The organism is Dryocola boscaweniae (genome assembly GCF_025215095.1).
Taxonomy (GTDB): Bacteria; Pseudomonadota; Gammaproteobacteria; order Enterobacterales; family Enterobacteriaceae; genus Dryocola; species Dryocola boscaweniae.
Map to the genome: position 1 here is coordinate 57672 of NZ_JALHAP010000082.1, position 226522 is coordinate 284193.

Here is a 226522-nt window from a genome sequence, read left to right on the forward strand (position 1 = left end):
TGTACCACGCTCAGGAACGTATCGTGAACCTGCCGGGTTCTGAAATCACCGGTCAACGTGGCGGTATTCATAACTCCGTAACCCGTATTAGCCCGAAACCGACGCACATGATTGGCGGCTACGCGCAACTGGCCTATGGCTTTAACTACTACGGTACGGTGGGTTCAAACCGCGATGAGTTCGTGGTGGTTCGTAAGATGAAAGACATTAACTGGTTAGACGGTGAAGGCAACGACCAGAAACAGGAGAGCGTAAAATGAAAATTCGTTCACAAGTCGGCATGGTGCTGAATCTTGATAAATGCATCGGCTGTCACACCTGTTCTGTGACCTGCAAAAACGTCTGGACCAGCCGCGAAGGGATGGAGTACGCGTGGTTTAACAACGTGGAAACCAAACCGGGTATCGGGTATCCGAACGACTGGGAAAACCAGGAGAAATGGAAGGGCGGTTGGATCCGTAAAATCAACGGCAAACTGCAGCCGCGCATGGGCAACCGCGCCATGCTGCTGGGTAAAATCTTCGCTAACCCGCATCTGCCGGGCATCGATGATTATTACGAGCCGTTTGATTATGACTACCAGCATCTGCATAACGCGCCGGAAGGGAAACATCAGCCGATAGCGCGTCCGCGCTCGCTGATAACCGGCCAGCGTATGAACAAAATCGAAGCGGGTCCGAACTGGGAAGAGATCCTCGGCGGCGAATTTGAAAAACGCGCCAAAGATCAGAACTTCGAGAACATGCAGAAGGCGATGTACGGCCAGTTTGAAAACACCTTCATGATGTATCTGCCGCGCCTGTGCGAACACTGCCTTAACCCGGCGTGCGTGGCGACCTGCCCGAGCGGCGCAATCTACAAACGTGAAGAAGACGGCATTGTGCTTATCGATCAGGACAAATGCCGCGGCTGGCGCATGTGCGTTACCGGCTGCCCTTACAAAAAGATCTACTTCAACTGGAAGACCGGCAAGTCTGAGAAATGCATTTTCTGCTACCCGCGTATTGAAGCCGGTATGCCGACGGTCTGTTCCGAAACCTGCGTGGGCCGTATTCGTTACCTTGGCGTGGTGCTCTACGATGCGGATGCGATTGAAGAAGCAGCAAGCACCGAGCATGAGAAAGATCTGTACGAACGTCAACTGGGCGTGTTCCTGAACCCGAACGACCCGGCTGTTATTGAACAGGCGCTGAAAGACGGCGTTCCACAGAGCGTTATTGATGCCGCTCAGCAATCGCCGGTTTACAAAATGGCGATTGACTGGAGGCTCGCGCTGCCGCTGCATCCTGAATACCGCACGCTGCCAATGGTCTGGTATGTACCGCCGCTGTCGCCAATTCAGTCCGCGGCTGACGCGGGCCAGTTGCCGCACACCGGTATTTTGCCTGACGTGGAGAGCCTGCGTATTCCGGTTGAATATCTGGCAAACCTGCTGACCGCGGGTGATACCGCGCCGGTTATCAGCGCGCTGAAACGCATTATGGCAATGCGTCATTATAAACGTGCCGAAACGGTAGACGGCGTTCACGATATCAGCGCCCTGGAGGAAGTCGGTTTGACCGAAGCGCAGGCGCAGGAAATGTATCGCTATCTGGCTATCGCTAACTACGAGGATCGTTTTGTGATCCCAACCAGCCATCGCGAACTGGCGGCGGATGCTTTCCCTGAGCGTAACGGCTGTGGTTTCAGCTTCGGCGATGGCTGTCACGGCAGCGACAGCAAGTTCAATCTGTTCAATAGCAAACGCATCGACGCTATTGATGTATCCAATAAAACGGAGCCACACGCATGATTGAACTTCTGGTTATTTCTCGTCTGCTTGAGTACCCGGATGCTGCCCTGTGGCAGCATCAACAGGAGTTGCACGATGCGCTGGCAGAAGGCGAGGCGTTGAATCTGCAACAAGCTGCGCAGCTTAAAGATTTTATCGCGGCGCTGTGTGGCCGTGATTTGCTGGACGCGCAGGCGAGCTACAGCGAATTGTTCGACAGGGGGCGTGCGACATCTCTGTTGTTGTTTGAACACGTTCACGGCGAGTCGCGCGATCGCGGTCAGGCGATGGTCAATCTGATGGGGCAATACGAGCAGGCTGGTATGGAAATCGACAGTCGCGAGCTGCCGGATCATCTGCCGCTTTATCTTGAATATCTGTCGCAGCGTCCGGCTGCGGAAGCGCGTGGCGGTTTGCAGGACGTCGCGCCGATTCTGGCCTTGTTAAGCGCACGTCTGAAACAGCGTGAAAGTGATTACGCCGTGCTGTTTGACGTGTTGCTTGGCCTGTCGGAAAGCAACGTGGCGGTTGATAGCGTAAGCAAGCAAATCGCTGACGAAGCACGTGACGATACGCCACAGGCGCTGGATGCGGTGTGGGAAGAAGAGCAGGTGAAGTTTATTGCCGACCAGGGCTGCGGTGAGTCCGAAATCACCAGTCACCAGCGTCGTTTTGCCGGGGCTGTGGCTCCGCAGTATCTGAATATTGGAGGAGAGTGATAATGCATTTTCTGAATGTGTTCTTCTATGACATCTATCCGTACCTTTGCGGTACGGTTTTCCTGCTCGGTAGCTGGCTGCGCTATGACTACGGCCAGTACACCTGGAAAGCAGGCTCCAGCCAGATGCTCGACAGAAAAGGCATGAACCTGGCGTCAAACCTGTTCCACATTGGGATTCTGGGCATTTTTGCCGGTCACTTACTCGGTATGCTGACCCCACACTGGATGTACGAGTCTTTTTTACCTGTCGATGTGAAGCAAAAAATGGCGATGATTGCCGGCGGCGCGTGCGGAGTAATGACTCTGGTAGGCGGTTTGCTGTTGCTTAAACGTCGTCTGTTCAATCCGCGTATCCGTGCGACCTCTACCGTGGCCGACATTCTGATCTTAAGCCTGCTGATGATTCAGTGCGCGCTGGGTCTGCTGACTATCCCATTCTCGGCACAGCATATGGACGGCAGCGAGATGATGAAACTGGTGGGCTGGGCGCAGACGGTGGTCACCTTCCAGGGCGGTGCATCTGAGCATCTGGACGGCGTGGCGTTTATCTTCCGCGTGCATTTAGTGTTGGGCATGACGCTGTTCTTACTCTTCCCGTTCACCCGTCTGGTGCACGTGTGGAGCGCGCCGGTTGAATATCTGACGCGTAAGTACCAGGTAGTTCGCGCCCGTCGCTGAGCGTTGCGTAAAGAGTGACAAATACCTGGCTTCGGCCGGGTATTTTTTTGCCCGTTGTTTGGTTCAGGCGGGTGGATCTTCGTTTACCCGCCCTACAAAATTCGGAAGTGAGCAGGGGGCCAAAACCAGAAATAGAGTAGGTTGGATGCGAATGCGTCATTCACCGTGCATTTCGCACGCGTAATAAGGTTGCGAATATTTCACTAATGGGAATATGGGATATGTGCGATTTGGAATAAGTCTGAAGACTTTCAGAAGATGGTGGCGGGGGAAGGATTCGAACCTTCGAAGTCGATGACGGCAGATTTACAGTCTGCTCCCTTTGGCCGCTCGGGAACCCCGCCTGGGGTATTTTATTTTCAGATAAACCAGACTGGAGCTGGTTATCAGAACGGAGTGGGAAGGATGACCGTTGCTGATGCAACGTTGTCTCACTACGTTCGACTCGAACCTTAATCGAAGCTTCTCGTTCTTCCCCATGAAAAATCTGGAAGAGAGTTGCTCGTTTGATGATTAATACGAGTTTGTAAATGGTGGTGGGGGAAGGATTCGAACCTTCGAAGTCGATGACGGCAGATTTACAGTCTGCTCCCTTTGGCCGCTCGGGAACCCCACCACGGGGTATAACATTTACTGGCCTGCTTCCTTAGGCTGGAAGCGGGGCGCATCATATCAAATGAAGCGCCGCTGTAAAGCTTTCACTGTAAGAAAATGAATCGTCTGCCGTTTTTTTACGCGTAACGTTGTAAAGCTAAACAATTCATCTGCGGGCGTTACAGAATAATGGTGCGATTGCCGTACACGAAAACACGCTGGGCCAGAACCTGATACAGGGCGCGGCTTAACACATTTTTTTCCACGTCGCGGCCAGCTCTCATCATGTCTTCTGCGGTATAAGTGTGATCCACATGAATCACGTCCTGCATGATGATTGGGCCTTCGTCCAGATTATCATTCACATAGTGCGCCGTGGCGCCGATAATCTTCACGCCGCGCTCATACGCCTGATGATAAGGGCGTGCGCCGATAAATGCCGGCAGGAACGAGTGGTGAATATTGATTATCTGGTTAGGGAAACGTGATACGAACGAAGGCGTAAGCACGCGCATATATTTGGCCAGCACAACATAATCCGGCTCATAAGCAGCGATAGCATCTGCCATCTGCGTGTCGTGTTCTTCGCGGGTCATGCCTTCGTGGCTGACAAGCTCGAAAGGAATATCGAAGCGTTCAACCAGCGTGCGTAGCGTATCGTGATTGCCGATAACGGCGGCGATTTCAACGTCAAGGCCGCCGTAGTTGGCTTTCATCAGCAGATCGCCCAGGCAATGCGCTTCTTTGGTGACCAGAATGACGACGCGGCGACGGCCGGCCGGCGTCAGTTCGCGTACGGAACCTTCAGGCAACGCTCCGTCCAAATCGGCAAGCAGAGTGGCGTCGTTGAAGATCCCTTCAAGTTCGGTACGCATGAAAAAGCGGCCGGTGCGGTGATCGACGAATTCGTTGTTTTGCACGATGTTTAATTCGTGCTTGTAACAGATGTTGGTGATCCTGGCGATCAGGCCTTTCTGGTCAGGGCAGATAGTGCGGAGAACTTTTCGTTGCAGTGCTTGCATCGCTTGGTAAATCCTGTGAACTGTGTTTGCTAAACAAGAGTGTGGTTACGGTTCTGAAGCTTACCGCCCACAACATTTTTTAAATTTTTTCCCGGAGCCGCAAGGGCAAGGGTCGTTACGACCCAACTGCGGGCGCGTACCGTCGACATAATACCACTGACCAGATTCTTTTAAGAAACGGGAACGTTCGATAATCGCGCTTTCGCGGTCCCGATCTTCGAAACGCGCAACAAAACTGACATATCCTTCATTGTCGTCCCGGCCACTGGTCTCTTCAAAGAGGGTTAAACCCAGCCATTGCGTACCGATAAAACTGGCAGAAATATCGGCGCTTAACGTTTCATGACGCGCCGTCGGATGCCAGGTTGCCAGCAGATATTCCGCGTCCTGCATCACATATGCGCTGTAGCGTGAACGCATAAGCTGAGCTGGCGTCGTGGGCAGGCTTTCCCCGCGTAGGTAAGGCTGGCAACATAGGCTATACTCCAGACCGCTGCCACAAGGACAAAGTTGCGCCACAGTAACTCCTTATAAATAGAAAATGGCGTAATGACGCCAGGCAGCGTTATGTTAACCGAGCAGTGGCGAAGGCGCCACGGGATGAAAATCCTGAAGAGATTGACCGAGGCGGAATGAGACAGGTAAAAATCGGCCTGGCGTTAGGGTCGGGAGCAGCAAAAGGTTGGGCGCACATTGGCGTGATCAATGCGTTAAAGCGGGCAGGCATTCAGATTGATATCGTAGCAGGATGTTCGGTAGGGGCGCTGGTCGGCGCCGCTTATGCCTGCAACAGGCTGCCTGTGATGGAACGTTGGGTCAGATCGTTTGGCTACTGGGACGTTTTACGTCTGATGGATCTTTCCTGGCGTCGCGGAGGCTTACTGCGCGGCGAAAGAGTTTTTAACAACGTTCGCAAAATTATCCCTGAAGAATCAATCGAAGCCTGTCACCTGCGCTTTGGTTCCGTTGCATGTAACCTGAGTACCGGGCGAGAGCTGTGGTTTACCGATGGCGATTTACATCAGGCCGTGCGAGCCTCGTGCAGTATGCCGGGTCTGCTTTCACCTGTGGGTTATAACGGCTACTGGCTTGTGGACGGAGCCGTGGTGAATCCTGTTCCTGTCTCACTAACTCGCGCTTTAGGCGCTGATATCGTCATCGCAGTAGATTTGCAGCATGACGCGCATCTGATGCAACAGGATTTGCTGTCTGTGAATATGACCGGACCGATAACCGAAGAGATTGGACAACCCGCCACCTGGCGCGGCCGCCTGCGTGAGCAACTGGGAAAAATGAAAAACCGGCGAACCTTCACGACGCCGACGGCGATGGAAATCATGACCACGTCGATTCAGGTGCTGGAAAACCGCCTGAAACGTAACCGCATGGCGGGCGACCCGCCGGATATTTTGCTCCAGCCATTTTGTCCGCAAATCTCTACGCTCGATTTTCATCGCGCAGCCGAAGCCATCACCGCCGGTTCTCAGGCGGTAGAAAAAAAGATGGATGAGCTGCTACCGCTGGTCCGTACTCATGACTGAGTATTGGGTTTTTACACATCTTCAGGTAATTCTGACAGGCGCTCAAAGCCATACCATGCCACTATTTACTTATTGCCAGTCAGAGGAGAGAGCATGACACAGCCACTTGCGGGAAAACAAATTCTCATCGTTGAGGATGAGCCCGTATTCCGCTCCCTTTTGGACAGCTATCTTTCCTCGCTTGGTGCCATCACCTCCGTAGCGTGGGACGGCGTTGATGCGCTGGAGAAAATGCTGGGTGTGTCTCCTGATTTGCTGATTTGCGATATTGCCATGCCGCGTATGAACGGGTTGAAACTGGTTGAGCATATCCGCAACGAGGGCAACCAGATCCCTATTCTTGTGATTTCCGCGACGGAAAATATGTCGGACATCGCTAAGGCGTTGCGCCTGGGCGTGCAGGACGTTCTGCTTAAGCCGATAAAAGATCTCAACCGCCTGCGTGAAACCGTTTTCGCCTGCCTCTATCCGACTATGTTTAATTCTCGCGTCGAGGAGGAAGAGCGCCTTTTCCAGGACTGGGATGCGCTGGTAAGCGATCCACAGGCTGCGGCGAAACTGCTCCAGGAACTACAGCCGCCGGTTCAGCAGGTCATGTCCCATTGCCGGGTTAACTATCGCCAGCTTGTCGCGGCCGACCAACCCGGTCTCGTGCTTGATATCGCGCCCTTATCTGAAAACGATCTCGCCTTTTATTGTCTTGATGTCACACGTGCCGGAGATAACGGCGTGCTGGCGGCATTATTGCTGCGCGCGCTTTTTAATGGCCTGCTCCAGGAACAACTTTCCCATCAGCGTCAGCGCCTGCCGGAATTAGGTAGTTTGCTCAAACAAGTGAATCAGTTATTGCGTCAGGCAAATCTGACCGGACAATTTCCGCTCATTGTTGGTTATTACCATAGTGCATTAAAAAACCTCATTTTGGTTTCCGCCGGACTTAACGCAACGTTAAATACCGGCGAGCATCAAATTCAGGTCAGTAATGGTGTGCCATTAGGCACTCTGGGCAATACTTATCTCAACCAAATCAGCCAGCGTTGCGACGCCTGGCAGTGCCAGGTGTGGGGCGCAGGTGGTCGTTTACGCTTAATGTTGTCTGCGGAATGAGCACCTGACTCACTGATTACATTTAGCTTTTCTCCCCCGCCTGGGCTGGTGGTAATATCGCGCCATACCGATTCGTATTAGTCTTAAATTACCCGCGCCGCAGGTAATCAGCGGCAGATTTACTTTTTAAGCTGATATACTCGAACGCGTTTTTAAATTGACGAACAAGTTTAACACTTGAACAGTCCAGGAGGTTTTTCAATGGCTGCCATTAATTCTAAAGTTAGAAAAGCAGTAATCCCTGTTGCGGGATTAGGAACGCGTATGTTGCCAGCTACCAAGGCAATTCCGAAAGAGATGCTGCCGCTGGTAGATAAACCCTTAATTCAGTATGTCGTGAATGAATGTATCGCGGCAGGTATTACTGAAATTGTTCTGGTTACTCACTCTTCGAAAAACTCCATCGAAAACCACTTCGATACCAGTTTCGAACTGGAAGCCATGCTGGAAAAACGCGTTAAGCGTCAGTTGCTGGAAGAAGTTCAGGCGATTTGCCCGCCGCACGTCACCATTATGCAGGTTCGTCAGGGTCTGGCCAAAGGCCTGGGTCATGCGGTGCTGTGCGCTCATCCGGTTGTCGGCGATGAGCCAGTGGCGGTGATCCTGCCGGACGTGATTCTCGACGAATTCGAATCCGATCTTTCCCAGGACAACCTGGCAGAGATGATTAAACGTTTTGATGCTACCGGCTACAGCCAGATTATGGTCGAGCCTGTAGAAGATGTGACCGCCTATGGCGTTGTTGACTGTAAAGGCGTTGAGTTAAACGAAGGCGACAGCGTGCCGATGGTGGGTATCGTAGAAAAACCTAAAGCCAACGTGGCTCCATCAAACCTTGCCGTTGTAGGCCGTTACGTGCTTAACGCTGACATCTGGCCGCTGCTGTCCAAAACGCCTCCGGGCGCTGGCGACGAAATCCAGTTGACCGACTCTATCGCTATGCTGATGGAAAAACAGACTGTTGAAGCCTACCACATGAAAGGCGTGAGCCATGACTGCGGTAATAAACTGGGCTACATGCAGGCGTTTGTGGAATACGGCATCCGTCACAAGACCCTTGGCGAAGATTTCAAAGCCTGGCTTGAAGAGACCGTTGGCGCGAAGAAGTAATTCAATTCAACGCAGGATAGAAAGATGAAAGTTACCGTATTTGGTATCGGCTACGTTGGGCTTGTACAGGCAGCAGTGCTTGCAGAAGTCGGCCACGAAGTAATGTGTATCGATGTCGATGCAAAAAAAGTAGAAAATCTGAAAAACGGCGTGATCCCGATTTTTGAACCAGGCCTGACGCCGCTGGTTAAGAAAAATTACGAAGAAGGTCGTCTGCTGTTCAGCACCGATGCTGAGATGGGTGTACACCATGGCGAAATGCAGTTCATCGCCGTAGGCACTCCGCCAGACGAAGACGGCTCTGCGGATCTGAAATACGTGACCGCGGTTGCCCGCACCATCGCACAGCATATGAATTCTCACAAAGTGGTGCTGGATAAATCAACCGTTCCCGTGGGCACGGCGGATAAAGTCCGCAGCGTGATGGCGCAAACCCTCAAAGAGCGTGGCGTTGAGATCCCATTTGATGTCGTCTCAAACCCTGAGTTTCTTAAAGAGGGGGCAGCAGTTTCTGACTGTATGCGTCCTGAACGTATCGTCATTGGTACGGATAACGAAGATGTGGTGGATTTGCTGCGTGAACTCTACGAGCCGTTTAACCGCAATCACGACCGTATGATCCTGATGGATATTCGAAGCGCCGAGCTGACCAAATACGCCGCTAACTGCATGCTGGCGACCAAAATCAGCTTTATGAACGAGATTTCAAATCTGGCAGAGCTGTTAGGCGCAGATGTTGAAAAAGTGCGTCAGGGCATTGGTTCCGATCCGCGCATTGGCTATCACTTTATTTATCCTGGCTGCGGCTATGGCGGTTCCTGCTTCCCGAAAGACGTGCAGGCATTGATTCGTACCGCCGAGCAAATTGGTTACCAGCCACGTCTGTTGCAGGCGGTTGAGCAGGTTAACCATGCGCAAAAGCTAAAGCTTCCTGAGTTTATTCAGCGTCACTTTGGTGAAGACCTGAAAGGTAAAACCTTCGCGCTGTGGGGGCTGTCTTTCAAACCTAATACCGATGATATGCGTGAGGCCTCCAGTCGTGTTCTGATGGAAGCGCTATGGGAGCGCGGGGCGCAGGTGCAGGCGTTTGATCCAGAAGCTATGGACGAAACCCAGCGCATCTACGGGCATCGTACAGACCTGAAACTGATGGGCACCAAAGAAGCTGCACTTCAGGGCGCTGATGCGCTGGTCATTTGTACCGAATGGCAAAGCTTCCGCGTGCCAGATTTTGACGTTATCAAAAAATCCCTGAAGCAACCTGTTATCTTTGACGGCCGTAACCTGTATGATCCTGAAAGACTCAGCAAACGCGGCTTTGTTTATTATGCAATTGGCCGCGGAGCATCCATTAATATTGCGTAATAAATGAGGGTTGTATGAAATTTCTGGTTACCGGCGCAGCAGGCTTTATAGGATTCCATGTTAGCGAGCGTCTGCTTGCTGCCGGTCACCAGGTTATCGGTATCGATAACCTGAATGACTATTATGATGTCAACCTCAAGCTCGCCCGCCTTGATTTACTTAAACCAAATCCTCAATTCCACTTCGAAAAAATTGATCTCGCCGATCGCAGCGCGATGGAGCAGTTATTCGCGACGCATCAGTTTAATCGCGTAATTCACCTGGCCGCTCAGGCTGGCGTACGTTATTCAATCGATAATCCGCATGCATATGCCGATTCTAACCTTGTCGGCCATTTGAATGTGCTGGAAGGCTGTCGTCATAATAAAGTGCAGCATTTGCTGTATGCGTCATCAAGTTCTGTGTATGGCTTAAATCGAAAACTGCCATTCTCAACCGATGATTCCGTCGATCATCCGGTTTCTTTATATGCGGCGACTAAAAAAGCCAACGAATTGATGTCGCACACCTACTCCCATTTATATGGCATACCGACAACGGGGCTGCGTTTTTTCACCGTTTATGGCCCGTGGGGTCGGCCGGATATGGCGTTATTTAAATTCACCCGCGCAATTGTTGAGGGTAATAGTATTGATGTGTACAACCACGGACAAATGCGCCGTGATTTTACTTATATTGATGATATTGCCGAAGCGATTGTGCGTTTGCAGGATATCATTCCACAAGCTGATGCTTCATGGACGGTAGAACAAGGATCGCCTGCGGCCAGTTCTGCGCCTTATCGCGTATATAACATCGGTAATAGTAATCCGGTAACGCTGATGGATTATATCACCGCGCTTGAGTCTGCGCTGGGTAAGGCCGCCCGCAAAAATATGATGCCGATGCAACCAGGCGATGTCCTGGAAACGAGTGCCGATACGAGCGCGTTATATGACGCGATAGGCTTCCGGCCTCAAACCACGGTCGTGGATGGCGTGGCACGCTTTGTTGAATGGTATAAGACCTTTTATAAGGTAAGTTAATAAGAAAAAAAGGAAGCGATGGCTTCCTTTTTATTTGGACATAAAAAATCCCGCCGAAGCGGGATTTTTAATAAGCAGCACACTTAAAGCGTAAGACTTAGGCAATCAGGAAATCTTCCAGTTTTTTGCCCTGATCTTCCATTGCTTTTTTGATTACAGCAGGCGTACGACCCTGACCAGTCCAGGTCTTGGTTTCGCCGTTCTCATCAATGTACTGATATTTAGCCGGGCGTGCAGCACGCTTAGCTTTACCTGCGGATTTAACAGCAGCCATGCTGTTTAGCAATTCATTAGGATCAATACCGTCTGCAATCAGCATTTCACGGTATTGTTGCAGTTTACGGGTGCGCTCTTCAATTTCTGCAGCTTGTGCATTTTCTTCTTCACGGCGTTCGTTAACTACAACTTCTAATTTTTCCAGCATTTCTTCCAGGGTTTCGAGGGTGCATTCTCTTGCCTGTGCACGAAGAGTACGGATGTTGTTCAGAATTTTAAGTGCTTCGCTCATTTTAGTAATCTCAAACTTATATTAGGGTGGCTTGTTGGGGTAATAATAGAGCCTTAAATTAACTTCTGCAATAGGGTGGAATGTAAGGAATCCAAAATTTCAGCTTATTTACCGCTTTTATTAAAGTTCGCTAACTTAAATTTGGGTTGAAGCCACTCACAAAAAAACACAGTTAACTCACTTTTTCGACAACAACCCTGGGAGTAACAGGGAGTTGTTGAACTTAGAAAACAGCGGTTATGCAGCATCAATGGCTAAATATCCATCTTTGGTATTATTGCGCAAAAGGACGAATATTCTTAACTGGTTAATATTAATTATCGATGTATTAATTTAGGCGTCTGCATTAAAAAGGCTGAAAACTCTGGGTGTTACAGGCGATTTATGGTAATCCCGACCAGCTTATATGATCGGGTAACTATTAGAAATGGCTTATATATCACAGCCCGCAAAGCTAATGTCGCAGAGCGCGTTACGGCACAGGCTAAGCCCACGGCTTATGGTATAATCCCATTCGTTAACAATATTTACACTTTTACTTAGGTTATCTGCGAATGGCGCAACTCTATTTCTACTACTCGGCGATGAATGCCGGAAAATCTACGGCGTTACTTCAGTCTTCTTACAATTATCAGGAAAGAGGTATGCGCACGCTGGTGTATACCGCAGAAATTGATAATCGATACGGCTCGGGGAAGGTGAGTTCTCGTATTGGCTTGTCGTCGCCTGCGAAGCTGTATAACCCCTCTACGTCGCTGTTTAATGAAATACGTAATGAGCATGAACGCGAGCCGGTTCACTGTGTTCTGGTTGATGAAAGCCAGTTCCTGACGCGTGAACAGGTTCGTGCTTTATCAGACGTGGTGGACGAGTTAGATATTCCCGTATTGTGTTATGGCCTGAGAACTGATTTCCGCGGTGAGTTATTTGGTGGTAGTCAATATTTGCTGGCATGGTCAGATAAACTCGTCGAGCTTAAAACCATCTGTTTCTGTGGCCGTAAAGCCAGTATGGTTTTACGTCTGGACAGTGAAGGGCGTCCTTATAATCAGGGCGAGCAGGTGGTGATAGGCGGCAATGAGCGTTATGTTTCGGTCTGTCGCAAACATTACAAAGATGCGTTGCAAAAAGGCTCGCTACAGGCGATTCAGGGCGGTTAATACGGTAGAAGTAAGTATAGAGTTCAATACATACCCATAAGCCAGCACAGGCCGTTTGAATAAATATTTCTCAGCACATAAAAAAACCCGCCGAGGCGGGTTTTTTTATCAGGGCTTAACAATTAAGCGGTTTTCTTCGCTTTTTTGTCAGCTTTAGCAGCAGGAGCCGCTTCTTTGGCAACTTCGCCGCCTTCTACGTATTCACGACCGTAGTAGGTATCCATCAGAATCTGTTTCAGTTCAGAGATCAGCGGATAACGCGGGTTTGCACCGGTACACTGGTCATCGAACGCATCTTCGGACAGCTTATCAACGTGTGCCAGGAAATCAGCTTCCTGAACGCCTGCTTCGCGGATGGACTTAGGAATACCCAGTTCAGCCTTGATGCTATCCAGCCATGCCAGCAGTTTCTCGATCTTAGCCGCAGTACGGTCGCCCGGTGCGCTCAGACCCAGATGGTCTGCGATTTCAGCGTAACGACGACGCGCCTGTGGGCGGTCATACTGGCTGAATGCAGTCTGCTTGGTTGGGTTGTCATTTGCGTTGTAGCGGATAACGTTGGAAATCAACAGGGCGTTCGCCAGACCGTGAGGAATGTGGAACTGAGAACCCAGTTTGTGAGCCATTGAGTGACACACGCCCAGGAAGGCGTTCGCAAACGCGATGCCCGCGATGGTCGCTGCGTTGTGAACACGCTCACGAGCAACCGGGTTTTTAGAGCCTTCGTTGTAAGACGCCGGCAGGTTTTCTTTCAGCAGTTTCAGCGCCTGCAGAGCCTGGCCGTCAGAGAATTCGCTAGCCAGTACGGAAACGTAAGCTTCCAGCGCGTGGGTTACGGCATCCAGACCACCGAAAGCACACAGGGACTTAGGCATATCCATTACCAGGTTGGCATCAACAATCGCCATATCTGGAGTCAATGCATAGTCAGCCAGCGGGTATTTCTGACCTGTTGCGTCATCAGTTACAACCGCAAACGGCGTGACTTCTGAACCGGTACCGGAAGTAGTGGTGACCGCGATCATTTTCGCTTTCACGCCCATTTTCGGGAACTTGTAGATACGCTTACGGATATCCATAAAGCGCAGCGCCAGCTCTTCGAAGTGAGTTTCCGGGTGTTCGTACATGACCCACATGATTTTCGCAGCATCCATTGGGGAACCGCCGCCCAGCGCGATAATCACGTCTGGTTTGAAGGAGTTTGCAAGCTCTGCGCCTTTACGTACTACGGACAGAGTTGGGTCGGCTTCTACTTCAAAGAAGACTTCAGTTTCAACGCCGGCCGCTTTCAGAACAGAAGTGATCTGGTCTGCATAGCCATTGTTGAACAGGAAACGGTCGGTAACGATCATCGCACGTTTGTGACCATCAGTAATCACTTCGTCCAGCGCGATTGGCAGAGAGCCACGGCGGAAGTAGATAGATTTCGGAAGTTTATGCCACAACATGTTCTCAGCTCGCTTAGCAACGGTTTTCTTGTTGATCAGGTGCTTAGGACCAACGTTCTCAGAGATGGAGTTACCACCCCATGAACCACAACCCAAAGTCAGGGAAGGTGCGAGTTTGAAGTTGTACAGGTCGCCGATACCGCCCTGAGAAGCCGGGGTGTTAATCAGGATACGAGCCGTCTTCATTTTGTCGCCGAAGTGCTTAACGCGCTCTGGCTGGTTGTCCTGGTCGGTATACAGGCAAGAGGTATGGCCGATGCCGCCCATCTCAACGAGTTTTTCAGCTTTAACAACCGCATCTTCGAAGCTCTTGGCGCGATACATAGCCAGAGTTGGAGACAGTTTTTCGTGCGCGAAAGGCTCAGATTCGTCAACAACGCTTACTTCGCCAATCAGAATTTTGGTGTCTGCTGGTACGGTGAAGCCTGCCAGTTCAGCGATTTTGGTCGCTGGCTGACCAACGATAGCCGCGTTCAGCGCGCCGTTTTTCAGAATGATATTCTGAACAGCTTTCAGCTCCTGACCCTGCAGCATGTAGCCGCCGTGGGTAGCGAAGCGTTCACGGACCGCGTCGTAAGCTGAATCCACAACGATAACGGATTGCTCAGAAGCACAGATTACGCCGTTATCGAAGGTTTTGGACATCAGAATAGAAGCAACGACACGTTTGATGTCAGCGGTTTCGTCAACCACAACAGGGGTGTTACCTGCGCCTACGCCGATTGCTGGTTTACCGGAGCTGTATGCAGCTTTAACCATGCCTGGGCCACCGGTTGCCAGAATCATATTGATGTCCGGGTGGTGCATCAGCGCGTTAGACAGTTCGACAGACGGCTGGTCAATCCAACCGATCAGATCTTTAGGCGCACCAGCGGCGATAGCGGCTTGCAGAACGATGTCTGCGGCTTTATTCGTCGCGTCTTTAGCACGTGGGTGCGGAGAGAAGATGATCGCGTTACGCGTTTTCAGGCTGATCAGAGACTTAAAGATAGCCGTTGAAGTTGGGTTGGTCGTTGGTACGATACCGCAGATGATGCCGATAGGTTCAGCGATAGTGATAGTCCCGAACGTCTGGTCTTCAGACAGAACACCACAAGTCTTCTCATCTTTATAGGCGTTATAGATATATTCGGAAGCAAAGTGGTTTTTGATCACTTTATCTTCAACGATACCCATGCCAGATTCGGCAACGGCTAATTTAGCGAGAGGGATTCGAGCATCAGCGGCAGCCAGGGCGGCGGCGCGGAAGATTTTATCAACTTGCTCTTGAGTAAAGTTGGCATATTCACGCTGGGCTTTCTTGACACGCTCTACGAGTGCGTTAAGTTCAGCGACATTAGTTACAGCCATAATGCTCTCCTGATAATGTTAAACTCTTTTAGTAAATCAGCTGCTCGATTCGACAGTATAGTCAGCGGGCAACGGCTTGCGTAAAAGACGGGACATGACTATGCAAAAACTTCTAGTTGCGTCTCGCTGATTTACTAAAAGAGCCTTACCTGGCAAATCAATTCATATGATGAATAACTTGCTCTTCAGGTGTAGCCAAGAGTACTCACTTCTGAGTAGGGTTTTTGTGATTCAGATCACATTATTTTAAGGCTGACTCCTTTCAGCACCCTTTATTTATGTGTTTGAAATGTCGTTAAAATTTTAGTCACAGCGAAGACAAAACAAACTACCATATTTCCAACATCCGGGTAACAAGATCGTTTAATCTTGCGATAATGCGCATTAGTAGCTTTCTATGCTGCGAAATGCCGTAGCGCCAGCGATGCTTTTCCATTACATTACGCCAGCGTTTGCTATGTTCACTTGCGGAGTTTCGCGTGGCTCAATCCTTGTTTGATTTGCCTACCTATTTTAAGTTTTTTATTGGTCTGTTTGCCCTGGTAAACCCGGTGGGCATCATCCCCGTTTTTATCAGCATGACAAGCTACCAAACCGCGGTGGCGAGGAATAAAACCAACCTCACCGCAAATCTCTCTGTTGCCATCATTTTATGGACGTCCTTATTCCTTGGGGACGGCATTCTGCAAGTATTCGGCATTTCTATTGATTCCTTCCGCATCGCCGGCGGCATCCTTGTTGTGACCATTGCGATGTCGATGATCAGCGGTAAGCTGGGCGAAGATAAGCAAAACAAGCAAGAGAAATCAGAAAGCGCGATCCGCGAAAGCGTAGGCGTTGTGCCTCTTGCATTACCGTTGATGGCGGGGCCGGGCGCTATCAGTTCCACCATTGTCTGGGGAACGAAATATCATAGCTGGGGACACCTGATTGGCTTCTCCATCGCGATTGCGCTTTTTGCCCTGAGTTGCTGGATGGTGTTTCGCATTGCTCCCTGGCTTGTTCGCTTGCTGGGCCAAACCGGCATTAACGTTATTACTCGTATAATGGGGCTATTGCTGATGGCGCTGGGAATAGAATTTATCGTCACCGGCATGAAAGCCATTTTCCCCGGGCTATTAAGTTAGTTCTTCTGAAACTTTCATATGAAAAAGCAGAATATCAATTCTGCTTTTTTTTGTTATAAAAACACCAGAATCGTTTTTAAATGAAATTGATGGTGCCCGCCAAAGGAAAATCATCCATAAGAAATTACTTTGGAAACCGGCAATTAATCGCTGGCGTTCGGTGCTGCTGTACAGAAAAGTTACAGTCGTGCTGTTATTTAAGTCACACTACACAATGACACTTGCTGCGGCTTTATTGAGATGATATTAGTAATTCAAGCGTTCTCGTAGAGGAATGTGCTAAAAAATAATCAATTGTTAATTTTTTGTTGGTGGCGGTGTCGGTGCAGAACGTTTCAGCTTTTTATAGGATGCTATTCTGCTTATCTTGTTGATTTTAAATTAATAAAATAGACAATCTTGTCCGCTTTTGCCCCTCAAAAAATCCACGCTTCAGTTGATAAAAGAGAAATGCTTAACAAATTTGCAAATTGTATTGGCGGGGCCTGGGTGCTTTTGATACTTTCCGGTCAAAACAATTCGCTGAAAAACGTTTCATTTCCAGAGGAGTTTAATTTCTGCGTGAAATTATATTCCTCTGGAACGTAAAGCATCTCAGATCCAGCCTTGTTACAGGGTTGGCTGGAAAGAATCGACGGAACAGGATGCCGCTAAGAGCGTCCCTTAAATAAAGTCGGTGATAGCAAGAAGAAGTAAAGCAGTCCTCCTTGACAGCCGCTTAACGCTCCGCGCTGTACAGGAACCCCAAGGGGAAGAGGCCGGCCCTCGGGTCGGTAATTATAATGAGTGGAGTATCAACACAATGTCCATCATCACAAAAAAAAGTCTGGTAGCAGCAAGTATTTTAACCGCGCTTATCGCGGGTAACGTCGCCCGGGCGGCGGACGTCCCGACGGGTGTTCAACTGGCAGAAAAGCAAACGCTGATCCGTAACAACGGCGCAGAGCCGCAGTCTCTTGATCCAAACAAGATTGAAGGCGTGCCTGAGTCAAACGTCAGCCGCGACCTCTTCGAAGGCCTGCTGATTACCTCTCCTAAAGACGGCCACCCAATTCCTGGCGTGGCAGAATCCTGGGATAATAAAGATTTTAAAGTCTGGACCTTCCATCTGCGTAAAGACGCGAAGTGGTCCAACGGTGACCCGGTTACCGCACAAGATTTCGTTTATAGCTGGCAGCGCCTGGTTGATCCTAATACCGCCTCTCCTTATGCGAGCTATCCGCAATACGGCCATATCCTCAACGTTGATGAAATCATCGACGGTAAGAAAAAACCAGGCGAGCTGGGCGTGAAAGCTATCGACGACCACACGCTGGAAGTTACCCTGAGCGAGCCTGTGCCTTACTTCTACAAACTGCTGGTTAACCCGGCGATGTCTCCCGTGAATAAAGCCGCCATCGAGAAGTTTGGCGAGAAGTGGACCCAGCCTGCGAACCTCGTTTCTAACGGCGCCTATAAGCTGAAAGACTGGGTAGTTAACGAACGCATCGTCATGGAACGCAACACCAACTATTGGGATAACACAAAAACTGTTATCGACCAGATTACCTATCTGCCAATTTCTTCAGAAGTCACCGACGTTAACCGCTACCGCAGCGGTGAAATCGACATGACCTATAACAACCTGCCAATCGAACTGTTCCAGAAGCTGAAAAAAGAGATCCCGGCAGAAGTGCATGTCGATCCGTACCTGTGTACTTATTACTACGAAATCAACAACCAGAAAGCACCGTTTACAGATGCGCGTGTACGTACCGCTCTGAAACTGGGCCTGGATCGCGACATCATCGTCAATAAAGTGAAGGCGCAGGGCGACCTGCCAGCTTATGGCTACACGCCTCCATACGCCGATGGCGCAAAACTGACTAAACCTGAATGGTTCTCCTGGACTCAGGAAAAACGTAACGAAGAAGCGAAAAAACTGCTGGCTGAAGCGGGCTACACCAAAGACAAGCCGCTGACCTTCAACCTGCTGTACAACACTTCCGATCTGCATAAGAAGCTGGCCATCGCTGCGGCGTCCATCTGGCAGAAAAACCTCGGTGTGAACGTGAAGCTGGTGAACCAGGAGTGGAAAACCTTCCTGGATACCCGTCATCAGGGTAATTACGATGTGGCGCGTGCAGGCTGGTGTGCGGACTACAACGAACCAACTTCGTTCCTGAACACCATGCTTTCAACAAGCTCCATGAATACCGCGCATTATAAGAGCCCGGCATTTGACGCCATTATGGCTGAGTCCCTGAAAGCGACCGATGATGCGCAACGCAGCGCGGCATACGATAAAGCCGAACAGCAGTTGGGCAAAGATTCGGCAATCGTTCCGGTTTATTACTATGTGAACGCCCGTCTGGTGAAACCTTGGGTTGGCGGTTATACCGGCAAAGACCCGATGGACAATATCTATACTAAAGATATGTACATCATCAAACATTAATGGCAATTCGTGGGGCAGGGCTGAGAAAGCCTTGCCCCATCGTGTCTTATTTCATCGCACTCTAAAGGCACAGGCCAGAAGGTACGGGCAATGTTGAAATTTATTCTACGTCGTTGTCTGGAAGCAATTCCGACACTCTTTATTCTTATAACAATTTCCTTCTTCATGATGCGTCTTGCTCCAGGCAGTCCATTCACCAGCGAGCGTGCGCTTCCGCCAGAAGTTATGGCGAACATCGAAGCCAAATATCATTTAAACGATCCGATCACCACCCAGTATTTCAGCTATCTGAAGCAGTTGGCGCACGGAGATTTTGGACCGTCATTCAAATATAAAGATTATTCAGTGAACGATCTGGTGGCCTCGAGCTTCCCGGTATCGGCCAAATTAGGCGCAGCCGCGTTTATTTTCGCCGTCGTGCTGGGCGTACTGGCAGGGGTTATTGCCGCGCTGAATCAAAATACCAAATGGGATTATGCAGTAATGGGTATCGCCATGACCGGGGTTGTTATTCCCAGTTTCGTGGTCGCCCCGTTACTGGTGCTGATATTTTCAATTACCCTCAGGTGGTTACCCGGAGGAGGCTGGAACGGCGGGGCATTGCAATACATGATCCTGCCGATGGTCGCTTTGTCATTAGCCTATATTGCAAGCATCGCGCGTATTACCCGCGGCTCAATGATTGAAGTGCTGCATTCCAACTTTATTCGTACCGCGCGCGCTAAGGGTTTGCCGATGCGCCGCATTATTTTGCGTCACGCCTTAAAGCCTGCGTTGTTACCCGTCCTGTCTTATCTTGGCCCTGCTTTTGTCGGGATTATTACAGGCTCAATGGTGATTGAAACCATTTATGGCCTGCCGGGTATCGGCCAGTTGTTCGTAAACGGGGCGCTGAACCGCGACTACTCGCTGGTTCTTAGCCTCACCATTCTGGTGGGCGCGCTGACGATTCTTTTTAACGCGATTGTTGACGTGCTGTATGCCGTTATCGATCCGAAAATCCGTTATTAGAGCTGGAGTTCGCCATGATGTTGAGTAAGAAAAACAGCGAGGCGCTGGAAAACTTCAGTGAGAAGCTTGAGGTTGAAGGCCGTAGCCTGTGGCAGGATGCGCGTCGCCGTTTTATGCATAACCGCGCGGCGGTGGCCAGCCTGATTATGCTGGCGCTAATCGCGCTTTTTGTGGCCTTTGCGCCGATGCTGTCGCAGTTTACCTACTTTGATACCGACTGGGGCATGATGTCGGCGGCGCCGGATATGGAATCCGGTCACTATTTTGGCACTGACTCATCAGGGCGCGATCTGCTGGTGCGTGTCGCAATCGGTGGGCGCATTTCACTGATGGTGGGCGTTGCGGCCGCGCTGGTTGCGGTTATCGTCGGAACGTTATATGGCTCGATGGCGGGTTATCTGGGCGGTAAAACCGACTCCGTGATGATGCGCCTGCTGGAAATCCTTAACTCCTTCCCGTTCATGTTCTTCGTTATCCTGCTGGTGACCTTCTTCGGGCAAAATATTTTGCTGATCTTCGTGGCTATCGGGATGGTGTCCTGGCTGGACATGGCGCGTATCGTACGTGGCCAGACGCTAAGCCTGAAACGTAAAGAGTTCATTGAAGCGGCGCAGGTGGGCGGGGTTTCTACCGCTAACATCGTGGTTCGCCATATCGTGCCGAACGTGCTGGGCGTGGTGGTGGTTTATGCTTCTCTGCTGGTGCCAAGCATGATCCTGTTCGAATCTTTCCTGAGCTTCCTCGGTCTGGGCACCCAGGAGCCGCTAAGTAGCTGGGGCGCTTTGTTAAGCGATGGCGCAAACTCCATGGAAGTTTCTCCATGGCTGCTGTTATTCCCGGCGGGCTTCCTGGTTATCACCTTGTTCTGTTTCAACTTTATCGGCGATGGCCTGCGTGATGCCCTCGACCCGAAAGATCGTTAAGGAGTGCCGCGATGAGCACAATTGAAAATCCTGCGGTGGTCACTCCACTGAGCCAGACTTCTGCGCTACTTGACGTAAAAGATCTGCGAGTCACCTTTGGCACCCCCGACGGTGATGTTACTGCGGTCAACGATCTGAACTTCAGCCTGCGCGCCGGTGAAACGCTCGGCATCGTCGGCGAATCAGGTTCGGGTAAATCCCAGACGGCTTTTGCGTTGATGGGCCTGCTGGCGGCAAACGGCCGTATCGGCGGCTCGGCAAAATTTAACGGCAAAGAGATCCTGAACCTGCCGGAGAATCAGTTGAACCGCCTGCGTGCGGAACAGATATCAATGATATTCCAGGACCCGATGACGTCCCTTAACCCGTACATGCGTGTGGGCGAGCAGCTAATGGAAGTCCTGATGCTGCACAAAAAATTGGGCAAGGCTGAAGCTTTCGAAGAATCCGTTCGTATGCTCGACGCGGTAAAAATGCCGGAAGCGCGTAAGCGTATGCGCATGTTCCCGCATGAGTTTTCAGGCGGTATGCGTCAGCGCGTAATGATTGCCATGGCGCTGCTGTGTCGGCCAAAACTGCTAATTGCCGATGAGCCGACAACCGCGCTGGACGTCACCGTTCAGGCGCAGATCATGACGTTGTTAAACGAGCTAAAGCGCGAGTTCAATACCGCAATCATTATGATCACCCACGACCTGGGCGTGGTTGCCGGCATCTGCGATAAAGTGCTGGTAATGTACGCCGGGCGAACCATGGAATACGGCAAAGCCCGCGACGTGTTCTATAACCCCGTTCATCCTTATTCCATCGGCCTGCTGAATGCGGTACCGCGACTGGATGCGGAAGGTGAGGCGCTGATGACCATTCCGGGCAACCCGCCGAACCTGCTGCGCCTGCCGAAAGGCTGTCCATTCCAGCCGCGTTGTCCGCACGCAATGGAAATCTGCAACACAGCTCCGCCGCTGGAGCACTTTGGTGAAGGTCGCCTGCGCGCCTGCTTTAAGCCGGTGGAGGAACTGGTATGAACGCCGTGACGGAAGAGAAAAAAGTCCTGCTCGAAATTGCCGATCTCAAAGTCCATTTCGACATCAAAGACGGCAAACAATGGTTCTGGCAGCCGTCAAAAACCCTTAAAGCGGTAGACGGCGTCACCCTGCGGCTGTACGAAGGGGAAACCCTGGGCGTGGTGGGCGAATCCGGCTGCGGTAAATCCACCTTTGCTCGCGCCATTATCGGTTTGGTTAAAGCCACGGACGGCCGCGTGGCCTGGCTTGGCAAAGATCTGCTGGGCATGAACCAGGAAGAGTGGCGCGACGTGCGCAGCGACATCCAGATGATTTTCCAGGACCCGCTGGCTTCGCTGAATCCGCGCATGAACATCGGCGATATTATCGCCGAACCGCTGCGCACCTATCATCCGAAAATGCCGCGCCAGGAAGTCCGGGACCGCGTGAAAGCGATGATGATGAAAGTGGGTCTGTTGCCTAACCTCATCAACCGTTATCCGCACGAGTTTTCCGGCGGCCAGTGTCAGCGTATCGGGATTGCTCGTGCGTTAATCCTTGAACCAAAGCTGATAATCTGTGATGAACCGGTTTCGGCGCTGGACGTTTCTATCCAGGCTCAGGTGGTGAATCTGCTGCAAAAACTGCAGCGTGAAATGGGATTGTCGCTGATCTTTATTGCCCACGATCTGGCGGTGGTGAAACACATCTCCGATCGCGTGCTGGTGATGTATCTCGGTCATGCCGTGGAGCTTGGCACTTACGATGAGGTTTACCACAACCCGCTGCATCCTTACACCAAAGCGCTGATGTCGGCGGTGCCGATCCCCGATCCCGACCTGGAAAAAAATAAAGTCATCCAGCTTCTGGAAGGGGAATTACCGTCGCCTATCAATCCGCCGTCGGGCTGTGTGTTCCGCACGCGTTGCCCGATTGCCGGGCCTGAATGTGCAAAAACCCGCCCGGTACTGGAAGGAAGTTTCCGCCACGCGGTTTCCTGTCTGAAGGTCGACCCGCTTTAATCTCAGGGGCCTATAAGTAAAAGACCCCCTCCTGAGGAGGTGGTCTTTTACTACTCGCGCCAGAGAATATGGCAGAGTTTATGGTCTTTTTCGCGACACAGCAGAACGCGGGCGAAGATATCGTTAAGCTCTCCGCCGTCGGTATCAGCAAGGCCAATAACCACTTCGGCGAAGAAGTCCGGGTTCAGGTCGAAATCTACGTGTTCCTGCCAGTCTTCTGCCGGATCGAAGAGTTCAGCACCGCCGCGCTCCTCGAACTGCAGGTTAAACAGAATGACATCTGCCGGATCGAGATTATCTACCGCCAGTTCGAGAAAAATGTCGTAGGCCTGTTCCAGCGTTTCGTCTTCTGTCAGGCGGTTATTCAGATCCATTTCCATTTTTACATCCACTTATCGAGTGCTGATGCGCCACGTTTTACAGCAACGGGCTAAAGAAGTAAAACAGACGCTCAACCACGCGCTGCCACATTGGACGTTTCGCCCAAAGACGGGCCTCCACGAGCCTTGAACGGGAGATATAATCGTCCTGCACCGCCGCCAGATCGCTTGCGAAGCCGGAATCGTCAATCACTAAAGTAATCTCGAAGTTAAGCCACAGGCTGCGCATATCGAGATTGACGGTGCCTATCAGGCTTAGCTGTCCGTCGACCAGCACGCTCTTGGTATGCAGTAAGCCGCCTTCAAACTGATAAATTTTTACCCCGGCCGCCAGCAGTTCGGTAAAGAAGGCGCGGCTTGCCCAGCCGACCAACAGCGAATCATTATTCCGCGGAATGATAATGCTCACATCAACACCGCGCTGCGCTGCGGTACAGATCGCATGCAGCAGATCGTCGCTTGGCACGAAATAAGGGGTGGTCATAATTAAATATTCACGCGCCGCATAAACAGAAGTGAGCAGCGCCTGGTGAATCAGATCCTCCGGGAAGCCGGGCCCGGAAGCGATAGTATGAATGGTGTGACCGCTGGCTTCTTCAAACGGCATGATGTTGGCATCAGGCGGCGGGGGCAAAATGCGTTTGCCGGTTTCTATTTCCCAGTCGCACGAATAAACGATGCCCATAGCTGTAGCAACCGGGCCTTCCATGCGCGCCATTAAATCAATCCATTGACCAACGCCTGCCTCCTGCTTAAAGAAGCGCGGGTCAACCAGATTCATGCTGCCGGTATAAGCGATATAGTTGTCGATCATCACCATCTTACGGTGCTGACGTAAATCCATACGGCGCAGGAATACACGCATCAGATTGACCTTCAGCGCCTCGACAACTTCAACGCCTGCATTGCGCATCATGTTTGCCCACGGGCTGCGGAAAAACGCCACGCTGCCTGCTGAATCGAGCATCAGTCGGCAGTGAATGCCGCGACGTGCCGCCGCCATCAGCGATTCCGCCACCTGGTCGGCCATGCCGCCCGGCTGCCAGATATAAAACACCATCTCAATATTGTGACGCGCAAGCTGGATGTCGCGAATCAACGCCTGCATGGTCTCATCAGACGTGGTCAGCAACTGCAACTGATTGCCTTTGACGCCGCCAATGCCCTGGCGACGTTCGCAAAGCTGAAACAATGAAGTCGCAACCTCACTGTTTTCTTCGGCAAAGATATGCTTGCAGCTTTTAAGGTCGGTTAGCCATTTGGCCGTGGAAGGCCACATCGCCCGGGCGCGTTCCGCACGGCGCTTGCCTAAATGAAGCTCGCCGAAGGAAAGATAAGCAATAATTCCTACCAGCGGCAGAATATAGATGATTAACAGCCAGGCCATAGCGGAGGGAACCGCCCGGCGTTTCATTAAAATACGAAGCGTAACCCCGGCTATCAGGAACCAGTAGCCTAAAATGACCAGCCAACTAACCACCGTGTAGAAGGTTGTCATGCCTTAAAAATCCTTTTGAAATCGTATGGTTTCGAGTTTACGCATAACCGTAACTTGTTAACACTAAAACTAGTCGTAAAACGGCTGGTCTGCTGGCAAGAAGGATCTATAATGACCCGTCTGTTTTAAAGTGAGTCGTAAAAATGAGGCGTAGTAGAACTGAGGTCGGACGCTGGCGAATGCAGCGTCAGGCGCAACGGCGTAAAGCGCGTTGGCTGGAAGGTCAGTCGCGCCGTAATATGCGCATTCACGTCATCAGAAAGTGCCAGGTCAATAAGCAGCGTAACTCTTTGCTGTTTGCCATCCACGATCGTTGGGCGTAAAAGAAAAGGGCACCGCCAGCCGGTGCCCAAAATATTTCTGACCCCGTATTCCCGCTTTAGAAAACCTTCTTATAGGGTTTGACCGCGACCTGCTTATAAACGCCCGCAGCAATGTAAGGGTCTGCCTCTGCCCAGGCCTGGGCCTCTTCGAGCGAATTAAATTCTGCAATCACCGTTGAACCGGTAAAACCAGCGGCGCCCGGATCGTTGCTGTCTACCGCAGGCATGGGACCTGCGGTTAACAAGCGGCCTTCATCACGTAGTAATTGCAAACGCGCCAGGTGGGCAGGGCGCACAGCCAGACGTTTTTCAAGCGAATCGGCGTTATCTTCCGCGTACAGGACATACAGCACAGGCAGGACTCCTTTTTAAATGGGGATGTAAAATACCGTAAGTGAATGGCGCTCAGACTGCAATTGAAACATAAACAAGATGTTAAATCCCTGACGCAGATGCCGGAAAAAGCGGCCGATGCGGAGAAAAAGTGGCGTTGCAGGCAATGCGTTATTGAATATGATTGCTATTTGCATTTAAAATTACCGCCTGTTTAAGTTATCGAAGCCATTATGACGTCAATGACCCTTGATTTACCTCGCCGCTTCCCGTGGCCGACCGCACTTTCTGTCGTGTTGCATGGTGCTGTAGTTGCGGGGTTACTTTATACCTCGGTACATCAGGTTATTGAGATGCCTGCGCCCGCACAGCCTATCAGCGTCACCATGGTTGCGCCTGTCGACCTTGAACCACCGAAACCAGAAGTTGTGCAGCCCCCGCCGGAGCCTGTTGTTGAACCTGAGCCGGAACCGATCCCCGAGCCGCCAAAAGAGGCGCCGGTCGTTATCCACAAACCTGAGCCCAAGCCAAAACCTAAGCCAAAACCGAAACCGGTGAAAAAGGTTGAACAGCCGAAGCGCGAAGCAAAACCTGTTGAACCGCGCCCGGCCGCGCCAGTTCAGAATACTGCGCCAGTGCGCCCGGCACCGACGGCAAAACCAGCACCCGCTGCGAACGTAGCGCCAGTTGCTACCGGCCCACGCGCGCTGAGCCGCAACCAGCCGCAGTATCCGTCGCGTGCGTTTGCATTGCGTATGGAAGGTAACGTCCGCGTGAAGTTTGATGTCGCCGCCGACGGCAGCGTCAGCAACGTAACCATTCTTTCTGCGAAGCCTGCCAATATGTTTGAGAGAGAAGTGAAGCAGGCCATGAAAAAGTGGCGCTACGAAAGCGGCAAGCCAGGACAGGGTTTAATTGTGAACATTGTGTTCCGCATCAACGGCGGTGCGACGATGGAATAAAAAAACCTCCCAATCGGGAGGTTTTTTTTAGGCTTGCTGCGGTAACTGACGGGGTTTTCCGTCGTTATCCACAGCGACATAAATGAAGATAGCTTCCGTCGCCTTATAACGTTGTCCAATTGGCTCTGAAGAGACTTTCTTCACCCAGACTTCCACATTGATAGTAATCGACGTATTACCGCGTTTGACGCAGCTTGCGTAACAGCACACCACGTCACCTACCGCAACGGGCTTGAGGAACGTCATGCCGTCAACGCGCACCGTTACGACGCGGCCATGGGCTATCTCTTTTGCCTGAATGGCGCCGCCCATATCCATTTGCGACATCAACCAGCCGCCAAAAATATCACCGTTTGCGTTGGTATCCGCAGGCATTGCCAGCGTACGCAACACCAGTTCGCCAACAGGCGTGCTCTGACTCATTTCTCTTCCTGCGGCATATGACGATAGATATAAACCCCGCTTAACAGGGTAAACACTAACGTGGCGGCGGTCAGGCCGAACACTTTAAAGTTGACCCAGACGCTTTGCGGCAGCCAGAAGGCGATGTAGATGTTCGCAATGCCGCAGATGATAAAGAACAATGCCCAGGCCACGTTAAGCTTTGCCCAGACGTGTTCGGGGAGCGTGATCTCTTTACCAAGCATGCGTTGAATCAGCGGCTTTTTCATCACCAGTTGGCTGACCAGAAGGGCAATGGCAAACAGCGCATAAATTACCGTGACTTTCCATTTGATAAACTCATCGTTATGGAAGAACAGGGTGAGGCCGCCAAACACCGCCACCATCACGAAAGTGATAAGCGTCATTTTTTCCAGCTTGCGGTATTTATACCAGCTATACACCAGCGCCAGCGCGGTGGCGACAATCAGCGCGCCGCTGGCAGCATAGATGTCGTACATCTTATAAAAAGCAAAAAAGACAATCAGGGGCAGGAAGTCGAGAAACTGCTTCATAATCTGTTCCGTAAAAAATGGGAGAACTCCTGACTGACTATAACGCGCCGTCAGGAGCGGATGAAGGTTATTGGCGAATAAGCATATATAAACGGAATAAATAAATGAGCAACACGCCGGAAATAAGGTTGCTTATCGTGTTGGCTATCACCGCGCCAACGGCCGGAGACAGCGCGGCAAAAGAAGAAGCCAGTAACAGCAGCGCGGTTTTGGCCGCAAGCCAGGCGATGACTGCCGGAGCGACCAGACGCATATTGCTCCATACCAGACGGATGCTGTTACGCATTGCCTGGAAAATACCGGCTTTATCCTGCACCAGCATTACCGGCGCAAAGGCCAGCACAATGGCTAATAACACGCCCGGCACTACGATCAACATGATGCCGATCTGCACCATAAAGGTAGTCAGAAACATCAGGATAAACATCTTTGGCAATACAGGCGCAGCCGTGCCGATTGCACGCAGCGCGCTTACGCGATGCCCGGCTGACACGATTTGCATCAGGACCAACATGCTGCCTGCCAGAATCGCATTGCCGATAAGCCCGGAGAATGTCGATGCCGCAGAAGCTTTGAGTAACATTTGCTGTTGCTCAGGCGTCATGTTTTGCACAAGGTCAAACAGGCCAACGCTCCCGGCCAGATTGTCACCTTCATTCAGGATGGCCATCTGTTCATCGCTGGGTGAAAACGCATGGCCGATAATCACCGAGATAAAGGCGCAAAGTAAGGCAATCAGCAGAATAGTAACGAACTGATTGCGTAGAAAATTTCCCGTGTCACGGTACACAGAACCCGCCGTGATAGACATGCACTCTCCTTTGAAATTGCCCGGATATACCTTAGCGGGCAATTGTACCCTGGATGCAGGAGCTGTGGCACCACTAAGGCCGCCCTGAAAAACGAGGAGCGGCTTCGGCGCGATGACAAATCGCGCTTCAGCCCGGCTTATGCATAAAAATGAAGCATCCGGCGGCGAATATTCCAGCAAAAGCGGAACGTAAAGTTTTTAAAAGCCGGTCATGCCTGAAAAATTGACTCTGGATCAATTAAGCCATTTCGGCGGCATTATCAAAAATTAATCCAGATCATTGAATGTTAAATTAACTGACAAAGTGTGATCTGAGTTAGATCACTTTGTACCCAAAAGTGAGTATATTCAGCCCGCTTACAAAACCATAAAAAGGGAAGGGATATGAAAAAATTAACTGTGGCAGTACTCATGCTGGGCTGTTTATCGGGTGAAGCGTTAGCGCATGAAGCGGGCGAGTTCTTTATGCGTGCCGGTACGGCAACGGTTCGTCCTACAGAAGGTTCAGACAATGTGCTCGGGATGGGCGGTTTTAGCGTCAGTAACAACACCCAACTGGGGCTGACATTTGATTATATGGTGACGGACAATATCGGGATCGAACTGCTGGCCGCCACGCCGTTCCGGCATAAAGTCGGGCTGGGCGCGACTGGCGATCTGGCAACGGTTAAGCAGCTTCCGCCTACGCTGATGGCGCAGTGGTATTTTGGCGATGCGAAAAGCAAGGCGCGCCCGTATATTGGCGCCGGGATCAACTACACCACTTTCTTTGACACTGACTTCAACCAGACGGGGAAAGACGCGGGTCTGACCGATCTGAGCGTTAAAGATTCATGGGGTGCTGCGGGGCAGGTTGGCCTGGACTATATGGTTAACGACGACTGGCTGCTTAATATGTCGGTTTGGTACATGGATATCGATACCGAAGTGAAATTCAAAGCTGGCGGCGAGCAGCAAAACATCAATACGCGCATCGATCCGTGGGTGTTTATGTTCTCGGCGGGTTATCGTTTCTAATAAGAAAGGCCGGAAATATTCCGGCCTGTATCTATTACGCAGCGCGTGTCGCGGCTTTCATCGCCTGAACAAAGGCTTTCAGCTCGCTTAACATCGCATCCGGATTATTAATATTTTTTTCAATAATTTTCACGATAGCCGAGCCGGAAATGGCTCCGGCAGCACCGGCTTCAATGGCGTCACGCACCTGCGAAGGTTCAGAAATACCAAAGCCCTGTAACGAAGGAGCGGCGTGGTATTCCGTCAGTTTTTCCACCAGATGATGAAGCGGAAGCTGAGCACGCGTTTCTGCGCCGGTGACGCCCGCGCGAGAAAGCAGGTAGGTGTAACCGCGCCCGTGAGATGCAATCTCACGCAGTAAATCATCATCCGCATTCGGTGGGCAAATGAAGATTGGCGCAACGTTATGGCGTATTGCCGCCTGACGGAACGGTGCAGACTCTTCAACCGGCACGTCGGCAATCAGCACCGAATCCACGCCCACTTTGGCGCACAACGCATAAAACTCATCGATACCGCGGCTATAAACCAGGTTGGCGTACATCAGCAGGCCAATGGGGATCGTTGGGTGCTTTTGGCGAATCGCGGCCAGCATTTCAAAGCATTGCGTTGGCGTAACGCCCGCGGCAAAGGCACGTAGTGCCGCATTCTGAATGGTTGGGCCGTCCGCCAGCGGATCGGAGAACGGAATTCCCAGCTCTAGCGCGTCGGCACCCGCTTCAATCAGCGTATCGATAATTTTCAGCGATTGCTCCGGTGACGGATCGCCAAGCGTAACGAAGGGAACAAAAGCGCCTTCGCGGCGTTCCTGTAGCTGCTTAAATGCGTGCTGATAACGTTCCATTACATTTCCCCTCGTGCTTTCAGAATGTCGTGAACGGTGAAGATGTCTTTGTCACCACGGCCAGAGAGGTTCACCACCAACAGTTGTTCTTTTTCAGGATCTTCACGCATCATTTTCACCGCGTGAGCTAATGCATGGGATGACTCCAGGGCAGGAATAATCCCTTCTTTGCGGCACAGCAGCTTGAAAGCATCCAGCGCCTCGTCATCGGTAATCGACACGTATTCGGCACGGCCAATGCTGTTCAGATAAGCATGCTGCGGCCCGACGGACGGGAAGTCCAGTCCCGCGGAAATAGAGTAAGACTCTTCAATCTGCCCTTCATCGGTCTGCATCATCGGTGATTTCATGCCGAAGTAAATCCCTACGCGGCCGTGTTTAAGCGGCGCGCCGTGCTCGCCCGTTTCAATACCGTGGCCCGCAGGCTCAACGCCAATCAGGCCGACTTTGGTTTCATTAATGAAATCGGCAAACATACCAATTGCGTTCGAACCGCCGCCAACGCAGGCGATAACCGCGTCCGGCAGACGCCCTTCTTTTTCGAGGATCTGCGCTTTTGTCTCTTCGCCAATCATGCGCTGGAATTCACGGACAATCGTTGGGAACGGGTGAGGGCCAGCCGCCGTACCGAGCATGTAATGCGCGGTATCGTAGCTGCCAGACCAGTCACGCAGCGCTTCGTTACAGGCATCTTTAAGCGTGGCAGAACCGCTGTGAACGGGAATGACTTCCGCACCCATCAGACGCATACGGAAGACGTTCGGCGACTGGCGTTCAACGTCCTTCGCGCCCATATAAATACGGCATTTCAGGCCGAGCAGGGCGCAGGCCAGGGCCGAAGCCACGCCGTGCTGTCCGGCGCCCGTTTCGGCGATGATTTCAGTTTTACCCATTTTCTTCGCCAGCAGCGCCTGGCCCAAAACCTGGTTGGTCTTATGCGCGCCGCCGTGCAGCAAATCTTCACGCTTGAGATAAAGCGTGGTTTTGGTGCCTGCGGTAATGTTTTTGCATTTCGTCAACGCGGTTGGACGACCGGCATAGTTTTTCAGCAGATCGTTAAATTCCGCCTGAAACTCAGGATCGCTTTGCGCCGCCACAAAGGCTTCTTCTAACTGGCGCAGGGCAGGCATCAGGATTTGTGGCACATACATGCCACCAAACTCGCCAAAATAGGGATTAAGTAACGTCATGATTATTTTCCTTAGTAAGCCCGCAGCGTCTGGAATACGGCTGCCAGCTTGTTAGCATCTTTTATGCCCGGCGCGCGTTCGACGCCAGAATTGAAATCAAGGCCCGCGCATCCGGCTTTCGCCGCTTCAACGCAGTTATCAGCGCCCAGTCCGCCTGCCAGAAGCACATTATCCAGCTTCTGACCCGTAAGCAGCGCCCAGTCGAAACGCTGGCCGGTACCGCCCTGACCATTGTCGAAGACATATTTATCGACATGGCTTAAATCGCGCGCCGGTATAGATTCTTTCACGCTCAGGGCCTTCCAAATCTGTACGTTTTCCGGCAGTTGAGCGCGCAATTCGTCGATGTAGGCCTGGTCTTCGTCGCCGTGCAGTTGAACTGCGGCAAGCGTAAACTGCGCGCTTTTCTGCGCGACTTCGCTAACCGGCGCATTACGGAATACGCCCACATAACGCAGCGGAGCAGCAGCTATAACGGAAGCGGCTTTCTCGTCGCTAACAAAGCGCGGGGAGGCTGGCACAAAAATCAGCCCGCCATATATTGCCCCGGCTTCATGCGCTGCACGAGCATCTTCCGAACGCGTCAGACCACAAACTTTATTTTCACCAAGCGTCACGCGGCGTACCGCAGCGTTCAGATCGTCTTCACCCATCAAGGCGGACCCAATCAGGAAGCCGTTGGCAAAATGGCTAAGCTCGCGAATCTGACCGTAATTGCTGATGCCGGATTCGCTAATCACCGTCACGCCGTGAGTCAGGCGCGGCGCCAACTGGCGCGTGCGGTTTAAATCAATAGATAAATCGCGCAGGTCGCGGTTGTTGATACCCACGACTTTCGCTTCCAGCGCAATAGCGCGCTCCAGTTCTTCTTCATTGCTTACTTCTGTCAGCACGCCCATGTTCAGGCTATGCGCGACGGCGGCGAGCTGGCGATACTGCTCGTCGTTCAGCACGGAAAGCATCAGCAGGCAGGCGTCGGCCTGATAAAAACGCGCCAGGTAAATCTGATAAGCATCGATAATAAAATCTTTGCACAGCACCGGCTGGGTCACGATGCTGCTTACAATCGGCAGAAAATCAAAGCTGCCCTGAAAATACTTCTCGTCGGTCAGCACGGAAATCGCGCAAGCGTAATGCTTATAGATACCGGCAATGCGGGCCGGGTCGAAATCATCGCGAATTACGCCCTTAGACGGAGAAGCCTTTTTGCATTCAAGAATAAACGCGGTGCGCGCACCCTGCAGCGCATGATAAAAATTGCGTGTGGCTGGGGTGACTTCATTCTGGAAACTTGCCAGGGGCTGCTGCTTTTTACGCGCTTCAACCCAAATCGCCTTATCTGCGACGATTTTCGTTAATACGGTGTCCTGCATTTCTTATCCTCTTGCTGCAAGTAGCGTGACGCGGTCGTAGGCTGCGCCGCTGCGCAATACGTCCAGCACCTGTTGTGCATTTGCTTTGAGATCTTCCTTGCCGTGCAGGCGCATCAGCATGGCTACGTTCGCCGCCACGGCTGACTCATGGGCGATCTCTCCTTTACCTTGTAGCAGGCGGGTAAGAATGTCACGGTTTTCTTCCGGCGTGCCGCCTGCGAGCTGATCCTGATGATAGGCAGGGAGACCAAAGTCTTCGGCGGTTAGCTGGTAGCTTTTGATATCGCCATCGATAAGTTCCGCCACCTGCGTTGGTGCGTGTAATGAAACCTCATCCATTCCACCGCTGTGTACCACGGCCGCACGCTTGTAGCCCAATACGCGCAGCGTTTCGGCAATCGGCAGCACCAGCTCGGCGCTGTAGACGCCAATTAACGCAAGCGGCGGATGAGCCGGGTTAATCAGCGGCCCTAATACGTTAAACAGCGTACGGGTTTTTAACTGCTGGCGCACCGGCATGGCGTGACGGAAGCCCGTATGATATTTCGGCGCGAACAGGAAGCACACGCCCAGATCGTCCAGCGCCTGACGAGAAGTTTCCGCGCTCATATCCAGATTGATCCCGAAGGCCGCCAGCAAATCCGAAGAGCCGGAACGGCTGGAAACGCTGCGGTTGCCGTGTTTAGCGACTTTCAGGCCTACCGCTGCCGCGACAAATGCGCTGGCGGTGGAAATATTGATGCTGTTGCTGCCGTCGCCGCCGGTGCCGACGATATCCGCAAACTGATAATCCGGGCTAGGGAATGGCGCGGCAGCTTCAAGCAGGGCAGAGGCGGCGCCTGCGATTTCGTTTGGATGCTCGCCACGCACTTTCATGCTTACCAGCGCGGCGGCCAGTTGTTCCGGTTTTAGTTCGCCACGAACGATAGCAGAGAAAAGCTGGTGGCTTTCTTCACGGCTTAACGTCTGCGCCTGGTAGAGCTTATCCAGAATCGGCTGCAGCGTATTGGTTTGTTTTAACTTCAGCAGCGCCCAGTCGAGGGTTTGTTCCAGCAGGCGTGCGCCCTGAGTGGTCAGAATGGATTCCGGGTGGAACTGGAAGCCGCACACGCGGTCCGCGTCGTGACGCACGGCCATCACCATGCCGTCAAAATGCGCGTTGATGGTTAAACCAGCAGGAATATTACTGCCGACCAGCGAATGATAACGGGCAACCGGCAGCGGATTAGGCAGACCGGCGAACATTGCTTCACCGTCGTGAGAAATGGCGGATGCTTTGCCGTGCAGGATTTCGCCAGCCTGGCCGACATAACCGCCGTAGGCTTCAACAATCGCCTGATGACCAAGACAGATGCCGATAATCGGCAGTTTACCGCGCAGACGAGTCAGCAGCTCTGGCATACAGCCGGCTTCGCTTGGCGCGCCCGGGCCTGGAGAGAGCATCAGCACCGGGTTATCCATGGTTGCAAGGCGCTCAATTAACGTCTGGGCCGGAACGTGATTACGATAAATAACCACGTTGTGCCCGTTGGCGCGTAGCTGATCTGCCAGGTTATAGGTAAAAGAGTCGATGTTATCGAGCAGCAGAATATCAGCCATCAGAAAATCTCCTTTGCATGATGCGCGGTGGCAATAGCGCGCAGTACAGCGCGGGCTTTATTACGGGTTTCGTCTGCTTCGGACTGCGGTACGGAATCCAGTACCACACCTGCGCCGGCCTGAACGGTGGCGATACCGTCTTCAACATAGGCCGAGCGGATCACGATGCAGGTATCCAGATCGCCGTGAGCGGTGAAATAACCTACTGCGCCGCCGTAGCTGCCGCGACGCACGCCTTCGGCTTTGGCTATTAATTGCATGGCGCGAACTTTTGGCGCGCCGCTAAGCGTGCCCATGTTCATGCAGGCGCGGTAGGCGTGCAGCACGTCCAGGTCGTGACGCAATTCGCCTACAACGCGCGAAACCAGGTGCATGACGAAGGAGTAACGGTCCACTTTGGTGAGATCCGCAACGTAGCGGCTGCCCGGCGTGCAGATTCGCGCAAGGTCATTACGCGCAAGATCCACCAGCATCAGATGCTCGGACATCTCTTTATGGTCGGTACGCATTTCAAGCTCGAAACGGCTGTCCAGATCGCGATCGAGCGAGCCATCCGCGCGGCGGCCACGTGGACGGGTGCCTGCGATTGGGTAAATTTCTATCTGCCGCGAGGTTGCGTCATATTTCAGCGAGCTCTCAGGCGATGCGCCAAACAGAGTAAAATCGTCGTCCTGCATAAAGAACATATAAGGGCTTGGATTGCTCTTCTTCAGCGTCTGATAGGCCGCCAGCGGAGAAGGGCAAGGCAGCGAGAAGCGGCGAGAAGGCACAACCTGGAAGATTTCCCCGGCGCGAATCGCTTTCTGCATATGACGAACCACCGCGCCATACTCTTCGTCGCTTTGATTGCATTCGCAGGTCATTTGCTCAACTTTCCGCACCGGCAGCGCGGTGGGCGCCTCCTGCAACTGGCCGCATAATTGTTCAGCGCGTTGCAATAAACGCGTTTTTTCCGTTTCGGACGGGGTAAAGAGGCTTGCCTGGATGCGGGTTTGCTTTTTTTGATGGTCAATAACCAACAGCGTTTCAGCCAGATAGAAGCAGTAGTCCGGGCAACGGTTGTCCTGCTTAAGAGCCGGCAAATCTTCAAAACCAGCGACCAGGTCATAAGCGAACAGACCGCCGAAGAACATCGCTTCGCGCTCGTTCTCCGGTACGGTAACGAGCTCCTGCATCAGGCGGAACGCGTCAAACACGGAAAGCGAACACAGACGAGCGTCTTCATCCAGCAACTGGCTAACCGTAGGGAAATGAAGTATGCGACCCTGCGGCAGATGTTCGTTTTGTACGCCCGCTGGTAAGGCGGCATCCAGCAGAGGCAGGAGAGAAGCACCGTTTGCTGAAAGCGCCTGAATAGTGACGGTGTCACCTAATGCGGTAATGCGCAACGCGCAGTCTACCAACAGCAGGCTTTTTAAATCGTCTTTGCTGTTAATATCCGCTGATTCGAGCAGCAGCGTAGCCGGACGGGCGCCGCATAGCTGGTGGAACACGGCCGTAGGGTTATCCCGATAAGGTGCATCTTTGGTCAGTAATTCGAGCGCTGGTTTTTGTGGTTGCATTGTTTGCTCTCAGTCATTTGTTCAAAAAAAAGCCCGCTTCGATGGCGGGCCTGGTATCCGGGCTGATTAACAGCCGTGCGATGACACTACCCGTTTCAGGAAGTGCGCCACCAGCTACTGTGCATGTTGTGAATCGCTTTCATTTTCAGATACCTTTCTCGCGTGAACTTGCGTACTAGTTAACTGGTTCGCGGGTGTAAAGTCAACAGTGATTTTTAGTTAGACCTGAATATCGCTATCATGGACGGCGTTTTTCATTTTTTTAACAGTTCTGGAGCCATTTTGAGTGAACCTACCCTTGCGGTGATTTACGACTTACATAGCCATACCACCGCCTCAGATGGCCTTTTAACACCCCAGGCGCTGGTACAGCGCGCGGTGGATAATCGCGTGGGCATCCTTGCTATTACCGATCACGACACGGTTGCCGGTCTGCCAGCGGCGCGGGCTGAAATCGCCCAAAAACAGCTTCCTTTACAGTTGATCAGCGGCGTGGAAATTTCAACCGTCTGGGAAAATCACGAAATACATATTGTCGGCCTGGGTATTGATGAAAATCATCCGGAGCTGGTGGCGTTTCTGGCGGAACAAACCGTGCGCCGTACTCAGCGCGCTGAATTGATAGCAGAAAGGCTAGATAAAGCCCGTATTCCCGGCGCGCTTGAGGGCGCGCTTCGCCATGCCAACGGCGGCGCGGTAACGCGCGGGCATTTCGCTCGTTTTCTGGTTGAGTGCGGTAAAGCCAATACGATGGCCGACGTCTTTAAAAAGTACCTTGCAAAAGGGAAAACGGGTTACGTTCCGCCACAGTGGTGTACAATAGAACAAGCTATTGATGTGATTCATCATTCTGGCGGGCAGGCGGTAGTGGCGCATCCAGGCCGTTATGATCTGACCACAAAGTGGCTGAAAAGATTGCTGGCGCAGTTTGCGCAAAGTGGTGGCGATGCCATGGAAGTTGCGCAGTGCCAGCAAGCCCCCAACGAAAGAACCGTACTTGCCGGCCTCGCCCGGCAGTTCAACCTGCTGGCCTCGCAGGGATCTGATTTCCATCAGCCCTGTTCGTGGATAGAACTGGGGCGCAAGCTATGGTTGCCAGCAGGCGTTGAGCCAGTATGGAAAGAGTGGGGAAGCAGCCTCATCGCAAAAGAGAGGGCAGTATGAGTCAGTTTTTCTATATTCATCCGGATAATCCACAGCAGCGCCTGATTAACCAGGCCGTGGAAATCGTTCGCAAGGGCGGTGTTATTGTTTATCCAACCGATTCCGGCTACGCGCTGGGTTGCAAACTGGAAGACAAAACGGCAATGGAGCGCATTTGTCGTATCCGTCATTTGCCGGACGGACATAACTTCACGCTTATGTGTCGCGATTTGTCGGAGCTTTCAACCTATGCGTTTGTCGACAACGTGGCGTTCCGCTTAATCAAAAATAATACGCCGGGCAATTACACTTTTATTCTGAAAGGCACCAAAGAAGTGCCGCGCCGTTTATTGCAGGAAAAACGTAAAACTATCGGGCTGCGCGTGCCGTCTAACCCCATTGCGCAGGCGTTACTGGAAGTGCTGGATCAGCCGATGCTTTCTACTTCGTTGATGATGCCCGGCAGCGACTTTACCGAGTCCGACCCGGAAGAGATTAAAGATCGTCTGGAGAAGGTCGTTGATTTAGTTATCCACGGCGGCTACCTGGGCCAGCAGCCAACGACCGTTATCGATTTAACCGACGACTCGCCGGTTGTGCTGCGCGAAGGCGTCGGCGACGTTAAGCCTTTCTTATAATATTGTCTGCGGCTATACTGTGCGGCCTAAAATGGGGTGTGAACCCCATTAACCCCATTTCGACGCCTGTGAAGGCGACACCCGAGGAAGCTCAATGAGCGATAAGAGCGAAAAGTTACAAAAAGTGCTGGCTCGCGCTGGCCACGGTTCACGCCGTGAAATCGAAACCATTATTTCCGCAGGCCGCGTCAGCGTCGATGGCAAAATTGCCACGCTGGGCGACCGTGTTGAAGTCACTCAGGCCCTGAAGATTCGTATCGATGGCCACCTGATCTCTATTAAAGAATCCGCAGAACAAATTTGCCGCGTGTTGGCTTATTACAAGCCGGAAGGCGAGCTGTGCACCCGTAATGACCCGGAAGGCCGTCCAACTGTGTTTGACCGTCTGCCGAAGCTGCGCGGCGCACGCTGGATTGCCGTTGGGCGTCTGGACGTGAACACCTGCGGTTTGCTGCTGTTTACCACCGATGGCGAACTGGCTAACCGTCTGATGCACCCAAGCCGTGAAGTTGAACGCGAATACGCCGTACGCGTGTTTGGTCAGATTGACGACGATAAAGTGAAGCAACTCGCGCGTGGCGTTCAGCTCGAAGATGGCCCTGCTGCATTCAAAACCATCAAATTCACCGGCGGTGAAGGCATTAACCAGTGGTACAACGTGACCCTGACCGAAGGCCGTAACCGTGAGGTTCGTCGTCTGTGGGAAGCGGTTGGCGTGCAGGTTAGCCGACTGATTCGCGTGCGTTACGGCGATATTCAGTTGCCAAAAGGCCTGCCGCGCGGTGGTTACACCGAACTGGATCTGGCGCAAACCAACTACCTGCGCAAGCTGGTGGAACTGCCTGCGGAAACATCAAGTAAAGTGGCGGTGGAGAAAGACCGTCGACGTATGAAGGCGAATCAGATTCGTCGCGCCGTTAAGCGTCACACGCAGGTTACCGGCGGCGGCCGCCGTCCCGGTGGGCGAAACAGCTAGTTTTCAAGAACAGACATCAAGCCTCTCGCTGAGAACCGGGGGGCTTTTTTTTGCGCGGAATTTGGCGTTTCAGCAAAAATCAGGCGAAAAAAAAGCCCATCGTTGAGATGGGCAAAGACTACACACAGCAATTCGTTGTTTCACTCAGGGGATTTCCATGCTTATAAATCAATGTGTTGATTCATAACCGTGTGATAATAGTAGGCATCCCCGCCTGAGGAGTCTCTCAGATTCGTCTCAATAGTTAACGACAGGTTAACGATTAACATCACATTACCGCGCATCTACGAAATCAATGCGGCGGAAAAGGGATAAAAAGCAGAGGAACGATTAGAATTGCTAACCAATGTGGTGGGAGCGGCTCCCCAGGGCTGGGGAGCGCACTATTACTTCAGCATACGTTCTTCTTGTTCTTCAAGCAGCTCAACGACTTCATCAGGCGCGTCCTGCGGCAGCGGAGCTTCATGCATCCAGACTGAAATCAGTCGATAAGAAACCGCCAGCAGCACCGGACCGATAAACAGACCAATCATGCCAAACGCGATTAAGCCTCCGATAACGCCGGAAAGAATAAGAATCATCGGCAAATCGGCACCCATACGAATAAGGACGGGGCGGATAAAGTTATCCATGGTGCCAACCACACAGCTCCAGACCAGCAGCACGGTGCCCCAGGTGGTATCTCCTGTCCAGTAAAGCCAGACAATCGACGGGATAAGCACCAGCAGCGGGCCGATCTGCACCAGACAGCACAGCATCATGACAACGGTAAGCAGCGTTGCATTTGGAATGCCGGCGATCGCCAGGCCGAAACCACCCAGAACCGACTGCACCAGCGCGGTGACTACCACGCCCAGCGCAACAGCGCGAATCGCCTGGCCCGCCAGCAGAATAGCCGCATCGCCGCGCTTGCCCGCCAGCCGGAACGCAAAGTGACGAATACCGTTACCCAGGGTTTCGCCTTTTGCATACAGCAGCACGCTGAACAGCAGCATCAGGCCGCAGTGCATCAGAAAACTTCCGATGTGGATCGCCTGTCCGAGGAACCAGGTGGTCGTGGTGCCGATATAAGGGCGGATTTTCGCCATAATCGCGCTGCCGCCGCTTTCAACCAGCGTATTCCAGCCGGTATAAAGCTTATCGCCAACCAGGGGGATGACGTGCAGCCATTCCAGAGTCGGTAGCGCCATGTTGCCTTTTGTCGCCCAGGCTATCACCGGCCCGCTGTTATCGACCAGGCTGTTAACCAGCAGCGCAACGGGAATTACAAACAGCATCAGCAGCAAAAAAGTCATTACCAGTACAGCAAGCGACCTTTTTCCCCACAGCAAACGCTGGAATTTAAGCATCACAGGCCAGGTGGAAAGCACAACGGTACCCGCCCAGGCAAAGCCGAGAACAAAGGGCCGCACAATCCACAAACAGGCAATAATCATCACCGAGATAAACAGTACCGATAGCAGGATTTGTAGCAGATCCTTCGGTGGACTGACTTTAACCATAGAAAAAATCACCTTAATAAAAGATAACGGGCAAATTGCCTGCGTTAAAACCGCAAAGCGGACAATATAATGATGATGTATTTCCTCGCGTTTTGACAGCCGCAAAACAGACGCGCTTGTCTGAAAAAAATGTGTTAAAAACGAAAGGCAATATACGCAAACGATAACTCACAACTTAAATAACGTCAGGCAAGGGTCGACAGTCAATGATCCCACAAATTTCTCAGGCGCCAGGGCTCGTTCAACTGGTGCTCAATTTTTTGCAGGCACTGGAGCATCAAGGTTTTACCGGCGACACGGCCACCAGCTATGCTGACCGGTTAACGATGGCAACCGATAACAGTATTTATCAACTGTTGCCGGACGCGGTGTTATTCCCTCGCTCAACGGCCGATGTGGCATTACTTGCCCGTCTGGCCGCCGAAGAACGCTTTAAATCTTTGGTCTTTACCCCCAGAGGCGGCGGCACCGGCACCAACGGCCAGGCGCTGAACAAAGGCATCGTCGTCGACATGTCCCGCTATATGAACCGCATCATAGAAATTAATCCCGAACAGGGCTGGGTGCGCGTGGAAGCCGGGGTCATTAAAGACCAGCTTAACCAGTATTTAAAACCTTACGGCTATTTCTTTGCGCCGGAACTTTCCACCAGTAACCGCGCAACGCTTGGCGGGATGATAAATACCGATGCTTCCGGGCAGGGGTCGCTGGTGTATGGCAAAACGTCCGATCATGTGATGGGCGTACGCGCGGTGCTGTTGGGCGGCGACATTCTCGATACTCATCAAATGTCCACGGCGCTTGCAGAAGATATAGGGCGCGACGAAAGCCCGACCGGGCGAATTTATCGCACCGTGCTGGAACGTTGCCGCGAACAGCGGCAGTTAATTATCGACAAATTCCCGAAACTCAACCGCTTCCTCACCGGCTACGACCTGCGTCATGTCTTTAACGACGATCTTTCTCAGTTCGACCTTACCCGTATACTGACAGGCTCTGAAGGCACGCTGGCGTTTATCACCGAGGCGAAACTGGACATCACGCGCCTGCCGAAGGTGCGTCGTCTGGTGAATGTAAAATACGACTCCTTTGACTCCGCGCTGCGCAACGCGCCGTTTATGGTGGAAGCCCGTGCGCTTTCCGTCGAAACGGTGGATTCGAAAGTGCTGAACCTGGCGCGGGAAGACATCGTCTGGCATTCGGTGAGCGAACTTATCACAGACGTGCCGGATAAAGAGATGCTAGGCCTGAACATCGTTGAGTTTGCAGGCGACGACCTTGAGCTAATCGAAAGTCAGGTAGCTGCGCTGTGCGAACGTCTTGATTCGCTGATAGCGCAGGGCGAGGGCGGCGTCATCGGCTGGCAGGTTTGCACGGAGCTTGCCGGTATCGAGCGTATCTACGGCATGCGTAAAAAAGCAGTTGGATTGCTGGGTAATGCTAAAGGGCAGGCGAAACCGATTCCCTTCGCTGAGGATACCTGTGTGCCGCCGCATCATCTTGCGGACTATATTGCTGAATTCCGCGCCCTGCTTGATAGCCACAACCTGAGCTACGGCATGTTTGGCCACGTGGATGCGGGCGTGCTGCACGTTCGCCCGGCGCTGGACATGTGCGATCCGCATCAGGAAGTGCTGATGAAGCGCATCTCCGATGACGTAGTGGCGCTCACCGCAAAATACGGCGGCCTGCTGTGGGGCGAACACGGTAAAGGGTTCCGCGCGGAATACAGCCCGGCATTCTTTGGCGAAACGCTTTATGAAGAACTGCGGCGCATCAAGGCCGCGTTTGATCCGGATAATCGCCTGAACCCCGGCAAAATCTGCCCGCCGCTCGGCGTGGACGATCCGATGATGCAGGTGGATGCGGTAAAACGCGGCACCTTCGACAGGCAAATTCCTATTGCGGTGCGCACTTCCTGGCGTGGGGCGATGGAGTGTAACGGCAACGGCTTATGCTTTAACTTCGACGTGAAAAGCCCGATGTGCCCGTCGATGAAAATTACCAGCAATCGCATTCATTCCCCGAAAGGACGGGCCACGCTCACCCGTGAATGGCTGCGCCTGCTGGCCGATCGCGGCGTTGATCCTGATGCGCTGGAAAAACAGTTGCCGGAACAACGCGCGACCCTGCGAGGCCTTATCGATCGTACCCGTAATAGCTGGCATGCGCGCAAAGGCGAATACGACTTCTCCCATGAAGTGAAAGAGGCAATGTCCGGCTGTCTGGCCTGTAAAGCTTGTTCCACGCAGTGCCCGATTAAAATCGACGTGCCGGAATTCCGCTCGCGCTTCCTGCAGCTTTATCACACCCGCTATCTGCGCCCGATGCGCGATCATCTGGTGGCAACGGTCGAAAGCTATGCGCCGCTGATGGCGCGTGCGCCGAAAACATTTAACTTCTTTATGAGCCAGCCGTGGGTGCGAAATCTGTCGCAAAAGCACATCGGTATGATTGATTTGCCTATGCTTTCCACACCAACGCTGCAACAGCAATTGGTGGGGCATCGCTCGGCAAATACCACCCTTGAAGAGCTTGAAAAATACAGCGCAGAGCAGCGGGCTAAAACGGTGTTGGTGGTGCAGGACCCGTTTACCAGCTATTACGATGCGCAGGTTGTGGCCGATTTTGTTCGCCTCGCGGAAAAGCTTGGTTTCGAGCCGGTGGTGTTGCCGTTCTCTCCGAACGGTAAGGCTCAGCACATTAAAGGCTTCCTGCAAAAATTTGCCCGCACGGCGCGTAAAACTTCCGAGTTCCTGAATCGCATTGCCGCTCTCGGCATGCCGATGGTTGGCGTCGATCCGGCGCTCGTGCTTTGCTATCGCGACGAATATAAGCAAACGCTGGGCGAAGAACGCGGAGATTTCCATGTTCAGCTAGTCCATGAATGGCTGCCGGGCGTGCTGGCCGATCGTGAAATCACTCCCGTCGGCGGCGAATCCTGGTATTTATTCGGCCACTGCACCGAAGTAACCGCATTGCCAACCGCGCCGAACCAGTGGACATCCATTTTTGCGCGCTTTGGGGCGAAGCTTGAGAATGTCAGCGTCGGCTGCTGCGGCATGGCCGGAACCTACGGGCATGAGGTGAAAAACCACGCTAATTCCCTCGGCATCTATGAGCTGTCCTGGCATCAGGCGATGCAGCGCCTGCCGCGGCAACGCTGCCTGGCAACCGGCTATTCCTGTCGCAGCCAGGTAAAACGCGTTGAGGGCAACGGCGTACGCCATCCGCTGCAGGCACTACTGGAGATAATGGGATGATCTGGCGTCGTGAAACTACCCTCGACGCGCTCAACGCCCTGAGCGCCGGGAATATGGTCGAACATGTCGGCATTGTGTTTACCCGCATTGGCGATAATGAACTGGAAGCCACCATGCCGGTGGACAATCGAACCCGCCAGCCGTTTGGCCTGCTGCACGGCGGCGCGTCGGTGGTGCTGGCGGAAACGCTGGGTTCAGTCGCAGGTTATCTTTGCACCGAAGGCGAGAAGCACATCGTCGGGCTGGAGGTAAATGCCAACCATCTGCGCGCCGCGCGAGAAGGCATTGTGCGGGGAGTTTGTAAGGCGGTGCACGTTGGTCGCCGCCACCAGGTCTGGCAAATCGAAATCAGCGATGAAGAAGGGCGGCTTTGCTGTACTTCCCGGCTGACAACGGCTGTGATTTAAATTACGGTTTTGCAAACTACAGGGCGGAGAAAGTTTACGTTTATCCGCCTTTTGCATAGTTCTGACGGGTTGTGCTTTAGCGCGTAAGAAACGCGGCGTTTTCAAATCATTTACCAGCGTATTAATCAATCGCATCAATAATCCATTTATTTGTCCTGCCGTTTGTCGTGGCAAAGTCAGACAGATCGTTACACGCGTGAATGCCTGGCTGTAATCGCATAAGTCATCTGAATCGGTAAATGTCCGCGAAGCGGGGAACGCCGGTGGGTGTTTTACTGATTTCAGGATTAATAATTGGGTTCATTTATAACGTTATTCGGAAATGAACCCAATTATTACGCAACATCCTCACAATGCGATCGGTATGTTAATAAGCGCTGGGTTGTGTTCAAGCATCAGCAATAATTTCAGGGAAGATCCGGAAGGAATGGGACGATTTTGTTCCCAGCTCTGAACAAGGGAAGGGCTAACGCCGAGCGCTCTGGCAAATACATTTACGCGTTGAAGTAATGGAAAACGTCTCGCAAATTTTCTCTTCAGGCGCTGAGTTACCACGACGCAAGCATCCATTTTTGCTAAGGTCTGTGACACTAAAAAAGACATCAGGAGGTCATATGCGTCAGCGAGTTATCGTTTGTCCCATCATTGAAAATAACGGTGAAATATTGCTTTGTAAGATGGCAAAAGACAGGGGCGTTTTCCCGGGGCAGTGGGCCCTTTCCGGCGGAGGTATGGAATCGGGAGAGAACGTTGAACAGGCTTTATTGCGGGAAATTAGCGAAGAGTTGGGCGCTGAGCTGCAAATTATCAGCGTTAAACCCTGGACCTTCCGGGATGACGTGCGGATGAAAACTTACGCTGACGGCACGCAGGAAGAAATCTATATGATTTATCTATTGTTTGACTGCATCAGTGCTAACCGCCTGGTGACATTTAATGAAGAATTTCAGGAAATCGCCTGGGTTAAGCCTTCTGAGCTTAATCAGTACGATCTTAACGAGGCGACCCGAACGACCTTTATCCAGAAAGGCTGGCTGTAACTTTTGTATTTTGTGAGTGAGGCGGGGAACTTTCGTGAATGGGTCAAGCATATCAGGGGGCGGTATGAACAAGCTTAGCCTTGAAGAACTTAAGAATATTGCAAACACAGACCACGTCCGGCGCGGTGAAGCAGTTGCGATGGCCCTGGAGCTGCTTGCTGTACGGGACGAAATCGCGGCTTTGGCGAAGCAATTATCGATTCCGGTTCGCCTGCCTGTGTGCAGCGCCAGCCCCGTCTGCGAAATAGAAGCGGGATATGCAAATGGAGTAAATGACAGCAAGGAGGCGATACGCAGGGCTGGCTACCTGACAGAAGGGGATGACTAGAAAGAATGCGAAGCTTACTACCCCTGGCTGGTCCTGCTCTGGTACGCACCGATCTCCCGAAGATCTTTTCTGTCAGAGAAAAGCGCCATAAATAAGGCGCATATGGCCCTTTTTCGGATGATATCTTTTAAACATTACGAGTTAATATTGAGGTCGTGCGGTTAGGAGGTGAACTCAAAAACGGCATTTGGATGAATTGCACATTTTTTAAATATTTTGCTTTTGTATGGAAGGACGTGCCACAACATGAAAATTATCATCGCTTCAATGCAAATCTTATCTGAAGGAAAACGTCTGCCGGACGGCCTGAAATTTAAAGAAACAGGCAGCTTCGGGGATATGCTTAAAGCAGCCTACGGTGATGCTTCCTCACAAAATAAAAACAAGCCAGCGGCTGTAACAGAATACACATTTAAAAATGCTGCGTTTAATTCTGCGGCGTCGTCTGTTGTGAAATCTGACTTTTTATTTGAAGGATCAGAACGGGCTGATGATTTTAATGATTGAGTCCCTTTACTCTGAATGTTTTAATTAAATAACGTTTCATTTTGACTGTATTCAAATTTTTATATAAGTCAGGCCTCCACCGCACATAACTACGGGGGAAGCCCGGAGACGCTGCTTATTGCCTTAAATGGCTGGTTTATTCGGACTTACGTCCACCGCCATGGCTGTTTTCACCGCCTTTTTTACCAGCCTCAGATGCACGTCCAGGATCGTTTTTAAAGTTCCCGCCGCTGTGCTGACCACCTTTTTTACCTGCTTCAGAAGCTTTTTCACGGTCTTCTGCGAAGTTACCTGAACCACCACGATGTTCGGCCATATTAACCTCCAGGTTAAGTTAAAAATTTCACATTAAGCAGCTTTAAATAATATGACTTCGCTGCCACGCCATTAAATATAGTGCTTATAGCGAGAGCTGCAAGGTTAATTTTTTCGCCGTTGCGGTAAAAGCGGGTTGCGGTATTTTTCAGATGTGAATTTATTTGTGAGCAGGTAACAAATAAATTCATGTTTATCGTCCTTATAAATTTATTGCCTTCTTTTGTTTGTCTGATATTAAGGGGTTATGACATTTTGGCTATTTCACGTTCCGTTAAAACAATAAGCGAACCAGAATGGAAATATTTCAGTCAGTTCATGATCTCAGAAGCGGGGCCGACGATGTGCCGGTACGAAATTAAGCCGCCGGATTATCGATTGGCTTGATGAGCTCACTGCTCTGGTTTTTAACGTTGCCTACAGCGCGCGTGACGGGATACCAGGTAAAATTATCTGCCGATACCGCGCCATCCTCGATAATTTTCTCTGCCGCTTTACCGCCAGGGTCTTGCCTCATCCACTCGCGGGCAGCTTCAGGCGACAGAACCAACGGCCGGCGGTCGTGAATATCCATCAGGCCCTGGTCGGCTGCCGCAGTCACAATTAAAAATCCTTCTGCTTCATCCCCGCGCTCAAACGGCTTGCTGCCGATCGCCGCCATGAAAACAGGCTTGCCGTCGGCACGTTGAATAAAGTAGGGCTGCTTTTTGTCACCTTCTTTTTTCCACTCGTACCAGCCGTCAGCAAAGACTATCGCGCGGCCATGTTGCCAGAGCGGCTTAAACATTCTGCTTGTGGCAGCGGTTTCAACCCGGGCGTTAATCAATGGCGGCTTACTCCACCATCCGGGCGCATAACCCCAGAAGACGGGATCGAGGTGCAGTTGTTCGTCACGTTCGCTCAGCAGCAAAACCTTTGTGCCAGGCGCGACGTTATAGCGTCCAATCGGTTCGGGATCGTAAGCGATATCTCGCCCGGCCTCGTCTGCTAAATAAGACAGGTAGTCTTCACGCATCCGGGCCTGGGCAAAACGTCCGCACATGTTCACCTCCACTTGTTACGGAAAGTATAGATGGTGCAAGGCTTGCAGATTTTGCGGGGGCGTCATTCATAAAGGTGTTTGCAATATCAGCAACATTTCGGCTACATAAAAAGCCCTTATTGCCCTGTAAATGTCCTCAAACGGCAATAGTTAACCTGTTGAGAGCGGGATAATCCTTTGTTTGTGGGATTTATCTGCCGCCAATCGCATAAATAGATATTCTCTATACATCTTTTACTTTCTATCGCTCATGCCTTCCGCAGACTATTAAACCCTCTTTATTTCAGCGGTTTAAATAGCTCTTTTCGCCATCTGCAAGAGTTCCAGCAGGGTCTATCCTTAGTAAAGACGTCCAAAAATGAAGCATTCCGTGAATACCCCTGTTATCAGGATGTTGTATTGATAATAGTTATCATTAACATAGGGGCATCAGCCTTTGGGCGGCAAAACAGAAGAGGTGAACTATGGATGTGCAAACAGGTAGCTTCGATCCCAATGAATTCGCCTGGCAGGGACTGACGCTAACCCCTGATGCGGCCGCGCATATTTGCAAGCTGACAAGCCAGCAGCCGGGATTGCTTGGCGTGCGTCTTGGCATCAAGCAGACCGGATGCGCGGGATTTGGCTATGTACTCGATACCGTAAAAGAGCCTCACAAAGACGACCTTCTGTTTGAAACGAACGGCGCAAAGTTGTGGGTTCCACTCTCTGCCATGCCGTTTATCGACGGCACCGAGGTCGACTATGTGCGCGAAGGCCTCAACGAAATTTTCAAATTCAACAACCCGAAAGCGCAGCACGAATGCGGCTGTGGTGAAAGCTTTGGGGTGTAGGCGGGATTATGTCACGTAATACTGAAACGACTGACGAAGTACAAACCTGGGCTGGCGGCCATCACTATAAAGAAGGCTTCTTCACCCAGCTAAAAACCGACGAAATGGCGCACGGCATCAACGAAGATGTGGTGCGGGCAATTTCTGCGCGGCGCAACGAGCCGGAGTGGATGCTTGAGTTTCGTCTGAGCGCTTACCGCGCCTGGCTTGAGATGGAAGAGCCGCACTGGCTGAAGGCGAACTACGAAACGCTTAACTATCAGGATTACAGCTATTACTCCGCGCCATCCTGCGGTAGCTGCGATGATAACTGCGAATCCCAGCCCGGCGCCGTGCAGCAACCTGGCAGCAACGCTTATCTGACGGGCGAGGTGGAAGAGGCCTTTAAACAGCTCGGCGTTCCGGTACGTGAAGGCTCAGAAGTGGCCGTGGATGCGATTTTTGACTCGGTTTCTGTGGCGACCACCTACCGTGAAAAGCTTTCTGAGCAGGGAATTATCTTCTGCTCATTCGGCGAGGCCATTCACGAATATCCTGAGCTGGTGAAAAAGTATCTCGGTACGGTTGTGCCGAGCAACGATAACTTTTTTGCCGCATTGAACGCCGCTGTGGCTTCCGACGGCACTTTTATCTACGTGCCGAAAGGCGTGCGCTGCCCGATGGAGCTCTCTACCTACTTCCGCATCAACGCCGAAAAAACCGGGCAGTTTGAACGCACTATTCTGGTGGCGGATGAAGGCAGCTACGTGAGCTACATCGAAGGATGCTCCGCCCCGGTCCGTGACAGTTATCAGCTTCACGCGGCGGTCGTGGAAGTCATTATCCATAAAGATGCCGAAGTGAAGTATTCCACGGTGCAGAACTGGTTCCCGGGCGACGGGAATACCGGTGGGATACTTAACTTTGTTACCAAACGCGCCCTGTGCGAAGGGGCAAACAGCAAAATGTCCTGGACCCAGTCGGAAACGGGGTCTGCCATTACATGGAAATACCCAAGCGTGATTCTGCGCGGCGATAACTCCATCGGCGAATTCTTCTCCGTGGCGCTCACCGCCGGGAATCAGCAGGCCGATACCGGTACCAAAATGATCCACATCGGCAAAAACACCAAATCGACGATTATTTCGAAGGGGATTTCCGCCGGGCATAGCCAGAACAGCTATCGCGGGCTGGTGAAAATCATGCCGACTGCGACAAACGCCCGTAACTTCACCCAGTGTGACTCAATGCTTATCGGGCCGGACAGCGGCGCGCATACCTTCCCGTATGTGGAATGCCGCAACAATACGGCACAGCTTGAGCATGAGGCGACCACTTCGCGCATTGGTGAAGACCAGTTGTTCTACTGTCTGCAACGCGGGATTGCCCAGGACGATGCGATATCAATGATCGTCAATGGATTCTGTAAAGACGTGTTCTCTGAATTGCCGCTTGAATTCGCGGTGGAAGCACAAAAACTATTAGCGATAAGCCTCGAACACAGCGTCGGTTAAGCATTAAGGGAAAACTATGTTAAGCATTAAAGATTTACAGGTAAGCGTTGAGGATAAAGAGATCCTGCGTGGCTTGAGTCTGGAAATAAAACCAGGGGAAGTACACGCCATTATGGGCCCGAACGGCTCCGGGAAAAGTACGCTTTCCGCCACCCTTGCCGGACGCGATGATTACGAGGTCACCGGCGGAGAGGTGCATTTTAAAGGCAAAGATTTGCTGGAGTTAGCACCGGAAGAGCGCGCTGGCGAAGGCATCTTTATGGCTTTCCAGTACCCGGTGGAAATTCCCGGCGTCAGCAATCAGTTTTTCCTGCAAACCGCGCTTAATGCGGTGCGCGAATATCGCGGGCAGGAAGAACTCGATCGTTTTGATTTTCAGGATTTGATGGAAGAAAAAATCAAGCTGCTAAAAATGCCGGAAGATTTGCTGACCCGCTCGGTGAACGTCGGCTTCTCGGGCGGTGAGAAAAAGCGTAACGATATTCTGCAAATGGCGGTGCTGGAGCCGGAGCTTTGCATTTTGGATGAGTCAGACTCAGGTCTTGACATCGACGCCCTGAAAATCGTTGCTGAAGGGGTTAACTCCCTGCGCGACGGCAACCGCTCGTTCATCATCGTGACGCACTACCAGCGCATACTCGACTACATCAAGCCTGATTTTGTGCACGTGCTGTATCAGGGACGTATCGTGAAATCAGGTGATTTCAGCCTGGTGAAACAACTTGAGGAGCAGGGCTATGGCTGGCTTACCGAACAGCAGTAACGGCAACGCCCTGCAGCAGTGGCATCACCTGTTTGAAGCGCAGGGTGGGCAGCGCACCAAAGAGGCTCAGGAACATATGCAGCAAATGCTGCGCCTGGGGCTGCCGACACGCAAGCATGAAAACTGGAAATACACGCCGCTGGAAGGGCTGTTAAAGCACCAGTTTGTGGTGCCAGCGCCGGAAGCGCTGACTGAAATCCAGCGCGACGCGTTGGCTTTACCCGTTGACGCCTGGCGTTTAGTGTTTGTTGACGGGCGTTTTAATGCTGAACTGAGCGACGATCTCACCAATAGCGGTTTCGAAGTGACGGTGGACGACCAACGCCAGACGCTGCCAGTCGCCGTGCAGGGCGAAGTTTTCCTGCATCTGACAGAAAGCCTGGCCGAAACGGTCACGCATATCCGCGTGGCGCGAAATCACAGTCCGGCAAAAACTCTGCTGCTGATGCACGTCAGTCGCGGCAGCGCGCAGGATGAAATGAACACCGCACATTATCGTCATCATCTGACGCTTGGCGAAGGCGCACGGGCGACCGTGATTGAGCATTACGTCAGTTTCGATGAGCATGCGCATTTTACCGGCGCACGTTTTACCGCAGATGCAGCGGCGAACAGCCAGCTCCATCATTACAAACTGGCTTTTGAAAACGCGCAGAGTTATCACTTCGCACATAACGATTTGCTGGTAGGACAGGATGCCACGGTTGAGAGCAACAGCTTCCTGCTTGGCGCTGCGGTGCTGCGCCATAACACCAGTACGCAGCTTAACGGCGAAAATACCACGCTGCGGATGAACAGCCTCGCGCTGCCGGTCAACAATGAAGTGTGCGATACCCGAACCTGGCTTGAACACAACAAAGGCTACTGTAATAGCCGCCAACTGCATAAAACCATCGTGCGTGACAAAGGGCGTGCGGTATTCAACGGCATGATTAAGGTGGCGCAACACGCCATTAAAACCGACGGGCAGATGACCAACAACAACCTGTTGCTGGGGCGTCTGGCGGAAGTGGACACCAAACCACAGCTCGAAATCTATGCCGACGACGTAAAATGCAGTCACGGCGCAACCATTGGCCGTATCGATGACGAACAGATGTTCTACCTGCGTTCACGCGGTATCGATGAGCAGGCAGCGCAGCAGATGATTATCTATGCCTTTGCCGCTGAGCTTACGGAAAGCATTCGTGACGAGGCATTAAAACAGCAGGTGCTGGCGAGGATCGGCCAGCGCTTTGCAGGGGGCGAGGCATGAGTTTTTCCATAGAACAGGTACGGGCGGATTTTCCGATCTTAAGCCGGGAAGTTAACGGGCAGCCGCTGGTGTATCTCGACAGCGCAGCCAGCGCGCAAAAACCGCAGGCGGTGATTGACGCCGAACTGGATTTCTACAGCCACGGCTACGCGGCGGTGCATCGCGGTATTCATACTCTCAGCGCCGAAGCTACCCAGCTTATGGAAAACGTGCGCAACCAGGTTTCTCGTTTCATTAATGCGCGCACGCCGGAAGAAATTGTCTTTGTTCGCGGGACGACTGAAGGGATTAATCTGGTCGCCAATAGCTGGGGGCGCGCTAATATCCAGGCCGGGGACAATATTATTATCTCCGCTATGGAGCACCACGCGAACATCGTGCCCTGGCAGATCCTTTGTGAACACACGGGAGCCACGCTGCGGGTTATTCCGCTCAATGAAGACGGCACGCTGCAGCTTGATGTTTTCCCGACGCTTATCGATGAGCATACAAAACTGCTGGCGATAACCCAGGTTTCGAACGTGCTTGGCACAGAAAACCCGGTGCAGGACATGATTGCCACGGCGCATCAGGCGGGCGTCAAAGTGCTGGTGGACGGCGCTCAGGCCATTATGCATCACGCCATCGATGTGCAGGCGTTGGATTGCGATTTCTATCTTTTCTCCGGCCATAAGATTTATGGTCCGACAGGAATTGGCGTGCTTTACGCGCGTGAAGAGATTTTGCAGAACATGCCGCCGTGGGAAGGGGGCGGATCGATGATTGCCACCGTGAGCCTGACGGAAGGAACCACTTACGCGGCAGCGCCCTGGCGTTTTGAAGCAGGCACGCCGAACACGGCCGGGATCGTCGGGCTGGGAGCCGCATTACGCTACGTTGAAGGCCTGAATCTTGCCGAGGTAAGCGAGTATGAGCATTCCCTTATGCGTTACGCTCAGCAGGCGCTACAGGCGGTTCCTGATCTAACCGTCTACGGCCCGGAACATCGCCTGGGCGTGATTGCGTTTAACCTTGGCAAGCATCACGCTTACGACGTGGGAAGCTTCCTTGATAATTACGGAATTGCTGTGCGAACAGGCCACCACTGTGCGATGCCGCTAATGGCCTTCTATCAGGTTCCGGCGATGTGTCGCGCCTCGTTCGCCATGTACAATACCGAAGAAGAGGTGGACCGCCTGGTGGCGGGTTTGCAACGCATCCACCGTCTGTTGGGCTAACAGGGAGAAGGTTATGGCCACGTTGCCAGATAAAGACAAGTTACTGAAGAATTTCAGCCGCTGCGCCAACTGGGAAGAGAAATATCTCTACATCATCGAGCTTGGCGGGCGCCTGCCTGAATTACCCGAGGCGGAACATAAACCGGAAAACACCATCCAGGGCTGCCAGAGCCAGGTGTGGATTGTGATGCATCAGCAGCCGGACGGCGTAATTACGCTTGAGGGCGACAGCGATGCCGCGATTGTAAAAGGACTTATCGCCGTGGTCTTTATTCTTTATCAGCAAATGACCGCTCAGGATATTGTCGCGTTTGACGTACGCCCCTGGTTTGAGAAACTTGCGCTGGCTCAGCATCTTACGCCCTCACGCTCGCAGGGTCTTGAAGCAATGATCCGCGCCATCCGCACCAAATCCGCCAATCTTAGCTAAACTAAAAGAACAGCTTTCATCCTGTTAACGCGAGGTAATTTCATTGCCTCGCCTGGCTTTCAGCATTCCGGCGTTCTGTCGGTGAATACAGGAATACAATATGAAATGCGCGTTCACGAAAATAACTCTTCTTTTTATCAGCGCTCTGGCTGTAAGCCAGTCTGCGTGGGCCGTTGACTATTTATTACCGCCGCCTGGCAGTCGAATAATTGGCGAGAATAAAACTTATATTGTTCCCAATGACGGTAAAAACCTTGAAGCGGTAGCCGCTAAATACAACACCGGCGTGCTTTTACTGCTTGAGGCGAACAATACCGTCGACCCTTTTTTACCAAAACCGGGCAGTGAATTAATTATTCCTGCGCAAATGATCCTGCCGGATACGCCGCGCGAGGGCATTGTTATCAACCTGGCCGAACTGAGGTTGTATTACTATCCGCCAGGGCAAAATCGTGTTGAGGTTTATCCCCTGGGCATCGGGCAACTGGGTCGTGAAACGCCCGTGATGGTCACGCGCGTCAGCCAGAAAATTCCCAACCCAACCTGGACGCCAACCGCAAATATTCGCGCTCGTTCGGCAGCCCAGGGCATTAATCTGCCCGCCGTTGTGCCCGCCGGGCCAAATAACCCTCTGGGGCGCTATGCGCTGCGGCTGGAGAAAGGGGGCGGCGAATACCTTATTCACGGCACCAATGCCCGTAACAGTATCGGGCTGCGCGTCAGCTCAGGCTGCATGAGGATGCGTGCGCCGGATATCAAGGCGTTGTTCAGCCAGGTCGCCTGGGGAACTCGCGTTGAGATAATTAATGAGCCGGTGAAATACACCACTGAACCGGATGGAAAACGCTATGTGGAAGTGCACCAGCCGTTATCACGCAATGACTGGGAGAACCCGCAAACCGTGCCTATTGCCGTTTCTGCTTCGTTTGGCTCGTTCATTGACGATCCGCTGAGTGACAAAGCGCAGATTGATAGCGCTATAACCCGTCGCGCGGGATACCCGGTGCTGATCAACGCGCCACAGGGCGTACCATCGCAGCCGGTCAATATTAACCCTATACAGAGCGTCAGAGCGGCTCCAGGCGCTGCGCCAGAGACTCAGGCGTCCGGAACGTTGGTTAGCGGGCAAAGCAGCGTGGTGATGCGTTAGGGAAGGAATCAGGAAGGGATTTAATTCAGGCAAAAAAAATGGCGCACAATGTGCGCCATTTTATTCCAGGAACTCTTACTTACGGTAAGAGTGAGCCTGGTTGTCCAGACGCTGGTTAGCGCGAGCTGCGTCATCTTTAGCAGCCTGAACGTCAGAACGCATTGCGTTCACGTCGTTGCTCAGCTGATCAACTTTAGCGTTCAGAGTCTGAACGTCAGAAGACAGTTGATCAATTTTAGCGTTAGAAGAACAACCTGCCAGCATAGTAGAAGCCAGGATTACCGCGCCCAGTACCAGTTTAGTACGATTCATTATTAATACCCTCTAGATTGAGTTAATCTCCATGTAGCGCTACAAGTATTACACAAACTTTTTTGAGTTGAGAATAAATTTTTGATGGGAATGCACTTAAATTTGATCGTTCGCTCAAAGAAACACCGAACCGGGGCAAGAAGTTAAAAAAAACTGAGAAAACAGGGAGCTTTCATCGGATTCATCTTAATAAAATTGCGCTTAAATAGTTTAAGCCGATTTGCTTTTTTATTAATACGGTCTAATAAAGCAATAAAAAAAGCGCCCGCAGGCGCTTTTTAACAAAATATTCGTTCGCAGTATAAGAATTACAGAACGTGAACGGATGCAGTATTGGTCGTGCCGCTTGGAACCAGCGCGCCGGAAACCATTACGACGATGTCGCCTTTGCGAGCCAGACCGCTTTCCAGAGCCACTTCTTTACCCAGACGGTAGAAATCGTCAGTAGAAGCGATTTCTTTAACCAACTGCGGAATCACGCCTTTGCTCAACACTAACTGACGAGCAGTTACTTCGTTAGTGGTCAGCGCCAGAATGGTGGCGTTCGGGAAGTACTTACGTACGGCTTTAGCAGATTTACCGCCCTGGGTTGCCACAACAATCAGCGGCGCTTCCAGTTTTTCGGCTGTTTCTACCGCACCGCGGCAAACTGCTTCGGTGATGCGCAGTTTACGGCTGTCGTGGTTGTTATCCAGACGGCTGGTCATTACGCGGTCGGTACGTTCGCAGATGGTGGCCATAATGGTCACCGCTTCCAGCGGGTATTTACCTTTAGCGGATTCGCCAGACAGCATAACGGCATCGGTGCCGTCGATGATGGCGTTCGCCACGTCGCCTGCTTCAGCGCGGGTAGGGCGTGGGTTTTTGATCATGGAGTCGAGCATTTGAGTCGCGGTGATAACCACTTTACGAGCGCGAACGCATTTCTCGATCATCATCTTCTGCGCGAAGATAACTTCTTCAACCGGGATTTCAACGCCCAGGTCACCACGAGCAACCATGATGCCGTCAGAAGCTTCGAGGATTTCGTCGAAGTTGTTCAGGCCTTCCTGGTTTTCGATTTTGGAGATGATCTGGATATTCTCGCCGCCGTGAGCTTTCAAGTGCTCACGGATTTCAACGACGTCAGAACGCTTACGGATGAAAGACGCAGCAACGAAGTCAACGCCTTGCTCGCAACCGAAGATCAGATCCTGTTTATCTTTCTCAGCAAGGGCTGGCAGAGCGATAGAAACGCCCGGTAGGTTAACGCCTTTGTTCTCGCCCAGGTCGCCGTTGTTCAGCACCTTACAAACAACGTTCTTGCCTTCGATAGCGGTAACTTCCATACCGATCAGGCCATCGTCAACCAGCACGGTGTTACCCACGCTCAGGTCGCTGGTGAAGCCTTCGTAAGTTACAGCAACGATATCGCTGTTGCCCACAACGGTTTTGTCGGTGGTGAAGGTGAAAGTCTGGCCTGCTTTCAGAGAGACGTCGTTGCCGCCTTCCAGTTTGATGGTACGAATTTCAGGGCCTTTGGTATCCAGCAGGATGGCAGCTTTCTTACCGGTTTTAGCCACTACGTTACGCAGGTTTTTGATGCGCTGGCCGTGCTCTTCGTAGTCACCGTGAGAAAAGTTCAGACGCATAACGTTCATGCCCGCGTCGAGCATTTTGGTCAGCATCTCTTCGGATTCGGTTTTCGGACCGATGGTGCAAACAATTTTAGTCTTTTTCATGACAGTCTTATCTGTAAGTTGAGAAGGATTATTAAAACTCGGTTCCGGTGGACATTGTCGCCGGAGCGGAAATTGAAGCTGGTATTGTAAAAGCGACACCTGGTAAGGATAGGTGACAGAAATAAAGCGTGCAGAGGAAAGTATGCTTGCGGTTCAGCCTGCCGGGGGGAAGTGCATAATTGTCTATTATAAAGGCAGTCCAATGCGCTGAAACCATTCAAGTTAGGAACGCGCGTATTATAGGGGCAAGTTGTCGGGAAAGGAATTAAAAACGGCGTTTCAGGGGACAGAATGTGCAGAATTACAGCGCCTGTTATCGAAGCGTTAGGGGGATATTAAAAATTATAATAAGCAGAAAAAATATAATGGTGCGTTCAATTGGACTCGAACCAACGACCCCCACCATGTCAAGGTGGTGCTCTAACCAACTGAGCTATGAACGCATACAGTATGCAGTTAAAAGGAATTTAACTGATTGATTATTAAGTGCTTTGCTGATTTTGTGCCCGCATAATCTACAGGCTAACGTTGCGGGTGTCAACTAAGCACATGCGCAGAACACAGACCCGCGATAATGCGGGTCGCTGTTCTTGATTGGGGAATACGGCCTGACGGGGCAGGGGGCAATTATTTGCGGCCGAGAAGATAGCCAATAACAACACCGATAGCACCGGCTATCGCCAGCCCGCCGATGGGGTTAGCCGAAACCTGATCTCTGAGCGTGTCGGTAGCATCCCGTGTCGCATGACTTGCCTGTGAAGCATATTTTTGCGCCATGCCTTTCACGGTGTCGCCAGGGCTGTTAGTGGTGCGACCAAACGCTTCCTGAGCTTTGCCCGCCGCTTCATTGACTTTATCTTCTGCTTTCTCAAACATTTCAGACTCCTTTGATGCGAATGTACCCATAAGTATAGACAAAATGCGCGGTCCGGTTAAAAACCCTGTCACGTTTCGCTAACTCTCCCGTGGCGGGCAGGCTTTCTATTGTGAATCGGGGGCTGAGGGCAGTTCACGCAATGCTTTAACATCAATTTCTGTATCCGCCTTTGCAAGAAGCTGCGTCAGTGAAAGCAGCTCGTTGAACTGGGTCAATAAAAGTTCTGTATCGCTTTTTAAAAGATTGTCTGAGGCTTCGAGAGCCGTATTAATGGCTTTTTTAACGCTTTCGACAATCTGCTCCAGACCGCCTTCTTTTCCCACCGCGAGTAGCATGGCGCTCAGCAGCAGCGACTGGGCTTCCACCTGAGCGGTCAGCAACTTTGCTTCTGCATCCATCTTCGAAATCTTGGCAATCATACTGATGATGATATTTTTCATACCCGCTCCTCGCTTGAAATCCAGCCGTCACTGTACCCAAAATAGCCACATTTATATTCAGGTAAAGTCGCACATTTCACTAATAAATTCTCAGATAAATCCGGCCGCAGCGCAGGAAATCTGGCCATAGCGTTGTTCAACTTGAACGCGCCGGAGCCATAAAAGGCCGCTTGCTACACTTGTCATTAAGCGCAGATTGAGCGGAGATTTTTATGTCAGAGACGAAAACAGCCATTCTTTATCGCATGGTGATGAAAGAACATGTCTGCCCTTATGGCCTGAAGGCCCGGTACTTGTTAAAGCATCAGGGTTTTACCGTTGACGATCGCTGGCTGACCAGCCGGGAAGAAACCGATCGCTTTCAGGCTGAGCACCAGGTGAAAACCACGCCGCAGATTTTTATCGATGGTAAACGCATAGGCGGCTATGACGAACTTCGAAAATACGTTGGCAAAACGGTCAAGGGGAGCAAAGAGACCTCTTATCAGCCGGTGTTAGTGGTCTTTGCCATCGCGGCGCTGATGGCCGTTGCGGCGGGCTATATTGCTTTTGGCAACCCTTTCACAACGCGAGTGCTGGAATGGTTTATTGCCTTTAGCATGTGCCTGTTGGCGATGCTGAAACTCCGGGATGTTGAACAATTTTCAACGATGTTCCTGGGCTACGATTTACTGGCGCAACGCTGGGTGCCCTATAGCTATCTTTATCCCTTTGGCGAGGCGCTGGCGGGCATTTTAATGATTGCCTCGGTCTTAACCTTTATCTCGGCGCCGGTTGCGTTATTTATTGGTACGGTGGGCGCAGTCTCGGTGATTAAAGCCGTCTACATCGATAAGCGTGAGCTGAAATGCGCCTGCGTCGGCGGGGACAGCAACGTTCCGCTCGGATTTATATCGCTTACGGAAAATCTTTTAATGATGGCGATGGGGATTGCCATGGGGGCGAAGGCATTATTCTAACCGGATGCCAGGCATCCTGTAACGGCGGCATAAACCCGTTACAGGATGCGTTGAACTAACGTTACTTGCAGACTATCGCTGAGGTAAAGCATAGGCGACAAGCGAGTCGCCGGACTGGGTTCCCAGACCGCCATGTCCGCCTGCTGCGATCGCCACAAACTGTCTGCCGTCAGCTCCCATATAGGTCATCGGCGTGGCCTGCCCGCCGGCCGGCAGTCGCGCGCGCCAGAGTTCTTTGCCGTTCATTTCATCGAAGGCTCGCAGGTAGTTATCCGCCGTTGCGCCCATAAAAATCAGACCGCTGCGCGTCACGATATTACCCCCGATCATGAAAATGCCTGTGGGCAGAGGGGCGTTGGTGTGTGTCCCGAAGATATTCATATCCCGGGTCGTGCCCGCCGGTCTTTCCCAGGCGATTTTGCGCGTTGTCAGGTCTATCGCAACCAGTTTGCCCCACGGCGGCGCGCTGCACGGTGCGCCTAAAGCCGTCAGCCAGGGTTTCACTACCGCAGCCCATGGCGTGCCGTACTGAGGCCCAACAGCAAACTCTTTAGGCTTTGGATACGCCTCCTTGCTTCCCCATCCCGCCCAGCTCTTCATTAAACCCTGTTTAATCGCTTCACCAGATTTAAGGAGCTGCATGGTGAAGGGGATGTAGCTGGTATTGGCAATAAGCACATGGCGGAGCGGATCGACCGAAGCGCCGTACCAGTCCATCACGCCGTCAAAAGCCGGATAGGCGATTGAGGTGCCTTCAGCGGGCGGCGTAAATTTGCCCTGATAGCGGAAGCGGTGGAACTGGATACGGCACCAGAGCTGATCGATGGGAGTGGCTCCCCACATGTCGGTCTCTTTAAGATCTGGCGGAGCAAGGTTTGGCATACCGACAGAATCCGGCTGCGTGGGAGAAAGGTGCTCGCCGGGCAGAGCAGGGGATGCAGGGACGGGTTTCTCCTCGACTTGCGCAAGAGGTTTACCCGTGCGCCTGTCCAGCATAAAAAGTTGCCCCATTTTAGTTGTCTGAATCAGGGCCGGAAGAACGCCGCCTTGACCGTCAGGCAAATCCACAAGCGTCGGGCCGATAGGAAGGTCGTAGTCCCAGACATCATGGTGGACGGTCTGGAAATGCCAGCGTTCGAGGCCGGTGTGAATATCCAGCGCCACCAGCGCGCTGGAGTATTTCTCGTCAAAGGGACGTCTTTTAGCACCGTAATAATCCGGTGTGGCATTGCCCAGCGGAATGTAAACCAGACCTGACTCGGGGTCGGCGGTATAGGTTCCCCAACCGTTAGGCGTTCCGCGCGTGAATTCTTCTCCCGGTTTTAACTGAGCGTTTTGTGGGCTTCTGCCCATGTCCCAGCTCCATGCGAGTTTGCCTGAGGTGGCATCATAAGCGCGCACCACGCCTGAAGGTTCACCGGTAGCCTGGTTATCATAGATCCAGCCGCCAAGCACGATTCGGTTGTCCATGACCAAAGGCTGCGAGGTAATGAAATGAAAACCTGGAGGAACTTCGCCCATACGATCGGTAAGGCTGACAAAGCCCTGCTCGCCGAACGAGGCGCAGGGCTTACCCGTTTGCGCATTCAGTGCCACCATCCGTGCGTTGCTGGTGGTGGTAATGATTTTTTCCGGGCAGCTTTTGTCTTCAGTCGTCTTGCTGTATGCCACCCCGCGGCAGGCGAGATATTCATTTGCCGACGTATCAGGATGAGGATCAAACCGCCAGCGTTGCTCGCCGGTGGTGGCGTCAAGAGCTATCACCTGCCGGTGCGGCGTACAAATATAAAGAACGTTTCCGACCTTGATGGGCGTCACTTCGAAATTAAATTCCCGCCCGGCTTTGTCTTCTCCTTCACGCATACTATCCCCGGTGTGGTATTCCCAGGCAGGCTGGAGTTGGCTGACGTTGGCTGGCGTCAACTGCTCCAGCGGGGAATAACGCTGGCCCGCGGCGGTGCGGCCATAGAAATGCCAGTCGTCAGCGTTTGCTTCCTGCGCAGGCGCAGCACCAGCTTTTGCTTCCGGAAGCGGCTGATGCTGTACAAAACGTGAATCAGTGACTTGCCAGCCCGCATAGAAAATACCGGCGATGGCGGCGAGATAAAAACAACCGGTAAATAACCCGGTGACACGGGGCGTGTTTTGCGCCATAACGGGTCGGGTGATCCAGGGCATGCTTATCCAGATGCCGAGCACGGCAAGCCCAAATAAACGGGGCATAAGCTGCCAGCCGTCCAGCCCCACCTCGCTGAGCGACCATATAGCGCAGGCGATAAAAGTAAGCAGATAAAGCCCAAACCCGGCGCTACGATAAAGCGCAAGACAGACACCGCTTGCCAGAAACCCGACACCAAAAAGGATATACCACGGCGTCCCGCCCAGCACTGCCAGCCAACCCCCCAGGGCAAGATAGCTTAAGCCAAGCAGGGCGATGACCACCCCTGTTAACGAAACTAATGAAAAGAATGATTTTTTCATTATGTCACTTCACCGGTTATGAAAGGATAATAAAGCATATAAAGGAAACCGGGAAAAAGAGCTGGAAAAAGCAGGCGCTGCAGGCTGCCTTACAAAAGGCTTTGTGAATCAACGATCAAAAGCATGGAAATATTGTCGCTAAATCTTACAGAACTATTAAAGGGTATTTTTTAATTGCATTATTTCAATGTGTGAATATCCGTAACGTACGGAAATTAATTATGAGGAAGTGATGTGAAATATAACTGGCAGGAAGTGAGCCCGGCATTATAAGCCGGGCGAGAAGTCAGCTTTTTTGCTTCGCGTTTTGATTAATTCCTGATTCGGCGAGAGTCGTTAATTTATTGTCTGCTGATTTTTCCTCTTCAAGAGTTTGTCCAAGAAGCGTTTTCGCTTCTCTGTATCCCAGCATTTCTGCCAGAGTACATAAAGTACCGTACGAAGCTATTTCGTAATGCTCAACTTTTTGTGCTGCTGCAATTAAACCTGCGTCACGTACAGCGCCTTTATCAACGCTATCAATCACTTCCTGTCCTTCTTCAATTAATCCTTCCATCGCCACGCATTTCATGCGTTTTAAACGGAACTCAGGAATACTGTCTACCACCTGATCGATACGCTCCACATGGCCCCGGGTTTCTTCCAGATGGCTTGTGAAAGCTTCGCTGAGTTTAGGATTTTCTGATGCGCGGGCAAGTTTAGGCAGGGCACGGGTCAGTTGCTTTTCGGCACTGTAAGTGTCTGATAAAAGATGAACAAAAAGGTCTTCAATGGTTTTGATCTGCATGATCGCTCCAGAATTCGCTCTTTATTTCATTACGGGCAGCATGAGCAAATTTGCCTGTAAAAATTCACTCATGCTATGAGGTTTTAGCCTATTCCAGCCAGTTTACGACTCGGATTTACGTCCACCCCCGTGGCTTTTTTCGCCGCCTTTTCGGCCTGCTTCTGAGGCGCGTTGGGGATCATTTTTAAAGTTCCCGCCACTATGTTGACCACCTTTGCGGCCTGCGTCTGATGCTTTTTCACGATCTTCAGCAAAATTACCTGAACCGCCTCGATGCTGAGTCATAATTTACTCCTCACTTTTGGGTGTTTATGGTAATACTTCACGAAACATTATTGTCGCGTGACTAAAAATTGTAGTAGAGGCTTTATCGAATGCAAATTAAAAAGCGCCTTGCTGTTATATAAATTGAATCACTAAGAATAATCTTAAAGCAATAAATTAATTTGTCTTCAACTGTTAATTTATTATATTTACCTGGTGCTGTGCCTTAAAAGTCAGGGGATAATTATGGTGTGGTATAGGCATTTACGAGGTAGCGTTCAGGGTGAGTTTATGCCATTTTTATTCAAAAACACCCTTTGCCTGATACTCAAAAATGGCGGCGCGCTTTATCGCCCGCGAGATTGGTTAAAGCTTGAATATAAGTATTTAAAAGTTGTACAGAAAAAGGAATAAATACAACCAGGGCCATAGTGAAATTCCCGGCGTTATGTTATTGATTTCACACCTGCTGGCTTAAATGAAAAAGTGGCGTTCCAGGCGCTTTTATTACCAGACCTGATGAACGTCAAACTGGAGATGATTATGCTATTTGTTGAAAAAGACGATCCGAGCGAAGCGCCAGAATCTGGCGATAAAAAACCCAAACCCGATCAAAAATAACACCTTAAGGCCGCGAAAGCGGCCTTTTTGCAATTTGTTATTATTTTTCAAAGCAATAAGTTTTTACGATTGACGTGAGGCGCACGGTTTAAACGTCATAGCCTGGCGTTTTTCGTCGGCACGGCTATAAAAATGAAATCACCTTCAGGTTTAAAGAGTGCCGTGAGTTGCCGGATATGACTTTTTATTACATTACAGGGGAAAAGGCATGGCTGTTGTTGTGATTACCGGGGGTACCGCCGGGGTCGGCCGGGCCACCGCGCTACGTTTTGCGAAAGAAGGTTATGACGTGGCTGTGATTGCCCGTGGGGAAAAGGGCCTCAGGGAAACGGTGGCTGAGTTACAGGCAACCGGCGTCCGTGCGGCGGGTTTCAGCGCCGACGTTGCCGATGCGGTGCAAATAGCCCGAACCGCGGACAGCATAGAGGCGGAACTCGGCCCGGTCAGCGTCTGGATAAATTCGGCCATGTGCACCATTATGTCTCCCTTTGAAGATATCGATCCCAACGAATATAAGCGCGTTACCGACGTGACTTATCTCGGCACCGTAAACGGCACCAGAGAAGCGCTTCGTCTGATGACGCCACGCAACAAAGGCACCATCGTGCAAATAGGCTCTGCCCTGGCTTATCGTTCCATTCCTTTGCAGTCTGCTTATTGTGGCGCGAAAGCGGCGATTCGGGGCTTCACGGATGCCTTGCGGTGCGAACTTATTTATCAACGCAGCGCGATACGCCTGACCATGGTTCATCTGCCGGGGACCAACACCCCGCAATTCGGCTGGGCGCGAAACAAGCTGGGCCATCCCGCCCGTCCGGTGGCGCCTGTTTATCAACCGGAAGCGATAGCGAAAGCGATTTTTAACGCTACCTGCCATGCGCCACGAGAAACCTGGGTCGGCAAAGCTACCGTGCAGTCTATTCTGGGGAATTATGTTTTCCCGCAGTGGCTCGACAACATGCTGGCGAAAAAAGCCTGGTCCGGGCAAATGGAAAACGCTGAGCGCCTCGCTCCTCACCCGGACAATCTTTTTATTCCTGTTGAAGGGCAGCATCAGAGCAGAGGACGTTTTAGCAAGGAAGCAAAAGAAAGCGTAATCAGCATTAATTCGGCCACGCCGGTGAGAGTGGCTTTTGCCGCAGTGGGGTTGGGCGCTCTGATTTTATTTAAAAAATACCAAATCCGTCGCAAAAGAAATTAAGCCCCGGTATATCGGCAAGCCCGCTGCTATTTGTCGCGGGCTTTGATAATGGAAAACCAACGATAGCCATATCCATTCAGCGTGATAGAAAGAGGCGGCATCAGCGTGCCGGACTGTTTGTATTCTTTATCAGCGAGGCATTCTATTAATCCGGCTATATCATTCTCGTTTATTTCCGCTGTAACTTGCCTGCTGCAAAAATTAGCCAGCAGCAGCAGGCCATCTTTGCCATAGTCATATCGCAGAGCGAATATTGCAGTATTCTGGGTATTAATAACGTGATAATCCCCTGAACCAATTTCGTTAAGACCCAACCGTGCCCGTGCTATTTTACTTACGCGGTGCAATAAAGAATCATCTTTTATTAGCGAGGCATTAACGTTGACCTTTTGGTAGCGGTACGGGCCCGTATCGATGACCGGGGCGATAAGTTTTTCTGGCTCAGCCTCAGAAAAGCCTGCGCAAGCCAGGTCTGACCACTGCATCGGCGTTCTGACGGCGTTGCGTTCTTCAAGCTGCAGATCGTCACCCATTCCTATTTCATCGCCGTAACGTAATACCGGCGTGCCCGGCAAAGAGAAAAGCACCGCGTGCGCCATTGCCAGGCGTTTTATATTGCCTTTCAGCATCGGGGCGAGTCTGCGCCTCAGGCCTCTTTGATAAACATGCATATTTTTATCCGGGCCAAAACTCTTCATGACGTCTCGTTTCTCTGCTTTCGACAGGCCGTCTAAATCAAGTTCATCATGGTTGCGCAGCCAGTTGGCAAAGCAGGCTCTGAAAGGAGGCGAGGGCAGTTCTTCAAGCGCCTGCAATAAAGCGGTGGCATCCTTGCGGGCAAGGGATACGTAAAACTTTTTGTTCAGATTAAAACTCAGCAGCATCGAGAGACGATTGTTGTTGCCGAAATAATTCCGGTATTTTTCGGCCGGAACATCCACTTCGCCTAATAACAACGTTTCAGGCCGCCGATGGGAAATAAAATCACGCAGATGGGTTAATAAATCATACCCTTTTTCTTCGCTGCCTTGCCCCGCCTGCTTGACCATATGAGAGGCCGCATCAAAACGAAAGCCGGAGACGCCCATTCTTAACCAGAAAACGATCACTCGTTCTATTTCTGTGATGACCTTCGGGCAGGAAAGATTTAAATCTGGCTCGTGGTGATAAAACATATGACGATAATACTGTTGCGCTTCTTCATCCCAGCTCCAGACGCTTTTTTCAACGCCCGGGAACATAGGCGCATCGTCTTTTTCCGGCGGGGTATCTGCCCAGATATAATAGTCCCGATAAGGAGAGTTTCTGTCACGGCGGGCCTGCTGGAACCATATATGTTCGCTGGAGGTATGCTGAAGAACCAGTTCGATAATAACGTGCAGGCCGAGCTCTTCTGCCCGTTCGACCAGCATAACCATATCCGCAACGTCGCCAAATCGGGAATCAACCCGAAGGTGATCGCTAATATCGTAGCCGCCATCCCGAAAAGGAGTCAGATAAAAAGGCGTAAGCCAGACGGAGGTGGCGCCGATGCCGCGAATATAATCGAGTCGTTGAGTTATGCCCTGCAGGTCGCCGCAGCCATCGCCGTCGGCGTCAAAAAAAAGCGCCGTATCTATTTGATAAATTATTGCATTTTTATACCAGTCGCTTTTCATCCCGGCTCCTTATTCAGGGTCTTAGTTTCTGAGACTTATTATAAGGTTCAAATTTAATAACATTCTCAACGACTCACACGTGCTGCTGTTTTTAGCTTTAATAGCTTAGCCATAACTTCTTCTTTCTGCTCGCTTAACGGCGTAATTCGACTACGTTTAATAGAAAATGAAAGAGAAAAAACAGCGCTTTTTACCTTTCATATCCGCAGGGCTCTGCCCTGAATATGACGGCATTAATTGCTGTGGGGATGCATAATGACTGATGCGGAATGGGTCCTGCTTCTTTCTCGCGGGCAATTTGCGCTGACTATGGGAATGCATATCACGCTTGCCGCCCTGACGCTTGGGCTGGCTCCCTTTCTGGTCTGGTTTGAAGCCCGCTGGCTGTGGGGGCGACAGCATGCTGCGCGCGAGGCGCTGCATTTCTGGATAAAAATTTTTGCGCTGACGGTGGCGATTGGCGCGGTTTCAGGGGTAGTGATGGAGTTCCAGTTCGGCACTAACTGGGCGCCTTTTTCACATAAAGTCGGCGGTTTTATCGGGCCGCTGCTCTTTTTTGAAGTGCTGGTGGCCTTTTTTATGGAGTCAGCATTAACCGGCGTGATGCTCTTTGGCATGGGTAAAATTCGCCCCGGCGTACATTTTGCCGTGACCTGCCTGGTGGCGTTAGGCGCGCTTATCAGCGCTTTTTGGATCCTTGCGGCAAATTCATGGATGCAAACGCCGGTGAACTATCATCGCGATGGCAACGGCATTTTTTCTCCCGTCGACTGGCTGGCGTTAATTTCCGCACCTTCCTTTCCCCTGCGTTTTGCTCATATGGTACTGGCTTCGTATATTGCCGTAGCCGTGATGATTGCGGGCGTCGCGGCCTGGCGTGTTCTGCATCGCCCGGACGAAAAGGCTGCACGCTGCATGTTTGTTTGCGCGATCTGGTTTGCCGTCGTGGCCCTGCCTGTACAATTTGTTGTTGGCGATCGGCATGGCGAAAACACGCTGCGGTACCAGCCTGCAAAACTTGCGGCAATGGAAGCGACCTGGTATCCGCCGTCACCCGGTGAAGGGGAGCCGCTGCGTCTGTTTGCCATACCCGACCAGCGTGCCCGGCTTAATCATTCTGAACTCGCCATTCCCGATATCGGCTCGCTTTATTTGCGCCATAATTTGACCGGCCATATAAAAAGCCTGAGTGAATTTCCTGCCGCCGATCGTCCACCTGTTTTACCCGTTTTTTTCGCTTTTCGAATTATGGTCGGGCTGGGACTGCTTATGTTTTTCTCGCAGCTTGCCGCCGTAATTCAGCATCTTCGCGGCAGGCTTTATGCTTCCCGGCGCTTGCTCTGGCTGATGGTTATTCTGACGCCGGCGGGATTTATCGCGATGCTTTCAGGCTGGGTGGTCACCGAGATGGGAAGGCAGCCCTGGATCGTGCAGGACCTGTTAAGAACGGCTGAGAGCGTTTCAGCCTTGCCCCTGAACTGGCTAATCATTTCCTGCTGTAGCGTGGCCGTTGTATATATCCTCGCCTTCGGCTACGGCTTGCGTTATTTCCTGCGCTATATTGCCGCGCCGCTGCCTGCGGGAGATGAGGTGGTTAGCACAAAGATCGTCACAAGCCCCGCAGGGAGAGAAGCATGGAAGGATTAGCGAGTTTATCGGCGACGATCATGCTGTTCTCCTTGCTGATGTATCTGATGCTTGACGGCACCGATCTTGGCGTCGGCATGCTGTTCTTCTGGATTAAGGCAGAGGAGCCCCGGCGGCGTATGGCGCATTCTATATTGCCCATCTGGGATGCGAATGAAACCTGGCTGGTGCTGCTGGCCGGCGGGATGCTGGCGCTGTTTCCGGGTATTTATGCCCGGGTACTGAGCCTGCTTTATATCCCCGTTTTTATGATGTTGCTGAGCCTGGTTTTGCGAGCGATGGCCCTTGAGTACCGTAGCTCCGCCAGCGCGCGAATACGCGCTTTGCTGGACGTTATTTTGCCGCTGGCGTCTGGCCTGGCCGCGTTCAGCCAGGGGGCCTGCGCCGGCACGATGGTGAGCCGTTTTCTGTTAAATAATCCCGCAAGCTGGTTCGATATTTTTCCCGTGCTGTGCGGCCTGGGCTTAATGTCGATTTATCTTTTGCTCGGCTGTGGCTGGATACGCTGGCGGATTGGCGAGGCCGTCGAAAAACAGGCGGGCCATCTTAGCGGGTATTTTTTTATTCTCTGCTGCTTACTGTGCCTTGCTGTAATGCTTCTCGAACCGCTTCCCTGGCGGCTGGGGTGGCAGTACACGGCAGGAAAAACGCTGTCATTAATAATTTTATTGCTCTTGCTTGTCCTGGTAATCCTGCTTAGACGCGGGCGAGGTCTGCTGCAGCTAATTGCCACCCTGGCCTTTATGACGGCGATAGTGCTTTTGCTAGCGACAGGATTTTATGGCCTGTCGGCGAATAACCTGATGAGCCTGACGGATATGGGCTCATCAAAGACGACTCAGTCAGTGGTTCTGATTGGCAGCGCAGTGATAATACCTCTTACGCTTGCCTACCATACGTGGGTGTTCTGGGTTTTTCGCGGGAAAGTGCTGTGATAACGCGGGCAGAAAATATTCGGTGAAAGGAGGCTGACGGCTTCCCCCTCAGCCGCGTAGCGCAAAGTGGGGGGAAAACGTCAGTTGACTGTAGAGCGATTAGCTCCTGCTCCGTAAGGCCGCGCGTTTTTCACTGAACAGAAATAAAGAGTTCACCATAATGGCCGTCAGGGTTCCTGCTGCCATTCCATTTCCAAAAACCATCTGCACCACCGAAGGGAAATTCTGATACAGCCCCGGAACGAGGATAGGCAGCATTCCCATGACCAGCCCCGTGGCTAACGCATAGGTTTTACCCGGCGTATGAAGAGGTTCACGGGCAATCATATCAATGCCGATAACGCCGATAATGCTAAAGACGATGACTGCGGTTCCGCAAACAACCGGGCCGGGCAGGCAGGTTGCAAGGCGAACCAGCGGCGAAAACAGCGCTATCAAAATCAACAGCAGTCCCGCTATTGCCGTGACGTGGCGTGATTTTACGTTGGTGGTGCGCACGACACCGATGTTCTCGCCGGAAGTGATGATCAGGGAAGTTCCGAAAATCCCGCCAAGCAATGACATGATGGCATCGCCGCGAACAGTACGGGGAATCGCCTTATGAACATCCTGTGTTGAATTAACGATCTCCGCTGTAGCAATCGTTTGCCCGGCTGCTTCAGCCATAGAGATAACCGCGTAAATAAGCAACGGCAGCGAAGCCGTAAGGTTGAAGACAGGCCAGCCGAACGGGAAAAGCTGCGGTACGCTAAACAAAGGGCCGTGGCTAACGGCGCTGAAATCGGCGCTGCCTGACAATATTCCCAGAATAGTTCCCCCGAGCAAGCCAAACATTACCGATAGCTGGCGCAGGATACCGGTGAACGCAAGCGCGAACAGGAGGGTTATCAGAATAGTTGCCAACGACAATGCAATACTCTCCGGCGGCGCGAAGTTTGCGCTTCCGGGCTGCCCGGTAATTAAACCGCCATACAGGCGAATCAGGTTTATGGAAACTAACAGCAGCATAATGCCGATAATAAACGGCGGGAAATGGTGCAGAAAACGACGGAAAACGGGCAGGGCGAGAAAATAAAACAGCGACGTTAATATCACCGCGCCAACCGCCGTTTGGATATTAGTCTGTAAAGCGATAGCGATGAAAATCGCAATGGGCGCGCCGCCCGGCACCATAATAAACGGCAGGCGCGCGCCGATACTTCCGACGCCGAGACTTTGCACTATCGCACCCAGCCCGCACATCAGAAAAGTTGCGCTTAACACAGAAGTGGTGACCGCTTCGGAAAAATGAAGGGCTTTGGCGATTAAAAATACCGCCGTGATAGGCGTTGCTGCAACGACCAGTACGTGCTGGATAGCCAGCAGCAGTTTAGTTTGCCAGGATAACGCTTCGTTATTCAGCACTGCGGGGCGAGGTAACGGCATTATATGTCTCCCAAATGACGTCAGAAAATAACCGCCAGCAGGGCTGGCGGAGAAGGTTTATTTCAGCCACGGAATTGCACTGGCTGCATAACGATGCGCACGGAAGGCGCTGTTGTGCTTGCCGGGAATAATGGTTTTGCTTAAAGGCGCCGGGTATTCATTGAAATGAGGAATGATATATTCCCAAACGGTTTCGCCCTGTGGCGTTACTTCAAACAGACGGCCGAATGCCGATTCGCAGATAAAGGTGTTGCCGTTAGCCAGGCGCTGCGCGCTGCCCATATAGGGCGAGAAAAAGGCCGGTGGGAAAATATCGCGGTACTGCCAGGTGACGGCCTTAGTCTGCGGGTCGAACTCCAGCACCGTTGAATGCGGAGAAGTTACGCCGTTGCGCAGGTTGCCGTTATCGAACACCAGAATTGAACCGTTTTCCATCTCAACCGGCGTGTGCTGCTGGGCAATCACATCCGGACCTGCATGCCAGGCAACCTTACCGCTCGCTTTGTCAACGGCAATCACCCCTGAAGTGGTGCGAAGGCTCATCAGGACCAGCCCATCACGCGTGACGGACAGGCCATTAATCATCGGCCAGTGGCGACGATCGAAGATTTCATGGACGGGGAAGTCCTCCGGCGGCAGATGTTCCCATGCACGCCATTCCCATACCACTTCGCCGTCGCGATTAACTTCTTTTACGACGTCGCTCTGAATCATGCCGTCCGGCGCGTCGCGGCGCGGATCGCCGCCGGTCACGCGCGCCGCAATCCCGGCTGGCAGCGGTGCCGCAGCGGTATATAGCAGATTGCCATTGGCGAGCCACTGCGCGTCATGGTGATGGAAAATATCTTCATAATGCCAGACGATTTCATTGTCCGGGGTGACTTCATAGAAGTCTCCGCCGTGCCAGAGATCCCACGCCGGGTAGAGGTTCGCCGAGGTACGGTGGCTGCCGTTATAACCCAAATTGCCGTTGGGTAGCAGAACAGCATCCCGACCGGCGCGGACCGGTAATTGCCACTGATGCACCACTTCTCCCAGCTCATCAACCAGATAGACCCGACCTTCGGCGGTTTGCGGTGCGAAGAGGGTATAGCCGCCGAAGCTTTTCTCCGCTATAGCCAGAGTCAGCCCGCTGGGACGACGTCCGAGGGTGAAACCAGGATCCTGAGTTGAGTCTGACACGTTACCTCCTGAGGTTTTATCTGAAGTAAAATCGCATTAAAACGTTTTAATGGCAGGGAATGTAATATGGTTGACCGGCGGAGGGCTACTGCTAATCGCTTCTTTTTAATATGATTTTGTTATGCCTTAGAGACAAAATTAATATATTCAGGATTGTGCTACCCTAAGCGAAAATTCCGGAGGCCGCTAAGTACATGTCTGCTCAAGATAAAAAACGCGCAAAGCTGGTTGATGTCGCCCGCCATGCCGGGGTGTCGCCCGGGACGGTATCAAATGCGTTGCACAACACGCGTTTTGTCGAGCCTGAGACGCGCCGACGCATTGAAGAGGCGATTCAGGCGCTAAACTACACGCCGAATATTCGCGCCCGCCAGCTTCGTACGGGGAAAACCAATACCATTGCGTTGCTCTCTTCTCTTCCTCTGACCATCGCTTCAGGGGCGTCAAAGCTTGGTTTTATGATGGAAGTGGCGTTAACAGCGGCGATTATGGCCCTGGAAAAGCAGCATGCGCTGATACTTATCCCGCCGGGAGAGAACCCGCTGGACAGGGTCAGCTTTGACGCCGCGATTTTGATTGAACCCGCAGAAAACGATCCGCAATTGAGTGCGCTTGAACGGGCAGGTATCCCCTGCGTCACTATTGGCCGCACGCCGGGAACCCGCACGCCCGCGCCCTGGGTTGATCTGCATTCGGCAGCCACAGCCGGGCTGCTGCTGGCGCATCTGCAAGCGGCGGGAACCAGCAAATGCGCGCTGTTTGTCGGTAATATTCGCCGGACTTCCACCCTTGAAACGGAAGCGGCTTATCGGCGCTGGTGCGAAGGACGACAGCTACCGATAATTTATTATCTTAATGAAAGCGAGGGTGAAACAGCCGGTTATCAGGCAGCGCACCAACTGTTGCAGGACGATCCTGAGGTTGATGGCGTACTGGTATTAGTAGACACCTTCGCCAGCGGGGCCGTACGCGCCTTTCACGAAACTAAGACTGCAATACCGGAACGAATGCGGTTGGTTACCCGCTACGATGGCATTCGGGCTCGGGAATCCCAGCCGCAGATGACGGCTATGAATATGCATCTTGATGAGGTCGCCCGTCAGGCGGTCACGCTTCTGTTCGAGGTGTTGGCTGGAGATTCGGTTGAAAAAAGCAGTGGGTTGATGCCTGAACTGTTGGTCAGAAAATCTACTCAACGGTAATATCCATTGCCCCGTTATCAAAAGCCACCTGGCCTGACCATGCATCTCAACAAGCGAGAAGAGTTAATATCCTGCGCAATTATTTGCTGCCCTGAGTGGGCTTTGCACGTTGCTTAATGCCCTTATAGCCAGGCTGCTACCCTTTTATAGGCCAGCAGCCTGCGTTATCGCCGTCTTTAGCGCCCGCTTCCGTATTGAGTCATTTTCTTATCGATCGATGATTTCCTTAGGAATGGGTTCGCCATGATACTTTTCGTAAATGGCATTTAACTTGCCGTTTTTAATATTGGTTTCAATCCACTGGTTAAGCTTATCCTTTAATTCCGGCTGGTTTTTTTGCAGGCCAATCGCCAAATCAAAAACGGTCAGCGTCATCTTTGGTTCAAAATCAAGCTTTGGATTCTGCTTTTTGATCTGATTGACAAGCGTCGCCGAGGTTGCAACGGCATAAGCCTGGCCACTGACGGCCGCGGTTACAAGCGTTGCATCGTCATCGTAACGCTGGACTGTAAAGCCGTTCTTCATGGCGTCTTTGCTCAGCATTGAATCCTGAGTCGTGCCGCGTGTGACCGTAATAGCATGTCCCTTAAGATCGTTCCAGTCGCCGATTTTGGTCGCAGCCGGCGCAGCTATGACTGAACGCAATCCTGCATACGCCCTGGTGAAGTCAATGACCTGCGCGCGTTGCGGGGTGACTGACAGCGTGGATATCACAATATCTGCTTTACCTGTTTGTAAGTTCGGGATGCGCGTCGGGCCAGTTGTTTCTATGAACTTAAGTTTTAAACCCCAATCCTTAGCCAACAGTTCCGCGGTCTCCACGTCGGAACCAACGGGCTTCATTGCAGCATCCAGCATGCCTGAAGGGGGAAGGGACATATCCGTCGCGACGCGAAGCTCTCCGCGCTGCTGAATATCCTCTAAGGCGTTTGCCGAGGCAGGTAATGACAATACGGCAGACAGCAGCGTAGCCAGCAATGCGATTTTTTTTGTAGGGTTCATTATTATTCTCCTGATTGCGTATAGGGGTGATGGACCTTTCTGGGTCAAAGATCGTTTGAAACGAACTCCTGTAGCGCCTCGGTGGCTGGCGTTTTCAGGATGGCTACCGTGCCGCTTTCGTGTACGGTTCCCTGATGCATAAAAATCACTTTGTCGGCGATCCGGCGTGCGAAATTCATCTCATGGGTCACCATAATCATTGTCATGCCGCTGCCCGCCAGGCGCTCAATTACGCGTAATACCTCACCGGTGAGCTTCGGATCTAAAGCGGATGTCACCTCATCGAATAACATGACTTTTGGTTTCATCGCCAGCGAGCGGGCGATAGCTGCGCGCTGCTGTTGGCCGCCTGAGAGCTGTTCCGGATAGCTATCGGCTTTGTCAGCCAGCCCGACCTGCTCAAGTACTGATAGCGCGAGCCTTCTGGCTTCACGCCTGGGCATTTTTTTCACCGATACCGGACCCAGCGTAATATTTTGCTCGATGGTCAGATGGGGAAACAGGTTGTAGCTCTGAAACACGATGCCGACGTCCTGGCGCAGCTTACGTAAATCAAGGCGTGGATCTTCCACTTTATGCCCACACACCTCGATGCTGCCGCTATTAATGGTTTCCAGCCGGTCTATACAGCGAAGCGCGGTACTTTTACCAGAACCGCTGGCGCCAATGAGGGCGACGACCTGGCCCTGATTGACAGAAAAAGAGACGTCTTTCAGAACCGGGTTATGGCCGAAACTCTTTTGCACATTGCTCAATGTAATAATGGACATGGTAATGACCTTCAGCGCTTAGGTGATTCGTGGGGCGACGGATTGCAGTCGCCTGGCTTTTTTCTCAGGTGCGCCCCGCTCAAGTCTTCGGCTCAGTGCAGATACCGGAAAACAGAGGCAGAAATATACAACCGCAACAATGAGGTAGATGATAAAAGGCTCAAAAATGGAGTTGTTGATTAGCTGACCCGCGCGGGCCAGTTCTACAAATCCCACGACCGAGGCCAGGGAGGTGTTTTTGATAATTTGTACCGAAAATCCCACCGTTGGCGGCGTGGCCAGTTTGATGGCCTGCGGAAGAATGACTTTAAACATGCGTTGGGTGCGGGACAGCGCCAGACATTCGGCCGCTTCCCACTGCGCGCGCGGAACGGACTGAATACATCCTCGCCAGATCTCGCCGAGATAAGCGCTGGCGTAAACGGTGAGGGAAACGCCCGCGGCCAGCAGCGGCGAGATTGAAAAGCCCAACTGCGGTAAGCCGAAATAGACCATAAACATGATGATAAGCAGCGGCGTTCCCTGGACAAGCTGAACCCAGATACTGACCGCTAAACGCAGCGGCCGAACGGGTGCGATGCGCCCAAGCGCGATAAGAAAGCCCATTAATCCGCCGCCGCCGAAAGCCATCAGCGATAAAACCACCGTCCATAACGTGCCTTCCAGCAAAAATTGAATGTGGGCAAAATTGAGGGAAATATTCATCGTTATGCCTCTTTAAATCATGGTGCCAAGACGGCGACGGCGCGGAAAAATGGCCAGGCCAAACAGCCAAAAGACCAGGCGCATCATCATAGAAAGCGCAATATAGATGCCTGCCACAATGAAGAAGGTTTCAAAGGGGCGATAGGTTTCTGACTGAATGAAGTTGGCGGTCGCCGTCAGCTCTTCAGCAGAGATTTGCGAAGTAACCGATGAAGCCAGCATCAACAGGATAAACTGGCTGGTCAATGACGGGTAAACGCGTTCAATGGCCGGACGCAGCGCCACATGCCAGTACTGTTGCCATTTGGTTAACCCCAGCGTCTCGGCCGCTTCCCACTGTCCTTTGTGTACCGACTCGAAGCCTGCGCGCATGATCTCCGCCGTATAGGCTCCTACGTTAATCGTCAGGGCGATAACCGAGACGGTGAAGGCGGTAAATGAAAATCCCAGGCTTGAGAGACCGAAATACACCAGAAAAATCTGCACCAGAAACGGCGTGTTGCGGATCGATTCGACATAGAAGGCCGCAACTCTCGCACACCACACGCAGTGAGAGCGTCGGGCAACGGCGCAAAGCGTGCCGATCAGAAAGCCCGTCACCGTCGTCACCATCGCCAGTTTCGCGGTTAATACTGCGCCATCCAGCAGTAGCTGCCATTGCGAAAGAATTGCTGTGAAATCGAGCATCATGACCCTTTCCCCGGTTATTTGTTCACGGCGGTCTGCTGGCCGGTAATGCGGTCATAAACCTTGAACAGTGCCTGATTACCATTTGCGCCTTCGCCATACGCCTGCGCGTTTTGATACTGCGTCGCAACCAGGGCCGTGGCCGGGAGTGGAACCGGATGTTTTTGTGCCGCCTCGAGTACCAGGCGAAGATCTTTCATCATCAGGTCGATGCGAAAACCGGCGGAAACATCCCCTTCGATCATGGCGGGACCCAGCTTATCGAGCATCCAGGAGGCGGCCGATCCGCCTAATAACACTTCGCGCATTTGCGGCAGGTCGATTTCCCAGGCGCGCGCCAGGGCCAGCGCTTCGCAAATTGCCTGAATATTGATGCCGCAAATAAGCTGATTGCAGAGTTTTACGGTCTGCCCGGCACCGGATGCGCCGACATGATTCAGCGTGGTGCCCATGGCGCGAAGAAACGGCGTTGCCTGCGCAAATCCGCCGGCATCGCCACCTACCATGATGGTCAGCGAGCCATTTTTTGCGCCAACCGGGCCGCCGGAAACAGGCGCATCCAGCATGGTGATGCCAATGTCTGCCAGCTCCTGGCTTAATTTGCGTGTGGCTTCCGGGGCAATAGTGCTCATATCGACAAACAATTTTCCGCGCGGCGGATGAGCTAACAATCCGCCCGCCCCCCGCACGATATCTTCAACCTGCGGCGTATCCGGGAGCATGGAAATGACAATATCCGCATCGCTGGTCGCCGAAGGAATATCCGATACACTCTCCACGCCAAACTGGCGTAATGCGTCACCTGCGCCCGGGACGATATCAAAGGCGCGTACGGTAAATCCGGCCTGTGCAAGATTGCGGGCCATCTCGCGTCCCATAACGCCCAGACCAAGAAAGCCGACGATGCCGGAAGTAGGGTTATTCATCATTATTCTCCTTAGTGCTGGTTAGCCGCGCTGCTCAAGCTGCGACAGCTTCTCTACGCGGCGTATAAAGTCGGCTTCCTGCACAAATTCGGCCTGCAGGAAAGCGTCAGTCAGATCGCGCGCCAGCCAGGGGCCGATAATTTGCGCGCCGATGCACATCACGTTGACGTCGTCATGTTCAACGGCCTGGTGTGCCGAATGCACGTCGTGACAGACGGCGGCGCGAATTCCCTTCACTTTATTCGATGCGATCACCGCACCCACACCGGTGCCGCAGACCAGGATTCCTCGCAGGCCGTTGCTCTCGCGAACTTTGCTGCAAACGGCATAAGCGATATCGGGAAAATCCACCGGTTCCGGATCGTGGCTGCCGATATCTTCGACCTGATGTCCACTCTGACGAAGCCAGTTCGCCAGCTCTTGCTTGAGATGAAATCCGGCGTGGTCACTGCCAATCACTATCTGCATCTGCTTTTCCTTATCGGGGGTTAGTTAGAATAGGGCGTTGCGCCCACCATACGGATGGTGGCGCGACGACGAAAATCAGCGCCAATCTCAAAGTGGCGGCCCAGCAATTCATCGGCTTTATCTTCGTTGCGCTCGACGATGGCAGAAAAAATGGCGCGGTGGTGGTCGATAAGAAACTCTTCAATACCTTCGACCTGAATAATTTGTTCGCGTCTGTCGAGGTGAGAGCGGTGCATCAGTACACTGATGGACTGGTAAATATTAATGAGCGTCGGTGAACCCGATGCGTTAACAATGGTTTCATGAAAGCGGAAGTCAGCAAGCCCGCCTGCTTCGGGAGAATGAATGGTATCGACAATGTCGCTCAGGCAAGCGGCCAGCCGATCATAATCACTCTGCGTTGCTCTGCGACAGGCGAGGCGAATGGCCTGGCGTTCAATCGCGATACGCGCCTGCATCACGTCGTCAACTACATTTGGCTGATGCGCAAGAACGAAGGTGAAAAACTCCCCTAAAATCGAGACGTCTGGCTTAGTGACCACCGTGCCGACGCCATGTCGAATTTCAACGGCGCCGATCATTGCTAATGCTCTGAGCGCTTCACGCAATACGGGACGGCTAACCCCTAATCTGGCGGAAAGGTCTCGCTCGGGGAGCAAACTGTCCCCGGCTTTAAGCTCGCCTGAAAGCAATTGCTCCCGCAAAAATTTAACAACACGATCGTAGCCGCTGCTGTTTTCCGTCTTTTCACGACTGATTTGCATACAATATTACCAGTGGTCTGGAGTGGTAATACCAATGGTAGATATGTTAATGAAATATTAATGTGATGTTGATCGTTATTTAACCAGCTCATTTTGTGATCGGGTTTGCAGATAGTTCAAAGAAACGTCTGCGGCGCGAGGTGAGAGTTTGCTCTCTTCAGGAAAAGAGTTTCGGCGTAATGTGAACGCCCGGGGATAGGGTCGTACCGATGAAAAATGACGACCTGCTGATAAGTAGATGGCTTTTGCCCTGAAAAAGGCACTGACGGGGGATTTTAATGCAGATTTTTCCCAGGATGACGCCGTGCAGCAGCGCGAAGCGCTAGCCCCTGGAGCGGGATAATATGCGGGATGATTGGGAAAACTAGCCTGGCGCTGAACAACAATCCCAACGGACCGTTTGCCGGACGGTCCGTATTTTTCGTCTCAATAGTCCTTGCTGAAAGCTTACTGCCGCAACACTTCGGCAAATTTCGCCAGCCATTGCGGATGCGCGGGCCAGGCCGGGGCGGTGACCAGATTGCCGTCAACGTGCGCCTGATCGATGCCGATGTCGGCATAGTGCCCGCCGCCGAGCCGCACTTCCGGCGCGCAGGCCGGGTAGGCGCTGCACGTGCGCCCTTTCAATATCCCGGCGGCGGCCAACAGTTGCGGGCCGTGGCAAACGGCGGCAATAGGTTTACGCGCGGCGTCAAACGCCTGCACCAGTTTGATCACTTCGTCATTTAAGCGCAGATATTCAGGCGCTCGTCCGCCGGGAATCAACAGGGCGTCGTAATCCTGTTCTTTCACCGCGGCAAAATCGGCGTTGAGAGTAAAGCGGTGGCCGGGTTTCTCGCTGTAGGTCTGGGCGCCGTCAAAATCATGGATCGCCGTCATGATGTAGTCGCCCTTAACTTTATCGGGACAGACCGCGTCAACCTGATGGCCAATCATCTGCAGCGCCTGAAACGGCACCATGGTTTCGTAATCTTCGGCGTAATCGCCGACCAGCATCAGAATCTTCTTGCCCATCATGACCATTCCTGTGTGAATGAATATGACTAAGGTATAGCCCAGCGGTAGAGGGAATGCGAACGGCATAACCGTATCCGGAAGGTCTGATGTCAAAATGAAAAGGTTATTCACTGCGGGAGGTTTGGGGAGGGCAATCGCTTTTAAATCAACGGCAGGCGCAGACAAATCAGAGGGAATTCAACGGAAAGATAAAGCGAGTGAGTTTACTATTTTTCAAGGCGCTGCAGCATTAGCGGATGTCTGCGCATAAGAAATGGTGCGTCCGAGTGGACTCGAACCACCGACCCCCACCATGTCAAGGTGGTGCTCTAACCAACTGAGCTACGGACGCACTGGGTAAAACTTAAAATGGTGCGTTCAATTGGACTCGAACCAACGACCCCCACCATGTCAAGGTGGTGCTCTAACCAACTGAGCTATGAACGCATCAAGCTGTCTGGCGACAACGGGGACGAATATTAGCGGCAGCCTTTACGCCTTGCAAGGGGAAAACCGCAATTTTCTCTAAGATTTCACGCAATTGCTGAGCAACTGCGCAGTACGTTGAAAAAGTAGCCGTCGCGAAGACGGCCGCTGAGCGTTTATCGTGCAGCGCGCTGCAAAATATTCATCGAAGGCTGACGCTGCAACCAGCGCATGCGCAGCATCATCATAATTGCCGCAGAGGTCAGGCCGATGATAAAGCCCATCCAGAATCCTGCGGGCCCCATGCGATCGACCACCAGGTCGGTAAGCGCCAGCACGTAGCCGCTCGGCAAGCCCAGCACCCAATAGGCGATAAAGGTGATAAAGAAAATCGAGCGCGTGTCTTTATAGCCGCGCAGCACGCCGCTGCCGATAACCTGCACCGAGTCAGAAATCTGGTAGACCGCGGCCAGCAGCATCAGATGCGCGGCCAGCGCCACCACCGCAGGATTATCGTTATAGAGCAGGGCGATGTGTTCGCGGAAGGCCACGGTGAAGAGCGCAGTCATCGTCGCCATGCAAATGCCAACGCAGATGCCGGTGCGAGCCGCGATTTGCGCATCAAGGGTAGAACCTTGCCCGAGACGAAATCCAACGCGGATAGTTACCGCCGCGGCTACGGACAACGGAATAACGAACATCAGCGAGCTGAAGTTGAGCGCAATCTGGTGACCGGCCACATCAACAATCCCCAGCGGCGAAACGAGCAGGGCGACAACCGCAAACAGCGTGACTTCAAAGAACAGCGCCAGCGCAATAGGCAGCCCAAGCTGAACTAATCGCTTCACCACGTTCCAGTCCGGTGCGCTAAAGCCTGCGGGACTGCGGATATCGCGCATCGAACGCGCTTTGCGCACATATGAGATCATGCTGAAGAACATCACCCAGTAAACGGCTGCCGTCGCCACGCCGCAGCCCACGCCGCCCAGTTCCGGCATGCCGAAATGGCCGTAGATAAAAATGTAGTTCACCGGAATATTCACCAGCAGGCCGATAAAGCCCATCACCATGCCGGGTTTGGTTTTTGCCAGGCCTTCACACTGGTTACGCGCAACCTGAAAGAACAGATAACCCGGCACGCCCCACAGCATCGCGCGCAAATAGCCGATGGCTTTCTCGGCCATTTGCGGGTCGATATTGTGCATTGAACCGATGATGTATCCCGCGTTCCACAGCACGACCATGACAAGCAGCGACACAAGCCCTGCAAGCCAGAAGCCCTGGCGAATCTGATGGGCAATGCGTTCACGCCGGCCGGAACCGTTCAGTTGCGCTACCACCGGCGTTAACGCCAGCAGCAGACCGTGGCCGAACAAAATGGCAGGAAGCCAGATAGAAGTGCCGATTGCCACCGCCGCCATATCTGTGGCGCTGTAGCCGCCGGCCATCACGGTATCAACAAAACCCATGGCGGTTTGGGCGACCTGGGCCAGAATCACGGGGATCGCCAGAGCTAACAACTGGCGGGCCTCAATAAAATACTTCTGCATACGTACACCTGATTATTATTAGTTATAAGAGACACAAAGACGCCGCCATGTATGGCAGCAAGAAGAAAGTGCAGGGGAATGAGCCAGACTATTGTAGCGAGAGTTAATTAAATCGCCAGCCAAATAATGGCGGGGCGATGATGATGACTGGCAAGCTTTTTTTCCAACTGTTAAAGTGCCGCACAGATGCAGGCATGCCAGCTATGCTATTGCCACTTATTAAAGCCAGGAGCTTCAGGATGTTTACAGGTATTGTGCAGGGCACCGCGACCCTGGTTTCCATTGATGAAAAACCCAACTTCCGCACCCACGTTATCGAGATGCCAGAGGCCATGCTGCCTGGCCTTGAGCTGGGCGCGTCCGTGGCGCACAACGGCTGCTGCCTGACGGTCACCGAAATCAATGGAAATCGCGTCAGCTTTGATCTTATGAAAGAGACGCTGCGCATCACCAACCTTGGCGAATTAGTCGTTGGCGACAGCGTGAACGTAGAACGCGCCGCGAAATTTAACGATGAAATCGGCGGACATTTAATGTCCGGGCATATTATGACCACGGCGGAAGTCGCAAAGATCCTTACTTCCGAAAATAACCGTCAAATCTGGTTTAAAATTCAGGATAAAACCCTGATGAAATATATCCTGCACAAGGGTTATATCGGCATCGACGGTATTAGTCTGACGGTAGGCGAAGTAACGGCGAGCCGTTTTTGCGTGCATTTAATTCCCGAAACGCTGCAGCGCACCACGCTTGGCAGCAAAAAGCTCGGCAACCGCATTAATATCGAAATCGACCCGCAAACCCAGGCGATAGTGGATACCGTTGAACGTGTGCTGGCGCAACGCGAAGCCGCGCTGGCAGCGGTATTGCCGAAGGAGTAATTCAGATGGCGGGTGAGACCGGTTCACCCGCTTTTATTCAGGCTATCAGCAAACTTCCACGCACTAAATCGCTGTTATGGCGTTCCCCTGACAACAATTCCACCGCGCGACGGGCGATGTTTTCCAGCGGGTATTCAATGGCTGGAACAGTATTAGCGCCGGGCAGGCGGGTCGAGCCGTCCAGGCTAAAGACCATCACTTTTTCCGGCACCGTTAACTGATACTGGTTAAGCATCATCACCGCTTCCTGCGCCTGGCTGTCGTCGGTCACCAGCAGGGCGGTAAACTTCACGCCGCTGTTAATCAGCTTCTGCAATGCGATGCGCAGCGAAGGCTCGTTCTCAATAACCAACTGGCGATTGAACGGCACCACGTAATTATGTAACGCCTGGCGATAGCCATCCATGGTTAGCGTGGCTGCCTCGCCGCCCGGGAAATTAATCAGCGCGATGTTTCTGCGCTGCTGAGAGCACAGATAATGCACGGCTGTTTCAGCGGCAAAGATGCGGTCGCACTGCACGCTGTTGGCGTTTGCCGGGTTCAGGCAGTCAATCAGCACAATGTCTTCCGAAAGCTCCGGCAGCGGAAAACGCGCGCCAACCACCACCAGCGCATCGCACATCCCGTTGGACAGTTCCTGAATCGCGTGCATAACGCTTTTACCATCGTTAGCAAAGCGCAACAGCAAATGCTTGTGCTGCTGGCTGAGCTGTTTTTCCAGCGCCTGAAGATAGCCGGTGGATTGCTGAATGTGCTCGGTGGCGCAAATCACGCCGATGCAGTTGGTGGACTGGCAGCTCAAAGACTGGGCGATGGCGTTGGGTTTGTAATTAAGGATTTCCGCGGCGCGCAAAACGGCCAGGCGGCTTTCTTCCTTGACGCCGCGGCTACCGCTCAACACCCGGGATACGGTGGCTTTAGAGACCTGCGCAAGGCGCGCAACATCATTGATATTCGACATAGTGATTTCCTGCACTGCCAGAAGCGGGCCGAAATGGCCCGCTTAATTACCTTAACACCGGTCGTCAAAACCGTTTTTTGCTGCCGTTTCACGGAACCATTCGCCGCTTTTCTTAATGGTGCGTTGCTGAGTGGCAAGATCCAGCGAAACAAAACCGTAGCGGTTTTTGTAGGCATTACACCACGACCAGTTATCGATAAACGTCCACATATGGTAGCCGAGGCAGTTGCTGCCTTCGCTTATGCCCTTATGCAGCCATTTCAGGTGGTCGCTGACAAAATCGATACGATAATCATCCTGAATCTGCCCGTTCTCATCGAAACGCTGTTCGTTTTCCACGCCCATACCGTTCTCGGAGATATAACAACACGGGTTGTTATAGTTCTCGCGCAGGTTGGTCAGGATATCGTAAATACCCTTCTCGTAGATTTCCCAGCCGCGATAGGGGTTCATTTTGCGGCCCGGCATTTCGTAGGCTTCAAAGAACCATTCTGGCATAAACGGGCTATCCGGATTGACCAGCGAGTCGCGGCATTTAATACGGCGCGGTTGATAATAGTTGATGCCGAGCAGATCCACCACGCCTGCTGCGAGCAGGGCTTTATCTTCCGGCTGACAGACCGGCAGTTGGTCATGCTCTTTGAGCAACGCGACCAGCTCCTGCGGATATTCGCCACGCAGCGCCGGGTCGAGGAAGCTGCGGTTGAACATCAGGTCCGCAATATTAGCCGCTTTCACATCGGCCGGATTTTGCGAGCGAGGATAGGACGGAGTGAGGTTAAGGATAATCCCGATTTCGCCGCCGTCGTTGCGTTCATGGTAAGCCTTCACCGCCAGAGAATGCGCAAGCATAGTGTGATAAGCCACGGTTGCCGCACGTCTGAAATCCACCACGTTTGGATAGTGGAAGTCATACAGATAGCCGCCTTCTACGGGGACCACCGGCTCGTTGAAGGTAAACCAGTGCTTCACGCGGTCGCCGAAAAGCTCGAAGCAGGTTTGCGCATATTCAGCATAGGCGGTGACAACGTCACGGTTTTCCCAGCCGCCGAGCTCCTGCATCGCCATTGGCATATCGAAATGGAACAGGTTGATAAACGGCGTGATGCCCTGGGCATGCAGTTCGTCAAACACCTGGTTGTAAAACTTCACCGCTTCCTGATTAACTTCACCACGGCCCTCGGGAATTAAACGCGCCCAGGAAATGGAAGTGCGAAACGTATTGTGATTGAGCTCTTTGAGCAGCGCGATATCCCGCTTCCAGTTCTGATAAAACGTGGAGGTGTTCGCCGGGCCGACACCGTGATGGAAACGCGTCGGCTGCTCTTCAAACCACTTGTCCCAGATGGTGGCGGACTTGCCAAAAGCCAGCGTTTCGCCTTCGGTTTGCGGCGCTGAACTGGCGCTGCCCCACCAGAAATTATCAGGAAATGCGTATTTCATTCTTTTTCCTCGGTTGACGTGCCTGCCATACAGGCAGGCAATAAATGTTCAATTCACGGTAACGGGATTATCGTTTTCCTGCGCGTTGCGCTCTTCGTCCTGTTTGAGGAGGGTTCGCTCGTAAGCTTTCAGGAAGGGGTAATACATCACAGCCGACATCGCCATACAAATCAGGCACATGATTACGGGACTTACCGCCCAGTTTGCGGCCCAGGATGCGCCGACAGGCGCAGGCGTAGTCCACGGCGTCAGCGACACGACCTGGGCAATCCAGCCGAGTTTAGTCGCGATATAAGCAAGCGTGGCGTTAATCATCGGCACAAGCGTGAACGGCAGGAAAAATACCGGGTTCATGATAATCGGCGTGCCGAACAGAATAGGTTCGTTGATATTAAAGAAGCTTGGCACCACGCCCATTTTGCCGATGGTGCGTAAATGTACCGCCTGGCTGCGCAGTAACAGGAAGGCCAGTGGCAGAGTAGAACCCACGCCGCCAATCAGCAGATAGTGATCCCAGAAGCCCTGCAGATAAATATGCGGTAGCTCAGCGCCTGCGGCGAGCGCAGTCTGGTTGGCGGAAAGATTCGCCATCCAGAACGGGTTCATAATGCCGGTCACAATCAGCGCGCCGTGAATACCGGCGAACCACAAAATCTGACAGATAAAGACGGAAATAAGAATGGCTGGCAACGAATCAGAGGCGGAAACCAGCGGCGCCAGCAGGTGCATAATCGCTTCCGGCAAAATCATTCCCGTCGCGGATTCAATCAGCAGGTTGAGCGGATGAAGCGTGAGGACAATCACCACTACCGGAATGAGAATTTCAAACGAGCGGGCAACGCCGGTAGGCACTTCTTTCGGCAGGCGAATGGTTATGTTGCGGCGTTTCAGAAACGCATACATTTCGCTTGCGTAAATAGCCGTGATAAGCGCGGTGAAAATGCCCTGGCCGGAGAAGTACTGCGTGGAAATCTGCCCGTCTTTATAAGGGGCGGCCACCAGCAAAAAGGCCATAAAAGCCAGCAGCCCGGTCATGATCGGGTCGAGCTTATAATGCTTGCCGAGGCTTGCGCCGATGCCCACAGAGATAAAGAACGTCATTACGCCCATGCTGAGGTTGAACGGCAGCATTAGCTGTTCACGCCAGGTCTGCGAAAAATCCAGCCACGAGCGAGCAAAACCCCAGGTGCTGTCTGGTGAAAACGGCGGAAAGATAAACACCAACATGAAAGAACCGATAATCATAAACGGCAGAGCGGCGATAAAGCCGTCACGAATGGCGATAACATGACGCTGCGAACCCATGGCGCCCGCCACTGGCGTCACTTTTTGCTCAATCACATTGACCATTTTTTGGTACATGCTCATGGCGATTTCCTTGCTGTTGTCCCGATAAGTAGTCTGATTGTGAAACAGATTGGAAACCGGTTTCCAATGGCGAGATGCATAACTGTTAACGGGATCAACATCGTGACAGGAAGACGTTGTGAAACGTGAAGGAAATCACGTTTTATTAAGAAGGTACAAAAGAAAAGAAAGCCGTCGCCCCGACTGATTAAAGCCGGGGCAATAAAGTTAGCGAGGAACGCGCAGGCCGTTTTCGACGCCGCGGCTAAAGACAACCTGCCAGAGCTGAATATCGCGGGCGCGAAACGCCCCGGCGCAGGCGTTGAGATAATAGCTGAACATGCGTTTGAAACGCTCAGAGTAGTTATCGGCAATCTCCGGCCAACCGGCGAGGAAACGTTCGTGCCAGGCCATCAGCGTTTTGTCGTAATCCGCACCGAAATTATGCCAGTCTTCCATCACAAAATGGCTTTCACTGGCATCGGCAATCTGCCGAATGGACGGCAGGCAGCCGTTAGGGAAGATATATTTATCTATCCACGGGTCCACGTTATTGTCGGTTTTATTCGAGCCGATAGTGTGCAGGAGGAAAATACCGTCGGGCTTCAGATTGCGGTTGGCGACTTCAAAATAGGTGGCGTAATTTTTTGGGCCGACGTGTTCGAACATGCCCACCGAGACAATCCGGTCAAACTGCATATCCAGATCGCGATAATCCTGCAGCAAAATGGTGACATCAAGCCCCGCGCAGCGATCCTGGGCCATTTTTTGCTGTTCGGCAGAAATGGTCACGCCGTGAACCGCCACGCCATAATTCCGCGCGGCGTATTCGGCAAGCCCGCCCCAGCCGCAGCCGATATCAAGCAGGGTCATGCCCGGCTCCATATGCAGCTTATCGCAGATCATTTTGAGTTTTGCGTTCTGCGCTTCGCTAAGGGTGGTTGCGTCTTTCCAGTAGCCGCAGGAATACTGCATATGTTCGTCAAGCATGCGGCTGAACAGATCGTTACCGAGGTCGTAATGCTCTTTGCCGACTATCCAGGCGCGTTTTTTACTTTGCAGGTTAACGAGCCGGGCGGCCGCGATACGAAGTGTGTCTTTTAAATGATGCGGGAGCTGTTTTTCAAGCCCGGCGCGAATAACTTTGCTGAAAAAGATATCCAGACGTTCACAATCCCACCAGCCGTCCATAAAGCTTTCACCAAGACCCAGTGAACCTTCCTGCAGGACGCGTTTAAAAAAATCGGGATGCTTAACCTGAACATCAAAAGGGTGAGGGCCGTTAACGGTAATCCCCGCCCGGGTGAGCATTTCGTTCGCGATACGATACCATTCATTATCTCGTATGCTGACTTCTTCTATACACGATGAACTCATAGCTTCTCCATCACAGCGTGACCAGAACCTTAAAACAGCGTAGACGCTATTTCGGGTATGTGAGAAATCGCACGGAAAAAACCGTGTGCCTGATATCCGACGTAGAACAGAGAAAGGGGCTGGCGCCCGCAAAAAATGACTATCCATAGTCAAACGGAAGCGCAATGGTTCCCGTTAATACATTCATTATAATGATAATAATCGAGCCGCTATTGAGTATATGCCTGTGAATCAGATGATTCAACGCTTTATCGTTAGCAAGCTAATTACATATTTTTTACATTATCGCCTGGGTTACTGAGCGCGCGGAGAAGAAGCTTCTGCCGTTTGCCAGTTATGTACGCTGCGGCGGCGCTGGAGCAGATAGCCCAGCATCGCCAGCACAACGGTGGCTAACATCACGCTTGTGGTGGTAAGCAGCGGCGTGACAACCAGCCATGAAACCACGAGGCTTGCGAAGAAGCATAAGCCAAGCTGCAGCGTGTTTTGCAGCGCAGCGGCTTTACCGGTTGCCTGCGGGAACGGCAGCAGGGCGTTGGCAACCACAATCGGGTAAATCGCGCCGTTCGCCATCGCCATAATGCAGAAAGGAATAAGCAGCAGCGTCAGGTTTGCATGGCCGCTGACCGCGACGGCCCAGGTGCCGAAAACGCTTAGCGTATAAAGCGCCAGCAGCCAGGGCAGCATCTGTTTCCCCTGCCACTTTTGCAGCGCGCTGCGGCAGCCGTAGCCGCCAATCAGGAAAGCGATGGTTTGCGGCATATAGCTCAGGCCAATGGCCGCCGGGCTGTAACCCATATCGTTGAGGATAAAAGGCGAGCCGGTAAGCCACGCGAAGAAACTGGCCGAGCACGCGGCGTAGATCAGCACGTTGCCGCTATATACGCGGGAACGCAGCAGCGACAGGAAGCTCACTTTGTTGTCTGCGGTCTGCGGGTGATGCTGCGTGCGTGGTTTCAGGCGCAGCGTTGGCACCATCAGAATGAGGGTGATAACAAACAGCGTGGCGAAAATCGCCTGCCAGTCGAAATGGTTAAGGATCCAACTGCCCAGTAAAGGAGCCAGCGCGGGAGAAAGCCCAACCAGCGGCATAATAGTCGCGAAGATGCGGTTTGCACGGCTTGCCGGATAGTAATCCGTAACCAGCGCCTGCCAGCTTACTGCCGCAGAACACACGCCCACCGCCTGAATGAAACGCAGCGCGAGCAACGCCGTGGCGCTTTCGACCCAAAGCATACCGATGCAACTTATCGCGAAAATACTTAAGCCCGCTAACAGGACCGGCTTGCGCCCGAAACGGTCAGACATCGGCCCCCACATTAGCTGGGCGAAAGCGAAACCGGCGAGGAACAGGCTAAGGCTTGCGCTCACGGCGGAAGCTTCAGTGTTTAAATCCTGTTGGATAGCGGCGAAGGCTGGCAGGTACATATCGGTGGCAAGGAAGCCCAGCACGCTCAGACCAGCCAACCAGATAAGAAATCCTTTTGATGGTTGCATAGTTTTCTCTTGAATTATTTGCAGGTTTTCAGCGGCGAGAGTGTACGGAGTGCAAAGTGGCTTGTGAAACGCTAATATTTGTAGATTGCGTTCAAATTTTTTGCAGGCAAAAATATGTGGTCTGAATATTCGCTGGAAGTCATAGACGCGGTGGCGCGCAACGGAAGTTTCAGCGGCGCGGCGCAGGAGCTGCACCGGGTTCCTTCTGCCATCAGCTATACGGTGCGGCAGCTTGAAGACTGGCTGGCGGTGCCGCTGTTTGAACGTCGCCACAGAGACGTGGAGCTGACGCCCGCAGGCGCTTTCTTTTTAAAAGAAGGCCGTTCTGTTATCAAAAAAATGATGACGACACGGCAACAGTGTCAACAGATCGCAAATGGATGGCGCGGGCATCTGGCGATCGCCGTCGATAATATCGTTAAACCCGAAAGAACCCGGCAACTGGTGCTGGATTTTTATCGTCATTTCCCGGACATCGAACTGCGCATTTTTCAGGAGGTGTTTAATGGCGTCTGGGATGCGCTGGCGGACGGGCGAGTGGAAGTGGCGATTGGGGCCACGCAGGCCATTCCTGTCGGGGGACGCTATGCGTTTCGCGATATGGGCGCGCTGAGCTGGCGCTGTGTTGTTGCCGTAACGCACCCGCTGGCGCAACGCGACGGGGCGCTTAGCGATGATGAACTCCGCGGCTGGCCTTCTTTAGTGCTGGAAGATACTTCCCGCTCGCTGCCTAAACGTATTACCTGGCTGCTGGATAACCAGCATCGCGTGGTGGTGCCGGACTGGCAGTCAGGCTCGGATTGCCTGAGCGCGGGGCTGTGCATCGGAATGGTGCCTTCGCATATCGCTAAGCCCTGGCTTGAAAACGGCGCCTGGCGCGAGCTGAGGCTTGAGAACCCGTTCCCGGACGCGGCCTGCTGCCTGACGTGGCGGCAAAACGATGCCTCGCCGGCGTTAAGCTGGCTGCTGGAATATCTGGGGGATAGCGAGACGATGAATCAGGAGTGGTTAAGAGAGCCTGAAATCAGTCTTCAGGCTCGGGATAACCTTTAGCGGCGGTAGTCGCGGAACGGACCGTCAGCCACAGAACGACGTTCAATCAGGCGCGGATGCACTTCAATGGTTTGCGACTCTTCACGCTTATTGACGATGCGGTCGAGCAGCATGCTAAAGGCGGTCTCACCAAGAGAATCTTTCGGCTGGTGAATGGTGGTCAGCGCAGGCGAGAAGTAGCGGGCGTTGCGCACGTTGTCATAGCCGATAATGGAAATATCCTGTGGAACGCGCAGGCCCATCTCATCCGCTGCGCAAATCGCGCCCATCGCCATGATATCCCCGCCGCAGAACACGGCCGTTGGGCGATGCGGCTGGTTCAGAATCTGCTGCATGGCGCGGTAGCCGGATTCCGGCTCGAAATCACCCTGCACAATCCAGTTTTCCGGCACGGCGATTTTCGCTTCTTCCAGCGCTTTCATAAAGCCTGCATGACGGCCGCCACCGGTATTACGTTCCATTTGGCCGGGGATGGCGCCAATTTCGCGATGCCCGCGTTCAATCAGATAACGCCCGGCGAGGTAACCGCCGCGGAAGGCGTTATCGACTACGGAATCGGTGAAGTCGGCTCTTGCTTCGCCCCAGTCCATCACAACCATTGGAATATGGCGATACTCTTCAAGCATGGTCAGCAGTGAATCCGGGTATTCAGAACACATAACCAGCAGGCCATCGACGCGCTTTTGCGCCATCATCGACAAATAGGCCCGCTGTTTTTCAAAATTGTTATGCGCATTGGCAAGAATGAGGGTATAGCCTTTTTCAAAGCAGCTATTTTCCACCGCTTCGATAATTTCGGCGAAATAGGGCGCTTCGCTGGAGGTAGCGAGCAGGCCAATGGTTTTGGTGTGATTAACTTTCAGGCTGCGCGCAACGGCGCTTGGCGAATAGTGTAATTCTTTGATCGCCGCCCAGACCGCATTACGGGTTTCTTCTGCCACAAAACGGGTTTTGTTAATAACGTGTGACACGGTTGTAGTGGAAACGTTTGCGCGTTTCGCTACGTCCTTGATTGTTGCCATTAGATGTCACTCCAGGCCATATCGTAAACTCCTGATAATTCGTCTGTTAAACGTTTGCGTTCGCTAACTCCTGAGGCACCTTTTGGGCTGCTGCATGTCGGGGATGCGACATAAAACGGGAGGAGGGCGTTGAATTGATAACACGCGCTAAATTAGCGAGGGATTTTGGCTCATCTTTTATCAAAGTGGAAGAGGGAAAACCAATATCATCTTAAATCCAGGAGGATTTTTACTCCCGATTGTGGGAAAATCACCCGCACATACTCTTTGTAAGGTAATTCAAAGGAGATTTGCGATGAGTACCGATCTGAAATTTTCCGTTGTCACAACGATTGTTGTTTTGAGCCTGATCGTTGCAGGCGCTTTAACAGCAGTGATGCACTGATTAAAAGGGGCCGCAATCGCGGCCCCTTTCTCTTTTCTATCGTCTGGTATCAGCCCTTTCATCAGCGCCGAAACTTTACTTGCCCCGGGGCAGAAGATTAACGAATGGTTTTTGGCGTCATCACGCGCTTAGCGCCAACGTAATGACGTTGCCAGTAATCTTCGCTCAGGGAGGTTATCTGGATATCCTGTCCGCTGCGCGGGGACTGAATAAATTTCCCGTTGCCTACGTAGACGCCAACGTGATCGGCGGTGCCGCGTCCGCGGGTGCGGAAGAATACCAGATCGCCGCTTTCCAGCTCGCCACGGTCGACAGAAGCGGCATCACGCAGGTGATACATTTCATTAGCCGTGCGCGGAATGCGAAACTTAACCAGATCTTTATAGGCATAATAAACCAGACCGCTGCAATCAAAACCGGTACGTGGCGAAGTGCCGCCCCAGCGATACGGCTTGCCAATCTGCCCCATTAACTTATTCATTGCCGTCTTCTGCGCTTTTTGCACACGCACTTTGTGGGCCTGGGCAATGGTCAGATTTTTGTCCGCGTTTACCGCAACACATTTCGCTTTACGACCTTTGCGAGCTTTAGCGCATTGCTGAACAGAAGCGGTGTTTTGGACTTTAGCAACCTGACTGGCTTTTAAGGAAGATTTCTTGCTGGTGGTTTTTGCGAGGTTTTTACTTTTAACGGCTGCCGTTGTTTTCTTCTTTACCGGGGCCGCTGTTTTCTTGCTGGACTTCTTTGTGGAGATAGAACTGGTCTTTTCTTTATTCTTGCTGGCTTTGCTTTTGGTTGGACTTTTCGCAGCCTGAGTTTTAAGCGCGGCAACAGGACGCGCATGCTCGGATGCCTGCGTCAAGGGTATATAAGGCAAGGTAAAAAGCAGAGCACAGAGCGTGATAGAGATTTTTGTTATCCGCGCCACTCGACAATCCCCTGATAAAATGAAGACATGATGAACACCATCATGCCTGCGTGTGATTTTTCCGAAACCAGCCGATTCTAATCCATAAGAAGCAATAAAGTTAATAGCCTTTTTCTCTCTGAGATAAGGTTTCGTTATCGGGCGCAAAAAAAATAACCAATTATCGGCTTATAAGACGATTTATTGATCGAGCACGGGGCATTTTGCAGATTGGCGATATCCGGAAAAGTGTTATTCTTAAAACATGTTTAGCATCCCCCAGCGCCCGGGATTAACCCTGCAAAATTTGGTGTTTTCTGGTGGGGGGGCAACTCGCTACAATGGCAGGCTACTGCCGTAAAAAGGTTTGAGGAAGCAAGACAATGAGCACAATCGAAAAAATCCAACGCCAGATCACAGAGAACCCTATTCTTCTCTATATGAAAGGTTCACCGAAACTGCCAAGCTGCGGTTTCTCAGCCCAGGCAGTTCAGGCGTTATCTGCATGCGGCGAGCGTTTTGCCTATGTGGACATCCTGCAGAACCCGGACATCCGTGCGGAACTGCCAAAATACGCCAACTGGCCAACCTTCCCGCAGCTATGGGTCGATGGCGAGCTGGTCGGCGGCTGTGACATCATCATTGAGATGTACCAGCGCGGCGAACTGCAAACGCTTATTAAAGAAACCGCGGAGAAATACAAATCCGAAACGCCTGACGCCGAATAAGTCTCGCGAAGCAACTGAAAACCAGCCCGCAAATGGGCTGGTTTTTTTTATGTGTTTTTTCCGCGGGTTGCTACTGCTGCTTTCAGATGTTAAAAGGTGCCCCCTCGAATAAAGACACAGGAGAAAGGCGTGAATAACACGTCAGTTGCGGTCGGGACACGAAGCCCGGAAGCGGAAGCTGCGCCGGAAAATGAACAGGCGCTAAACCGGGGTTTGCAAAACCGTCATATTCAACTTATTGCCCTGGGCGGCGCGATCGGCACCGGGCTGTTTCTGGGGATTGGTCCGGCGATTCAGATGGCCGGGCCTGCGGTGTTGCTGGGTTATGGCGTGGCCGGGATCGTCGCTTTTTTGATTATGCGCCAGCTTGGCGAAATGGTCGTCGAGGAGCCGGTCTCCGGATCGTTTGCCCATTTCGCGTATAAATACTGGGGGCCTTTCGCCGGGTTCCTTTCTGGCTGGAATTACTGGGTGATGTTTGTGCTGGTCGGCATGGCGGAGCTCACCGCCGCCGGGATCTATATGCAGTACTGGTTCCCGGCAATCCCCACCTGGACGTGGGTGGCGCTGTTCTTCGTCATTATTAACGCCATTAATCTTGTTAACGTGCGTCTTTACGGTGAAATGGAATTCTGGTTCGCGCTAATAAAAGTGCTGGCGATAGTGGGCATGATTGGTTTTGGCGTGTGGCTGCTTGCCTCAGACAGCGGCGGCGAGCGCGCCGGCATCACTAATCTCTGGCAGCACGGCGGTTTTCTGGCAACCGGCTGGCACGGACTTATTCTCTCCCTTGCGGTGATTATGTTCTCCTTTGGCGGCCTTGAGCTTATTGGGATAACCGCAGCGGAAGCCAGCTCGCCGCAGACGACTATCCCCAAAGCCATTAACCAGGTGGTATATCGCATCCTGCTGTTTTATATCGGTTCGCTGATTGTGCTGCTGTCGCTTTATCCGTGGCTGGAAATTAACTCCAGCAGCAGCCCCTTTGTGATGATTTTTCACGAGCTGGACAGCAATATTGTCGCCTCGGCGCTTAATTTCGTTATTCTGGTGGCCTCGCTGTCGGTCTATAACAGCTGCGTTTATTCCAACAGCCGTATGCTGTTCGGCCTCTCGCTTCAGCGCAACGCGCCAGCTTTTCTTGCCAAAGTTAACCGCGGCGGAGTGCCGGTTAATTCCCTGATCCTTTCAGGCGCCATTACTTCGTTTGTCGTGTTGCTTAACTATCTTTTGCCGCACGAAGCCTTTGGCCTGCTGATGGCGCTGGTCGTAGCAACCCTGCTGCTGAACTGGATCATGATTTCTCTGGCGCATTTAAAATTCCGCGCGGCAATGCGACGTGCCGGGCAGGAGACCCGGTTTAAAGCGCTGCTTTATCCGTTTGGCAACTATCTGTGTATTGCCTTTATGCTGATGATTCTGGCGCTCATGTGCAGCATTGAAGATATGCGCCTGTCGGCAATGTTATTGCCAGCGTGGATAATCTTTCTGTTTGGCGCATTCCGAATACTGCGACGCAAAACGGCTTAGCCTTTTTGACATTATCGGCTTCTGCACTTATTCAGTGCAGAAGGCGTCATAAAAATGAAATAAACAACGCGGTTTAATTTGCTTTAAGTAAATATATTATCGCTACGGTTTAATATAATCTCACAGATATTTTACAAATAGTTATTAAGCTAATGACAACTCCACTTCCACCTCTTTTTTGAATAAATAACGCTTTCCAACCTGCTGAAATTAGAAGAGTATATCGCCGCTCGCGGCCAGCGCTGGCGCGGCAATAACAATATCATTATCTGTTTGCCACTTATCGTGGATTTGCGTTCTTCTTTCACAGCACGGGATTCGTATGAGAATAAATAACCCGGTTTCCGGGCATGAGCAGCTCCTCAAAGTGGGAGAGGCTTTAATGTCGACCACTGATATACATAGTCATATTACTTATGCTAACTCGGCCTTTATTAAGGCGTGCGGATTCACGGAAGAAGAGTTAATTGGCGAGCCGCATAATCTTATTCGTCATCCGGATATGCCGCCGGAAGCTTTTGCCGATATGTGGTCCACCTTACAAGAGGGCGATAGCTGGACAGGGATGGTGAAAAACCGTTGTAAAAACGGCGATTATTACTGGGTTCGGGCGAACGTTACGCCCGTTTATCACCACGGCAAGCTGACGGGCTATATCTCAGTGCGGACCGTGCCGGACAGGGAGGAGGTGCAGGCAGGTGAAGAATTGTACAAGGCCGTAAGAGAAAAACGTGCCGGGCATCTGCGCTTTTACAAAGGATTGGTTATCCGCCGCGGCTGGAAGAGCGTGCTGTCGATATTCCAGCGGCTTTCCTTGTCAAAGCGCCTGACCGGTGCGCTACTGGTCCCAACGCTTGCTATGATTGCGCTGCCTTTTTCGGGCCTGAACGCGATTGCGCAGATATCAATTTCGATTGGGCTATTTATCGGTTTGAATTTATTGTTGCAGCGCCAGGTTGCCGGGCCAGTGAGAACCATCGTGCAGCAGATGCAGAAGATTGTTTCCGGCCAGAAAGCGGATCTGCTCCAGCTTAATCGGGTAGACGATATCGGTCTGATGATGCGCCTGGTAAACCAGTCCGGTCTGAATCTGCGATCGCTTGTGGATGATGTCGGGACGCAAATCAGCGGCATCAGCGATATTACTCACAAGCTTGCGACCAGCAGCAAAGCAATGAGCGAACGCACCGACGAAACCTATGCGCATCTGCAACAAACGGCGGCAGCCATCGAAGAAATTTCCGGGGCGGTTGAGCAAACAGCCGATACCTCAGCCCAAACCACGCACATGGCCGTTCAGGCCAGCGCCATGGCGGTCGAGGGCAAGGAGATGATGAAGAAAACGCTACATATGATGGAATCCATGGCGCAGGCAAGCCAGCATATCGTCGAGATAATCAGCGTTATTGACCAGATTGCTTTCCAGACCAATATTCTGGCGCTTAACGCCGCGGTTGAAGCGGCGCGCGCGGGCGTGTCAGGCCGGGGATTTGCGGTAGTGGCTGCGGAAGTTCGTCATCTGGCGCAGCATTCGGCAACGGCTGCAAAAGAGATAAAAAATCTTATCGACGATAACGTGACGAGCGTCAGCTCAGGCGTTGGCATGGTGAAAAAAGCCGAGAAGCACATCAGTGAGATGGCGGAGGAAATCGTGCGCATGACCGCGCTTATCAGAGAGATCGGCGATGCAACCCGCGAGCAAACCGGCGCGCTGGCGCTGATCAACAGCTCCGTTGAGCGTATTGGCACTATGACGCAAAACAATGCCGATATGGTTATTAACGCCGGAACCGTGGTGGATAACCTCAATTTGCGTTCGGTACGATTAAGCAGCGCCATTAACGTTTACGGCAGCTAATTTTGCTAAACCGGACATAACGCTTTGTTATGTCCGGCAATTAATCCGCTCCGATTTACGTTATCATGCCGCCCTGGACATCCGTTGTTAAAGGGGAGGGGTAATGAGCGTTAGTCGGAAAGGAATGCTGTATGTGCTGTTCGCGGCGGTGTTATGGGGCAGTTCAGGCGTGTGCGCCCAGTACATCATGGAACAAAGCCATATCTCCTCTGAGTCGCTCACCATGCTGCGCCTGCTGTTTTCTGGTTTGATTCTGCTGATGCTGTCTTTTATGCATGGCGACAAAATTTTCGCCGTGTTTAAACATCGTCAGGACGTCATCTCGCTGTTGGTCTTTACGCTGTTTGGGGCGTTAACCGTGCAGCTTACCTTCCTGCTGACTATCGAAAAATCTAACGCCGCCACGGCGACGATCCTGCAGTTTCTTTCGCCTACGATTATTGTCGCCTGGTTTGCCCTGATGAAGAAAAAGCGATCCGGGAAACTGGTTTTTGCCGCTATCGGCACCTCGCTGATGGGGACTTTTCTGCTGGTGACGCATGGCGATCCTACCTCGATTTCTATTTCTTCAGGGGCGCTGTTCTGGGGAATAGCCTCGGCGTTTGCCGCCGCGTTTTACACCACATTCCCGTCGGTGCTTATCGCCCGTTATGGCACGCTACCGATTGTCGGCTGGAGCATGCTGCTGGGCGGCGTAATGTTGGCGCCATTTTATGCAAATCAGGTCGGCAGTTTTACCGCCAGCGGCGGGACGATTTTTGCTTTTTTCTATCTTGTAGTGGTGGGAACGGCGATTACCTTTAGCCTCTATTTGACCGGCGCACAAATGATTGGCGGGCCTAAGGCCAGTATTCTGAGCTGTGCAGAACCTTTGAGCAGCGCGCTGTTATCGCTGCTGCTGTTGGGCATCACTTTCACCCTGCCGGACTGGCTTGGTACATTGCTTATTCTTTCTTCGGTGGTTCTCATCTCGCTGGACTCACGCGGAAAACTTCACGCCAGCTAGTTTTTGGGCAAAAAAAAGCCGCTTTAAGCGGCTTTTTCGAAACTAATTATTTTTATATTTCGGATGCGGGTTGTTCCGGCATCGGCAATGGCCAGCCGCCAAATCGCTTCCAGCGGTTGACGATTTCACAAAACAACAGCGCGGTTTGCTCGGTGTCGTACAACGCGGAGTGCGCCTGGCTGCTGTCAAACTGCAGACCCGCTGCGATACAGGCTTTTGCCAGCACGGTTTGGCCTAACGCCAGACCGCTCAGCGCCGCGGTATCAAAGGTCACAAACGGGTGGAACGGATTGCGTTTTAACGATGCGCGCTCGGCTGCGGCCATCATAAAACTGTGATCGAACGTGGCATTGTGCGCCACCATTATCGCCCGGTTGCATCCGCTGTCTTTAATGCCTTTACGCACCATTTTAAAGATGGCGTGCAGGGCTTCGTACTCGCTGACTGCGCCACGCAGTGGATTGTGCGGGTCGATACCATTGAAGGCCAGCGCTTCCGGTTCGAGGACTGCGCCCTCAAAAGGTTCGACATGGAAATGCAGCGTTTCATCAGGGGTCAACCAGCCGTCTGCGTCCATCTTGAGCGTGATGGCGGCAACTTCCAGTAACGCGTCGGTTTTGGCATTGAAACCTGCGGTTTCAACGTCGATGACTACCGGATAAAAACCACGAAAACGGTCGCACAGGCCAGGCAATTGCGTGTTGTCAGACATCAGGATCTCTTAATACGGGGAAAATGCAGCGCGCATTATGGCAAATTTCACAGAGGGTTGCAGTAACGGGCGTTAACAACGCCCGTTAAAAGAAGATCAGTTGCCCAGGCCTTTGCCTGCGTCTTTGCTTTCGATAAGCTCGATTTTGTAACCGTCCGGATCTTCAACAAAAGCGATAACGGTGCTGCCGCCTTTTACCGGGCCGGCTTCACGAGTGACGTTGCCGCCGTTATTGCGAATGCGTTCACAGGCTTCCGCTGCGTTATCCACGCTCAGTGCGATGTGCCCATAGGCATTGCCCAGGTCGTAGCTGTCCACGCCCCAGTTGTAGGTCAATTCGATAACTGCTTCTTCGGTTTCCGGGCCGTAGCCGACGAAGGCCAGGGAGTATTTGTATTCGGTATTTTCGCTGGTGCGCAGCAGGGTCATGCCCAGCACTTTAGTATAAAATTCGATAGAACGTTGCAGATCGCCAACACGCAGCATGGTGTGAAGTAAGCGCATAAAATCCTCTTAGAATTAAACGTTTAACCACAAGAAACGTTTTTAAAATGTGAGGTAAGTATAGCGGCGATTGCGCGCCGCTATCAATGGAAGGGATTATAAAGTTGGGTAATCGGTGTAACCTTCCGCGCCGCCGCCGTAGAAAGATTCAGGGCGTTGCGGATTAAGTTCCGCGTTGCGATGCAGGCGTTCCACCAGATCCGGGTTCGCAATGTAATCACGGCCAAAGGCTACCGCGTCGATTAACCCTTTGGTGATTAAATCTTCTGCTTTTTCAGGCGTATATGCGCCCGCTCCGATAATAACGCCGCTGAAACGCTCGCGTACTTTGCGGCGGAATTCTTCGCTATAAGGCTTACCGCCGGCCCAGTCTGGCTCGGACATGTGCAGATAAGCGATGCCGCGCTTACTCAATTCTTCAATCAGATAAAGCGCATCAGCTTCTTCATCCGGGCCGTTGTCGACGTTCTGGAACGTTCCGACTGGCGACACGCGGATGCCAATGCGATCGGCGCTCCATTCTTTGCTCACGGCGTCAATCACTTCCAGCACCAGACGGGCGCGGTTTTCGCGGCTGCCGCCATACTGGTCGGCACGGTGGTTAGAAGACGGAGAAAGGAACTGGTGCAGCAGATAGCCGTGCGCGGAGTGCAGCTCAACCAGGTCAAAACCTGCATCGCGAGCGTTGCCTACAGCCTGGCGGAAATCGTTCACGATGCCGGGAATCTCTTCCGCTTCCAGCGCGCGAGGCATGGAAGTATCAACGCGGATCGCATTGCCATTTTCGTCACGCAGGGAAGTGCGGGTGCCCGCGGAAATAGCGGATGGCGCGACAGGCGGCTGGCCATCAGGTTGGAGGCTGGCATGGGAAATACGGCCGGTGTGCCAGAGCTGCACGGCAATACGGCCATTTTCAGCGTGTACGCCGGCGGTGATTTTCTTCCACGCTTCGATTTGTTCAGCGCTGTGCAGACCCGGCGCGCCTTCATAGCCTTTAGCCTGAGCGGAAATCTGGGTCGCTTCGCTGATGATAAGCCCGGAGCTCGCGCGCTGGCGGTAGTATTCACCCATCAGCGGAGTAGGAATATCACCCGGCACGATGCTGCGCAGACGCGTCAGCGGAGCCATGAAAACACGGTTTGGCGTAGTAATCGCGCCCACTTTCAGTGGAGTAAATAATTTATCTGCTGGCATGCAATATCCTTGAGTAGACCGGTCGTCTAGTAATGGAGTAAATAAAAAGAACCTGTCAGCAGACAGGTTCTGCGATTAGACGATTCACATAGATAAGCGCGCTTTCCAGCGGGACCGCACTACGCGAAATCTTCGCCTGCAGGCTGGCGCCCAGCCACAGAGCATAAATCGTTTGTGCAAGGCTCAGGGTGTCGCCTTCGATCACGAGGCTTTTTTCCGCCTGACCCTTTTCCAGCGCGTTGGCCAACTGGCTGATTATCTGCGCAGCGCCTTTGTCCAGCGCGCCGCGCATATCTTCGGAGAGATCGCAGACCTCAGCCGAGAGTTTTACCGTCAGACAGCTAATCAGGCTGCTGTGCTGGCAGAACCAGGTAAGACCTTCCTGATACCAGCCCAACAACTTTTCACGATAGCTGCCGCTACCCTGACAGAAATGCTGCTGCAACCGCTGGTTATAACCTGCGTAATAACGCTCCAGCATGACCACGCCAAACGCTTCTTTCGAGCGGAAGTAGTGATAAAAAGAGCCTTTCGGTACTTCGGCGGTGCGCAACAGTTCGCTTAATCCCATGCCGGTAAAGCCGCGCTGCAGACAAAGCTGCTCGCCGGTGGCAAGGAGATGTTCACGAGTATCATGTGCAGGGTTTCTGTTCATGGCGACAACTGTAATAGACCAATCAGTCTAGCGCAAGATGCAGGCGCACAATTTTTCAGAGACGCTGTATTCGCGGCGGGCGTCCCTCACCGGACAGAAAATAATTTTGCGCGCGCGGGTGCAATAAACAACCTTCTCAGCTTGCAAGCTGGTGATTGTCGGACTTCAATTGTAGGAAGATTGATAGCGGGGGACGTGAGTGCCAGAACAGCTTGAGTTTTTTCCAATCCAGAGCCCGTGCCGTGGAATTTGCCAGTCGGATGAACGCGGTTTTTGCCGCGGCTGCATGCGCAGCAGGGACGAGAGATTTAACTGGCAGAAAATGAGCGACGCGCAAAAACAGGATGTGCTGCGTCTTTGCCGCCAGCGTTTTTTGCGTAAGTTACGAGCAAATAACAGTTCTGCACCTGAAGAACCGCAGCAGCCCTCACTTTTTTAATTGCTTAACCCCGTTATACTCCGTCGCAGAATTTATCTATTATCGAGGTCATGCTTTTATGGTACAGCGCATTACGATTTCCCCGCAGGGGCCGGAGTTTTCACGTCTGGTGATGGGGTACTGGCGTTTGATGGAGTGGAATATGTCGCCACGCCAGTTAGCCGGTTTTATTGAAGAGCATGTTGAGTTGGGCATTACCACGGCCGATCACGCGGATATTTACGGCGGCTATCTGTGCGAAGCCGCCTTTGGCGACGCGATGCGCCTGGCGCCTCATTTGCGTCAAAAAATGGAGATCGTGACGAAATGCGGTATTGCCACCACGGCGAATCCGGACCACGTTCTGGGCCACTACATTACCGACCGCAGCCACATCATCAGCAGCGCAGAATCTTCGCTGCAAAAACTGGCGACGGATTATCTGGATCTGCTGTTAATCCATCGCCCGGACCCGTTAATGGACGCGGACGAAGTGGCGGAAGCTTTCACTGCGCTGCATCAGAGCGGAAAAGTGCGTCATTTTGGCGTGTCTAACTTTACGCCTGCCCAGTTCTCGCTGTTGCAGTCACGCCTGCCTTTCACGCTTGCCACAAACCAGGTTGAGATCTCGCCGGTTCATCAGCCAGCGATTCTGGACGGCACCCTGGATCAGTGCCAGCAGCTACGTATTCGTCCGATGGCCTGGTCGTGCCTTGGAGGCGGTAGCCTGTTTAACGACGAAACCAACCAGCCGCTGCGTGACGAACTGCAGGCCGTAGCGAATGAAATCGGCGCGCAAACCATCGAGCAGGTGGTTTATGCATGGGTGATGCGTCTGCCATCGCAGCCGCTGCCGATTATTGGCTCAGGCAAAATTGAGCGCGTGCGTTCGGCCATCCATTCTCTGTCACTGGAAATGAGCCGTCAGCAATGGTTCCGTATTCGTAAAGCCGCGCTGGGTTACGACGTGCCTTAATCCTGAAAAACCTTTACCTCCCGGTGAAAACTGCGCATGTGGCCTATGCTTAACAGGCGAAAAGACAACCCGGGAGGTAACATGAAGCGTTTTAATCTGGCTCTGTTAGCACTTTTCACCTGTACTGCCGCGCAGGCGGCAAGCGAAAAAGTAGAAATGAATCTCGTCACGCCGCAGGGTATCGGCCAATCTCTTGGCGTGGTGACCATCAACGAAACCGACAAAGGCCTGGAATTTGCGCCGGATCTGAAAACGCTTCCCCCGGGTGAACATGGCTTCCATATCCATGCCAAAGGCACCTGTGAGCCCGCGCTGAAAGACGGTAAACCATCCGCCGCCGAAGCAGCAGGCGGTCACCTCGATCCTGAACACACCGGCAAACATCTGGGGCCGGAAGGCGCCGGGCATCTGGGGGATTTACCTGTTTTAGTGGTGAATAATGACGGCATCGCCACGCAGCCCGTCACGGCGCCGCGTTTGAAAAAGCTTGATGAAGTGAAGGGCAAGGCGCTGATGATCCACGTTAACGGCGATAATATGTCCGATCAGCCAAAACCTCTTGGCGGCGGCGGTGAGCGCTACGCATGTGGCGTGATCAAATAAATTAGCTGCCGCCCGTCAGCGTACCGACAGGCGGCGCCTGTTCTAACTGCGATAGCGAGCAATAAAGTCGCCAGATAATACCGGCCAGGTCTCGCGCCGCCGGGTTGTGATGATGGGACAGGCTGTCGCATATTTTTTGTAATTCACGTAATGCCTCTCCCAGCGGGCGCTGCTGCACGCCTCGTTCGCTCATTACGTCACGCAAGGTATGTATGCATACGTCCCGCACGTTTGAAAGCGGGTCCGAACGCGATTCCCAACTGCGCAACTGCCACACCACGTGTGAGCAGTTCAACAGCACCACGCCCCAGCGCAGCAACCAGCGCCTCGCAATTTCGTCTTTGCTATTACTCAACTGGCTGATGTGATGATAAACCAGCGATTCAAACTGGTTTTCATTACGCTGCGGCCTGCCGCTTAGCTGATCGACAAAACCGCGCCGCAAAGAACGTATGTGGCGGCGGCTTTTGCGGGTGTCGGAACTTGGGCGCAGAACGGAAAAGGCGACCCACGACAAACCCACGCCGATAACTTTCGCCAGATTATCGTTCAGGAAATCCGCGAAATCGTAGACTGGCGGGTTGGTCACGGCAATAAACGAGCCCATAAAAACAATCAACTGTCCCCACAGCCCGGCAAGCTTCGGCTGCTGCAGCTTCATAAGCTGCATAGTGGCGAGCAGCGGGAACAAAAAGAGCAGAAATTGCCATAAGTCCGTTATTTGCACCATCAGGCCGAATTTGATCAGAAAGCTGAATAACGACAGCCAAAGCAGGGTGCGCATCAGCAGAGTCAAAGAGCCAAGTGGCGAGGCGACGGAAGAATAAAGCACGCAGCTTATCGCCGCGAGCGACAGAGCGCCACCTGCCGATTCCCACTGGGTGCTGACTCCCCAGGCGCCGGTTACCGTTATCACGCAGAACGTGCGTAATGCGCTCCACGCCGCTTCGGCGTTATCGGTGTTTCGCGCGAGGGAAGGCGTCCTGGGCGGCGTTAAGACGGAAACCGGCGTGGCGTTTTCCAGCTCGCGTAACCAACGGCTGCTATCAAGATATAACCAGCAAAAGTAGCGCAGGCGATGCCAGAAAGCCTGATGACGATAATCATCCTGCGAAGCCGGCGCGATTTGCTGCAGCAGCCTTGCGATATCGTATTTATGTACTTCCGGCCGCGCCAGCTCTTTAAGCAGCGTATCAAGCAGCGGCCACAGATGCGCAGGCGGTTCAGGCCAGTTCAGCAACATACGGCGCAGGCCCGAGATAACGCTGGTCAGACGTAGCTGCTGGTGAAGCAGATAATTAAGCAAATTATTCTGGCGACGAAAGCGGTAATGGCTCCAGAAGGCCTGAATACGCAGCAGGTTCATCGTCAGAATCTGGCTGATAACACCTTCATGAGCGGTGCGAATCGCATCCGTGGTTTCAGGCTTCCACAGCAGGCTTGCATGCTCCAGCAGCCGTGCGTGCATGTTTTTAAGGGCCGTCAGCAGGGCGGTGCCATCGGAGGTGCTGGGCAGCACCATCATCATAAAACCGCCGCACAATATCCCGACTACCACCTCGCAAACGCGCGCCTGGGCGATATCCCACAGTTCGGTGTATTCAACGGTATCGATCATCGGGAAGGCGATGATCGCCGCGGTGTAGCCGGCCAGCATAAAAGCATAGGCCGCATTATTCTGAAAATGGCTGGAAACCCAGGTGCAGAGCGCAAGCCAGGCGGCCATCGCAAAGATGAAAAGCCACGGATCGTTTAACGTGTTACCGGCAATGATCATCGCGGCCGCAGCGCCAATAAAGCTGCCCGCAATGCGGCCCAGGCTTTTGCTGACAACGCCGCCGACGGTGGGGAAGCTTACTACGGCGGCGGAGGTCATGGCCCAGTAAGGCTCATCTAAGTTCAGACAATAGGCGATAGTTAAGGCCAGACACATCGCAATGGCGTTACGCAGCGCATAGCGCCATTGTCCGCCGCTTGCCTTTCCCCACGGTGTGTTGCGCCATTCAAGCCAGCTAAGTTTCATGGCCGACTCAGCGTGTAATGGTCACGGTGCAGGTGGTGCCGGAAACCAGCGTCACACCCTGGGGAATCTCATCAAGCCTGATGCGTACCGGCACGCGTTGGGCCAGGCGCACCCAGGGCACGTTAGGTTTTATGTCCGGCACAAGATCGCTTTCGCTCTCAATGCTCTGGTCGTAGATGGCGCGGCCGATGCTTTCCACTTTACCCGTAAGCGGCTGATGTCCGCTATAGAGGATAATATTCGCTAAATCGCCGGGCTGAATGTGCCGCAGCTTGGTCTCTTCAAAATAGCCCACCACATAAAATGAGTGGCTGTCCACAAGGGCGAAAACAGGCTGCCCGGTAGTGGCGTAGTTTCCGGTACGGGTAGAAAGGTTAGTGACCCAACCATCCACCGGGGCGCTCACCGTGGTCTGGCTAATTTGCCACTGTGCCTGTTCAAGCGTTGCCTGTGCGGCTTTGACTGCGGCCTGCGAAGCTTTCACGTTGATATTGGCGGTATCCATATCTTCCGCAGAAATGTAATTGCGCGGCAGGTTGTGGCGGCGACGGGCTTCATTGCTGGCTTTTGACAGTTCGGACTGCGCCTGCGCGAGCTGCGCCTGAGCGTTGAGTTCGGCAATACGGTACGGCGTGGCGTCGAGGGTGAACAAAACGGTGCCGGCCTTCACGAACTGGTTATCCACCACGTTCAGTTTCGTGATGGTGCCTGAGACCTGCGGCGTGATGCTGACCTGCTCGGCGCGCACCTTCCCGTCTCGCGTCCAGGGAGATTGCATGTAATAATTCCACAGCAGCCAGCCTGCGACCAGTGCTGCGGCGAAAACCAGCAGGGTAGAAAAGTACTTTAAGGTTTTAAAATTCATGTAGTTACCCTGCAACCAGAATGACAAGAGCCGCGCTTACCGACAGGGCGAAAAGCGATAAATCCATTAGCGTGGGATGCCATATTTCGCCCGAATACATCCAGTCGCGTAAAAGACGATGTAAAACGAGCCAGATAAAAAAGCCCAGCATCACCGCTTTGAACAAAGGGGGAAAGTAAATGGATGCGCCTACGATCAAATCCTGAACGGGTAGACCCGATGCGGTAAAGGTGAAGCTCACGTCGCATAATCCTTTAAAGAGCGGGGTGTCTGCCGTTTCCCCAGGCCTTGTGATTGTATGAAAGTGTAGCTGGTTGCATAACATCAGCAAAAGTAAGGAATTTGTTTTTAAAAATTAAAGCCTGCACAATAGTCTAAAATCAGTATAATAAGTTAGCAAGCTAATTATAAGGAGATGAAATTGGAAACGCCATTAGGATCAGATTTGGCCCGGCTGGTACGCATCTGGCGTGCTCTTATTGACCATCGCCTGAAACCTCTGGAATTGACACAGACACACTGGGTAACGCTGCATAATATTCATCAGCTACCGCCCGAGCAGTCACAGATTCAGTTGGCCAAAGCGATTGGCATCGAGCAGCCTTCATTGGTCAGAACGCTTGATCAACTTGAAGAGAAAGGGTTGATATCACGCCAGACCTGCGCAAACGATCGCCGGGCAAAACGAATCAAGCTTACCGAACGCGCTATGCCGATCATTACCGAGATGGAACATGTGATCAATCAAACGCGCGGGGAAATTTTATCCGGCATCAGCGCGGATGAATTAAGCCTGTTGATTAATCTTATTAGCCGTCTTGAGCAGAATATTATCGAACTCCAGGCGCGTGACTAAGCCAACCAATAAAAAAGGCCTGCTGAGCAGGCCTTTTTTATTAAATCATTCTTAACGTGGCGAAACGGTTAGCTGATTACCGCTACCGGCAATAGCAACGCGCTGACCTGCGGAGAATTTACTGCTGCCTTGTTTTTGCACCACCATGATGCTGTTGCCGTCATCTTTACGGATTTCGAGCTCAACGCCCTGGCTTTTGTTTACCGCGCCCTGAACGCCCTGGCCTGCAACGCCCCCTGCAACGGCACCGGCAGCCGTTGCCAGTGAACGACCGGTACCGCCGCCTACGGTATTCCCCAGGAAACCGCCCAATACCGCACCACCGATTGCGCCAATCACGTTGGAGTCATCGCCCCCCTGGATCTGCACCTGACGAACGTTGACCACGGTGCCGTAGGTTACGCTCTGTACCTGCTTTGCATCAGAAGCTTTATAGACATCACCAGAAAGTGAGCTGTCATTGACACAACCCGCTAAAGATAAGCCAACTAACGAAACAACCAATACACGTGAAATCATTTTATGAATCTCCTGTTCATCTGGAAACGCCCAAGCGAGCATCCTTCATGGGTAAATTATATGGTATTTAGGTGCGAAATTTCATTTTAGTTCAGCACAGTGAATGTAAAAATAATAAAAGAGCCGCCCTTAACCGGAAGTAAACGGTTGTATCCGCGGCCTTGATCGGAAAATAAATACTCCTTCAGGTCGCGATGCTGTTAAAAAATATTAATAAATCATCGTATTAAGTGTTAGTTTATGGTGGAGTATTTCTCTCAATCGGCGCGGTTTACAGGAGTAACAGATGAAATCTGGTCGTTATATCGGCGTGATGTCGGGCACCAGTCTCGATGGCATAGATGTTGTTTTAGCGGCCATTGATGAACATCTGGTCGTTCAGCTTGCCAGCTACAGCCATCCCATTCCTCTGGATATAAAAAATGCCGTTCTGGCTATTTGCCAGGGCCAGCAGCTTACGCTCTCTCAGCTTGGCCAGCTTGACAATCGCCTCGGTAAACTCTTTGCGCAGGCCGTCCAAATCCTGATGGATCAACAAAGTCTTACCCGTGAGGATGTAACCGCTATTGGTTGCCACGGGCAAACTGTCTGGCATGAACCGCAGGGGGACGCGGCGCACACGTTGCAAATTGGCGACAACAATCAGATAGTCGCGCTAACGGGCGTGACCGTCGTAGGCGATTTTCGTCGTCGGGATATGGCCCTTGGCGGGCAGGGCGCGCCGCTGGTGCCAGCTTTCCACCATGCGCTGCTTGCGCATCCTACAGAACGCCGCATGGTGCTCAATATCGGCGGCATCGCGAATCTTTCGCTGTTGATTCCGGGTCACGCGGTGAAGGGTTATGACACCGGGCCTGGCAATATGCTGATGGACGCGTGGATTTGGCGTCAAAAAGGCAAGCCTTACGATAAAGACGCCCAGTGGGCGAGCAGCGGAAAAATCATTCTGCCGCTGCTACAGCAAATGCTGAGCGACCCTTATTTTGCCGCGCCTGCGCCAAAAAGCACCGGACGTGAGTATTTCAATCTTGGCTGGCTTGAGCGCCATCTTACCGCCTTCCCGGGCCTTGCCAGCGAAGATATCCAGGCAACCCTTACCGAGCTTACCGCCGTTACGATATCCGAGCAGGTGCTGTTAAGCGGGGGTTGTGAGCGTCTGATGGTCTGCGGCGGCGGGAGCCGTAACCCGCTTTTAATGGCGCGTCTGGCAGGTTTATTACCCGGCACAGAAGTGGGTTCCACCGATGAGTCAGGCATCAGCGGTGACGATATGGAAGCGCTGGCATTCGCATGGCTTGCCTACCGTACTATGTCCGGTTTGCCGGGAAATTTACCTTCCGTAACCGGCGCATCCGAGGCGAGCGTGCTGGGCGCGATTTTTCCCGCCAACCTCCGGCATAATCAGAGTTAACTGAAATTATCTTCACCCCAGAGTCTCTACACTGAAGAAGAAAAGGGAGGGCTGAGCCCCTCCAGGGATAAGAAGATCTTCAGGATACGCAGATGAAAAAATTACTTGTTGCCACGATTCCGATGCTGCTTGCCGGCTGTAGCTACTACAACTCCTTCGTGGAACGGATGCAAACCGACACGCAGCAATACCAGTGTGACGAAAAGCCGCTCACCGTGAAGCTTAATAACAACAAGCAGATGGTTAACTTCGTTTATAACAACGATTACCTGTCGCTGACGCAAGGGCTGTCAGCCTCCGGCGCGCGTTATACCGACGGCGTTTATGTCTTCTGGTCTAAAGGCGACAGCGCTACCGTTTATCGCAAAGACACCGTTGTGCTCAATAATTGCCAGCTACAAAATCCCCGGCGTTGAGATTTCTCAGGGTGGAGCGCACAATAGTTCCACCTGATTCTAGCCTGACGTAACGCCATGTCTGATAACGACTCTTTGCAACAGATTGCGCATCTGCGCCGTGAATACACCAAAGGTGGCCTGCGCCGCCGCGATCTTACCGACAAGCCTCTCGACCTCTTTGAACGCTGGCTTGGCCAGGCCTGTGAAGCAAAACTTGCCGATCCCACCGCGATGGTGGTGGCGACCGTTGATGAAAACGGCCAGCCGTATCAGCGTATCGTGCTGCTCAAACATTTCGACGAACGCGGCCTGGTGTTCTACACCAACCTCGGTTCACGCAAAGCTCATCATCTGGAAAACAACCCGCGCATCAGCCTGCATTTTCCCTGGCATATGCTTGACCGCCAGGTCATGGTGCAGGGCACGGCAGAACGCCTGTCAACGCTTGAAGTGGTGAAATACTTTCACAGCCGCCCGCGTGACAGCCAGATTGGCGCATGGGTGTCTAAACAATCCAGCCGTATTTCCGCACGCGGGGTGCTGGAGAGCAAATTCCTCGAACTCAAACAAAAATTCCAGCAGGGCGATATCCCGCTGCCGAGTTTCTGGGGCGGCTACCGGGTTTCTGTAGACCAAATGGAATTCTGGCAGGGCGGCGAACATCGCCTGCACGATCGCTTTTTATACCAGCGCGAAGGGGATGCCTGGAAAATCGACCGCCTCGCCCCATAACGCTGAGGAATTATTGCGTTAAGCGCTGGCACTCCGTGGGCTGGCGCTTTATTCTATGTCCCCTTAAGAATTTAACTCCTTTCGCCAGCAGGCGAAAAGCCGTGTACCGGCAAAGGTGCAGTCGTAAATACATGGAGAATTTGATGGCAAGCATCAATTTGATAAAACAATTGCAAGAGCGGGGCCTGGTGGCTCAGGTAACGGATGAGGAAGCGTTAGCGCAGCGTTTGGCGCAAGGGCCAATCGCGCTCTATTGCGGCTTCGATCCTACCGCTGACAGCTTGCACTTGGGCCATCTGGTTCCGCTGCTGTGTCTGAAACGATTCCAGGAAGCCGGCCACAAGCCAGTGGCCCTGGTAGGGGGCGCAACGGGTCTTATCGGCGATCCAAGCTTTAAAGCCGTTGAGCGTAAGCTCAATACCGAAGATACGGTTCACGAGTGGGTAGAAAAAATTCGCCGTCAGGTCGCGCCGTTCCTCGATTTTGACTGCGGTGAAAACTCCGCCATTGCGGCCAACAACTACGACTGGTTTGGCGGCATGAACGTGCTGACTTTCCTGCGTGATATCGGCAAGCACTTCTCTGTTAACCAGATGATTAACAAAGAAGCGGTGAAGCAGCGTCTGAACCGCGACGACGTGGGGATCTCCTTTACCGAGTTCTCCTACAACCTGCTGCAGGGCTATGACTTCGCGTGCCTGAACAAGCTGCACGGCGTTGTGCTGCAAATCGGCGGTTCTGACCAGTGGGGCAACATCACCTCCGGCATCGACCTGACTCGCCGTCTGCATCAGCAGCAGACGTTTGGTCTGACCGTTCCGCTGATCACCAAATCTGACGGCACCAAATTCGGCAAAACCGAAGGCGGCGCGGTGTGGCTGGATCCGAAGAAAACCAGCCCGTACAAGTTCTATCAGTTCTGGATTAACACCGCGGACGCTGACGTTTACCGCTTCCTGAAGTTCTTCACCTTCATGAGCCTTGAAGAAATCAACGGGCTGGAAGAAGAAGACAAAAACAGCGGTACCGCGCCTCGCGCTCAGTACGTGCTGGCTGAGGAAGTTACTCGTCTGGTGCACGGCGAAGAGGGCCTGAGCGCTGCGAAGCGTATTACCAGCAGCCTGTTTAACGGCAATCTGAGCAGTCTGACTGAAGCCGATTTCGCCCAACTGGCGCAGGATGGCGTACCGATGGTTGAACTGGAGCGCGGTGCGGACCTGCAGCAGGCGCTGGTGGACTCCGAACTGCAGCCTTCACGCGGGCAGGCTCGTAAAACCATCGCCCAGAACGCTATCACCATTAACGGTGAAAAGCAGGCCGACCCGGAATACACTTTTGCCGACAGCGATATTTTGTTCAATCGCTACACCTTGCTGCGTCGGGGTAAGAAAAATTACTGCCTCGTTTGCTGGAAGTAATTAAGAAAGACCAGAAGGGCGTAGGATTGCAATCCACGCCCTTTATTTTTGCCATAAACACAACAAGCTGTTGATCCGGATTAGAAATGAAAAACATCCTTGCCATCCAGTCTCATGTGGTATTCGGTCACGCCGGCAATAGTGCCGCCGAATTCCCAATGCGCCGACTGGGCGCCAACGTCTGGCCGTTGAATACGGTTCAGTTTTCCAATCATACCCAATACGGGAAATGGACCGGCAGCGTCATGCCTGCCAGCCACCTCAGCGACATCGTGCAGGGGATTGCGGATATCGGCCAGCTACAGCGCTGTGATGCGGTGCTGAGCGGCTACCTTGGCTCAGCCGAGCAGGGCGAACATATTCTGTCTATCGTGCGTCAGGTGAAAGCGGCGAACCCGAATGCGAAGTACTTTTGCGATCCTGTAATGGGGCATCCGGAAAAAGGCTGTATCGTGGCGCCAGGCGTTGCAGAGTTCCATACGCGCTGCGCCCTGCCTGCAAGCGACATTATCGCGCCTAACCTGCTGGAGCTTGAAATCCTGAGCGGTCACGCCGTGAACTCGGTTGAAGAGGCTGTAAGCACCGCACGCGAACTTATCGCTCAGGGGCCGCAAATCGTGCTGGTGAAACATCTGGCGCGCGCGGGCTATCAGCAGGATCGTTTTGAAATGCTGCTGGTGACGGCGGAAGAAGCGTGGCATATTCACCGCCCGCTGGTGGATTTTGGCGAGCGTCAGCCAGTCGGCGTCGGCGATGTCACAAGCGGGCTGTTGCTCGTGAAATTGCTACAGGGCGCCACGCTGCGTGAAGCGCTGGAACACGTAACCGCCGCAGTTTATGACGTAATGGCGGTGACCAAAAAAATGGGCGAGTACGAACTGCAACTGGTGGCCGCCCAGGAAGGCATTGCGAAGCCTGAACACTATTTTACGGCGGTTAAGCTGTAAAAATAACGCCCTCGTATCGAGGGCGTTTTACTATAAACCTTCCGCAGCCAGAGCCGCTTCGACAGCCGGGCGTGCCTTCATGCGCGCCATAAATGCCTCTATGTTGCTCAGTCCGTTCATCTCAAGCTTAACGGCGTACGCCCAGCGCAGTACGGTAAACAGGTAGGCATCCGCCACGCTAAAACGCAGGCCCATCAGCCACTGTTTATCGTTCAGCTCTTCATTTACGTACTGCAGCTTTTTCTCCAGCGCTTTACGGGCAATCACTTTGTACTCTTCAGGCGTGGCGGGGTTGAACAGCGGCGTAAAACCTTTATGCAGTTCGGTTGCGATATAGTTAAGCCATTCGAGCGTGTGGTAACGCGTCATGCTGCCGGCGGGCGCAAGGAGTTGACGATCGGGAACTTTGTCGGCCAGGAACTGGACGATGGCGACGCCTTCGGTGAGCAGCGAGCCGTCATCAAGCACCAGCGCGGGAACCTGGCCCTTGGCGTTAATCTCAAGATAATCATCTCCCGCTTCGGTTTTCTTGTTCGCCAAATCAACTTTGACCAGCGAGAAGTCAATGCCGGTTTCGCGCAGGACGATATGAGGGGAGAGGGAACAGGCACCAGCTTTATAATACAGTTTCATTACTAAACTCCTGTGGGCGCTACGGTACTTCATGTTAGTCCCCATACAGGCAAAAAAAAAGCCGTTAACAGTGAAGCTAACGGCTGAAAATCAAATGTTTCCCGCTACATTACGCGGTGACGGTTTTCTTAGCGCTTTCGATCTCATCGCTGTGCGTCATGCGGTTCAGCTTCGGCGCGATGGCAAACATCAGCACGGCGATAACGCCGGTCGCGATACCAATCTGCATGAAGACATGACCATACACGGCCAGAGACTGCAGCGGGTCGGTGACGTTATCAGGCACGGCCATCAGGTTGGCGACCTTACCGGCGATGATGGCAGCGCCAGCGGTAGTCAGGAACCAGCTACCCATGATAAAGCCCATCAGGCGCTGTGGAACCAGTTGCGCAACCATTGCCAGACCCAGACCGGAAATCATCAGCTCGCCGATGCTCTGCAGCGCGTAGCTCAGCACCAGCCAGCTTACGGAAACGATACCCGCGTCGGAGGCGAATTTTGCGCCCAGCGGCAGCACGAGGAACGCCATGGAGCACAGCGCCATGCCGATAGCGAACTTGTGCGGCATCGGCAGGCGGTCGCCCATTTTGTTATAGATAGCGGCAAGAATAGGGCTGCCGATCATAATCCAGAACGGGTTCAGCGCCTGGAATTGCTCCGGCTGGAAGGTGATGCCTAAAATGGCATGCTCAACGTTACGGATAGCGAAGAAGTTCAACGACGTTGGCATCTGGCTATAGAGCACGAAGAAGACGATAGCCTGCATCATCAGTACGAACGCTACTATCATCTTACGACGCGCGGCGTCTTTCATGGCGATAGCTTCTTTCGCGAAGATAATCACGATACCCAGCGCAACCACGCCAAGCACCATGCGCGCGATGCCCTGGTTGTGCAGCAGCCAGGTAGCGACGGTCGCCAGAATAACGACGCCGGCGATAGTGGCAGCAAGCTTACCGAAGTGAACCGGCTCAAAGTCAGGTTTGGAACCGTAGTCTTTAACCCATTTTTTGCAGAACATGAAGTTCACAAGCGTAATCAGCATGCCCACAAAGCTCAGCGAGAACGCCACGCTCCAGCCGAACTTCGCGGCAAGCCACGGCGTCGCCAGCATGGAGAAGAAAGAGCCGATGTTGATGGACATGTAGTACATGGTAAAGGCGCCATCAAGACGCGGGTCATCTTTCTCATAGCAGGTGGAAAGCAGGGAGGAAGGGTTAGCCTTAAACAGGCCGTTACCTACGGCGATAGTCGCCATACCCATATAAACGATGCCGGCATTGTGGCCGGAGAAAGCGACAAGCGCGTAGCCAACGGCCAGTACGATAGTACCGAGCACGATGACGCGTTTGGTGCCGAGAACTTTGTCACCCAGCCAGCCGCCGATAGCGACCATGCCGTAAACCAGCGCGCTAAAGGATGAGAACAGCGTGATGGAGTCCGCCTCGGACATCCCGAGCATTTTGACCAGATAGACGGCCATAATGCCCTGTAGGCCATAGAAACCAAAACGTTCCCAAAGTTCGATTGAGAAAATCAGATAAAACGATTTCGGTTGTTTGAAAGCGTTCAGGCTAACGCTTTCTGCTGGTTTATTGTTTGCAGTCGACACATATACCTCTTTTTTTACATCCCACTTTAACAGGAGTTTTATAAGCGTGATGCCCTGTGACATTCACTTTATTGTTATGAAGGGAGGGGGAAACGGCGGGTAATGTTCACTATCTGCAGGCATCAGGCAAGAGGTTTGCAATACTCTGTTACATATATCCTGGGCGGGATAATGCTCTTTTCAGAGAAATGTTATTCAGCGTTAAATTTTAATATTTGAATCTTTACAGAGTAAATATCTCTTAAGCCAGGCCGAAAGAACCGCGTTAGTGATATGTCCTGCTGTTTAAGCTTAAAGGCAGTGATATGGGCCAGTCATTAAGAAACATCCAGTTTAATGTATTGGTTCATATCGCGTATCAATAACGATCGCCATGAATCTTCGACAAAAAAATGACCAAAAATTAACATGGAGTTATCAAAGTGATCTGTGTCACATATATATAGAAAATTCTTATCGTAAAAAAACGATTAACCTGGTGAGGTGATTATCTTCAACAGGATATAAACGGCATCGCAAAGGTTTGTGAAACAAACCATTGTTAATGGTCGTATTTAAGGTGGGTGTAAAGATCGTTTAGGGGCAGACCGTCAGTTGCCTGACCCAGAGACAGAAATTATGTGTCGGTTTTATCTTTGTATTCACACAAATCTTCAATAATGCATGAGCCGCAGCGCGGTTTGCGGGCAATACAGGTATAACGGCCATGCAAAATCAGCCAGTGATGGCAGTCAACTTTAAATTCTGCAGGAACCACTTTAAGCAGCTTATCTTCCACCTGTTCGACGTTTTTGCCCGGAGCGAAGTTAGTCCGGTTACAAACGCGGAAAATATGCGTATCCACGGCGATTGTCGGCCAGCCGAAAGCGGTATTCAGCACCACGTTAGCCGTTTTGCGGCCAACGCCGGGCAGCGCTTCCAGCGCCGCGCGGTCTTCAGGCACTTCACCCTGATGCAACTCCAGCAACATGCGGCAGGTTTTAATCACGTTTTCCGCTTTGCTGTTAAACAGGCCGATGGTTTTGATATACGACTTCACGCCTTCCACGCCCAAATCAAGCATGGCCTGCGGCGTGTTAGCCACCGGATAAAGTTTGGCTGTGGCCTTATTTACGCTCACATCCGTTGCCTGTGCGGAAAGCAGCACGGCAATCAACAGCTCGAAAGGGGAGCTGAACTGTAGTTCAGTCGTTGGGTTGGGGTTGTTATCGCGCAGACGCGTGAGGATCTCCAGCCGCTTAGTTTTGTTCATCGTGCTTCCTTATGCCTGCTCTGCATTTCCCTTCACCGCCACGCTTTTAGCGGCGCGACGAGCCTTCATCTTTTCATCGATAAGGTATTTAACTGCCAGCATTAAACCGAGCCCAATAAAGGCGCCCGGCGGCAACATTGCCAGCAGGAAAGGCGTATCCGTATGAAAAATTTCAATGCGCAAGGCTTTCGCCCAGTTGCCGAGCAGGCCATCCGCACCGTCAAACAGCGTGCCGTTACCGATAATTTCACGCAGGGAACCCAGCACGAACATCGCGCTGGTAGCCCCAAGGCCGATTGCAAAGCCGTCCAGCGCGGCCAGCGGCACGCTACTTTTTGCCGCAAAAGCCTCCGCGCGCCCAATCACAATGCAGTTGGTGACAATCAGCGGGATAAAGATCCCAAGGGACTGGTACAGCCCGAACGCGTAGGCGTTAATAAGCATCTGAACGGTACTGACTACCGATGCGATAATCATCACGTAAATGGGGATACGAATCTCTGAGGGTACCCAACGGCGCAGGGCGGAAACGGCGGCGTTAGTTAAGGTGAGCACAAGCGTAGTGGCCAGACCCAAACCCAGCGCATTGGTAGCCGTAGAGGTTACGGCAAGCAGCGGGCAAAGTCCTAATAGCTGCACCAGGGCGGAGTTATTCTTCCACAGGCCCTGCACCAGAATTTCTTTTACATCACTCATGGTTGTGCTCCACAGGATGATAATTGTGACAAACGCGGCGGGAGCGTTTGGGCGAAAAGCCCTGCGCGTTTGACCGCGTTGACTACCGCGCGCGGCGTAATGGTCGCGCCGGTAAACTGGTCAAACTGCCCGCCGTCTTTCTTCACCGCCCAGGCTGCGTCGTCCGCACCCTGGATAGTTTTTCCGGAAAAATGGGTGATCCAGTCGCTCAGGCGAAGCTCGATTTTATCGCCAAGGCCAGGCGTTTCGTGGTGTTCAGTAACGCGAGTGCCCAGTACTTTGCCTTTGAAATCTGCGCCGACCAGCAGTTGGATTGCGCCGGAATAGCCGTCGGGAGCGGTCACTTCCATCACCACGGCAACCGGCTCGTCGCTTTTGCGCGCAATATACATCTGACGCTCGCCCGCACCCAGTTGCGGATCGCTGACAAGGACACAGCTCTGCTGGATGTCGTTATCGTACATGTCGGCAGGCAAAACCTGATCGAATAATAATTTTTGCTGCAAAGCAGCCTGACGTTCGATAGTCGGCTTCGTCAGCTCGTTGACCACAGCCGTCAGCCCGGTTGCCAGCGCGGCGAAAATTGCCAGCGTAACGCCATGTTTTTTCATTGTTTTCAGCATGACGATTCCTTAACGATGGCCGTAGACGCGCGGACGGGTGTAATAATCAATCAGCGGCACGGTGATATTCGCCAGCAGCACAGCAAAAGCCACCCCGTCCGGATAACCGCCCCAGGTCCGAATCAACCACACCAGCAAACCTGCCAGAGCGCCAAAAATCAGGCGTCCGCGGTTGGTTGTCGATGCGGTAACCGGGTCGGTAAGAATGAAAAAAGCACCAAACATCGTCGCGCCAGAGAAAAGATGAATGACGGGCGAAACGCATTTCTCCGGTGAAAATACCCAGCCAAGCGTTGCGCAAAGGGTCAGCGCCAGCAGAAAACTGACCGGGATATGCCAGCGGATAGTGCCGCGCCATAGCAGGAACGCGCCGCCCGCCATAAACGCCATATTTATCCATTGCCAGCCAAGCCCGGCCAGCACGCCGCCGTAGATGGGCGTATTGAGCAAATCCGCAGCCTGGTGGCCCGCGCGAACCCCGGTTTTGAAAGTATCGAGCGGCGTTGCCTGGCTTATGCCATCCACGCCCATGCGCAGTTGCGTCATGGTATCGCCCACCGCCGTGCTGCCGGTAAAGATAACGTGCAGAATATCAGTGATGCCCGGCACCGTAGCGGCAATAGACTGTGGCGGCAGCCAGGAGGTCATTTGCACCGGGAAGGCAATCAGCAGCACAACGTAGCCGATCATCGCCGGGTTAAACGGGTTATGGCCCAGTCCGCCATAAAGTTGTTTGGCGATAATTACCGCAAAAACTGTTCCGAGAATCACCATCCACCACGGAGCGAGCGGCGGAATACTGGCTCCCAGCAGCAGGCCGGTCAACGCAGCAGAATTATCGCCAAGCGTAAGTCGCAGCGACTGTTTACGTAACTTCACCACCAGCGCTTCGGCAGCAACAGCGCTGAGAACGCCAAGCGCAATCTGAATCAGGCTACCCCAGCCAAACCAGAAACACAGCGCCGCGATGCCCGGTAAAGCGGCATAAGTGACCAGCAGCATAATTTTTGAGGTGCTGCGCTGGTTATGGGTATAGGGAGAGCTTGCGATTTTAAAAACCATTTAATCCTCTGGCACCATCTGCTGAGCGGCTTTGCGTGCCTGTACGCGGGCGATCGCCGCAGCGACAGCCGCTTTTCTTGGGTCTTGTTCTTCTGTAGATCCTGCTTCTTTGGCTTCTTCCTGTTGAACCGCTTTACGCGCCTTGGCGCGAGCGATAGCCGCTTCAACGGCGGCTTTGCGCGGATCGGCTGGCTCGACAGGCGCGGCTTCTTCAACAGACTCGCTGCTTGCCTGCGCCGCTTTACGCGCCTTGGCGCGAGCGATAGCCGCTTCAACGGCGGCTTTGCGCGGATCGGCAGGCTCGACAGGTGCGGCTTCTTCAACAGGCTCGCTGCTTGCCTGCGCCGCTTTACGCGCTTTGGCGCGAGCGATAGCCGCTTCAACGGCGGCTTTACGCGGATCGGCTGCTGCGGTTTCGTTGATTTCCACCTGCTGCGCTTTTTCAGCCTGCTTTGCTCGCGCCTGAGCTTTTCGGGCTTCACGGGCGGCGATCGTCTCGCTGTTATCCGGCTTGCTTCCGGCCTGCACAATAATCGGTTCGTTGCTGGCGGCTTTCTTGCTTTTTACGCGGGCAAGAGCAGCCTGAATTGCATCGCTATCTTTATCCGAAGGCTTGACCGCGGCCTGTTTGTGGCGCTCAAGGCGCGCGGCTTTTTCACGCTCCAGACGTGCTTTGCGCGCTTCAAAGCGTACCTTGGCTTCTGTGGTACGTTTTGCCTCCATTTCAATTTCGCGGATCTCTGCTTTTTCCTGACGGAAATACTGCACCAGCGGGATATTACTTGGGCAAACGTAAGCGCACGCGCCGCATTCGATACAGTCTTTAAGATTGTGCGCGGTGGCTTTGTCGTGCTGCTGACCTTTGCTGAACCAGTACAACTGCTGCGGAAGAAGGTCCGCCGGGCAGGAGTCCGCACAGGCGCTACAGCGGATGCAGCTTTGCTCTTCGCCCGGCTCGCCCATTTCGTTTGCCGAAGGGGCCAGCAGGCAGTTAGTGATTTTTACCACCGGCACGTCAAGCCAGGGCAGGCTAAAGCCCATCAGCGGGCCGCCCATAATGACCTGCTGCTCTGGGCCCGGACGGAAACCGGCGAAATCTAGCAGATGGCGAACCGGCGTTCCCAGACGGGCCCAGACGTTGCCCGGCTGAGCAACGGCTTCACCGGTGAGCGTTACAACGCGCTCGGTCAACGGCTCGCCGTCAATGATTGCGCGTTTTACCGCATAAGCCGTACCGACGTTCTGCATCAGTACGCCAATATCCGAAGAGCGGCCGCCGTGGGGAACCTGTTTGCCGGTGAGGATCTGCGTAAGCTGTTTCGCGCCGCCGGAAGGATATTTAGTCGGCACCACGCGTAGCTGAATATCGTGGGAATCAGCAAGCACCGCGCGCAGCATGGAAATCGCCTGCGGTTTGTTGTCTTCAATACCGATTAACACGCGCTGCGGTTGCAGAATGTGGGCAAGAATGCGGATGCCCTCGACAATCTGCGCGGCGCAGTCCTGCATCAGACGATCGTCCGCGGTGATGTACGGCTCGCACTCGGCGGCGTTAATAATCAGCGTATCGATTTTATCGCCGCCGCCCTGCAACTTATTCCCGGTCGGGAAGCCCGCGCCGCCCAGTCCCGCAACGCCGAACTGATGAATGCGTTCGACTAAAGCTTCGCGGCTGCGGCAACGGTAGTCAGCCCAGCCGTCCCGCTCAATCCAGGTGTCTTTTCCGTCGGCGTCGATAATTACGCTCAGCTCGGCAAGAGCCGAAGGGTGCGCCGTGGAGTGCGGAGCAATCGCCGTAACGGTGCCTGAAGTTGGCGCGTGAACCGGCAGCATTCTGCCGCGACCTTTGGTCAGCGGCTGGCCGCGCAGCACAACGTCGCCGGCTTTCACACACAGTTCGCCCTCAGCGCCGATATGCTGCTTAAGCGGAAGTACGAACTGTTTAGACAAGGGAACCTGGCGCAACGGCGTGCCGTTGGACTGGCTTTTCATCTCCGGCGGATGAATGCCGCCGTCGAAATCCCAGATGCGGTCTTTATTAAAGCGTTTGAAGAAATTAAGCATGTTGCTCCACCGGGATATTACGAACCGGAATGGTCTGGAGATCCCATTTCCAGCTTTCAGTGGTGGCGACGACCGGGACCAGGTCGATACAGCGCGTCGGACAGGGGTCCACACACAGATTGCAGCCGGTGCAAAGGTCGCTCATAACGGTGTGCATTGCACGCGTAGCTCCTACGATGGCGTCAACAGGGCAGGCCTGGATGCACTTCGTGCAGCCTATACAGTTGGCTTCGTCAATAACGGCCAGCATACGCGCGGGGGCGAGGGCAGATTCATCGCCTTCGATAGGCTGCGGATCGACGTTCAGCAGGGTAGCGATTTTTTGCATTACCGCCTCGCCGCCCGGAGCGCAGAGATTTATTTTTGCGCCGTTATTGGCCACCGCTTCGGCATAAGGCCGACAGCCGGGATAGCCGCATTGCCCGCACTGGCTTTGCGGCAGCAACTCCTCGACTTTTTCGACGATCGGATCTTCTTCAACGGCGAAGCGGCGCGAGGCATACCCCAGAATCAGGCCAAAGGCCAGTCCCAACAGGGTAATCGCGATAACAGCAATCCAGACGGTACTCATCAGAACTTCACCAGCCCGCTAAAGCCCATAAACGCCAGCGACATTAAACCGGCGGTAATCAGGGCAATGGCGTTGCCTTTGAACGGAGCAGGCACGTCAGACACGGCGAGACGTTCGCGAATAGCCGCGAACAGCACCATCACCAGTGAAAACCCTATCGCTGCGGAGAAACCGTACAACGCCGATTGCAGAAAGTTATGGCCAAGGTTGACGTTTAACAGCGCCACGCCCAGCACCGCGCAGTTAGTGGTAATAAGCGGTAAAAATATCCCTAATAAGCGATAAAGGGCAGGGCTGGTTTTTCTGACCACCATTTCGGTGAACTGCACCACGACTGCGATAACCAGAATAAAGGCAAGGGTACGCAAATAGACCAAATCCAGCGGGATCAGGATCAGGTCGTTAATAACCCAGGCGCAAACAGAAGCCAGCGTTAATACAAAAGTGGTAGCAAGCCCCATGCCGATGGCGGTCTCCAGTTTTTTGGAAACGCCCATAAACGGGCATAGCCCCAAAAACTTCACCAACACGAAGTTATTGACCAGCACCGTACCAACAAAGAGCAGCAAGTAATCTGTCATTTTCTAACCTGAAACAAAAAAAGCCGTCCATTATCGGCGAAAAAATAAGCGACGACAACAGAGTATTTATAGGGTTATTACGGATTAATAAAGGTTTGCTTCACGCGCTGCGAGCGTTTGAGGTAAGGCACCAGCAATGAGGCTGCGAGCAGCGGGAACAAAAGTTGGCGTAAGGCGAGGTCGTCACTGACCGGGGAAAAGGCAAACGCTTTAATGGCCAACAGCACCGAAATCAGTAACCAGAGAATATAATGACGCACGACGTTTTTACGACGTTTGAAAAAGGCTACGGTCAGCCATACGGTGTAACCCCACATGGCAATCGCGCAGGCCACCGAGAAGTACCAGAACAGCACCATATTGTGCCCCTGGGCGTTCATCAAACGATGGCTTTCAGGAGAGATAAGCATCATCAAATAGATGACCAGCGCGATGGAACTGCTGAGTAAAGTCAACAGCAGCCAGGCGAGAGGGGCGATAAGCCAGCCTGCAATACGCGGTGCTTGCGTGATAGTCATGTAGCCTCCCGAATGCAAAATAACGAAATGCGTTTCTTATGTGTGACATAAGGCGGGGGGATTATAAGACTTTTTACGCGTAATGCTACCCGCAAGCCGTTACACGACGTAACGCCACACGGATTTCGGCACGCAGCCGAGGTCAAAAAGACGGCCGCCGGATACCAGTTCGGCGCGACGATGATCCGCTGCGCGGTACATGTTGATGATGTCGTTGTTATCGGTGAGGCTGTAATTGAGGTGGTCGAACAATTTTTCCAGACTTTCCAGGGTAGTAATTTTTCTGAATTTAATTAAATAGTCTTGCGCTGTCATAGGGGAAGTATCCATACATAAATTAGCATCCGGTTTGCAAACTGTGTCGTTTGCTTTGCCCGAATATAAACGCACAGCCGCCATTTTCTTTAACGCATTTATCCATAACCGGCTTATTTAGGACTTTTCCTTGAGCGCAACGCAAAAATAAATCAGGCGTTTTAACACGCCTGATTTATTCGATTATTTAATTATCTTTTTTCACCGCGACTGGCAATCAGTTGCTGATACCAGAAGAAACTTTTCTTACGTTTACGGGCGAGCCCATTTTGATGGTCGACATAAACAAAGCCGTACTGCTTCTGATAACCGTTGAGCCAGCTTAGCAGATCGATAAACGACCAGGGATAATAGCCACGCACGTCAGCGCCTTGCTGCATGGCGGTTTCGATAGCATCGATATGTATTTTTAAATAATCGATGCGCGGGTCATCAACAATTTCACCGTCGATAATAGGATCCTTAGCGCCAAGGCCATTTTCGGTGATATACATCGGAATATCGCCATAACGGGCTTTGATTTGCAAAATACCGTCGGTTAATCCTTGTGGGTAAATTTCCCAGTCCCAGTCGGTATAAACGCCGGTGGGGTTGCGGACGAATTTAAATAAATCTTTAAACCCAAACTCATGGCCGCTATTACGCTCACCGCTGTGATTGGCCTGCAAATGCGTTTGCTGGTTATTTGCAGCAACGGTTTCGCGTTTGTAATAGTTAAGCCCGATAAAATCACAGATATTTTCTTTCAGTAATTGTTCATCGCCTGCTGCAAATTGCGGCACGTTCCACAGCGCCCGGGCTTTGGCTAACAGGTCGGCGGGGTATTCGCCTTTTAATACCGGGTCGTAGAGCCAGTGAGTCCAGATGCCATCGGCCAGCTCTGCGGCCTGTTTATCTTCTGCGGAATCCGTAAGCGGCGTATGGGTCTGCAAAACATTCACGAAGCCTATCGTGCCCGCTATTTGGCCCGCGCGGAACGCTTTAACCGCGCCAGCATGAGCAACAAAGACATGGTGGCAGGCCTGGATTGCGCGGGCGGGATCGCGCACTGAAGGCGGGTGGCTGCCGGTAATATAACCGTGTCCAATGAATACTACGGTTTCGTTAAACGTTGACCAGAGCTTCACGCGGTCGCCAAAACGGGCGTAACAAAGGCGGGCATATTCAACAAAGGCATCCGCAGTGGCGCGGTTTTCCCAGCCGCCTTCATCCTGTAACGCCTGCGGCAGATCCCAGTGATAAAGGGTGATCATGGGCTCAATGTTGTTTTCAAGCAGACAATCAATCAGGTCGCTATAGAACTTCACCCCGGCTTCGTTGACTTCACCGCGCCCTTGCGGGAATAGACGTGGCCAGGAAAGAGAGAATCGGTAACTTTGCAGTCCCTGCTCGGCCATTAAAGCCACATCTTCACGGAAGCGGTGGTAGTGGTCGACGGCGACATCGCCGTTGGTGCCCTGATAAGTGGTGCCGGGCTGGTGGGCAAAGACATCCCAGATTGACGGGCCTTTGCCATCGGCATCGTAACCGCCTTCAACCTGATACGCCGCGGTTGCGGCACCCCAAAGAAAGTGTTGCGGAAAAGCTGACATGACTACGCTCCTTGAGTTGACTCGACCAGGGCAGTGTAGGCAGCGCAGCTGAATGGCTGCAACCGGTTTCCGAAACCGGTTTCATATTTGCGAAGCGTATCACTTTTGGCATTCACGGCCACAAGGCCTGGCAAGTGCTCAACCAACACGCAACAATTAAACTACCTGTTGTTACACTGGAAGGGATGGTGTCAAATGAGGACGTCCATAAAAGTGAGGAATACAAATGAGTGATAATATTCGTGTCGGACTAATCGGTTACGGTTATGCCAGTAAGACTTTTCATGCGCCACTCATTGTCGGCACGCCGGGAATGGAGCTTGCGGCGGTTTCCAGCAGTGATGAAACCAAAGTCCATGCGGACTGGCCGAACATGCCCGTTGTTTCCGATCCGCATCATCTGTTTAACGATCCTGATATCGACCTCATTGTGGTTCCTACTCCCAACGATACCCACTTCCCGCTGGCGAAAGCTGCGCTTGAGGCGGGCAAACATGTAGTGGTCGATAAGCCGTTCACCGTGACGTTGTCACAAGCCCGGGAACTGGATGCGCTGGCGAAAAGCCGCGGCCTGCTGCTTTCCGTGTTCCATAACCGCCGTTGGGACAGCGATTTCCTGACGCTGAAAACGCTGCTTGCCGATGGCACGCTGGGCGAAGTCGCCTATTTCGAATCCCATTTCGACCGCTTCCGTCCGCAGGTGCGTAACCGCTGGCGCGAACAGGCGGGCGTTGGCAGCGGGATCTGGTACGATCTGGGGCCGCATCTTATCGATCAGGCCCTTAATCTTTTCGGCCTGCCGGTGAGCTTAACCGTCGATCTGGCGCAGCTTCGTCCGGGTGCTCAGGCAACGGATTATTTTCACGCCGTGCTGGCTTATCCGCAGCGCCGCATTGTGCTGCACGGTTCGCTGCTTGCCGCCGCTGAATCTGCGCGTTATATCGTTCACGGCACCCGCGGCAGCTACATTAAATATGGCCTGGATCCGCAGGAAGACCGTCTGAAAGCGGGCGATCGTTTGCCGCAGGAGGACTGGGGCTATGATATGCGCGACGGCGTGCTGACCCAGGCCGTGGGAGAAGCGATGGTAGAACAAACGCTGCTCACGGTTCCGGGGAACTACCCGGCTTACTACGCCGCAATTCGCGACGCGCTGACAGGCCACGGCGAGAACCCGGTGCCGGCAGCGCAGGCGATTCAGGTAATGGAACTTATCGAACTGGGCATCGAGTCGGCGAAAAAACGAGCGACGCTGAATCTGGCTAAATAAGTTTAACGGCTTACCCGGTTTTCTTCCTGTCGGGAGGATAGCCGGGTTTATCGTTATATGAGCCCCGTAAACACGAATGAAGGACAGGTAATGGGTTGGTTGCAGCGTCTGAAAATCGATAAGTTTTTACTGGTCATGATTGCTGTTGTGGCGGTGGCCTCGCTCTTTCCCTGTGAAGGCGTCGTCAAAACAGGATTTGAATACCTGACCGCGGCTGCCATAGCGCTGCTGTTCTTTATGCACGGCGCAAAGCTTTCCCGTGACGCTATTGTGGCCGGGATGGGGCACTGGAAGCTACATCTGGTGGTGTTTCTCAGCACCTTTGCGCTATTCCCGCTGCTTGGTCTGGCGATGGGGTTCCTGTCGCCAGCTATTCTCAGCCAGCCGCTTTACATGGGCTTTCTTTATCTTTGTGCGTTACCGGCAACGGTTCAGTCGGCTATCGCATTTACTTCCGTCGCCGGCGGTAACGTGGCGGCTGCGGTTTGCAGCGCCTCGGCTTCCAGTATTCTGGGTATTTTCCTGTCGCCGGTATTGGTTGGCGCATTGATGAACACTCAGGAAGGCGCGACGGATACCCTGCATGCGATTGGCAAAATCATCATGCAACTGATGGTGCCGTTTGTGATTGGTCATCTGTCGCGCCCGCTGATTGGCCGCTGGGTGGATAAACATAAAAAGCTTATCAGCCTGACGGATCGCTCTTCCATTCTGCTGGTGGTGTATGTGGCGTTCAGTGAAGCGGTAGTGCAGGGGATCTGGCATCAGGTCGACGGCTATGCGCTGTTGGGCGTGCTGGGTTGCTCGATTGTGCTGCTGGCTATTGTGCTGGTAGTCAATACCTGCGCCGCGCGGCTGCTGGGCTTTAATACCGCCGATGAAATTACCATTGTGTTTTGCGGCTCGAAGAAAAGCCTCGCCAACGGCGTGCCGATGGCAAACGTGTTATTCCCGGCGAGCGCGGTGGGGATGATGGTGCTGCCGCTGATGATTTTCCACCAGATCCAGCTAATGGTTTGCGCAGTTCTGGCGCAGCGCTATGCGCGTAAAACGGCAAAAGAAAAACGGCAGCTTGAGTCAGCTTCCTGACCTGAGCTGCCGCAGTGATTAAGCAGCGCGCACTTTAGCGACTAGCGCCTGCTTTTCAGCCTCGCTCAGGAAGGCAATTTTTAAACCGTTCTCCTGCGCGGTACGAATATGTGCCGCGCTCAGGCCCGCCTGAGGTGCTGCAACGGTATATTCATGAACAATATCGATGCCCTGCACCGCCGGGTCGTCGGTGTTGATGGTAGCCAGCACGCCATGGTCGAGGAATTTAATCAGCGGATGTTTATCCAAAGAAGGCACGGTGCTGGTCTGAATATTAGACGTCAGGCAGGATTCAATGCCGATTCCTTGCTCTGCCAGAAAATCCATTAACGCGGGATCTTCAATCGCCTTAACGCCGTGACCAATGCGCTCAGCGCCCAGTTCGCGAATCGCCTGCCAGATGCTTTCCGGGCCAGCCGCTTCGCCGGCGTGGACGGTGATGTGCCAGCCCGCATCACGTGCACGGTTAAAGTGGTTCAGGAACAGGCTGCCGGGAAAACCTAACTCATCGCCCGCCAGATCCAGCGCGGTTATCCGATCCCGATGAGCGAGCAGGGCTTCCAGCTCGGCCTGACAGGCAGCTTCTCCGAAGGTACGGCTCATAATGCCAATCAAACGGGCTTCGACGCCGGAATCGCGACAGCCTTCACGCACGCCTTCGATAACCGCTTCAACGACGCCTGCAACAGGCAGATTGTGCGTCATCGCCATATAGCCCGGCGAGAAACGCAGCTCGACATAATGCAGGCCGTTACGGGCGGCGTCTTCAATATTTTCCCATGCAACGCGGCGGCAGGCGTCGAGCGTGGCGAGAACCTTTACGCCCCAGTCAAGCTTCGAGAGAAAACTCACCAGATCCGGCGCGGTTTCAACCACCTGAACATGCGGGATTAAGGCTTCAATGGAGGTTGCCGGAAGCGGCAGATTGTACTGGCGGCCCAGATCGAGGATGGTTTGCGCACGAATATTGCCATCAAGGTGGCGGTGCAAATCGGTTAACGGCAGGGTGGTATCAATCATGGTCGCACTCTTTTTTTGATTAAAGTGCGTAATAGTATAAAAACATTCACCGGCAAAATGCTATCCGCCGGTAACAATAAGTTGCGCAAATAAAAGGGGAGCGGCCTCCCCATCGATTTATTGCAGGGATTTAATGGCGGCGATCAATCGCTTAACGCCTTCTTCAAGCTTCACTCGCGGGCAGCCCGCATTGAGTCGAATAAATCCCTTGCCCTCAACGCCGTAGGTATATCCCGGCATGATGGCGACTTTTTGCTGCTCGATTAGCGCTTTTTGTAAAGCTTCATCGTCAAGACCGAGCGGGCGGAGGTCGATCCACGCCAGGTATGTTGACTGCGGCGGCTGCCAGTTGAGTTGCGCAAACTCGCCGTTCAGGGCTCTTGCGACACAGGCAAGGTTGCTTTGCAGGTAAGCGCGCAGGGCATCAAGCCAGGGCTCGCCTTCGCGGTAGGCGGCAATGTGCGCAACCAGCGCCAGCACCGCCGGAGAAGAAAGTCCGTCCTGACCTTTCAGTACGCTCAGATAGTCCTGACGATCGCGTTCATCGTTAATCAGCCCGTAAGCACCGGTCAGCGCGGGGATATTAAAGCTCTTTGAACCGGAGGTGAACAGCGCCCATGAACCTTTGCCCACTTTGCACCAGGGCGTGTGCTGATGGCCTTCCCAGACCATATCCATATGGATTTCATCGCTGATAACGCGAACGTTGTGACGCGCGCACAGCTCCGCCATGGTTTGCAGCTCAGCGCGCGTCCAGACTTTACCCGTCGGGTTTTGCGGGCTGCACAGCAGCATGATTTTGCATTCAGGTTTTGCGAGCTGAGCCTCAAGGGCCTTCATGTCGCACAGCCAGCCTGCGGCGGTATTTTGCAGCGGCGCGCTGAATACCTGACGCTTGTTGCCTTCAATTGCTTTATAAAACGCGTCATAGGCCGGCGTGTGGATAAGCACCGCGTCGCCCGGTTCCGACCACTGACGTATGAGCTGCGAAACCATATAAATAACGGACGGACCGTAGACCAGGCTTTCAGGGTCGATAACGCTGTCAAAGCGTTTTTGATACCAGTGCGTAATCGCGCCGATAAAATCGTCATTCTTCCAGCGGCTGTAGCCGAGCACGCCATGCGTAAGGCGCTGTTGCAGGGCCGAGAGAATCACCGGGGCGGTTGGGAAATCCATATCGGAGATGGTAAAGGGAAGTAAATCGGCCGCGCCAAAACGGTCCGCCACGTAATCCCACTGGGTGCACCATGTGCCGTGGCGGTCAACGGGTACGGAGAAATCAAACATAACACCTCACAGAAAAACGGGCACCGCGGCGCCCGTTCTTTGGTTTACGCCTGCGCTGTACTCATCAGGCTTGCCATTTCATCTTTCACCGACTGAACCTGCGGCCCAATCACCACCTGCAGGTTGTGCTGATTTAGCTGCACAACGCCGATGGCGCGAAGGTTTTTCAGCGCGGCGCTATCAACCAGCGTCATATCTTTCACCGTCATACGCAGGCGTGTGATGCAGTTATCCAGCGTGACGACGTTCTCTGCGCCGCCCAGCGCTGCAAGCATTGCCGGAACATTGTAACCGGATTTGCCCACCTGTCCGGCAAGCGCTCTTTCTGCGCTGCTGGTCGTATCGATATCGCGGCCCGGCGTTTTGATGTTAAAGCGGGTGATGGCGAAGCGGAAGATGCCGTAGTACACCGCAAACCAGATAGCTCCTACAACCGGCACCATATACCACTTGGTGGACAGGCCGTGCAGAATACCGAACACCACAAAGTCGATAACGTTGCCGTCGGTATTGCCGATAGTCACTCCCAAAACCGCCATCATCGTAAAGCCCAGGCCGGTTAACAGGGCGTGAATGAGATACAGCACGGGTGCTACGAACAGGAACAGGAATTCCAGCGGTTCAGTGGTGCCGCCAACCACGCAGGCAATCACGCCGGAAATCAGCAGGCCTTTAATTTTATGGCGGTTTTCCGGACGCGCGCAGTGGTACATCGCCAGTGCCGCACCGGGCAGACCGCCCAGGAAGGCTGGCATTTTGCCCTGAGAAAGGAAGCGGGTCGCGCTTTCAGAGAAACCGTGAACCGTTGGGCAGCTCAGTTGCGCCTGGAAGATAGTTAGCGCGCCGCTGACGCTGTGGCCGCAAACGTCCATTGTGCCGCCAGCTTCGGTAAAGCGAATCAACGCCACCAGAATATGTTGCAGGCCAAATGGCAGCAGCAGGCGTTCGCCGGTACCGAAAATCATCGGGCCGAATACGCCAGCGCTGTTAATCAGATTGCCGATGCCGGTGATCCCGGCGGCGAACACCGGCCAGATCAACGGAATAACCAGACCGACCAGACCCATTACCACGGTGGTGATAATGGGCACAAAACGGGTGCCGCCGAAGAAGGCCAGCGCGTCCGGCAGGCGGATATTGTGGAAGCGTTTGTGAAGCATCGCCACAATCACGCCGGCGATAACGGCGCCAAGAATGCCGGTATCGATAGACTGAATGCCCAGTACGTTCTGAATATTGTTCGCTTTTAAGACCGCAGCATCGGTGGTTGGCAAAATACCTTTGGCTGTTAGCCAGAAGTTGACCCCGAGGTTCATCACCACGTAACCGACAAAACCGGCGAAGGCGGCAACGCCTTTATTTTCGCTCGCAAGGCCCAGCGGAATGGCGATACAGAACATGACCGGCAGGAAGCTGAAGGCGAAGGAGCCGACTTTGCTCATCCAGACAAAAATCAGTTGCAGCACCGGATTACCCAGCGCAGGAATTAATGTGACTACGTCATGGCTGCTTAAAGAACTGCCGATACCGAGCATGATCCCGCAGAATGACAGCAGCGCCACCGGTAGCATGAAGGTTTTGCCAAGGTTTTGAAAAAACTCCCAAAGCGTAACTTTTTGTGATGTATTAGCCGCCATAACGACTCCTGTACCCTGATTGATAGAAGACAGCAACAGTTCGAAACAGAGATGATGATAAAACGTTTTACCAAACTGTATTGCGCGGCAGTTCACAGATTAAAAACGTAGCAAAGCGCTTAATATACTTGTTTTGGTAAAACGTTTTATCCTGTGCAATACCTGATTCAAGGAGGACCCGTTCCGCTTATGACCACGATGGCAAAAAAAATCACTATTAATGACGTTGCCGACGCCGCAGGTGTCTCGGTGACGACGGTCTCGCTCGTGCTAAGCGGTAAAGGAAGAATTTCCGAGGCCACTGGATTACGCGTTAATGAAGCCATCGAAAAGCTCGGCTTTGTGCGTAATCGCCAGGCGGCGTCGTTACGCGGCGGGCAAAGCGGCGTGATTGGTTTGATTGTCCGTGACCTGTGCAACCCTTTTTATGCCGAGATGACCGCGGGGCTGACGGACGAACTGGAAAAGCAGGGCAAATTACTGTTCCTCACTCAAAGCGGCGCAAAAGGTCAACATATGCAGCGCTGCTTTGAGACGCTCGTCGCCCAGGGCGTTGACGGCGTTATTATCGCAGGCGCGGCGGGACAGGGCGCGGAGCTGCGAGAACTTGCAGAGCAAAAAAATCTGCCGCTGGTTTTTGCTTCCCGCGCCAGCTATCTGGACGAAGCGGATATTATTCGCCCGGATAATATGCAGGCCGCGCAACTGGTAACCGAACACTTAATTAAGCGAGGACATCAGCGCATTGCCTGGATAGGCGGCCGTGGCTCGTCACTGACCCGCGCAGAGCGCCTCGGCGGCTACTGCTCAACGCTGTTAAAGTTTGGTTTGCCCTTCCACAGCGAATGGATTATTGAATGCGAGTCCAGCCAGAAACAGGCGGCGGACGCTATCACAACCTTGTTGCACCATAATCCAACCATTACAGCCGTGCTCTGCCACAACAGCACCATTGCGATGGGTGCATGGTTCGGCCTGTTGCGTGCAGGAAGACAAAGCGGAGAAGGCAGCCTGGACAGCTATTACGACCGCCACGTAGCCCTTGCCGCATTTGCGGAGGTGATGGATGACGAGCTGGACGATTTGCCACTGACCTGGGTTTCCACTCCGGCAAGAGAAATAGGCCGCAGCGCAGGACAACGCATTCTTGCCCGGGCTAAAAACGGTGATGATGAAGCGCGAAATCAGATAATGCCTGCGCGGCTGGTGCTGCGAAGCAGTTGAGGACGTTAAGAAAAAGCCTCCCGAAGGAGGCTTGCAGACTTATTGTTGCGGGGCTGCCGGAGCAGGCGCTTCAAGCTCTGGCGCCGGAGGCGGCACGTCAGTGCCCGGCAGGCCAAACATACCAATCAGATCGCTCAGGGACATTTTCTGGCCGTTAAGCGTGGCCTGGCCGCTTGCGTATTGCAGGCTGGAAACGATGTTGTTGTCCTCCATCGTCGTTACGCGGAACATCTGGCCCATTGCCGCGAGGCCTTTAATTTGCTGGCTTGCAAGTTTCGCGGCGTCTTCCTCTTTATAGCCTTCAAGCTGTGCAACCTGAGTCATTAACTCGGTAGCCATATCCATTGGGATCACAAGCTTGCTGTCGAGAGATTTCACCACGCGATCAAGTTGCTGTTCCGGAGTCGTTGCTTCACCCGTTGCTGCGGCCGGATCTTTTAAGAACAGAGAAAGGTTAAAGGTGCTCTCGCCTTTATCATTTTTCCAGCTCAGCGGCGCAACGGTAACCACCGGGTTGCCTTTGAGCAGCAGCGGGAAGTTAGCCGCAAAGACTTCAATCAGCTTCTGCTGATAAATTTCCGGATTTTCCGCCACGGCCGGGTCGGCCAGTAATTTCTGGGATTGGGCGTTATAAATTTTGCTGAACTCGTGCATGGCGGCACCGTCGATATTGCCGACTTTTAGCGTCAGCTTGCCGCTGCCCATATTTTTATTCTGCACTTTTAGCGCATCGATGGAGTAATCGATTTGCCCGGAAAGGTGCTTTTTATCTTCCTGCACGTCTGACTTAGCGTTGAGCGTAAGGCCTTCGAGCACCGCCATCTCTTTGCCTTCAACGGCGATCGCCAGTTTTTCGACCGAGGCTTTTTGCTCGCCCACGCGCTCGTCAAACTCGCTGCGCTGGGTGCTGCCGTCGGTTTTAACGCCGTTAAAGGTCATCTGCACGTGCTGGCCGTACTGGTTGACCGTATTAACGAGGCCACTTTTAGCCTCGCCGGAGAGGGCGAGTTTATTGCCTTCGCCGTCTACGTCAGCGGTGAACTGACCGCCGCTGAAGGCAACTTTCTCTTCGCCGTTTTCATAGTTGAGCGGCAGAAGCTCGATATCAGTGGACGTTGCGCCGCTATAACCCACGCGGGTTTGCGCATCAATGAAGGACTGGCCTTTGGTGATGTCAAACAGTGGCTTAGTGGTTGGGTTGTTAACCAGCACGGTACGGATAGAAGCCATGCTCGGAATTAAATTGAATTTTTTCAGTTGGGCAAACGGGAAAGGACCATGATCGATGGTTTCTGCGAACACGACGCTTTGGTCCGGTTTCAGAAACGCGCTTTGGGCGCCCGCTGTCGGTTTAATGACTACCTGCATGCTGCTGTGGAACAGGCCACGGTGATAATCCTGATAGCTCAGCGTCAGGCCGGCTTCCGGTGAGGCTTTGTTTAATTCGGTGTTTGCATTGCCGATCATCTCAGCCATACGTTCTTCAAGCTGTTTACCTGTGTACCAGGCAGCACCCGTCCACACCACGCCCAGCGCAACAATCACACCTACCGCAACCAGAGATTTTTTCATCTTGTCCTGTCCATTTTGAAGCGGCGGTCAGACATCCCCTGACCGTCGAATGAAAAACGCCCGCAGGCGTTTTAAAACATCGCTCTAAGCTTAGCAATCCAGACGTAAAAGATCAGTAAGTTACTTAAAATCAGAGTTTGTTATACACACGGGCGATACGGCCTACGCCGCTTACCGAAACCGGTGACTCGTTTGCTGCGATAAACGCGGATTCGCCGGGTTTGAGAACAAGCTGCTGCTCGTTTTTGCTGAGCACGGTTTCACCCTCCACGCAGAACACGATGGCTGCGCTATCCTGCGCCAGAGCGGCTGGCGTCGCGTTCAAATCGTGCAAGGAGAAGGCGAAATCTTGCACCGGAATAGGGAAGTCGAGCTCGCTGCCGTTTTGCTGCGGCTGGGTCAGCAGTTCACCCGCAGGTTTCGGCTCAAACTTCACGTTGGCGACCAGTTCAGGGATGTCGATATATTTCGGCGTCAGGCCTGCGCGCAGCACGTTGTCTGAGTTAGCCATAACTTCCAGCGCCACGCCTTTAAGGTAAGCATGCGGAGTCTCAGCGAACAGGAACATGGCTTCGCCCGGTTCGAGTTTCACCACGTTCAGCAGCAGAGGAGAGAACAGGCCGCTGTCGTCCGGATAGAATTCAGAAATTACGCGAATGGTTTCCCATGGCTCGCCTTGCTGGCTGTTCAGCGCGGCTTTCAGTACGGCCAGCGCACGGGATTTTTCTTCGCCCTGCATGTTGAGCAGGCTGGCAAAAAGTTGGGCTAAACGTTCAGCGCCCGGTTCCTGCAGGAAATGCGCAATGGCGGTGTGTGCGCCAGAAACCGGCTGCAGCAGGGAAACAATATCCGAAAACTCGCGGAAGGCGTTCATGGCAAGGAACGGGGTCAGCGCGAAAACCAGCTCAGGCTTGTGGTTAGGATCTTTGTAATTACGCTCGGCCGCGTCAAGCGGGATGCCATCGGCGTTTTCTTTGGCAAAGCCAATTTCCGAAGCTTTTTTATTTGGATGCACCTGAATGGAAAGAGGCTGTTCGGCACAGAGCACTTTAAAGAGGAACGGCAGCTCACCAAATCGCTGCGCAACGGCCTTGCCAAGAGTTGCGGTCTGGTTGGCATCAATCACTTCTCGCAGAGCGCGAGGCTTGCCGTTCTCCAGCACTTTTGAGCTGCTTTTAGGGTGCGCGCCCATCCACAGTTCCGCCATCGGCAGGTTTTCCGGATTCTGCACGCCATAAAGATCCGTTAAGGCAGTTTTACTTCCCCATGCATAGTTTTGCACCGAGTTGATTAATTTTTGCATTATCAAGCCCTGTTGTAATGTAGATAAAGTGCCGACTATTAAAGCAATTATCCGTCGGGAAGTAACCAGGGGAACAAAAAGTCGTATTAGTCTCAGTTTTTGTTAAAAAATTGTGTAGCATGTCGTGATTCGATTTTTAACAAGGCGCAAGATGGCGCCCGAAGCCAGAATAATTAACGTAGCTGATGCCGTAAGTGAGAGAACAATGTCGAATAAAGCCTTTCATTATCAAGAGCCGTTCCCGTTAAAAAAAGATGAAACTGAATACTATCTGCTAAGCAAAGATTACGTTTCCGTCTCCGAGTTCGAAGGGCAGGAAGTCCTGAAAGTCGACCCTAAAGCCCTGACGCTTCTCGCCCAACACGCCTTCCACGATGCCTCTTTTATGCTGCGCCCGGCCCATCAGCAGCAGGTTGCCGATATTCTTAGCGATCCTGAAGCCAGCGAAAACGACAGGTATGTTGCGCTGCAATTCCTGCGCAACTCAGAGATAGCCGCCAAAGGCATTCTGCCGACCTGCCAGGATACCGGCACTGCGATAATCGTCGGTAAGAAAGGTCAGCGCGTGTGGACCGGCGGCGGCGATGAAGCTGCCCTGTCGCAGGGCGTGTACAACACCTATATTGAAGATAACCTGCGCTATTCCCAGAACGCCGCGCTGGATATGTATAAAGAAGTCAACACCGGCACAAACCTGCCTGCGCAAATCGATCTCTACAGCGTGGATGGAGCCGAATACAAATTCCTCTGCATCGCTAAAGGCGGCGGTTCAGCGAATAAAACCTATCTTTACCAGGAAACTAAAGCGCTGCTTAGCCCCGGCAAGCTAAAAGATTATCTGGTAGAAAAAATGCGCAGCCTTGGCACCGCGGCTTGCCCACCGTATCACGTGGCTTTTGTCATTGGCGGCACCTCTGCGGAATCCACGCTTAAGACGGTAAAACTCGCCTCCACCAAATATTACGATGGTCTGCCGACGGAAGGTAACGAACACGGTCAGGCGTTCCGCGATATTCAACTGGAAGAAGAGCTGCTTAAAGAAGCGCAGAATCTCGGCCTTGGCGCGCAGTTTGGCGGTAAATACTTTGCTCATGACATACGCGTTGTGCGTCTGCCGCGCCACGGCGCATCATGTCCGGTCGGTATGGGCGTATCCTGCTCAGCGGACAGAAACATCAAAGCGAAGATCAACCGCGACGGCATCTGGCTGGAGAAGCTGGAGCACAATCCAGGTAAATTTATCCCGCAGGCGTTGCGCCAGGCGGGCGAGGGCGAGGCGGTCAAAGTCGATCTTAACCGTCCGATGAGCGAAATCCTCAAACAGCTTTCTCAGTATCCGGTTTCTACGCGTCTTTCCCTGAGCGGGACTATTATTGTGGCACGCGATATCGCTCACGCTAAGCTCAAGGAACGAATCGACAGCGGCGAAGGTTTGCCGCAGTACGTGAAAGACCACCCGATTTATTATGCGGGCCCGGCCAAAACGCCGGACGGTTATGCTTCCGGTTCGCTTGGGCCAACCACGGCAGGGCGCATGGATTCCTATGTGGATCTGCTGCAGGCCAACGGCGGCAGCATGGTGATGCTGGCTAAAGGCAACCGCAGCAAGCAGGTGACCGATGCCTGCCATAAACACGGCGGTTTCTATCTGGGCAGCATCGGCGGTCCGGCGGCGGTACTGGCGCAGCAAAGTATTAAGAGCCTGACCTGCGTGGAATATCCAGAGTTGGGTATGGAAGCAATCTGGAAAATCGAAGTAGAAGATTTCCCGGCTTTCATTCTGGTCGATGACAAGGGCAACGACTTCTTCCAGAAAATTCACGCCTCACAATGTAATCGATGCGTGAAATAGAAATCAAACCGCCCGCATGGGCGGTTTTTTTTAAGCTCAAAAGGAGAGAGAAATGGCATCCAGTCGTATCGAAAAAGATTCTATGGGCCCCAAAGATGTTCCGGCAGACAGGCTCTGGGGCGCGCAAACGCAGCGTTCGCTTGAGCATTTCCGCATCTCTACGGAAAAAATGCCCGTAGCGCTGATTCAGGCTCTGGCATTGACCAAGCGTGCTGCGGCGAAGGTGAACATGGATCTCGGCTTGCTCCCGGCAGAGCGCGGTAAAGCGATACTGGCCGCTGCGGATGAGGTGCTGGAAGGCAAACATCCTGATGAGTTCCCGCTTGCTATCTGGCAGACCGGCTCTGGTACGCAAAGCAATATGAACATGAACGAAGTGCTGGCGAATCGCGCGAGCGAACTGCTCGGCGGCGTGCGCGGCATGGAGCGCCTGGTCCATCCTAACGATGATGTGAACAAGAGCCAAAGCTCTAACGACGTATTCCCGACGGCGATGCATGTCGCCGCAGTCATTGCGGTACGCGAACAGCTTATTCCGCAGCTAAACGTGCTGAAAGCTACGCTGCAAACTAAAGCGGAAGCCTTCCGCGATATTGTAAAAATCGGGCGCACGCACCTTCAGGACGCCACGCCTTTGACGCTCGGCCAGGAGATCTCCGGCTGGGTAGCCATGCTCGAACACAATCTCAAGCATATTGAACAAAGCCTGCCGCACGTGGCGGAGCTTGCGCTGGGCGGCACGGCCGTAGGCACGGGATTAAATACGCATCCTGAATACGCCGTGCGTGTGGCGAAAGAGCTGGCAGACATCACCAGCCAGCCTTTTGTCACCGCCCCTAATAAATTTGAGGCGCTGGCAACCTGCGATGCGCTGGTTCACGCTCACGGAGCGCTAAAAGGCCTGGCCGCATCGCTGATGAAAATTGCCAACGACGTGCGCTGGCTGTCTTCCGGCCCGCGCTGCGGCATTGGCGAAATCGCTATTCCGGAAAACGAACCGGGCAGCTCCATTATGCCGGGGAAAGTGAATCCGACGCAGTGCGAAGCCATGACCATGCTGTGCTGCCAGGTTATGGGAAATGATGTGGCGGTGAACATTGGCGGCGCATCCGGCAACTTCGAACTGAACGTTTATCGCCCGATGGTTATTCACAACGTCCTGCAATCGATTCGCCTGCTGGCCGACGGCATGGAAAGCTTCAACGAGCACTGCGCCATCGGTATTGAGCCAAACCGCGACCGTATCAGCCAGTTGCTGAACGAGTCGCTGATGCTGGTGACGGCGCTGAATACCCATATCGGCTACGACAAAGCGGCGGAGATTGCCAAAAAAGCGCATAAAGAGGGGCTCACCCTGAAAGCTTCTGCGCTGAAGCTGGGCTACCTGACCGAAGACCAATTTGACGCATGGGTTCGGCCAGAAGAGATGGTCGGCAGCATGAAGTCTTAATCTTTGAGCGCCTCCCCGGAGGCGCTTTTCATTGCTCGCAATAAAGATGTAAACGAGGGATCAATAACCGTAACGCCTGCGCTTCTGGTTTATAACGATGGCGAATATTATCCGCGTCGTAATTGAGCAGTTCGCCGATTTCCGGCGGCGCCTCGCCGTTATCCTGCCGGCAAAGAACAACCAGCGGCGAAGGGCAGGCGAGCTGAACCTGTTTTTGCTGTTCCTGATACCACACTCGCGCAACCGGCTGCACTTTCACAGGCCGCTTAATTTTAAGCTTCGTGCTGGCGGGCAGCATGGCAACGTTGTTCAGCTCTCGCTCGATTTGCTCCGCCCATTGTTCCCGCGTGTAGGGCGGCACGGCACGATTTGCCTTCAGGCTTTTCTCAAGCATCATTATGACTTCCTGGCGAGTCAGATTTTTGATTATCTGCTTATTCGCCCAGCCAAACCGCAGCGTGGTGGGATTATCGATAAGAGAAATTGTGCGGTAAGCGTTGAGCGTAATCAGACCGGGAATATGACGGTGCACCCACTCAAAGCGCTGCACGCTCGGCAGGGCTGAATCAACGCTGATAATCTTCTCCAGCGCGAGCTTGCGTTGGTTAACGCTTGTTATTAATTCCTCTGTCTGCCGGTATTCTTCCTCGTTGACTGCATAACAAACCGCGCCGGGAAGGCGCACTGCGGCCTTACTGCTGATTTTTTCCGACTGCTGCTGGATGAAGAGCCGGGTGAAGTGTGTCATCGTCGTCTCGTGTGCTTGCTGACCAATCTTTTGCGTCACCTCAATTTGCCTTAGCGGCTCGTGCTCCTTGCCTTTCTCTATTGCCGGCAGAGGAAACACGCGCCCAGCCAGCAGACGATAGCTATTGAGCTGTTCGCGTAGCTGGTACAAATCGCGCTCCAGATCGCGAAACGTTGTCGTCAGCCGTTCAATCAGATCGTAATCAGTCATTTCGCACCCACTTTAGTTACAACATACTAATGATTTATAACATAGCAAAGCCTGCCTGACCATCAGCGTTGCCATCAGTCACGCAGGAGAAAAAAGGCGTTATGCGACAGGCTGAATTTGCGGCTCAAAGGTATTAACAGGCCAGCTAAAACACAAGCGAGCGCCGCCAGCAGGAGCGTCATCCACACTGACCGCGCCGCCCATTGCTACAGCTACGGAATGAACAATCGCAAGCCCTAAACCACAGCCGCCGGTGGCTCTGTCGCGGCTTGGGTCAAGTCGGACAAAAGGCTGGAAGACGTGTTCACGTTCTTCGGCAGGAATGCCCGGGCCGTCGTCTTCAACTTGCAGCACGGCGGCTGGGCCGTCCAGCCACAGGCTGACGCGCAGTGTTTGCCGGCTATAGCGAAGCGCGTTATTGATCAAATTGTCGATGACTCGCTCCATAAGCCGCAAATCAATTAGTCCGAAATTACCGCTGGCGGGGCATTCCAGTTCGATATTCCGATGGGGATGAATCAAACGAACGTCAGCAATATGGTTTTGCAGCCAGGCCGGGAAGTCGACTTGCGAAAGATGCAGGTCCGTTTGCGGGCGGTCAAGGCGAGCGTAGGTCAGCAGTTCATCAATAAGCCCTTCAAGCTGGCCGATATCCCGGTTAAGGGCCTGCGACTCTTGTTCGGTCAGGTTATCGCTCATTTCCAGCCTGTAACGCAGGCGAACCAGCGGCGTGCGCAGTTCGTGGGCGATGCCATCAATCAGCAGTTTTTTACTGGCGATCAGCGCGTTTATGTTATCGGCCATTTGGTTAAAGGCGACCCCTAAACGTTCAAAACTGGAAGCGCTGTCGAAATGAATTCGCTCGTCGAGATGTCCTTTGCCGAGCCGCTGTGCTGCGGTTTCCAGTTTCAGCATGTCCTGCCAGTGCGGGCGCATCCAGATGAAAACGGGGAAGGCCAGCGAGATGGCGATAAACGCCATCAGGGCTACATCAAACAGGCGCATTTGGTGCAGGAAAAAGAGATACGGAATAGGGCCAACCGCCAGAACGTAGTGGCTGCGGGGAATACGCTGGATAAACGTATATTCATCATCAAGGGCAACGATTTCACCTTCGCGCAAACGGCGAGCGGTTATTTCATCAAGCTTAAATTTATTCATCGGCTCGATGTTCAGCTTAAAAGATAAGTTGAGATCCAGGTCGTTGATGGTTTTGTTCCAGTCGCGCGGCGGAATTTCCCGCAGTTCGCTTCGCATCAGGTAGAGCGAGCTTTTCATCAGGTCGTCCAGCGACTGCCGGCCCGCACGTTCGGCGGTAAATTTATAAACCAGCCCGACCAGCATGGTCATCACCAGGAAGCAAACAAACAGCAGGAGATAAAACTGAATGAACAGCTTTTTCATTAAAAATTACCGGTCTATCAATTGATTGTTGTTGCCCCTGTTTTGCAGGGCCGTTATGGGGAATAAGTATGCTCGCGTTCTTTCTGGCTGGCTATAGAGGCAGGGCTTTCATTTTTATTAAATGTTATGTTATAACATATTGAATCAAAGCGAGTGAAAACACAGGAGAAAGTACAAATCATGAAGAACGCCGCTATTTTACTGGGACTGGGAGTCCTGCTTGGCAGTTCGAATGCCTTTGCCCATGCGCATCATCATGGCGCACCTTTAACTGAGGTAGAACAAAAAGCCAGCGAAGGGGTGTTTGACGATAAAAACGTTAAAGACCGGGCGCTGAGCGACTGGGAGGGTATCTGGCAATCCCTGAATCCCTATTTGCTGAACGGCGATCTCACTCCGGTCTTAGAACAAAAGGCTAAAAAAAGCGGTAAATCCCTTACTGAGATAGAAGCGTATTACAAAACAGGTTACGCAACCGACATCGACACGATCGGTATTGAGAATAACGTTATGGAGTTCCACGTCGGGAAAGAAGTGAATACCTGCGAATACACTTATGCCGGGTTTAAAATTCTCAACTACGTTTCCGGGAAGAAGGGCGTTCGTTACCTGTTTGAATGTAAAGACAGCAAATCTAAGGCACCGAAATATGTCCAGTTCAGCGATCATATTATCGGCCCGCGTAAATCCCAGCATTTCCATATCTTCATGGGGAATGAATCTCAGGATTCACTCCTGAAAGAGATGGATAACTGGCCTACTTTTTATCCTTACAACATGACGAAAGCGCAGGTTGTGGACGAAATGCTGCATCATTAAGAACAAATGCCGCATGGAAGCGGCATCGCTGCGTCACGCTTCACTTTCCCAGGCGTGCGGAGCAAACAGGTAGCCCTTGTTGCGCACGGTTTTAATGCGGAACGGTTCAGTCGCGCTGTCGTACAATTTCTTGCGCAGCCTGGAAATAGCAACGTCCACGCTTCTGTCCATGCCGTCATAACTTACCCCACGCAGATTTTTCAGCAGCGCGTCTCTGTCCATAATCTGCCCGGCGTGCGTGGCAAGCTCCCACAACAAATCAAAATCCGCAGTAGAAAGCGCTATGTTTTCCGTACCAAGCGTAACCTGGCGATTCAGCGGGTCGATACAAAGCGTGCCAAATCGCATGGCCTTATGCGGTTTTAACGCGGCTGGCGTGGTTTCGACCGTATGTTGAGCGGAAATGCGCTGACGTAAATGCAGGCGCAGACGTGCTAAAAGCACGGCGGGCGGGGTGGTTTTTAAAATGTAATCGTTAGCGCCCATTTCCAGCGAAAGAATATGATTCATGTCGCTGTCCAGAGAGGTCAGCAGAACAATCGGGCCATCCCACTGGGGACGCAGATCGCGGCACAGCGTCATGCCGTCTTTACCGGGCAGCATAACATCCAGCAGCACCAGATCGGGCTGATGCTGTTTAATTACCGCTTCGGCGCGATCGCCGCGGCTTTCGACAATGACATCAATATCGTGTTTACCCAGATAAGCTGCAATTAACGAGCCCACTTCTGGGTCATCTTCCACATATACGATTTTGTTCATAACCCGGTGTGTCTTGTAAAAAGGGGAAACATACACTGAGCAAATTGTTTACGCCATCAATCACTGGTAAACAGATTTATCGAAGCGGGCGCCCGCCGTCTACCGCATGGGTGCGTCCGGTAACGTATCGACTTTCCAGCAGATAATTCACCAGGGAGACAATCTCTTTTTCACCCGGCGCTATCTTCATTAATGATTTATTCAGCGCTGCTTTGCGGTACTGCGCATCATCATGTTCATTGAATAAAATCATTGCCGGAGCAATCGCATTCACTTTTACTTCAGGAGCCAGTTTGCGGGCAAAAGAACGCGTCAGGTTATCTAAAGCGGCTTTACTGGCGGCATAAGCGATATGCTTATCGCTCCCGCGCTCAACCACGTAATCAGTAAAGTGAATAATATCCGAACTGGCGTGACCGTGCCCGCGCAGCAAAGGTTCGAGCAAATGATTAAGCAAATAAGGGGCATTGACGTGTATTTGCAGCATGGCCGCAAGCGTGTCGCTGTGCGGAACCGAATGAGACTCGCCCTGCCAGGCGCTGGCGTTATGAATAACAGCGCGCAGGCCACCGCAGTGTTTCATTACGGTGTCCGCAAACGCCTTAATGCCTGCATCCGTGGAAAAATCGCCGAACAGGCAAAGCGCGCCTGCCTGTTCGAGCTCATCAATGGAAGGGTAACGCGTTCTGAAACTAATGATAACCGGCTGATTCCGTGCCAGAAAATCTTTCGCAAGCGCAAGACCAATGCGACGGCCAGCGCCGGTAATCAGTACCGGCCGGGTGGAAAAAATATTATCCATTGATGGCTTCTCCTTGCTTGCGTTCGAAACGTTATCTCACCAGCATCCATGTCGCAGGAAACGCGGCAATCAGCATCACTGCGATAACGGCTTTTTCCTGAATGTTTAGATTGATGTCATGCGTATGCGTACTGCGGGCGTACATAAAGACAAGCAGCCCGGGAGCGTACAATACCACCGAAAGAAGCAGGTGCATCGGGCCTGACGCATAAAGTAACCATAACCCATAAATGCATGCGCCAAGGCCGATGGCCTTATGCAAAGGGCGTGTAGCCACTTTTAATAAATAAGCGCCCACCAGGAAATAGGGCACGAGAATCATTTCCGAAGCGATGGTCAACAAAGTATTGTAATCGGAGCCCGTGAGCCAAATCAGCACCAGGCAGATCTGTACGCTGATGTTAGTCAGCCACAGCGACGCGGAAGGAGCGTTATTTTTATTCTGGCGAGCAAAAATCTTTGGGAACGCTTTATGCGTAGCGGCAAGCAAAGGCACCTCTGCGGCCATTATTGTCCAGCTCAGATAGGCGCCGCACACGGAAACAATCAAACCTGCAGCGATAACGACTTCGCCCCAGGGGCCCATCATATCGACCATAATGCCGGCCATGGACGGATTGCGCATGGCAGCAAGCTCAGGACGCGCCACCACGCCAAGAGAAAGCAGCGTCACCAGCAGATAAACACCCAGCGCGGCAATTACGGCGAGCAAGGTTGCGCGACCCACGTCCTTTTTATTGCGCGCACGAGCGGAAACAACCACTGCGCCTTCAACGCCGATAAACACCCACAGCGTAATCAGCATGGTGTTTTTCACCTGCTCCCAGACAGGCACGCCTAATTCCAGGCCAGAAAAATCGAGGCTAAAAGTACGAAGCTGGAAGGCCATTGCTGCGAGCATGATGAACATACCGAGCGGGAGAAGCTTAGCAAGGGTCGCAACCAGATTAATACTGGCCGCTGTTTGTACGCCGCGGAGCACCAGCCAGTGAACCATCCATAACAGCACGGAGGCGCCTACGATAGACTGCCATGTATTTCCGTCACCAAACAGACGCAGTTCGGGCGTATCGGTAAAGAAACTTAACGCGGAGAACACGATAACAAGATAAGACACGTTAGCGATGACGGCGCATAGCCAGTAGCCCCAGGCGGAGCAAAAGCCGATTAATTCACCAAAACCTTCCCGAGCGTAAGTGAATATACCGCCGTCAAGGTCGGGACGCAGGCGGGTCAGCACCAGCATGGCGAGCGCCAGCAGCAGGATGCCCGCTCCGGTGATTGCCCAACCAATCAACAGCGCCGCAGGACTTGCTACGCTTGCCATATTTTGCGGCAGACTAAACACCCCTGCGCCGAGCATCGAGCTGAGGACCAGGGCGGTTAACGCGGCGAGACCAAGTTTCTTTTCCATAGGCGTCCAAAAAATGTGAGGCAGGACCCAGAATAATTATTATGCTTTTTCGCATAAATTTGGTGGGTAACGCTAAGGCGCGGAATTTTACGGAGTGTGGACACTGCTTGCAATGACATGCGCCATAAATTGAACTAATCGCGCAAAAAGAGGGCAATAAAAGGGCAGCGAAAGCTGCCCTGGCAATATTAACGCTTACTTGTAGAGGTCCGCGCTGATGGTCATGTTGCCGCCACGCTCCTGCCACTGGCGAGTCACGTGATAATACTTCGCCCCTTTTTTGGCGGCACGTTTCGCTACCTGGTATGACACTTCCGTCATGCCGCTGTAGTGGCCGGTAAATTTAATGCTGTCAAACGGCACCATCTGCGCAGCGGTGACTTTGTTTACTTCCTCAACCCTGGTTCCGTCCGGCAGGGTGACAGTGTAACGACCGCCTTTTGATGACTGGGTTTCAAAGAAGCGGCCTACGTCAGAACTTGGCGTAGAGGAAGTGGCCACGCCTGGAATTTCAACTTTCTTCGCCGCCACGCCGCCCGCAGCCAGCGCCGCTTTACCGGCTTCTGAATTGGCAGGAATAGCGTCCGGGCTTTGCACGACACGTTTTTTCGCGTCAGCTTTATAGATAAACGCGGTTATACGCTGATTGCCGCCCTGGTTTGCATCGACCTGACGCACAATATAAAAAGAGGCTGCGCCTTTAGCTTTAGCCGCCTTGGTAATGGCTTCGTTAACTTCTGGCTGGCTACGATAAAAACCCTGAACGGTGACGGTATCGAAAGGCTCAAGCAGATACGCCTGATCTTTTGGCAGTTCCATTACGCCATTGATAACGCGGTTGCCTTTTTCTGCGGCTTTCGGTGCGTCAGCATGGAAAACATCCGCAACCACGCGCCAGTTGCCGCTGTTGCCGTTGTCATTTAGATCCTGAATATAAAAAGAAGCGGCACCGGCGTCGTCAGCACGGCGAGAAACGGCTTTAGCCGCATCGCCGATCGTATTAAAACGACCCGTTACGATGATGCGATCAAAAGGTTTAAGAGAGGCCGCTTGCTCTGGGGTCAGTTCCTGTGCAGCCTGAGCAGACAGGGTCGTCAGGGAGATAAGTGCTGACGCCAGAAGGGTGTTCTTGAGCTTCATAAAAATAATCCTTCGCCTTGCGCAAAATGAATACTGATACCGCATTCTCTGAAAGTTGCCTGTAAGCGGCAGATTATTGCATCGATTGAGCATTTAATCTACAACTTGTTGATTTAGCTTACGTTATCAGGTTAGCCAATTGATAAAAGAGCATAAGCGGCATGGCATTAAGCGCCGCCTGTCTTAGCAGTCAAAAGGCTGACCCGGTCGGCGTCCAGGTCCGAAACCTGCGCCGAGTACACCGTATATACCATTTGCGCGTTCTCATGTCCCATCTGTCCGGCAATAAAAACAGGATTAGCGCCTGCAAACAGGATCGTTATTTATCCGGGTTTGTGACCGGAGCGCCTGCAACATTCATTATTCCTGCTCAATTTGAGAGTAATATGACTTTGTCAGAACTATTCGGAGCCATCATGAAAAAATTCCAGTTATACGTTGGCGGCGTTAACGACATCACCTACCGGTACGACATACAGAAAGTGGGTGATGTCTTTAGTGTGAGCATTTTCAATGTAGCTAAGCAAAAGCACATTGAATCTGGCTCAAAATCAATGCGCCACATTACCTCGCAGGATGTAATTGAAGAGTGCGCATCACACTACAGGCGGCAGGCCAATAGCCTGAAAGGCTTCCTCGGATGGTTAGGCCTCAGGTAAAAACATTGCCAGGCCCGATTCCAGGCGACAAAAATATAAAAGCCACCAGTAAATGCCGGTGGCTTTTTTATGCGTCTCGTAAACATCTTCAGGTTATCTCTCGGGCGGTGGATAAGCTATGCGGGCATCATCGTCTAGACTTAGCATTGCTAAAAGCATAAAGGAGAACGCAATGTCGAAACTCGATTCAAATGAACAGCGAAGAAAAGAGGGTGATGTGAGTAAGGGTTTGCCAGAGTCCGCCCCAAACGTCAGTAATGCCTACGAAGAAGACGATCGTCCGAGTAAGGAGCCCGGCAAGCACGGCGAAATACCTCGTAAGCGAGACGACAGCGAGGACGATAAAAAAGGTCCCTACAGAAAAGGTAGCTGAGTATCGCAAGGCGCACTTATCGGGTGCGCCTGATTATTTTCGCTAAAGCGTAAAATCAGCAAATGTTGTCGCCGCGACATGTCCGCTATTCCAGTTTGCTTATGATCGGTTAAAGTTTGCCTTCGCCGAATTTCCATAACAAAAGATTATATGTCCTGAATTTGCCCTGTTGACCAGTAAAAACGATAAAGCTTATGACTTATTTGGTTAATACATTGTTAAAACCGACATTTAGCGTGGCGCAGAATCGTGTTTTACCGCTTCGCTCAAGCGTATTATCAGGCGCCAGCGATGAATTTTAGTTAAAAATAGCTGCTTTAAGGTCTGGACACTGAGATTTTGCGGTAAAGATACAAATACTGCGATCATGATGTGGATCACAGGCGTTATTTTCAGTAGGTTATAAAAAGTTTGTTACAGATGTATTTTTTGTTGAAGTGGTAACGGAGATGACGTTTGTCAGGAGTACAGACAACGGGCATACGGTTGGCTACGGCAACGTCTGACAAACCATCATAATAAACAGATGGAAGGGAATACTATGCGTATTGGTGTACCAAGAGAGCGGTGGGCAGGTGAATCCCGCGTGGCTGCCACACCGAAAACTGTGGAACAACTGCAGAAGCTGGGATTTACTGTCGCCATTGAAAGTGGCGCAGGGAAACTGGCGAGCTTTGATGACGAAGCGTTTCTTCAGGTTGGCGCCACCGTTACCGACACCGACGATGTCTGGCAATCTGACATCATCCTGAAAGTAAACGCGCCGCAGGACAGCGAAATTGAGCTGATGCGCGAAGGCTCAACGCTGGTGAGCTTTATCTGGCCTGCACAAAATGCGGAATTGCTTGAAAAACTTGCCGCTCGCAACGTCACCGTAATGGCGATGGATTCAGTACCGCGTATCTCGCGCGCTCAGTCGCTCGATGCGTTGAGCTCAATGGCCAACATTGCAGGTTATCGCGCAATCGTCGAGGCCGCCCATGAATTTGGCCGCTTCTTTACCGGGCAGATAACTGCGGCAGGTAAAGTGCCGCCCGCGAAAGTGATGGTGATCGGCGCAGGCGTAGCAGGTCTTGCGGCCATCGGTGCTGCAAACAGCCTTGGCGCCATTGTGCGCGCTTTCGATACTCGTCCTGAAGTAAAAGAGCAGGTTCAGAGTATGGGAGCCGAGTTCCTGGAACTTGATTTTAAAGAAGAAGCGGGCAGCGGCGACGGCTATGCCAAAGTGATGTCCGAAGCCTTTATTAAAGCGGAAATGGAGCTCTTTGCCGCCCAGGCGAAAGAAGTCGATATCATCGTTACTACCGCCCTGATTCCGGGCAAACCAGCGCCGAAACTCATCACCCGTGAAATGGTCGATTCCATGCAGGCGGGCAGCGTGATTGTCGATCTGGCGGCGCAAAATGGCGGTAACTGCGAATATACGGTGGCTGACAAAATTACCGTTACGCCAAACGGCGTGCGCGTCATTGGTTACACCGACTTGCCGGGCCGTTTACCGACCCAGTCTTCCCAGCTATACGGCACCAACCTGGTAAACCTGCTGAAACTGCTCTGTAAAGAAAAAGACGGCAATATCAACGTCGATTTCGAAGATGTGGTTGTTCGCGGCGTGACGGTTATCCGCGATGGCGAAGTCACCTGGCCTGCGCCGCCAATTCAGGTTTCTGCCCAGCCTCAGGCGGCACAGCCAAAAGCGGCCGCTCCGGTAGAAGAGAAAAAACCGGCTTCTCCGTGGCGCAAATATGCGTTTATGGCGCTGGCGATTATTTTGTTCGGCTGGCTTGCTGACGTCGCGCCAAAAGAATTCCTCGGTCACTTTACGGTGTTCGCCCTGGCCTGCGTGGTGGGTTATTACGTGGTGTGGAACGTTTCGCACGCGTTGCATACGCCGCTGATGTCGGTCACGAACGCCATCTCAGGGATCATTGTGGTCGGCGCGCTCCTGCAGATTGGCCACGGCGGCTGGGTCAGCTTCCTGAGTTTTATCGCCGTGCTGATTGCCAGTATCAATATTTTTGGTGGTTTCACCGTCACTCAGCGCATGCTGAAAATGTTCCGGAAGAACTAAGGGATAACAAATGTCTGGTGGATTAGTTACAGCTGCATACATTGTTGCCGCGATCCTGTTTATTTTCAGTCTGGCTGGACTGTCAAAACACGAAACCTCAAAGCAGGGCAACCTGTTCGGTATGGCCGGGATGGCGATTGCGCTGGTGGCGACAATTTTTGGGCCTGAAACGGGCAACGTCGTGTGGATTATCGTTGCGATGGTTATCGGCGGCGCTATCGGTATGCATCTTGCGAAGAAAGTCGAAATGACCGAGATGCCGGAGCTGGTGGCGATTCTGCACAGCTTCGTGGGTCTGGCGGCGGTTCTGGTTGGCTTTAACAGCTATCTGGATCACGCGCCGGGGCTCGAGCCGGTTATGGAAAACATCCATTTAACGGAAGTTTTCCTCGGCATCTTTATCGGTGCGGTGACCTTCACGGGTTCTATCGTGGCGTTTGGCAAACTGCGCGGCAAAATTTCGTCTAAACCGCTGATGCTGCCAAACCGTCACAAGCTGAACCTGGCGGCGCTGGTGGTTTCGTTCGCGTTGCTGATTGTGTTTGTTCGTACCGAAAGCGTTGGCCTGCAGGTTCTGGCGCTGCTGCTGATGACCATTATCGCGCTGGTTATCGGCTGGCATCTGGTGGCTTCTATCGGCGGCGCAGATATGCCGGTAGTGGTTTCAATGCTGAACTCCTACTCCGGTTGGGCGGCGGCGGCGGCGGGCTTTATGCTCAGCAACGACCTGCTAATCGTGACCGGTGCGCTGGTGGGTTCCTCGGGTGCGATTCTGTCGTACATCATGTGTAAGGCGATGAACCGCTCGTTCGTCAGCGTTATTGCCGGTGGTTTCGGCACGGATGGTTCGTCTACCGGCGAAACCGATGAAGCCGGGGAACACCGTGAGATCACCGCTGAAGAAACGGCAGATATGCTGAAAAACTCCAGCTCTGTGATAATCACTCCGGGCTACGGCATGGCGGTTGCACAGGCGCAGTATCCGGTTGCAGAAATTACCGAGAAGCTGCGCGCGCGCGGAATCAAAGTGCGCTTTGGTATTCACCCGGTGGCGGGTCGTTTGCCAGGCCACATGAACGTACTGCTGGCGGAAGCCCGCGTACCGTACGACGTGGTGCTGGAAATGGACGAAATCAACGACGATTTCACCGATACCGACACCGTGCTGGTTATCGGCGCTAACGATACGGTTAACCCGGCCGCACAGGAAGATCCGCGTAGCCCAATCGCCGGCATGCCGGTGCTGGAAGTGTGGAAAGCGCAAAACGTTATCGTCTTTAAGCGCTCTATGAACACCGGCTACGCAGGTGTTCAAAACCCGCTGTTCTTTAAAGACAATACGCAGATGCTGTTTGGCGATGCGAAAGCCAGCGTGGAAGCAATCCTTAAAGCTCTTTGATTTGTGCAAGATGCTCAAAAAACCGCCTTTCGGGGCGGTTTTTTTTGGTTTACGCAAGCGTGGTGCAACGCCAGAAATAATCTTTTAAACCGTTGACGCATCTGGATTAAGACCCGGAACAAGAATGATCTTACGGCAGTCTTCCTGGCGCTTTTCAAAGATTTCATAGCCACGGGCGGCATCTTCCAGAGGGAGATGGTGCGTGACAATTTCTTCAGGATGCAGGTGTCCGCTTTCAATCAAACTGAGCAACTCGGGCAGCCAGGCGTGCACATGAGTTTGCCCCATTTTGAAGGTCAATCCTTTATCAAAGGCATCCCCGAACAGGAAACCATGGATGAAGCCTGCGTATACTCCCGGCACGCTGACGATTCCCCCGCGACGCACGGCGGCGATACACTGCCTTAATGCTTTGCCGCTGCTGCCTTCAAGTTTAAGGTTACTGAGCACCGTTTCGGTAATACTGCCTTTTGCTTCAAAACCAACCGCGTCTATCACCGCATCCACGCCGCGATTTCCGGCTGTATTTTCGATAATCCATGCCGCTGCGTCGTCGTTTTCATCGAAATTAATCGGGATTGCGCCATAACGTTGCTGGGCGAAAGCCAGCCGGTACGGATGATGATCGATAATAAATATTTTCTCGGCACCTAACAGACGAGCGCATGCCGCGCACAGTAATCCTACAGGCCCGGCGCCGAAAATCGCCAGGCTTGATCCTTGTTTAACGTCTGCATTTTTAACGGCCTGCCAGGCGGTAGGGAGAATGTCAGAGAGGAATAAAACCTTTTCGTCAGCAAGAGTGGTGGGGACTTTAAAAGGGCCGGTATTGGCTTTGGGAACCCGTACATATTCTGCCTGGCCGCCGGGTACGCCGCCATAAAGATCGCTGTAGCCAAATAAAGCGGCGGGGGGCGTAATTGCTTTACGGTTAAGCGCAGAACCTTTGCCCGTATTGGTCGTTTCACAGGCAGCGTACTGATGCAGATGGCAGAAAAAACAGTCGCCGCAGGCGATGACGAAAGGGATAACGACTCTGTCGCCTTTATTTACTGCCGTTACGTCAGAACCCGTTTCAACAACTTCGCCCATAAATTCATGACCAAAAATATCGCCATGATGGGTGCCGGGAATTTTCCCGCGATACAGGTGAAGGTCTGAGCCACAAATAGCCGTAGCGGTAACTTTAAGAATAATATCGTCAGAGGCTTCGATGATGGGATCGGGCATAGTATCGACGCTGACATGTTTAGGCCCATGATAAGTAAGTGCTTTCATAAGTTAGCTTCATCCTCTCGATCGCGGGTTAATAACTGGACGACCTTAAAAATGTAGCCTGGATTTTATTTGCGCGCGTCAGATAAAGATTATTCTGGCGAATAAAAGGGCGTTTTTGGGATTTTGTATCATACTTATGTTCTGACGGAATCTGCAATAACTTCGACAGTTCAGGTCATCAGCGAGCGGATGAAATAACTTATGGTCTTGTTCTATTCTTTATTTTTGTTGTCAAACAGATCAGGGCAATCTTATTTGTTGTCGCTGTATTAAAAAAGTATTTTCACTCTGGATTGCTCTACACGGATATTTCTAAGCACAGGATTTATTTACTTTCTCATCTGTCTGGCTGACCAAATGTTAACTACAGGAGAAGCTCAAATGAATTACACCGAAAACTATCATGACTGGCTACGTGATGCCCATGCTATGGAAAAACAAGCAGAATCAATGCTGGAAAAAATGGCATCGCGGCTTGAGCATTATCCCGACCTTAAAGCACGCATTGAGCAACACATTATTGAGACACGTCAGCAACAACAGCTTCTGGACGAGGTAATCGACAGAAACGGCATTTCCAACTCTATAGTGAAAGACGCGGTAAGCAAACTGGCTGCGTTCGGGCAGGCTATGGGCGGGATGATGACCCCGGACGAAGTAGTGAAAGGCGCAATCAGCGGGTATGTGTTCGAGCATTTTGAGATAGCCTGTTATACCTCGCTTATCGCTGCGGCTAAACTTGCGGGCGACCACGACGGAGCGGCTGTTTTCGCAAAAATCCTTGAGCAGGAAAAAGCGATGGCGGAATGGGCGATAACGCATCTGGCAGACGTGACGGAACAATTTATGATTCGTTCGGATGCGCCGGATACTGAAGCAAAAAAATAGTTTCAGTACAAAACCGACCCACTAAAAAGCCCGTCGATGAATCACCGACGGGCTTTTATTGTCACCCCTAAACCATCTGCTGAGGAGGTGGCTTAATGAAACCTTAATCGTCTTCGTCGTCATCCAGCTCGACAGGCGTCTGATATTCGTCAGGCTTAATGACTAAAAGGTCGCAGCGTAAATGATCGATAACCTGCTCGGCGGTATTGCCCAGAAACGCGGCGGAAAGACCGGTGCGTCCTACCGTGCCCAGTACGACAATCCCCGCCTGGAGATGTTCGGCCAAATCGGGAATCACCTCTTCAGGTAAGCCTTTTTCCACGTGGGTCATTTTCTCGTCAATGCCAAACTGCTGACGAATAGCTTTCATGGCGACAAGATGCTGCCCACGGATAGCGTCGTTATAAACGCTTGGATCAAAATCAGGCAGTTCGATAGCGATATTAATAGGCGTGACGGGGTAGGCGCCGACCAGATGCACTTCAGTGTGGTTGATGTCATCCGCCAGGCGAATCGTCTCTTTGACCAGTTTTTCGTTGAGCGCGTTGTGATATTGCTCTTCGCTGGCAAGATTTACCGCAACCAGCGCTTTACCGCCTTCCGGCCAGGGCTTCTCATTCACCATCCATACCGGGCATGGGCATTTACGCAGCAGATGCCAGTCGGTTGGGGTGAAAATTACCGCTTCAAGTTTGTCGTGCTGGTGGGTCATTTTTAACAGCAGATCATGACCGCCGCCGATCACTTCCTGGATAATCGCTTCGAAAGGCCGGTTATGCCAGACCACTTTGATTTCAATAGGGACGCCGGCTTCGATGTAATACTGCGCCTGTTCTTTAATCCAGGCCGCGCGCTGGCTGATCACGCCTTTACGCATAGCGGTGCGTTCATCGGGCGACAGGAGAGTGGTCATTTCATAGGAAAAATCATAGATCGGCAAAAATGCCTTAATTCTGCCGCCAATCCGTTGATGCAAATAAACAGCACGCCGCAGGGCAGGTTGATCGTCCTGATTGGGATCAATCGCGACTAGCATGTTTTGATACTTTGCCATACAGGTCTCCTTACAACTGCTTAACCACAGTCTGTTAAGTAAGATTAACCCATAAGAAGAGAATGAAACAGGTGAGAAGCCATTGCCGGATCAAAAACATAGAAAAAATTAGCGATCCGGCAAAGGTCAGCGTTATCAGGCGACGCTACGTGATTGCCCGGCAAGTTCTGCGAGCAGGTCGATATTTTCAATAGTAATGTACTTGCCCTTCACCGCCAGCATGCCGCTTTTCTGGAAACGCCCCAGCAGACGGCTGATGGTTTCAACGGTCAAACCAAGGTAGTTGCCGATGTCGCCACGGGTCATGGTTAAGCGGAATTCGCGAGGCGAAAAACCGCGCTGCGCGAAACGACGCGAAAGATTGTAGACAAACGCTGCCAGGCGCTCTTCCGCATTCTTTTTAGACAGCAGCAGAATCATGTCCTGATCGCCTTTGATTTCGCCGCTCATTAAACGCATCATCTGCTGACGCAGACTTGGCATTTTACCGGACAAATCATCCAGCGTTTCGAAAGGAATTTCGCACACCATGGATGTTTCAAGCGCCTGGGCAAAGCTCGGGTGATGCCCGGTGCCGATAGCGTCAAAACCGACCAGATCGCCGGCAAGATGGAAACCGGTGATTTGCTCGTCACCTTGTTCGGTGATGGTGTAGCTTTTGATTGTCCCTGACCGAATGGCGTACAGCGATTTCAGCTCGTCACCCGCTTTAAACAACGTCTGCCCTTTTTGAATAGGCTTTTTGCGCTCGATGATATTATCAAGTTGATCAAGCTCATGCTCATTGAGCGTAAAAGGGATGCATAATTGGCTGATACTGCAATCCTGACAATGGATAGCACAACCGCCAGACTGAATGCGTCGGATAATTCGCTTTTCAGGGATCATAGATATGCTCAGGCCGTAATTGATATTGGTCAATTTTAACATCTTTTTGCTGAGCACGTAAGTATGGCGAAACACCATTCAGAATATAATGGAATTTAAACCAGGATTTTTCTTGTTATCTCTTTGATAACAAGAAAATTATTTAATTAAGCCAGGAAAACAGCACAGCATTTATGGCTTAATTATCGCATTGCAAGCCTCAATTTCACCTAAAGCAGCAAATAGCCTTCATGCCGCAAGAGCCACTCTTTCCGGCCCACGCCACCAGCGTAACCCGTCATCGTGCCGTTGCGGCCGATAACGCGATGGCAGGGCACTACAATACTGACCGGATTAGAGCCGTTCGCTGCACCGACGGCGCGTGCCGCACCTGCGCGGCCTAGCTGTTCAGCCAGTTGCCCATAATGCATAACGTGGCCGCAAGGAATGGAGCGCAGCGCTTGCCATACTTCATGCTGGAACGGAGTGCCGGCCGTAGCGGTCGGTAAGTTTTCGATAATGCTTAAATCGCCATCAAAATAGTTGCGCAGTTTGTCGCTCATTCCGCCCGGATTTTGGCTGCTTACTCGTTGATAACCTTCAGCGCGATAATGAATATCCAGTAGCTGAACCATTCGATCGCTGTGTTCTTCCCACTCCACGGCCCGCAGCCTGAACTGCTCATCGCAAAGTACCCATAGTGGCCCAAGCGGCGTGGCAATTTTATCTTCAAGCAATGTCAGCATTCTGGGCTCCTCTTTAATCCAGGCGCGGGTTCATCCCACAGGCCGATAAGATATCATGCCATCAACAGGGGCCACCAGATACTCAAAAAGAGTAGAGAATATGCGGAACAATAAGGGGGAATTTGCCAGATATACTTACCTGGTAATTAATACGTATTCTCAAATAAATCATCAAAATAAGCAGAATGCTTTTTGTGCGAAATATCTGCTGCATAATTGAACTTATTTTATTCCCAGCATTATTAATTAAGCTTGTAACCTGGATAAATAATCGCAAAAGAAATAGCAATGGCAATACAAACAATATGGATTAAAAAAAGGGGCCTGACGACATCAGTCCGACCCCAGACACACAGCAATGCTTCCTGTTTATACCCTGTTATATCCCTGTTACGGGCTACCGTTATTTATAGTCAGAATTGAAAAAAAAGCATGATTATCTGAGTGATTAGTTTCACGCTTTTGCATACAGGGTTTATTACGCATTAAAGATTGAAATAAAAATAACCATACAGAACATTATTTGCGCATAGCTGGCCCCCTTATTGGATGCCTGCGACATTGAGCCTGCGCAGTTCGGCGGTTATAGTACAAAGCGAAGACGAGCCTGGAGGATTTTCCATGAACCTTGATGACAAACTGCTGTTTCTCGACGCCATGGAGGATGTCAAACCGCTGAAGAGCTGTACCAACAGCCAGTGGCTCAAACCGGCCAAACAGAAAGCCCCGCAAAAAATCGACACCCTGCAACTCGACAATTTTCTGACTACGGAATACTTAGAGATTGTGCCGCCTGGCACACCGCTGGCATTCAAACGCGAAGGCCTGCAGACCGGCGTACTCGACAAACTTCGCCTGGGGAAATACAGCCAGGAAGCGAGCCTCAACCTGCTGCGCCAGCCCGTTGAACAATGCCGACAAATGCTGTTTGCCCTGATTCAGCAGGCAAAAAAGGATGGATTACGTAACCTCTTGATTGTCCACGGTAAAGGCCGCGACGATCGTTCCCACGCCAACATAGTGCGCAGCTATCTGGCGCGCTGGCTTCCTGAATTTGAAGAGGTGCAGGCTTTCTGCAGCGCGATGGAGCACCACGGCGGCAGCGGCGCCTGCTATGTGGCGCTAAAAAAATCGACGCAGGCTAAGCTCGAAAACTGGGAACGCCACGCGAAACGGAGCCGTTAGCTTTTTATTTCAATAGCAGCGAAAGCTCCTGCGCAGCCTCCTGCAGTTTCGGCAGAACGCGGCTGCGCAGCTCATCGGCGGAAACCTGCCCGGCATGAACGCCCACGTTAAGAGCCGCAACCACCGTGCCTTCAGGATTTATTAACGGCACGGCAATTGACCGCAAGCCCATCTCCAGCTCCTGATCGTTAAGCGCATAGCCCTGCTGGCGTACGCGTTTCAACTCCTCCCGCAGTTTAGCGACGGAATCCACAGTTTGCGGCGTATAGCGAATCATCGTGATGCGCCCCAGAAAATCTGTCAGTTGCTCTTCCGGCAGGGCGCTCAGCAATACCCGGCCCATTGACGTCGACCAGGCGGGCAGGCGGCTGCCGATATCCAAATCGATAGTCATAATGCGCGAGCTTGAGGCGCGGGCGATATACAGGATGTCGTCCCCGTCGAGTGTGGCAATTGAACAGGATTCATTAAGCATTTCGCTTAAATGCTTAAGTACCGGCTGGGTGGATTTAGCCAGCGGCGTTGAGGCCAGATAAGCGTGTCCGAGCGACAAAATACGCGGACGTAGCTGGAAATTTTTGCCGTCTTCCGCGTAGACAAAACCAAGCTTGCCGAGCGTATACAGGCAACGCCTAACAGCGGCGCGCGGGATGCCCGTCTTCTGGCTAATCTGCGAAATAGAAAGCTGCCGACGCTGCGGTGTAAACGCCTGAATCACTTCAAGGCCACGCGCCAGGGAAGCCATAAAGTTAGGATCGCCCTTAAACGGATCGCCGTCCCCTGCGGGCAGTTCTTTGCGTTGAATATCCATCCTTTTCTCCGAATTTTTCGCCATCGATCACATTCTGTCGACAAACATACAGGATGTTCGATTATCGCACCATATTTCGATTATCGCCCTTGACCGACTTCGTTAAGCGGGTCACATTTTGTGCGAACAACGCAAATTTGTGCGAAACAGGCACATCAAGGAGCAACTGATGATCAACAAAAGCGTGGCTACGCTTGAGGAAGCCGTCGCGGGAATTCACGACGGCGCCACCATCATGATTGGCGGTTTCGGAACGGCGGGACAGCCGACGGCTCTTATCGACGCGCTGATAGCGCAGGGGGCCTGCCATCTCACCATCATTAATAACAACGCGGGCAACGGGGATGTAGGGCTGGCTGCGCTGCTCAAAGCCGGGCGCGTGCGCAAAATGATCTGTTCTTTTCCTCGCCAGGTTGATTCACAGATTTTCGACGACCTTTATCGCCGCGGAAAAGTTGAGCTGGAGCTGGTGCCGCAGGGCAACCTGGCGGCGCGCATTCAGGCTGCAGGCTCCGGGCTTGGTGCCATTTTCACCCCTACAGGCTACGGCACGCCGCTGGCTGAAGGAAAAGAAACCCGCGAAATTGAAGGCCGTCATTACGTTCTCGACTATCCGCTAAAAGCCGATTTCGCGCTGATAAAAGCCCACGAAGGGGATCGCTGGGGCAACCTTGTTTACCGCAAAGCGGCCCGCAACTTTGGGCCGATTATGGCAACGGCCGCTACCACGACCATTGCCGAAGTCAGCCGCCTGGTAGCACTTGGCGATCTCGATCCGGAAAACGTGGTGACGCCGGGGATCTTCGTTCAGCGCGTTATTTCGCTCGAAAACCTCTCAGCTATGGCCAGAAGCGCATAAGGAGCCGCGACATGAAAAAACTTACTCGTGATGAAATGGCGCAGCGCGTTGCCCGTGATATCCCTGAAGGGGCATATGTCAATCTGGGTATTGGTTTGCCAACCCGCATCGCAAACTACTTACCTGCTGATAAAGAAATCTTTCTGCATAGCGAAAACGGGCTGCTGGGTATGGGGCCCAGACCTGCGCCGGGCGAAGAGGACCCGGAACTGATTAACGCCGGAAAAGAGTACGTAACGCTGTTAACCGGCGGCTGCTTTTTCCATCATGGCGATTCGTTTGCCATGATGCGCGGCGGCCATCTTGATATCTGCGTTCTGGGCGCTTACCAGGTTTCAGCGCAAGGGGATCTGGCTAACTGGAGTACCGGCGCGCCGGATGCCATTCCGGCTGTCGGCGGGGCAATGGATCTTGCGATTGGCGCACGCCAGGTCTTCGTGATGATGGACCATCTAACCCGCGATGGTGAATGCAAACTTGTCGAAACCTGTTCCTATCCGCTCACGGGCATTGGCTGCGTCAGCCGAATTTATACCGACCTTGCCGTTATCGACATAACCGACGAGGGCCCGGTGGTACGCGAAATCGTCAACGGTCTTTCTTTCGAAGAGTTACAGCGCATCACGCCGGTCAAACTGGCTTTTGAACAACTGGCTGAAAGCGCGTAGGGAATTATGATGAATCAGGCATTTATCTGCGATGCAGTACGTACTCCTTTTGGCCGCTACGGCGGCGCACTTTCCTCCATACGCTGCGACGATCTGGCCGCGTTGCCGTTAAAAGCGCTGATGGCACGTCATCCCGACGTCGACTGGTCGCGCGTGGACGACGTTATTTATGGCTGCGCCAACCAGGCGGGGGAAGACAACCGCAACGTGGCGCGCATGGCGCTACTGCTGGCCGGCTTGCCGGAAAGCGTCCCGGGCAGCACCATCAACCGCCTTTGCGGCTCAAGCCTTGATGCAATTGGCGTTGCGGCACGCGCCATCAAAAGCGGTGAAACAAACCTGATGATTGCGGGCGGCGTGGAAAGCATGTCGCGCGCGCCTTTTGTCATGGGCAAAGCCGAAAATGCCTTTAGCCGCAGCATGAAAATGGAAGACACCACTATCGGCTGGCGCTTTATCAATCCGCTGATGAAAGCGCAGCACGGCGTTGATTCGATGCCTGAAACCGCGGAAAACGTAGCGATGGATTTCAACATCCATCGTGAAGATCAGGATGCGTTTGCGCTGCGCAGCCAGCTTCGTACCGCTCGCGCTCAGGAAACGGGCATGTTTGTTGATGAGCTAATCCCGGTATCCATCCCGCAGCGTAAAGGCGAGCCGCTTTTATTTGAGCGTGATGAACATCCTCGCTCCACTTCTTCTGAAGCTCTGGCTAAGCTAAAAGGCGTGGTCAACGTTAACGGCACCGTTACCGCAGGCAACGCTTCAGGTGTGAACGACGGAGCATGCGCGTTGTTGCTGGCAAGCGAGCAGGCGTTGGACATTCATGGCCTGCGGCCGCTGGCTCGCGTTGTGGGTGTCGCCACGGCAGGCGTTGCGCCGCGAATTATGGGTTTTGGCCCGGCGCCTGCGGTGCGTAAAGTCCTGGCACAAACTGGATTAACGCTTGGCCAAATGGATGTGATTGAATTAAACGAAGCCTTTGCCGCCCAGGCGCTGGCGGTAATGCGCGATCTCGGTTTGCCGGACGATGCAGACCACGTCAACCCGAACGGCGGCGCTATCGCGCTAGGACATCCGCTTGGCGCCTCAGGCGGGCGTCTGGCGATGACGGCTGCTTACCAGTTAAAACGTACCGGTGGACGCTACGCGCTGTGCACCATGTGTATCGGCGTGGGACAGGGAATCGCGCTGGTCATCGAACGAGTTTAAGGAGCAGGCATGGCACTGTTTACCCCAATGTTACGAAGCTCTGCGCTTACGGCTGTTTTTAGCGACGAGCGCACGCTACAGGGGATGCTGGAGTTTGAGGCGGCGCTCGCACGGGCGCAGGCAAAATGTGGCGCGATCCCGCAATCTGCGGTGCGCGCTATCGCCGGACAGTGCCAGGCGGTAAAGCTCAATGCTGAAGCGCTTGCGCAGGCGGCGGCCAGCGCCGGAAATCTCGCCATTCCCCTGGTTAAGCAGTTAACGGCCAACGTGAAACAGCAGGATGAGCAGGCCGCGCGCTATGTTCACTGGGGAGCGACAAGCCAGGACGCCATTGATACCGGCATGGTGCTGCAAATCCGCGAAGCGCTGGAAATTACGCAAAGGCTTCTGGCGCGTTTAATCATCGTTCTGGCAGAACAAACTCAGCGACATCAACACAGCCTCATGCCCGGCCGAACCTGGATGCAGCACGCACTCCCCGTCACCTTTGGTCTGAAACTGGCTGGTACGCTGGATGCGCTTTTGCGCTGGCAGGAACGCCTGCAGGAACTTAAACCTCGAGCTCTGGTGCTGCAATTCGGCGGAGCCGCCGGCACCCTCGCATCTTTAAAAGAGCAGGGAGCAGAAGTATCTGCAACGCTTGCAAAAGAGTTGAACCTCGCGGAGGCGAACACGCCGTGGCACAGCCAGCGTGACCGTTTACTGGAGGTAGCCGGCTGGTTTGCTGGCGTGAGCGGCACTTTGGGTAAATTCGCTAACGATTTCGCGTTACTGATGCAAACGGAAGTGGCCGAAGTGAGCGAACCCGTTGTCGAAGGGCGAGGTGGTTCGTCCGCCATGCCGCACAAACGTAACCCCGTTGCATGTGCGGCGGTGCTCACCGCCGTAACGCGCCTGCCTGGCCTGATGGCGACAATGTATACCAGCCAGATTCAGCAGCACGAACGCGCGCTTGGCGGCTGGCAGGCAGAATGGGAAACGCTGCCGGAGCTGATTATGCTTGCCGGCGGCGTAATGCAAACCAGCCTCGAACTGATAACAGATATGCAGGTGAATACCCGGAAAATGCAGGCCAACCTTGCTATCACTCACGGCCTGATTATGGCGGAATCCGTCACGCTTGCCCTGGCGCAGCGCCTGGGGAAACAGGCTGCTCATCATCTTGTTGAGCAGCTTTGTCACCGCGCGCTTGATGAAAAACAGCCGCTGGAAACGCTGCTGGCGCAGCATCCGGATGTTTCGCCCTGGCTTTCCGCACAACAAATTCAAGATCTGCTCGACCCGCAACATGCCACCGGCAGCGCTGATTATTTTATCGGCCAGGTACTGGCGCGCGTCGGGCAGCAAAATAAGGAATTTTCATGAGTATTCATTACCAGTTGGAAGGGCGAACGGGCGCGCCAGTTGTGGTGCTGTCCAACTCGCTGGGCACGTCTTTGTCGATGTGGCAACCGCAAATGGACGCCTTGCTGGAGCATTTTCGGGTGCTGCGCTACGACGTCCACGGACACGGGCGCACAGCCAAAAACGATAAAACCACGCTCCCGCAACTGGCGGAAGACGTTATCAGCGTGATGGACGACGCTGGTATTCAACAGGCGCATTTCTGCGGAATTTCGATGGGCGGGCTAACCGGCCTGTGGCTTGCGCGTTTTGCGCCGGAACGATTTTTATCGGTCACCGTATCTAACAGCGCGGCGAAAATTGGTGAACAATCAGACTGGTTAAGCCGGGCCAGGGCAGTGCGGGGCGAGGGAATGTCCACGCTGGCATCCAGCGCGGCAGCGCGCTGGTTCACTGAGGATTTCGCGCAAAATAATAAAGCGCAGATCGATTATGTTGTGGCGAACCTTTCCGCTACGAATGCCGAAGGCTACGCTGCATGTTGTGAAGCGCTGGCCGCGGCGGATCTGCGCGCGGAAATCGATGCCATTACTCTTCCGGTACTGTTAATCGCCGGCAGTGAAGACCCGGTAACGACGGTTGCGGACAGTAAGTTTATGCAAAACCAAATACCCGCCTCGCAAATCGTCACCGTTCACGCATCACATCTGGCAAATATTGAAGCCGCGCAGGATTTTACCGCCGCGCTGATTACTTTTATTCAACAGCAGGAACGCAAAGCATGAAGGATGAAGATCGCTACCAGCAGGGAATGAACGTGCGCCGCGCGGTGCTTGGCGATACGCACGTTGACCGCACTTTGACGCAAATCACTCCGCTCAATGAGGAGTTTCAAAACTTCATTACCCGCTATGCCTGGGGCGATATCTGGTCGCGTCCAGGACTTGAGCGCCATACGCGCAGCATGATTACCATTGCGATGCTGATCGCGCTCAATCGGGAAGCCGAGCTGAAAATGCATCTGCGCGCGGCATTTAACAACGGCGTGACAAAAGAGGAACTTAAAGAGCTGATTATGCATTCGGCGCTGTACTGCGGCTTACCCGCAGCCAACGCCACTATGCATCTTGCGCAGCAGGTTTTTGATGAGACCGAAGGTCAGGATTAATTATCCACCCGTTAACCCGGCATAGATTTGCGAATCGAAGCCAGCAAAATCTGCGCGCCAGGCGACAGCGTGGCGTCCACCCGCGTCAGAATGCCAATCGGCTCTCCGGCGCCCTGGGTGGCAATCGGCAGGGCCGTCAGCGTTCCCTGTCGTAAATCCTCTTTTACCGCGCCGGATGGCACAAACCATACGTAGTTGTAATCCACCGTTAACTGGCGTGAAAGCGAGGCGGACAGCGTTTCGATGCAGGTCGCCGGGAGTTTGCATCCCTGGCTTGCGAGCAGCGTTTCAGCATTCTGACGTGGGATCGTGCCTTTAGGGGAAACCACCACCGGCCATTCCATCACCCGGCTCAGGGTAATATTTTCCTGCAGGATAGGGTGGCCGGGGCGCACCACGAGTTTTAGCGATTCGAGGAACAGCAGTTCATAGTTCAGCCCGGTCATCAGCTCGGGATCGGACATGCGCCCAATGCCCAAATCCAGCTCGCCGGATTTCAGCCCCGCCAGCAGCATGGTGTTGTTCATGGTGCCGACCTGGAGCGTCACATCGCTTTGCTGCTTATGAAATTGCCCGATAACCGCAGGCAATATACCAAGGGCTGCGGTAGGCAGCGCGCCAATTCTGACCACCGCTGAAGCCTGCCCGTCTTTGCGGGTCAGGGATTGCCCGGCGTGATTAAGCGCATCAAGAACCTTAACGGCATGGGTAAGAAACTGTTCACCCATCAGCGTAAGCTGTGCCCCTAACCGTCCACGATCGAACAGGCGCGTGCCGGTCAGTTGCTCCAGCTCATTTAGCGTTTTAGAGAGTGCCGGTTGGCTAAGATTAAGGGTTTCAGCCGCGCGCCCCAGTGTTCCCTGTTGAGCGACGGCCACGAAAGTGTGGAGATGGCGCAAGCGAATGCGCTGACTGAAAAGACCATTTTTTTCCATAAGCGATGTTAAAAACAGACGGGGCGCGGTGACAAGATAAGTTGTTTAATTATGATAACTTGCTAGCAAAATAATATTAACAATTCAGCAATGTTAGCAACAAAGGGGAGATTGCCTCCCCCGGGCTTAAACGTCGAAAAAGACAGTCTCTTTCTCGCCCTGTAGATAGATATCGAAGGTGTAAACCACTTCGCTCCCGCGTAACTCGCGTTTGCCGATAAGCGTATTGCGGCGGACTTCCCACTCAATAAGGTTCAGCACCGGATCTTCACTATTGGCAGCTTGTTCATCAGAGAAATACATTCTGGTATTCAGACCGATGTTAATTCCGCGGGCGACAATCCACAGATTAAGATGAGGCGCCATTGTCGCGCCATCACGCCCCACAACCTGGCCGGGCTTGATGGTATCGAACCGCCAGACGCCGCTGTCGAAGTCTGAACAGGTACGCCCCCAGCCGCGAAAATCTTCGTCCAGCTTTTTGTCATGCTGCTGGTCTGCCGGATGGTTATAGCGCCCGGCGGCGTTGGCCTGCCACACTTCCAGCAGCACGTCGCGAACGGGAGTGCCGGAACCGTCAAACACGCGGCCTTCAACGATGATGCGCTCGCCTTCGGTATGCGAGTTAGTGAGTACATGAGTGAAATTTGTCTCGAAGATATTGAACCCGGCGACGTTTGGCGCAAGGCCGATATGCACATAAGGGCCCGCCGTCTGCGAGGCGGTTTCGCGCAAATAATCTTTCATTGGGCGGCTCCTTGCGTCCGGTTTTCAAACAGCGTGGCGCGATGTCCGCGCAACACCAGATCGAAGCGATAAGCCAGGCAGTCCAGCGGGACGGCGGCATGCGTATCCAGCTCGGCGATCAGCGTGCGGATGGCGTCGTCGTTATTGATAGTTTTGACGATCGGACACTGCCTGATAAGCGGATCGCCTTCAAAATACATCTGTGTAATCAGGCGCTGGCCAAAAGATGCGCCGGAAAGTGAAAAGTGAATATGCGAAGGGCGCCAGTCGCTCGCCTGGTTGCGCCACGGATACGGGCCGGGTTTGATAGTGCGGAAAAAGTAGTAGCCGTTTTCATCAGTCAGCACGCGTCCGCAGCCGCCAAAATTGGGGTCGATTGGCGCGAGATATTTATCCTTTTTGTGCCGGTAGCGCCCGCCAGCGTTGGCCTGCCACACCTCAACCAGCGTGTTCTTCATCGGCCGACCAAAGCCGTCGCGCACGTAGCCGTGCACAATAATGCGCTCGCCAATGGGTAAACCTGCTTTGGCGTAATTCATGATCAGATCGTTATCCAGCGGATCTAAATCTTTTTCGCCAAAGACCGGCCCGGTAATTTCCGACAATGAATTTTGCAGCGAGATAAGCGCGTTGCGCGGTGAACGCAGCACGCTGGTTTTGTAACCCGGCGCAAAAGCCGGTGGATGAGAATCGTAATCGCGATGAACAAGCTCGCGAGGCTGCCAAATGGGTGACATAGCTGGCTCCGGTTGTAGGAAAGAGGCGGCGTTGTAGTTTTAAATATCGCCGGAGCCAGTTTCAGTTAATGAATTGTTAAATTAAAGTGAATTTATGCCGTGATTTACATAGCTTAACGTTATGAAATTTATGGCTACCATTACTAATTTTGCTGCGCTGTAAAGCAGATCACAAAACGCAAATTCTTCGCCCTGAGTACGCCGTCAGACTCTACGCTTTCAGCAATATCCACTGGAGACACGACATCATGGCGAACAACATCACGGCTGATGAGATTCGGGAAAAGTTTTCGCACGCAATGTCGGCGATGTACCAGCAAGAGGTGCCTCAGTACGGCACGTTGTTAGAATTGGTCGCCGATGTAAACCTCGCGGTACTGGAAAACGATCCGCAACTGCAGCAACAACTGGAAAATGCCGACGAACTGGCAAGGCTTAACGTTGAGCGCCACGGGGCTATCCGCGTCGGCAAAGCCGAGGAGCTGGCTACGTTAAGACGAATTTTTGCCGTCATGGGCATGCTGCCTGTGGGCTATTACGATCTTTCCCAGGCCGGCGTGCCGGTGCATTCCACCGCGTTTCGCCCGATTGACGATACGTCCCTTGCTCGCAACCCGTTCCGCGTCTTCACCTCTTTGCTGCGCCTTGAGCTCATTGAAAACGAATCCCTGCGCAAAAAGGCGGCGGCAATCCTTGCGAAAAGAAATATTTTTACGCCGCGCTGCCGGGGGCTGCTTGATATTTACGACCAGCAGAAAGGTTTAAACGAGACGCAGGCGGATGAGTTCGTCAGGGAAGCGCTGGAAACGTTCCGCTGGCACAGCCATGCCACCGTTAATGCTCAAACCTACCAGGCGCTGCACGATCAGCATCGGTTGATAGCCGACGTCGTGTGCTTTCAGGGCTGCCATATCAACCACTTAACTCCACGAACGCTGGATATTGATCGCGTGCAGGCGCTCATGCCGGAATACGGTATTTCCCCCAAAGCGATAATTGAAGGGCCACCGCGGCGCGAATTTCCGATTCTGCTGCGCCAGACCAGTTTTAAAGCGCTGGAAGAACCGATTTTGTTTGCCGGCGAGCATCACGGAACGCACACGGCGCGGTTTGGCGAAATCGAACAGCGCGGAGTGGCTTTGACGCCGAAGGGACGCGCCTTGTACGACGAACTGCTTCTTGCTGCGGGCAGCGGCAAAGACAACCTCAGCCATCAGCATCATTTGCAGGAAGTCTTCAGCCGCCTGCCGGACAGCGATACGCTGCTGCGTCGCCAGGGGCTGGCCTATTTCCGCTATCGCTTAACGCCTGCGGGCGAAATGCATCGGTCGGGAATAAAACCGGGCGATGACCCGCAGTTGCTGATTGAACGCGGCTGGCTGGTGGCGCAGCCTATCACCTATGAAGATTTTCTGCCGGTCAGCGCCGCAGGTATTTTCCAGTCTAATTTAGGCTGCGAAAGCGGTTCCCGCAGCCATGGACACGCCAGTCGCGAAGCCTTTGAACAGGCGCTCGGTGCAACGGTTGCCAACGAGTTTGAGCTCTATCAACAGGCCGAAGATCGCAGTAAACGACGTTGCGGACTGCTCTGAAAGCGTTACTCTGCCGGGAGGTTGATAACAAGGAACAGCAGATGGAAGAGCCTGAAAGCCCGTTGGTTAATGTCGTTCAGGGTAAAGTTGCCGGAACAAAAGAAGGGGAATGCAACGTATTTCGCGGCATCCCCTTCGCGGCTCCGCCCGTAGGTGAATTGCGCTGGCGAGCGCCTGCGCCTCCGGCAAGCTGGCAGGGGGTCAGGCTCGCCACGAAGTTTTCCTCCGCAAGCTGGCAAAGCCTGGAATATTGCAAAGCCGTCGGCGGCGGCGATCCTGGTGAATTCTCTGAAGATTGCCTCTATCTGAATATCTGGACGCCCGTAAAAGGCGGTGCTAAACCGCTGCCGGTTATGGTCTGGCTGCACGGCGGCGGCTACACCATTGGCGCGGGTGGATTAGTTCCGTACGACGGCCGCGAATTCGCTTCGCGCGGCGTGGTGCTGGTGTCAATCAACTATCGGCTGGGACACCTGGGCTTTTTCGCGCACCCGGCGCTTGAAGGCGAAGATCCTGCCGGGCCGCTTTATAACTTTGCGCTGATGGATCAAATCGCCGCGCTTGAATGGGTGCGGGAAAACATCCATGCCTTTGGCGGCGATGCCGGGAACATTACGCTGTTTGGCGAGTCGGCAGGGGCGCGCAGCGTGCTGTCGCTTTTAGCCTCGCCGCTTGCCGGCGGGCTATTCCATAAAGCGATTGTCCAGAGCGCTTACACCTTGCCGGACGTTGACCGCCGCCAGGCCCTGAGAAAAGGGATTTCTCTGGCGCGTCATTTTGGGCTGGAAGAGGCAACCGCTGAACAATTACGCGCGCTGCCGGCCGAGGCATTCTGGGCGCTGGAAGCGCCGCTAAATATTGGCCCGGCGCCCATCAGCGGCGATCGCGTTCTGCCAGAACCGATGCTGGACGTTTTCTTTGCGGGCAAGCAGCACCCGATGCCGATAATGATCGGCAGCAACAGCGATGAGGCCAGCGTGTTGAGCTATTTTGGCATCGATCTCGCCGGGCAAATTGAGCTGCTGCGCCGGGAGAAACGGTTCGGGCTGGGATTGATAAAACTGCTTTATCCCGGCGTAAAAGGCGATAGCGAGCTAGGCCGCCAGGTGTGCCGCGATATGGCATTTACCACCATGGGCTTTGTGGTGATGCAGGCGCAGCAGCGCACAGGCCAGCCCTGCTGGCGTTATTACTTCGATTATGTTGCCGAGGCGGAACGCAAAACCTACGCAAACGGAACCTGGCATGGTAACGAAGTGCCTTATGTATTCAATACCTTACATCTCACGCCGCCCGCCTGCGAATACGCGACAGAAAGGGACCTGGCCTTCTGCGCAAAAGTCTGCGACTACTGGGCCCAGTTTGCCCGTGAGGTAACCTCTGAAAGTGAATACCTTGAGGGTATTTTGCGCTGGCCGGCCTGCACCCGGCGGCGTGACAGAACGATGCTGCTGGGAGTGAACAAGCAGGCGCAATTCAGGATAAGCAATCGTTTTATGCGAACCCGCATGCAGTTATTTAAACGCGTAATGAAACATCATGTGCAGTTAAACTGAGCCCGCGGCCGTTTTGCCTTCAATAAAATTTTTAATTTCTGGGAAATATTGCCGCCTTTTAACTTACGTTTAAACAACGGATACGGAGTTAAAAGGTGCCAACGGTCTATTTTTATCTGCTTCTCGCTTCCGGTTACGGCTCAAACGTGTCATGGAACGTTACGCCGATGCCAGATATGGAAATATGCAAACTCACGCTGGAAGAGGTGGTTAAAGGGATCAGCCCCGATCTGAATTACGGAAGCGTTCCCGCGCCGTCAGGCGCAAAATGTATCGAAATCACCCGCGGCTCGGACGAGGCGGTTTCGAATAATTAGCTGACGCTATTAACTCAGGCTCAGTAAACTTTCGCAGAATGCCGCAATCCCGGCGGCGTTTTCGCTTCCCTGTCGAATGGCCAGACGATAATGGGCCCCGGTTTTCACGCTGTGTTCGAAGGGGCGCACCAGCCTGCCCATTCGTATATCTTCTGCCACCAGCGTTTCATCGGCGATGGCGATGCCGAATCCCTGGATGGCTGCGCTGATTGCAAGATCCATGGTGTCGAAATGCTGGTTTTTAATCATCACAGGTTGCTTTGCCGGGTAATCGGCCAGCCAGAGCGACCAGTCCGTGCGGTCGCGCGTTGGATGCAAAAAGGTGAAACGTTGTAGATCTTCGGCAGACAGCGGCCCCGCCGGCAACAGGCTCTGGCTGATGACCGGTGTAAGGATCTCTTCAAAAAGCAGCGTGCCGGCTTTGGCATGAGGGCCAAAAACAATCGCCACATCGTAAGGTTCGTTTTTGAAGTTAATGCCGTGATCCACCGTAGTGGTGAGCGCAACCTGAATATCCGGGGCATGTAGCTCAAGCTGTATGATTTTAGGCACCAGCCAGCGCATAGCGCAGGTCGGCGCCTTCAGGCGGATTACGCTCGGTTTATGGCAGGCGCGGTCGGCCACATCAAGCAGCTTTTCAAAAGCATTTTGCAAATCAGGGAGCAGGGCGCTGCCCTGCGGCGTAAGGTATAAACCGCGAGCGTGGCGTTCAAATAACGCAAAGCCCAGCCATTCTTCAAGCGACGCTATTTTACGGCTAACCGCTCCCTGCGTGAGACATAACTCTTTCGCTGCCCGAGTCAGATTTAAATGTCTGGCGGTGACCAGAAATGCATCAACAGTATTGAGGGGAAAATTATGCCGCGCCATGTCGCTCTCCGCTGAGCCATGCATTTTTTGCATGGCTATTATGACAACAATTCGTTTGTCGTGGCAACCGCATCCGGATTGAATAGTTATGCAAATCGAGCCTCAACAGGAGCGGCCATGACTATCCATACCCCGGTTCAACATCGTTCAAAACTACCCGATGTGGGAACCACCATTTTTACCGTTATCGGCCAGCTCTCGGCGCAGCATAACGCAATTAACCTTTCGCAGGGCGCGCCGAACTTTTCACCCGACCCTAAACTTATCGCAGGCGTCACCAAAGCCATGCTGGATAACCATAACCAGTACTCGGCAATGACTGGCCTTGCCCCGCTGAAAACGCTGATTACCGAGAAAGTGGAAACGCTCTACGGCGCGCGTTACGACGCAGGCGATGAAGTGCTGATTACCGCCAGCGCCAGCGAAGGACTGTATTCGGCCATCAGCGGTTTAGTGCATCCGGGCGACGAAGTGATTTACTTTGAGCCTTCCTTCGACAGCTACGCGCCAATTGTGCGCCTGCAGGGAGCAAAACCCGTTGCCCTGAAGCTCGCGCTGCCGGATTTCACCGTGAACTGGGATGAAGTGCGGGCGGCCATCACGCCTCGAACACGTATGATAATCATCAATACGCCGCACAACCCGAGCGGACAGATATTTAACGCACAAGATCTGGCAATGCTGGCGGCGTTGACGCGCAACACGGATATCGTCATTTTGTCCGATGAAGTGTATGAACACATCGTGTTCGACGGCCAGCGTCACCACGGCATGGCGACTCATCCACAGCTTGCCGAGCGCAGCGTAATTGTCTCTTCGTTTGGCAAAACGTTTCATGTTACGGGCTGGCGCGTGGGATATTGTCTGGCGCCGGCGGCGTTGATGGATGAAATTTGCAAGGTGCATCAGTTTTTGATGTTTTCTGCCGATACGCCAATGCAGTACGCTTTTGCTGACTACATGACCGATCCGCAAACCTATCTGTCGCTGGCGGCTTTCTATCAGCGCAAGCGCGATCTGATGCAGACATTGCTGGCGGGGTCGCCGTTTAAGCTGTTGCCGAGCGCAGGTTCGTTCTTCCTGCTCGCCAGTTTCGACCATTTCAGCGACGAGTCCGACAGCGAGATGGTGAAGCGATTGATTATTGAACAGGGCGTGGCGACGATTCCGCTCTCCGCGTTTTACACTGACGGAACGGACAATAAATTGATTCGTCTTTCTTTTGCCAAAGACGAAGCCACATTACGGGCGGGCGCACAGGCGCTTTGCCAGCTAAAACCACGTTAAAAAAGGGGTCACAATGAAAAAAATCCATGCGCCAGGTTTAGCTGTTGGAAGGTTCGCTGTTTCCTCCGGATTGGCGGTCACAAAACTGCGCTACGGCGTGTTAGCTGTCGGGATGCTCGCTGCTTTCTCGGGACTGGCAGCCACTGAACTGCGCTACGGCGTTGAGGCTGAATATCCGCCGTTTGAAAGCCGTAATTCGGCAGGGGAGCTGGAAGGGTTTGATATCGAACTGGGGAACGCTATTTGTAAGGCGGCAAGCCTGAAATGCTCCTGGGTTGAAACCTCCTTTGACGCGTTAATACCCGGCCTGATGGCGAAGAAATTTGATGCGATTAACTCGGCAATGAATATTACCGAACAGCGCCGTAAAAGCATCGATTTTACCCAGCCCATTTATCGCATTCCTTCTCAGCTTGTGGGCAAGGCCGACAGCGCGGTGGACGCCACGCCTCAAGGGCTGAAGGGCAAAACCATTGGCGTTCTGCAGGGCTCCATTCAGGAAACCTACGCCAAAGAGCACTGGGAAAAGCAGGGCGTAACGGTGGTTTCTTACAAAGACCAGAATATGGCCTGGGCCGACCTGCTTAATGGCCGAATCGATGCTTCGCTGGTCATGTCCGCAGCCGGGCAGGCGGGTTTCTTAAGCAAACCTCAGGGGAAAGGCTTTGGCTTTATCGGCAAGCCGGTGAGCGACGATACTATCCTCGGCAGCGGTATCGGTTTTGGCCTGCGTAAAGGCGATGCGGATACCAAAAAACAGCTCGATGAGGCGATTGAAAAAGTGAAGGCCGACGGCACGGTAACCTCGCTTGCCAGAAAATATTTCCCCGGCATTGACGTCTCTGTGAAGTAATCCCGCTTTTCACCCTCTCTCTTCACGGGAGAGGGGCATTTTTCCGCTCATTTTTCGGTTCATTCCGGTTCAAATAAAAAAACTGCGTTCCTGAGCCAAATCCAGGCCGACAACCGTTGGATTAGCGGTGAATTTTGTCTAGAGTGTGCGGTCGTAATGGTTGTAACAGCTTGCCGTAGTTCTGCCCGCAAAGCAGGACGAAATACATCGACATAAAAGGACGATTTCTCAGGCATGAACCGCAGACGTTTTATCAAAGCCTCTATGGCTCTCGCCGCAGCCTGCGGCACTCCGACCCTTGCCACTTTCTTTTCTCGCGCAGCTTTCGCCGCAGAATCCGATATCGCCGATGGCCGCACCACCGAGTTTGATTTTTCAGTGCTTCAGGCAATGGCTCATGACCTGTCGAAAAAACCGTGGAGCGGCGCGCCTCGTCCATTGCCGGATACGCTGGCAACGCTCACGCCGCAGGCTTATAACGCCATTCAGTATGACGCGGACCATTCGCTGTGGAATAACCTCGATAATCGCCAGCTCGACGTGCAGTTCTTCCACGTGGGGATGGGGTTTAAGCGCCGCGTGCGTATGTTCTCCGTAGATTCAGCCACGCACCTGTCTCGTGAAATTCACTTCCGCCCGGAGCTGTTTAACTACAACGATGCGGGGGTGGATACCAGGCAACTGGAAGGGCAGATGGATCTCGGTTTCGCCGGATTTAAAGCCTTCAAAGCGCCGGAACTGGCGCACCGCGATGTGGTTTCTTTCCTGGGCGCCAGCTACTTCCGCGCTGTAGATAACACTTACCAATACGGTTTGTCCGCACGTGGCCTTGCGGTAAATACCTTTACCGACCAGCTTGAAGAGTTCCCGGACTTCACATCGTTCTGGTTTGAAACGCCAAAAGCTGGCGACACGACGTTTGTGGTCTACGCGCTGATGGACAGCAAAAGTGTCACCGGGGCGTATAAATTTATCATTAGCTGTGAAGAAAAACGCGTGGTGATGGAGGTGGATAATCATCTTTATGCCCGCGAAAATATCAAGCAGTTGGGCATTGCGCCGATGACCAGCATGTTCGCCTGCGGCACTAACGAACGCCGTATGTGCGACACCATTCATCCGCAGATCCATGATTCCGACCGCCTGGCGATGTGGCGCGGCAACGGCGAATGGATTGCTCGTCCGCTAAATAACCCGCAGAAACTCCAGTTCAATGCCTATATGGACAATAACCCAAAGGGGTTTGGTCTGCTGCAGCTTGACCATGAGTTCGCCAACTATCAGGACATTATGGGCTGGTACAACAAACGTCCGAGTCTGTGGGTTGAGCCGCGCAACAAATGGGGTAAAGGCAACGTTTGCCTGATGGAAATCCCTACCACGGGCGAAACTTTAGATAACATCGTTTGTTTCTGGCAGCCGGAAAAACCGGTGAAGGCGGGCGATGAGCTGGAGTTTAAATATCGCCTGTACTGGAGCGGTCTGCCGCCGGTAACCACCGAGCTTGCTCGCGTCTACGCAACGCGCACGGGTATGGGCAGTTTCCCGGAAGGCTGGGCGCCGGGCGAACACTTTCCGGATAAATGGTCACGTCGTTTCGCCATCGATTTTGTTGGCGGCGATTTGAAAGCTGCGGCGCCGAAAGGTATCGAACCGGTTATCACGCTTTCAAACGGCGAAGCGAAGCAGATCGAAATTCTCTACGTCGAGCCTTTCGACGGCTACCGTATTCTGTTCGACTGGTATCCGACTGACGATTCCACCGCGCCGGTAGATATGCGTATGTTCCTGCGCTGTCAGGGCGACGCTATCAGCGAAACCTGGCTGTATCAGTATTTCCCACCGGCTGCGGACAAACGTAACTACGTTGACGACCGCGTGATGAAATAAGCAAAAGCCCCGCGGTTAACGTCGCGGGGCTTTTTTATCGCGTCTGCACATTACTCCAGCGGCCCGCCCATAATCGTTTCGCGCATGCCGGACAGCACCCGTTCGCCGGTTTCGCTTTTGAGTTCTTCATACCAGCTATGGGTGACCGCCATATCTTTTCCGTGCGTGACGTCGCAGCGTTTACGCGCTTTTAGCACCAAATCTTTCACCCGGTAAGCGCGCTTTTCCTGGTAGCGCAGCAGGGCGTCTTTCACGCCGAGAGAATTGGTTTGCACAGCGATAGCCAGCACGACGGCATCCTCCATTGCGGCGCAGCCGCCCTGGCCGATGTCCGGCGTGGTGCTGTGCCCGGCGTCGCCAAGCAGGGCGACGCGCCCGCGCACCAGTTGCATAAATGGCTCGATATCATGAATTTCTATGCGATTTGTGGTCTCCGGGTTAATGGCGGCAATGAGTTTTTGCACCGGCGCGGCCCAGCCGCTGAAATAGCGGGATAAATCTGTTTTCACCGTGGCGCGGTCTTCCGCCAGGCCTTTTGGCAGCGGCACATCGAAAAAGAAATAGAAGCGATTGCCGGCAACCGGCATCAACGACACGCGTTTGCCTTCGCCGACAAAAGTCGTCCACTGATTCGCAGGCGCGATAGATTCATCGATTTCAACCAGCCCGTTCCAGTTAACGTAACCTGCATAGCGGCGCTCGGTCTGGTGGCCAAGCACATAAGGGCGAATGACAGAATGGGTGCCATCGGCGGCTATCAGCAAGTCGCCCTCGGCGATTTGTCCGTCTTCAAATGTAGCCCGCACGCCGTCATCAAACTCTTCAATGCTCATCACCCGTTTGCCGAAATGAATCTCTTCGCGCCTGTAGGCATCAATCAGCATGTCCTGCAGTTCGGCGCGGGCGACGGGATAGGGGCGTTCGCCCACGCTTTGAATGAGCGGATCGAGGCTGAAACGCGTCATGGTCTGGCCGCGTAAATGCTCGTAATAGGCCATATACTCCATCGGCCCGCCTAATTGCTGAAGCGAGTCTTTCATGCCAAGCCAGTTGAGGCATTTCACGCCGTTGGGCCAGATGGAAATCGCCGCGCCCACAGGTTTTATCTCTTTGACCGCCTCATAGACTTCTGTCGCCATACCGCATCGCTTCAGGGCAATCGCTGCCGATAATCCGCCGATGCCGCCGCCTATAATTATCGCTTTCATCTCTGTCTCCTTTTAGTTACAGAGAAATAAAGCAACATTCGTACCAGAACTTTTGGGTCAGAAATGGCGCAGGTGAAACGTTAGTTTCGACGCGGCTTAAGCGGCGCCTGGTTAATTTTGGGGAACCGAAAAGGTGCAGGGCTAATTTTCTGCACCATAAAACATCCCTTCGAGCTTCATGCCATCGGGGTCGAGGAAGAAGACCGCGTAATAATCGGGATAATACTCGCCGGCGGGATCGAAAATAGTCACGTTATGTTCCACAAGCCAGCTTTGCAGATCGTCCACGTCCTGCCGGTTACGCAACCCCCAGGCGTAATGATGAAAACCTGGGTCTCCTTTGCGGTAAGGATGCTTAAGACCTTGTGGATCGGCCTGGCTTATCCACAGACGGGTTGTGCCGTTGGTCCAGCCCATCATGTCCGGATACTCATCAAGCACCTCGAAGCCAAGGAAGTTCATCAGTCCGGAATAAAACTGACGCGAGACAGCGAAATCGCTGACGGAAATCACCAGATGATCGACTGCGACAACTCGAGACATATGCTTTCCCCTTTTCAGAGCCTGTGCTAACTATAGACAATAGGTTCACGACTCCGGAGAAACACGTTGCAAGCGGCTGAAAACTGGCAGGATGATGCCATCAAACTTAACGAAAAAATTACGCTGCATTCTGTTCATGAACGCTATGCGGATGAATTATTCGCCCTTGTAGTGCGCAATAAAGTCTGGCTGCAAAAGGCGATGGAATGGCCGCAGTACGTGACAAAGATTGAGGACTCGCTCAAAACGGCACAGGGAAATTACATTCTGCACCATCGCGGTTATGCGAAAATGTTTCTGATTTACCAGTACGAAAACATGGTTGGGGTAATTTCTTTTAATCAAATCGAACCCACCAATAAGACGGCTTATATCGGCTACTGGCTGGATGAGCGCGCCCAGGGGCAGGGCATTATTTCGCAGGCGCTGGAAGCGATTATTGCAAAGTACTCAAGCGAAGGGCTGGTCCGCCGCTTTGTTATCAAATGTATTGTGACAAATGAAGCGAGCAATCAGGTGGCGCGGCGCAACGGATTTACGCTTGAAGGCTGTTTACGGCAGGCGGAGTTTCTTAACGGTGAGTTTCACGACCAAAATATTTACGCGCGCATTGTGGAATGATCAAAATACGCCATAAAACGGTGTTCTGGTTACCCGCTGCTCGCCGTTGATGGTTTTGATGCCGCGGATATGAATCAGCTCACCGCCAAATCCATCTATCACCGCTTTGTCGTAGACCTGCACGTTATTTTCGATAAGCACATTGCCCGTTACGCGCGCGCCGCCGTAAATCTGCACGTGGTTATCGAGCTGTACCGGGCCGCCGACGAGCGCCGCATCATCAAAAATGCGCACGTGATGTTTTAGCACGCAGTCGCCCTCGATGACGGCGTTGCCATAAACCTGCGAGGAATAGCGAATGGTTGGGATCTGGTCCTCTCCGCTGCCGGCAATAATGCGGGCGTTGTCAAAGATGCGGGCGCAATCGCAAATCCAGACGTTGTTTTCCTCGTTGCCTTCCAGCACGGCGTGACCAAATACCTCGGCGCGATGTTCTATGAACGCGTTACGGACGGCGGCATCGCCATAAATTTGTGCCTGATGGACTACACGGGAAGCGCTGACCACCGCGTTGCCGTAGATTTGCAGAAGCTGGTCTCGATCGGCCGTCAGACCCCGCACGGCAATAACCTGGCTGCCGTTCATCACTCGGGCATTTTCACGGACAAAGCACTCGCCGCCGATCAATGAATTTTCGACGACGGCATTTCCCGAAACGTGAGCCTGATGGCAAAGGGTAGAAGCACCGCGGATCTGCGCGTTGTCTTTGACATCGGAGCCGCCAAATACCCTGCATTGATTATCGTAAACCCAGCACTCGCCTTGCTGGCTCAGACTTGCTTCATTTTCAACCCACCCGCCGGTTTGCCCGGCTTTGACATCGCTGAAGTCCCGGAGCGCGCGGATTTGCCAGAGCCTGACCTGCTGTTTTTCGCCATCCTGAAGATAGTCATAAAGCTGCGAATCGTCGGTTAATTCATACTTATTCATTCGTTCTGCCTCTTAAACGCCTGTTTAAAACGTAGCAGGTAAATAGTCGACGTGGCGTTTCGGCGAGGAATCCCATAAAATGCATCTAAAATACATTTTAAAAAATAAACAAAAATGAATAAATCAGCTCTGCCCACGATGATTAATCTGCCCGCCGGGTATTTCGGCATGGTGCTGGGGATAATCGGTATGGGATTCGCCTGGCGCTATGCCGCCACCGTCTGGCCGGTTAGTCCATTGCCCGGCGAGGCGCTCGAAATGCTGGCAATGCTCATCTGGCTGATGCTGACGACGGCATTTGTCTACCGCCTGGTTAAATATCCACAGACGGTAAAAGAAGAAATTCTTCATCCGCTGATGAGCAGCTTTGTCAGCCTGTTTCCCGCAACGACGATGCTGGTGGCTATTGGACTTGCGCCTTATGTGCGGCCGATAGCGGTTGGCATGTTTGTCTTTGGCGTGGTGGTGCAGCTTAGCTATGCGGCATGGCAAAGCGCCGGTTTATGGCGAGGAAATCATCCGCAAACGGCAACCACACCGGGTTTGTATTTGCCAACGGTCGCCAATAACTTTATCAGCGCAATGGCGAGCGGGGCGCTGGGCTATCACGACCTCGGGATCCTGTTTTTAGGCGCAGGCGTTTTTTCCTGGCTCAGTCTGGAACCGGCGATTTTACATCGCATGCGTAGCGCCGGAGAAATGCCCACGCCGGTTCGCACCTCGCTTGGGATCCAGCTTGCGCCCGCGCTGGTGGCCTGCAGCGCGTACCTGAGCGTAAACGGCGGGCAGGCGGATTTTTTCGCCAAAATGCTGTTCGGCTACGGTTTGCTTCAACTGCTGTTTATGGCGCGCCTGATGCCCTGGTACATGGCTCAGCCGTTCAACGCCTCATTCTGGAGTTTCTCGTTTGGCCTCTCGGCGCTGGCAACCACCGCGCTTCATCTCGCTCACGGCAGCAATGACGGCATATTTACCGTTATTGCGGTGCCGCTGTTTATTCTTACTAATGTAATTATCGGCCTGCTGTTAGTGCGCACGTTTATCCTGCTGATGCAGGGCAAATTTATTTTACGCACGGCAAGGCCCATGAATAAGGAACGACTATGATTTCAAAACCTGAAAGCTATTACAGTGAAAAATACGGTTTAACGCCCACCCATTCTGACGTGGTTAATGCGGCAACGATTGTGCCGCCGGGTAAAACGCTGGATCTCGGCTGCGGCAACGGCCGCAACAGCCTGTATCTCAACCAGAAGGGGTTCGACGTCACCGCCTGGGATAAAAACCCGATGAGCATTAATAACCTTAATCAGATTATTACAGCCGAAGGGTTAAAAAATATCTCTACCGATATTGTTAACCTGAACGACCTGAAATTTGACGGCGAGTTTGACTTTATTCTCTCGACCGTGGTGATGATGTTCCTTGAGCGCGAAACTATACCGGGCCTTATCGAAAATATGCAGCGTTGCACCAAAGCAGGGGGTTATAACCTGATTGTGGCAGCGATGGACACCGAAGACTTTCCTTGTAACGTTGGGTTCCCGTTTGCCTTCAAAACAGGCGAACTGAGTCATTACTACAAAGGCTGGGAGCTGATTAAATACAATGAGGACGTCGGTCAGTTACACAAAACCGACGCTGACGGCAACCGCATCAAGCTGCGTTTCGCCACTATGCTGGCGCGTAAGATTTAATAAAGTAGCGGTGGATGGCGCGGGCGCTTATCCACCGCTACAAAATAGATTATTTAGCCGCCAGTAAACACAGCTTTAAAGCCACGTTATAAGAAGCTTCAAACGACTTCAGCGGTAAAAATTCAAATCGCGAGTGGAAATTATGCGCGCCGGTAAAGAAGTTTGGCGTTAATAAGCCTTTTGCCGACAGCGCCGCGCCGTCGGTGCCGCCGCGCATCGGGATAACTTTCGGCTCAATATTCAGTTCGTCTAGCGCTGCAAAAATTAAATCAATGGCCCGACGGTCGTCGGTGATGGCATTGCTGATGTTGCTGTAGGTATCGCTGATATGGTAATCCACTCGGGCCGTCGGGTACTGCGCGGCGATTTTATCGGCGACTTCACCAATCTGTTTTTTGCGGCGCTCGAAGTTAGCGAGATCGAAATCGCGGATGTTTGCTTTAAGCAGCGCTTCGCTCTGGGAGGCCTGCATGCCGTTAAACCAGATATAGCCTTCGCGTCCTTCGGTATGCTCCGGGGTTTGCCGGCGGTCGAAATGGCTGATGTAATCCATCGCCATCAGCAGCGGGTTTACCAGTACGCCTTTGGAAGACATCGGATGGCTGGTTACGCCGGTAAAGCGCAGTTCGGCGTGGGCGGCGTTGAAGTTTTCATACACCACTTCGCCTAATTCGCAGCAGTCGATTGTCCAGGCAAAATCAACGTCGAAACGCGCGAGATCCAACGCTTTCGCGCCGCACAGGCCAATCTCTTCGTCCGGCACAAACGCCACCACAATATCGCCATGCTTGTGCTCTGAGGTGAGGTTTTCCAGCATTGTCATCACCACCGTGACAGCCGCTTTATTATCCGCCCCCAGCACGCTTGTGCCATCGCTGAAAATAATTTCTTCACCGGGATAGGCTTTGATTTCAGGATGCTCAGCAGTGCGCAACCAGATGTCTTTCTCCGCGTTCAGGCACAAATCCTCGCCGGTAAAACGCAAGATCTGCGGATGAATATCCGGCGACAGGCCGACGTCAACAGTATCGATATGGGTGATAAACCCTATCCGCGGCGCGCCCGCCACGTTGCCTTTTTTCACCGCCGTGACCGTAGCGTGTTCATCAATGAGCACATCTTCCAGACCGAGTTCGCGCAGTTCCGCTGCCAGAATTTCCGCCATTTCATGCTGGCCTGCGGTGCTGGGTAGCGTATTAACGCGAGGGTCGCTCTGGCTGGTTACCGCCAGGTAGCGGAAGAAACGTTGGGTTAGCTGCGTGGAGAGCGGCGAGGACATAATGTTTCCTTATTGTTCGATGTTGTTTGTTGGCAATGTAAATTTAATGTTATTTATTAGGACGCTTAGTACAAGCATTATTCGTTCAGGGGCAGGATAACCAACAGGAAGATAGCGATGAAAATAAAAATTACCACGCTTGCGCTGGCGGTAGCCGCGCTTTCAATCAGCGCAGGCGCTGCAGCAAAAACGCTGGTTTATTGCTCGGAAGGTTCTCCAGAGAACTTTAATCCGCAGCTCTATACCTCCGGTACCAGCGTTGATGCCAGTGCGGTGCCGGTTTATAACCGGCTGGTGGATTTCAAAGTCGGCACCACCGAACTGCAGCCGAGCCTGGCGGAAAGCTGGGAGGTTAGCGAGGACGGCAAGGTTTACACTTTTCATCTCCGCAAAGGCGTGAAGTTTCAAAGCAACAAATACTTCAAACCGACGCGCGATTTTAACGCCGATGACGTGATCTTCTCGTTTATGCGCCAGAAAGATGCAAAGCATCCTTACCACAACGTTTCCAACGGTAATTATTCCAACTTCGAAAGCCTGGAGTTCGGCAAGCTGATAACCGCCATCGACAAGGTCGATGACAACACGGTGCGCTTCACGCTGGCTCATCCGGAAGCGCCGTTCATCGCCGATTTAGGCTGGTATTTCGCTTCAATCCTCTCGGCTGAATATGCCGATGCGATGCTAAAAGCGGGCACGCCTGAACGCGTGGATATGGATCCAATCGGCACCGGTCCGTTTGAGCTGAAGCAGTATCAGAAAGATTCGCGCATCCTTTTTACCGCCTTTCCGGACTACTGGCAGGGCAAGGCGAAACTCGACCGCCTGATTTTCTCCATTACGCCGGACGCCTCGGTGCGCTACGCGAAGCTTGAGAAAAACGAATGCCAGGTGATGCCGTTCCCGAACCCGGCGGATCTGCCGCGCATGAAGGAAAACAAAGACATCAACCTGATGCAAAAAGCGGGGCTGAACACTGGCTTTCTGGCCTTTAACACCCAGAAAGCGCCGCTGGATAACGTGAAGGTGCGTCAGGCGCTGGCGCTGGCTATCAATAAACCGGCGATTATCGAAGCGGTCTTCCACGGTACGGGGCAGGCGGCGAAAAACCTGTTGCCGCCGGGCGTGTGGAGCGCGGACGACCAGCTAAAAGATTATGATTACAGTCCGGAAAAAGCCAAAGCGCTGCTCAAAGAAGCGGGCTTCGCCAACGGCATGACCATCGATCTGTGGGCGATGCCGGTTCAGCGTCCTTATAATCCGAACGCCAAACGTATGGCGGAGATGATTCAGGCCGACTGGGCAAAAGTGGGCGTAACGGCGAAAGTAGTGACCTATGAATGGGGCGAATATCTGAAGCGCGTGAAAAGCGGCGAGCATCAGGCAGCCCTGATGGGCTGGACGACGGCGACAGGCGACCCGGACAACTTCTTCGGCCCGCTGTTTAGCTGCACCGCCGCGAACGGCGGTTCCAACTCGTCGAAGTGGTGCTATCAGCCGTTTGATAAGTTAATTCTGGAAGCTCGCGCTGAAGGAGATCACGACAAGCGCGTGGCGCTGTATAAAGAGGCTCAGCAGGTGATGCACGATCGGATGCCAGCGGTGATGATTGCTCACTCAACGATTTTTGAACCGGTGCGTAAAGAAGTCTCTGGCTATGAAATCGACCCGTTCGGGAAGCACATTTTTTATCAGGTAGAGGTGAAATAACGTTTTTCCTGACGGCAAAAAGCCCTGGCGTTTCAAGCGCAGGGCTTTTTTTATGCCGGTTTTAACGTTGCGTGGAACCGCGGATTTTTAATTTTCCCGCCATCGTCACCCGCGTAGCGTTATCCTCGCCCTGACAAATATACTCCACCGCCATGCGTCCCAGCTCGGTATAAGGCAGTTGTACGCTGGTGAGCTTCGGCGTTAGCTGATCGGCAATGCGCTGATCGTCATAGCTGGCCACCAGCACCTGTTGCGGTACTTTTATGCCAAGCTGAGCAAGCGCCTGATAACAACCCAGCGTCATCCAGTCGCTGGAGCAAAAAATGGCGTCCGGCGGCGAAGGGAGTTGCATGACCTGGCAGGTCGCACGCTGCGTTTCATCGATTTGCCAGTTAGTTTTGACCACCAGCTCTTCTTCGAAGGGAAGAGCGGCTTTTTCAAGCGCGGCTTTGTAGCCGGCAAGACGCTGGTGTGAGGCGTCCATCCATTCATCGCCGGTGATATGGGCAATGCGCCGGGCTCCTTGATCAATAAGATGACGGGTCACCTGCAGGGCGTTTGCGTAATCGTCGGGTAAAAAAGTAGGTTGCAGGGGATAGGCGCCATCATAAACGTTGAGCAGAACCAGCGGCAGCGAGGTGCAGTGTTCAAATACGGAAAAATCGATAGCGCTGGTGATAGGCGAGGCGAGAATAATCCCGGCGCAGCGCCGTTGTTCAAGCTGCTTGATAATACGCAGCGCCAGTTCGCTATCGTCGCCATAGTCATAAATCGTCAGTAGCGCATCGTGACGCCAGGCGGCATCCCGGGCCTGGCTTAACGCATCGACAAAGGGATCGTAGCTCGGCATCACGTTCATCAATACCGCAATTTCTTCCTGTCCTTCTGCTTTATGCGGCGCGGGGATTTTTTTATAGCCAAGCCGCTGGGCCACCGTAATAACCCGCTGGCGCGTCTCTTCACTGAGTTTGATGCTCTGCGCATTATTTAAAATTAACGATACCGCGGCCTGGGAAACGCCAGCCTCACGGGCGATATCGGTCATGGTAACTTTGCTTTTTTTTTCCATTGCTTTAGTCATCCGCTGCCTTTGCGCGAGAACTATAACACAGCGTGCTGGTCGTCACGCTGCGGCGGGGCGGGAATCGCTGGAATGTGATCCCGCCTGCAATTGCCACATCCTGTACTTGCGTCAGGCAAGGCAACTAATAAATATTAGCTAATATTATTAGTAGGCGCATTATACGGAGGACGTATGCGACAGCAGTGGACTAAGCAGCAGGCAAATGAGTGGCATCAGCAGCAGGGCTGGATGTGCGGTTTTAACTATTTACCGCGCACGGCGGTGAACTGGACGGATCTATGGCAGGCGGAAACTTTTGATGCTGAGACCATCGATGAAGAGCTGGGTTGGGCGCAAAACGTAGGCTACACCACGCTGCGCACCAATCTACCTTTCATCGTCTGGCAGCATGACCGCCAGGGGCTGGTAGAGCGCATCGACACTTTTCTGACTATTGCGGAAAAACACAATATTCGCGTTATGCTCACGCTGATGGACGACTGCGGTTTTTCCGGCGACGAACCTTATCTGGGCGAGCAGAAAGCGCCTGTCCCGGGCAAACATAACAGCCAGGCTGCGGCAAGCCCCGGGCGAGATAAAGTCTGCGATCCAGACGTCTGGCCAGAAATTGAACGCTATGTGCGCGACATTGTGAAAACCTTCCGCGACGACCGCCGCATACTTATCTGGGATCTGTATAACGAACCTGGCAACCGCGGCACCTTCGCCACCGGCGTTGAAGAGGTGCTTTATGATGAGAAGCTGGAGTCGTTTGCGCTGGAATTAATGCTTAAAACCTTCGAGTGGGCTCGTGAGGAAAATCCTTCCCAACCGTTGACCGTCGGCGCATGGCATTTAAATCTTATCGATAACGATCAGCCGGAAGAAGAGTTCTTCCAGCATCCAATCGACCAGGCCGCGCTGCGGTTGTCTGACGTTGTGAGCTATCACGCCTATGTCCCGACAGCCAAAATGGTGCGTGCGATAAGAGTAATGGAGCAACTGGGCCGTCCGATTATGTGCACCGAGTGGCTGGCAAGACATGTCGGCGGCAATTTCGAAGAGCAGCTACCTCTGATGCACGCATGCAACGTGGTGCCTTATCAGTGGGGACTGGTGCGCGGTAAAACGCAAACCCACCTGCCATGGCCGATTTATTTGAAAAAGCGCGAGGATTACGCTCATCTCTGGTTCCATGACGTTTTTGACGAGCACGGTATTCCATTCCGCCGCGCGGAAATGGATTTGGTCGCGCGACTCAGTAAAACAGGGTTACATCCTCGCGGCTAAATAACTTTCTCATGCTTCATCATAATAAGGTTCACCCCGGTATCGCAGCCGGGGTGTAAGAGGCTACTACGATGACAATGGCAATGAAAATTCCCGGCCGAGAATTATGGTCTTATTTTGGTTATGGTTTAGGACAGTGTTTTAGCTTTGGGCTGGTGGGTTCGTTTATTAACTATTTTTACACCGACGTGCTGGGAATCTCCGCATTGGCGGCAAGCACCATCTTTCTGATTGCGCGCGCCTGGGATGCCGTTCACGATCCGTTTTTCGCCAGTATTATGGACACCATGAACACCCGCTTCGGTAAATTCCGCCATTTCATGCTGCTGGCGCCTTTGCTTATTACGGTGATGACGCTGGCCTCGTTTTATAATATTGACGCGCCGACCAGCACCAAAATTATTTATGCTGGCGTCACCTATATTTTTTGGGGCACGCTATACGCCATCTCGGATATTCCGTTCTGGTCGATGTCATCGGTAATGAGCAGTGAGCCGCGCGAAAGAACCAAAGCAGTCACCGCCGCGGTGCTCGGGGTTAACGCAGGCATAGCCTGTGCAAATATCTTCTTCCCAAGGCTGACGGCTTTCTTCGCGCCATACTCCAGCGACCACGGTTATTTTATGGCGGTGCTGGTGATGATGGTTATCGGCATGCTGTTAATGCTTAACGGCTTCTTTAACGTAAAAGAGCGCGTGCCGCCCAGCCACGAGAAAGTTACCATTCGGGATACCTTCCGCAATCTGCGGCAAAATAAACCGTTATTTTTTGTACTGGCCGCTTTCTTCTTCTGCGTGCTGCACAATATCGCCAACGGCATTTATATCTATTTCTTTATTTATAATATGGGTGACGGCGGGCTGCAGGCCGCAATCGGCGTTATCGGTATTATTGCCGCGCTTGCCTGTTTGCTGGCACCAATATTGACGCGCCGTTATAAAAAACGTTCTTTATTTATCGCCCTTTGCGCGCTGGATATTCTGGTAAGGGTGGTGTTGTGGTTCGCCGGCTATCACAACCTGACCGTGCTGTTTATTCTTCTGGGATTAAGCGCGCTTTTTGTCATGATGAGCAACCTGTTCACCTCGGCAATGATCGTCGACACCATCGAATATGCGGAATATCACTCCAATAAACGCTGCGCCGCGATTACCTTCTCCGGCCAGACCTTTACCGGGAAAATGTCAGTCGCGGTGGGCGGCGGGTTAATCGGCGTCTACCTGACAGCAATCGGCTACGTCCCGCAGGCTGCCACACAAACCGAAAGCGTGCTTAACGGGCTGTTTTTCGGCATCAGCCTGCTACCGGCTATCGGTTCGCTGATCCGCATCGGATTTATGTGGTTCTTTGATTTCACCGAAGATAAACACGCAGAAATCAGCCGCCTGCTTGCCCTAAGACGGGCTGGCGTAACCGAACCGGCCACGCCGCAGGGCACGGATAGCGACATAACGGAGCCGGTTTACCAGCGCTGAGCAGATAACAGAAAGCAAAAATCCCTGCCGCATACAAACGGCAGGGCTTTTTCACAGGGAACTTAAGTTGGGCTGCGCTCCGTTACGGTCTGAACCTCGGCTTCTTGCGCTGGCTGATTTGCCTTCTCCTCGCGATATTTCAAATTATCCCAGATGCGGAAGAACGGGTAATACATCACCAGCGAAATGCCTAAGTTCACAATCTGCAATACCGAGCCGGAGATATGCCCGCCGGTGGCAAGATAACCGCTGACCACAATCGGCGTGGTAAACGGCAGCGCAATGCCCGCAGGTTTAGCCACAAGTCCCGTGGTCATAGCGACATAAGAGACGATAACCAGCACCACCGGCGTGAGGATAAAGGGCACAACCAGATAGGGGTTCATCACGATAGGGATGCCAAACACCATCGGCTCGCTGATATTAAACAGGCTGCCGGGCGCTGCGATTTTACCGAGCTGCTTCATCTGCGCGCTGCGGCTGCGGATAAGCATAAAGATAACCAGCCCCAGCAGGGCGCCGGTGCCGCCTGGCGCAATCCACAGATCGTAAAACTGCTGCGTGATGATATGCGGAATGGGCAGGCCGTTTTGAAACGCCTCGAGGTTTTCCGACATATTGCTCAGCCAGACCGGGCGAATAAAGACCAGCACGATGGTGTCGCCGTGCAGGCCCAGCATCCACAGCACGCCAATCAGCAGCACCGAAATAATCATGCCCGGCAGGGAGCCGCCGACGTGGCTCATCGGGATGCCCACCAGTTCGGTTATCAGAGTATTGATATCGCCAAACGGCGTGGCTTCTACCAGCAGGCGCAGCGCCAGAACAACCGCCAGCACGCAAAAACCAGGGATCAAGGCGAGGAAAGATTTTGCCACCGCGGGCGGCACGCCTTCGGGCATCCGAATAACCAGATTGCGGTTGTTGATAAAACGATAAATTTCAGTGGAAAGCAGGGCGATAAGAATAGCGACGAACAGCCCCTGGCTACCAATCTGGCCCATTGGCAGCACGCCTTTTACTAACTGCGCGGCGTCGCCTGCGGCAGGCGTAAACATAATGTGCTGTGGAATCGTCATGATAAACGCTACCAGCGAGACGGCGCCGGCGGTCAACGGATCGATAGTGCGGTATTTTTCTGCCAGACGATAGGCGATACCGAAGGCGGAGATAATCGCCATGATGTCATAGGTGGCTTTAACCGGATAAAGCACTTTCTCCTGCCACGCCGGGCCGAACAAATTGCTCATCATCTGCGCGTAACCGGGCACCGGCAAATAAGCGAAGATAAGGAAAAACGAACCGATCAGCATAAACGGCATATTAAGAATAATACCGTCACGTACGGATAAAACATGTTTCTGCCCGGCGATTTTAAGCGCGGTAGGCAGCACGTATTTTTCAATAATGGATTTGTTGACTGACACAGACACCCCCTGCCCGGGGCAGATTTTGCCGACCGGGTATTCTCGTTTTTTGTTATTTCCGCCCGTGCAGACGGGCAGTGCGCCAGGATTGCGATTAACCGCTAAACTGCGGCAACCACGCTTTGTTTATGCTGAGCACTTCTTCGACAAGCGTTGAGGCCAGATTCACATCCGCGACCAGCGGATTGGCCACCAGCGCCAGCAAAGCTTTGCGTTTATCGCCGTGGACCGCCGCTTCAATCGTCAGACGTTCAAAATCTTTTACCTGCTGCGTCAGGCCGTTCATCAGCGGCGGTAGCTTACCGAAGGCCAGTGGATGCGCGCCCAACGCGTCAATCAGGCAATTCGTTTCAATCACCGCATCGTCCGCCAGCCCCTGAATAGCGCCATTGTTGGTGGTATTCACCACCATTTCAACGCCAAGGTTGTTGTGCAGCGCATTAATCAGCTCAACCGCCACTTCCGAATAGAAAGACCCGCCGCGCTGGCTGAGCTCTTCCGGTTTTTTATCCAGATCCGGGTCGGCGTAAAGTTTGAATAACGCTTCCTCCACCTTCATGACCTGCTCGGCGCGGGTGCCTTTAACGTCTGCGTCAGCCAGTTCGTCTTCAAGCATGGCGCGGGTTTGCCAGAAATAACGATGATAGGGGCAGGGAATAGCGCGCAACGCGCGCAGCAGATCCGCAGGCCAGGGGATGGCTTTAATATTGTTCATCGAAAGTTGTTCGCCGTCGCACAGCATTTCAAGGACTTCGTCGGTGGCGTCGCGGCCATCGGCCAGCACTTTATGCACCCAAACCATATGGTTGAGGCCCGCGAAGCGCAGGGAAACGCAGGAGTGCGGCAGCTTCAGCATGTCCGCAATAGTGTGATGCATGGTCACCGGGACGTTACATAGCCCGATAATTTTCGCTTTGCTGTAACGTGAAACCGCTTCCGTTACGATACCGGCCGGATTAGTGAAGTTGATTATCCATGCGTCCGGCGCCAGGCGTTCCACTCGACGGGCAATATCCAGCATCACCGGAATGGTGCGCAGCGCTTTCGCAAAGCCGCCGACGCCGGTGGTTTCCTGGCCCAGCAGCCTGTGGCTTAAACCAAGACGCTCATCGGCCGCGCGGGCAGGTAGTTGCCCCACACGTAGCTGAGTCAGTACGAAGCTTGACCCCTCGATTGCGCTGTCCGCATCAAAATGCACGGAAACTTTTACCGCTTCCAGCCCGTTTCGGTCCAGCATGCGGCGCGCAAGAGCGGCAATAATGTCAACTTTTTGGCGCCCGGCCTCCACGTCAACAAGGGCCAGTTCCGCCATTGGCAGCGAAGCATGGCGCTCGATCAGGCCTTCTATCAGTTCAGGGGTATAGCTGCTTCCCCCGCCAACAACGGTAATTTTCATTGTATTCTCCGTTCACCTCAGGCCATTAATGCAAGGGCTTTATCCAGCACGCGATCGCCGCGCATGGTGCCGTAATCCATCATGTCGATAACCGCAACCGGTTTGCCAAGCGGGGCGGAAAGTTCGCTCAGGCGTTGCAGTTCAAACTGCACCTGCGGCCCCAGAAGCACCACGTCGGCGTGACGGAGCCGGCTCTCGATTTCAGCAACCGGATAAGCATCGATTTCAATTTCCATGGAGCGCTTTGCTGCTTCCGCTCTCATTTTTTGCACTAGCATGCTGGTGGACATGCCCGCGGCGCAGCACAGCATAATCTTTTTCATCACAATTCCTCTCACAGTTGAAAACATATTTCATACATTAGCCGTTTTAAGCAGCGTGCATGAAAATTATTTTCATGAGTGTGATCGCGGTTGGATTATCGCTAAAGCTTATGTTGGCGAGGTGAAAATGCGATCGCTGGAGAAGATCTGAAATACTGTCGCCGCACACGGGCAAGCAATCACTCAGGTAAAAGCGCTTTCGTTGAAAAATAATTTCAATGATCTATGATGTTTGCAACGAGCCGTCGTCGCCGATTTAAGGAATCAACCCGTTATGGATATCGTTTATCAACTGGTACAGGGCATGTCTGGCCTGCCTGCGCAGGAATCCCGGCTTGCGCGCTTCTTCCTGGAAAACTTTGCGCAAATCCCTGAGTCGTCAATGGAGGAACTGGCGATCAAGGCAGGCGTGAGCCCTGCCACTTTGCAGCACTTCGCTCGCAGCATCGGCTGCGACGATATTAACGACTTCCTCGGTAAAGTTCGTCATCAGCAGCAGAACAACGGTCCGCGCTCCAGGCCTGAAGCCGTTGGCATACTGGGCGATGCCACCTGGGTTGAGCCGGATGCGTTGCAAAAGCTGGCGGCTCATGCCGGTATCGGCAGCGACATTCTGGAAAGGTTCTCGCATTCCATCGGCAAAGAAAGCGGCGGCGATATTCTCAGCCAGATACGCGCGCGTCTGAATGATTTCAGCCAGCAGGAGTCGCGCGTGGCGCAAACCATTCTTGACGACGTGGGGTTTGCCGCTTCGGCAACAATCGATCAACTGGCGACGGCTGCGGGTGTGAGTCCGGCGACCATAACCCGCTTTGCGCGAGCGGCAGGCTGCGATGATATTCGCGATTTGCGCATGAAGCTCGCGCAATCCAGCTCGCCTGTAACGAACGGGACGCTGCCGGAGCCCTGGCAAGAGAAGCTCAGCGGCGTGCATAGTTCGCTGAATTCACAGCTCAATGAGCTTTCGCCCGCTACGGTCGCTCGCGCCGCGCAGATGCTAAAACAAGCCACGGCGACGCATATTTTCAGCGCCAGCGGGGCAGACACGCCTTTTGCCAGCCTGTTGCAGTACCGTCTGCTCACGCTTGGTCATCCTGCGAATCTTTGCCAGGACAGCGCGCTGATGAGTATTACCGCCTCGATGCTTGGCGCAGGTCAGGTGCTGCTGATTTTTGCCAGTCATACGCCGGAAAACGCTTTAATAGCCGCGGTGCATCAGGCGCGGCGAAAGGGCGCGGGGATTATCGTTATCGCCCAGGGCGAATGCAGCTTTACGCAGCAGAACGATATTGTCTTGTCGCTAAAAGATAACCGTTATGGGCTTCTATTTCTTATCGATCTGTTATGCGATGGATTAACCCTGAAAGCTTAGCCCTGACTTTATTTTCCCGGCCGCAATAAGCTGAAAATTCACGCAATTGATTAGCCCGGGGTGCGGTGAGGCGCAAGTTAAAGCTTAATTTTGCATTATTTTATGTCGCCACATAGTTTAGCTAAATCCTGTTTGCTATAACTGAATGGCTTACATGCAAATTACAGGGATACAAAATGCGTACTTCTATTATTTTTAAGGCGGCATGCCTGAGCGGCCTGCTTGCGCTTGCCGGCTGTTCTTCATCCGTAACGGCTCCGGAAAAGTATTCTGGTTTTTTAAAGGATTATTCAGGGCTTCAGGAAACAACATCCCCCACGGGTAAAAGAATTTTACGCTGGGTTGATCCAGGCTTTAAAAGCAACAATTACGACAAACTCATTTATAACCCGCTTACCTACTATCCGGTGCCGAAACCAACGACTCAGCTTGGCGCGGAAACGCTGGATAAAATCCTGGCCTATGCCAATAGCCAGCTAAAAGCGAGTGCTGCGCAACGTATCCAACTGGTCAGCAAACCCGGTCCGCGCACCCTGATTTTCCATGGCGCTATTACGGGCGTGGACAGCAGCAAGCAGGGGCTGCAGTTCTATGAAGTTATTCCGGTCGCGATGATCGTTGCAGGCACGCAGGCGGCAACCGGGCACCGCACAATGGAAACCAACCTTTACTTTGAAGGCGAACTGATCGACGCATCCACCAATAAAGTTGTGATGAAGGTCGTGCGTAAAGGCGAAGGTAAAACGGTAAGCAACGAAAATACGCCGATCACCGTTGATTCGCTGAAAACCGTCATTGATAACATGGCAACCGATGCGACCATGTTTGAAATTAAATAAGCTTCATTAAAAAAGGGAGCCTGGCTCCCTTTTTTACGCGATTGTCTTGCCCCACGCTTTAAGCATTCCAGGTTTTGAGAACATCACCAGGTTGCCTGCCAGAATCATCGCCAGGCCTATAACCGCGTTGCTGTGCCAGACATAACCTTCGTAAATCGTTGAAAGGCTTAAGGCCACCAGCGGGAAAAGCAGCGTGCTGTAAGCCGCCTGGCTTGCGCCGATGCGCCCAACGAGGGTGAAATACGCGCCAAAAGCGATGACCGAACCGAATATCGCCAGGTAAAAAAGCGAACCGAGGTAGCGCGCGCTAAGCTCTGGCATAAACGAATCTCCGCAAGCCCAGGCAATCGCGCCCATAATGGCCGCGCCATAGAACATGGCATAGGTGTTGGTCGACAGGATTTCCAGCCTGCGACGCTGATGGCGCGTGCTGATCATATTTCCTAAAGAGAAGCCGAACGTTCCCAGCGCGCTAAGTCCAATACCCTGTAATAATTCCGGCGCTAGCCGTGTGGCGACCAAATCGTGCCAGAACAGCGCGACAACGCCTGCGATACCGAGCACCGCGGCTGGCAGCAGGTTAGCGTGCGGACGCTGGCGGAAAAACACCATGCTGTTAAAGGCGTTAAACAACACCGCCATAGAGAAAATCACCGATTCAAGTCCCGAGCTTATATAAGCCGCCGCGTGATAAAAGCAGAAGAAGTTAAAGCCAAAAACGCAGGCGCCCTGAAGCAGGCAAAACAGATGATCGCGCAGGCTGATGCGGCGCAAACGCCCGAGCGCGAGCAGCACCGTCAGCATCACCCCCGCTGCCACGGCAAAACGCCAGAAAATAGAAACCGGCACCGAAACCACGCCCTGCTGCATGTAAATAGCAAGCCAGGTCGTCCCCCAAATCACCACCACCAGAATATAAAGTACCGCGTTCATTTTGTTATCTCATCGTCGAACAGAAGCGACAGTTTGCAGATAACGCCAAAACCCCGCTTTCACCGCTTTGCGCGACTTGCATAATCTTGCGCATTTTTTTGTTTCCGCCGGGTTAATGGCTGGTAACCCGCAGCGGCTCTACATACACTAACGTTCTGGCCCTTAAGCGATCTTTACTCCATGACTCAGACCTACCTTGCCTTTGAAAATCTGCGTAAGCACAACGCCCGTCTGAATGACAGCGTGGAGCTTGGCTCGGGTATTCAACTGGCGGCCTGGTCGAATCAGAACGATCGCGTCACGCAGCTTAGCGATCACCACACGCTTAGCCTGTATATCAATAACGGGTACGAAACCTACCAGAAAACCTCGAGCGGCTGGAAAAACGGCGGCGGCCCGGACAGGTTTTGCCTGATGCCGCAGGACAGCGAAACAACCTGGGACATCCGCAACGATTTCTCGTTTGTGCATCTGTACTGTACGGACAGGCATCTGCGCCATATTGCTGAGCAAATCTGGGATCGCAGCCCGGCAAGGCTGCAACTGGATGAAAAGATATTTGCCGACGATCCGCGCATCACGCAGCTTTATCGCCACTTTTTGCTTAGCAGTAGCTGGCAGCAGAGCGCGAACCATATGACGTTAAGCACCGCTTCGACTTTGCTGCTTACCCATCTGGTGCAGAACTACAGCAGCGTGCAGTGGCGTCTGCCTGCGGTACGCGGCGGGCTGGCCCCGGTGGTTTTGCGAAACATTCAGGCCTGGATTGAACAGCATCTTAGCGAGCCGTTGACCCTGGCTGAGCTGGCGCATGAGGCGGGTTTAAGCGAGTTTCATTTTGCGCGCATGTTTAAACAATCCACTCAACTGGCTCCGCATCAGTACGTTATGCAGCGGCGTATGGCGCGGGCGGAAGCGCTGGTGCGCCATAGCGCGCTGCCGTTCACGGATATCGCGATGGCCTGCGGTTTCAGCTCCGCCAGCCATTTCAGCAACCGTTTTAAAACCACCGTTGGGATCACCCCTTCACAGCTACGCTCGGCGGGCCGTTAAGAAGACGCCGTAGCAAATTCCGCCCGCAACCAGCCCCCAGAAAGCAGAGCCTATTCCCGCAAGCGTAAGCCCCGATGCGGTGACCAGAAAAGTAACAATCGCCGCATCGCGTTCCCGCTCATGGTTCAGCGCCTGATGCAGGCTGCCAGCGATGGTGCTCAGCAGTGCAAGTCCGGCAAGCGTATGGATAAAGGCCAGCGGCAGGGCGGTGAGCAACGTTGAAATCGACCCGCCAAAAATGCCCGCCAGCAAATAAAAAACGCCAGCCGCAGCGGCAGCCAGCCATCGTTTAGCCGGGTCCGGGTGCGCCTCCGTTCCCTGACAAATCGCTGCGGTAATAGCCGCAATACAAACAGAAAACACGCCAAACGGCGCAAGCAGCAGGGCGATAGCCGCGGTGACTACCATCAGCGGCGAAACCGGAACGCTGTAGCCGGAAGCTTTCAGCGTCGCCACGCCAGGCGCATTCTGCGATGCCATAGTGACAAGGAAAAACGGCAGCCCGATGCCCAGTAAACTGCTCAAGGAAAAGTGCGGCGCGGTAAACGCCGGCATGACAACGCTCATCGTTATGCTTTCGGTTTTAAACTCGCCGGTCACCAGGCAAACCACCCAACCCGTTATTAACGCCACAACCACCGCGTAGCGCGGGGCACGGGCTTTTGCCAACAGCCAGCCGGCGAACATTGCGCCGCATAATAGAAAGTGACCCTGTAACGAAACGAAAGCGTCCAGACCAAAGCGCAGAAGAATTCCCGCCAGCATCGCCGCCGAAAGGGTATGCGGGATCAGGCGCATCAGACGAGCGAACAAGCCGGTAGCGCCGCAAATTAAAATGAGCGCCGAGGAGAAAATAAAGACGCCGACGGCTTCATTTATCGAGCTGCCGGGCAGGCTGGTCGCCAGCAGCGCAGCGCCGGGCGTGGACCAGGCGGTTAGAATCGGGGCGCGATACCAGAGCGTTAGCGCAAGCGTGCTGAAACCCATACCGATACCGAGCATGGTCAGCCAGCCGGCGATTTGTGACGCGGTGGCGCCCGCGGCATCCGCCGCCTGCCAGATAATGGCCGCTGAGCTTGCGTAACCCACCAAAACGGCAACAAATCCTGCAAGCACCGTAGGCAACGGAACTGAGAATGCGCGCATGACTTCCCCTTTGTGCGTTATAACGTCCGTCGGACTATAGCATCGTGCGTTATAGCGTACAAGGCGCTATAATCCGCCCGTTAATTCAGGAGAGAAAGATGGATATTGCCGCCCATTTGAGTGCAAAACTGAAAGCCTTGCGCCAGGCGCGAGGCTGGAGTCTGACGCTTGCCGCCGAGAAAACGGGCGTGTCGAAAGCCATGCTCGGTCAGATCGAACGTAATGAATCCAGCCCCACGGTGGCGACCTTATGGAAGATTGCCACCGGCCTGAACGTGCCGTTTTCGGTATTTCTTCAGTCGGGCGAACCGCCGGAGCGGCCGGTATTCGATCCGCAAAACAGCGATATGGTTGTGGTGCCGCTCTTTCCTTACGACGAACAACTGCGCTTTGATCTATTTTCCATCATGCTTGCGCCAGGCGCGCTGAGCGAATCGTCCCCGCACGACAGCGGGGTGATTGAACACGTCACGGTTATTAGCGGCGCGCTGGATATGCAGGTTCAGGGAAAGTGGCAGACGTTACGTGCGGGAGAAGGTTTGCGCTTCGCGGGTGACGAAGCGCACGGCTATCGCAACAGCGGACCGGAACGCGCGCATTTCCATTCGCTGATTCATTATCCTTGAGCTTCCCGGTTCAGGGATGGATGGCTTACTCTTCGCTAAACCAGTCGCTGTTTTCCTGACGGATAAGCAAAATTGACTGGCTAATCTCATGCAGATGACGATGCATCGCCTGGTCCGCTTCGTCCTCGTTGTGCTTCTTCAGCGCTTCGAAAATAGCGTAATGCTGGGCCAGCAGCATGTTCGTTGGGGAAACGTGGTCGAGGCTCATGTAGCGCACGCGGTCCATCGTTGCCTTAATATTTTCAACGGTATCCCAGGCCAGACGGCAATCGGCCACCAGCGCCAGTTGTTCATGAAACTCATCGTCAAGCTGGAAAAAATCGTCAAGCTGATTACGATCGATGGCGACGCGCTGCTGGTTTAACAGTTGCTCAAGCATATAAAGATGGCTGTCTGTCGCCATGCTTGCGGCACGCTTCACCACGGCGCGTTCAATGGCCTCGCGTATAAAACAGCCATTCTTCACATGATTAACGGAAATCCTATTCACGTAAGTGCCGCGCTGAGGACGAATCTGTACCAGCCCCGTTTCTGCAAGCTTAATGAAAGCTTCCCGCACCGGCTGGCGGGAAACGTCAAAACGCATGGAAACTTCTTTCTCGGAAAGCGGGGTGCCGGGCGGAATCAAACAATGAACGATATCGCTGCGTAGAATACGATAAATTTGCTGGTTAACCGGCTGCGTAGGATTAAGAACCGAAGATGAAGGCATGACTTTGTTTCTTATTTAGAAAAACTTATGCAAATTTAACACTTATTTGCGAAATCTCCCATACCCGGACGGACGCCGGGCAGGGAAAGGCCGTTATTCTTCGCGGTGTACGCTAAGTCCGGCAAAGGTCTGGCTCACCGGCATCATTTCAAGGGTATTGATATTGACGTGTTTTGGCAGCGTCGCTACCCACCAGATGGCTTCCGTCACATCTTCAGGCGTCAGCGCATTGGCATTCTCGTAGGTTTTATCCGCTTTCCCGTCGTCGCCTTTAAAGCGCACGTTGGAAAACTCGGTGCCGCCTACCAGACCCGGTTCGATATCCGTTACGCGAATGGCGGTTTTATGCAGATCGGTGCGCAGATTCAGGCTGAACTGGCGCACAAAGGCTTTGGTTGCGCCATAAACGTTGCCACCGGCATAAGGCCAGCTACCGGCGGTAGAACCAATATTAATGATGTGCCCGCGGTTGCGTTCCACCATGCCCGGCAGTACGGCTCGGGTCATGTACACCAGGCCCTTATTATTGGTGTCGATCATCGTTTCCCAGTCGTCGGGATCGGCTTTATGAGCAGGCTCCATGCCTAACGCAAGGCCGGCGTTATTCACCAGAATATCGATATTGCGCCATTCGGCTGGCAACTGTTCCATCGCCTGTTCGATGGCCGCCCGGTTACGGACATCAAGCTGCAGCGTCAGGATGCTGTCGCCCAGCTCGTCCTGCAGCTCCAGCAGACGTTCTTTGCGACGACCGGTCGCAATCACTTTATGGCCATTTTGCACGAAACGACGGGTAATGCTTTCACCAAAGCCAGCGGTGGCGCCGGTTACCATAATAATCATGTCACTGTTCCTCAACGCTTTTATGTCGTAATACCTTAGCATGCTAACCGGGGCTTACGATAACTGAAGTTTCAGGCGCCGTCTGCTGCGCGATAGTAGTGCATATCCGGGCAAACGTTGCCACATAGGGGTGCATAAAGGGTAGCGCAAAGCAGCCATCCGCAAGGTTTACTCAAAGCAACCGATTGCCACTAAAATTCAACCTGGCATCATCATTGCAACACTCAGTTAACTTTTCATAAAAACATAACAGGTGCTGCGATGGTGATTAATTATACGCAAGCGTTACGCGGTCAGTTTTTTGATATCACACAGGTCGGCGCATCGGCCCAAAATCTGGCGACGAATGCCCGTCATATTACCGACGGTTTGCTGTTTCTGAATGGCGGCACGATTGCGGCGCTTTTACCCTGGGATGAAGGGCAGCGCATGCTGCGCAATGAAACGGATTATCTTGATTATCGCGACAAGCTTATTCTTCCCGGCTTTGTCGATACCCATCTTCATTACCCGCAAACCGAAATGATTGGCGCTTACGGCGAACAGCTTCTCGAATGGCTGCAAACCTACACGTTTCCGGTGGAAAGCCAGTACGTCAGCCACGATCACGCCGCTCGCATGTCGGCTTTTTTCCTCAGTCAGCTACTCAGCAACGGCACCACCACGGCGCTGGTGTTTGGCACGGTGCATCCACAATCGGTGGATGCGCTGTTTAGCGCGGCGGAACGCGTCGGCATGCGCATGATTGCCGGAAAGGTCATGATGGACAGAAACGCGCCGGATTACCTGACCGAAACGCCGGAGCAAAGTTATCAGCAAACGCGCGATCTGATTTTGCGCTGGCATAAACGTGGCCGCCTTAATTACGCGTTAACGCCGCGATTCGCGCCGACTTCCTCTCCGGAACTGCTGTCCGCCGTGCAAAAGCTGCGGGAAGAATTTCCCGATACCTGGGTTCATACGCACCTGAGCGAAAACAGCGACGAAGTGGAATGGGTAAAAGCGCTGTGGCCGGAGCATGCCAGCTACCTTGGCGTTTATCATCACTACAAACTAACCGGTAAGCGCAGCGTTTTTGCGCACGGGATTCATCTGCAGGAATGCGAATGGGACTGTCTGCAACACACCGATTCTTCGGTGGCGTTTTGCCCGACTTCTAACCTGTTTTTGGGCAGCGGCCTCTTTAACCTCAAACAGTGCATGCAAAAGGGCGTGCGCATGGGGATCGGCACGGACGTCGGGGCGGGAACAACCTTCAATATGCTGCAAACCCTGGCGGAGGCCTACAAAGTCGCCCAACTGCAAAGCTACCGTTTGTGCGCCAGCGAAGCCTTCTACCACGCAACGCTTGGCGGCGCGCACGCGCTGGATCTGGATACCAAAATTGGCAACTTCCAGGCCGGAAAAGAGGCGGATTTTGTGGTGCTCGATCCTGCCGTAACGCCGCTGCAAAAGCTGCGTTACGCCAATAGCCGCGATATCTACGAAAAATTGTTCGTACTGATGACGCTGGGAGATGATCGCAACATCTGGCAAACATGGGTGGACGGCAAATGCGTCTGGCAGCGCGAAATGCTGGAGGTGGCCGCATGATCCAGTTTCTGCTTAATCAAACGCTGAAAACCATCAGCGATGTCGATCCGAACACAACGGTGCTGAACTGGCTGCGGGGAACGGAGCATCGCTGCGGAAGCAAAGAGGGTTGCGCCTCCGGAGATTGCGGAGCCTGCACCGTGGTTCTGGGCCGCGTAGACGGCGATAAAATGCGTTACGACACGGCAAACGGCTGCATCACGCTCATCAGCCAGCTCGACGGAAAGCAATTGCTGACGGTGGAAGATCTTGCTGAAAACGGCGAACTTCACCCGGTGCAGCAGGCGATGGCGGACTGCCACGCTTCGCAGTGCGGCTTCTGTACGCCGGGCTTTGTGATGTCCATCTTCGCCCTGCAAAAAACGCAGGCTGACGTGCAGCTTCATGATATTGAACAGCACCTTGGCGGAAACTTGTGCCGTTGCACCGGCTATCGGCCCATTATCGAGGCCGCCGGGCGAGCCTGTAAAACGAAAGACGACCAGTTTACTCAGTCCGAACCGCAAACCGTCGAGCGGCTAAAAACCCTGGCCACTGCCGAAACGGCAACGTTAATAAAATCAAGTCGCTGCCTGCTGCCCAAAAGCCTTCCGGCGTTAGCGGAACTGTACGCGCAGCATCCACAGGCCAGGCTGCTGGCGGGCGGCACCGATCTGGCCCTGAGCATCACCCAGCAGTATCAGACCCTCCCGCTGATAATAGGCCTGAGTCAGGTTGCGGAACTTAAAACCATTGATATCAGCGACGAAGAAATACGCATCGGTGCGGCAGCCCCTTTGCAGACATGCCAGCAGGCGCTGGAAGGCCCGCTGCCTGCCTTTGCAAAAGTGCTGGAGCGATTTGCCTCGCGGCAGGTGCGCAATCATGGAACGCTGGGCGGGAACCTGGCGAACGCTTCCCCCATAGGCGACTGCGCGCCCGTACTGCTGGCGCTGGATGCGGTGCTGGAATTGCGCCGCGGCGCGCTCAAACGCAGGCTGCCGCTGGATGAATTTTTCGTGGGCTACCGTCAAACTGCATTAAAAGCGGGGGAGTTTATCAGCCATATCATTATTCCACGCGTGACGGTGTCACCGAAATTTGCCGCGTGGAAAATTTCCAAACGTAAAGACGATGATATTTCCACGGTATTTGGCGCATTTAACCTGCATATCAATGAAGGCGTGGTGATGAGCGCGCGAATCGCCTTCGGCGGCATGGCCGCAACGCCTGCCCGGGCAGTGGAGTGTGAACGGGCTTTGCTCGGCCAGCCGTTAAATGCGCAGTCCCTTGCTAAGGCAAACCTGGCGCTGGCGGCGGACTTCCAGCCGCTGAGCGATTTTCGCGGCAGCGGGCGCTATCGTCTGGCCGTCGCGCAAAACCTGCTGCACCGTCTGATGCTGCAATATACAACACCCGCCAGCGTTCTGGAGATACAGGATTATGTCAACTAACCCCGTGCGCCTCACAGAACAGGCGCTGATCGAACAGTTTTCCCGGGAGCTAAACGGCGGCGCGGGGCGCAGCCGTAAACACGAAAGCGCTGATAAGCAGGTGAGCGGTAAAGCGGAATATATCGACGATAAGCTCACTTTGCCCGGCCTGCTGCATCTGTGCCCGGTTTTGAGCGAGCATGCCCACGCAAAAATCTTGAACATCGACATCAGCGAATGCCTGACCATTCCCGGCGTAGTACGCGTATTTAGCTGGCGGGACGTGCCGGGCGAGCTGGATATCGGGCCGTTAGCGCCAGGCGATCCGCTGTTTGCCAGAGACGTTGTGGAGTATCACGGCCAGGTGGTGCTGACCCTTGCCGCCGATACGCAGGAAGCCGCCCGCGCTGCGGCGCAGCTCGCAAAAATTGACTATGAAATCCTCGAACCGATTCTCGACGTTGAAGAGGCGTTAAAACGAGAAAACTATGTTGAAGCGCCGCATACTCACCAGCGCGGCGACGCTCGAGGCGCATTAGCTGCGGCGGAGCATCGCATTCAGGGAGCGTTTCATATCGGCGGTCAGGAGCACTTTTATCTGGAAGGGCAAATCGCCATGGTGCAGCCGGGCGAAGACGGCAGCGTGACGGTCTGGTCTTCCACCCAGCACCCAACGGAAGTGCAAAAGCTGGTAGCTTCGGTGCTCGGCGTTTCGATGAATAAAGTGACCGTTGATATGCGCCGGATGGGCGGCGGCTTCGGCGGCAAGGAAACCCAGGCGGCAAGCTTTGCCTGTCACGCGGCGCTTGCGGCGATACTCACAGGGCGACCGGCCAAAATGCGTCTTTCACGACGCGACGACATGCGCATTACCGGCAAACGTCACCCGTTCTTTGTCCGTTACGACGTGGGTTTTACCGGCGAAGGAATCCTCAACGGCGTGATTATCGATCTGGCGGCAAACTGCGGTTACTCGCTTGATCTCTCCGGATCGATTTGCGACCGCGCCATGTTCCACGCCGACAACGCCTATTATCTGGGCGACGTGCTTATTACCGGCTATCGCTGCCGCACAAATCTTGCGTCCAACACGGCCTACCGGGGATTCGGTGGCCCGCAGGGCATGGTGGCCATCGAGCAAATCATGGACCATATAGCGCGCGAGCTGGGGCTCGATCCGCTTGAAGTACGCAAACGTAATTATTACGGCGAAGCCGAACGCAACGTCACCCATTACCACCAGAAAGTCGAACATAACATCCTGCCGGAAATCACCCGGCAGCTTGAACAAAGCGCCGGTTACGAGATGCGCCGCGCTGAAATTGCTGCCTTTAACCGCCAAAGCCCGGTGCTAAAACGAGGGCTTTCGCTTACGCCGGTTAAGTTCGGCATTTCGTTCACCTCCAGCTTTCTGAACCAGGCGGGCGCGCTGATCGTGATCTACACGGACGGCACCGTGCAGCTCAACCACGGCGGCACAGAAATGGGACAAGGGCTGAATACCAAAGTGGCGCAGATTGTCGCGGAAGTCCTGCAAATCCAGCCGGAACAGATTCAGGTTTGCGCAACCAGCACGGGCAAAGTCCCCAATACGTCGCCGACGGCGGCATCGTCCGGGGCGGATCTGAACGGTAAAGCCGCTGAAATGGCGGCGATAACGATTAAACAACGCCTGGTTGAAATGCTTACCCGCCTGCATCACTGCGAAGCCGAACAGGTACAGTTCCGCAACGGCGTGATAAAAGTGCCCGGTCATCATTTCAGCTTTGCTGAAGTCGCGAATATGGCCTGGCTTAACCAGGTGCCGCTTTCCGCCACGGGATTCTACAAAGTGCCGGGCATTCATTACGATCGCGCAGCCGGGCGCGGGCAGCCGTTCTATTACTTCTCCTGGGGCGCGGCCTGTTCGGAAGTGATTGTCGATACCTTAACGGGAGAATACCGCCTGCTGCGCGCTGATATTCTTCACGATGTCGGTAATTCACTGAACCCGGCGCTGGACATCGGCCAGATAGAAGGCGGATTTGTACAGGGAGCGGGCTGGCTGACAAGCGAAGAGCTGGTGTGGAATGAAAAAGGGCGGCTGATGACCGACAGCCCGATGAGCTATAAAATTCCGGCCATCAGCGACACACCGCCTGACTTACGCGTAAATCTGCTGGCCAATCACGCCAATCCGCAGCAAACGGTTTACCGCTCGAAGGCGGTTGGCGAGCCTCCTTTCATGCTGGGTATTTCCGTGTGGTGCGCCTTACAGGACGCGGTAGCCAGCGTTTCTGGCTACCAGAAACATCCGCTGCTGGATACGCCCGCCACGCCGGAGCGCGTTTTTTGGGGCTGTCGGGAGGCGATATGAACGATGAGTGGATTAGCATTCTGATGCAGCTACGCGAACGCCGTGAACCCTGCGTACTGTTGACCTTGCTGGCGGACAAAGGCTCGGTGCCGCGTAACGGCGGCACAAAAATGGTGGTCGGGCTGGAACAAACGTGGCTGACGCTTGGCGGAGGGAATCTGGAATTTCAGTGCATCGCCATGGCGCGTGAAATGCTGGCAAATCATGCTGCCGTCCCGCGTAGCGAACATTTTAATCTTGGCGCCCGGCTGGGCCAGTGCTGCGGCGGCATGACTACGGTGCTGTTTGAGCCGCTGATCCAGCCGCAGCCGCAGATTATCGTATTCGGCGCAGGGCACGTCGGCAAAGCCCTGGTTTCATTATTAGCAACGTTACCCTGTCACATTACCTGGGTGGACGAGCGCTCTGAGCAGTTCACGGACGTGCCAGCAGGCGTGAAAGCCTTGCATGCAGAAGATCCGCTCGATGCCGTCGCCGCGGCCGCAGCGCAAAGCTACTTTATCGTTATGACCCATCATCATCCTCGCGATTTAGAACTGGCCGAAGCCATTCTGAAACGCGGCGATTACCGCTATTTCGGCCTGATTGGTTCACGCACTAAACGCCAGCGTTTTGAGTATCGTCTGGCCGGAAAAGGGATTAATAGCGGGCAATTAAACGCCATGCGCTGTCCGATCGGGTTACCCGATGTGAAAGGCAAACTTCCGGCTGAAATTGCGGTGGCCATCGCCGCAGAGATTATTGCTGTGTATCAGACCGCCTCCTGACTTTGGCGGATGACGCTCTTGCTTATCCGCCCTACAATCAATGCACTGGTTTTCGTAGGGCGGGTCAGCGAACGCGACATCCGCCTTCTGGTTTACTTATTCCGGGAGCATAGAATGTTGTCAGACAACCCGTTTTACCACGTCAGTTTATTGCCGTATCAGGCCCCGCCTTTCGATCAAATCAATGACGTTCATTATCGGCCGGCTTTTGATGACGCAAAACGCCGCAAACTCGGCGAAGTGGCGCTTATCACTCAGAATCTCGACGCGCCGACGTTTGAAAATACTTTTCTGGCGCTTGAGCAAACCGGGCAAATGCTCGCGCGCGTCACCAGCGTCTTTTTTGCCATGACGGCGGCGCACACCAACGACTATCTGCAACAGCTTGATGAAGAGTTTGCCAGCGAACTGGCGGAGCTTAACGATGAAATTCGGCTGAACGAAGCGCTTTTCGCGCGCATCGATGCGGTATATCAGCAGCGAAATACGCTGAATCTTGACGCCGAATCCCTGCGTCTGGTGGAGGTTGTCTGGCAACAGTTTAAGCTGGCCGGCGCTACCCTGAACAATGAGCTAAAAACGCGCCTGAAGCAGCTTAATAAAGAAGCGGCGCAGCTAAGCAGCCAGTTTAATAATCGCCTGCACGCGGCGGGCAAGGCCGCAGGTCTGGTGCTGGATTATGCTCATCAGCTTGAGGGCTTAAGCAGCAGCGAAATCGCTGCGGCTAAACAGGCCGCAGCGGATAAAGGCCTGGCCGATCGCTGGCTGATTCCACTGCTGAACTTCACTCAGCAGCCCGCGCTGCAATCGCTAACCGATCGCCAGACCCGTGAGAATCTGTTTAAAGCAGGATGGGAACGCACGCAGCACAGCGACGGCAACGACACGCGCGCGATTGTGGCAAGGCTCGCAGCGTTGCGTGCAGAACAGGCGCAACTGCTGGGGTTTGAGAATTATGCAGCCTGGAAAATTGCCGATCAGATGGCGAAAACGCCGGACGCCGCGCTGACGTTCATGCGCAATATCGTGCCTGCGGCAACGGCCCTGGCAAAGCGGGAACTGGCGGATATTCAGCAGGTTATCGACGAACAGCAGGGCGGATTTACGGCAGAAGTCTGGGACTGGGCATATTACGCCGAGCAGGTTCGCCGTGCGAAATACGATCTCGACGAGGCGCAAATCAAACCTTACTTTGCGCTCAACAGCGTGCTGGAGAACGGCATGTTCTGGGCGGCGAGCAAGCTGTTTGGCCTGAGTTTTGCCGAGCGGTTTGATATCCCGACATACCATCCGGACGTGCGCATCTGGGAAATCTTCGATAAGGACGGGCGCGGCATGGCGCTGTTCTACGGCGACTATTTTGCCCGCGACAGCAAAGGCGGCGGCGCGTGGATGGGGAATTTTGTCGAGCAATCCACCCTGTTTGAAAATGCCCCCGTTATTTATAACGTCTGTAACTACGTGAAACCGGCAGACGGAGAGCCCGCGCTGATCTCATGGGATGATGTGGTAACGCTGTTCCACGAGTTTGGCCATACGCTACACGGCCTGTTTGCCACGCAGCGTTACGCCACGCTTTCCGGTACCAACACGCCACGCGATTTTGTGGAGTTCCCGTCGCAAATCAACGAACACTGGGCGCGCCAGCCCGAGGTCTTCGCCAACTACGCCCGCCATTATCAGACAGGCGAAGCGATGCCAGAGCCGCTGCGCGAAAAACTGTTCCGTGCCGCCCAGTTCAATAAGGGCTACGACATGACGGAACTGCTTGCCGCAGCGCTGCTGGATATGAACTGGCACAGCCTTGAGCCGGGTGCGAACGTGGCGGACGTGGTGCAATTTGAAACCAGCGCGCTGGAAAAAGAGAGCATCAATCTGCCTGAAGCGCCTCCTCGTTACCGCAGCAGTTATTTCGCGCATATCTTCGGCGGCGGTTACGCGGCGGGCTATTACGCTTATATCTGGACGCAAATGCTGGCCGACGACGGCTATCAGTGGTTTGTGGAGCAGGGTGGATTAAGCCCCGAGAACGGGCAGAGATTCCGCGAAGCGATTTTATCGCGAGGAAACAGCAGCGATCTCGCCCAGCTTTATCGCGACTGGCGCGGGCACGATCCCTATAGCGAACCCATGCTGAAAAACCGTGGTTTAAGCGAATAGCTTGTGGATCTAAAAAACAGAACCGGGCGAAATACCCGGTTTTGAGATCGGCCCAGGAATTTAGCGGCTGTTTGAAGCTTTACTCAGCAATTCCCGTAGTTTCTCACGATGCAAATCGCTGACATCGTGCGGATGGCGATAGCCGATATTCTCCACCGCGCGGGCATATAACGCCACCAGCCAGTCGTAAACATAGCTTGCGTTGCCGCGGGCAGGCGTTTCACCAAGCTTCGTCAAACGCTTAGACGCCTGCGCCTGGGCTTGCGGAGCAAAGATCTTCGCGCCTTTGTTTACGCGGCTTGCCGGGCGGTTGGACTGCGGCACGACGGCGTAACCGAGCCAGTTGACGAAATCCCCTAATACGTTGCTGGCGCAGGTGATTTCCTGGGCCATGCTGCCGTCGCCAGATTGCAGCGCCTCTTCGAGCAGGTCCGGCAACTTCAGGCGTAAGCTTGCGATAATCAGCAGGTCGCAAAGCGCCCGGAGCTGGGCGTTATCCAGCCCAAAAAGCTGCGCCGCATCCGCTCTTTGCGCAAGGCTACGCAGATGCGCAACCCATAGCTTATGTGCTTCAGACGCGTAGCTTGCGGGATTCATCTCTTGCGGATTTTCACCGTCATCGTCGGCAAACAGGTCGATATCTAACTGGAAACCAGCCGGTCTTTTGGTCGCCTGCTGATGATGGCGCTGCCAGCATTGCAGCAGCGCATGACGCTCCGGCACCAGGCTTGCCAGCAGCTCGCCGTGCAGCGCGGCGTTTGACTGTAAAGCGCGAACCAGGCGTTCTGCCTGTTGACGGGCCGTTACTGGCGTGACGCTGTGCGCGTCGCTGAACCGCTGGAATATCTCACCGGTTCGCGTGTTAACCGCGTTTTGCAGGATGGCTATTCGCCGGGCGCGGCGCTCGCCGTTTATGGCATCGGTTAGCCATTCCAGCAGGCGATGCATGTTGCGGCTGTCCAGCGCCTGCAGCGTTCCCCAACGTTTTCCGGCCTGACCGATTAAGCGCTGCACGCCGTCGTCCACGCTCGCGTTTTGCGTAAAACGGGCGTCGAAGGGGGTAATTGTCCAGATCAGGCCCGGTAAAGCGGCCTGAGCCCCTTGCGTATTGTCCACCCAGCGGGCAAGCGCTTTGCCTGCGGATTTCACTTCCGTCCGCTCGCAGGCGGCGTTGCAGACCAGCAACGTATCCGGCTCAAGCCGGTCGGTATAGTAATCAATTTGCGCAAGGGGGATGTCGATGATGTCCACGTTGCGGAGCGCCGGGGCGTTACTCAACGTCAGGCAAACTTCCGCGCAAAGCGCCAGCAGGTCACGCTGCGCAAGGCTCACCGGCGAACCAGCCTCGTTACCCAACAGCGGGCAAATCATCACGTCGGCCTGCAATTCCGGCTCATTCGGCGTGGCCGGGATCAGAAAACCTTCGGCGGGAAGCAGGAATGTATCGACCAGTAAACTGGCCGGAGCGAGGACGCGGCTTGTTTCGCCAATATGATGCAGCGTATCGCTCAGATGCTGCCACTGAGCCGTTAAATTAGCGTCATCTCCCCAAAACAACGCGAGCAGCGAAACGCGGTCGGATGGCGTAAGCCTTGGGATGAGATCGGCCATTTGCTGCCAGAGCGCGTCTTCAGGATGGTGCTGACGGCGCAGTTGCGCATGGTAACAACGGGCAATATCGGCAACCTGCTGGCTGGATATTCCCGCGACAATCTGCGCCTGGCGCCTGGTTTGCAACTCGGCGATGCGTGCGGCAATCACGCTGGATTGCGCCACGCGCGGTTCGGGCCGGGCATGATATTCGCGGATTATCCGCTGCGCTAAATCGCTTTCGTTAAATAAAGTCAGCAGCAGCGGGAAATTTTCGACGGCCGGGGCGGCGTTCTCGCTAAAGCGAACGGCAAGCGTAGCGGTGGAATGGCCGGGATTAATATGCGTCAGATAATCCAGCGTTTTTTCACCCAGCGCAATTTCAATGCGCCCGGTATGGTTTGCCAGCAGCGCGCTGAGTAAATGGTGCTTACCGGCAACGGAATGACCGTATAAACCCAGGGCTGGCGGCTGTGCCGACAGGGCTTCAAGCTGCTGCTGGCGGCGCTGCAACGGCAGCATCTGCGCCAGAAGGCCGTCGGCTTCGCTTTCTAACAGCGGGGCATAAGCGCGAGTATCCTGGATCCAGCTCGTAAGGTCTTGCAGCACGTTTTTTGGTTGACTCACGGTTGGCTGATTCATTTTTGATAGACGCTCCCGCTGTCAATCCAGTAGTGACTTGCGCCGCTGTAGCTGCCCGCAAGGGTATTGAGTTTAAAGCTAAGCTGGCTGAGCGGCACTTTGCTACCGTCCTGCAGCCAGGCTTCCGCTAACACGAAAGCATCGGCGTCGCGGGTTTGCTGCAACCGCACGTTCAGCACGCCGTCGCCGGCGATAGATTTGGCAAGGGAGGCGGAGTTGATCGCCAGCGTATAAAGCGGCGTGGCGGGCCAGCGGGCGTTATCGAGCTGACGGAAACCGAGGCAGGCGTTGCCGCGCAGCGGGAAGTGCAGGCGGGTATCCAGCGTGGCCTTCGGGTTATCAAGGTCGATATCGCGATACCAGACGTTTTCTTCGCTCAGCACGTTGTTGCCGTCAAGCATGCCGAGGTAGCGCACGGTGGAGTAGGCCTGAATATCAGCGGCTTTAAAGTTAAAGCCGGGCAGGCGCAAATCCATCGCCAGGCTGCATAACATAGCGCCTACGGCCGCGGTAGATTTCGGGTTGCCGATGCGGCCCTGCTGGCTGAACGGATACCATTCGTGCGTCTGATAATTATCGAGCCAGACGATACGGTTTACCGGCACCGGCTGAAGATGGCGCAGCAAAGCCTGTACGCCCGGCAAACAGGCCGGGCGGCCGGTGACCAGCAACACGTCGCAGCAGTAATGGCTGATAACTTCGCACAACGCCTGTAACGGCGCGGTGAGCGTAAATTGCCCGCTCATCAGCGCTTCCTGCAGGGAAGCCAGCTCCACCTGAATCGGTACGCTGAACAAATCGAACGCCGGGGCGTCCGCCGGCAGCGCGTGCTGTACCGCCTGCTGAACGTAATTAATGACGTTATCCGTTGGGCGGCTGGTCAGCAGCTCGCCAAAGGTGGCTTCAAGGGTCGCCTGGCGATCGTCCGGATCGCTGTTTTCCCAGTAATTCAGCACCGCGTGGCCGAGGGGAATAAACAACTGCAAAGCCGTTTGCTGGCGCAATGTGCCGCGCGTATCCATGCGGCCCGATTCGCCAAACAGCGTGGTCATCAATCCGGTGACGTCGGCCACGCCCGCCTGGTGAATTTTCGCCTGCAAGGCTTGCAGCACGCAGCGCTGAATCACATCCAGCAGAATGTCGTCACCGGCAACCTTGAACCCTTCGCGGAACAGCAGGCGCGGGGCGATCTTCACGTTGCTGCCCACGCCGTCATCAAGCTGATACTGCGTGATCGCCATGTCCGTGGTGCCGCCGCCAATATCAATGGAGGCAACGCGCAGGGTTTTTCCCACGGGTTCTTCTTCGCTAAGCAGCCGATCCGGGCGCGCAAGACGACGGAAAAACGTCCCGCTTTGTCCGGCGTAATTCACAATCGCTTCGTTATACAGCCAGACGAGCTGCCCGCAGGTGGCTTCGTCCCACTCCATATGCACATCGGGAACCGGCACAACGCTTTTCTCTTTGTCGCGTTCGAGAGTAAAACCTTCATCCGCCGGATGCCATTCCATCGCTTTCCACACCAGGGCTACGGCTTCACGCATTCGCTGGCTGAACAGCTCGCGCTCCTGTTTTGGCATCGCGGAAGGCAGGGTGAGGATCAGGTTGCGTAGCAGGCGGGGGGCGTTAAGGTGCCCCATGCTCTGACGCGAGCCGACGCTGTTGATTTGCATCAGCGCCTGGGATAACAGTTCGCAAAGCATCAGCGTCATCAGCGAGCTGCGGCTGTACTGCGGGGAAAAGACCGGCAGACGCTCGTCCATCGGCAGGCTGTAGAGCGGCTGGCCGTCGTCGTTCATCAGGTTCATCAGCGGGAAGGCGGTGGCGAGCGGCTCGCGCTGGGTTTTTACGCCCATCTGGCTGAAGCGCCAGTCCTGGCTTGCCGGGGTTTCATCCCACAGATAGCGACGCGGGCTTGAGATGCCGCTCGCACCTTCCGTGCCAAGACGTTCGCTGGCCATGCGACGCGCCTCGCTGCCCACGCGGGCGATCGACGGCCAGACGAATGCGTCATCCCGGCCGCTTTCCACGGAAAAATGCTGCTTGCCGAATTTGGCTTCCGAGAACTCAAGGCGGCTGGTAAACATCGCCTCGTTGATAAACTGCGGCTCGCTCAGCGAGCGGATTTGCAGCTCTGCCGTCTGGCGCAGGCCGTCATTGGCTTCGCCGTGATCTTCGATGAGCACGCCGCAGGTATGGGTATTGCCCACATCCAGCACCAGATCCACGGGAATAGCCGGGGATTGCAGGGTCGCGGTGACGATTTTCACTTCCGGCACGGCGAGCTGCGCGCCGAGCATTTCAAGAATATTGAGGTAGTGAGCCTGGTATTCGAACATCTTCATCGCGCTTGCGATTTCACGCTCGGTGCGTGATTCGTGACGCGTCACAAACTGGGTAAAGACTTCACGCAGCCAGCCGTCAACCCAGGTCTGATCGAGAAAATCGTGGATCTCCTGATTTTGCCAGGCCAGGGCAAACCGGGCGCCGTTGCGGACATCGTTTTGCGTTGGCGCAAGGTGGGCCGCCGGGTTGTCATCGGCATAAATTTTGGTGTCCAGCGCAATGCTGACGCGCACGGTATTGCCCGCGGAGTCCGGCGTTTCAAGGCAGCGGATCTGCACTCGCGCCCAGTTATCCGGCCCGCCGACAAAAGTCCGCGGCGGATTAAAACGCTGAAACGGCAGCGGCAGCCAGGTTTTATCCAGCACTTTCAACGAATGGCCAAGCGTAATGGTGCTTTCAGGCTTCACGACTTCCGGCGCGCCGCCTTCGGTGTCAGGCAGCGTAAATTTGCCGGGCACAACGTCGTAATCAAGACGCAGCAGCGGGCCGTTAGCGGTTTTACGCACATAACGCCCGGTGTGCGGGGCGTTAGGCTGAGGGGCGAGGCCAAAATCCAGAAACTGGATGCCGCTGTCTTTAATGAGCGTCACGCTCGGCTTGTAGTGGAGCAGGTTGGCAAGCATAGGGTTAATCACTCACTTTTTTAAACGTCATCGGCACCACGGTGTCCCCTTCGTAGCGTCCGCTGCACTCGGCCACGCCGTTATCGCCCGGCTTGCAGGAAATTTCCGGCATCGGGTAGCGTGAGCCATCGCTGCAACGGGCGCTGCCGCGCGTTTTAATCATTAACGTGCCGGACGACTGCAGGCCGGAGAAAACGTCGACCTTACAAACAACGTTGTCGCCATGCACCAGACGCGCGCTGCCTTTATTGTTGGCAATCTGATAGCGCAGGGTCGGCGGCTTGCCGGTAATAGGATCTTTTACGTCAATCATCACGCGCCATGCGCCATTGAGGAATTTCGTCGAACCGATTTTTAACGCGTCCGCAGGCAGGACCAGCGCGTTTTTAGCCACGGCGGAAGCAGCAGCCGGAGCCTGCTCAACAGCAGGTTCGGGAGCCGAAGGCGCAGCTACGGCGGCCTCGGTTAAAGGCAGCGTCGATTTTTCAACTGCGGCGGCAGGCGCGGAGTCAAGGGGCTGAATAACGGCAGGCTCAATCGGCTGCGGTTCAGGGGCGGCTTTCGCCACGGCTAAAGGCTGTACTGCGGACGTTGCCAGGAATTTGTAAGCAACCGGCGTGGCGATAAGCGCCAGGGCTGCGGCGGCAACAGGCAGTAACCAGAGACGTGACTTTGCTTTCGCAGCAGGCGGCTGCGGCGCAGGGACAGCTTCTGCGATTATCATTTCCGGCTCAGGAACAACCCGAGGCTGAGCGGTATAAACCAGCGGTTCATCCGGCTCGCTAAGAACAATTGCTTTAACGGCAGCAGGTTTATCCGCCACGACAGAAGCAATTTCTGGCAGCGTAGGTTCCGGGATAAATTCAATCCTCGGTTCCGGCACATCGACCACGCGCAGGCAGTCCAGCACGTCTTCACGCGCGCCCTGATTGAGGTTTACAAAGCCCCAGAAGGTGATGACCGGTTTGCCATCCACCAGGTAGACATGCTGGCTGCCGGGAAATTGCAGGGTATTGGCAAGCAGCGAACCGAACAGTTGAATGGCGGTTTTTTCCGCCTGCTGGCAGCGCTGAATAAGCGTTGCGACGTTCGCCTGGCAATTATCCAGATAGCGCAGCGCTTTTTTGCGCTGTTCATCGCTTGCGGCGGCCCAGCTCAGCACGCTGCCTTCGAACGGCGCGTACCAGTCAACCCGGTCGCCTTCGTCATTAGGCTGTGGAATAGCGAGGCTGTCCGCCACCGCATAAAGCTTACGCAAACGTAAGGTTTCGCGTATCTGTAACGCCGAGTCGAACACTGCCTGTCCGTTTTCGCCCAGCGCCAGGAAATCATCCAGGCATCCGCTGCGCAGTAATGTTTTTGCCACGTCTATCATCCTGCCGTTAACGACTCATTTCGAGCCATCTTCACGCATTACATTTTACGGATTCCTGCATTAAGCAAACGGCAGAAGAGACGGCAAATTTTTCTAATTATTGGGGGATTGCGATGACGACGCTGGATTTTATGCTAACCATAAAGCTCTTTCCCAATGTAGAGGATGCGTCATTATGCTTGAGCAACGCCCGTTTCACGTTCGATTTTGCAGAGATCTGAACGGCTAATGCGTTAAGGTTGCCGCGGGTGAATCCGGCCGGTGAACAGTTTTGTAGGGTGGATAAGCGGTAGCGCCATCCACCAGTGTTATCTTCTATTTTTGCTATAAAAATGAGCAATTCCCGCTAAAAATGAATAACATGATAGCCGTTTGTTATTTGCCGATGGCTTTCTGGTGTGCTGTTATTAAGGCGCAAAATAATAAGTACGCAAACCATTTGGCAAGCAAACAAAAGGCAAAAACATGTCCACAGGGAAAACACTCCTCGGGCTACTGCTTAGCGCTCTGCTACCCGCAGGCGCTGCGACGGCGGCCGTCAGTAATACGATTGTCTATTGTTCCGAAGCCTCTCCGGAATCCTTCAACCCACAAATCGCAAGCTCTGGCCCAAGCTTTGTCGCCAGCTCGCAAACGCTCTATAACCGCCTGGTTGATTTTAATAAGAGCGATAACCTGCCGGTGCCGTCGCTGGCTACCGAGTGGAAAATCAGCCCGGACGGTAAAACCTACACCTTTACCCTGCGCCAGGGCGTGAAGTTCAACAGCAATAAATATTTCAAGCCAACGCGTGATTTCAACGCCGACGACGTGATTTTCTCCGTAATGCGCCAGAAAGACGCGAATAACCCGTATCACAACGTCTCGCAGGCTAATTACGAATACTTCAACGATGTCGGCCTCGACAAGCTGATAACCGACGTGAAAAAAATCGATGATTATCACGTTCAGTTCACTCTGAGCGAGCCGAATGCGGCGTTCCTTGCCGACTGGGGCATGGACTTCGCTTCGATTTTGTCTGCGGAATACGCGGATGCGATGCTGAAAAAGGGCACGCCTGAACGGGTGGATACCCAGCCTATCGGCACCGGCCCTTATGCGTTGCAGGAGTACAAGGTGGACTCGCTGATCCGCTACGTGGCGAACCCGAATTACTGGAACGGCGAAGTGCCGACCAAACATCTGATCTTCTCGATCACGCCAAACGTGCAGACGCGTCTGGCAAAACTGCAGAAGAACGAGTGCCAGATTATCCCCGCCCCAGGTCCGGTGCAGTTTGACGCAATCAAGGCGAACAAAGATCTTACGCTGCATACCGTTGACGGCCTGAGCGTCGGCTATCTGGCCTTTAATACCGACAAAAAACCTTTTGATAACGTGCTGGTGCGCCAGGCGCTGAATTACGCCGTGGACAAAAAATCCATTATCAACGCCGTCTTTATGGGCACCGGGACGGTAGCGAACTCGCCGATCCCGCCGACCATGATGGGCTATAACAAAAACCTGAAGGATTACTCATACGATCCTGAAAAAGCCAAAGCGCTGCTCAAGCAGGCTGGCCTGGAAAAAGGCTTCGACACCGATCTGTGGTCCATGCCGGTGCAGCGACCGTATAATCCGAATTCGCGCCGCATTGCGGAAATGATCCAGGCGGACTGGGCGAAAGTAGGGGTGAATGCCAAAATCGTGACGTTCGAATGGGGCGAGTACCTTTCCGGAATGCGCAAAGGCGAGCACTCCTCAGCGCTGTTTGGCTGGATGTCCGACAACGGCGACCCGGATAACTTCGCGGATACGCTGTTGGGCTGCGGCAGCATCGAAAGCGGTTCTAACGCCGCCCGCTGGTGCGACAAGCAGTATGATGCGCTGACCCGCAAGGCGAAACTCACCAGCGATCCGGCTGCGCGCGCCAAACTTTACCAACAGGCGCAGGAAATTTTCTACCAGCAGGCTCCGTGGATCCCGCTTGCCAACGGCAAAACCTTCTTCGCCACGCGCAGCAACGTGACGGGGTACAGCGTCAGCCTCAGCGGCAGCGATTTCTCAAAGGCTAAGCTGAACTAAAAACCGGCGGAAGGCGCTGGGTTTATCCACCCTGCAAAGCGTATCTTAGGGTGGATAAACGAAAGCCCCCCGCCAAAAAAGGAGAAGTATATGGCACATCTGGACGAGGTCATTGCACGGGTAGACGCAACCATCAGCGAAAACGTGATTGAGCATATGAACGAACTGCTGATTGAGCTAAGCGACGACGCGCAACTGAGCCGCGAAGATCGTTACACCCAGCAGCAGCGCCTGCGTACCGCTATTGCGCACAAAGGCCATCATCAAAGAGAAGAGGCGGAAGAACGCCGCCAGGCCTTAACGAAAGGCGGCACCATTCTCTGACCAGACCAGGAGTTATTATGCGTATTGGATTTATTGGGCTTGGCGGCATGGGCCAGCCAATGGCTGAGAACCTGCTTAAAGCAGGCTTTGAGGTTGCCGTGTGGAACCGCTCCGCAACGCCTGCCGAAGCGTTAAAAGCGCAGGGCGCGCGTATTTGCGCAACCCCTGCGGAATTTACCGACAGCGACGTGTTAATCACCATGCTGGCCGATGACGACATCAGCCGCGAGGTGGTCATCGGACAGGGCGCGCTTGGCGCATTACCGCCGGGGGCTATCTGGATCAATATGGCGACGGTTTCGGTAGCTTTTACCGAAGAGATGGCCGCCAATTCCAGCGCTCGCGGCAGCCGCTATGTTGCGGCGCCGGTTCTGGGGCGCGTTGACGTTGCCGCAGCCGGAAACCTGAATATTCTCACCGCGGGCGACAGCGATTTGCTTGATAAAGTGCAGCCGATTTTCGACGTGCTGGGCAGCAAAACCTGGCGCTTCGGCGACAGGCCGGAGCAGGCCGCAGCCGTCAAGCTCGCGGCCAATTTTATGCTGGCAAGCGCCATTGAAGCGATGGGCGAATCCGCAGCCCTTGTGGATGCCTATGATGTTGCCCCCGCTGATTTCCTCGGCATGCTGACCAGCACGTTATTTGCAGCACCCGCCTATAAAAATTACGGCGCGATGATTGCGGAAAATCGTTATACCCCGGCCGGATTCACCATGAAACTGGGCCTGAAAGACGTGCGTCTGGCGCAGCAGGCGGCGGAAAGTAAGCATGTACCGATGGGTATTGCCGGAGTTTTACGTGATAATTATCTCGATGCGCTGGCGCACGGTGATGAGAATCTCGACTGGGCGGCATTAGCCACCGTATCCGCCCGCCGCAGCGGTAAAAAATAAATTATTTTTATCTGATGGCGGATAAGTTTTTCACTTATCCGTCATATGCACCATCAGGAAAATATTGCGGCATATTTCGCGCCACAACGGTGCAAATATAAGATAAGAAAATATTATATTTAATTTAACTCTTTGAAATTAATCTCAATTAAATAACTGGCATCGTAATTGCTTTATCCATTTCATCTTGTATACCAGATGGGATGCCAGTTTATGTCAGTATCAACTTTGTCTGAGTGGGTTTTAACTTACCGCCAGCAGCCACAACAGCTTGTTGCTGCTTACCAGCAACTGAATGCTAATTTATCCCGCGACGATAATGCCTGGATATATATTGCCAGCCACGATGAAATCCATGCGCAATTAACCACAATTTTACATGCGATTAATTCCGGCGATAAACAAGTCGGCGATTATCCATTATTAGGCGTGCCCTTTGCCGTAAAAGATAATATTGATGTGGCAGGCATGCCGACCAGCGCCGCTTGCCCCGCATTTACCTGGACGCCGCAGCAGGACGCGACGGTGGTCGCCCGTTTAAAAGGCGCAGGCGCGGTGGTGGTTGGCAAAACAAATCTCGATCAGTTTGCTACCGGGCTGGTTGGCACCCGCTCCCCATTTGGCGCAGTAAAAAACACGTTTAATCCTGATTATGTGAGCGGCGGTTCCAGCTCCGGCTCAGCCTCCGTTGTGGCGCGCGGGCTGGTCTGTTTCTCCCTGGGTACCGATACGGCAGGTTCTGGCCGCGTGCCTGCCGGGTTCAACAATATCGTTGGTCTGAAGCCGACCAAAGGCTGGCTTTCTAACAAAGGCGTGCTGCCCGCCTGTCGTCTGAACGACTGCGTTTCCATATTCGCCTTAACCGTTGCCGATGTGCAGGCCGTGGCCGAAGTGGCTGGCGGTTACGATCCGCAGGATCCTTACTCTCGTCACAATCCAAAAACTTCCCCGGCACGCTTCAGCGAAACACCTCGCTTTGCGATCCCGGACAAACTGGAGTTTTTTGCTGATATTCACAGCGAAGCCGCTTTTGCCAAAACGCTGGCGCGCCTGGAACAGCAGGGCGCAGAGCTTGTGCCGATTGATTTCAGCGCTTTTACCCAACTGGCAGAACAGCTTTATTACGGCGCGTGGGTTGCTGAGCGCACCGTGGCCGTGGGCGAATTCTTCAGGAATCAGCCGGAAGAAATGGACCCCACGGTGCGCGGCATCGTGGCGAACGGCCTGAACTATACGGCCTGCGATGCCTGGCAGGCGGAATACACGCGTGCCGAACTGGCGCAAAAAATTAACGCGCAGCTCGCAGGCTTTGATGCGCTGGTGGTGCCTACATCGCCGACTATTCATACCATCGCAGAAATGGCGCAGGAGCCGGTGCGGTTTAACTCGCAGTTCGGCACCTACACCAACTTCACTAATCTTGCCGATCTTTGCGCGCAGGCGTTGCCGGGCGATTTTCGCGATGACGGATTGCCTGCGGGCATCACCCTGATTGCTCCGGCCTGGCACGACCGCGCGCTGAGCCAGTTCGGTATGGCCTGGCAGGCCGCCATCAACCTGCCGCTAGGCGCAACGGATAAATTACTCCCCGCGCCTGGCGCAGAAAAAATCTCGTCAAATCACGTGCGTGTCGCCGTGGTCGGCGCGCATCTGCGTGGTATGCCGCTTAACCACCAGCTCACCACGCGAAATGCGGTATTCATCAAAGAAGCCCGTACCGCCGCCAGCTATCGGCTTTACGCCCTGGCTAACACGCAGCCTGCCAAACCGGGTCTTGCCCGCAGCCAGGAAGGCCAGCCGATCGCCGTTGAGCTCTGGGATATTCCGCAGGCGTGCTTTGGCGAATTTGTCGCTGAAATTCCGGCTCCCCTTGGCATTGGCACATTGACGCTTGAAGACGGTGAGAGCGTGAAAGGCTTTATTTGCGAGTCAATAGCGCTTGCTGACGCGACGGACATTACCGCATGGGGCGGCTGGAAAGCCTGGCTTGCCCGTCACCACAGCGCCTGAGGAGGGAATATGTTTAGCTCAGTGTTAATTGCTAACCGCGGCGAGATTGCCGTTCGCGCGATCAAAACGCTTAAGAAAATGGGCATTACCAGCGTGGCGGTCTATTCCGGGCCCGACGCCAACGCGCAGCATGTCACAGACGCGGATATCGCCATTGCGCTTGGCGGCGAAAAGGCGGCGGACAGCTATCTGGATATCGCAAAGATTCTTGCCGCCGCAAAAGAGAGCGGCGCGCAGGCGATTTTTCCCGGCAACGGCTTTCTTTCCGAACGCGCTGAATTTGCCCAGGCCTGCGAAGAGGCGGGTATCGTCTTTATCGGCCCGACCGCCGATCAGATTCGGGATTTCGGCCTTAAACACCGGGCTCGCGAACTGGCCTTTAAGGCCGATGTGCCGATGACCCCGGGCACCGGTTTGCTGCTCAACTTGCAGGAGGCGCAGCTTGCCGCAGCCGAAATCGGCTATCCGGTGATGCTGAAAACCACCGCAGGCGGCCGCGGAATAGGGCTTACGCGCTGCGATGACGAAGCCGCGCTGCTGGATGCCTGGTCGAGCGTAAAACGCATGGGGCAGCAGTTTTTCAGCGACGACGGCGTGTTTATCGAACGTTTTGTTGACCGTGCACGCCACCTGGAAGTGCAGATCTTCGGCGACGGTAAAGGCAAAGTGGTGGCGCTGGGCGAGCGAGACTGTTCTTTGCAACGCCGCAACCAAAAAGTTATTGAGGAAACGCCTGCGCCAAACCTGCCGCAGTCCACACGCGAAGCAATACACGCGGCCGCTGTAGCGCTTGGCGAATCGGTGAACTACCGCAGCGCGGGCACGGTGGAATTTATCTACGACGCCACGCGCGACGCGTTTTATTTTCTTGAAGTGAATACGCGTTTGCAGGTTGAGCACCCGGTAACGGAAATGGTCACCGGGCTCGATCTGATTGAGTGCATGCTGCAGGTCGCCGCAGGCGCGCCTCTCGACTGGCAGCGTCTTGCGCAACCGCCAAAAGGCGCATCCATTGAGGTGCGAATCTATGCCGAAGATGCGCTGAAAAACTTCCAGCCAAGCCCCGGCGTACTGACCGATGTCGCTTTCCCGGAGGATGTGCGCGTGGACGGCTGGGTCAGTACCGGTAGCGAAGTAAGCGCTTTTTACGATCCGATGATCGCCAAAATGATCGTTCATGGCGACGATCGTCAGCAGGCGTTAAGTAAACTGAACGCGGCGCTTTCGGCCACGCGTCTGCACGGTATCGCCACCAACCTCGACTATCTGCGCCAGATTGTGCAGCTTGCGGAATTTAAAGCGGGCGTGATGTGGACGCGCCTGCTGGACAGCGTGGTATATCAGGCTCACGCCGTCGAAGTGCTGGCACCGGGCACCTGGAGCAGCGTGCAGGACTGTCCGGGCCGTCTCGGCTACTGGGATATCGGCGTGCCGCCGTCCGGGCCGATGGACGACTTTGCTTTCCGCCTGGCAAACCGCATTGTCGGCAACCATCCCTCTGCCGCCGGGCTGGAGTTCACGCTTCAGGGACCGACGCTGCGTTTTCACAGCGCGGCCACTATTGCGCTGACCGGCGCGCCTTGTCCGGCTACCCTTGACGATGCGCAAGTCCCTTACTGGCAGCCGATTATCGTTAAAGCAGGCCAGACGCTGAAGCTTGGCCGCGCGACGTCCGGCTGCCGGACCTATCTCGCCGTACGCAACGGGTTTGACGTGCCGGTTTATCTCGGCAGCCGTTCCACTTTTGCGCTGGGACAGTTTGGCGGGCACGCCGGACGTACCCTGCGGGTTGCAGACGTGCTGGCGATTTCCCAGCCTTGTTTGCCCGCCTGCACCACGCCCGCGCCGATTTCGCTGCCGCAGATGCCGGAGCCCGCGGTTATCCCGCAGTATGGCAGTCTGTGGGAAATCGGCGTGCTTTATGGGCCGCACGGCGCGCCTGATTTCTTCACGCCGGAATCCATGCAGACGTTTTTTGACGCCGAATGGCAGGTTCACTACAACTCAAACCGCCTTGGCGTGCGGCTTGTCGGCCCGAAACCGGAATGGACGCGCGCCGACGGCGGCGAGGCCGGGCTGCATCCTTCCAACGTTCATGACTGCGAATACGCTATTGGCGCGGTGAATTTCACCGGCGACTTCCCGGTTATTCTGACGCGCGACGGCCCGAGCCTGGGCGGCTTTGTCTGCCCGGTCACCATCGCTAAGGCAGAGCTGTGGAAAGTCGGGCAGGTGAAACCCGGCGATCGCATTCGTTTCCACGCGATTACGTTTGAACACGCGCAGTCGCTGGAGATCGCTCAGGACGTGGCGGTGACCAATCTGCTGCACGTCGACACGCTGCCCGATTTGCATCCTTCGATTATGCCCGGCACAACGTCCAGCGCGGCCATTCTGGCGGAGCTTGCGGCAGAGGGTGATTTGCCAGCGGTAGTTTATCGCCAGGCGGGGGATAACTACGTGCTGATCGAATACGGTGATAACGTGCTGGATCTGGCGTTGCGCCTGCGCATTTACCTGCTGATGAAAGCCATCCGGCAAACTGCCGGGAACGGTATAGAAGAGCTTTCTCCCGGCGTGCGTTCGCTGCAGGTGCGCTATGACAGCCAGCATATTTCCCAGTCTCAGCTCCTCACGCTGCTGCTAAGCCTTGAGAAACAGCTTGGCGATGTGACGACGCTGAAAATTCCTTCGCGCATCGTGCATCTGCCGATGGCCTTTGAAGACAGCGCCACGCTTGCGGCGGTGGAACGCTACAAAGAAACCGTGCGCAACGATGCGCCCTGGCTGCCGAATAACGTCGATTTTATCCAGCGCACCAACGGACTTGCGCACCGTGACGAAGTGAAACAGATAATCTTCGACGCCAGCTATCTGGTGCTGGGCCTGGGCGACGTTTACCTCGGCGCGCCTTGCGCGGTACCGCTTGACCCACGCCACCGGCTGCTTAGTTCGAAATACAATCCGGCGCGAACCTGGACTGCCGAAGGCACGGTTGGCATCGGCGGCATGTACATGTGCATCTACGGCATGGACTCGCCGGGCGGCTATCAACTGGTCGGGCGCACGGTGCCCATCTGGAACAAATTCCTTAAAAACGAGCAGTTCAGCGACGAGCCCTGGCTGCTGAAATTCTTCGACCAGGTACGTTTTTACCCGGTTACAGAAGACGAGTTGACCGAGTTCCGCGCCGCATTCCGTGAAGGGCGGGCGCAGGTTCGCGTTGAAGAAGTTGAGTTTGATTTCGCCGCCTATAACGAATTCCTCGCACAAAACGCTGACGACATCGCGGGCTTCCGCGAGCGTCAAAAAATCGCCTTTAACAGCGAGGTTGCCCACTGGAAAGAGCAGGAAAGCGCGGCGGTTGAGAGCGCCATGCTTGCAGAAGAAGAGGTCTGTGAGGATCAGGAAGGGCATCTGGTGAGCGCGGATCTGAACGGCAATATCTGGAAGATCCTCGTCGAAGCGGGTCAGACGGTGAAGCAGGGCGAGCCGCTTATCGTGGTGGAAGCGATGAAGATGGAGCTGATGGTTTCCGCGCCCTGCGACGGCACCGTTATCCGCATCAGTTGCCAGCAGGGCCGCCCGGTTGGGCCTGGCGATGCGTTGCTGTGGCTGGATGTGGTGTGACTGCTGGCTGGAAGGTGGATGGCGCGTTGCTAATCCACCCTACATGCCAGTTCCGTTTTCTGTAGGGCGGAGAAGCGTAGCGCCATCCACGTGGGGAATAAATGAAAGCCACTAAACCAGAAGGCATCGCCGAACGTATTTACCGGCAGCTCAAACAGGAAATCTTCGATTTCCAGTTACTACCCGGCGACCGCTTCAGCGAAAACGACGTTGCGGTACGAATGGAGGCCAGCCGCACGCCGGTTCGCCAGGCGCTGTATGCGCTGGAGCAGGAAGGTTATGTCGAGGTGCAGCCGCGCAGCGGCTGGCAGATCAAAGCGGTGGATTTTGACTACCTGGAATCGCTTTACGATTTGCGCATCGTGCTTGAGCTCGAAGCGGTGAAACGACTGTGCGCGCTGCCGCAGGAGGTGCGGCCGCTGCCGCTACAGATGTTGAAACAGTTCTGGATTGATTCACCGCAGCTACCGGACGGCGGGGAGGTCGCAAGCCATGACGAGGCGTTTCACATGACGCTGGTCGAGGCGGCAGGCAACACGGAGATGGCGCGGGTGCATCGCGATATCACTGAAAAAATCCGTATCGTGCGGCGGCTGGATTTTACCCAGCGGCCACGCGTGAGCGCGACTTATCACGAGCACGGGCAAATCCTGCTCGCCATTTTGGACCGCAATATTCAGGAGGCGCAGACTCGTTTACACGACCATATAGCCGCAAGTCAGAAAGAGGTTCGTTTGATAACGCTTCATATGTTGCACCTGGCACGAAACACACAGCGTCTTTAACTTTTCAGGAGTGAGAATTATGCAACGTCGTACCTTTATTAAAGCTTTTGCGCTTTCCGCGTCGGTTATCAGCATGGGGCTGGCTTTCAGCGCCCAGGCGGCCGATACCATCAAAGTAGGCATTATGCATTCGCTCTCCGGCACGATGGCCATTTCCGAAACGCCCCTAAAAGACGTGGCGCTGATGACCATCGCTGACATCAACGCCAAAGGCGGCGTGCTGGGCAAACAGCTTGAGCCGGTAGTGGTTGACCCGGCCTCCAACTGGCCGCTGTTTGCTGAGAAAGCGCGTCAGTTGCTAAGCCAGGACAAAGCGGCGGTGGTGTTTGGCTGCTGGACATCGGTATCGCGTAAATCCGTGCTGCCGGTGTTTGAGGAGCTCAACGGGCTGCTGTTCTATCCGGTGCAGTACGAAGGCGAAGAGATGTCGCCAAACGTGTTCTATACCGGCGCTGCGCCAAACCAGCAGGCGATCCCGGCGGTGGAATACCTGATGAGCGAAGACGGCGGGGCGGCGAAACGCTACTTCCTGCTGGGCACCGATTACGTTTATCCGCGCACCACCAACAAAATCCTGCGCGCTTTCCTGCATTCCAAAGGCGTGCAGGATAAAGATATCGAAGAGGTCTACACCCCGTTTGGCTACAGCGATTACCAGACCATCGTTTCTAATATCAAGAAGTTCTCCGCCGGTGGTAAAACGGCGGTGATCTCCACCATCAACGGCGACTCTAACGTGCCGTTCTACAAAGAGCTGGCGAACCAGGGGCTGAAGGCAACGGACGTGCCGGTGGTGGCGTTCTCCGTGGGTGAAGAAGAGCTGCGCGGCATCGACACCAAACCGCTGGTGGGCAATCTGGCCGCCTGGAACTACTTCGAGTCCGTGGATAATGCAACCAACAAACAGTTCGTCGCCGAATGGAAGGCTTATGCGAAAGCCCACAAGCTGCCGAACGCCGATACCGTGGTCACCAACGATCCGATGGAAGCCACCTACGTTGGCATCCATATGTGGGCCCAGGCCGTTGAAAAAGCAGGCACCACGGATGTGGATAAAGTTCGTGCCGCCATGGCCGGGCAAACCTTTAAAGCGCCTTCCGGCTTTACCCTGACGATGGACGCCACCAACCACCATCTGCATAAGCCGGTGATGATCGGCGAAATCGAAGGCAACGGTCAGTTCAACGTGGTGTGGCAGACCGAAGGCCCGGTTCGCGCGCAGCCGTGGAGCCCGTTTATTGCCGGGAACGACAAGAAGTCTGATGAGCCGGTGAAGACGGCCAGCAACTAAACCAGATGGCGGGTGGCGCTATGCACCCGCCCTACATTTCGACGCGAAGGGTGGATAAGCGCGAGCGCATTCATCCTTGCAAGCAGGAGACGCCCATGAAACTCATAAGATGGCTGCTGATCGTAGCCTGGCTGCTGCCGTGTTTCGCCCGCGCCGGAGATGCCGAGGATTTTGCGGCGGCTAACCGATCCGCACAGGCGAAGCTGCTGCAAAGCTGGGCGGCAGCGCCGGACGCGGCCCGCCTCCCGTTACTAAGCGCCCTAAACCAGGAAAGCCTGGTGACCGATGAACAACACCATGCGTTCGCGCAAACGGATTCAACGCTTACCCCGCTTGGCGAAGCTAAAACGCCAGCCGGAGAGGTGAAAAAAGTGCGTCTCACTAACCGCTTACGCATTCTGGCTGCCAGCGCGCTGGCCAGTCATCGGCTGGTAAGTGACAACGTCACCGTGCGCCTGCAGGCGGCAAAAGCATTACAAAGAGAGGCTGAGCCTGGGCTGCTTCCTCTGCTTGAACAAAGGCTTAACGCCGAACAGGATGAAAGCGTGCGCACCGCGCTTGAAGGGGCGTTGGCTCGTCTGCGGCTTGCAAGCCCCGATGCGAAAGTGCGCTTAAGCGCGGTCGAGCTTCTTGGGCATTCCGCCGATCCGGATACGCAGGCATTGCTAAAACCGCTGACCGATGCGCAAAACGAACCTGACGCGCAGGTGCGCGAGGCGGCAGGCGAAGGGCTGCAAAAAATCCAGCACCGGCTGATGCTCGGCGACATCCTCGGCCAGGCGTTTATGGGGCTTTCTTTAGGATCGATTCTGTTACTCGCAGCGCTGGGCCTTGCGATCACTTACGGTCTGCTGGGCGTTATCAATATGGCGCACGGCGAAATGCTGATGCTGGGCGCTTACTCTGCCTGGCTGGTCCAGACGGGTTTTCAACAGTATGCCCCCGGCTGGCTGACGTTCTATCCGATTGTGGCGTTGCCGGTAGCTTTCGCCGTTACTGCGGGTATCGGCATGGCGCTTGAACGCACGGTTATCCGCCATCTCTACGGACGGCCGCTGGAAACGCTGCTGGCGACGTGGGGCATCAGCCTGATGCTTATCCAGATTGTGCGCATGGTATTTGGCGCGCAGAACATGGAAGTGGCGAACCCGGCGTGGCTTTCCGGCGGCGTGCAGGTGCTGCCGAACCTCATCCTGCCGTGGAACCGGCTCGTGGTGCTGGGCTTTGTCATGCTGGTGCTGCTGTTTACCTGGCTGCTGCTTAACAAAACGCGTCTGGGCATGAACGTGCGGGCCGTTACGCAAAACCGTGCGATGGCGGCCTGCTGCGGCGTGCCGACCGGGCGCGTGGATATGCTGGCCTTTGGCCTCGGCTCCGGCATTGCCGGACTGGGGGGCGTTGCGCTCTCGCAGCTTGGCAACGTCGGTCCGGAACTGGGCCAGGGCTACATTATCGATTCGTTTTTAGTGGTGGTGCTTGGCGGCGTGGGGCAGCTTGCCGGGAGCGTGGCCGCCGCGTTCGGGCTGGGTATCTTCAACAAAATACTGGAGCCGCAAATCGGCGCGGTGCTGGGCAAAATTTTAATCCTTGTGATGATTATTCTGTTTATTCAGAAACGTCCGCAGGGCCTGTTTGCGCTGAAAGGGAGGATCCTCGACTGATGAGCCAGCCGCTGACGTTAACCCTGACTCGCAAAGCGCCGCGCCTGAGCGCCGCGCTGGGAACTTTACTGGTTGTTGCGATGCTGACGCTGCCGTTTTTGACGCTGCTGCCAGCCGGTCATCCCTGGGCTTTGTCCACCTACACGTTGACGCTGGTCGGCAAAATTCTTTGCTACGCCACCGTCGCCGTGGCGCTGGATTTGGTGTGGGGATACGCGGGATTGCTCTCGCTGGGACACGGTATTTTCTTTGCCCTGGGCGGCTATGCGATGGGCATGTATCTGATGCGCCAGGCCGCAGGTGACGGGCTGCCTGAATTTATGTCTTTCCTTTCCTGGAGCGAGCTGCCCTGGTTCTGGTGGGGCACGCAGCATTTTGCCTGGGCGATGGCGCTGGTTGTGCTGGTGCCGGGGCTGCTGGCGCTGGTGTTTGGCTTTTTTGCCTTCCGTTCAAAAATCAAAGGCGTGTATTTCTCGATAATGACCCAGGCGCTGACCTATGCCGGCATGCTGCTGTTCTTTCGCAACGAAACCGGCTTTGGCGGCAATAACGGCTTTACCGGATTTACCACCCTTCTGGGCATGCCCATCACGGCGACGAGCACGCGCATCGGGTTATTTATCGCCACGGTTTTGCTGCTGATAGCGAGCCTTGCCGTTGGCTTTGCACTCGCGCGCAGCAAGTTTGGCCGCGTGTTGACCGCCGTGCGCGATGCGGAAAACCGTCTCGTGTTCTGCGGCTACGACCCGCGTGGTTTTAAATTACTCGTCTGGACGTTATCTGCCGTGCTCTGCGGGCTGGCAGGCGCGCTTTATGTGCCGCAGGTTGGGATTATCAACCCGGGCGAAATGTCGCCGACTAACTCCATCGAGGCCGCGATTTGGGTCGCGCTTGGCGGGCGCGGCACGTTGATTGGGCCAATACTCGGCGCAGGACTTGTGAACGGCGCAAAAAGCTATTTCACCATGGCTGTACCGGAATACTGGCAGTTGTTCCTCGGGCTGATTTTTATCATCGTGACGCTGTTTTTGCCGCGCGGCGTGATTGGCCTGCTGCGTAAAGGAGAGAAATGATGCAACCTGGCGAACCGCTATTCACCCGTCAGCATCTGACGGACAGATATCGCGAACAGACCGATCCGGTGCTGATGCTGGAAAACATCAACGTTAGTTTCGACGGCTTTAAGGCGCTGACGGATCTCTCACTCAATATTGGCGTGGGGGAGCTGCGCTGCGTGATTGGCCCGAACGGCGCGGGCAAAACCACGCTGATGGATGTGATCACCGGCAAAACTAAACCGCAAACCGGCAAGGCATTTTACGATCAGTCCACGGACCTGCTGCGCCTTGAGCCCGCAGAAATTGCCAAAAAAGGAATAGGGCGTAAGTTCCAGAAGCCCACGGTTTTTGAAGCGCTGACGGTGTTTGAAAATCTTGAGATAGCCCAAAAAGCGGATAAGTCGGTGTGGGCGAGCCTGCGGGCAAAACTGACTTCCGAGCAGCGCGATCGCATCGATGAAATGCTGACTACGCTGCGCCTTGGCGCAGAACGCCACCGCCAGGCAGGCCTGCTGTCGCACGGACAAAAGCAGTTTCTGGAAATAGGTATGCTGCTGGTGCAGGAGCCGCATTTACTGTTGCTGGACGAGCCTGCGGCAGGCATGACGGATGCGGAAACCGAATACACCGCCGAACTTTTCCGCCAGCTTGCGGGCAGGCACTCTCTGATGGTGGTGGAGCACGATATGGGCTTTGTGGAAACCATAGCCGATCACGTTACGGTGCTGCATCAGGGACAGGTGCTGGCAGAAGGTTCGCTGCAAGATGTGCAGGCCAACGAGCAGGTCATTGAAGTTTATCTGGGACGTTAATAACGAAGGCGGAACTTGTAGGGCGGATAAGCACAGCGCCATTCGCCGGGAGGAATTAAATATGCTGATGGTCCACGAACTAAACCAGTACTACGGCGGCAGCCATATCCTGCGCGGCGTCTCCTTTGACGCCAGAATCGGCGAGGTTACCTGCCTGCTTGGGCGCAACGGCGTGGGGAAAAGCACCTTGCTGAAATGCCTGATGGGACTTATCCCGGCGAAGTCCGGCAGCGTAAGCTGGCAGCAAAATAATATCACCGCGCGTAAACCGCACCAGCGTGTGCAGGCCGGTATTGCCTATGTGCCGCAGGGGCGTGAGATTTTTCCCCGTCTCACCGTTGAAGAAAACCTGCTGATGGGACTTTCGCGTTTTGCCGGCCGCGATGCAAAACAGGTGCCGGAAGACATTTATCGACTTTTTCCGGTGCTTGAAGAAATGAAGCAGCGCCGTGGCGGCGATCTTTCGGGCGGGCAACAGCAGCAACTGGCCATCGGGCGTGCGCTGGCCTGCAAACCGCAGCTCCTTATTCTGGACGAGCCTACCGAGGGCATTCAGCCTTCGGTCATTAAAGAAATAAGCCAGGTCATTAGCCAGCTTGCCGCGAAAGGCGACATGGCTATTTTGCTGGTCGAACAGTTTTATGATTTTGCCGCAGAACTGGCGGACAGCTATCTGGTGATGTCGCGCGGATCGATTATTCAACGCGGCGCCGGAGCGAATATGGAAGCGGATGGGGTTCGGGGGCTGGTGGCGATTTAACGGGGTCGCAAAATGCCGATGTTCTGATGCTTTTTGTAGCCTCGTTTAATGGCCTATAGTAAGGCTCTTACTTTTTAACTCCTCCCGGAGGTCAGCTTTGACTGGCGCAACAAACGAATACCTGCAACCTACCGGCGCGGCTTTATCTGACTGGCAACCTCGTCCTCGCCCGGAGCGCATTGTGCTTGAAGGGCGCTATTGTCGTCTTGAGCCGCTTACTTCTGAATCCCATACGCAGTCCCTGTGGAAAGCCTGGAGCAAAGCCGAGGATGGGCGCGACTGGACTTACATGAGCGTGGGGCCGTTTGCCGACGAACAACAGTTTGCCGAATTTGTGGCGAGCGCTGCCGCCAGTGCCGATCCCTTGCACTACGCGGTGATCGACCAAAAAACGGATCATGCGATGGGCACGCTTTCGCTAATGCGAATCGACCCGGCGAACGGCGTGATGGAAGTTGGTTTTGTGAGTTTTTCCCCCGAGCTAAAACGCACGGTGCAGGCTACGGAAGCCCATTTTTTGCTGATGAAATATGCCTTCGACGCGCTGGGCTATCGTCGCTACGAATGGAAATGCGACAGCCTGAACGGGCCTTCGCGCCGCGCCGCTTTGCGCCTTGGGTTCCGCTTTGAAGGGCTTTTCCGGCAGGCAATTGTCTACAAAGGCCGCACGCGTGATACCGCGTGGTTTTCTATTCTTGATAGCGAATGGCCGCAGATAAAAGTTACTTTTGAGACCTGGCTTGCGGCAGAAAATATGCCGCAGGGAAAACAGATCCGCAGCCTTTCCGATGTGCGAGCTGAAATCGTGGCCGGTCATTGCGGCAAGCACAGAACTGCCCTGGACGTTCGTCCGCTGGTCCGGAACGATTACTCCGCATGGCGTGAGCTTTGGCAGGGTTATTTAACGTTTTACGCTTCTCAACTGAGTGATTCACTAAGCCTGCTGACCTGGCAGCGTATGTTGTCGGAGGATGAACCTATGTATGCGCTGGGCGCATTCGACGCGCAGCAAAAATTGCTCGGTATTGTGCACGTGGTCTATCACCGCGGCACCTGGTCACAGGGCGATCATTGTTATCTGGAAGATCTGTTCACCGCGCCGGAATCACGCGGCAAAGGCGTTGGCCGGGCGCTGATAGAAGGGGTTTATCAGCATGCAAAAGCGAAGGGGGCTTCGCGGGTTTACTGGCACACGCACGAGACGAACGCTGCCGCGCAAACGCTTTATGACAAGCTCGCGGATAAACCCGGCTTTATTCAGTATCGTAAAGAGTTAGAGTAAAGGTTGATTACCGGGTGGCGCTGGGCTTACCTGCCCTGTGATGCCAAAGCGATTGTTGAATGGATAAGCGTTAACGCCATTCACCGCTTAGCCGACAAACGCCGCCCGCGACTTCACCGCCATGCCTTTCACTATCGACATATAGGCCAGTACGATGGCCGCCATCAACACAATAAACAGCATCGACGGCGCAAGCCAGGTGAGCAATAAACCCGTTAACAGCGGGTTGCATGCGCCACCCAGCCAGCCGAGCTGCTGCGCTGAAAAGTAGCTCGCTTTCAAACCCGGCGGCGCAATGTTATCGACCAGCATATATTCACCCGGCGCGTAGATCAGTTCGCCCACCGTGAACACCGCGGCAGAAAGCCCCCAGAACAACAAATTGTTTCCTGAGAGCATGAACCCCGCCAGGCCCGCCATAAAAAATAACGTTCCGTAGAACATCAGTTTTTTGATGTTGTCCGGGCGTATGCGTTTACCCACCAGATACTGAAAAACCACCACCACAAAGGCATTAACCGGCAGCACTACGCCAACCACTTTTTCAGCAAGCCCCGAGTCGGAAATGGCGATAGCGTACTGCGACAGGCACGCGGCAAAAGATCCGTAAACCAGCGAGCCGAGAAAGGCTGAAAGCGTGAAATACATTAACGCTTTGTCCTTGAGCATGCTGCGAGGAGAAAGCACGGCGCTTCCGATTTGCTCGGGAGTATTTACCGGCACGCCGTGTACATAGCGGCCGATTAAGATAAACGGGATAACCGCCGTCAGGCCGGATAGCCAGAAAGGTAAATTCGTGCTGTAGAGCACCGCGAGCGTGCCAATCGGCGGCCCGACGGTCCAGCCGATATTTGAAAAGGTGTAGTTAAGGGAAAATATTTTTGGTTTTTGATGCAGCTCCAGCGTGTCGGAAAAATAACCTTTCAGCACCGTAGAAAATACCGAGTACGCGCAGTTAATAAGCGAGTAAAAAATTACTACCAGTACGGAATTATTAACCAGCGGTATTGCAATAAATCCGGCAAGAAAAAGGGCGATTGCCAGCAGCATGTATTTTTTCTTATCAAATTTGTCCGCCAGAATGCCAAACCAGAGGCTAAAAATAACGCCTGCCGTTAGCGCAATGGTTAAAGCAAGACCGATCTCTTTTAGCGGCATGTTGTACTGGCGTGCAAGATAAATGGTCATAAACGGCAGGGTGAGACCGCGGCCAACGGTCAGCAGCAAAGAGGCGATAAGTAAAATGCTTGTTGATAATTGCTTGCCGGAAAACAACTTCGCGAGGGTAGCCATTTTTATCAGTATCTGTGGAAGGCGTGGAAGACAGCGGTCAGATTTATCATGAAGAAACAGCTAAGTATAGGGCTGACTTATCACCAGAGCACAGCGAATCACATCTGTATGGCTGGGATTTATTGCGATCTGTATCTGTTAATGCCCGGGTTTTAGGCTTAAGTTTTAACAAATTTATAAAATGACAGGGGCGGGTATGACACGTAAAGACGGGCTGCTGGCGATGCTGGTGGTCGTGGTATGGGGGCTTAATTTTGTAGTGATTAAGATGGGGCTGCATAATATGCCGCCGTTGATGCTGGCAGGGTTACGCTTTTTGCTGGTGGCTTTCCCCGCGCTGTTATTTGTCTCGCGTCCGAAAATCCCGTTTCGCTTATTAGCAGCCTATGGCCTGACAATCAGTTTCGGCCAGTTCGCCTTTTTGTTTTGCGCGATTAAATTTGGTATGCCCGCAGGTCTTGCGTCGCTGGTATTACAGGCGCAGGCGTTTTTCACGATTATTCTCGGCGCTTTTGTTTTCAGAGAAAGGTTGCAGACAAAGCAGATAGCGGGCATCTCGCTTGCCGTGATTGGCGTGTTGATTTTGATTGAAGGCAGCCTTGGCGGACAGCACGTGGCGCTGCTGGGCTTTATGCTGACGCTGGCCGCGGCGTTTAGCTGGGCGTGCGGCAATATCTTCAATAAAAAAATCATGCAGCTTGCGGCTCCCCCGCAGATCATGTCGCTGGTGGTATGGAGCGCGCTTATTCCGGTGATCCCGTTCTTTGTTGCAAGCCTGCTGATGGACGGCCCGGCTTTAATGCTGCAAAGCCTGGTGGCTATCGATCTCACGACTATTTTGTCACTGGTTTATCTGGCGTTTGTCGCAACCATCGTCGGTTACGGGATTTGGGGCACGTTGCTTGGCCGCTATGAAACCTGGCGAGTGGCGCCGCTTTCATTACTTGTTCCGGTGGTGGGGATGGCGAGTGCCGCCTTGCTGCTTGACGAAAGGTTAAGCGCCACGCAACTGGTTGGCGCGGTGCTGATCATGTGTGGGTTGTATATCAATGTGTTTGGTTTGCGGGTACGTAAGCCCGTAGTCGGCTGATGGTGTGTCGGGTAAGCAAACG

Annotated in this window: 208 protein-coding genes, 5 tRNA genes, 1 other RNA gene, 3 pseudogenes and 1 other annotated feature (1 of these 218 running past the window's edge); of the genes and pseudogenes, 108 read left to right on the plus strand and 109 right to left on the minus strand. The window is 53.5% G+C overall.

The window, feature by feature from the left end; translation table 11 throughout:
- The 4 genes in view from MUA00_RS17625 to narI are tightly spaced (at most 2 nt apart) and all read left to right on the plus strand, a layout consistent with a single transcriptional unit that may run on beyond the window.
- Positions 1-260 carry the final stretch of a nitrate reductase subunit alpha gene (locus MUA00_RS17625; RefSeq protein ID WP_271124303.1) on the plus strand. It extends 3487 nt beyond the left edge of the window, so only the last 260 of its 3747 coding nucleotides appear in the window; its start codon lies beyond the left edge, outside the window; its stop codon occupies positions 258-260.
- Entirely contained in the window at positions 257-1792 is a 1536-nt protein-coding gene (narH, locus tag MUA00_RS17630) for a nitrate reductase subunit beta (protein ID WP_271124304.1), read from the plus strand. Before MUA00_RS17625 ends, narH begins: the two co-directional genes overlap by 4 nt.
- Positions 1789-2490, plus strand: coding sequence for a nitrate reductase molybdenum cofactor assembly chaperone (narJ, locus tag MUA00_RS17635; protein WP_271124305.1), 702 nt, complete (start codon positions 1789-1791; stop codon positions 2488-2490). The genes narH and narJ overlap by 4 nt, the downstream gene beginning before the upstream one ends.
- A 2-nt stretch (positions 2491-2492) precedes the next feature.
- Complete coding sequence (gene narI / locus MUA00_RS17640) at positions 2493-3170, plus strand: respiratory nitrate reductase subunit gamma (RefSeq protein ID WP_271124306.1); 678 nt, start codon at positions 2493-2495, stop codon at positions 3168-3170.
- A 259-nt stretch (positions 3171-3429) separates the two neighbouring features.
- Here narI and MUA00_RS17645 read toward each other — a convergent pair.
- The 4 genes from MUA00_RS17645 to MUA00_RS17660 form a co-directional block, all read right to left on the minus strand.
- A tRNA-Tyr gene (locus tag MUA00_RS17645) sits at positions 3430-3514 on the minus strand.
- A 187-nt stretch (positions 3515-3701) separates the two neighbouring features.
- A tRNA-Tyr gene (locus tag MUA00_RS17650) sits at positions 3702-3786 on the minus strand.
- A 157-nt stretch (positions 3787-3943) separates the two neighbouring features.
- Entirely contained in the window at positions 3944-4786 is an 843-nt protein-coding gene (gene purU / locus MUA00_RS17655) for a formyltetrahydrofolate deformylase (RefSeq protein WP_271124307.1), read from the minus strand.
- A gap of 60 nt (positions 4787-4846) precedes the next feature.
- Positions 4847-5305 carry a YchJ family protein gene (locus MUA00_RS17660; protein WP_271124308.1) on the minus strand — a complete coding sequence of 153 codons (459 nt, stop codon included), beginning with the start codon at positions 5303-5305 and terminating at the stop codon, positions 4847-4849.
- A 113-nt stretch (positions 5306-5418) separates the two neighbouring features.
- Here MUA00_RS17660 and rssA point away from each other — a divergent pair, with 113 nt between their 5' ends.
- From rssA to MUA00_RS17685, 5 genes are all read left to right on the plus strand, one after another.
- The gene (gene rssA / locus MUA00_RS17665; RefSeq protein WP_271124309.1) at positions 5419-6327 is read left to right on the plus strand and encodes a patatin-like phospholipase RssA; all 909 of its coding nucleotides are present in this window, start codon (positions 5419-5421) and stop codon (positions 6325-6327) included.
- 93 nt (positions 6328-6420) lie between these two features.
- A complete protein-coding gene (rssB, locus tag MUA00_RS17670) occupies positions 6421-7434 on the plus strand; it encodes a two-component system response regulator RssB (protein WP_271124310.1) in 1014 nt (337 codons plus the stop codon).
- 201 nt (positions 7435-7635) lie between these two features.
- Positions 7636-8544: a UTP--glucose-1-phosphate uridylyltransferase GalU gene (gene galU / locus MUA00_RS17675; protein ID WP_271124311.1), complete on the plus strand. Its 909-nt coding sequence runs from the start codon at positions 7636-7638 to the stop codon at positions 8542-8544.
- Between the two features lie 24 nt (positions 8545-8568).
- On the plus strand, positions 8569-9909 hold the full coding sequence (locus tag MUA00_RS17680; RefSeq protein ID WP_271124312.1) for a UDP-glucose dehydrogenase family protein: 1341 nt from the start codon (positions 8569-8571) through the stop codon (positions 9907-9909).
- A 14-nt stretch (positions 9910-9923) separates the two neighbouring features.
- Positions 9924-10934 carry an NAD-dependent epimerase gene (locus MUA00_RS17685; protein WP_271124313.1) on the plus strand — a complete coding sequence of 337 codons (1011 nt, stop codon included), beginning with the start codon at positions 9924-9926 and terminating at the stop codon, positions 10932-10934.
- Between the two features lie 97 nt (positions 10935-11031).
- Here MUA00_RS17685 and hns read toward each other — a convergent pair whose 3' ends face one another.
- Entirely contained in the window at positions 11032-11442 is a 411-nt protein-coding gene (gene hns / locus MUA00_RS17690; protein WP_121268858.1) for a histone-like nucleoid-structuring protein H-NS, read from the minus strand.
- Positions 11443-11996: 554 nt separating this feature from the next.
- Here hns and tdk point away from each other — a divergent pair.
- The gene (gene tdk / locus MUA00_RS17695; protein ID WP_271124314.1) at positions 11997-12602 is read left to right on the plus strand and encodes a thymidine kinase; all 606 of its coding nucleotides are present in this window, start codon (positions 11997-11999) and stop codon (positions 12600-12602) included.
- A gap of 122 nt (positions 12603-12724) precedes the next feature.
- On the opposite strand, the gene adhE is transcribed toward tdk, so the two are convergent.
- Positions 12725-15400 carry a bifunctional acetaldehyde-CoA/alcohol dehydrogenase gene (adhE, locus tag MUA00_RS17700; protein ID WP_271124315.1) on the minus strand — a complete coding sequence of 892 codons (2676 nt, stop codon included), beginning with the start codon at positions 15398-15400 and terminating at the stop codon, positions 12725-12727.
- A 479-nt stretch (positions 15401-15879) separates the two neighbouring features.
- On the opposite strand from adhE, the gene MUA00_RS17705 reads away from it, so the two are divergent.
- The 6 genes from MUA00_RS17705 to oppF all read left to right on the plus strand — a co-directional run bounded on the left by MUA00_RS17705 (position 15880) and on the right by oppF (position 22924).
- Entirely contained in the window at positions 15880-16527 is a 648-nt protein-coding gene (locus MUA00_RS17705; RefSeq protein ID WP_271124316.1) for a YchE family NAAT transporter, read from the plus strand.
- A gap of 802 nt (positions 16528-17329) precedes the next feature.
- Complete coding sequence (gene oppA / locus MUA00_RS17710) at positions 17330-18964, plus strand: oligopeptide ABC transporter substrate-binding protein OppA (RefSeq protein WP_271124317.1); 1635 nt, start codon at positions 17330-17332, stop codon at positions 18962-18964.
- 90 nt (positions 18965-19054) lie between these two features.
- A complete protein-coding gene (gene oppB, locus MUA00_RS17715; protein ID WP_271124318.1) occupies positions 19055-19975 on the plus strand; it encodes an oligopeptide ABC transporter permease OppB in 921 nt (306 codons plus the stop codon).
- A 14-nt stretch (positions 19976-19989) separates the two neighbouring features.
- Positions 19990-20898, plus strand: a complete 909-nt coding sequence (oppC, locus tag MUA00_RS17720; protein WP_271124319.1) for an oligopeptide ABC transporter permease OppC — start codon at positions 19990-19992, stop codon at positions 20896-20898.
- Between the two features lie 11 nt (positions 20899-20909).
- Positions 20910-21923 (plus strand): ABC transporter ATP-binding protein, encoded by a 1014-nt coding sequence (gene oppD, locus MUA00_RS17725; protein WP_271124320.1) that lies wholly within the window; start codon positions 20910-20912, stop codon positions 21921-21923.
- Positions 21920-22924, plus strand: a complete 1005-nt coding sequence (gene oppF, locus MUA00_RS17730) for a murein tripeptide/oligopeptide ABC transporter ATP-binding protein OppF (protein WP_271124321.1) — start codon at positions 21920-21922, stop codon at positions 22922-22924. Before oppD ends, oppF begins: the two co-directional genes overlap by 4 nt.
- Positions 22925-22974: 50 nt before the next feature.
- Here the strand turns inward: oppF and MUA00_RS17735 are convergent, their stop codons facing one another.
- Positions 22975-23304 (minus strand): HI1450 family dsDNA-mimic protein, encoded by a 330-nt coding sequence (locus MUA00_RS17735; protein WP_034494996.1) that lies wholly within the window; start codon positions 23302-23304, stop codon positions 22975-22977.
- 37 nt (positions 23305-23341) lie between these two features.
- The gene (gene cls / locus MUA00_RS17740; RefSeq protein WP_271124322.1) at positions 23342-24802 is read right to left on the minus strand and encodes a cardiolipin synthase; all 1461 of its coding nucleotides are present in this window, start codon (positions 24800-24802) and stop codon (positions 23342-23344) included.
- 143 nt (positions 24803-24945) lie between these two features.
- On the opposite strand from cls, the gene MUA00_RS17745 reads away from it, so the two are divergent.
- Positions 24946-25125: a YciY family protein gene (locus MUA00_RS17745; RefSeq protein WP_121268837.1), complete on the plus strand. Its 180-nt coding sequence runs from the start codon at positions 24946-24948 to the stop codon at positions 25123-25125.
- Positions 25126-25181: 56 nt separating this feature from the next.
- Here MUA00_RS17745 and MUA00_RS17750 read toward each other — a convergent pair whose 3' ends face one another.
- A complete protein-coding gene (locus tag MUA00_RS17750) occupies positions 25182-25478 on the minus strand; it encodes a YciI family protein (RefSeq protein WP_271124323.1) in 297 nt (98 codons plus the stop codon).
- Positions 25479-25700: 222 nt separating this feature from the next.
- On the opposite strand from MUA00_RS17750, the gene tonB reads away from it, so the two are divergent.
- On the plus strand, positions 25701-26420 hold the full coding sequence (gene tonB / locus MUA00_RS17755) for a TonB system transport protein TonB (RefSeq protein ID WP_271125004.1): 720 nt from the start codon (positions 25701-25703) through the stop codon (positions 26418-26420).
- Positions 26421-26447: 27 nt separating this feature from the next.
- On the opposite strand, the gene yciA is transcribed toward tonB, so the two are convergent.
- From yciA to MUA00_RS17770, 3 genes are all read right to left on the minus strand, one after another.
- The gene (gene yciA / locus MUA00_RS17760) at positions 26448-26843 is read right to left on the minus strand and encodes an acyl-CoA thioester hydrolase YciA (protein ID WP_271124324.1); all 396 of its coding nucleotides are present in this window, start codon (positions 26841-26843) and stop codon (positions 26448-26450) included.
- On the minus strand, positions 26840-27376 hold the full coding sequence (locus MUA00_RS17765) for a septation protein A (protein WP_271124325.1): 537 nt from the start codon (positions 27374-27376) through the stop codon (positions 26840-26842). The genes yciA and MUA00_RS17765 overlap by 4 nt, the downstream gene beginning before the upstream one ends.
- A gap of 67 nt (positions 27377-27443) precedes the next feature.
- Positions 27444-28187, minus strand: a complete 744-nt coding sequence (locus tag MUA00_RS17770) for a YciC family protein (RefSeq protein WP_271124326.1) — start codon at positions 28185-28187, stop codon at positions 27444-27446.
- 384 nt (positions 28188-28571) lie between these two features.
- Here MUA00_RS17770 and ompW point away from each other — a divergent pair, with 384 nt between their 5' ends.
- Positions 28572-29204 (plus strand): outer membrane protein OmpW, encoded by a 633-nt coding sequence (ompW, locus tag MUA00_RS17775; RefSeq protein ID WP_271124327.1) that lies wholly within the window; start codon positions 28572-28574, stop codon positions 29202-29204.
- Between the two features lie 34 nt (positions 29205-29238).
- Here the strand turns inward: ompW and trpA are convergent, their stop codons facing one another.
- Genes trpA through MUA00_RS17800 form a run of 5 tightly spaced genes read right to left on the minus strand, consistent with a single transcriptional unit; the run spans position 29239 to position 35772 of the window.
- Positions 29239-30048, minus strand: coding sequence for a tryptophan synthase subunit alpha (trpA, locus tag MUA00_RS17780; protein ID WP_271124328.1), 810 nt, complete (start codon positions 30046-30048; stop codon positions 29239-29241).
- Positions 30048-31241, minus strand: coding sequence for a tryptophan synthase subunit beta (gene trpB, locus MUA00_RS17785; protein ID WP_271125005.1), 1194 nt, complete (start codon positions 31239-31241; stop codon positions 30048-30050). Before trpB ends, trpA begins: the two co-directional genes overlap by 1 nt.
- Before the next feature lie 8 nt (positions 31242-31249).
- The gene (gene trpCF / locus MUA00_RS17790; protein ID WP_271124329.1) at positions 31250-32611 is read right to left on the minus strand and encodes a bifunctional indole-3-glycerol-phosphate synthase TrpC/phosphoribosylanthranilate isomerase TrpF; all 1362 of its coding nucleotides are present in this window, start codon (positions 32609-32611) and stop codon (positions 31250-31252) included.
- Positions 32612-32614: 3 nt separating this feature from the next.
- On the minus strand, positions 32615-34210 hold the full coding sequence (gene trpD / locus MUA00_RS17795; RefSeq protein ID WP_271124330.1) for a bifunctional anthranilate synthase glutamate amidotransferase component TrpG/anthranilate phosphoribosyltransferase TrpD: 1596 nt from the start codon (positions 34208-34210) through the stop codon (positions 32615-32617).
- Positions 34210-35772 carry an anthranilate synthase component 1 gene (locus MUA00_RS17800; RefSeq protein ID WP_271124331.1) on the minus strand — a complete coding sequence of 521 codons (1563 nt, stop codon included), beginning with the start codon at positions 35770-35772 and terminating at the stop codon, positions 34210-34212. Before MUA00_RS17800 ends, trpD begins: the two co-directional genes overlap by 1 nt.
- 23 nt (positions 35773-35795) lie before the next feature.
- Positions 35796-35891: a sequence feature (Trp leader region), on the minus strand.
- 121 nt (positions 35892-36012) lie between these two features.
- Between MUA00_RS17800 and rnm the strand changes: the two genes are divergently transcribed.
- The 3 genes from rnm (at position 36013) to rluB (ending at position 38529) form a co-directional block, all read left to right on the plus strand.
- Positions 36013-36936: an RNase RNM gene (rnm, locus tag MUA00_RS17805; protein WP_271124332.1), complete on the plus strand. Its 924-nt coding sequence runs from the start codon at positions 36013-36015 to the stop codon at positions 36934-36936.
- Positions 36933-37553 carry an L-threonylcarbamoyladenylate synthase gene (locus tag MUA00_RS17810; protein ID WP_271124333.1) on the plus strand — a complete coding sequence of 207 codons (621 nt, stop codon included), beginning with the start codon at positions 36933-36935 and terminating at the stop codon, positions 37551-37553. Before rnm ends, MUA00_RS17810 begins: the two co-directional genes overlap by 4 nt.
- Before the next feature lie 94 nt (positions 37554-37647).
- Positions 37648-38529, plus strand: coding sequence for a 23S rRNA pseudouridine(2605) synthase RluB (gene rluB / locus MUA00_RS17815; protein WP_271124334.1), 882 nt, complete (start codon positions 37648-37650; stop codon positions 38527-38529).
- 84 nt (positions 38530-38613) lie between these two features.
- Here rluB and rprA read toward each other — a convergent pair.
- An RNA gene (rprA, locus tag MUA00_RS17820) (antisense sRNA RprA) lies at positions 38614-38720 on the minus strand.
- Positions 38721-38915: 195 nt separating this feature from the next.
- Entirely contained in the window at positions 38916-40031 is a 1116-nt protein-coding gene (ydiK, locus tag MUA00_RS17825; protein WP_271124335.1) for an AI-2E family transporter YdiK, read from the minus strand.
- Between the two features lie 206 nt (positions 40032-40237).
- Between ydiK and ydiJ the strand changes: the two genes are divergently transcribed.
- A complete protein-coding gene (gene ydiJ / locus MUA00_RS17830) occupies positions 40238-43294 on the plus strand; it encodes a D-2-hydroxyglutarate dehydrogenase YdiJ (protein ID WP_271124336.1) in 3057 nt (1018 codons plus the stop codon).
- Entirely contained in the window at positions 43291-43701 is a 411-nt protein-coding gene (menI, locus tag MUA00_RS17835; RefSeq protein WP_271124337.1) for a 1,4-dihydroxy-2-naphthoyl-CoA hydrolase, read from the plus strand. The genes ydiJ and menI overlap by 4 nt, the downstream gene beginning before the upstream one ends.
- Before the next feature lie 348 nt (positions 43702-44049).
- Here menI and MUA00_RS21345 read toward each other — a convergent pair.
- Positions 44050-44190 (minus strand): annotated as a pseudogene (locus MUA00_RS21345) (helix-turn-helix domain-containing protein); the annotation flags it as partial.
- 125 nt (positions 44191-44315) lie between these two features.
- On the opposite strand from MUA00_RS21345, the gene nudI reads away from it, so the two are divergent.
- The 3 genes from nudI to MUA00_RS17855 all read left to right on the plus strand — a co-directional run bounded on the left by nudI (position 44316) and on the right by MUA00_RS17855 (position 45576).
- Positions 44316-44741 (plus strand): nucleoside triphosphatase NudI, encoded by a 426-nt coding sequence (gene nudI / locus MUA00_RS17845; RefSeq protein WP_271124338.1) that lies wholly within the window; start codon positions 44316-44318, stop codon positions 44739-44741.
- 64 nt (positions 44742-44805) lie between these two features.
- Positions 44806-45069, plus strand: coding sequence for a hypothetical protein (locus MUA00_RS17850; RefSeq protein WP_408639723.1), 264 nt, complete (start codon positions 44806-44808; stop codon positions 45067-45069).
- 246 nt (positions 45070-45315) lie between these two features.
- Positions 45316-45576 (plus strand): hypothetical protein, encoded by a 261-nt coding sequence (locus MUA00_RS17855; protein WP_271124339.1) that lies wholly within the window; start codon positions 45316-45318, stop codon positions 45574-45576.
- Positions 45577-45712: 136 nt separating this feature from the next.
- Here the strand turns inward: MUA00_RS17855 and MUA00_RS17860 are convergent, their stop codons facing one another.
- Together MUA00_RS17860 and MUA00_RS17865 are read right to left on the minus strand one after the other, a co-directional pair.
- Positions 45713-45892 carry a con-10 family general stress protein gene (locus tag MUA00_RS17860; protein ID WP_271124340.1) on the minus strand — a complete coding sequence of 60 codons (180 nt, stop codon included), beginning with the start codon at positions 45890-45892 and terminating at the stop codon, positions 45713-45715.
- 357 nt (positions 45893-46249) lie between these two features.
- On the minus strand, positions 46250-46933 hold the full coding sequence (locus tag MUA00_RS17865) for an SOS response-associated peptidase (protein ID WP_271124341.1): 684 nt from the start codon (positions 46931-46933) through the stop codon (positions 46250-46252).
- Between the two features lie 464 nt (positions 46934-47397).
- Between MUA00_RS17865 and sufA the strand changes: the two genes are divergently transcribed.
- From sufA to ldtE, 7 genes are all read left to right on the plus strand, one after another.
- Positions 47398-47766: a Fe-S cluster assembly scaffold SufA gene (gene sufA, locus MUA00_RS17870; protein ID WP_271124342.1), complete on the plus strand. Its 369-nt coding sequence runs from the start codon at positions 47398-47400 to the stop codon at positions 47764-47766.
- An 8-nt stretch (positions 47767-47774) separates the two neighbouring features.
- Entirely contained in the window at positions 47775-49259 is a 1485-nt protein-coding gene (gene sufB / locus MUA00_RS17875) for a Fe-S cluster assembly protein SufB (RefSeq protein WP_271124343.1), read from the plus strand.
- A 16-nt stretch (positions 49260-49275) separates the two neighbouring features.
- A complete protein-coding gene (gene sufC, locus MUA00_RS17880; protein WP_271124344.1) occupies positions 49276-50022 on the plus strand; it encodes a Fe-S cluster assembly ATPase SufC in 747 nt (248 codons plus the stop codon).
- Positions 49997-51277: a Fe-S cluster assembly protein SufD gene (gene sufD / locus MUA00_RS17885; protein ID WP_271124345.1), complete on the plus strand. Its 1281-nt coding sequence runs from the start codon at positions 49997-49999 to the stop codon at positions 51275-51277. The genes sufC and sufD overlap by 26 nt, the downstream gene beginning before the upstream one ends.
- Positions 51274-52494: a cysteine desulfurase SufS gene (gene sufS, locus MUA00_RS17890; protein ID WP_271124346.1), complete on the plus strand. Its 1221-nt coding sequence runs from the start codon at positions 51274-51276 to the stop codon at positions 52492-52494. Before sufD ends, sufS begins: the two co-directional genes overlap by 4 nt.
- 13 nt (positions 52495-52507) lie before the next feature.
- On the plus strand, positions 52508-52924 hold the full coding sequence (sufE, locus tag MUA00_RS17895; protein WP_271124347.1) for a cysteine desulfuration protein SufE: 417 nt from the start codon (positions 52508-52510) through the stop codon (positions 52922-52924).
- Positions 52925-53024: 100 nt separating this feature from the next.
- Complete coding sequence (gene ldtE / locus MUA00_RS17900; RefSeq protein WP_271124348.1) at positions 53025-54074, plus strand: L,D-transpeptidase LdtE; 1050 nt, start codon at positions 53025-53027, stop codon at positions 54072-54074.
- Between the two features lie 75 nt (positions 54075-54149).
- Here the strand turns inward: ldtE and MUA00_RS17905 are convergent, their stop codons facing one another.
- From MUA00_RS17905 to iraP, 6 genes are all read right to left on the minus strand, one after another.
- Positions 54150-54386, minus strand: a complete 237-nt coding sequence (locus MUA00_RS17905) for a major outer membrane lipoprotein (RefSeq protein ID WP_034455915.1) — start codon at positions 54384-54386, stop codon at positions 54150-54152.
- 308 nt (positions 54387-54694) lie between these two features.
- A complete protein-coding gene (gene pykF / locus MUA00_RS17910) occupies positions 54695-56107 on the minus strand; it encodes a pyruvate kinase PykF (protein ID WP_271124349.1) in 1413 nt (470 codons plus the stop codon).
- The gene (ynhH, locus tag MUA00_RS21415) at positions 56104-56328 is read right to left on the minus strand and encodes a protein YnhH (protein WP_456298740.1); all 225 of its coding nucleotides are present in this window, start codon (positions 56326-56328) and stop codon (positions 56104-56106) included. The genes pykF and ynhH overlap by 4 nt, the downstream gene beginning before the upstream one ends.
- A 145-nt stretch (positions 56329-56473) precedes the next feature.
- A tRNA-Val gene (locus MUA00_RS17915) sits at positions 56474-56550 on the minus strand.
- 184 nt (positions 56551-56734) lie between these two features.
- Positions 56735-56983 carry a DUF883 family protein gene (locus MUA00_RS17920; RefSeq protein ID WP_271124350.1) on the minus strand — a complete coding sequence of 83 codons (249 nt, stop codon included), beginning with the start codon at positions 56981-56983 and terminating at the stop codon, positions 56735-56737.
- A 105-nt stretch (positions 56984-57088) separates the two neighbouring features.
- Complete coding sequence (gene iraP / locus MUA00_RS17925) at positions 57089-57424, minus strand: anti-adapter protein IraP (RefSeq protein WP_271124351.1); 336 nt, start codon at positions 57422-57424, stop codon at positions 57089-57091.
- A gap of 212 nt (positions 57425-57636) precedes the next feature.
- On the opposite strand from iraP, the gene MUA00_RS17930 reads away from it, so the two are divergent.
- The gene (locus MUA00_RS17930) at positions 57637-58383 is read left to right on the plus strand and encodes a glutaredoxin family protein (protein ID WP_271124352.1); all 747 of its coding nucleotides are present in this window, start codon (positions 57637-57639) and stop codon (positions 58381-58383) included.
- Between the two features lie 72 nt (positions 58384-58455).
- On the opposite strand, the gene MUA00_RS17935 is transcribed toward MUA00_RS17930, so the two are convergent.
- The 3 genes from MUA00_RS17935 to MUA00_RS17945 all read right to left on the minus strand — a co-directional run bounded on the left by MUA00_RS17935 (position 58456) and on the right by MUA00_RS17945 (position 61936).
- Positions 58456-60864 (minus strand): membrane-bound PQQ-dependent dehydrogenase, glucose/quinate/shikimate family, encoded by a 2409-nt coding sequence (locus MUA00_RS17935; protein ID WP_271124353.1) that lies wholly within the window; start codon positions 60862-60864, stop codon positions 58456-58458.
- A 286-nt stretch (positions 60865-61150) separates the two neighbouring features.
- Positions 61151-61651, minus strand: coding sequence for a YciE/YciF ferroxidase family protein (locus MUA00_RS17940; RefSeq protein WP_271124354.1), 501 nt, complete (start codon positions 61649-61651; stop codon positions 61151-61153).
- Positions 61652-61753: 102 nt separating this feature from the next.
- Entirely contained in the window at positions 61754-61936 is a 183-nt protein-coding gene (locus tag MUA00_RS17945; protein WP_271124355.1) for a con-10 family general stress protein, read from the minus strand.
- A gap of 516 nt (positions 61937-62452) precedes the next feature.
- Here MUA00_RS17945 and MUA00_RS17950 point away from each other — a divergent pair.
- Positions 62453-62536, plus strand: coding sequence for a hypothetical protein (locus tag MUA00_RS17950; protein ID WP_271125007.1), 84 nt, complete (start codon positions 62453-62455; stop codon positions 62534-62536).
- Between the two features lie 208 nt (positions 62537-62744).
- A complete protein-coding gene (locus tag MUA00_RS17955; RefSeq protein WP_271124356.1) occupies positions 62745-63737 on the plus strand; it encodes an SDR family oxidoreductase in 993 nt (330 codons plus the stop codon).
- A gap of 26 nt (positions 63738-63763) precedes the next feature.
- Here the strand turns inward: MUA00_RS17955 and MUA00_RS17960 are convergent, their stop codons facing one another.
- Complete coding sequence (locus MUA00_RS17960) at positions 63764-65395, minus strand: alpha-amylase family protein (protein WP_271124357.1); 1632 nt, start codon at positions 65393-65395, stop codon at positions 63764-63766.
- Between the two features lie 255 nt (positions 65396-65650).
- Here MUA00_RS17960 and MUA00_RS17965 point away from each other — a divergent pair, with 255 nt between their 5' ends.
- A complete protein-coding gene (locus MUA00_RS17965; protein WP_271124358.1) occupies positions 65651-67042 on the plus strand; it encodes a cytochrome ubiquinol oxidase subunit I in 1392 nt (463 codons plus the stop codon).
- Complete coding sequence (locus MUA00_RS17970) at positions 67030-67977, plus strand: cytochrome d ubiquinol oxidase subunit II (RefSeq protein ID WP_271124359.1); 948 nt, start codon at positions 67030-67032, stop codon at positions 67975-67977. The genes MUA00_RS17965 and MUA00_RS17970 overlap by 13 nt, the downstream gene beginning before the upstream one ends.
- Before the next feature lie 99 nt (positions 67978-68076).
- On the opposite strand, the gene MUA00_RS17975 is transcribed toward MUA00_RS17970, so the two are convergent.
- Together MUA00_RS17975 and MUA00_RS17980 are read right to left on the minus strand one after the other, a co-directional pair.
- Positions 68077-69402, minus strand: a complete 1326-nt coding sequence (locus MUA00_RS17975; protein WP_271124360.1) for a uracil-xanthine permease family protein — start codon at positions 69400-69402, stop codon at positions 68077-68079.
- Positions 69403-69459: 57 nt separating this feature from the next.
- The gene (locus tag MUA00_RS17980; protein WP_271124361.1) at positions 69460-70584 is read right to left on the minus strand and encodes an aryl-sulfate sulfotransferase; all 1125 of its coding nucleotides are present in this window, start codon (positions 70582-70584) and stop codon (positions 69460-69462) included.
- Positions 70585-70778: 194 nt separating this feature from the next.
- Here MUA00_RS17980 and MUA00_RS17985 point away from each other — a divergent pair, with 194 nt between their 5' ends.
- A complete protein-coding gene (locus tag MUA00_RS17985) occupies positions 70779-71786 on the plus strand; it encodes a LacI family DNA-binding transcriptional regulator (protein WP_271124362.1) in 1008 nt (335 codons plus the stop codon).
- 207 nt (positions 71787-71993) lie between these two features.
- Here the strand turns inward: MUA00_RS17985 and MUA00_RS17990 are convergent, their stop codons facing one another.
- The 11 genes from MUA00_RS17990 to mdtK all read right to left on the minus strand — a co-directional run bounded on the left by MUA00_RS17990 (position 71994) and on the right by mdtK (position 80080).
- Entirely contained in the window at positions 71994-72788 is a 795-nt protein-coding gene (locus MUA00_RS17990; RefSeq protein WP_271124363.1) for a transporter substrate-binding domain-containing protein, read from the minus strand.
- A 44-nt stretch (positions 72789-72832) separates the two neighbouring features.
- Positions 72833-73558 (minus strand): amino acid ABC transporter ATP-binding protein, encoded by a 726-nt coding sequence (locus MUA00_RS17995; RefSeq protein ID WP_271124364.1) that lies wholly within the window; start codon positions 73556-73558, stop codon positions 72833-72835.
- Between the two features lie 18 nt (positions 73559-73576).
- On the minus strand, positions 73577-74263 hold the full coding sequence (locus MUA00_RS18000) for an amino acid ABC transporter permease (protein WP_271124365.1): 687 nt from the start codon (positions 74261-74263) through the stop codon (positions 73577-73579).
- A gap of 12 nt (positions 74264-74275) precedes the next feature.
- Complete coding sequence (locus tag MUA00_RS18005; RefSeq protein WP_271124366.1) at positions 74276-74953, minus strand: amino acid ABC transporter permease; 678 nt, start codon at positions 74951-74953, stop codon at positions 74276-74278.
- A gap of 14 nt (positions 74954-74967) precedes the next feature.
- Positions 74968-75879 (minus strand): NAD(P)-dependent oxidoreductase, encoded by a 912-nt coding sequence (locus MUA00_RS18010; protein ID WP_271124367.1) that lies wholly within the window; start codon positions 75877-75879, stop codon positions 74968-74970.
- Positions 75880-75897: 18 nt separating this feature from the next.
- Entirely contained in the window at positions 75898-76344 is a 447-nt protein-coding gene (gene rpiB / locus MUA00_RS18015) for a ribose 5-phosphate isomerase B (protein ID WP_271124368.1), read from the minus strand.
- Positions 76345-76364: 20 nt separating this feature from the next.
- A complete protein-coding gene (locus MUA00_RS18020; protein ID WP_271124369.1) occupies positions 76365-77108 on the minus strand; it encodes a FadR/GntR family transcriptional regulator in 744 nt (247 codons plus the stop codon).
- A gap of 447 nt (positions 77109-77555) precedes the next feature.
- Positions 77556-78122, minus strand: coding sequence for a DJ-1/PfpI family protein (locus tag MUA00_RS18025; protein WP_271125008.1), 567 nt, complete (start codon positions 78120-78122; stop codon positions 77556-77558).
- Positions 78123-78379: 257 nt separating this feature from the next.
- A tRNA-Val gene (locus MUA00_RS18030) sits at positions 78380-78456 on the minus strand.
- 18 nt (positions 78457-78474) lie between these two features.
- A tRNA-Val gene (locus MUA00_RS18035) sits at positions 78475-78551 on the minus strand.
- A gap of 155 nt (positions 78552-78706) precedes the next feature.
- Complete coding sequence (gene mdtK, locus MUA00_RS18040) at positions 78707-80080, minus strand: MdtK family multidrug efflux MATE transporter (protein ID WP_271124370.1); 1374 nt, start codon at positions 80078-80080, stop codon at positions 78707-78709.
- 239 nt (positions 80081-80319) lie between these two features.
- Between mdtK and MUA00_RS18045 the strand changes: the two genes are divergently transcribed.
- On the plus strand, positions 80320-80961 hold the full coding sequence (locus MUA00_RS18045) for a riboflavin synthase subunit alpha (protein ID WP_271124371.1): 642 nt from the start codon (positions 80320-80322) through the stop codon (positions 80959-80961).
- 37 nt (positions 80962-80998) lie between these two features.
- On the opposite strand, the gene MUA00_RS18050 is transcribed toward MUA00_RS18045, so the two are convergent.
- The 5 genes from MUA00_RS18050 to punC form a co-directional block, all read right to left on the minus strand.
- Complete coding sequence (locus MUA00_RS18050; RefSeq protein ID WP_271124372.1) at positions 80999-81922, minus strand: LacI family DNA-binding transcriptional regulator; 924 nt, start codon at positions 81920-81922, stop codon at positions 80999-81001.
- A 51-nt stretch (positions 81923-81973) separates the two neighbouring features.
- Positions 81974-83365, minus strand: coding sequence for a glycoside hydrolase family 1 protein (locus tag MUA00_RS18055; protein ID WP_271124373.1), 1392 nt, complete (start codon positions 83363-83365; stop codon positions 81974-81976).
- 48 nt (positions 83366-83413) lie between these two features.
- The gene (locus MUA00_RS18060; RefSeq protein WP_271124374.1) at positions 83414-84733 is read right to left on the minus strand and encodes a PTS sugar transporter subunit IIC; all 1320 of its coding nucleotides are present in this window, start codon (positions 84731-84733) and stop codon (positions 83414-83416) included.
- Between the two features lie 207 nt (positions 84734-84940).
- Positions 84941-86089, minus strand: coding sequence for a cyclopropane fatty acyl phospholipid synthase (gene cfa, locus MUA00_RS18065; RefSeq protein ID WP_271124375.1), 1149 nt, complete (start codon positions 86087-86089; stop codon positions 84941-84943).
- Positions 86090-86383: 294 nt separating this feature from the next.
- Positions 86384-87586 (minus strand): purine nucleoside transporter PunC, encoded by a 1203-nt coding sequence (gene punC, locus MUA00_RS18070; RefSeq protein ID WP_271124376.1) that lies wholly within the window; start codon positions 87584-87586, stop codon positions 86384-86386.
- Positions 87587-87700: 114 nt separating this feature from the next.
- Between punC and punR the strand changes: the two genes are divergently transcribed.
- A complete protein-coding gene (gene punR / locus MUA00_RS18075) occupies positions 87701-88639 on the plus strand; it encodes a DNA-binding transcriptional activator PunR (RefSeq protein ID WP_271124377.1) in 939 nt (312 codons plus the stop codon).
- Here punR and purR read toward each other — a convergent pair.
- Entirely contained in the window at positions 88636-89661 is a 1026-nt protein-coding gene (gene purR / locus MUA00_RS18080) for an HTH-type transcriptional repressor PurR (protein ID WP_271124378.1), read from the minus strand. The genes punR and purR overlap by 4 nt on opposite strands.
- Before the next feature lie 295 nt (positions 89662-89956).
- Here purR and cydH point away from each other — a divergent pair, with 295 nt between their 5' ends.
- Positions 89957-90046 (plus strand): cytochrome bd-I oxidase subunit CydH, encoded by a 90-nt coding sequence (gene cydH, locus MUA00_RS18085; RefSeq protein ID WP_167607177.1) that lies wholly within the window; start codon positions 89957-89959, stop codon positions 90044-90046.
- 97 nt (positions 90047-90143) lie between these two features.
- Here the strand turns inward: cydH and MUA00_RS18090 are convergent, their stop codons facing one another.
- Entirely contained in the window at positions 90144-90974 is an 831-nt protein-coding gene (locus MUA00_RS18090; RefSeq protein ID WP_271124379.1) for a C40 family peptidase, read from the minus strand.
- A 362-nt stretch (positions 90975-91336) separates the two neighbouring features.
- On the opposite strand from MUA00_RS18090, the gene MUA00_RS18095 reads away from it, so the two are divergent.
- The 4 genes from MUA00_RS18095 to MUA00_RS18110 all read left to right on the plus strand — a co-directional run bounded on the left by MUA00_RS18095 (position 91337) and on the right by MUA00_RS18110 (position 96075).
- Positions 91337-91681, plus strand: a complete 345-nt coding sequence (locus MUA00_RS18095) for a Grx4 family monothiol glutaredoxin (RefSeq protein WP_271124380.1) — start codon at positions 91337-91339, stop codon at positions 91679-91681.
- 129 nt (positions 91682-91810) lie between these two features.
- The gene (pheP, locus tag MUA00_RS18100) at positions 91811-93211 is read left to right on the plus strand and encodes a phenylalanine transporter (RefSeq protein ID WP_271124381.1); all 1401 of its coding nucleotides are present in this window, start codon (positions 91811-91813) and stop codon (positions 93209-93211) included.
- Positions 93212-93533: 322 nt separating this feature from the next.
- Positions 93534-95069 carry a methyl-accepting chemotaxis protein gene (locus MUA00_RS18105; RefSeq protein ID WP_271124382.1) on the plus strand — a complete coding sequence of 512 codons (1536 nt, stop codon included), beginning with the start codon at positions 93534-93536 and terminating at the stop codon, positions 95067-95069.
- 103 nt (positions 95070-95172) lie between these two features.
- Entirely contained in the window at positions 95173-96075 is a 903-nt protein-coding gene (locus tag MUA00_RS18110; protein WP_271124383.1) for an EamA family transporter, read from the plus strand.
- Positions 96076-96127: 52 nt separating this feature from the next.
- Here MUA00_RS18110 and rnt read toward each other — a convergent pair whose 3' ends face one another.
- The 4 genes from rnt to MUA00_RS18130 form a co-directional block, all read right to left on the minus strand.
- A complete protein-coding gene (gene rnt / locus MUA00_RS18115) occupies positions 96128-96787 on the minus strand; it encodes a ribonuclease T (RefSeq protein WP_271124384.1) in 660 nt (219 codons plus the stop codon).
- 96 nt (positions 96788-96883) lie between these two features.
- A complete protein-coding gene (gloA, locus tag MUA00_RS18120) occupies positions 96884-97291 on the minus strand; it encodes a lactoylglutathione lyase (RefSeq protein ID WP_271124385.1) in 408 nt (135 codons plus the stop codon).
- Positions 97292-97387: 96 nt separating this feature from the next.
- Complete coding sequence (gene nemA, locus MUA00_RS18125) at positions 97388-98485, minus strand: alkene reductase (RefSeq protein ID WP_271124386.1); 1098 nt, start codon at positions 98483-98485, stop codon at positions 97388-97390.
- Between the two features lie 55 nt (positions 98486-98540).
- The gene (locus tag MUA00_RS18130) at positions 98541-99140 is read right to left on the minus strand and encodes a TetR/AcrR family transcriptional regulator (protein WP_271124387.1); all 600 of its coding nucleotides are present in this window, start codon (positions 99138-99140) and stop codon (positions 98541-98543) included.
- A 199-nt stretch (positions 99141-99339) separates the two neighbouring features.
- Between MUA00_RS18130 and MUA00_RS18135 the strand changes: the two genes are divergently transcribed.
- The 3 genes from MUA00_RS18135 to sodC all read left to right on the plus strand — a co-directional run bounded on the left by MUA00_RS18135 (position 99340) and on the right by sodC (position 101137).
- Entirely contained in the window at positions 99340-99579 is a 240-nt protein-coding gene (locus MUA00_RS18135; RefSeq protein ID WP_271124388.1) for a DUF1289 domain-containing protein, read from the plus strand.
- Between the two features lie 58 nt (positions 99580-99637).
- The gene (locus MUA00_RS18140; RefSeq protein WP_271124389.1) at positions 99638-100534 is read left to right on the plus strand and encodes an aldo/keto reductase; all 897 of its coding nucleotides are present in this window, start codon (positions 99638-99640) and stop codon (positions 100532-100534) included.
- An 81-nt stretch (positions 100535-100615) separates the two neighbouring features.
- Positions 100616-101137, plus strand: coding sequence for a superoxide dismutase [Cu-Zn] SodC (gene sodC, locus MUA00_RS18145; protein ID WP_271124390.1), 522 nt, complete (start codon positions 100616-100618; stop codon positions 101135-101137).
- Position 101138: 1 nt separating this feature from the next.
- On the opposite strand, the gene MUA00_RS18150 is transcribed toward sodC, so the two are convergent.
- Genes MUA00_RS18150 through MUA00_RS18160 form a run of 3 tightly spaced genes read right to left on the minus strand, consistent with a single transcriptional unit; the run spans position 101139 to position 104266 of the window.
- Positions 101139-103160: an FUSC family protein gene (locus tag MUA00_RS18150; protein WP_271124391.1), complete on the minus strand. Its 2022-nt coding sequence runs from the start codon at positions 103158-103160 to the stop codon at positions 101139-101141.
- A 7-nt stretch (positions 103161-103167) separates the two neighbouring features.
- Positions 103168-104025 (minus strand): efflux RND transporter periplasmic adaptor subunit, encoded by an 858-nt coding sequence (locus tag MUA00_RS18155; protein WP_271124392.1) that lies wholly within the window; start codon positions 104023-104025, stop codon positions 103168-103170.
- 4 nt (positions 104026-104029) lie between these two features.
- Positions 104030-104266 (minus strand): DUF1656 domain-containing protein, encoded by a 237-nt coding sequence (locus tag MUA00_RS18160; protein ID WP_271124393.1) that lies wholly within the window; start codon positions 104264-104266, stop codon positions 104030-104032.
- Positions 104267-104440: 174 nt separating this feature from the next.
- Here MUA00_RS18160 and slyA point away from each other — a divergent pair, with 174 nt between their 5' ends.
- A complete protein-coding gene (slyA, locus tag MUA00_RS18165; RefSeq protein ID WP_271124394.1) occupies positions 104441-104881 on the plus strand; it encodes a transcriptional regulator SlyA in 441 nt (146 codons plus the stop codon).
- A 51-nt stretch (positions 104882-104932) separates the two neighbouring features.
- On the opposite strand, the gene slyB is transcribed toward slyA, so the two are convergent.
- A complete protein-coding gene (gene slyB, locus MUA00_RS18170) occupies positions 104933-105400 on the minus strand; it encodes an outer membrane lipoprotein SlyB (protein WP_271124395.1) in 468 nt (155 codons plus the stop codon).
- A 286-nt stretch (positions 105401-105686) separates the two neighbouring features.
- Here slyB and anmK point away from each other — a divergent pair, with 286 nt between their 5' ends.
- The 5 genes from anmK (at position 105687) to pdxY (ending at position 110306) form a co-directional block, all read left to right on the plus strand.
- Positions 105687-106811 carry an anhydro-N-acetylmuramic acid kinase gene (anmK, locus tag MUA00_RS18175; protein ID WP_271124396.1) on the plus strand — a complete coding sequence of 375 codons (1125 nt, stop codon included), beginning with the start codon at positions 105687-105689 and terminating at the stop codon, positions 106809-106811.
- 92 nt (positions 106812-106903) lie between these two features.
- Complete coding sequence (gene mliC, locus MUA00_RS18180; protein WP_271124397.1) at positions 106904-107227, plus strand: C-type lysozyme inhibitor; 324 nt, start codon at positions 106904-106906, stop codon at positions 107225-107227.
- Positions 107228-107284: 57 nt separating this feature from the next.
- Positions 107285-107941: a pyridoxamine 5'-phosphate oxidase gene (gene pdxH, locus MUA00_RS18185; protein WP_271124398.1), complete on the plus strand. Its 657-nt coding sequence runs from the start codon at positions 107285-107287 to the stop codon at positions 107939-107941.
- A gap of 143 nt (positions 107942-108084) precedes the next feature.
- Positions 108085-109359: a tyrosine--tRNA ligase gene (gene tyrS / locus MUA00_RS18190; RefSeq protein ID WP_271124399.1), complete on the plus strand. Its 1275-nt coding sequence runs from the start codon at positions 108085-108087 to the stop codon at positions 109357-109359.
- Between the two features lie 86 nt (positions 109360-109445).
- Positions 109446-110306 (plus strand): pyridoxal kinase PdxY, encoded by an 861-nt coding sequence (gene pdxY / locus MUA00_RS18195; RefSeq protein ID WP_271124400.1) that lies wholly within the window; start codon positions 109446-109448, stop codon positions 110304-110306.
- A 30-nt stretch (positions 110307-110336) separates the two neighbouring features.
- Here pdxY and gstA read toward each other — a convergent pair whose 3' ends face one another.
- The 12 genes from gstA to MUA00_RS18255 all read right to left on the minus strand — a co-directional run bounded on the left by gstA (position 110337) and on the right by MUA00_RS18255 (position 121825).
- On the minus strand, positions 110337-110939 hold the full coding sequence (gstA, locus tag MUA00_RS18200) for a glutathione transferase GstA (protein WP_271124401.1): 603 nt from the start codon (positions 110937-110939) through the stop codon (positions 110337-110339).
- A 109-nt stretch (positions 110940-111048) separates the two neighbouring features.
- Complete coding sequence (dtpA, locus tag MUA00_RS18205) at positions 111049-112551, minus strand: dipeptide/tripeptide permease DtpA (RefSeq protein WP_271124402.1); 1503 nt, start codon at positions 112549-112551, stop codon at positions 111049-111051.
- Positions 112552-113167: 616 nt separating this feature from the next.
- Complete coding sequence (gene nth / locus MUA00_RS18210; protein WP_271124403.1) at positions 113168-113803, minus strand: endonuclease III; 636 nt, start codon at positions 113801-113803, stop codon at positions 113168-113170.
- A 9-nt stretch (positions 113804-113812) separates the two neighbouring features.
- Positions 113813-114499 (minus strand): electron transport complex subunit E, encoded by a 687-nt coding sequence (locus tag MUA00_RS18215; protein ID WP_271124404.1) that lies wholly within the window; start codon positions 114497-114499, stop codon positions 113813-113815.
- Positions 114496-115122 carry an electron transport complex subunit RsxG gene (gene rsxG / locus MUA00_RS18220; protein ID WP_271124405.1) on the minus strand — a complete coding sequence of 209 codons (627 nt, stop codon included), beginning with the start codon at positions 115120-115122 and terminating at the stop codon, positions 114496-114498. Before rsxG ends, MUA00_RS18215 begins: the two co-directional genes overlap by 4 nt.
- A 9-nt stretch (positions 115123-115131) precedes the next feature.
- Complete coding sequence (rsxD, locus tag MUA00_RS18225; protein WP_271124406.1) at positions 115132-116184, minus strand: electron transport complex subunit RsxD; 1053 nt, start codon at positions 116182-116184, stop codon at positions 115132-115134.
- A complete protein-coding gene (rsxC, locus tag MUA00_RS18230) occupies positions 116185-118248 on the minus strand; it encodes an electron transport complex subunit RsxC (RefSeq protein WP_271124407.1) in 2064 nt (687 codons plus the stop codon). It lies immediately after the preceding gene.
- Entirely contained in the window at positions 118241-118819 is a 579-nt protein-coding gene (rsxB, locus tag MUA00_RS18235; protein ID WP_271124408.1) for an electron transport complex subunit RsxB, read from the minus strand. The genes rsxC and rsxB overlap by 8 nt, the downstream gene beginning before the upstream one ends.
- Positions 118819-119400, minus strand: a complete 582-nt coding sequence (rsxA, locus tag MUA00_RS18240) for an electron transport complex subunit RsxA (protein WP_271124409.1) — start codon at positions 119398-119400, stop codon at positions 118819-118821. Before rsxA ends, rsxB begins: the two co-directional genes overlap by 1 nt.
- A gap of 77 nt (positions 119401-119477) precedes the next feature.
- The gene (locus MUA00_RS18245; protein ID WP_271124410.1) at positions 119478-119918 is read right to left on the minus strand and encodes a DUF2569 domain-containing protein; all 441 of its coding nucleotides are present in this window, start codon (positions 119916-119918) and stop codon (positions 119478-119480) included.
- A gap of 99 nt (positions 119919-120017) precedes the next feature.
- Positions 120018-120233, minus strand: coding sequence for a transcription modulator YdgT (gene ydgT / locus MUA00_RS18250; RefSeq protein WP_271124411.1), 216 nt, complete (start codon positions 120231-120233; stop codon positions 120018-120020).
- A gap of 191 nt (positions 120234-120424) precedes the next feature.
- Positions 120425-121825 (minus strand): GH1 family beta-glucosidase, encoded by a 1401-nt coding sequence (locus MUA00_RS18255; RefSeq protein WP_271124412.1) that lies wholly within the window; start codon positions 121823-121825, stop codon positions 120425-120427.
- 226 nt (positions 121826-122051) lie between these two features.
- Between MUA00_RS18255 and MUA00_RS18260 the strand changes: the two genes are divergently transcribed.
- Positions 122052-123095: an oxidoreductase gene (locus tag MUA00_RS18260; RefSeq protein ID WP_271124413.1), complete on the plus strand. Its 1044-nt coding sequence runs from the start codon at positions 122052-122054 to the stop codon at positions 123093-123095.
- 90 nt (positions 123096-123185) lie between these two features.
- Entirely contained in the window at positions 123186-124184 is a 999-nt protein-coding gene (locus tag MUA00_RS18265; protein WP_271124414.1) for a bile acid:sodium symporter family protein, read from the plus strand.
- A gap of 18 nt (positions 124185-124202) precedes the next feature.
- Here MUA00_RS18265 and add read toward each other — a convergent pair whose 3' ends face one another.
- The 3 genes from add to malX all read right to left on the minus strand — a co-directional run bounded on the left by add (position 124203) and on the right by malX (position 128131).
- Positions 124203-125204 (minus strand): adenosine deaminase, encoded by a 1002-nt coding sequence (add, locus tag MUA00_RS18270; protein ID WP_271124415.1) that lies wholly within the window; start codon positions 125202-125204, stop codon positions 124203-124205.
- Between the two features lie 117 nt (positions 125205-125321).
- Complete coding sequence (locus MUA00_RS18275; protein WP_271124416.1) at positions 125322-126494, minus strand: MalY/PatB family protein; 1173 nt, start codon at positions 126492-126494, stop codon at positions 125322-125324.
- A gap of 44 nt (positions 126495-126538) precedes the next feature.
- The gene (gene malX / locus MUA00_RS18280) at positions 126539-128131 is read right to left on the minus strand and encodes a maltose/glucose-specific PTS transporter subunit IIBC (protein ID WP_271124417.1); all 1593 of its coding nucleotides are present in this window, start codon (positions 128129-128131) and stop codon (positions 126539-126541) included.
- Between the two features lie 189 nt (positions 128132-128320).
- Between malX and MUA00_RS18285 the strand changes: the two genes are divergently transcribed.
- On the plus strand, positions 128321-129355 hold the full coding sequence (locus MUA00_RS18285; RefSeq protein WP_271124418.1) for a Mal regulon transcriptional regulator MalI: 1035 nt from the start codon (positions 128321-128323) through the stop codon (positions 129353-129355).
- Positions 129356-129394: 39 nt separating this feature from the next.
- Here the strand turns inward: MUA00_RS18285 and MUA00_RS18290 are convergent, their stop codons facing one another.
- Positions 129395-130927, minus strand: coding sequence for a YdgA family protein (locus tag MUA00_RS18290; RefSeq protein ID WP_271124419.1), 1533 nt, complete (start codon positions 130925-130927; stop codon positions 129395-129397).
- Between the two features lie 130 nt (positions 130928-131057).
- A complete protein-coding gene (gene manA / locus MUA00_RS18295; protein WP_271124420.1) occupies positions 131058-132230 on the minus strand; it encodes a mannose-6-phosphate isomerase in 1173 nt (390 codons plus the stop codon).
- A gap of 205 nt (positions 132231-132435) precedes the next feature.
- Here manA and fumA point away from each other — a divergent pair, with 205 nt between their 5' ends.
- Both fumA and fumC read left to right on the plus strand, forming a co-directional pair.
- Positions 132436-134082 carry a class I fumarate hydratase FumA gene (gene fumA / locus MUA00_RS18300; protein WP_271124421.1) on the plus strand — a complete coding sequence of 549 codons (1647 nt, stop codon included), beginning with the start codon at positions 132436-132438 and terminating at the stop codon, positions 134080-134082.
- Between the two features lie 52 nt (positions 134083-134134).
- The gene (fumC, locus tag MUA00_RS18305) at positions 134135-135532 is read left to right on the plus strand and encodes a class II fumarate hydratase (protein WP_271124422.1); all 1398 of its coding nucleotides are present in this window, start codon (positions 134135-134137) and stop codon (positions 135530-135532) included.
- Between the two features lie 28 nt (positions 135533-135560).
- On the opposite strand, the gene tus is transcribed toward fumC, so the two are convergent.
- Positions 135561-136490 carry a DNA replication terminus site-binding protein gene (tus, locus tag MUA00_RS18310; RefSeq protein WP_271124423.1) on the minus strand — a complete coding sequence of 310 codons (930 nt, stop codon included), beginning with the start codon at positions 136488-136490 and terminating at the stop codon, positions 135561-135563.
- A gap of 99 nt (positions 136491-136589) precedes the next feature.
- The gene (rstB, locus tag MUA00_RS18315; RefSeq protein ID WP_271124424.1) at positions 136590-137894 is read right to left on the minus strand and encodes a two-component system sensor histidine kinase RstB; all 1305 of its coding nucleotides are present in this window, start codon (positions 137892-137894) and stop codon (positions 136590-136592) included.
- A 180-nt stretch (positions 137895-138074) separates the two neighbouring features.
- Here rstB and zinT point away from each other — a divergent pair, with 180 nt between their 5' ends.
- Complete coding sequence (gene zinT / locus MUA00_RS18320) at positions 138075-138713, plus strand: metal-binding protein ZinT (protein ID WP_271124425.1); 639 nt, start codon at positions 138075-138077, stop codon at positions 138711-138713.
- 33 nt (positions 138714-138746) lie between these two features.
- On the opposite strand, the gene rstA is transcribed toward zinT, so the two are convergent.
- The 5 genes and pseudogenes from rstA to MUA00_RS21350 form a co-directional block, all read right to left on the minus strand.
- The gene (rstA, locus tag MUA00_RS18325; RefSeq protein ID WP_271124426.1) at positions 138747-139475 is read right to left on the minus strand and encodes a two-component system response regulator RstA; all 729 of its coding nucleotides are present in this window, start codon (positions 139473-139475) and stop codon (positions 138747-138749) included.
- A gap of 76 nt (positions 139476-139551) precedes the next feature.
- Complete coding sequence (gene folM, locus MUA00_RS18330) at positions 139552-140277, minus strand: dihydromonapterin reductase (protein WP_271124427.1); 726 nt, start codon at positions 140275-140277, stop codon at positions 139552-139554.
- Between the two features lie 31 nt (positions 140278-140308).
- The gene (locus tag MUA00_RS18335; protein WP_271124428.1) at positions 140309-141691 is read right to left on the minus strand and encodes an amino acid permease; all 1383 of its coding nucleotides are present in this window, start codon (positions 141689-141691) and stop codon (positions 140309-140311) included.
- 195 nt (positions 141692-141886) lie between these two features.
- On the minus strand, positions 141887-142831 hold the full coding sequence (gene ydgH, locus MUA00_RS18340; RefSeq protein ID WP_271124429.1) for a DUF1471 family protein YdgH: 945 nt from the start codon (positions 142829-142831) through the stop codon (positions 141887-141889).
- A 167-nt stretch (positions 142832-142998) separates the two neighbouring features.
- Positions 142999-143148: pseudogene (locus tag MUA00_RS21350) on the minus strand (site-specific integrase); the annotation flags it as partial.
- Positions 143149-143662: 514 nt separating this feature from the next.
- Here MUA00_RS21350 and MUA00_RS18350 point away from each other — a divergent pair.
- From MUA00_RS18350 to pntB, 3 genes are all read left to right on the plus strand, one after another.
- Complete coding sequence (locus MUA00_RS18350; protein ID WP_271124431.1) at positions 143663-143863, plus strand: hypothetical protein; 201 nt, start codon at positions 143663-143665, stop codon at positions 143861-143863.
- 541 nt (positions 143864-144404) lie between these two features.
- Positions 144405-145934, plus strand: coding sequence for a Re/Si-specific NAD(P)(+) transhydrogenase subunit alpha (gene pntA, locus MUA00_RS18355; RefSeq protein WP_271124432.1), 1530 nt, complete (start codon positions 144405-144407; stop codon positions 145932-145934).
- A 10-nt stretch (positions 145935-145944) separates the two neighbouring features.
- A complete protein-coding gene (gene pntB / locus MUA00_RS18360; RefSeq protein ID WP_271124433.1) occupies positions 145945-147333 on the plus strand; it encodes a Re/Si-specific NAD(P)(+) transhydrogenase subunit beta in 1389 nt (462 codons plus the stop codon).
- 84 nt (positions 147334-147417) lie between these two features.
- Here the strand turns inward: pntB and MUA00_RS18365 are convergent, their stop codons facing one another.
- Positions 147418-148611 carry a zinc-dependent alcohol dehydrogenase gene (locus tag MUA00_RS18365; RefSeq protein ID WP_271124434.1) on the minus strand — a complete coding sequence of 398 codons (1194 nt, stop codon included), beginning with the start codon at positions 148609-148611 and terminating at the stop codon, positions 147418-147420.
- Between the two features lie 381 nt (positions 148612-148992).
- On the opposite strand from MUA00_RS18365, the gene MUA00_RS18370 reads away from it, so the two are divergent.
- Positions 148993-149499, plus strand: coding sequence for a ferritin-like domain-containing protein (locus MUA00_RS18370; protein ID WP_271124435.1), 507 nt, complete (start codon positions 148993-148995; stop codon positions 149497-149499).
- 103 nt (positions 149500-149602) lie between these two features.
- Here MUA00_RS18370 and uspE read toward each other — a convergent pair whose 3' ends face one another.
- From uspE to ogt, 3 genes are all read right to left on the minus strand, one after another.
- Positions 149603-150553, minus strand: a complete 951-nt coding sequence (uspE, locus tag MUA00_RS18375) for a universal stress protein UspE (RefSeq protein WP_271124436.1) — start codon at positions 150551-150553, stop codon at positions 149603-149605.
- Positions 150554-150688: 135 nt separating this feature from the next.
- Positions 150689-151441 (minus strand): fumarate/nitrate reduction transcriptional regulator Fnr, encoded by a 753-nt coding sequence (gene fnr / locus MUA00_RS18380; protein ID WP_271125009.1) that lies wholly within the window; start codon positions 151439-151441, stop codon positions 150689-150691.
- A gap of 209 nt (positions 151442-151650) precedes the next feature.
- Positions 151651-152166, minus strand: coding sequence for a methylated-DNA--[protein]-cysteine S-methyltransferase (gene ogt, locus MUA00_RS18385; RefSeq protein ID WP_271124437.1), 516 nt, complete (start codon positions 152164-152166; stop codon positions 151651-151653).
- A 621-nt stretch (positions 152167-152787) separates the two neighbouring features.
- Between ogt and smrA the strand changes: the two genes are divergently transcribed.
- A complete protein-coding gene (smrA, locus tag MUA00_RS18390) occupies positions 152788-153351 on the plus strand; it encodes a DNA endonuclease SmrA (RefSeq protein ID WP_271124438.1) in 564 nt (187 codons plus the stop codon).
- A gap of 4 nt (positions 153352-153355) precedes the next feature.
- On the opposite strand, the gene MUA00_RS18395 is transcribed toward smrA, so the two are convergent.
- Positions 153356-154162, minus strand: coding sequence for an IclR family transcriptional regulator domain-containing protein (locus MUA00_RS18395; RefSeq protein WP_271124439.1), 807 nt, complete (start codon positions 154160-154162; stop codon positions 153356-153358).
- Positions 154163-154331: 169 nt separating this feature from the next.
- Here MUA00_RS18395 and MUA00_RS18400 point away from each other — a divergent pair, with 169 nt between their 5' ends.
- The 6 genes from MUA00_RS18400 to pcaC are packed head-to-tail and all read left to right on the plus strand — an operon-like array spanning position 154332 to position 159413.
- Entirely contained in the window at positions 154332-155021 is a 690-nt protein-coding gene (locus MUA00_RS18400) for a 3-oxoacid CoA-transferase subunit A (RefSeq protein ID WP_271124440.1), read from the plus strand.
- Between the two features lie 11 nt (positions 155022-155032).
- Entirely contained in the window at positions 155033-155689 is a 657-nt protein-coding gene (locus MUA00_RS18405; RefSeq protein WP_271124441.1) for a 3-oxoacid CoA-transferase subunit B, read from the plus strand.
- A 9-nt stretch (positions 155690-155698) separates the two neighbouring features.
- Complete coding sequence (gene pcaF, locus MUA00_RS18410) at positions 155699-156901, plus strand: 3-oxoadipyl-CoA thiolase (RefSeq protein ID WP_271125010.1); 1203 nt, start codon at positions 155699-155701, stop codon at positions 156899-156901.
- Positions 156902-156910: 9 nt separating this feature from the next.
- Positions 156911-158266 carry a 3-carboxy-cis,cis-muconate cycloisomerase gene (locus MUA00_RS18415; RefSeq protein WP_271124442.1) on the plus strand — a complete coding sequence of 452 codons (1356 nt, stop codon included), beginning with the start codon at positions 156911-156913 and terminating at the stop codon, positions 158264-158266.
- Positions 158263-159030 (plus strand): 3-oxoadipate enol-lactonase, encoded by a 768-nt coding sequence (gene pcaD, locus MUA00_RS18420; RefSeq protein WP_271124443.1) that lies wholly within the window; start codon positions 158263-158265, stop codon positions 159028-159030. The genes MUA00_RS18415 and pcaD overlap by 4 nt, the downstream gene beginning before the upstream one ends.
- A complete protein-coding gene (pcaC, locus tag MUA00_RS18425; protein WP_271124444.1) occupies positions 159027-159413 on the plus strand; it encodes a 4-carboxymuconolactone decarboxylase in 387 nt (128 codons plus the stop codon). The genes pcaD and pcaC overlap by 4 nt, the downstream gene beginning before the upstream one ends.
- Before the next feature lie 11 nt (positions 159414-159424).
- On the opposite strand, the gene pcaQ is transcribed toward pcaC, so the two are convergent.
- From pcaQ to pcaH, 3 genes are all read right to left on the minus strand, one after another.
- Positions 159425-160348, minus strand: a complete 924-nt coding sequence (gene pcaQ, locus MUA00_RS18430) for a pca operon transcription factor PcaQ (RefSeq protein ID WP_271124445.1) — start codon at positions 160346-160348, stop codon at positions 159425-159427.
- Positions 160349-160474: 126 nt separating this feature from the next.
- Positions 160475-161095: a protocatechuate 3,4-dioxygenase subunit alpha gene (gene pcaG, locus MUA00_RS18435; RefSeq protein WP_271124446.1), complete on the minus strand. Its 621-nt coding sequence runs from the start codon at positions 161093-161095 to the stop codon at positions 160475-160477.
- On the minus strand, positions 161092-161832 hold the full coding sequence (gene pcaH / locus MUA00_RS18440; protein ID WP_271124447.1) for a protocatechuate 3,4-dioxygenase subunit beta: 741 nt from the start codon (positions 161830-161832) through the stop codon (positions 161092-161094). Before pcaH ends, pcaG begins: the two co-directional genes overlap by 4 nt.
- 248 nt (positions 161833-162080) lie before the next feature.
- Here pcaH and hglS point away from each other — a divergent pair, with 248 nt between their 5' ends.
- The 3 genes from hglS (at position 162081) to MUA00_RS18455 (ending at position 165297) form a co-directional block, all read left to right on the plus strand.
- On the plus strand, positions 162081-163424 hold the full coding sequence (hglS, locus tag MUA00_RS18445) for a 2-oxoadipate dioxygenase/decarboxylase HglS (protein WP_271124448.1): 1344 nt from the start codon (positions 162081-162083) through the stop codon (positions 163422-163424).
- Positions 163425-163465: 41 nt separating this feature from the next.
- Entirely contained in the window at positions 163466-164980 is a 1515-nt protein-coding gene (locus MUA00_RS18450; protein WP_271124449.1) for a carboxylesterase/lipase family protein, read from the plus strand.
- A gap of 95 nt (positions 164981-165075) precedes the next feature.
- On the plus strand, positions 165076-165297 hold the full coding sequence (locus MUA00_RS18455) for a hypothetical protein (RefSeq protein WP_271124450.1): 222 nt from the start codon (positions 165076-165078) through the stop codon (positions 165295-165297).
- A 9-nt stretch (positions 165298-165306) separates the two neighbouring features.
- Here MUA00_RS18455 and MUA00_RS18460 read toward each other — a convergent pair whose 3' ends face one another.
- Positions 165307-166167 carry a LysR substrate-binding domain-containing protein gene (locus MUA00_RS18460; protein WP_271124451.1) on the minus strand — a complete coding sequence of 287 codons (861 nt, stop codon included), beginning with the start codon at positions 166165-166167 and terminating at the stop codon, positions 165307-165309.
- Positions 166168-166284: 117 nt separating this feature from the next.
- On the opposite strand from MUA00_RS18460, the gene MUA00_RS18465 reads away from it, so the two are divergent.
- The 3 genes from MUA00_RS18465 to MUA00_RS18475 all read left to right on the plus strand — a co-directional run bounded on the left by MUA00_RS18465 (position 166285) and on the right by MUA00_RS18475 (position 170197).
- Complete coding sequence (locus MUA00_RS18465; protein ID WP_271124452.1) at positions 166285-167454, plus strand: pyridoxal phosphate-dependent aminotransferase; 1170 nt, start codon at positions 166285-166287, stop codon at positions 167452-167454.
- Positions 167455-167566: 112 nt separating this feature from the next.
- Entirely contained in the window at positions 167567-168307 is a 741-nt protein-coding gene (locus MUA00_RS18470) for a transporter substrate-binding domain-containing protein (RefSeq protein ID WP_271125011.1), read from the plus strand.
- Positions 168308-168541: 234 nt separating this feature from the next.
- The gene (locus tag MUA00_RS18475; protein ID WP_271124453.1) at positions 168542-170197 is read left to right on the plus strand and encodes a glucan biosynthesis protein D; all 1656 of its coding nucleotides are present in this window, start codon (positions 168542-168544) and stop codon (positions 170195-170197) included.
- A gap of 50 nt (positions 170198-170247) precedes the next feature.
- On the opposite strand, the gene hpxO is transcribed toward MUA00_RS18475, so the two are convergent.
- Together hpxO and MUA00_RS18485 are read right to left on the minus strand one after the other, a co-directional pair.
- Positions 170248-171405 (minus strand): FAD-dependent urate hydroxylase HpxO, encoded by a 1158-nt coding sequence (hpxO, locus tag MUA00_RS18480; RefSeq protein ID WP_271124454.1) that lies wholly within the window; start codon positions 171403-171405, stop codon positions 170248-170250.
- 141 nt (positions 171406-171546) lie between these two features.
- Complete coding sequence (locus MUA00_RS18485; protein ID WP_271124455.1) at positions 171547-171948, minus strand: VOC family protein; 402 nt, start codon at positions 171946-171948, stop codon at positions 171547-171549.
- Positions 171949-172014: 66 nt separating this feature from the next.
- Here MUA00_RS18485 and rimL point away from each other — a divergent pair, with 66 nt between their 5' ends.
- Complete coding sequence (gene rimL, locus MUA00_RS18490) at positions 172015-172569, plus strand: 50S ribosomal protein L7/L12-serine acetyltransferase (protein WP_271124456.1); 555 nt, start codon at positions 172015-172017, stop codon at positions 172567-172569.
- On the opposite strand, the gene ydcK is transcribed toward rimL, so the two are convergent.
- Positions 172570-173499, minus strand: coding sequence for a YdcK family protein (gene ydcK, locus MUA00_RS18495; protein ID WP_271124457.1), 930 nt, complete (start codon positions 173497-173499; stop codon positions 172570-172572).
- Positions 173500-173613: 114 nt separating this feature from the next.
- Between ydcK and tehA the strand changes: the two genes are divergently transcribed.
- Positions 173614-174606 carry a dicarboxylate transporter/tellurite-resistance protein TehA gene (gene tehA / locus MUA00_RS18500; RefSeq protein WP_271124458.1) on the plus strand — a complete coding sequence of 331 codons (993 nt, stop codon included), beginning with the start codon at positions 173614-173616 and terminating at the stop codon, positions 174604-174606.
- Entirely contained in the window at positions 174603-175196 is a 594-nt protein-coding gene (gene tehB, locus MUA00_RS18505) for a tellurite resistance methyltransferase TehB (RefSeq protein WP_271124459.1), read from the plus strand. Before tehA ends, tehB begins: the two co-directional genes overlap by 4 nt.
- Positions 175197-175245: 49 nt before the next feature.
- Here tehB and pepT read toward each other — a convergent pair whose 3' ends face one another.
- Positions 175246-176475 (minus strand): peptidase T, encoded by a 1230-nt coding sequence (gene pepT, locus MUA00_RS18510; protein ID WP_271124460.1) that lies wholly within the window; start codon positions 176473-176475, stop codon positions 175246-175248.
- Between the two features lie 117 nt (positions 176476-176592).
- On the opposite strand from pepT, the gene MUA00_RS18515 reads away from it, so the two are divergent.
- On the plus strand, positions 176593-178185 hold the full coding sequence (locus tag MUA00_RS18515) for an ABC transporter substrate-binding protein (protein ID WP_271124461.1): 1593 nt from the start codon (positions 176593-176595) through the stop codon (positions 178183-178185).
- 61 nt (positions 178186-178246) lie between these two features.
- Here the strand turns inward: MUA00_RS18515 and MUA00_RS18520 are convergent, their stop codons facing one another.
- Positions 178247-179254: a LacI family DNA-binding transcriptional regulator gene (locus MUA00_RS18520; RefSeq protein WP_271124462.1), complete on the minus strand. Its 1008-nt coding sequence runs from the start codon at positions 179252-179254 to the stop codon at positions 178247-178249.
- A 186-nt stretch (positions 179255-179440) separates the two neighbouring features.
- On the opposite strand from MUA00_RS18520, the gene MUA00_RS18525 reads away from it, so the two are divergent.
- Positions 179441-180538, plus strand: coding sequence for a cellulase family glycosylhydrolase (locus tag MUA00_RS18525; protein WP_271124463.1), 1098 nt, complete (start codon positions 179441-179443; stop codon positions 180536-180538).
- Positions 180539-180609: 71 nt separating this feature from the next.
- Positions 180610-182013 (plus strand): MFS transporter, encoded by a 1404-nt coding sequence (locus MUA00_RS18530; RefSeq protein ID WP_271124464.1) that lies wholly within the window; start codon positions 180610-180612, stop codon positions 182011-182013.
- 62 nt (positions 182014-182075) lie between these two features.
- Here MUA00_RS18530 and celB read toward each other — a convergent pair whose 3' ends face one another.
- The 3 genes from celB to MUA00_RS18545 all read right to left on the minus strand — a co-directional run bounded on the left by celB (position 182076) and on the right by MUA00_RS18545 (position 185159).
- Positions 182076-183440, minus strand: a complete 1365-nt coding sequence (gene celB, locus MUA00_RS18535) for a PTS cellobiose transporter subunit IIC (protein WP_271124465.1) — start codon at positions 183438-183440, stop codon at positions 182076-182078.
- 94 nt (positions 183441-183534) lie between these two features.
- Positions 183535-184836: a 6-phospho-beta-glucosidase gene (locus MUA00_RS18540; protein ID WP_271124466.1), complete on the minus strand. Its 1302-nt coding sequence runs from the start codon at positions 184834-184836 to the stop codon at positions 183535-183537.
- 17 nt (positions 184837-184853) lie between these two features.
- On the minus strand, positions 184854-185159 hold the full coding sequence (locus MUA00_RS18545; protein WP_271124467.1) for a PTS sugar transporter subunit IIB: 306 nt from the start codon (positions 185157-185159) through the stop codon (positions 184854-184856).
- 274 nt (positions 185160-185433) lie between these two features.
- On the opposite strand from MUA00_RS18545, the gene MUA00_RS18550 reads away from it, so the two are divergent.
- Entirely contained in the window at positions 185434-186531 is a 1098-nt protein-coding gene (locus MUA00_RS18550; protein ID WP_271124468.1) for a MurR/RpiR family transcriptional regulator, read from the plus strand.
- A gap of 176 nt (positions 186532-186707) precedes the next feature.
- Positions 186708-187370, plus strand: a complete 663-nt coding sequence (locus MUA00_RS18555; protein ID WP_271124469.1) for a DUF3313 domain-containing protein — start codon at positions 186708-186710, stop codon at positions 187368-187370.
- A gap of 33 nt (positions 187371-187403) precedes the next feature.
- On the opposite strand, the gene MUA00_RS18560 is transcribed toward MUA00_RS18555, so the two are convergent.
- Complete coding sequence (locus MUA00_RS18560) at positions 187404-188303, minus strand: DMT family transporter (protein WP_271124470.1); 900 nt, start codon at positions 188301-188303, stop codon at positions 187404-187406.
- A 180-nt stretch (positions 188304-188483) separates the two neighbouring features.
- On the opposite strand from MUA00_RS18560, the gene MUA00_RS18565 reads away from it, so the two are divergent.
- Positions 188484-189356, plus strand: coding sequence for an AraC family transcriptional regulator (locus tag MUA00_RS18565; protein ID WP_271124471.1), 873 nt, complete (start codon positions 188484-188486; stop codon positions 189354-189356).
- Here the strand turns inward: MUA00_RS18565 and MUA00_RS18570 are convergent.
- Complete coding sequence (locus MUA00_RS18570) at positions 189336-190502, minus strand: benzoate/H(+) symporter BenE family transporter (protein ID WP_271124472.1); 1167 nt, start codon at positions 190500-190502, stop codon at positions 189336-189338. The genes MUA00_RS18565 and MUA00_RS18570 overlap by 21 nt on opposite strands.
- 98 nt (positions 190503-190600) lie before the next feature.
- Between MUA00_RS18570 and MUA00_RS18575 the strand changes: the two genes are divergently transcribed.
- A complete protein-coding gene (locus MUA00_RS18575) occupies positions 190601-191128 on the plus strand; it encodes a helix-turn-helix domain-containing protein (RefSeq protein WP_271124473.1) in 528 nt (175 codons plus the stop codon).
- A gap of 25 nt (positions 191129-191153) precedes the next feature.
- Here MUA00_RS18575 and MUA00_RS18580 read toward each other — a convergent pair whose 3' ends face one another.
- Together MUA00_RS18580 and ydfG are read right to left on the minus strand one after the other, a co-directional pair.
- A complete protein-coding gene (locus MUA00_RS18580; protein WP_271124474.1) occupies positions 191154-191840 on the minus strand; it encodes a GntR family transcriptional regulator in 687 nt (228 codons plus the stop codon).
- Between the two features lie 93 nt (positions 191841-191933).
- The gene (gene ydfG, locus MUA00_RS18585) at positions 191934-192683 is read right to left on the minus strand and encodes a bifunctional NADP-dependent 3-hydroxy acid dehydrogenase/3-hydroxypropionate dehydrogenase YdfG (RefSeq protein ID WP_271124475.1); all 750 of its coding nucleotides are present in this window, start codon (positions 192681-192683) and stop codon (positions 191934-191936) included.
- A gap of 261 nt (positions 192684-192944) precedes the next feature.
- Between ydfG and guaD the strand changes: the two genes are divergently transcribed.
- The 5 genes from guaD (at position 192945) to dcp (ending at position 200971) form a co-directional block, all read left to right on the plus strand.
- Entirely contained in the window at positions 192945-194276 is a 1332-nt protein-coding gene (gene guaD / locus MUA00_RS18590) for a guanine deaminase (protein ID WP_271124476.1), read from the plus strand.
- Entirely contained in the window at positions 194273-195709 is a 1437-nt protein-coding gene (gene xdhA, locus MUA00_RS18595) for a xanthine dehydrogenase small subunit (protein ID WP_271124477.1), read from the plus strand. The genes guaD and xdhA overlap by 4 nt, the downstream gene beginning before the upstream one ends.
- On the plus strand, positions 195699-198044 hold the full coding sequence (gene xdhB / locus MUA00_RS18600) for a xanthine dehydrogenase molybdopterin binding subunit (protein ID WP_271124478.1): 2346 nt from the start codon (positions 195699-195701) through the stop codon (positions 198042-198044). The genes xdhA and xdhB overlap by 11 nt, the downstream gene beginning before the upstream one ends.
- Positions 198041-198811: a xanthine dehydrogenase accessory protein XdhC gene (xdhC, locus tag MUA00_RS18605; protein WP_271124479.1), complete on the plus strand. Its 771-nt coding sequence runs from the start codon at positions 198041-198043 to the stop codon at positions 198809-198811. Before xdhB ends, xdhC begins: the two co-directional genes overlap by 4 nt.
- 114 nt (positions 198812-198925) lie before the next feature.
- The gene (dcp, locus tag MUA00_RS18610) at positions 198926-200971 is read left to right on the plus strand and encodes a peptidyl-dipeptidase Dcp (protein WP_271124480.1); all 2046 of its coding nucleotides are present in this window, start codon (positions 198926-198928) and stop codon (positions 200969-200971) included.
- Between the two features lie 60 nt (positions 200972-201031).
- On the opposite strand, the gene MUA00_RS18615 is transcribed toward dcp, so the two are convergent.
- Genes MUA00_RS18615 through MUA00_RS18625 form a run of 3 tightly spaced genes read right to left on the minus strand, consistent with a single transcriptional unit; the run spans position 201032 to position 207538 of the window.
- A complete protein-coding gene (locus MUA00_RS18615; RefSeq protein ID WP_271124481.1) occupies positions 201032-203203 on the minus strand; it encodes a virulence factor SrfC family protein in 2172 nt (723 codons plus the stop codon).
- Positions 203200-206172, minus strand: coding sequence for a virulence factor SrfB (locus MUA00_RS18620; RefSeq protein WP_271124482.1), 2973 nt, complete (start codon positions 206170-206172; stop codon positions 203200-203202). Before MUA00_RS18620 ends, MUA00_RS18615 begins: the two co-directional genes overlap by 4 nt.
- Positions 206173-206176: 4 nt before the next feature.
- Positions 206177-207538, minus strand: a complete 1362-nt coding sequence (locus MUA00_RS18625) for an SrfA family protein (protein WP_271124483.1) — start codon at positions 207536-207538, stop codon at positions 206177-206179.
- A gap of 474 nt (positions 207539-208012) precedes the next feature.
- On the opposite strand from MUA00_RS18625, the gene MUA00_RS18630 reads away from it, so the two are divergent.
- The 13 genes and pseudogenes from MUA00_RS18630 (at position 208013) to MUA00_RS21250 (ending at position 224117) form a co-directional block, all read left to right on the plus strand.
- Positions 208013-209611: an ABC transporter substrate-binding protein gene (locus MUA00_RS18630; RefSeq protein WP_271124484.1), complete on the plus strand. Its 1599-nt coding sequence runs from the start codon at positions 208013-208015 to the stop codon at positions 209609-209611.
- 90 nt (positions 209612-209701) lie between these two features.
- Entirely contained in the window at positions 209702-209935 is a 234-nt protein-coding gene (locus tag MUA00_RS18635; protein ID WP_271124485.1) for a DUF2526 family protein, read from the plus strand.
- A 17-nt stretch (positions 209936-209952) separates the two neighbouring features.
- Entirely contained in the window at positions 209953-210828 is an 876-nt protein-coding gene (locus MUA00_RS18640) for an NAD(P)-dependent oxidoreductase (RefSeq protein ID WP_271124486.1), read from the plus strand.
- 213 nt (positions 210829-211041) lie between these two features.
- Entirely contained in the window at positions 211042-212838 is a 1797-nt protein-coding gene (gene atzF / locus MUA00_RS18645; protein ID WP_271124487.1) for an allophanate hydrolase, read from the plus strand.
- A gap of 9 nt (positions 212839-212847) precedes the next feature.
- Positions 212848-216468, plus strand: a complete 3621-nt coding sequence (gene uca, locus MUA00_RS18650) for an urea carboxylase (RefSeq protein WP_271124488.1) — start codon at positions 212848-212850, stop codon at positions 216466-216468.
- A gap of 101 nt (positions 216469-216569) precedes the next feature.
- Positions 216570-217253, plus strand: a complete 684-nt coding sequence (locus MUA00_RS18655) for a GntR family transcriptional regulator (RefSeq protein WP_271124489.1) — start codon at positions 216570-216572, stop codon at positions 217251-217253.
- A gap of 19 nt (positions 217254-217272) precedes the next feature.
- The gene (gene urtA / locus MUA00_RS18660) at positions 217273-218544 is read left to right on the plus strand and encodes an urea ABC transporter substrate-binding protein (protein WP_271124490.1); all 1272 of its coding nucleotides are present in this window, start codon (positions 217273-217275) and stop codon (positions 218542-218544) included.
- A gap of 95 nt (positions 218545-218639) precedes the next feature.
- Positions 218640-220205, plus strand: coding sequence for an urea ABC transporter permease subunit UrtB (gene urtB, locus MUA00_RS18665; RefSeq protein WP_271124491.1), 1566 nt, complete (start codon positions 218640-218642; stop codon positions 220203-220205).
- Positions 220205-221278 (plus strand): urea ABC transporter permease subunit UrtC, encoded by a 1074-nt coding sequence (gene urtC, locus MUA00_RS18670; RefSeq protein ID WP_271124492.1) that lies wholly within the window; start codon positions 220205-220207, stop codon positions 221276-221278. The genes urtB and urtC overlap by 1 nt, the downstream gene beginning before the upstream one ends.
- Positions 221278-222075 (plus strand): urea ABC transporter ATP-binding protein UrtD, encoded by a 798-nt coding sequence (gene urtD / locus MUA00_RS18675; protein ID WP_271125012.1) that lies wholly within the window; start codon positions 221278-221280, stop codon positions 222073-222075. The genes urtC and urtD overlap by 1 nt, the downstream gene beginning before the upstream one ends.
- Positions 222076-222136: 61 nt before the next feature.
- Complete coding sequence (gene urtE, locus MUA00_RS18680; protein WP_271124493.1) at positions 222137-222835, plus strand: urea ABC transporter ATP-binding subunit UrtE; 699 nt, start codon at positions 222137-222139, stop codon at positions 222833-222835.
- Between the two features lie 97 nt (positions 222836-222932).
- Positions 222933-223631 (plus strand): annotated as a pseudogene (locus tag MUA00_RS18685) (GNAT family N-acetyltransferase); the annotation flags it as partial.
- A 9-nt stretch (positions 223632-223640) separates the two neighbouring features.
- Positions 223641-224117, plus strand: a complete 477-nt coding sequence (locus tag MUA00_RS21250) for a GNAT family N-acetyltransferase (protein WP_408639733.1) — start codon at positions 223641-223643, stop codon at positions 224115-224117.
- Between the two features lie 87 nt (positions 224118-224204).
- Here the strand turns inward: MUA00_RS21250 and ydeE are convergent, their stop codons facing one another.
- A complete protein-coding gene (gene ydeE / locus MUA00_RS18695; RefSeq protein WP_271124494.1) occupies positions 224205-225410 on the minus strand; it encodes an efflux MFS transporter YdeE in 1206 nt (401 codons plus the stop codon).
- A gap of 196 nt (positions 225411-225606) precedes the next feature.
- On the opposite strand from ydeE, the gene eamA reads away from it, so the two are divergent.
- Positions 225607-226500 carry an O-acetylserine/cysteine exporter gene (gene eamA / locus MUA00_RS18700; protein WP_271124495.1) on the plus strand — a complete coding sequence of 298 codons (894 nt, stop codon included), beginning with the start codon at positions 225607-225609 and terminating at the stop codon, positions 226498-226500.
- Positions 226501-226522: the final 22 nt, after the last annotated feature.

What these genes read in the sequence shown, in the direction of transcription:
- narH (WP_271124304.1), top strand. Translation starts at nt 257, where the DNA reads ATGAAAATTCGTTCACAAGTCGGCATGGTGCTGAATCTTGATAAATGC.
- narJ (WP_271124305.1), top strand. Translation starts at nt 1,789, where the DNA reads ATGATTGAACTTCTGGTTATTTCTCGTCTGCTTGAGTACCCGGATGCT.
- narI (WP_271124306.1), top strand. Translation starts at nt 2,493, where the DNA reads ATGCATTTTCTGAATGTGTTCTTCTATGACATCTATCCGTACCTTTGC.
- purU (WP_271124307.1), bottom strand. Translation starts at nt 4,786, where the DNA reads ATGCAAGCACTGCAACGAAAAGTTCTCCGCACTATCTGCCCTGACCAG.
- rssA (WP_271124309.1), top strand. Translation starts at nt 5,419, where the DNA reads ATGAGACAGGTAAAAATCGGCCTGGCGTTAGGGTCGGGAGCAGCAAAA.
- rssB (WP_271124310.1), top strand. Translation starts at nt 6,421, where the DNA reads ATGACACAGCCACTTGCGGGAAAACAAATTCTCATCGTTGAGGATGAG.
- galU (WP_271124311.1), top strand. Translation starts at nt 7,636, where the DNA reads ATGGCTGCCATTAATTCTAAAGTTAGAAAAGCAGTAATCCCTGTTGCG.
- MUA00_RS17680 (WP_271124312.1), top strand. Translation starts at nt 8,569, where the DNA reads ATGAAAGTTACCGTATTTGGTATCGGCTACGTTGGGCTTGTACAGGCA.
- MUA00_RS17685 (WP_271124313.1), top strand. Translation starts at nt 9,924, where the DNA reads ATGAAATTTCTGGTTACCGGCGCAGCAGGCTTTATAGGATTCCATGTT.
- hns (WP_121268858.1), bottom strand. Translation starts at nt 11,442, where the DNA reads ATGAGCGAAGCACTTAAAATTCTGAACAACATCCGTACTCTTCGTGCA.
- tdk (WP_271124314.1), top strand. Translation starts at nt 11,997, where the DNA reads ATGGCGCAACTCTATTTCTACTACTCGGCGATGAATGCCGGAAAATCT.
- adhE (WP_271124315.1), bottom strand. Translation starts at nt 15,400, where the DNA reads ATGGCTGTAACTAATGTCGCTGAACTTAACGCACTCGTAGAGCGTGTC.
- oppA (WP_271124317.1), top strand. Translation starts at nt 17,330, where the DNA reads ATGTCCATCATCACAAAAAAAAGTCTGGTAGCAGCAAGTATTTTAACC.
- oppB (WP_271124318.1), top strand. Translation starts at nt 19,055, where the DNA reads ATGTTGAAATTTATTCTACGTCGTTGTCTGGAAGCAATTCCGACACTC.
- oppC (WP_271124319.1), top strand. Translation starts at nt 19,990, where the DNA reads ATGATGTTGAGTAAGAAAAACAGCGAGGCGCTGGAAAACTTCAGTGAG.
- oppD (WP_271124320.1), top strand. Translation starts at nt 20,910, where the DNA reads ATGAGCACAATTGAAAATCCTGCGGTGGTCACTCCACTGAGCCAGACT.
- oppF (WP_271124321.1), top strand. Translation starts at nt 21,920, where the DNA reads ATGAACGCCGTGACGGAAGAGAAAAAAGTCCTGCTCGAAATTGCCGAT.
- MUA00_RS17735 (WP_034494996.1), bottom strand. Translation starts at nt 23,304, where the DNA reads ATGGAAATGGATCTGAATAACCGCCTGACAGAAGACGAAACGCTGGAA.
- cls (WP_271124322.1), bottom strand. Translation starts at nt 24,802, where the DNA reads ATGACAACCTTCTACACGGTGGTTAGTTGGCTGGTCATTTTAGGCTAC.
- MUA00_RS17745 (WP_121268837.1), top strand. Translation starts at nt 24,946, where the DNA reads ATGAGGCGTAGTAGAACTGAGGTCGGACGCTGGCGAATGCAGCGTCAG.
- tonB (WP_271125004.1), top strand. Translation starts at nt 25,701, where the DNA reads ATGACCCTTGATTTACCTCGCCGCTTCCCGTGGCCGACCGCACTTTCT.
- yciA (WP_271124324.1), bottom strand. Translation starts at nt 26,843, where the DNA reads ATGAGTCAGAGCACGCCTGTTGGCGAACTGGTGTTGCGTACGCTGGCA.
- MUA00_RS17765 (WP_271124325.1), bottom strand. Translation starts at nt 27,376, where the DNA reads ATGAAGCAGTTTCTCGACTTCCTGCCCCTGATTGTCTTTTTTGCTTTT.
- MUA00_RS17770 (WP_271124326.1), bottom strand. Translation starts at nt 28,187, where the DNA reads ATGTCTATCACGGCGGGTTCTGTGTACCGTGACACGGGAAATTTTCTA.
- ompW (WP_271124327.1), top strand. Translation starts at nt 28,572, where the DNA reads ATGAAAAAATTAACTGTGGCAGTACTCATGCTGGGCTGTTTATCGGGT.
- trpA (WP_271124328.1), bottom strand. Translation starts at nt 30,048, where the DNA reads ATGGAACGTTATCAGCACGCATTTAAGCAGCTACAGGAACGCCGCGAA.
- trpCF (WP_271124329.1), bottom strand. Translation starts at nt 32,611, where the DNA reads ATGCAGGACACCGTATTAACGAAAATCGTCGCAGATAAGGCGATTTGG.
- trpD (WP_271124330.1), bottom strand. Translation starts at nt 34,210, where the DNA reads ATGGCTGATATTCTGCTGCTCGATAACATCGACTCTTTTACCTATAAC.
- MUA00_RS17800 (WP_271124331.1), bottom strand. Translation starts at nt 35,772, where the DNA reads ATGCAACCACAAAAACCAGCGCTCGAATTACTGACCAAAGATGCACCT.
- rnm (WP_271124332.1), top strand. Translation starts at nt 36,013, where the DNA reads ATGGACGGCGTTTTTCATTTTTTTAACAGTTCTGGAGCCATTTTGAGT.
- MUA00_RS17810 (WP_271124333.1), top strand. Translation starts at nt 36,933, where the DNA reads ATGAGTCAGTTTTTCTATATTCATCCGGATAATCCACAGCAGCGCCTG.
- rluB (WP_271124334.1), top strand. Translation starts at nt 37,648, where the DNA reads ATGAGCGATAAGAGCGAAAAGTTACAAAAAGTGCTGGCTCGCGCTGGC.
- ydiK (WP_271124335.1), bottom strand. Translation starts at nt 40,031, where the DNA reads ATGGTTAAAGTCAGTCCACCGAAGGATCTGCTACAAATCCTGCTATCG.
- ydiJ (WP_271124336.1), top strand. Translation starts at nt 40,238, where the DNA reads ATGATCCCACAAATTTCTCAGGCGCCAGGGCTCGTTCAACTGGTGCTC.
- menI (WP_271124337.1), top strand. Translation starts at nt 43,291, where the DNA reads ATGATCTGGCGTCGTGAAACTACCCTCGACGCGCTCAACGCCCTGAGC.
- nudI (WP_271124338.1), top strand. Translation starts at nt 44,316, where the DNA reads ATGCGTCAGCGAGTTATCGTTTGTCCCATCATTGAAAATAACGGTGAA.
- MUA00_RS17850 (WP_408639723.1), top strand. Translation starts at nt 44,806, where the DNA reads ATGAACAAGCTTAGCCTTGAAGAACTTAAGAATATTGCAAACACAGAC.
- MUA00_RS17855 (WP_271124339.1), top strand. Translation starts at nt 45,316, where the DNA reads ATGAAAATTATCATCGCTTCAATGCAAATCTTATCTGAAGGAAAACGT.
- MUA00_RS17860 (WP_271124340.1), bottom strand. Translation starts at nt 45,892, where the DNA reads ATGGCCGAACATCGTGGTGGTTCAGGTAACTTCGCAGAAGACCGTGAA.
- MUA00_RS17865 (WP_271124341.1), bottom strand. Translation starts at nt 46,933, where the DNA reads ATGTGCGGACGTTTTGCCCAGGCCCGGATGCGTGAAGACTACCTGTCT.
- sufA (WP_271124342.1), top strand. Translation starts at nt 47,398, where the DNA reads ATGGATGTGCAAACAGGTAGCTTCGATCCCAATGAATTCGCCTGGCAG.
- sufB (WP_271124343.1), top strand. Translation starts at nt 47,775, where the DNA reads ATGTCACGTAATACTGAAACGACTGACGAAGTACAAACCTGGGCTGGC.
- sufC (WP_271124344.1), top strand. Translation starts at nt 49,276, where the DNA reads ATGTTAAGCATTAAAGATTTACAGGTAAGCGTTGAGGATAAAGAGATC.
- sufD (WP_271124345.1), top strand. Translation starts at nt 49,997, where the DNA reads ATGGCTGGCTTACCGAACAGCAGTAACGGCAACGCCCTGCAGCAGTGG.
- sufS (WP_271124346.1), top strand. Translation starts at nt 51,274, where the DNA reads ATGAGTTTTTCCATAGAACAGGTACGGGCGGATTTTCCGATCTTAAGC.
- sufE (WP_271124347.1), top strand. Translation starts at nt 52,508, where the DNA reads ATGGCCACGTTGCCAGATAAAGACAAGTTACTGAAGAATTTCAGCCGC.
- ldtE (WP_271124348.1), top strand. Translation starts at nt 53,025, where the DNA reads ATGAAATGCGCGTTCACGAAAATAACTCTTCTTTTTATCAGCGCTCTG.
- MUA00_RS17905 (WP_034455915.1), bottom strand. Translation starts at nt 54,386, where the DNA reads ATGAATCGTACTAAACTGGTACTGGGCGCGGTAATCCTGGCTTCTACT.
- pykF (WP_271124349.1), bottom strand. Translation starts at nt 56,107, where the DNA reads ATGAAAAAGACTAAAATTGTTTGCACCATCGGTCCGAAAACCGAATCC.
- MUA00_RS17920 (WP_271124350.1), bottom strand. Translation starts at nt 56,983, where the DNA reads ATGTTTGAGAAAGCAGAAGATAAAGTCAATGAAGCGGCGGGCAAAGCT.
- iraP (WP_271124351.1), bottom strand. Translation starts at nt 57,424, where the DNA reads ATGAAAAATATCATCATCAGTATGATTGCCAAGATTTCGAAGATGGAT.
- MUA00_RS17930 (WP_271124352.1), top strand. Translation starts at nt 57,637, where the DNA reads ATGTCAGAGACGAAAACAGCCATTCTTTATCGCATGGTGATGAAAGAA.
- MUA00_RS17935 (WP_271124353.1), bottom strand. Translation starts at nt 60,864, where the DNA reads ATGAAAAAATCATTCTTTTCATTAGTTTCGTTAACAGGGGTGGTCATC.
- MUA00_RS17940 (WP_271124354.1), bottom strand. Translation starts at nt 61,651, where the DNA reads ATGCAGATCAAAACCATTGAAGACCTTTTTGTTCATCTTTTATCAGAC.
- MUA00_RS17945 (WP_271124355.1), bottom strand. Translation starts at nt 61,936, where the DNA reads ATGACTCAGCATCGAGGCGGTTCAGGTAATTTTGCTGAAGATCGTGAA.
- MUA00_RS17950 (WP_271125007.1), top strand. Translation starts at nt 62,453, where the DNA reads ATGATTATGCTATTTGTTGAAAAAGACGATCCGAGCGAAGCGCCAGAA.
- MUA00_RS17955 (WP_271124356.1), top strand. Translation starts at nt 62,745, where the DNA reads ATGGCTGTTGTTGTGATTACCGGGGGTACCGCCGGGGTCGGCCGGGCC.
- MUA00_RS17960 (WP_271124357.1), bottom strand. Translation starts at nt 65,395, where the DNA reads ATGAAAAGCGACTGGTATAAAAATGCAATAATTTATCAAATAGATACG.
- MUA00_RS17965 (WP_271124358.1), top strand. Translation starts at nt 65,651, where the DNA reads ATGACTGATGCGGAATGGGTCCTGCTTCTTTCTCGCGGGCAATTTGCG.
- MUA00_RS17970 (WP_271124359.1), top strand. Translation starts at nt 67,030, where the DNA reads ATGGAAGGATTAGCGAGTTTATCGGCGACGATCATGCTGTTCTCCTTG.
- MUA00_RS17975 (WP_271124360.1), bottom strand. Translation starts at nt 69,402, where the DNA reads ATGCCGTTACCTCGCCCCGCAGTGCTGAATAACGAAGCGTTATCCTGG.
- MUA00_RS17985 (WP_271124362.1), top strand. Translation starts at nt 70,779, where the DNA reads ATGTCTGCTCAAGATAAAAAACGCGCAAAGCTGGTTGATGTCGCCCGC.
- MUA00_RS17990 (WP_271124363.1), bottom strand. Translation starts at nt 72,788, where the DNA reads ATGAACCCTACAAAAAAAATCGCATTGCTGGCTACGCTGCTGTCTGCC.
- MUA00_RS17995 (WP_271124364.1), bottom strand. Translation starts at nt 73,558, where the DNA reads ATGTCCATTATTACATTGAGCAATGTGCAAAAGAGTTTCGGCCATAAC.
- MUA00_RS18000 (WP_271124365.1), bottom strand. Translation starts at nt 74,263, where the DNA reads ATGAATATTTCCCTCAATTTTGCCCACATTCAATTTTTGCTGGAAGGC.
- MUA00_RS18005 (WP_271124366.1), bottom strand. Translation starts at nt 74,953, where the DNA reads ATGATGCTCGATTTCACAGCAATTCTTTCGCAATGGCAGCTACTGCTG.
- MUA00_RS18010 (WP_271124367.1), bottom strand. Translation starts at nt 75,879, where the DNA reads ATGATGAATAACCCTACTTCCGGCATCGTCGGCTTTCTTGGTCTGGGC.
- rpiB (WP_271124368.1), bottom strand. Translation starts at nt 76,344, where the DNA reads ATGCAGATAGTGATTGGCAGTGACCACGCCGGATTTCATCTCAAGCAA.
- MUA00_RS18020 (WP_271124369.1), bottom strand. Translation starts at nt 77,108, where the DNA reads ATGCAAATCAGTCGTGAAAAGACGGAAAACAGCAGCGGCTACGATCGT.
- MUA00_RS18025 (WP_271125008.1), bottom strand. Translation starts at nt 78,122, where the DNA reads ATGGGCAAGAAGATTCTGATGCTGGTCGGCGATTACGCCGAAGATTAC.
- mdtK (WP_271124370.1), bottom strand. Translation starts at nt 80,080, where the DNA reads ATGCAGAAGTATTTTATTGAGGCCCGCCAGTTGTTAGCTCTGGCGATC.
- MUA00_RS18045 (WP_271124371.1), top strand. Translation starts at nt 80,320, where the DNA reads ATGTTTACAGGTATTGTGCAGGGCACCGCGACCCTGGTTTCCATTGAT.
- MUA00_RS18050 (WP_271124372.1), bottom strand. Translation starts at nt 81,922, where the DNA reads ATGTCGAATATCAATGATGTTGCGCGCCTTGCGCAGGTCTCTAAAGCC.
- MUA00_RS18055 (WP_271124373.1), bottom strand. Translation starts at nt 83,365, where the DNA reads ATGAAATACGCATTTCCTGATAATTTCTGGTGGGGCAGCGCCAGTTCA.
- MUA00_RS18060 (WP_271124374.1), bottom strand. Translation starts at nt 84,733, where the DNA reads ATGAGCATGTACCAAAAAATGGTCAATGTGATTGAGCAAAAAGTGACG.
- cfa (WP_271124375.1), bottom strand. Translation starts at nt 86,089, where the DNA reads ATGAGTTCATCGTGTATAGAAGAAGTCAGCATACGAGATAATGAATGG.
- punC (WP_271124376.1), bottom strand. Translation starts at nt 87,586, where the DNA reads ATGCAACCATCAAAAGGATTTCTTATCTGGTTGGCTGGTCTGAGCGTG.
- punR (WP_271124377.1), top strand. Translation starts at nt 87,701, where the DNA reads ATGTGGTCTGAATATTCGCTGGAAGTCATAGACGCGGTGGCGCGCAAC.
- purR (WP_271124378.1), bottom strand. Translation starts at nt 89,661, where the DNA reads ATGGCAACAATCAAGGACGTAGCGAAACGCGCAAACGTTTCCACTACA.
- cydH (WP_167607177.1), top strand. Translation starts at nt 89,957, where the DNA reads ATGAGTACCGATCTGAAATTTTCCGTTGTCACAACGATTGTTGTTTTG.
- MUA00_RS18095 (WP_271124380.1), top strand. Translation starts at nt 91,337, where the DNA reads ATGAGCACAATCGAAAAAATCCAACGCCAGATCACAGAGAACCCTATT.
- MUA00_RS18105 (WP_271124382.1), top strand. Translation starts at nt 93,534, where the DNA reads ATGAGAATAAATAACCCGGTTTCCGGGCATGAGCAGCTCCTCAAAGTG.
- MUA00_RS18110 (WP_271124383.1), top strand. Translation starts at nt 95,173, where the DNA reads ATGAGCGTTAGTCGGAAAGGAATGCTGTATGTGCTGTTCGCGGCGGTG.
- rnt (WP_271124384.1), bottom strand. Translation starts at nt 96,787, where the DNA reads ATGTCTGACAACACGCAATTGCCTGGCCTGTGCGACCGTTTTCGTGGT.
- gloA (WP_271124385.1), bottom strand. Translation starts at nt 97,291, where the DNA reads ATGCGCTTACTTCACACCATGCTGCGTGTTGGCGATCTGCAACGTTCT.
- nemA (WP_271124386.1), bottom strand. Translation starts at nt 98,485, where the DNA reads ATGCCAGCAGATAAATTATTTACTCCACTGAAAGTGGGCGCGATTACT.
- MUA00_RS18130 (WP_271124387.1), bottom strand. Translation starts at nt 99,140, where the DNA reads ATGAACAGAAACCCTGCACATGATACTCGTGAACATCTCCTTGCCACC.
- MUA00_RS18140 (WP_271124389.1), top strand. Translation starts at nt 99,638, where the DNA reads ATGGTACAGCGCATTACGATTTCCCCGCAGGGGCCGGAGTTTTCACGT.
- sodC (WP_271124390.1), top strand. Translation starts at nt 100,616, where the DNA reads ATGAAGCGTTTTAATCTGGCTCTGTTAGCACTTTTCACCTGTACTGCC.
- MUA00_RS18150 (WP_271124391.1), bottom strand. Translation starts at nt 103,160, where the DNA reads ATGAAACTTAGCTGGCTTGAATGGCGCAACACACCGTGGGGAAAGGCA.
- MUA00_RS18155 (WP_271124392.1), bottom strand. Translation starts at nt 104,025, where the DNA reads ATGAATTTTAAAACCTTAAAGTACTTTTCTACCCTGCTGGTTTTCGCC.
- slyA (WP_271124394.1), top strand. Translation starts at nt 104,441, where the DNA reads ATGAAATTGGAAACGCCATTAGGATCAGATTTGGCCCGGCTGGTACGC.
- slyB (WP_271124395.1), bottom strand. Translation starts at nt 105,400, where the DNA reads ATGATTTCACGTGTATTGGTTGTTTCGTTAGTTGGCTTATCTTTAGCG.
- anmK (WP_271124396.1), top strand. Translation starts at nt 105,687, where the DNA reads ATGAAATCTGGTCGTTATATCGGCGTGATGTCGGGCACCAGTCTCGAT.
- mliC (WP_271124397.1), top strand. Translation starts at nt 106,904, where the DNA reads ATGAAAAAATTACTTGTTGCCACGATTCCGATGCTGCTTGCCGGCTGT.
- pdxH (WP_271124398.1), top strand. Translation starts at nt 107,285, where the DNA reads ATGTCTGATAACGACTCTTTGCAACAGATTGCGCATCTGCGCCGTGAA.
- tyrS (WP_271124399.1), top strand. Translation starts at nt 108,085, where the DNA reads ATGGCAAGCATCAATTTGATAAAACAATTGCAAGAGCGGGGCCTGGTG.
- pdxY (WP_271124400.1), top strand. Translation starts at nt 109,446, where the DNA reads ATGAAAAACATCCTTGCCATCCAGTCTCATGTGGTATTCGGTCACGCC.
- gstA (WP_271124401.1), bottom strand. Translation starts at nt 110,939, where the DNA reads ATGAAACTGTATTATAAAGCTGGTGCCTGTTCCCTCTCCCCTCATATC.
- nth (WP_271124403.1), bottom strand. Translation starts at nt 113,803, where the DNA reads ATGAACAAAACTAAGCGGCTGGAGATCCTCACGCGTCTGCGCGATAAC.
- MUA00_RS18215 (WP_271124404.1), bottom strand. Translation starts at nt 114,499, where the DNA reads ATGAGTGATGTAAAAGAAATTCTGGTGCAGGGCCTGTGGAAGAATAAC.
- rsxG (WP_271124405.1), bottom strand. Translation starts at nt 115,122, where the DNA reads ATGCTGAAAACAATGAAAAAACATGGCGTTACGCTGGCAATTTTCGCC.
- rsxD (WP_271124406.1), bottom strand. Translation starts at nt 116,184, where the DNA reads ATGGTTTTTAAAATCGCAAGCTCTCCCTATACCCATAACCAGCGCAGC.
- rsxC (WP_271124407.1), bottom strand. Translation starts at nt 118,248, where the DNA reads ATGCTTAATTTCTTCAAACGCTTTAATAAAGACCGCATCTGGGATTTC.
- rsxB (WP_271124408.1), bottom strand. Translation starts at nt 118,819, where the DNA reads ATGAGTACCGTCTGGATTGCTGTTATCGCGATTACCCTGTTGGGACTG.
- rsxA (WP_271124409.1), bottom strand. Translation starts at nt 119,400, where the DNA reads ATGACAGATTACTTGCTGCTCTTTGTTGGTACGGTGCTGGTCAATAAC.
- MUA00_RS18245 (WP_271124410.1), bottom strand. Translation starts at nt 119,918, where the DNA reads ATGACTATCACGCAAGCACCGCGTATTGCAGGCTGGCTTATCGCCCCT.
- ydgT (WP_271124411.1), bottom strand. Translation starts at nt 120,233, where the DNA reads ATGACAGCGCAAGACTATTTAATTAAATTCAGAAAAATTACTACCCTG.
- MUA00_RS18255 (WP_271124412.1), bottom strand. Translation starts at nt 121,825, where the DNA reads ATGTCAGCTTTTCCGCAACACTTTCTTTGGGGTGCCGCAACCGCGGCG.
- MUA00_RS18260 (WP_271124413.1), top strand. Translation starts at nt 122,052, where the DNA reads ATGAGTGATAATATTCGTGTCGGACTAATCGGTTACGGTTATGCCAGT.
- MUA00_RS18265 (WP_271124414.1), top strand. Translation starts at nt 123,186, where the DNA reads ATGGGTTGGTTGCAGCGTCTGAAAATCGATAAGTTTTTACTGGTCATG.
- add (WP_271124415.1), bottom strand. Translation starts at nt 125,204, where the DNA reads ATGATTGATACCACCCTGCCGTTAACCGATTTGCACCGCCACCTTGAT.
- MUA00_RS18275 (WP_271124416.1), bottom strand. Translation starts at nt 126,494, where the DNA reads ATGTTTGATTTCTCCGTACCCGTTGACCGCCACGGCACATGGTGCACC.
- malX (WP_271124417.1), bottom strand. Translation starts at nt 128,131, where the DNA reads ATGGCGGCTAATACATCACAAAAAGTTACGCTTTGGGAGTTTTTTCAA.
- MUA00_RS18285 (WP_271124418.1), top strand. Translation starts at nt 128,321, where the DNA reads ATGACCACGATGGCAAAAAAAATCACTATTAATGACGTTGCCGACGCC.
- MUA00_RS18290 (WP_271124419.1), bottom strand. Translation starts at nt 130,927, where the DNA reads ATGAAAAAATCTCTGGTTGCGGTAGGTGTGATTGTTGCGCTGGGCGTG.
- manA (WP_271124420.1), bottom strand. Translation starts at nt 132,230, where the DNA reads ATGCAAAAATTAATCAACTCGGTGCAAAACTATGCATGGGGAAGTAAA.
- fumA (WP_271124421.1), top strand. Translation starts at nt 132,436, where the DNA reads ATGTCGAATAAAGCCTTTCATTATCAAGAGCCGTTCCCGTTAAAAAAA.
- fumC (WP_271124422.1), top strand. Translation starts at nt 134,135, where the DNA reads ATGGCATCCAGTCGTATCGAAAAAGATTCTATGGGCCCCAAAGATGTT.
- tus (WP_271124423.1), bottom strand. Translation starts at nt 136,490, where the DNA reads ATGACTGATTACGATCTGATTGAACGGCTGACGACAACGTTTCGCGAT.
- rstB (WP_271124424.1), bottom strand. Translation starts at nt 137,894, where the DNA reads ATGAAAAAGCTGTTCATTCAGTTTTATCTCCTGCTGTTTGTTTGCTTC.
- zinT (WP_271124425.1), top strand. Translation starts at nt 138,075, where the DNA reads ATGAAGAACGCCGCTATTTTACTGGGACTGGGAGTCCTGCTTGGCAGT.
- rstA (WP_271124426.1), bottom strand. Translation starts at nt 139,475, where the DNA reads ATGAACAAAATCGTATATGTGGAAGATGACCCAGAAGTGGGCTCGTTA.
- folM (WP_271124427.1), bottom strand. Translation starts at nt 140,277, where the DNA reads ATGGATAATATTTTTTCCACCCGGCCGGTACTGATTACCGGCGCTGGC.
- MUA00_RS18335 (WP_271124428.1), bottom strand. Translation starts at nt 141,691, where the DNA reads ATGGAAAAGAAACTTGGTCTCGCCGCGTTAACCGCCCTGGTCCTCAGC.
- ydgH (WP_271124429.1), bottom strand. Translation starts at nt 142,831, where the DNA reads ATGAAGCTCAAGAACACCCTTCTGGCGTCAGCACTTATCTCCCTGACG.
- MUA00_RS18350 (WP_271124431.1), top strand. Translation starts at nt 143,663, where the DNA reads ATGTCGAAACTCGATTCAAATGAACAGCGAAGAAAAGAGGGTGATGTG.
- pntA (WP_271124432.1), top strand. Translation starts at nt 144,405, where the DNA reads ATGCGTATTGGTGTACCAAGAGAGCGGTGGGCAGGTGAATCCCGCGTG.
- pntB (WP_271124433.1), top strand. Translation starts at nt 145,945, where the DNA reads ATGTCTGGTGGATTAGTTACAGCTGCATACATTGTTGCCGCGATCCTG.
- MUA00_RS18365 (WP_271124434.1), bottom strand. Translation starts at nt 148,611, where the DNA reads ATGAAAGCACTTACTTATCATGGGCCTAAACATGTCAGCGTCGATACT.
- MUA00_RS18370 (WP_271124435.1), top strand. Translation starts at nt 148,993, where the DNA reads ATGAATTACACCGAAAACTATCATGACTGGCTACGTGATGCCCATGCT.
- uspE (WP_271124436.1), bottom strand. Translation starts at nt 150,553, where the DNA reads ATGGCAAAGTATCAAAACATGCTAGTCGCGATTGATCCCAATCAGGAC.
- fnr (WP_271125009.1), bottom strand. Translation starts at nt 151,441, where the DNA reads ATGATCCCTGAAAAGCGAATTATCCGACGCATTCAGTCTGGCGGTTGT.
- ogt (WP_271124437.1), bottom strand. Translation starts at nt 152,166, where the DNA reads ATGCTGACATTGCTTGAAGATAAAATTGCCACGCCGCTTGGGCCACTA.
- smrA (WP_271124438.1), top strand. Translation starts at nt 152,788, where the DNA reads ATGAACCTTGATGACAAACTGCTGTTTCTCGACGCCATGGAGGATGTC.
- MUA00_RS18395 (WP_271124439.1), bottom strand. Translation starts at nt 154,162, where the DNA reads ATGGATATTCAACGCAAAGAACTGCCCGCAGGGGACGGCGATCCGTTT.
- MUA00_RS18400 (WP_271124440.1), top strand. Translation starts at nt 154,332, where the DNA reads ATGATCAACAAAAGCGTGGCTACGCTTGAGGAAGCCGTCGCGGGAATT.
- MUA00_RS18405 (WP_271124441.1), top strand. Translation starts at nt 155,033, where the DNA reads ATGAAAAAACTTACTCGTGATGAAATGGCGCAGCGCGTTGCCCGTGAT.
- pcaF (WP_271125010.1), top strand. Translation starts at nt 155,699, where the DNA reads ATGAATCAGGCATTTATCTGCGATGCAGTACGTACTCCTTTTGGCCGC.
- MUA00_RS18415 (WP_271124442.1), top strand. Translation starts at nt 156,911, where the DNA reads ATGGCACTGTTTACCCCAATGTTACGAAGCTCTGCGCTTACGGCTGTT.
- pcaD (WP_271124443.1), top strand. Translation starts at nt 158,263, where the DNA reads ATGAGTATTCATTACCAGTTGGAAGGGCGAACGGGCGCGCCAGTTGTG.
- pcaC (WP_271124444.1), top strand. Translation starts at nt 159,027, where the DNA reads ATGAAGGATGAAGATCGCTACCAGCAGGGAATGAACGTGCGCCGCGCG.
- pcaQ (WP_271124445.1), bottom strand. Translation starts at nt 160,348, where the DNA reads ATGGAAAAAAATGGTCTTTTCAGTCAGCGCATTCGCTTGCGCCATCTC.
- pcaG (WP_271124446.1), bottom strand. Translation starts at nt 161,095, where the DNA reads ATGAAAGATTATTTGCGCGAAACCGCCTCGCAGACGGCGGGCCCTTAT.
- pcaH (WP_271124447.1), bottom strand. Translation starts at nt 161,832, where the DNA reads ATGTCACCCATTTGGCAGCCTCGCGAGCTTGTTCATCGCGATTACGAT.
- hglS (WP_271124448.1), top strand. Translation starts at nt 162,081, where the DNA reads ATGGCGAACAACATCACGGCTGATGAGATTCGGGAAAAGTTTTCGCAC.
- MUA00_RS18450 (WP_271124449.1), top strand. Translation starts at nt 163,466, where the DNA reads ATGGAAGAGCCTGAAAGCCCGTTGGTTAATGTCGTTCAGGGTAAAGTT.
- MUA00_RS18460 (WP_271124451.1), bottom strand. Translation starts at nt 166,167, where the DNA reads ATGGCGCGGCATAATTTTCCCCTCAATACTGTTGATGCATTTCTGGTC.
- MUA00_RS18465 (WP_271124452.1), top strand. Translation starts at nt 166,285, where the DNA reads ATGACTATCCATACCCCGGTTCAACATCGTTCAAAACTACCCGATGTG.
- MUA00_RS18470 (WP_271125011.1), top strand. Translation starts at nt 167,567, where the DNA reads ATGCTCGCTGCTTTCTCGGGACTGGCAGCCACTGAACTGCGCTACGGC.
- MUA00_RS18475 (WP_271124453.1), top strand. Translation starts at nt 168,542, where the DNA reads ATGAACCGCAGACGTTTTATCAAAGCCTCTATGGCTCTCGCCGCAGCC.
- hpxO (WP_271124454.1), bottom strand. Translation starts at nt 171,405, where the DNA reads ATGAAAGCGATAATTATAGGCGGCGGCATCGGCGGATTATCGGCAGCG.
- MUA00_RS18485 (WP_271124455.1), bottom strand. Translation starts at nt 171,948, where the DNA reads ATGTCTCGAGTTGTCGCAGTCGATCATCTGGTGATTTCCGTCAGCGAT.
- ydcK (WP_271124457.1), bottom strand. Translation starts at nt 173,499, where the DNA reads ATGAATAAGTATGAATTAACCGACGATTCGCAGCTTTATGACTATCTT.
- tehA (WP_271124458.1), top strand. Translation starts at nt 173,614, where the DNA reads ATGAATAAATCAGCTCTGCCCACGATGATTAATCTGCCCGCCGGGTAT.
- tehB (WP_271124459.1), top strand. Translation starts at nt 174,603, where the DNA reads ATGATTTCAAAACCTGAAAGCTATTACAGTGAAAAATACGGTTTAACG.
- pepT (WP_271124460.1), bottom strand. Translation starts at nt 176,475, where the DNA reads ATGTCCTCGCCGCTCTCCACGCAGCTAACCCAACGTTTCTTCCGCTAC.
- MUA00_RS18515 (WP_271124461.1), top strand. Translation starts at nt 176,593, where the DNA reads ATGAAAATAAAAATTACCACGCTTGCGCTGGCGGTAGCCGCGCTTTCA.
- MUA00_RS18520 (WP_271124462.1), bottom strand. Translation starts at nt 179,254, where the DNA reads ATGGAAAAAAAAAGCAAAGTTACCATGACCGATATCGCCCGTGAGGCT.
- MUA00_RS18525 (WP_271124463.1), top strand. Translation starts at nt 179,441, where the DNA reads ATGCGACAGCAGTGGACTAAGCAGCAGGCAAATGAGTGGCATCAGCAG.
- MUA00_RS18530 (WP_271124464.1), top strand. Translation starts at nt 180,610, where the DNA reads ATGACAATGGCAATGAAAATTCCCGGCCGAGAATTATGGTCTTATTTT.
- MUA00_RS18540 (WP_271124466.1), bottom strand. Translation starts at nt 184,836, where the DNA reads ATGAAAATTACCGTTGTTGGCGGGGGAAGCAGCTATACCCCTGAACTG.
- MUA00_RS18545 (WP_271124467.1), bottom strand. Translation starts at nt 185,159, where the DNA reads ATGAAAAAGATTATGCTGTGCTGCGCCGCGGGCATGTCCACCAGCATG.
- MUA00_RS18550 (WP_271124468.1), top strand. Translation starts at nt 185,434, where the DNA reads ATGGATATCGTTTATCAACTGGTACAGGGCATGTCTGGCCTGCCTGCG.
- MUA00_RS18555 (WP_271124469.1), top strand. Translation starts at nt 186,708, where the DNA reads ATGCGTACTTCTATTATTTTTAAGGCGGCATGCCTGAGCGGCCTGCTT.
- MUA00_RS18560 (WP_271124470.1), bottom strand. Translation starts at nt 188,303, where the DNA reads ATGAACGCGGTACTTTATATTCTGGTGGTGGTGATTTGGGGGACGACC.
- MUA00_RS18565 (WP_271124471.1), top strand. Translation starts at nt 188,484, where the DNA reads ATGACTCAGACCTACCTTGCCTTTGAAAATCTGCGTAAGCACAACGCC.
- MUA00_RS18570 (WP_271124472.1), bottom strand. Translation starts at nt 190,502, where the DNA reads ATGCGCGCATTCTCAGTTCCGTTGCCTACGGTGCTTGCAGGATTTGTT.
- MUA00_RS18575 (WP_271124473.1), top strand. Translation starts at nt 190,601, where the DNA reads ATGGATATTGCCGCCCATTTGAGTGCAAAACTGAAAGCCTTGCGCCAG.
- MUA00_RS18580 (WP_271124474.1), bottom strand. Translation starts at nt 191,840, where the DNA reads ATGCCTTCATCTTCGGTTCTTAATCCTACGCAGCCGGTTAACCAGCAA.
- ydfG (WP_271124475.1), bottom strand. Translation starts at nt 192,683, where the DNA reads ATGATTATTATGGTAACCGGCGCCACCGCTGGCTTTGGTGAAAGCATT.
- guaD (WP_271124476.1), top strand. Translation starts at nt 192,945, where the DNA reads ATGGTGATTAATTATACGCAAGCGTTACGCGGTCAGTTTTTTGATATC.
- xdhA (WP_271124477.1), top strand. Translation starts at nt 194,273, where the DNA reads ATGATCCAGTTTCTGCTTAATCAAACGCTGAAAACCATCAGCGATGTC.
- xdhB (WP_271124478.1), top strand. Translation starts at nt 195,699, where the DNA reads ATGTCAACTAACCCCGTGCGCCTCACAGAACAGGCGCTGATCGAACAG.
- xdhC (WP_271124479.1), top strand. Translation starts at nt 198,041, where the DNA reads ATGAACGATGAGTGGATTAGCATTCTGATGCAGCTACGCGAACGCCGT.
- dcp (WP_271124480.1), top strand. Translation starts at nt 198,926, where the DNA reads ATGTTGTCAGACAACCCGTTTTACCACGTCAGTTTATTGCCGTATCAG.
- MUA00_RS18615 (WP_271124481.1), bottom strand. Translation starts at nt 203,203, where the DNA reads ATGAATCAGCCAACCGTGAGTCAACCAAAAAACGTGCTGCAAGACCTT.
- MUA00_RS18620 (WP_271124482.1), bottom strand. Translation starts at nt 206,172, where the DNA reads ATGCTTGCCAACCTGCTCCACTACAAGCCGAGCGTGACGCTCATTAAA.
- MUA00_RS18630 (WP_271124484.1), top strand. Translation starts at nt 208,013, where the DNA reads ATGTCCACAGGGAAAACACTCCTCGGGCTACTGCTTAGCGCTCTGCTA.
- MUA00_RS18635 (WP_271124485.1), top strand. Translation starts at nt 209,702, where the DNA reads ATGGCACATCTGGACGAGGTCATTGCACGGGTAGACGCAACCATCAGC.
- MUA00_RS18640 (WP_271124486.1), top strand. Translation starts at nt 209,953, where the DNA reads ATGCGTATTGGATTTATTGGGCTTGGCGGCATGGGCCAGCCAATGGCT.
- atzF (WP_271124487.1), top strand. Translation starts at nt 211,042, where the DNA reads ATGTCAGTATCAACTTTGTCTGAGTGGGTTTTAACTTACCGCCAGCAG.
- uca (WP_271124488.1), top strand. Translation starts at nt 212,848, where the DNA reads ATGTTTAGCTCAGTGTTAATTGCTAACCGCGGCGAGATTGCCGTTCGC.
- MUA00_RS18655 (WP_271124489.1), top strand. Translation starts at nt 216,570, where the DNA reads ATGAAAGCCACTAAACCAGAAGGCATCGCCGAACGTATTTACCGGCAG.
- urtA (WP_271124490.1), top strand. Translation starts at nt 217,273, where the DNA reads ATGCAACGTCGTACCTTTATTAAAGCTTTTGCGCTTTCCGCGTCGGTT.
- urtB (WP_271124491.1), top strand. Translation starts at nt 218,640, where the DNA reads ATGAAACTCATAAGATGGCTGCTGATCGTAGCCTGGCTGCTGCCGTGT.
- urtC (WP_271124492.1), top strand. Translation starts at nt 220,205, where the DNA reads ATGAGCCAGCCGCTGACGTTAACCCTGACTCGCAAAGCGCCGCGCCTG.
- urtD (WP_271125012.1), top strand. Translation starts at nt 221,278, where the DNA reads ATGCAACCTGGCGAACCGCTATTCACCCGTCAGCATCTGACGGACAGA.
- urtE (WP_271124493.1), top strand. Translation starts at nt 222,137, where the DNA reads ATGCTGATGGTCCACGAACTAAACCAGTACTACGGCGGCAGCCATATC.
- ydeE (WP_271124494.1), bottom strand. Translation starts at nt 225,410, where the DNA reads ATGGCTACCCTCGCGAAGTTGTTTTCCGGCAAGCAATTATCAACAAGC.
- eamA (WP_271124495.1), top strand. Translation starts at nt 225,607, where the DNA reads ATGACACGTAAAGACGGGCTGCTGGCGATGCTGGTGGTCGTGGTATGG.